The organism is Frigoribacterium sp. CFBP 13707 (assembly GCF_014842245.1).
Lineage (GTDB): Bacteria > Actinomycetota > Actinomycetes > Actinomycetales > Microbacteriaceae > Frigoribacterium > Frigoribacterium endophyticum.
Map to the genome: position 1 here is coordinate 339,946 of NZ_JACYVL010000002.1, position 230,686 is coordinate 570,631.

Annotated in this window: 206 protein-coding genes, 2 tRNA genes, 1 other RNA gene and 1 pseudogene (2 of these 210 running past the window's edge); 137 read left to right on the top strand and 73 right to left on the bottom strand. The window is 73.0% G+C overall.

What is annotated here, in order from left to right:
• The 9 genes from mnhG to serA form a co-directional block, all read left to right on the top strand.
• Positions 1-429 carry the 3' portion of a monovalent cation/H(+) antiporter subunit G gene (gene mnhG, locus IFT45_RS05315; protein ID WP_082514284.1) on the top strand. 123 nt of this gene lie to the left of the window's left edge, so the window shows 429 of its 552 coding nt (coding positions 124-552); its start codon lies off the left edge, out of view; its stop codon occupies positions 427-429.
• Between the two features lie 87 nt (positions 430-516).
• Positions 517-2,229: a dihydroxy-acid dehydratase gene (gene ilvD, locus IFT45_RS05320; protein WP_056053492.1), complete on the top strand. Its 1,713-nt coding sequence runs from the start codon at positions 517-519 to the stop codon at positions 2,227-2,229.
• Between the two features lie 94 nt (positions 2,230-2,323).
• The gene (locus tag IFT45_RS05325; RefSeq protein WP_192127060.1) at positions 2,324-4,207 is read left to right on the top strand and encodes an acetolactate synthase large subunit; all 1,884 of its coding nucleotides are present in this window, start codon (positions 2,324-2,326) and stop codon (positions 4,205-4,207) included.
• Positions 4,204-4,710, top strand: coding sequence for an acetolactate synthase small subunit (gene ilvN, locus IFT45_RS05330; protein WP_056053495.1), 507 nt, complete (start codon positions 4,204-4,206; stop codon positions 4,708-4,710). The genes IFT45_RS05325 and ilvN overlap by 4 nt, the downstream gene beginning before the upstream one ends.
• An 83-nt stretch (positions 4,711-4,793) precedes the next feature.
• A complete protein-coding gene (gene ilvC, locus IFT45_RS05335; RefSeq protein ID WP_192127062.1) occupies positions 4,794-5,819 on the top strand; it encodes a ketol-acid reductoisomerase in 1,026 nt (341 codons plus the stop codon).
• 195 nt (positions 5,820-6,014) lie between these two features.
• Complete coding sequence (locus IFT45_RS05340) at positions 6,015-7,148, top strand: mannitol-1-phosphate 5-dehydrogenase (protein WP_056055759.1); 1,134 nt, start codon at positions 6,015-6,017, stop codon at positions 7,146-7,148.
• Positions 7,145-7,663, top strand: a complete 519-nt coding sequence (locus tag IFT45_RS05345) for a hypothetical protein (RefSeq protein ID WP_192127064.1) — start codon at positions 7,145-7,147, stop codon at positions 7,661-7,663. The genes IFT45_RS05340 and IFT45_RS05345 overlap by 4 nt, the downstream gene beginning before the upstream one ends.
• Positions 7,660-8,052 carry a hypothetical protein gene (locus tag IFT45_RS05350; protein ID WP_192045479.1) on the top strand — a complete coding sequence of 131 codons (393 nt, stop codon included), beginning with the start codon at positions 7,660-7,662 and terminating at the stop codon, positions 8,050-8,052. Before IFT45_RS05345 ends, IFT45_RS05350 begins: the two co-directional genes overlap by 4 nt.
• A 180-nt stretch (positions 8,053-8,232) precedes the next feature.
• A complete protein-coding gene (serA, locus tag IFT45_RS05355) occupies positions 8,233-9,822 on the top strand; it encodes a phosphoglycerate dehydrogenase (protein ID WP_056053508.1) in 1,590 nt (529 codons plus the stop codon).
• Positions 9,823-9,920: 98 nt separating this feature from the next.
• Here serA and IFT45_RS05360 read toward each other — a convergent pair whose 3' ends face one another.
• Positions 9,921-10,556, bottom strand: a complete 636-nt coding sequence (locus tag IFT45_RS05360; RefSeq protein WP_192127066.1) for an MBL fold metallo-hydrolase — start codon at positions 10,554-10,556, stop codon at positions 9,921-9,923.
• A 93-nt stretch (positions 10,557-10,649) separates the two neighbouring features.
• Here IFT45_RS05360 and IFT45_RS05365 point away from each other — a divergent pair.
• Positions 10,650-10,722: transfer RNA gene (locus tag IFT45_RS05365), tRNA-Glu, on the top strand.
• A gap of 180 nt (positions 10,723-10,902) precedes the next feature.
• Positions 10,903-11,442, top strand: coding sequence for a hypothetical protein (locus IFT45_RS05370; protein ID WP_192127067.1), 540 nt, complete (start codon positions 10,903-10,905; stop codon positions 11,440-11,442).
• A gap of 22 nt (positions 11,443-11,464) precedes the next feature.
• On the opposite strand, the gene IFT45_RS05375 is transcribed toward IFT45_RS05370, so the two are convergent.
• The 3 genes from IFT45_RS05375 to IFT45_RS05385 all read right to left on the bottom strand — a co-directional run bounded on the left by IFT45_RS05375 (position 11,465) and on the right by IFT45_RS05385 (position 15,305).
• Positions 11,465-12,151, bottom strand: coding sequence for an alpha-ketoglutarate-dependent dioxygenase AlkB (locus tag IFT45_RS05375; protein ID WP_056053516.1), 687 nt, complete (start codon positions 12,149-12,151; stop codon positions 11,465-11,467).
• A gap of 62 nt (positions 12,152-12,213) precedes the next feature.
• Positions 12,214-13,836 carry a hypothetical protein gene (locus IFT45_RS05380; protein ID WP_192127069.1) on the bottom strand — a complete coding sequence of 541 codons (1,623 nt, stop codon included), beginning with the start codon at positions 13,834-13,836 and terminating at the stop codon, positions 12,214-12,216.
• The gene (locus IFT45_RS05385; protein ID WP_192127071.1) at positions 13,833-15,305 is read right to left on the bottom strand and encodes a PQQ-binding-like beta-propeller repeat protein; all 1,473 of its coding nucleotides are present in this window, start codon (positions 15,303-15,305) and stop codon (positions 13,833-13,835) included. Before IFT45_RS05385 ends, IFT45_RS05380 begins: the two co-directional genes overlap by 4 nt.
• Positions 15,306-15,517: 212 nt before the next feature.
• Between IFT45_RS05385 and leuC the strand changes: the two genes are divergently transcribed.
• From leuC to IFT45_RS05415, 6 genes are all read left to right on the top strand, one after another.
• Positions 15,518-17,011 carry a 3-isopropylmalate dehydratase large subunit gene (gene leuC, locus IFT45_RS05390; protein ID WP_371810878.1) on the top strand — a complete coding sequence of 498 codons (1,494 nt, stop codon included), beginning with the start codon at positions 15,518-15,520 and terminating at the stop codon, positions 17,009-17,011.
• The gene (leuD, locus tag IFT45_RS05395; RefSeq protein ID WP_056053525.1) at positions 17,011-17,610 is read left to right on the top strand and encodes a 3-isopropylmalate dehydratase small subunit; all 600 of its coding nucleotides are present in this window, start codon (positions 17,011-17,013) and stop codon (positions 17,608-17,610) included. Before leuC ends, leuD begins: the two co-directional genes overlap by 1 nt.
• Positions 17,607-18,974, top strand: a complete 1,368-nt coding sequence (gene murA, locus IFT45_RS05400) for a UDP-N-acetylglucosamine 1-carboxyvinyltransferase (protein WP_056053530.1) — start codon at positions 17,607-17,609, stop codon at positions 18,972-18,974. The genes leuD and murA overlap by 4 nt, the downstream gene beginning before the upstream one ends.
• Positions 18,975-18,980: 6 nt before the next feature.
• The gene (locus tag IFT45_RS05405; protein WP_235491151.1) at positions 18,981-19,799 is read left to right on the top strand and encodes a 1-acyl-sn-glycerol-3-phosphate acyltransferase; all 819 of its coding nucleotides are present in this window, start codon (positions 18,981-18,983) and stop codon (positions 19,797-19,799) included.
• Positions 19,800-19,899: 100 nt separating this feature from the next.
• The gene (locus IFT45_RS05410) at positions 19,900-20,913 is read left to right on the top strand and encodes an NAD(P)H-dependent glycerol-3-phosphate dehydrogenase (protein WP_056055762.1); all 1,014 of its coding nucleotides are present in this window, start codon (positions 19,900-19,902) and stop codon (positions 20,911-20,913) included.
• A 104-nt stretch (positions 20,914-21,017) separates the two neighbouring features.
• Positions 21,018-22,178 (top strand): D-alanine--D-alanine ligase family protein, encoded by a 1,161-nt coding sequence (locus IFT45_RS05415; protein ID WP_192127076.1) that lies wholly within the window; start codon positions 21,018-21,020, stop codon positions 22,176-22,178.
• 34 nt (positions 22,179-22,212) lie between these two features.
• Here the strand turns inward: IFT45_RS05415 and IFT45_RS05420 are convergent, their stop codons facing one another.
• The gene (locus tag IFT45_RS05420; RefSeq protein ID WP_192127078.1) at positions 22,213-22,809 is read right to left on the bottom strand and encodes a DUF3515 family protein; all 597 of its coding nucleotides are present in this window, start codon (positions 22,807-22,809) and stop codon (positions 22,213-22,215) included.
• A gap of 24 nt (positions 22,810-22,833) precedes the next feature.
• Here IFT45_RS05420 and thiL point away from each other — a divergent pair, with 24 nt between their 5' ends.
• Positions 22,834-23,928, top strand: a complete 1,095-nt coding sequence (gene thiL, locus IFT45_RS05425; RefSeq protein ID WP_082514289.1) for a thiamine-phosphate kinase — start codon at positions 22,834-22,836, stop codon at positions 23,926-23,928.
• Positions 23,929-23,974: 46 nt separating this feature from the next.
• Here the strand turns inward: thiL and rsmD are convergent, their stop codons facing one another.
• The gene (gene rsmD / locus IFT45_RS05430; protein ID WP_056053533.1) at positions 23,975-24,541 is read right to left on the bottom strand and encodes a 16S rRNA (guanine(966)-N(2))-methyltransferase RsmD; all 567 of its coding nucleotides are present in this window, start codon (positions 24,539-24,541) and stop codon (positions 23,975-23,977) included.
• A 130-nt stretch (positions 24,542-24,671) separates the two neighbouring features.
• On the opposite strand from rsmD, the gene IFT45_RS05435 reads away from it, so the two are divergent.
• From IFT45_RS05435 to smc, 11 genes are all read left to right on the top strand, one after another.
• Complete coding sequence (locus tag IFT45_RS05435; RefSeq protein ID WP_056053536.1) at positions 24,672-26,378, top strand: acyl-CoA dehydrogenase family protein; 1,707 nt, start codon at positions 24,672-24,674, stop codon at positions 26,376-26,378.
• Between the two features lie 60 nt (positions 26,379-26,438).
• Complete coding sequence (locus IFT45_RS05440) at positions 26,439-28,664, top strand: ATP-dependent DNA helicase RecG (protein WP_371810879.1); 2,226 nt, start codon at positions 26,439-26,441, stop codon at positions 28,662-28,664.
• A 111-nt stretch (positions 28,665-28,775) separates the two neighbouring features.
• The gene (coaD, locus tag IFT45_RS05445; protein WP_056053542.1) at positions 28,776-29,258 is read left to right on the top strand and encodes a pantetheine-phosphate adenylyltransferase; all 483 of its coding nucleotides are present in this window, start codon (positions 28,776-28,778) and stop codon (positions 29,256-29,258) included.
• 93 nt (positions 29,259-29,351) lie between these two features.
• A complete protein-coding gene (locus tag IFT45_RS05450) occupies positions 29,352-30,383 on the top strand; it encodes a MoxR family ATPase (protein ID WP_056053545.1) in 1,032 nt (343 codons plus the stop codon).
• A 17-nt stretch (positions 30,384-30,400) separates the two neighbouring features.
• On the top strand, positions 30,401-31,684 hold the full coding sequence (locus IFT45_RS17740) for a DUF58 domain-containing protein (protein ID WP_192127080.1): 1,284 nt from the start codon (positions 30,401-30,403) through the stop codon (positions 31,682-31,684).
• A 52-nt stretch (positions 31,685-31,736) separates the two neighbouring features.
• Positions 31,737-33,947 (top strand): transglutaminaseTgpA domain-containing protein, encoded by a 2,211-nt coding sequence (locus tag IFT45_RS17745; protein ID WP_192127082.1) that lies wholly within the window; start codon positions 31,737-31,739, stop codon positions 33,945-33,947.
• A gap of 11 nt (positions 33,948-33,958) precedes the next feature.
• Positions 33,959-34,546, top strand: a complete 588-nt coding sequence (locus IFT45_RS05465; protein ID WP_371810880.1) for a DUF177 domain-containing protein — start codon at positions 33,959-33,961, stop codon at positions 34,544-34,546.
• Positions 34,547-34,628: 82 nt separating this feature from the next.
• Positions 34,629-34,832, top strand: a complete 204-nt coding sequence (gene rpmF / locus IFT45_RS05470; RefSeq protein ID WP_043593937.1) for a 50S ribosomal protein L32 — start codon at positions 34,629-34,631, stop codon at positions 34,830-34,832.
• 64 nt (positions 34,833-34,896) lie between these two features.
• Positions 34,897-35,595, top strand: a complete 699-nt coding sequence (gene rnc, locus IFT45_RS05475; protein ID WP_056053555.1) for a ribonuclease III — start codon at positions 34,897-34,899, stop codon at positions 35,593-35,595.
• Positions 35,596-35,598: 3 nt separating this feature from the next.
• Positions 35,599-36,585 (top strand): bifunctional DNA-formamidopyrimidine glycosylase/DNA-(apurinic or apyrimidinic site) lyase, encoded by a 987-nt coding sequence (mutM, locus tag IFT45_RS05480; RefSeq protein WP_192127084.1) that lies wholly within the window; start codon positions 35,599-35,601, stop codon positions 36,583-36,585.
• A gap of 118 nt (positions 36,586-36,703) precedes the next feature.
• On the top strand, positions 36,704-40,423 hold the full coding sequence (gene smc / locus IFT45_RS05485; protein WP_192127086.1) for a chromosome segregation protein SMC: 3,720 nt from the start codon (positions 36,704-36,706) through the stop codon (positions 40,421-40,423).
• 111 nt (positions 40,424-40,534) lie between these two features.
• Here the strand turns inward: smc and IFT45_RS05490 are convergent, their stop codons facing one another.
• Complete coding sequence (locus IFT45_RS05490; protein ID WP_167258842.1) at positions 40,535-41,116, bottom strand: histidine phosphatase family protein; 582 nt, start codon at positions 41,114-41,116, stop codon at positions 40,535-40,537.
• A 72-nt stretch (positions 41,117-41,188) separates the two neighbouring features.
• On the bottom strand, positions 41,189-42,199 hold the full coding sequence (locus tag IFT45_RS05495) for a TerC family protein (RefSeq protein ID WP_056053566.1): 1,011 nt from the start codon (positions 42,197-42,199) through the stop codon (positions 41,189-41,191).
• Between the two features lie 192 nt (positions 42,200-42,391).
• On the opposite strand from IFT45_RS05495, the gene ftsY reads away from it, so the two are divergent.
• Positions 42,392-43,261 (top strand): signal recognition particle-docking protein FtsY, encoded by an 870-nt coding sequence (ftsY, locus tag IFT45_RS05500; RefSeq protein WP_192127088.1) that lies wholly within the window; start codon positions 42,392-42,394, stop codon positions 43,259-43,261.
• Between the two features lie 88 nt (positions 43,262-43,349).
• Entirely contained in the window at positions 43,350-44,918 is a 1,569-nt protein-coding gene (gene ffh / locus IFT45_RS05505; protein ID WP_056053572.1) for a signal recognition particle protein, read from the top strand.
• Positions 44,919-44,993: 75 nt separating this feature from the next.
• On the opposite strand, the gene IFT45_RS05510 is transcribed toward ffh, so the two are convergent.
• Positions 44,994-47,927, bottom strand: a complete 2,934-nt coding sequence (locus IFT45_RS05510; protein ID WP_192127090.1) for a binary toxin-like calcium binding domain-containing protein — start codon at positions 47,925-47,927, stop codon at positions 44,994-44,996.
• Between the two features lie 102 nt (positions 47,928-48,029).
• Positions 48,030-49,172, bottom strand: a complete 1,143-nt coding sequence (locus tag IFT45_RS05515; RefSeq protein ID WP_056053578.1) for a glutamate--cysteine ligase — start codon at positions 49,170-49,172, stop codon at positions 48,030-48,032.
• 276 nt (positions 49,173-49,448) lie between these two features.
• Between IFT45_RS05515 and rpsP the strand changes: the two genes are divergently transcribed.
• The 4 genes from rpsP to trmD are packed head-to-tail and all read left to right on the top strand — an operon-like array spanning position 49,449 to position 51,457.
• Positions 49,449-49,865, top strand: a complete 417-nt coding sequence (rpsP, locus tag IFT45_RS05520; protein ID WP_056053584.1) for a 30S ribosomal protein S16 — start codon at positions 49,449-49,451, stop codon at positions 49,863-49,865.
• A gap of 3 nt (positions 49,866-49,868) precedes the next feature.
• Positions 49,869-50,105: an RNA-binding protein gene (locus IFT45_RS05525; RefSeq protein ID WP_056053586.1), complete on the top strand. Its 237-nt coding sequence runs from the start codon at positions 49,869-49,871 to the stop codon at positions 50,103-50,105.
• A gap of 3 nt (positions 50,106-50,108) precedes the next feature.
• Positions 50,109-50,759: a ribosome maturation factor RimM gene (gene rimM / locus IFT45_RS05530; protein WP_192127093.1), complete on the top strand. Its 651-nt coding sequence runs from the start codon at positions 50,109-50,111 to the stop codon at positions 50,757-50,759.
• A gap of 2 nt (positions 50,760-50,761) precedes the next feature.
• Entirely contained in the window at positions 50,762-51,457 is a 696-nt protein-coding gene (trmD, locus tag IFT45_RS05535; protein ID WP_167258848.1) for a tRNA (guanosine(37)-N1)-methyltransferase TrmD, read from the top strand.
• 30 nt (positions 51,458-51,487) lie between these two features.
• Here trmD and map read toward each other — a convergent pair whose 3' ends face one another.
• A complete protein-coding gene (map, locus tag IFT45_RS05540; RefSeq protein WP_192127095.1) occupies positions 51,488-52,258 on the bottom strand; it encodes a type I methionyl aminopeptidase in 771 nt (256 codons plus the stop codon).
• 38 nt (positions 52,259-52,296) lie between these two features.
• Here map and IFT45_RS05545 point away from each other — a divergent pair, with 38 nt between their 5' ends.
• The 9 genes from IFT45_RS05545 (at position 52,297) to IFT45_RS05585 (ending at position 59,590) form a co-directional block, all read left to right on the top strand.
• Positions 52,297-52,866: a hypothetical protein gene (locus IFT45_RS05545; protein ID WP_192127097.1), complete on the top strand. Its 570-nt coding sequence runs from the start codon at positions 52,297-52,299 to the stop codon at positions 52,864-52,866.
• Between the two features lie 168 nt (positions 52,867-53,034).
• Positions 53,035-53,382, top strand: a complete 348-nt coding sequence (gene rplS / locus IFT45_RS05550) for a 50S ribosomal protein L19 (RefSeq protein WP_056053596.1) — start codon at positions 53,035-53,037, stop codon at positions 53,380-53,382.
• A gap of 65 nt (positions 53,383-53,447) precedes the next feature.
• On the top strand, positions 53,448-54,206 hold the full coding sequence (lepB, locus tag IFT45_RS05555) for a signal peptidase I (RefSeq protein WP_185232053.1): 759 nt from the start codon (positions 53,448-53,450) through the stop codon (positions 54,204-54,206).
• Positions 54,206-54,841, top strand: coding sequence for a ribonuclease HII (locus IFT45_RS05560; protein WP_056053600.1), 636 nt, complete (start codon positions 54,206-54,208; stop codon positions 54,839-54,841). Before lepB ends, IFT45_RS05560 begins: the two co-directional genes overlap by 1 nt.
• A 121-nt stretch (positions 54,842-54,962) precedes the next feature.
• A complete protein-coding gene (locus tag IFT45_RS05565; RefSeq protein ID WP_185232057.1) occupies positions 54,963-55,286 on the top strand; it encodes a DUF2469 family protein in 324 nt (107 codons plus the stop codon).
• A gap of 104 nt (positions 55,287-55,390) precedes the next feature.
• Positions 55,391-55,753: a YraN family protein gene (locus IFT45_RS05570; protein WP_056053606.1), complete on the top strand. Its 363-nt coding sequence runs from the start codon at positions 55,391-55,393 to the stop codon at positions 55,751-55,753.
• Positions 55,750-57,279 (top strand): YifB family Mg chelatase-like AAA ATPase, encoded by a 1,530-nt coding sequence (locus IFT45_RS05575; protein ID WP_192127099.1) that lies wholly within the window; start codon positions 55,750-55,752, stop codon positions 57,277-57,279. Before IFT45_RS05570 ends, IFT45_RS05575 begins: the two co-directional genes overlap by 4 nt.
• Positions 57,276-58,559, top strand: a complete 1,284-nt coding sequence (gene dprA / locus IFT45_RS05580; RefSeq protein ID WP_371810881.1) for a DNA-processing protein DprA — start codon at positions 57,276-57,278, stop codon at positions 58,557-58,559. Before IFT45_RS05575 ends, dprA begins: the two co-directional genes overlap by 4 nt.
• A gap of 56 nt (positions 58,560-58,615) precedes the next feature.
• Positions 58,616-59,590, top strand: a complete 975-nt coding sequence (locus tag IFT45_RS05585) for a tyrosine recombinase XerC (RefSeq protein WP_371810882.1) — start codon at positions 58,616-58,618, stop codon at positions 59,588-59,590.
• Positions 59,591-59,604: 14 nt separating this feature from the next.
• Here IFT45_RS05585 and IFT45_RS05590 read toward each other — a convergent pair whose 3' ends face one another.
• Complete coding sequence (locus tag IFT45_RS05590; protein ID WP_192127101.1) at positions 59,605-60,204, bottom strand: M23 family metallopeptidase; 600 nt, start codon at positions 60,202-60,204, stop codon at positions 59,605-59,607.
• A gap of 130 nt (positions 60,205-60,334) precedes the next feature.
• Here IFT45_RS05590 and IFT45_RS05595 point away from each other — a divergent pair, with 130 nt between their 5' ends.
• From IFT45_RS05595 to IFT45_RS05640, 9 genes are all read left to right on the top strand, one after another.
• A complete protein-coding gene (locus IFT45_RS05595; RefSeq protein WP_056053617.1) occupies positions 60,335-61,801 on the top strand; it encodes a sugar porter family MFS transporter in 1,467 nt (488 codons plus the stop codon).
• A gap of 411 nt (positions 61,802-62,212) precedes the next feature.
• Positions 62,213-63,148, top strand: coding sequence for a 30S ribosomal protein S2 (gene rpsB, locus IFT45_RS05600; RefSeq protein ID WP_056053623.1), 936 nt, complete (start codon positions 62,213-62,215; stop codon positions 63,146-63,148).
• Positions 63,149-63,186: 38 nt separating this feature from the next.
• On the top strand, positions 63,187-64,014 hold the full coding sequence (gene tsf / locus IFT45_RS05605; RefSeq protein ID WP_167258855.1) for a translation elongation factor Ts: 828 nt from the start codon (positions 63,187-63,189) through the stop codon (positions 64,012-64,014).
• 155 nt (positions 64,015-64,169) lie between these two features.
• Complete coding sequence (pyrH, locus tag IFT45_RS05610; RefSeq protein ID WP_056053628.1) at positions 64,170-64,889, top strand: UMP kinase; 720 nt, start codon at positions 64,170-64,172, stop codon at positions 64,887-64,889.
• Positions 64,890-64,961: 72 nt separating this feature from the next.
• On the top strand, positions 64,962-65,480 hold the full coding sequence (frr, locus tag IFT45_RS05615; protein ID WP_056055773.1) for a ribosome recycling factor: 519 nt from the start codon (positions 64,962-64,964) through the stop codon (positions 65,478-65,480).
• The gene (locus IFT45_RS05620) at positions 65,481-66,479 is read left to right on the top strand and encodes a phosphatidate cytidylyltransferase (RefSeq protein WP_192045498.1); all 999 of its coding nucleotides are present in this window, start codon (positions 65,481-65,483) and stop codon (positions 66,477-66,479) included. It begins immediately after the preceding gene.
• A 57-nt stretch (positions 66,480-66,536) separates the two neighbouring features.
• The gene (locus tag IFT45_RS05625) at positions 66,537-67,094 is read left to right on the top strand and encodes a DivIVA domain-containing protein (RefSeq protein ID WP_192127394.1); all 558 of its coding nucleotides are present in this window, start codon (positions 66,537-66,539) and stop codon (positions 67,092-67,094) included.
• 200 nt (positions 67,095-67,294) lie between these two features.
• On the top strand, positions 67,295-68,035 hold the full coding sequence (locus IFT45_RS17015) for a lytic transglycosylase domain-containing protein (protein ID WP_371810883.1): 741 nt from the start codon (positions 67,295-67,297) through the stop codon (positions 68,033-68,035).
• A 342-nt stretch (positions 68,036-68,377) separates the two neighbouring features.
• Entirely contained in the window at positions 68,378-69,118 is a 741-nt protein-coding gene (locus IFT45_RS05640; RefSeq protein WP_192127105.1) for an alpha/beta family hydrolase, read from the top strand.
• Positions 69,119-69,136: 18 nt separating this feature from the next.
• On the opposite strand, the gene IFT45_RS05645 is transcribed toward IFT45_RS05640, so the two are convergent.
• Positions 69,137-70,195, bottom strand: a complete 1,059-nt coding sequence (locus IFT45_RS05645) for an AI-2E family transporter (protein WP_056055779.1) — start codon at positions 70,193-70,195, stop codon at positions 69,137-69,139.
• Between the two features lie 54 nt (positions 70,196-70,249).
• Complete coding sequence (locus IFT45_RS05650; protein WP_192127107.1) at positions 70,250-72,148, bottom strand: hypothetical protein; 1,899 nt, start codon at positions 72,146-72,148, stop codon at positions 70,250-70,252.
• Positions 72,149-72,449: 301 nt separating this feature from the next.
• Between IFT45_RS05650 and IFT45_RS05655 the strand changes: the two genes are divergently transcribed.
• Together IFT45_RS05655 and IFT45_RS05660 are read left to right on the top strand one after the other, a co-directional pair.
• Entirely contained in the window at positions 72,450-74,237 is a 1,788-nt protein-coding gene (locus IFT45_RS05655) for a hypothetical protein (RefSeq protein WP_056053638.1), read from the top strand.
• Positions 74,234-75,226: a tetratricopeptide repeat protein gene (locus IFT45_RS05660; RefSeq protein ID WP_185232075.1), complete on the top strand. Its 993-nt coding sequence runs from the start codon at positions 74,234-74,236 to the stop codon at positions 75,224-75,226. Before IFT45_RS05655 ends, IFT45_RS05660 begins: the two co-directional genes overlap by 4 nt.
• Before the next feature lie 109 nt (positions 75,227-75,335).
• On the opposite strand, the pseudogene glgB reads toward IFT45_RS05660, so the two are convergent.
• The 5 genes and pseudogenes from glgB to glgX all read right to left on the bottom strand — a co-directional run.
• Positions 75,336-77,372 (bottom strand): annotated as a pseudogene (gene glgB / locus IFT45_RS05665) (1,4-alpha-glucan branching protein GlgB); the annotation flags it as partial.
• Between the two features lie 407 nt (positions 77,373-77,779).
• Positions 77,780-79,777 (bottom strand): alpha-1,4-glucan--maltose-1-phosphate maltosyltransferase, encoded by a 1,998-nt coding sequence (locus IFT45_RS05670; protein WP_371810884.1) that lies wholly within the window; start codon positions 79,775-79,777, stop codon positions 77,780-77,782.
• A 494-nt stretch (positions 79,778-80,271) separates the two neighbouring features.
• Positions 80,272-80,595, bottom strand: a complete 324-nt coding sequence (locus IFT45_RS05675) for a DUF1294 domain-containing protein (RefSeq protein WP_371810885.1) — start codon at positions 80,593-80,595, stop codon at positions 80,272-80,274.
• A gap of 2 nt (positions 80,596-80,597) precedes the next feature.
• Positions 80,598-81,101 carry a Cys-tRNA(Pro) deacylase gene (gene ybaK, locus IFT45_RS05680; protein WP_192127111.1) on the bottom strand — a complete coding sequence of 168 codons (504 nt, stop codon included), beginning with the start codon at positions 81,099-81,101 and terminating at the stop codon, positions 80,598-80,600.
• The gene (gene glgX / locus IFT45_RS05685) at positions 81,098-83,149 is read right to left on the bottom strand and encodes a glycogen debranching protein GlgX (RefSeq protein WP_192127113.1); all 2,052 of its coding nucleotides are present in this window, start codon (positions 83,147-83,149) and stop codon (positions 81,098-81,100) included. The genes ybaK and glgX overlap by 4 nt, the downstream gene beginning before the upstream one ends.
• Positions 83,150-83,252: 103 nt before the next feature.
• Here glgX and IFT45_RS05690 point away from each other — a divergent pair, with 103 nt between their 5' ends.
• The 8 genes from IFT45_RS05690 to ssrA all read left to right on the top strand — a co-directional run bounded on the left by IFT45_RS05690 (position 83,253) and on the right by ssrA (position 90,456).
• Positions 83,253-84,419 (top strand): cysteine desulfurase family protein, encoded by a 1,167-nt coding sequence (locus IFT45_RS05690; RefSeq protein WP_192045504.1) that lies wholly within the window; start codon positions 83,253-83,255, stop codon positions 84,417-84,419.
• 257 nt (positions 84,420-84,676) lie between these two features.
• Positions 84,677-85,579, top strand: coding sequence for a hypothetical protein (locus IFT45_RS05695; RefSeq protein ID WP_192127115.1), 903 nt, complete (start codon positions 84,677-84,679; stop codon positions 85,577-85,579).
• 89 nt (positions 85,580-85,668) lie between these two features.
• Complete coding sequence (locus tag IFT45_RS05700; RefSeq protein ID WP_192127117.1) at positions 85,669-86,277, top strand: hypothetical protein; 609 nt, start codon at positions 85,669-85,671, stop codon at positions 86,275-86,277.
• Positions 86,278-86,360: 83 nt separating this feature from the next.
• Positions 86,361-87,467, top strand: a complete 1,107-nt coding sequence (gene prfB / locus IFT45_RS05705) for a peptide chain release factor 2 (RefSeq protein WP_056053657.1) — start codon at positions 86,361-86,363, stop codon at positions 87,465-87,467.
• A gap of 258 nt (positions 87,468-87,725) precedes the next feature.
• Positions 87,726-88,469, top strand: a complete 744-nt coding sequence (gene ftsE, locus IFT45_RS05710) for a cell division ATP-binding protein FtsE (RefSeq protein ID WP_056055785.1) — start codon at positions 87,726-87,728, stop codon at positions 88,467-88,469.
• Complete coding sequence (ftsX, locus tag IFT45_RS05715; protein ID WP_056053660.1) at positions 88,466-89,380, top strand: permease-like cell division protein FtsX; 915 nt, start codon at positions 88,466-88,468, stop codon at positions 89,378-89,380. Before ftsE ends, ftsX begins: the two co-directional genes overlap by 4 nt.
• Positions 89,381-89,505: 125 nt before the next feature.
• Positions 89,506-89,982, top strand: a complete 477-nt coding sequence (smpB, locus tag IFT45_RS05720; RefSeq protein WP_056053663.1) for an SsrA-binding protein SmpB — start codon at positions 89,506-89,508, stop codon at positions 89,980-89,982.
• A 96-nt stretch (positions 89,983-90,078) separates the two neighbouring features.
• Positions 90,079-90,456, top strand: a transfer-messenger RNA (tmRNA) gene (gene ssrA / locus IFT45_RS05725).
• Positions 90,457-90,827: 371 nt separating this feature from the next.
• Here the strand turns inward: ssrA and IFT45_RS05730 are convergent.
• The 3 genes from IFT45_RS05730 to IFT45_RS05740 all read right to left on the bottom strand — a co-directional run bounded on the left by IFT45_RS05730 (position 90,828) and on the right by IFT45_RS05740 (position 93,974).
• Positions 90,828-92,345, bottom strand: a complete 1,518-nt coding sequence (locus IFT45_RS05730) for an LPXTG cell wall anchor domain-containing protein (RefSeq protein WP_192127119.1) — start codon at positions 92,343-92,345, stop codon at positions 90,828-90,830.
• A 251-nt stretch (positions 92,346-92,596) separates the two neighbouring features.
• Complete coding sequence (locus IFT45_RS05735) at positions 92,597-93,034, bottom strand: hypothetical protein (protein ID WP_192127121.1); 438 nt, start codon at positions 93,032-93,034, stop codon at positions 92,597-92,599.
• A gap of 187 nt (positions 93,035-93,221) precedes the next feature.
• On the bottom strand, positions 93,222-93,974 hold the full coding sequence (locus tag IFT45_RS05740; RefSeq protein WP_192127123.1) for a CPBP family intramembrane glutamic endopeptidase: 753 nt from the start codon (positions 93,972-93,974) through the stop codon (positions 93,222-93,224).
• A 117-nt stretch (positions 93,975-94,091) separates the two neighbouring features.
• Here IFT45_RS05740 and IFT45_RS05745 point away from each other — a divergent pair, with 117 nt between their 5' ends.
• The 4 genes from IFT45_RS05745 to IFT45_RS05760 are packed head-to-tail and all read left to right on the top strand — an operon-like array spanning position 94,092 to position 98,536.
• The gene (locus IFT45_RS05745; protein WP_192127125.1) at positions 94,092-95,543 is read left to right on the top strand and encodes a polysaccharide biosynthesis tyrosine autokinase; all 1,452 of its coding nucleotides are present in this window, start codon (positions 94,092-94,094) and stop codon (positions 95,541-95,543) included.
• On the top strand, positions 95,540-96,130 hold the full coding sequence (locus IFT45_RS05750; RefSeq protein ID WP_192127127.1) for a low molecular weight phosphatase family protein: 591 nt from the start codon (positions 95,540-95,542) through the stop codon (positions 96,128-96,130). The genes IFT45_RS05745 and IFT45_RS05750 overlap by 4 nt, the downstream gene beginning before the upstream one ends.
• A complete protein-coding gene (locus tag IFT45_RS05755; RefSeq protein ID WP_192127129.1) occupies positions 96,127-97,044 on the top strand; it encodes a hypothetical protein in 918 nt (305 codons plus the stop codon). Before IFT45_RS05750 ends, IFT45_RS05755 begins: the two co-directional genes overlap by 4 nt.
• Positions 97,045-97,054: 10 nt before the next feature.
• Positions 97,055-98,536, top strand: coding sequence for a sugar transferase (locus IFT45_RS05760; RefSeq protein WP_192127131.1), 1,482 nt, complete (start codon positions 97,055-97,057; stop codon positions 98,534-98,536).
• 4 nt (positions 98,537-98,540) lie between these two features.
• On the opposite strand, the gene IFT45_RS05765 is transcribed toward IFT45_RS05760, so the two are convergent.
• The 5 genes from IFT45_RS05765 to IFT45_RS17755 all read right to left on the bottom strand — a co-directional run bounded on the left by IFT45_RS05765 (position 98,541) and on the right by IFT45_RS17755 (position 104,313).
• Positions 98,541-99,494, bottom strand: a complete 954-nt coding sequence (locus IFT45_RS05765) for a polysaccharide pyruvyl transferase family protein (protein WP_192127134.1) — start codon at positions 99,492-99,494, stop codon at positions 98,541-98,543.
• 82 nt (positions 99,495-99,576) lie between these two features.
• Positions 99,577-100,842 carry an oligosaccharide flippase family protein gene (locus IFT45_RS05770; RefSeq protein WP_192127136.1) on the bottom strand — a complete coding sequence of 422 codons (1,266 nt, stop codon included), beginning with the start codon at positions 100,840-100,842 and terminating at the stop codon, positions 99,577-99,579.
• Positions 100,839-101,942 (bottom strand): glycosyltransferase, encoded by a 1,104-nt coding sequence (locus IFT45_RS17750; RefSeq protein ID WP_192127138.1) that lies wholly within the window; start codon positions 101,940-101,942, stop codon positions 100,839-100,841. Before IFT45_RS17750 ends, IFT45_RS05770 begins: the two co-directional genes overlap by 4 nt.
• A gap of 14 nt (positions 101,943-101,956) precedes the next feature.
• On the bottom strand, positions 101,957-103,099 hold the full coding sequence (locus IFT45_RS05780) for a glycosyltransferase (RefSeq protein WP_192127140.1): 1,143 nt from the start codon (positions 103,097-103,099) through the stop codon (positions 101,957-101,959).
• Positions 103,100-103,140: 41 nt separating this feature from the next.
• Positions 103,141-104,313: a glycosyltransferase family 2 protein gene (locus tag IFT45_RS17755; protein ID WP_371810886.1), complete on the bottom strand. Its 1,173-nt coding sequence runs from the start codon at positions 104,311-104,313 to the stop codon at positions 103,141-103,143.
• A 19-nt stretch (positions 104,314-104,332) separates the two neighbouring features.
• Here IFT45_RS17755 and IFT45_RS17760 point away from each other — a divergent pair, with 19 nt between their 5' ends.
• Positions 104,333-105,682: an O-antigen ligase family protein gene (locus IFT45_RS17760; RefSeq protein ID WP_192127144.1), complete on the top strand. Its 1,350-nt coding sequence runs from the start codon at positions 104,333-104,335 to the stop codon at positions 105,680-105,682.
• A gap of 164 nt (positions 105,683-105,846) precedes the next feature.
• On the opposite strand, the gene IFT45_RS17765 is transcribed toward IFT45_RS17760, so the two are convergent.
• The 3 genes from IFT45_RS17765 to IFT45_RS05805 are packed head-to-tail and all read right to left on the bottom strand — an operon-like array spanning position 105,847 to position 108,235.
• Positions 105,847-106,347: a serine acetyltransferase gene (locus IFT45_RS17765; protein ID WP_192127146.1), complete on the bottom strand. Its 501-nt coding sequence runs from the start codon at positions 106,345-106,347 to the stop codon at positions 105,847-105,849.
• Positions 106,347-107,465, bottom strand: coding sequence for a glycosyltransferase family 4 protein (locus tag IFT45_RS05800; RefSeq protein ID WP_192127148.1), 1,119 nt, complete (start codon positions 107,463-107,465; stop codon positions 106,347-106,349). The genes IFT45_RS17765 and IFT45_RS05800 overlap by 1 nt, the downstream gene beginning before the upstream one ends.
• A gap of 29 nt (positions 107,466-107,494) precedes the next feature.
• Complete coding sequence (locus tag IFT45_RS05805; RefSeq protein ID WP_192127150.1) at positions 107,495-108,235, bottom strand: WecB/TagA/CpsF family glycosyltransferase; 741 nt, start codon at positions 108,233-108,235, stop codon at positions 107,495-107,497.
• Positions 108,236-108,503: 268 nt separating this feature from the next.
• Between IFT45_RS05805 and gmd the strand changes: the two genes are divergently transcribed.
• From gmd to IFT45_RS05830, 5 genes are all read left to right on the top strand, one after another.
• On the top strand, positions 108,504-109,532 hold the full coding sequence (gmd, locus tag IFT45_RS05810; RefSeq protein WP_192127400.1) for a GDP-mannose 4,6-dehydratase: 1,029 nt from the start codon (positions 108,504-108,506) through the stop codon (positions 109,530-109,532).
• Positions 109,529-110,506 carry a GDP-L-fucose synthase family protein gene (locus tag IFT45_RS05815; RefSeq protein ID WP_371810887.1) on the top strand — a complete coding sequence of 326 codons (978 nt, stop codon included), beginning with the start codon at positions 109,529-109,531 and terminating at the stop codon, positions 110,504-110,506. The genes gmd and IFT45_RS05815 overlap by 4 nt, the downstream gene beginning before the upstream one ends.
• A gap of 39 nt (positions 110,507-110,545) precedes the next feature.
• On the top strand, positions 110,546-112,348 hold the full coding sequence (locus tag IFT45_RS05820) for a DUF4012 domain-containing protein (protein ID WP_192127152.1): 1,803 nt from the start codon (positions 110,546-110,548) through the stop codon (positions 112,346-112,348).
• A gap of 58 nt (positions 112,349-112,406) precedes the next feature.
• On the top strand, positions 112,407-112,940 hold the full coding sequence (locus IFT45_RS05825; RefSeq protein ID WP_192127154.1) for a hypothetical protein: 534 nt from the start codon (positions 112,407-112,409) through the stop codon (positions 112,938-112,940).
• Positions 112,941-113,128: 188 nt separating this feature from the next.
• Positions 113,129-114,337 (top strand): acyltransferase, encoded by a 1,209-nt coding sequence (locus IFT45_RS05830; RefSeq protein WP_256431691.1) that lies wholly within the window; start codon positions 113,129-113,131, stop codon positions 114,335-114,337.
• Here IFT45_RS05830 and IFT45_RS05835 read toward each other — a convergent pair.
• Together IFT45_RS05835 and IFT45_RS05840 are read right to left on the bottom strand one after the other, a co-directional pair.
• Positions 114,312-115,202 (bottom strand): VanZ family protein, encoded by an 891-nt coding sequence (locus tag IFT45_RS05835; protein ID WP_192127158.1) that lies wholly within the window; start codon positions 115,200-115,202, stop codon positions 114,312-114,314. The two genes, IFT45_RS05830 and IFT45_RS05835, sit on opposite strands and share 26 nt — an antisense overlap.
• A gap of 72 nt (positions 115,203-115,274) precedes the next feature.
• A complete protein-coding gene (locus IFT45_RS05840) occupies positions 115,275-116,567 on the bottom strand; it encodes a hypothetical protein (protein WP_192127160.1) in 1,293 nt (430 codons plus the stop codon).
• A 148-nt stretch (positions 116,568-116,715) separates the two neighbouring features.
• Here IFT45_RS05840 and IFT45_RS05845 point away from each other — a divergent pair, with 148 nt between their 5' ends.
• On the top strand, positions 116,716-118,236 hold the full coding sequence (locus IFT45_RS05845; RefSeq protein ID WP_192127161.1) for an MFS transporter: 1,521 nt from the start codon (positions 116,716-116,718) through the stop codon (positions 118,234-118,236).
• A gap of 81 nt (positions 118,237-118,317) precedes the next feature.
• Here IFT45_RS05845 and IFT45_RS05850 read toward each other — a convergent pair whose 3' ends face one another.
• From IFT45_RS05850 to aroA, 4 genes are all read right to left on the bottom strand, one after another.
• Positions 118,318-118,470, bottom strand: coding sequence for a hypothetical protein (locus IFT45_RS05850; protein WP_192127163.1), 153 nt, complete (start codon positions 118,468-118,470; stop codon positions 118,318-118,320).
• A gap of 318 nt (positions 118,471-118,788) precedes the next feature.
• On the bottom strand, positions 118,789-119,613 hold the full coding sequence (locus tag IFT45_RS05855) for an inositol monophosphatase family protein (protein ID WP_056055795.1): 825 nt from the start codon (positions 119,611-119,613) through the stop codon (positions 118,789-118,791).
• 245 nt (positions 119,614-119,858) lie between these two features.
• Complete coding sequence (gene rsgA / locus IFT45_RS05860) at positions 119,859-120,986, bottom strand: ribosome small subunit-dependent GTPase A (RefSeq protein ID WP_192127165.1); 1,128 nt, start codon at positions 120,984-120,986, stop codon at positions 119,859-119,861.
• Between the two features lie 7 nt (positions 120,987-120,993).
• Positions 120,994-122,409, bottom strand: a complete 1,416-nt coding sequence (gene aroA, locus IFT45_RS05865; RefSeq protein ID WP_192127167.1) for a 3-phosphoshikimate 1-carboxyvinyltransferase — start codon at positions 122,407-122,409, stop codon at positions 120,994-120,996.
• 108 nt (positions 122,410-122,517) lie between these two features.
• On the opposite strand from aroA, the gene IFT45_RS05870 reads away from it, so the two are divergent.
• From IFT45_RS05870 to IFT45_RS05880, 3 genes are all read left to right on the top strand, one after another.
• On the top strand, positions 122,518-123,276 hold the full coding sequence (locus tag IFT45_RS05870; protein ID WP_244637701.1) for a sigma-70 family RNA polymerase sigma factor: 759 nt from the start codon (positions 122,518-122,520) through the stop codon (positions 123,274-123,276).
• Complete coding sequence (locus tag IFT45_RS05875) at positions 123,273-123,515, top strand: zf-HC2 domain-containing protein (protein WP_056053738.1); 243 nt, start codon at positions 123,273-123,275, stop codon at positions 123,513-123,515. The genes IFT45_RS05870 and IFT45_RS05875 overlap by 4 nt, the downstream gene beginning before the upstream one ends.
• Before the next feature lie 94 nt (positions 123,516-123,609).
• Entirely contained in the window at positions 123,610-124,050 is a 441-nt protein-coding gene (locus IFT45_RS05880) for a GNAT family N-acetyltransferase (RefSeq protein ID WP_192127170.1), read from the top strand.
• A gap of 86 nt (positions 124,051-124,136) precedes the next feature.
• Here IFT45_RS05880 and IFT45_RS17770 read toward each other — a convergent pair whose 3' ends face one another.
• The 4 genes from IFT45_RS17770 to IFT45_RS05900 form a co-directional block, all read right to left on the bottom strand.
• Positions 124,137-125,525 (bottom strand): LamG-like jellyroll fold domain-containing protein, encoded by a 1,389-nt coding sequence (locus tag IFT45_RS17770; RefSeq protein ID WP_192127172.1) that lies wholly within the window; start codon positions 125,523-125,525, stop codon positions 124,137-124,139.
• A 117-nt stretch (positions 125,526-125,642) separates the two neighbouring features.
• The gene (locus tag IFT45_RS05890) at positions 125,643-126,221 is read right to left on the bottom strand and encodes a hypothetical protein (protein WP_185232137.1); all 579 of its coding nucleotides are present in this window, start codon (positions 126,219-126,221) and stop codon (positions 125,643-125,645) included.
• A gap of 97 nt (positions 126,222-126,318) precedes the next feature.
• Positions 126,319-127,389 carry an acyltransferase gene (locus IFT45_RS05895; protein ID WP_192127174.1) on the bottom strand — a complete coding sequence of 357 codons (1,071 nt, stop codon included), beginning with the start codon at positions 127,387-127,389 and terminating at the stop codon, positions 126,319-126,321.
• A gap of 125 nt (positions 127,390-127,514) precedes the next feature.
• Positions 127,515-131,348: a multifunctional oxoglutarate decarboxylase/oxoglutarate dehydrogenase thiamine pyrophosphate-binding subunit/dihydrolipoyllysine-residue succinyltransferase subunit gene (locus tag IFT45_RS05900; protein WP_192127176.1), complete on the bottom strand. Its 3,834-nt coding sequence runs from the start codon at positions 131,346-131,348 to the stop codon at positions 127,515-127,517.
• A 174-nt stretch (positions 131,349-131,522) separates the two neighbouring features.
• Between IFT45_RS05900 and IFT45_RS05905 the strand changes: the two genes are divergently transcribed.
• From IFT45_RS05905 to IFT45_RS05915, 3 genes are all read left to right on the top strand, one after another.
• Complete coding sequence (locus IFT45_RS05905; RefSeq protein WP_192127178.1) at positions 131,523-132,962, top strand: GuaB1 family IMP dehydrogenase-related protein; 1,440 nt, start codon at positions 131,523-131,525, stop codon at positions 132,960-132,962.
• A gap of 139 nt (positions 132,963-133,101) precedes the next feature.
• Complete coding sequence (locus IFT45_RS05910) at positions 133,102-134,622, top strand: hemolysin family protein (RefSeq protein WP_082514308.1); 1,521 nt, start codon at positions 133,102-133,104, stop codon at positions 134,620-134,622.
• Positions 134,619-135,656, top strand: coding sequence for a hemolysin family protein (locus tag IFT45_RS05915; protein ID WP_185232147.1), 1,038 nt, complete (start codon positions 134,619-134,621; stop codon positions 135,654-135,656). The genes IFT45_RS05910 and IFT45_RS05915 overlap by 4 nt, the downstream gene beginning before the upstream one ends.
• 120 nt (positions 135,657-135,776) lie before the next feature.
• Here IFT45_RS05915 and IFT45_RS05920 read toward each other — a convergent pair whose 3' ends face one another.
• Positions 135,777-136,850, bottom strand: coding sequence for an NADH:flavin oxidoreductase/NADH oxidase (locus IFT45_RS05920; protein ID WP_192127406.1), 1,074 nt, complete (start codon positions 136,848-136,850; stop codon positions 135,777-135,779).
• A gap of 201 nt (positions 136,851-137,051) precedes the next feature.
• Here IFT45_RS05920 and IFT45_RS05925 point away from each other — a divergent pair, with 201 nt between their 5' ends.
• Complete coding sequence (locus IFT45_RS05925) at positions 137,052-137,894, top strand: NAD(P)H-hydrate dehydratase (protein ID WP_192127180.1); 843 nt, start codon at positions 137,052-137,054, stop codon at positions 137,892-137,894.
• 30 nt (positions 137,895-137,924) lie between these two features.
• Here IFT45_RS05925 and IFT45_RS05930 read toward each other — a convergent pair whose 3' ends face one another.
• The 4 genes from IFT45_RS05930 to IFT45_RS05945 form a co-directional block, all read right to left on the bottom strand.
• Positions 137,925-138,617, bottom strand: a complete 693-nt coding sequence (locus IFT45_RS05930; RefSeq protein WP_192127182.1) for a YceI family protein — start codon at positions 138,615-138,617, stop codon at positions 137,925-137,927.
• Between the two features lie 86 nt (positions 138,618-138,703).
• Positions 138,704-139,486 carry an amino acid ABC transporter ATP-binding protein gene (locus IFT45_RS05935; protein ID WP_371810888.1) on the bottom strand — a complete coding sequence of 261 codons (783 nt, stop codon included), beginning with the start codon at positions 139,484-139,486 and terminating at the stop codon, positions 138,704-138,706.
• A complete protein-coding gene (locus tag IFT45_RS05940) occupies positions 139,483-140,415 on the bottom strand; it encodes an amino acid ABC transporter permease (RefSeq protein WP_056053771.1) in 933 nt (310 codons plus the stop codon). Before IFT45_RS05940 ends, IFT45_RS05935 begins: the two co-directional genes overlap by 4 nt.
• Entirely contained in the window at positions 140,379-141,215 is an 837-nt protein-coding gene (locus tag IFT45_RS05945; RefSeq protein ID WP_056053774.1) for an ABC transporter substrate-binding protein, read from the bottom strand. The genes IFT45_RS05940 and IFT45_RS05945 overlap by 37 nt, the downstream gene beginning before the upstream one ends.
• A gap of 74 nt (positions 141,216-141,289) precedes the next feature.
• Between IFT45_RS05945 and IFT45_RS05950 the strand changes: the two genes are divergently transcribed.
• From IFT45_RS05950 to IFT45_RS05965, 4 genes are all read left to right on the top strand, one after another.
• Positions 141,290-142,633: a glycosyltransferase 87 family protein gene (locus tag IFT45_RS05950; RefSeq protein ID WP_244637702.1), complete on the top strand. Its 1,344-nt coding sequence runs from the start codon at positions 141,290-141,292 to the stop codon at positions 142,631-142,633.
• Positions 142,630-142,962, top strand: a complete 333-nt coding sequence (locus tag IFT45_RS05955; protein WP_056053778.1) for a thiamine-binding protein — start codon at positions 142,630-142,632, stop codon at positions 142,960-142,962. Before IFT45_RS05950 ends, IFT45_RS05955 begins: the two co-directional genes overlap by 4 nt.
• Positions 142,963-143,052: 90 nt before the next feature.
• Positions 143,053-143,289 carry a hypothetical protein gene (locus IFT45_RS05960; protein WP_192045541.1) on the top strand — a complete coding sequence of 79 codons (237 nt, stop codon included), beginning with the start codon at positions 143,053-143,055 and terminating at the stop codon, positions 143,287-143,289.
• A gap of 190 nt (positions 143,290-143,479) precedes the next feature.
• Positions 143,480-144,766 carry an MFS transporter gene (locus IFT45_RS05965; protein ID WP_056053785.1) on the top strand — a complete coding sequence of 429 codons (1,287 nt, stop codon included), beginning with the start codon at positions 143,480-143,482 and terminating at the stop codon, positions 144,764-144,766.
• Between the two features lie 73 nt (positions 144,767-144,839).
• Here IFT45_RS05965 and IFT45_RS05970 read toward each other — a convergent pair whose 3' ends face one another.
• The 5 genes from IFT45_RS05970 to IFT45_RS05990 all read right to left on the bottom strand — a co-directional run bounded on the left by IFT45_RS05970 (position 144,840) and on the right by IFT45_RS05990 (position 150,793).
• Complete coding sequence (locus tag IFT45_RS05970) at positions 144,840-145,511, bottom strand: response regulator transcription factor (RefSeq protein WP_056053789.1); 672 nt, start codon at positions 145,509-145,511, stop codon at positions 144,840-144,842.
• A gap of 58 nt (positions 145,512-145,569) precedes the next feature.
• Complete coding sequence (locus tag IFT45_RS05975) at positions 145,570-146,829, bottom strand: hypothetical protein (RefSeq protein ID WP_056053792.1); 1,260 nt, start codon at positions 146,827-146,829, stop codon at positions 145,570-145,572.
• Entirely contained in the window at positions 146,826-147,989 is a 1,164-nt protein-coding gene (locus IFT45_RS05980) for a sensor histidine kinase (protein WP_056053795.1), read from the bottom strand. The genes IFT45_RS05975 and IFT45_RS05980 overlap by 4 nt, the downstream gene beginning before the upstream one ends.
• A 127-nt stretch (positions 147,990-148,116) precedes the next feature.
• Positions 148,117-149,325 carry a homoserine O-acetyltransferase gene (locus IFT45_RS05985; protein WP_192127183.1) on the bottom strand — a complete coding sequence of 403 codons (1,209 nt, stop codon included), beginning with the start codon at positions 149,323-149,325 and terminating at the stop codon, positions 148,117-148,119.
• A 139-nt stretch (positions 149,326-149,464) separates the two neighbouring features.
• Positions 149,465-150,793, bottom strand: a complete 1,329-nt coding sequence (locus tag IFT45_RS05990) for a bifunctional o-acetylhomoserine/o-acetylserine sulfhydrylase (protein WP_185232185.1) — start codon at positions 150,791-150,793, stop codon at positions 149,465-149,467.
• Between the two features lie 191 nt (positions 150,794-150,984).
• Here IFT45_RS05990 and IFT45_RS05995 point away from each other — a divergent pair, with 191 nt between their 5' ends.
• The 6 genes from IFT45_RS05995 (at position 150,985) to IFT45_RS06020 (ending at position 158,267) form a co-directional block, all read left to right on the top strand.
• Positions 150,985-151,761, top strand: coding sequence for an SDR family NAD(P)-dependent oxidoreductase (locus IFT45_RS05995; RefSeq protein WP_192127186.1), 777 nt, complete (start codon positions 150,985-150,987; stop codon positions 151,759-151,761).
• A gap of 909 nt (positions 151,762-152,670) precedes the next feature.
• Positions 152,671-153,525, top strand: coding sequence for a glycosyltransferase family 2 protein (locus IFT45_RS06000; protein WP_200931964.1), 855 nt, complete (start codon positions 152,671-152,673; stop codon positions 153,523-153,525).
• Positions 153,522-154,535, top strand: a complete 1,014-nt coding sequence (locus IFT45_RS06005) for a glycosyltransferase family 2 protein (protein WP_192127188.1) — start codon at positions 153,522-153,524, stop codon at positions 154,533-154,535. Before IFT45_RS06000 ends, IFT45_RS06005 begins: the two co-directional genes overlap by 4 nt.
• The gene (locus tag IFT45_RS06010) at positions 154,532-155,968 is read left to right on the top strand and encodes a glycosyltransferase (RefSeq protein WP_197982208.1); all 1,437 of its coding nucleotides are present in this window, start codon (positions 154,532-154,534) and stop codon (positions 155,966-155,968) included. Before IFT45_RS06005 ends, IFT45_RS06010 begins: the two co-directional genes overlap by 4 nt.
• Complete coding sequence (locus IFT45_RS06015; RefSeq protein WP_192045545.1) at positions 155,965-157,272, top strand: hypothetical protein; 1,308 nt, start codon at positions 155,965-155,967, stop codon at positions 157,270-157,272. The genes IFT45_RS06010 and IFT45_RS06015 overlap by 4 nt, the downstream gene beginning before the upstream one ends.
• Positions 157,273-157,343: 71 nt before the next feature.
• On the top strand, positions 157,344-158,267 hold the full coding sequence (locus tag IFT45_RS06020; RefSeq protein ID WP_192127190.1) for a PhzF family phenazine biosynthesis isomerase: 924 nt from the start codon (positions 157,344-157,346) through the stop codon (positions 158,265-158,267).
• Here IFT45_RS06020 and IFT45_RS06025 read toward each other — a convergent pair.
• Positions 158,264-158,911 carry a hypothetical protein gene (locus IFT45_RS06025; RefSeq protein WP_192127193.1) on the bottom strand — a complete coding sequence of 216 codons (648 nt, stop codon included), beginning with the start codon at positions 158,909-158,911 and terminating at the stop codon, positions 158,264-158,266. The two genes, IFT45_RS06020 and IFT45_RS06025, sit on opposite strands and share 4 nt — an antisense overlap.
• 155 nt (positions 158,912-159,066) lie before the next feature.
• On the opposite strand from IFT45_RS06025, the gene IFT45_RS06030 reads away from it, so the two are divergent.
• The 5 genes from IFT45_RS06030 (at position 159,067) to IFT45_RS06050 (ending at position 162,575) form a co-directional block, all read left to right on the top strand.
• Positions 159,067-159,819, top strand: coding sequence for a YqjF family protein (locus tag IFT45_RS06030; RefSeq protein WP_192127195.1), 753 nt, complete (start codon positions 159,067-159,069; stop codon positions 159,817-159,819).
• A 69-nt stretch (positions 159,820-159,888) separates the two neighbouring features.
• Positions 159,889-160,497, top strand: a complete 609-nt coding sequence (locus tag IFT45_RS06035; RefSeq protein WP_082514309.1) for a phosphoribosyltransferase — start codon at positions 159,889-159,891, stop codon at positions 160,495-160,497.
• On the top strand, positions 160,494-161,237 hold the full coding sequence (locus IFT45_RS06040) for a Type 1 glutamine amidotransferase-like domain-containing protein (protein WP_082514310.1): 744 nt from the start codon (positions 160,494-160,496) through the stop codon (positions 161,235-161,237). Before IFT45_RS06035 ends, IFT45_RS06040 begins: the two co-directional genes overlap by 4 nt.
• Positions 161,234-161,932, top strand: a complete 699-nt coding sequence (locus tag IFT45_RS06045; RefSeq protein ID WP_185232195.1) for a uracil-DNA glycosylase — start codon at positions 161,234-161,236, stop codon at positions 161,930-161,932. The genes IFT45_RS06040 and IFT45_RS06045 overlap by 4 nt, the downstream gene beginning before the upstream one ends.
• 46 nt (positions 161,933-161,978) lie before the next feature.
• A complete protein-coding gene (locus IFT45_RS06050; protein WP_192127197.1) occupies positions 161,979-162,575 on the top strand; it encodes a GNAT family N-acetyltransferase in 597 nt (198 codons plus the stop codon).
• A 251-nt stretch (positions 162,576-162,826) separates the two neighbouring features.
• Here the strand turns inward: IFT45_RS06050 and IFT45_RS17040 are convergent, their stop codons facing one another.
• The 4 genes from IFT45_RS17040 to IFT45_RS06070 form a co-directional block, all read right to left on the bottom strand.
• Complete coding sequence (locus IFT45_RS17040; RefSeq protein WP_192127199.1) at positions 162,827-163,432, bottom strand: TetR family transcriptional regulator; 606 nt, start codon at positions 163,430-163,432, stop codon at positions 162,827-162,829.
• Positions 163,429-163,767, bottom strand: coding sequence for a multidrug efflux SMR transporter (locus IFT45_RS06060; RefSeq protein WP_056053831.1), 339 nt, complete (start codon positions 163,765-163,767; stop codon positions 163,429-163,431). Before IFT45_RS06060 ends, IFT45_RS17040 begins: the two co-directional genes overlap by 4 nt.
• Before the next feature lie 175 nt (positions 163,768-163,942).
• Positions 163,943-165,811, bottom strand: coding sequence for a hypothetical protein (locus tag IFT45_RS17045; protein WP_244637703.1), 1,869 nt, complete (start codon positions 165,809-165,811; stop codon positions 163,943-163,945).
• A gap of 153 nt (positions 165,812-165,964) precedes the next feature.
• Positions 165,965-167,065 carry a hypothetical protein gene (locus IFT45_RS06070; protein WP_192127201.1) on the bottom strand — a complete coding sequence of 367 codons (1,101 nt, stop codon included), beginning with the start codon at positions 167,063-167,065 and terminating at the stop codon, positions 165,965-165,967.
• Positions 167,066-167,233: 168 nt separating this feature from the next.
• On the opposite strand from IFT45_RS06070, the gene IFT45_RS06075 reads away from it, so the two are divergent.
• Complete coding sequence (locus tag IFT45_RS06075) at positions 167,234-168,670, top strand: amidase (RefSeq protein WP_192127203.1); 1,437 nt, start codon at positions 167,234-167,236, stop codon at positions 168,668-168,670.
• 141 nt (positions 168,671-168,811) lie between these two features.
• On the opposite strand, the gene IFT45_RS06080 is transcribed toward IFT45_RS06075, so the two are convergent.
• The 5 genes from IFT45_RS06080 to IFT45_RS06100 all read right to left on the bottom strand — a co-directional run bounded on the left by IFT45_RS06080 (position 168,812) and on the right by IFT45_RS06100 (position 173,877).
• The gene (locus tag IFT45_RS06080) at positions 168,812-169,549 is read right to left on the bottom strand and encodes an ABC transporter ATP-binding protein (protein WP_192127414.1); all 738 of its coding nucleotides are present in this window, start codon (positions 169,547-169,549) and stop codon (positions 168,812-168,814) included.
• A 140-nt stretch (positions 169,550-169,689) separates the two neighbouring features.
• Positions 169,690-170,469 carry an ABC transporter ATP-binding protein gene (locus IFT45_RS06085; protein WP_056053844.1) on the bottom strand — a complete coding sequence of 260 codons (780 nt, stop codon included), beginning with the start codon at positions 170,467-170,469 and terminating at the stop codon, positions 169,690-169,692.
• On the bottom strand, positions 170,466-171,407 hold the full coding sequence (locus tag IFT45_RS06090; RefSeq protein ID WP_192127205.1) for an ABC transporter permease subunit: 942 nt from the start codon (positions 171,405-171,407) through the stop codon (positions 170,466-170,468). The genes IFT45_RS06085 and IFT45_RS06090 overlap by 4 nt, the downstream gene beginning before the upstream one ends.
• Entirely contained in the window at positions 171,404-172,357 is a 954-nt protein-coding gene (locus IFT45_RS06095) for an ABC transporter permease (RefSeq protein ID WP_056053847.1), read from the bottom strand. The genes IFT45_RS06090 and IFT45_RS06095 overlap by 4 nt, the downstream gene beginning before the upstream one ends.
• Positions 172,354-173,877, bottom strand: coding sequence for an ABC transporter substrate-binding protein (locus IFT45_RS06100; protein ID WP_056053856.1), 1,524 nt, complete (start codon positions 173,875-173,877; stop codon positions 172,354-172,356). Before IFT45_RS06100 ends, IFT45_RS06095 begins: the two co-directional genes overlap by 4 nt.
• 267 nt (positions 173,878-174,144) lie before the next feature.
• On the opposite strand from IFT45_RS06100, the gene IFT45_RS06105 reads away from it, so the two are divergent.
• A complete protein-coding gene (locus tag IFT45_RS06105) occupies positions 174,145-174,579 on the top strand; it encodes a siderophore-interacting protein (protein WP_056053871.1) in 435 nt (144 codons plus the stop codon).
• A gap of 1 nt (position 174,580) precedes the next feature.
• Positions 174,581-175,537 (top strand): siderophore-interacting protein, encoded by a 957-nt coding sequence (locus IFT45_RS06110; protein ID WP_056053873.1) that lies wholly within the window; start codon positions 174,581-174,583, stop codon positions 175,535-175,537.
• A 25-nt stretch (positions 175,538-175,562) separates the two neighbouring features.
• Here the strand turns inward: IFT45_RS06110 and IFT45_RS06115 are convergent, their stop codons facing one another.
• Genes IFT45_RS06115 through IFT45_RS06125 form a run of 3 tightly spaced genes read right to left on the bottom strand, consistent with a single transcriptional unit; the run spans position 175,563 to position 178,134 of the window.
• On the bottom strand, positions 175,563-176,384 hold the full coding sequence (locus IFT45_RS06115) for an SDR family NAD(P)-dependent oxidoreductase (RefSeq protein ID WP_056053876.1): 822 nt from the start codon (positions 176,382-176,384) through the stop codon (positions 175,563-175,565).
• Positions 176,381-176,737, bottom strand: a complete 357-nt coding sequence (locus tag IFT45_RS06120; protein ID WP_371810889.1) for a Fe-S oxidoreductase — start codon at positions 176,735-176,737, stop codon at positions 176,381-176,383. The genes IFT45_RS06115 and IFT45_RS06120 overlap by 4 nt, the downstream gene beginning before the upstream one ends.
• Positions 176,734-178,134, bottom strand: coding sequence for an NAD(P)/FAD-dependent oxidoreductase (locus IFT45_RS06125; RefSeq protein ID WP_056053879.1), 1,401 nt, complete (start codon positions 178,132-178,134; stop codon positions 176,734-176,736). The genes IFT45_RS06120 and IFT45_RS06125 overlap by 4 nt, the downstream gene beginning before the upstream one ends.
• A 170-nt stretch (positions 178,135-178,304) precedes the next feature.
• Here IFT45_RS06125 and IFT45_RS06130 point away from each other — a divergent pair, with 170 nt between their 5' ends.
• Positions 178,305-178,475: a CsbD family protein gene (locus IFT45_RS06130; protein ID WP_167258932.1), complete on the top strand. Its 171-nt coding sequence runs from the start codon at positions 178,305-178,307 to the stop codon at positions 178,473-178,475.
• 131 nt (positions 178,476-178,606) lie between these two features.
• On the opposite strand, the gene IFT45_RS06135 is transcribed toward IFT45_RS06130, so the two are convergent.
• The 6 genes from IFT45_RS06135 to IFT45_RS06160 form a co-directional block, all read right to left on the bottom strand.
• Positions 178,607-179,404 carry a crotonase/enoyl-CoA hydratase family protein gene (locus IFT45_RS06135; protein WP_192127207.1) on the bottom strand — a complete coding sequence of 266 codons (798 nt, stop codon included), beginning with the start codon at positions 179,402-179,404 and terminating at the stop codon, positions 178,607-178,609.
• Positions 179,401-180,225 carry an arginase family protein gene (locus tag IFT45_RS06140; RefSeq protein WP_369814248.1) on the bottom strand — a complete coding sequence of 275 codons (825 nt, stop codon included), beginning with the start codon at positions 180,223-180,225 and terminating at the stop codon, positions 179,401-179,403. The genes IFT45_RS06135 and IFT45_RS06140 overlap by 4 nt, the downstream gene beginning before the upstream one ends.
• Before the next feature lie 5 nt (positions 180,226-180,230).
• Positions 180,231-181,364 carry a hypothetical protein gene (locus tag IFT45_RS06145; protein ID WP_192127209.1) on the bottom strand — a complete coding sequence of 378 codons (1,134 nt, stop codon included), beginning with the start codon at positions 181,362-181,364 and terminating at the stop codon, positions 180,231-180,233.
• Positions 181,365-181,374: 10 nt separating this feature from the next.
• Complete coding sequence (locus tag IFT45_RS06150; RefSeq protein ID WP_192127211.1) at positions 181,375-182,097, bottom strand: PspA/IM30 family protein; 723 nt, start codon at positions 182,095-182,097, stop codon at positions 181,375-181,377.
• A 100-nt stretch (positions 182,098-182,197) separates the two neighbouring features.
• Positions 182,198-184,135: a TPM domain-containing protein gene (locus tag IFT45_RS06155; protein WP_192127213.1), complete on the bottom strand. Its 1,938-nt coding sequence runs from the start codon at positions 184,133-184,135 to the stop codon at positions 182,198-182,200.
• Between the two features lie 135 nt (positions 184,136-184,270).
• Positions 184,271-184,678, bottom strand: coding sequence for a hypothetical protein (locus IFT45_RS06160; protein ID WP_192127215.1), 408 nt, complete (start codon positions 184,676-184,678; stop codon positions 184,271-184,273).
• Positions 184,679-184,767: 89 nt separating this feature from the next.
• On the opposite strand from IFT45_RS06160, the gene IFT45_RS06165 reads away from it, so the two are divergent.
• From IFT45_RS06165 to IFT45_RS06180, 4 genes are all read left to right on the top strand, one after another.
• Complete coding sequence (locus IFT45_RS06165) at positions 184,768-185,655, top strand: DMT family transporter (protein ID WP_200931966.1); 888 nt, start codon at positions 184,768-184,770, stop codon at positions 185,653-185,655.
• A gap of 248 nt (positions 185,656-185,903) precedes the next feature.
• A complete protein-coding gene (locus IFT45_RS06170) occupies positions 185,904-186,083 on the top strand; it encodes a hypothetical protein (protein WP_056053897.1) in 180 nt (59 codons plus the stop codon).
• A gap of 36 nt (positions 186,084-186,119) precedes the next feature.
• Positions 186,120-186,719 carry a recombinase family protein gene (locus IFT45_RS06175; RefSeq protein ID WP_185232227.1) on the top strand — a complete coding sequence of 200 codons (600 nt, stop codon included), beginning with the start codon at positions 186,120-186,122 and terminating at the stop codon, positions 186,717-186,719.
• Positions 186,720-186,796: 77 nt separating this feature from the next.
• Positions 186,797-187,207, top strand: coding sequence for a VOC family protein (locus IFT45_RS06180; protein WP_192127218.1), 411 nt, complete (start codon positions 186,797-186,799; stop codon positions 187,205-187,207).
• 100 nt (positions 187,208-187,307) lie between these two features.
• On the opposite strand, the gene IFT45_RS06185 is transcribed toward IFT45_RS06180, so the two are convergent.
• Positions 187,308-187,379 (bottom strand) — tRNA-Arg (locus IFT45_RS06185).
• A 98-nt stretch (positions 187,380-187,477) separates the two neighbouring features.
• Between IFT45_RS06185 and IFT45_RS06190 the strand changes: the two genes are divergently transcribed.
• On the top strand, positions 187,478-188,215 hold the full coding sequence (locus tag IFT45_RS06190; RefSeq protein WP_192045565.1) for a pyridoxal 5'-phosphate synthase: 738 nt from the start codon (positions 187,478-187,480) through the stop codon (positions 188,213-188,215).
• A 65-nt stretch (positions 188,216-188,280) separates the two neighbouring features.
• Positions 188,281-189,054 (top strand): gamma-glutamyl-gamma-aminobutyrate hydrolase family protein, encoded by a 774-nt coding sequence (locus IFT45_RS06195; protein ID WP_192127220.1) that lies wholly within the window; start codon positions 188,281-188,283, stop codon positions 189,052-189,054.
• Here IFT45_RS06195 and IFT45_RS06200 read toward each other — a convergent pair.
• Positions 189,051-189,701: a hypothetical protein gene (locus IFT45_RS06200; RefSeq protein ID WP_185232236.1), complete on the bottom strand. Its 651-nt coding sequence runs from the start codon at positions 189,699-189,701 to the stop codon at positions 189,051-189,053. The two genes, IFT45_RS06195 and IFT45_RS06200, sit on opposite strands and share 4 nt — an antisense overlap.
• Before the next feature lie 103 nt (positions 189,702-189,804).
• Here IFT45_RS06200 and argS point away from each other — a divergent pair, with 103 nt between their 5' ends.
• From argS to IFT45_RS06305, 21 genes are all read left to right on the top strand, one after another.
• Positions 189,805-191,469: an arginine--tRNA ligase gene (argS, locus tag IFT45_RS06205; protein WP_056053916.1), complete on the top strand. Its 1,665-nt coding sequence runs from the start codon at positions 189,805-189,807 to the stop codon at positions 191,467-191,469.
• 52 nt (positions 191,470-191,521) lie between these two features.
• Complete coding sequence (locus IFT45_RS06210) at positions 191,522-192,295, top strand: LmeA family phospholipid-binding protein (protein ID WP_056053919.1); 774 nt, start codon at positions 191,522-191,524, stop codon at positions 192,293-192,295.
• A 126-nt stretch (positions 192,296-192,421) separates the two neighbouring features.
• Positions 192,422-193,912 carry an alanine racemase gene (locus tag IFT45_RS06215; RefSeq protein ID WP_192127222.1) on the top strand — a complete coding sequence of 497 codons (1,491 nt, stop codon included), beginning with the start codon at positions 192,422-192,424 and terminating at the stop codon, positions 193,910-193,912.
• Positions 193,913-193,980: 68 nt separating this feature from the next.
• Positions 193,981-195,315 (top strand): homoserine dehydrogenase, encoded by a 1,335-nt coding sequence (locus IFT45_RS06220; RefSeq protein WP_056053924.1) that lies wholly within the window; start codon positions 193,981-193,983, stop codon positions 195,313-195,315.
• On the top strand, positions 195,315-196,397 hold the full coding sequence (gene thrC, locus IFT45_RS06225; protein WP_056053927.1) for a threonine synthase: 1,083 nt from the start codon (positions 195,315-195,317) through the stop codon (positions 196,395-196,397). The genes IFT45_RS06220 and thrC overlap by 1 nt, the downstream gene beginning before the upstream one ends.
• Positions 196,394-197,329 carry a homoserine kinase gene (gene thrB, locus IFT45_RS06230; protein WP_056053930.1) on the top strand — a complete coding sequence of 312 codons (936 nt, stop codon included), beginning with the start codon at positions 196,394-196,396 and terminating at the stop codon, positions 197,327-197,329. The genes thrC and thrB overlap by 4 nt, the downstream gene beginning before the upstream one ends.
• A 291-nt stretch (positions 197,330-197,620) precedes the next feature.
• Positions 197,621-199,921, top strand: a complete 2,301-nt coding sequence (rho, locus tag IFT45_RS06235) for a transcription termination factor Rho (protein WP_192127224.1) — start codon at positions 197,621-197,623, stop codon at positions 199,919-199,921.
• Between the two features lie 2 nt (positions 199,922-199,923).
• Entirely contained in the window at positions 199,924-201,006 is a 1,083-nt protein-coding gene (gene prfA, locus IFT45_RS17050) for a peptide chain release factor 1 (protein WP_056053933.1), read from the top strand.
• A 5-nt stretch (positions 201,007-201,011) separates the two neighbouring features.
• Positions 201,012-201,890 carry a peptide chain release factor N(5)-glutamine methyltransferase gene (gene prmC / locus IFT45_RS17055; RefSeq protein WP_192127418.1) on the top strand — a complete coding sequence of 293 codons (879 nt, stop codon included), beginning with the start codon at positions 201,012-201,014 and terminating at the stop codon, positions 201,888-201,890.
• A 38-nt stretch (positions 201,891-201,928) separates the two neighbouring features.
• Positions 201,929-202,606 (top strand): L-threonylcarbamoyladenylate synthase, encoded by a 678-nt coding sequence (locus tag IFT45_RS06250; protein ID WP_056053936.1) that lies wholly within the window; start codon positions 201,929-201,931, stop codon positions 202,604-202,606.
• On the top strand, positions 202,603-203,874 hold the full coding sequence (locus IFT45_RS06255; protein WP_056053940.1) for an MraY family glycosyltransferase: 1,272 nt from the start codon (positions 202,603-202,605) through the stop codon (positions 203,872-203,874). The genes IFT45_RS06250 and IFT45_RS06255 overlap by 4 nt, the downstream gene beginning before the upstream one ends.
• A complete protein-coding gene (locus IFT45_RS06260; RefSeq protein ID WP_056053945.1) occupies positions 203,874-204,302 on the top strand; it encodes a hypothetical protein in 429 nt (142 codons plus the stop codon). Before IFT45_RS06255 ends, IFT45_RS06260 begins: the two co-directional genes overlap by 1 nt.
• Before the next feature lie 233 nt (positions 204,303-204,535).
• Positions 204,536-205,342 carry a F0F1 ATP synthase subunit A gene (gene atpB, locus IFT45_RS06265; RefSeq protein ID WP_056053948.1) on the top strand — a complete coding sequence of 269 codons (807 nt, stop codon included), beginning with the start codon at positions 204,536-204,538 and terminating at the stop codon, positions 205,340-205,342.
• A gap of 54 nt (positions 205,343-205,396) precedes the next feature.
• Positions 205,397-205,630 (top strand): ATP synthase F0 subunit C, encoded by a 234-nt coding sequence (gene atpE / locus IFT45_RS06270; protein ID WP_043594505.1) that lies wholly within the window; start codon positions 205,397-205,399, stop codon positions 205,628-205,630.
• Between the two features lie 20 nt (positions 205,631-205,650).
• A complete protein-coding gene (locus tag IFT45_RS06275) occupies positions 205,651-206,208 on the top strand; it encodes a F0F1 ATP synthase subunit B (RefSeq protein WP_056053950.1) in 558 nt (185 codons plus the stop codon).
• A 2-nt stretch (positions 206,209-206,210) separates the two neighbouring features.
• Entirely contained in the window at positions 206,211-207,005 is a 795-nt protein-coding gene (locus IFT45_RS06280) for a F0F1 ATP synthase subunit delta (protein ID WP_185232248.1), read from the top strand.
• Between the two features lie 59 nt (positions 207,006-207,064).
• Entirely contained in the window at positions 207,065-208,702 is a 1,638-nt protein-coding gene (gene atpA / locus IFT45_RS06285; RefSeq protein WP_056053956.1) for a F0F1 ATP synthase subunit alpha, read from the top strand.
• Between the two features lie 44 nt (positions 208,703-208,746).
• The gene (locus tag IFT45_RS06290) at positions 208,747-209,646 is read left to right on the top strand and encodes a F0F1 ATP synthase subunit gamma (protein ID WP_056053959.1); all 900 of its coding nucleotides are present in this window, start codon (positions 208,747-208,749) and stop codon (positions 209,644-209,646) included.
• Positions 209,647-209,685: 39 nt separating this feature from the next.
• A complete protein-coding gene (gene atpD, locus IFT45_RS06295) occupies positions 209,686-211,146 on the top strand; it encodes a F0F1 ATP synthase subunit beta (protein ID WP_056053962.1) in 1,461 nt (486 codons plus the stop codon).
• 2 nt (positions 211,147-211,148) lie between these two features.
• Positions 211,149-211,409, top strand: a complete 261-nt coding sequence (locus IFT45_RS06300; protein ID WP_167258956.1) for a F0F1 ATP synthase subunit epsilon — start codon at positions 211,149-211,151, stop codon at positions 211,407-211,409.
• A 25-nt stretch (positions 211,410-211,434) separates the two neighbouring features.
• Positions 211,435-212,202, top strand: coding sequence for a peroxide stress protein YaaA (locus IFT45_RS06305; RefSeq protein WP_192127226.1), 768 nt, complete (start codon positions 211,435-211,437; stop codon positions 212,200-212,202).
• A gap of 66 nt (positions 212,203-212,268) precedes the next feature.
• On the opposite strand, the gene IFT45_RS06310 is transcribed toward IFT45_RS06305, so the two are convergent.
• A complete protein-coding gene (locus IFT45_RS06310) occupies positions 212,269-212,835 on the bottom strand; it encodes a methylated-DNA--[protein]-cysteine S-methyltransferase (protein WP_082514314.1) in 567 nt (188 codons plus the stop codon).
• Between the two features lie 225 nt (positions 212,836-213,060).
• Between IFT45_RS06310 and IFT45_RS06315 the strand changes: the two genes are divergently transcribed.
• The 9 genes from IFT45_RS06315 to IFT45_RS06355 all read left to right on the top strand — a co-directional run bounded on the left by IFT45_RS06315 (position 213,061) and on the right by IFT45_RS06355 (position 229,465).
• Positions 213,061-213,594: an FHA domain-containing protein gene (locus tag IFT45_RS06315; protein ID WP_192045572.1), complete on the top strand. Its 534-nt coding sequence runs from the start codon at positions 213,061-213,063 to the stop codon at positions 213,592-213,594.
• Positions 213,591-214,409 carry a PP2C family serine/threonine-protein phosphatase gene (locus IFT45_RS06320; RefSeq protein ID WP_056053975.1) on the top strand — a complete coding sequence of 273 codons (819 nt, stop codon included), beginning with the start codon at positions 213,591-213,593 and terminating at the stop codon, positions 214,407-214,409. The genes IFT45_RS06315 and IFT45_RS06320 overlap by 4 nt, the downstream gene beginning before the upstream one ends.
• Positions 214,410-214,575: 166 nt before the next feature.
• On the top strand, positions 214,576-216,039 hold the full coding sequence (locus IFT45_RS06325; protein WP_192127228.1) for a protein kinase: 1,464 nt from the start codon (positions 214,576-214,578) through the stop codon (positions 216,037-216,039).
• On the top strand, positions 216,036-221,867 hold the full coding sequence (locus IFT45_RS06330) for an Ig-like domain-containing protein (RefSeq protein WP_192127229.1): 5,832 nt from the start codon (positions 216,036-216,038) through the stop codon (positions 221,865-221,867). Before IFT45_RS06325 ends, IFT45_RS06330 begins: the two co-directional genes overlap by 4 nt.
• 40 nt (positions 221,868-221,907) lie before the next feature.
• Complete coding sequence (locus IFT45_RS06335) at positions 221,908-222,879, top strand: MoxR family ATPase (RefSeq protein WP_056053982.1); 972 nt, start codon at positions 221,908-221,910, stop codon at positions 222,877-222,879.
• Positions 222,876-224,318 (top strand): DUF58 domain-containing protein, encoded by a 1,443-nt coding sequence (locus IFT45_RS06340; protein ID WP_192127231.1) that lies wholly within the window; start codon positions 222,876-222,878, stop codon positions 224,316-224,318. The genes IFT45_RS06335 and IFT45_RS06340 overlap by 4 nt, the downstream gene beginning before the upstream one ends.
• Positions 224,315-226,681: a transglutaminaseTgpA domain-containing protein gene (locus tag IFT45_RS06345; protein ID WP_192127233.1), complete on the top strand. Its 2,367-nt coding sequence runs from the start codon at positions 224,315-224,317 to the stop codon at positions 226,679-226,681. Before IFT45_RS06340 ends, IFT45_RS06345 begins: the two co-directional genes overlap by 4 nt.
• A gap of 97 nt (positions 226,682-226,778) precedes the next feature.
• Positions 226,779-228,569 carry an FHA domain-containing protein gene (locus IFT45_RS06350; RefSeq protein ID WP_192127235.1) on the top strand — a complete coding sequence of 597 codons (1,791 nt, stop codon included), beginning with the start codon at positions 226,779-226,781 and terminating at the stop codon, positions 228,567-228,569.
• A 74-nt stretch (positions 228,570-228,643) separates the two neighbouring features.
• Complete coding sequence (locus tag IFT45_RS06355) at positions 228,644-229,465, top strand: hypothetical protein (RefSeq protein ID WP_192127237.1); 822 nt, start codon at positions 228,644-228,646, stop codon at positions 229,463-229,465.
• Between the two features lie 41 nt (positions 229,466-229,506).
• Here the strand turns inward: IFT45_RS06355 and IFT45_RS06360 are convergent, their stop codons facing one another.
• Positions 229,507-230,541 (bottom strand): asparaginase, encoded by a 1,035-nt coding sequence (locus IFT45_RS06360; RefSeq protein WP_192127239.1) that lies wholly within the window; start codon positions 230,539-230,541, stop codon positions 229,507-229,509.
• 69 nt (positions 230,542-230,610) lie between these two features.
• On the opposite strand from IFT45_RS06360, the gene IFT45_RS17060 reads away from it, so the two are divergent.
• Positions 230,611-230,686, top strand: the beginning of a protein-coding gene (locus IFT45_RS17060) for an OsmC family protein (RefSeq protein WP_192127242.1). 401 nt of this gene lie beyond the right edge of the window; the window shows 76 of its 477 coding nt (coding positions 1-76); its start codon is at positions 230,611-230,613; its stop codon lies off the right edge, out of view.

The window sequence follows — 230,686 nt, forward strand, 5'->3', positions numbered from 1 at the left end:
ACAAAGCCCCAGATCTTCGGGCTCATCCTCATGCTCGCCGCGATCGCGCTCGACCAGCACACCCTGGCGACCGTCGCCTCCCTGCTCGTCGTCCTCGTCTTCCAGATGCTCACGGCGCCGATCTCCGCGCACATGATCGGCCGGGCCGGGTACCGCAACGGCGACCTGCGTCGCGACCTGCTGGTCGTCGACGAGCTCGACGACGCCGTCGCGAGGGCGGGGGAGGAGCTGGTCGGCGACGGGGAGTCCCTCGCCGACGTCGACACCTCGACCTTGCCGGTCGGGTCGGCCGACGTGCTCGCCGTCGAGATCGAGCGGCTCGACGGGCTCGACGACTCGGAGGGCGACGACGAGGAGCACGACGACCCCGCGCGGGAGCGCGAGCACCAGGAGCGTCGGCACCACGACGCCGATCCCGGCCTGGACTGAGCCGGCGCTCCTCCGCCCTGCCGGGCCGCCGAGGCCTCCGTCCGGGGCGTGGGCGTCGCTGACGGCGGCGGGCCCTAAACTCGACCCATGCCAGTGAAGGACACCCAGCCCGAGGTCGACATCAAGCCGCGCAGCCGCGTCGTCACCGACGGCGTCGAAGCCACCACCTCCCGGGGCATGCTGCGTGCCGTGGGCATGGGCGACGGCGACTGGGAGAAGCCCCAGATCGGCATCGCCAGCAGCTGGAACGAGATCACCCCCTGCAACCTCTCGCTCGACCGCCTCGCGCAGGGCGCCAAGGAGGGCGTGCACGCCGGCGGCGGGTACCCGCTCCAGTTCGGCACCGTCTCCGTCTCCGACGGGATCTCGATGGGCCACGAGGGCATGCACTTCTCGCTCGTGTCGCGCGAGGTCATCGCCGACAGTGTCGAGGTCGTCATGAACGCCGAGCGCCTCGACGGCTCGGTGCTGCTGGCCGGCTGCGACAAGTCGCTGCCCGGCATGCTGATGGCCGCGGCCCGCCTCGACCTCGCGAGCGTCTTCCTCTACGCGGGCAGCGTCGCCCCCGGGTGGGTCAAGCTCAGCGACGGCACCGAGAAGAACGTCACGATCATCGACTCGTTCGAGGCGGTCGGCGCCCACAAGGCCGGCAACCTCAGCGACGCCGACCTCAAGGCCATCGAGTGCGCGATCGTCCCGGGCGAGGGCGCCTGCGGCGGCATGTACACGGCCAACACCATGGCGAGCGTCGCCGAGGCGCTCGGCATGAGCCTGCCCGGTTCGGCCTCGCCGCCATCGGCCGACCGTCGCCGCGACTACTTCGCCCACCGCTCGGGCGAGGCCGTCGTGAACATGCTGCGGCTCGGCATCACCACGCGCGACATCCTCACCAAGGAGGCGTTCGAGAACGCCATCGCCGTCGCCATGGCCTTCGGCGGCTCGACGAACGTCGTGCTGCACCTGCTGGCCATCGCCTACGAGGCCGAGGTCGACCTCACCATCGACGACTTCAACCGCATCGGCGACACCGTGCCCCACATCGGCGACCTCAAGCCGTTCGGCAAGTACGTCATGAACGACGTCGACCGCATGGGCGGCGTGCCCGTCGTCATGAAGGCGCTCCTCGACGCTGGCCTGCTGCACGGCGACTGCCTCACCGTGACCGGCAAGACGGTCGCCGAGAACCTCGCCGACATCCAGCCCGCCCCCCTCGACGGCGAGGTGCTCCGCACGCTCGACGACCCCATCCACGCGACGGGCGGCCTCACCGTGCTCAGCGGCACGATGGCCCCCGAGGGCGCGGTCGTGAAGACGGCCGGCTTCGACGCCTCGCTCTTCGAGGGGCCGGCGAAGGTCTTCGAGCGCGAGCGCGGCGCCATGGACGCCCTCACCGAGGGCCGCATCGTCGCGGGCGACGTCGTCGTCATCCGCTACGAGGGCCCGAAGGGCGGCCCCGGCATGCGCGAGATGCTCGCCATCACGGCGGCCATCAAGGGCGCAGGGCTCGGAAAAGATGTACTACTCTTGACGGACGGACGATTCTCAGGCGGCACAACCGGCCTGTGCATCGGCCACATGGCTCCCGAAGCGGTCGACGCAGGTCCGATCGCCTTCGTGCGCGATGGTGATCTGATTCGGGTCGACATCGCCGCTCGGTCCATCGACCTACTCGTCGATCCCGCCGAGCTCGAGTCCCGCCGCGACGGCTGGGCTCCTCTTCCCCCGCGCTACACCCGCGGTGTCCTCGCCAAGTACGCGCGCCAGGTCCGCTCCGCCGCGGAGGGCGCCGTCACCTACTAGACGATCGTCCCCGCCGCCTCCACCGGGCCCGCGCGACCGTCGTCGGCTGACCTCCGTCACACCGTCCACCACCACGAAGAGGGAACCGCCTCCGATGCCCCACGACACGACCCCGCTGCCCGGTGCCGCCGCGCGCCCGGCGGCCCGCCCCGGCTCCGACGCCCCGGCGCCTCCCGAGGTCCTCACCGGCTCCGGCGCGATCCTCCGGTCGCTCGAGCACCTCGGGGTGACCGACGTCTTCGGCCTGCCGGGCGGCGCCATCATCCCGTTCTACGACGAGCTGATGGCCTCGACGGCGATCCGCCACATCCTCGTCCGCCACGAGCAGGGCGCCGGCCACGCGGCCGAGGGCTACGCCGCGGCCTCCGGGCGCGTCGGCGTCGCCATCGCGACCTCGGGCCCCGGCGCCACGAACCTCGTCACCGCCATCGCCGACGCCTACATGGACAGCATGCCGCTGCTCGCGATCACCGGCCAGGTCTTCTCGACGCTGATGGGCACCGACGCCTTCCAGGAGGCCGACATCGTGGGCATCACGATGCCGATCACCAAGCACTCGTTCCTCGTGACGAAGCCGGAGGACATCCCGGCGACCCTGGCCGCGGCCTACCAGATCGCCAGCACCGGCCGCCCCGGCCCCGTGCTCGTCGACATCACGAAGGACGCGCAGCAGAACAGCGCGCCGTTCGTGTGGCCGCCGGTCGTCGACCTGCCCGGCTACCGCCCCGTGACCAAGGCCCACGGCAAGCAGATCACCGCGGCCGCCCAGATGATCGCCGAGGCGAAGCAGCCGGTCTTCTACGTCGGCGGCGGGGTCATCCGCGCCGGCGCCTCGGCCGAGCTCAAGACCCTGGTCGAGCTCACCGGCGCCCCCGTCGTCACCACCCTGATGGCCCGCGGTGCCTTCCCCGACACCCACGCGCAGCACCTCGGCATGCCGGGCATGCACGGCACCGTGCCGGCCGTGCTCGGCCTACAAGAGAGCGACCTGATCATCGCCCTCGGCGCCCGGTTCGACGACCGCGTCACCGGCAAGGCCGACCTCTTCGCGCCCGGCGCGAAGGTCGTCCACGTCGACATCGACCCGGCCGAGATCTCGAAGATCCGCATCGCCGACGTGCCGATCGTCGGCGACGCGAAGGTCGTCATCCCCGACCTCGCCAGCGCCTACGCCGAGGTGACCGGCGGGCGGAAGCCCGACATCGCCGCCTGGTGGGAGCGCCTCGACGGTCTCCGCGAGCAGTTCCCCCTCGGCTACACCGAGCCCGACGACGGGCTGCTGTCGCCGCAGGCGATCATCCAGCGCATCGGCCAGCTCTCCGGCCCCGAGGCGATCTACGCCTCCGGCGTCGGCCAGCACCAGATGTGGGCCGCCCAGTTCATCCAGTACGAGCGCCCGCACGCCTGGCTGAACTCGGGAGGCGCGGGCACGATGGGCTACTCCGTCCCGGCCGCCATGGGCGCCAAGGTCGCCCAGCCCGACCGCGTGGTCTGGGCCATCGACGGCGACGGCTGCTTCCAGATGACCAACCAGGAGCTCGCGACCTGCGTCATCAACGACATCCCGATCAAGGTCGCGATCATCAACAACTCGTCGCTCGGCATGGTGCGCCAGTGGCAGACCCTGTTCTACGAGGGCCGTCACTCGTTCACCGACCTGAACACGGGCCACGAGACCCGCATGGTGCCCGACTTCGTGAAGCTCGCCGACGCCTACGGCGCCCTCGGCATCCGCGTCCGGACGGAGGACGAGATCGACGCCGCCATCCAGCTGGCGCTGGAGACGAACGACCGCCCGGTCGTCATCGACTTCGTCGTCAGCCGCGACGCGATGGTCTGGCCGATGGTGCCCCAGGGCGTCTCGAACTCCGAGATCCAGCACGCCCGTGCCCTCGCCCCGGAGTGGGACGACGAGGCGCCGGGCAGCAGCGCGTCCGACACCACCCGCGACGGCGACATGACCGGAGAGCACGCATGAGCCACGTCCTGAGCCTCCTCGTCGAGGACAAGCCCGGCCTGCTGACCCGCGTCGCCGGCCTCTTCGCCCGCCGCGGCTTCAACATCGAGAGCCTCGCCGTCGGCAAGAGCGAGCTCGAGGGCTTCAGCCGCATCACGGTCGTCGTCGACGTGGAGGAGCTGCCGCTCGAGCAGGTCACGAAGCAGCTCAACAAGCTGGTCAACGTCATCAAGATCGTCGAGCTCGACTACTCACAGTCGGTGCAGCGCGAGCACATGCTGATCAAGGTCCGGGTCGACAACACGACCCGCTCGCAGGTGCTCGAGGCCGTGACGCTGTTCCGGGCCGCGGTCGTCGACGTCTCGACCGACGCCCTCGTCATCGAGGTGACCGGCGACACCGGCAAGACCACCGCCCTCCTGCGCGTCCTCGAGCCCTACGGCATCAAGGAGATCTCGCAGTCGGGCCTCCTGGCCATCGGCCGCGGCGCCAAGTCGATCACCGACCGCGTCTTCAAGAACTAGGCGGCCCCGGGCTCCCGGCCCGCGCCTCCTGCCGCACGACCCACCGACACGACATCCGTCGACAACCGAGGAGAAGCACCACTGTGACTGAGATCGTCTACGACAACGACGCCGACCTGTCCCTCATCCAGGGCAAGAAGGTCGCCGTCATCGGCTACGGCTCGCAGGGCCACGCCCACGCGCTGAACCTCCGCGACTCCGGCGTCGAGGTCGTCATCGGCCTCAAGGAGGGCTCGAAGAGCCGCGCCAAGGCCGAGGAGGCCGGCTTCACGGTGCACACCCCCGCGGAGGCCTCGGCCTGGGGCGACGTCATCGTCGTCCTCGCCCCCGACCAGGTCCAGCGCCACGTCTACGCCGACGACATCGCCCCGAACCTCGCCGAGGGCAAGGCGCTCGTCTTCGGCCACGGCTTCAACATCCGCTTCGGCTACATCGAGGCGCCCGAGGGCGTCGACGTCGTCCTGGTCGCCCCCAAGGGCCCGGGCCACACCGTCCGCCGCGAGTTCGAGGCCGGCCGCGGCGTGCCCGTCATCGTGGCCGTCGAGAAGGACGCCTCCGGCTCCGCCTGGGACCTCGCCTGGTCGTACTCCAAGGGCATCGGCGGCCTCCGTGCCGGCGGCATCAAGACGACCTTCACCGAAGAGACCGAGACCGACCTCTTCGGCGAGCAGGCCGTGCTCTGCGGCGGCACCTCGCAGCTGATCCAGTACGGCTTCGAGACGCTGACCGAGGCCGGCTACCAGCCGCAGATCGCCTACTTCGAGGTGCTGCACGAGCTCAAGCTGATCGTCGACCTGATCTGGGAGGGCGGCCTGGCCAAGCAGCGCTGGAGCGTCTCCGACACGGCCGAGTACGGCGACTACGTCTCCGGCCCGCGCGTCATCGACCCCTCCGTGAAGGAGAGCATGAAGGCCGTCCTGGCCGACATCCAGTCAGGCGCCTTCGCGAAGCGCTTCATCGACGACCAGGACGCGGGTGCCCCCGAGTTCAAGGAGCTCCGCGCCAAGGGCGAGGCGCACCCCATCGAGGCCACCGGCCAGGAGCTGCGCGCCCTGTTCGCCTGGAAGCAGACGGACTCCGACTACGTCGACGGCAGCGCTGCGCGCTGACGTCGACGTAGTCGACGCACGCTGGCGACATCGGTCGGCTCCGCCGACGGGCGACGGCAGCGCTGCGCGCTGACGTCGACGTAGTCGACGCACGCTGATCCGCGTCCGCTCCGACGACGCCCCCCTCCGACCGGAGGGGGGCGTCGTCGTTGTCGGGGCGACCAGGCGGCCCGTGGCATGATCTAGGGCATGGCGATGAGCAAGAAGGCAGTGCACTTCGGTGCGGGCAACATCGGTCGTGGCTTCGTGGCGCAGTTCCTGCACGCGAGCGGCTACGAGGTCGTGTTCGCCGACGTCAACGACGAGTTGATCGGGCTGCTGCAGTCCCAGTCGTCGTACGAGGTGCACGAGGTCGGTGAGGACAGCCGCACGACCGTCGTCGACGGCTACCGCGCCGTCAACAGCCGCAGCGACGAGGAGGCCCTGGTCGCCGAGATCGCGACCGCCGACGTCGTCACCACCGCGGTCGGCGCCCGGATCCTGCCCTTCGTCGCGCCGGTCATCGCCCGCGGGCTGGCCCAGCGCGACGCGGCGCTGCCGCCGCTCACGGTCATCGCGTGCGAGAACGCCATCAACGCCACCGACTCCCTCGCCGAGGCCGTCCGCCAGGCCGACCCGGCCGACAACGCGGTCTTCGCGAACTGCGCCATCGACCGCATCGTGCCCGAGCAGCCCGCGGGGTCGCTCGACGTCACCATCGAGTCCTTCTCCGAGTGGGTCGTCGAGAGCGGCCCGTTCGGCGAGCACCGCCCCGAGATCCAGGGCGTCACGTGGGTGCCCGACCTCGAGCCCTTCATCGAGCGCAAGCTCTTCACCGTCAACACGGCCCACGCCGCCGCGGCCTACCACGGCTTCGCTCGGGGCCTGGGCAGCATCCGGGAGTCGCTCGCCGACGAGGCCGTCCACGCCGAGGTGCGCGCCGCCCTCGCCGAGACCAAGGCCCTGCTCGTCGCGAAGCACGAGCTCGACGCCGACGAGCAGCAGAGCTACATCGAGAAGAACCTCGTGCGCATCTCGAACCCGCACCTCCCCGACACCACCGAGCGAGTGGGCCGCAACCCGCTCCGCAAGCTGAGCCGCCACGAGCGCTTCGTCGGCCCCGCCGCGCAGCTCGCCGAGCGGGGTCTGCCGAGCGACGCGCTCGTCCGGGCCGTCCGCGCCGCCCTCGACTTCGACGTCGCCGACGACGCGGAGAGCGTCGAGCTCCAGGCACTGCTGCGCTCCGGCCTGCCCGCCGACGAGCTCACCGTGACCCTCACCGGCGTCGAGGCGGGGCACCCGCTCTCCGCTGCCCTGGTGGAGGCGGTCTCCTCCAAGCTCCCGGCATGACCGACCCCCGGCCCTCCGGGTCGGCCGGCCGCCACGACGACCCCGACGCGACCGCGTCCGACCAGACCGACCTCGACCTCGACCTCGATCTCGATCCCGACGCCGACGACGCCGACGACGCGCTCTCCTGGGGCGACGAGTCGGACGCCAGCCACGTCGAGGGTCCCGCGGCCGTGACGCGTGACGACGAGACCGACCCCGACGCTCCCCAGGTCATGAGCAGCGCCTCCCTCGTGGGGCACGGCGTGCTCGGCGGCGTGGCCCTGCTCTCGAGCGTCGGCTGGATCGTCTCGCGCGATCAGTTCCTGATCGCGTTCGGCGGCGGCCTCGTCGAGCACGTGCAGACGACGCTGTGGCTGACCGGCGTCTTCCTCGCCCTCGTCGCCCCGCTGCTCTGGTTCGTCGCGACCATCCTGCTGGTGCCGGTGCAGCACTCCGGCCGCCGCCTGCTCGTGATGGCCGTCGGGGCCGTGCTCCTGGCCCCCTGGCCCCTCGTGATCGGGGGCGGGGCGTGACCGCCGCGCCCGGCGGGGCGACCGCCTCCGCCGCGCCGCGCCGCGCCCGCCGGGGCCCCCGCGTCGGGTTCGTCCTGATCGCCGTCCTCGCCGGTCTGCTGGCCGCCTACGACCTCTCCGAGGCCGTGACCAACCTCGTGCTCGTGCCGCAGGACGTCCGCTACCAGAACAACGCCTTCTTCGACGAGGTCGGCGTGGGCTCGCTCGCCGCGTCGCCGCCCTGGGCCGCGCTCTGGGCCAACGTGCTGCTGCCCCCGGTCGCGTACGTCGTCGCCCTCCTCGTCGCGCGCCGGCGGACGCTCGGCCGGGCGGCCCTCGTCTTCGCCACCGGCCTCGCCGCGGTCGCGGCGGCGTCGCTGAGCCTCACGGCGTACGTGCTCAGCATCTGACCGGGCACGTCGCCGCCGACGACGGCCGCGGACGGCGGCGGGGGAGTCGCGGTGCAGGCCCCCGTGACCGCCGGCGTCATCTGCGCCTGGGCCCTCCGACGAGTCGCTAGAGTGACCAGCAGCCGCGCCCACGGCGCGTCGCGGCGTTCCTCTGCACCCTCTCGTTAGGACCCTGTCTCCGTGGCCAAGCCCGTCGTTCTGATCGCTGAAGAGCTCTCACCCGCCACCGTCGAGGCCCTCGGCCCCGACTTCGACGTGAGGAGCGTGGACGGCACCGACCGGCCCGCGCTGCTCGCCGCCCTCGCGGAGGCGAACGCGATCCTGGTCCGCTCCGCGACGCAGGTCGACGCCGAGGCCATCGCCGCCGCGCCGCACCTCCAGGTCGTGGCCCGTGCGGGCGTCGGTCTCGACAACGTCGACATCAAGGCCGCCACGACGGCGGGCGTCATGGTCGTCAACGCGCCGACGTCGAACATCATCTCGGCCGCCGAGCTCACCGTCGGCCACATCCTCAGCCTCGCGCGCCACATCCCCGCCGCGCACGCCGCGCTGGCCCAGGGGCAGTGGAAGCGCTCGAAGTACACCGGCGTCGAGCTGTTCGAGAAGACCGTCGGCATCGTCGGGCTCGGGCGCATCGGCGCCCTGATCACTGCGCGCCTCCAGGCGTTCGGGGTGAACGTGGTCGCCTACGACCCCTACGTCACGCCGGCCCGTGCGCAGCAGCTCGGTGTCACCCTGCTCTCCCTCGACGAGCTGCTGGCCACCGCCGACTTCGTCACCATCCACATGCCGAAGACGCCCGAGACGACGGGCATGATCGGCCTCGAGCAGATGAAGGCCATGAAGCCGACGGCGTTCGTCGTCAACGTGGCCCGCGGCGGCCTGATCGACGAGGCCGACCTCTACACGGCCCTGACCACGGGCGAGATCGCCGGTGCCGGCCTCGACGTCTTCACCTCGGAGCCCCCCGTCGACCAGGCGCTGCTCGGCCTCGAGAACGTCGTCGTCACCCCCCACCTCGGCGCGTCGACGGACGAGGCGCAGGAGAAGGCGGGCGTGTCGGTCGCCAAGTCCGTCCGCCTGGCGCTCGGCGGCGAGCTCGTGCCCGACGCTGTCAACGTCGCCGGCGGCGTCATCGACCCGTACGTGCGCCCGGGCATCCCGCTGCTCGAGAAGATCGGCCAGGTGTTCGCCGGGCTCGCCGACTCGCCCCTCACCAGCATCGACGTCGAGGTGCGCGGCGACCTCGTCGAGCACGACGTCAGCGTGCTCAAGCTCGCGGCCCTCAAGGGCGTCTTCACGAACATCGTCAGCGAGTCGGTCAGCTACGTGAACGCGCCGCTGCTCGCCGAGCAGCGCGGCATCACCGTGCGGCTGCTCACCGACCCGACGAGCGAGGAGTACCGCAACGTCCTGACCATCCGCGGCTCGCTCAGCGACGGCGGCCAGATCAGCGTGTCGGGCACCCTCACCGGCACCAAGCAGGTCGAGAAGATCGTCGAGATCAACGGCTACGACGTCGAGGTGCCGATCGCGGCGCACCACCTCGTCATGGTCTACGGCGACCGCCCCGGCATCGTCGCCGTCTACGGCAAGGAGTTCGGCGACGCCGGCATCAACATCGCGGGCATGCAGATCGCCCGTCGCAGCGCGGGCGGGCAGGCCCTCAGCGTCCTCACCATCGACAGCCCCGCTCCCGACGAGCTGCTCGAGACGGTGCGCGTCGCCATCGACGCGCAGCTGCTGCGCGAGATCGACGTGACGCTCTAGCTCCGCCGGAGCGTTCCCCGTGACGGCGCCCCGTCTCCCGGTCGGGAGGCGGGGCGCCGTCACGCGGTGCGAGGGCCGGGAGCCGGGGGAGTCGCGGGTCAGACCTCGAGGGACTCGTGCGCCGCCAGGACGACGGCCGTGCCCCCGAGGGCCTCGACGCTCGCCCGCAGCCGGTCGGCGTGCATGCCGAAGCCCGCCGCGGACAGCGTCTGCTCGTGGACGGGGAAGAGCCGGGTCGGCGCCACGGCCGTCACGTAGTCCATCGCCTCGCCGATCTTGAGCCAGGGCGCACCGACCGGTGCCGCCAGGGTCTCGACCGGCACCGGCGGGACGGTGAACGCGTCTCCCGGGTAGAAGAGGCGGCCGTTGACGAGCACCCCCACGTTGTCGATGACGGGGATCGACTCGTGGATGACGGCGTGGCGCGAGCCGTGGAAGGCGAGGGTGAAGGGCCCCGCCTCGACGGTGTCGCCGTCGGCCACGACGTGGACGTCGAACCCCTCGGCGGCCTCCGCGACCCCGGCCGGGCCGTAGATCGTCGCCCCGGGGTTCGTGGCGAGCAGGTGGCCGAGCTGGTCGGGGGTCCAGTGGTCGGGGTGCTCGTGGGTGACGACCACGGCGACGACCTCGTGCAGATCGACCTGCGGCGTGGTGAAGGAGCCGGGGTCGACGACGAGCTTCCGTCCGTCCTCCTCGACGACGAAGGCGGCGTGCTCGAGCTTGGTCAGGCGCATGCGGCCGACTGTACGCCCGCTCCGCGACACGCGGGGCGGGCTCGATTTGTACTCGTTCGTGAGGCTGTGGCATACTCGACGAGTTGCAAAAACGGCCCCATCGTATAGTGGCCTAGTACGTCGCCCTCTCACGGCGGTAACACGGGTTCGAATCCCGTTGGGGTCACCGATCTGTTCGGTCACCACCACCGTTCAGCAACCACGAGATCCCGCCCGGCACACGCCGGGCGGGATTCGTCGTTCCGGGGCGTCTCGACCTCTCGGTGCCCGCGCTCCGTCGTCACGTCTCGGTCACGACCCGGCCGTCGACCTCGACGACGGGCCCGCCGTGCCCCATGCTCGAGCCATGCCCAGCGACCGGACGACGAGCGCGGGCCTGCTCGTCGGGCTCGCCTGCCTCGGCGTGGTCGCCGCCGGCGCGGTGCTGCTCGCCCTCAGGTCGATCGGAGGGCCCGTCGTGGCCTGCCCGGCCGTCGCCTGGGGCACGACCGTGGTCGTGGAGGTCACGGGCGCGGTCGAGCGCGTAGTGGTCGTCGAGCTGGTGCCCGTCGGCACCGCCGCGTCGTCGCCCCTGCCGCGGCAGGGCCCGGTCGACGACCGGTCGGCCGCCGACGGCCCCGACATCGGGCCGTGGCTCTGGCCCGGCCCGGCCCGGCGGGCCCCCGACGGCACCTGGGTCATCTCGTCGTGGGGCGGGTCGTCGTCGCCCGACGGCTCCTTCCCCGACGAGGTCGACGTGCGGGCGTGGTCCGACGGCGGCGACGTCGGTCTCGTCCTCGCCGCCTCGCGCACCGCGGGGCTCCGCTTCGAGCGCGTCGGCGGCGACGCCGTCTGCGGCGGCCCGGGGGAGGCGCGGGTCGCCCTCGAGGTGCCCCCGGCCGCCTAGCGCCGGGCCGGGGTGCTCGGCGTCACGCCCTCGGGGCCGCGGCAGCGTGCGCGGCGCGCCCCGCGACTCCCTCGTCCCACCGGGGGCGGAACTGCACCGAGATGCGCGGCCCGACCGCCTTCTTCGTCTTCGCGATCGCGTGCTCGTGGGTGCGCTGGCAGCTCCCGCCCATGACGAGCAGGTCGCCGTGGCCGAGCGGGAACCTGTCGACCCGCCCCGTGCGTCGCGAGCGCACCGCGAGGGTGCGGGGAGCGCCGAGGGACAGGATGCCGACCATCGTGTCGCGGCCGAGGCCGGAGCCGACCCGGTCGCCGTGCCAGGCGATGCTGTCGTCGCCGGTGCGGTAGAAGCACAGCCCGGCACGGCGGAAGAGCTGCTCGTCGGGCGCGCCCCGCCGGGCGTAGTGGTCGTTGAGGTCGTCACGGGCCGCGGCGAGGACGGGGTCGGGCAGGGCGTCGCCGACGCCGTACGACGAGACGAGGCGCGGCACCTCGACGACGCGGTCGTACATGGTGCGGCGGTCCGCCTGCCAGGGCACGTCGGTGACGAGCCGCTCGAAGAGGGCGTCGGAGGCGGTCGCCCAGCCGGGCACCAGGTCGAGCCACGCGCCGTCGCCGAGCTCGAGCCGTCGCACGCGCCCGGCGAGCGGCAGCAGCTCGGGGCCGTCGTCGAGGGAGTCGAGCAGCGAGGCGGTGAAGGGGATGACCATGGCGTCACCCTACGCTCCGTTCGAACACGTGTTCTAGTCCGCGCCCTCCCCGGGCGCGTCGCTCACCCGCCGGCGACGACCCGCGCCTCCGGGGCGGCGAGCTCGCCCGCCCGGCCCTCGACGTCGACGTCGACCGGGTGCCCGGCCCATATCGAGACCTGCAGCTGCCCGGTGTGGGTCCACAGCCGCTCGCCGCTCGCGAGGTCGTAGGCGACCACCGTCGAGCGCCCGCCGGAGCTGCCGTAGGCGAGGGCGTAGCCGACGGTGCGGCCGACGGCGGCGAGCACGGCGCCGGTGGGCAGGTCGAAGCGGGTCAGGGTGCGCCCGGTCGCGCCGTCGAGCGCCTGCACCTCGAGCGGCCGGTCGCCCGGCGCCGACGAGCTCGCGTAGACCCGGTCGTCGGTCTGGCCGGCCACGCCCGCCGCCCCGGTGGCCCCGAGGCCCTCCCGGCTCCAGGTGGCCTCGCCGGTCGTCCACGAGAGGCAGGTCAGGCGGTCACGGTCGACGTCGCTGACCAGCAGGCACGACCGGCCCTCGTCGAGCGTGCCGCGGACGTCCGCGGGGGAGCGCCACCGCACCTCGCCGTCCGCTCCCCGGGCGGTCACGCCGCCGCCGGCGCCGGTCGGCCCGATCAGCAGCCCGTCGTGGACGAGGTGCCCCGAGAGCTCGTCGAGGCGCGTGCCCCAGGGGCGGGCGACGCCCGTCGTCGGGTCGACCTGCAGGGTGCCCTCGGGGGTGGCGACGACCAGCCGGTCGTCGAGGGCCAGCACGGTGCCGCTCGTCGTGCCCCGCCCCGCCCAGGTCACCCGGCCCAGGTCGCGCACGTCGCGCAGCTCGTAGCTGTAGCGCGCCCCGGCCGCCGGCTGGCGTCCCGTCACGACGACCGTGCCCGCGGCCTGGAACCGGTCGGTCTCGGTCGTCGCCCGCGGCTCCGACGCCCCAACCGTCGAGCCGTCGGCGAGCGCCAGGGTGAGCAGCACCGCGCGCTCGCCCGCGACGACGCGGACGACGACGAGCCCCGTGTCGCCGGCGAGCGAGGCCGCGACGACGTCGACCGGCCCCTCGAGGCCGAGCCGGGCGGCGTCGTCGGCGACGTCGTGCACCCAGCTGAACGCGCCGCGCTCGGTGTCGAGCAGCGCGAGCCGGGAGCCCACGCCGGTCGTCTCGCTGCCGCAGCCCGCGTCGTTGGCGAAGCCGTACGTCCAGCCCGGCCCCGCGCTGACGAGCACCCGGCCGGTGTCGACCGTCGCGGTCGGGAAGCGCAGGCACGCGGGCCGGAACCCGGGCGCGAGGGTCTTCGCGAGCGCGACCGACCACCCGGTGGTCGGCTCCTGCCGCAGGTCGACCGTCTCGACGCCGCGCCACGGCGACTCGGCGCCGTACTGCGGCTGGCCCGGGGCCAGGAGGGCCGCGGGCAGGGCGGCGGCCAGCAGCAGCGCCGCGTAGCCGAGGGCGAGGCGGCGACCGCGGGAGGCGCGGTGCCACCACGCGGGGCGTCGCGACTTCGGGGCGGCCGGGCCTCGTCCGAGCCGTCCTGCCCCGTCGCCGGCACCGGCCCCGTCGTCGTCCCGTCCGGGGGCCTCGCCCGTGGCCCCGCGTCCCGTCTCCGGGCGGGCGGGCTCCCACACGGCGACGTCCGGAGCCGGCCGCGCCGGGGCCCAGCCGGGCCACCCCTCGGGGCTCACGCCGCGCCTCCGGCCGACCAGGGGGCCACCACGCGCGTGCGGTCGACGAGGCGCGTGGCCACGCCGCGGCCGTCGATCGAGACCAGGCCGCCGCCCCAGAACGACACCCGGTCGTCGGAGCGCAGCGACCAGAGCCGGGCGCCCGTCGCGGCGTCGTAGGCGCTGAGGCCCCGGCCCGCGGTGGGGGAGCCGTCGGTGCGCACGTAGACGACGGTGCGGGAGGCCGCGGCGACCTCGTCGAGGACGCCGAGCGGCGCCCGCCACCGGACGCGGCCGTCGGCGGCGGCGAGGGCGGTGAGGCGGGCGCCGTCGTCGGACTGGACGACGGCGTAGAGGTCGCCGCCCACCTGGCCCGGGGCGGCGGCGGCCGAGAACGCGGCGCCGAGCTCGGTCGTCCACCGGCCCTGCCCGCTGCGGGGGTCGAGGCAGGTGGCCGTGGTGCCGCCGTCGTCGGTCGTGAGGACGCAGCCGTCGGTGGCCGAGAGGCGCGGCGTCGGGCTCGGCACGGACCACAGGAGGTCGCCGTCGGCGTCGATCGCCGACACGGCGCGCCTCCCGTCGGCGTCGCGGCCGAGCGTCCAGGCCACGTCGTCGCCCCCGTCGGGCGCGGTCGCGACCACGTCGGCGGCGGCGGCCGACGGGCTGGCCTCGCCCGTCCGGCCGTCGACGCGGACGGCGCGGCCGTCGACGACGATGAGCAGCCCGTCCGGGAGCAGCTGGGGCGTCGTGCCGGCGTCGACCCGCCCCTCCCACACGGGGTCGTCGAGGGCGGCCGCGTCCACGAGCGAGTACCGGTCGGGCGAGCCGATCGCTCCGGAGGAGGTGCGCAGCTGCAGCCGCCCGACGGTCGAGACGCTGATCGAGGGCACGTCGCGGCGGCCGCGGGTGGACTCCAGCGCCCGGCCGTCGCCGAGGTCGAGGGCGACGAGCACGGTCGACCCGGTCGTCTGGGTCTGCACCAGCACCCGGCCGGCCGCCGGCACGACCTGGCTCGCCGGGATGCTCAGGGGGTCGGTGTCGTCGAGGTCGTCGGCCAGGTCGTGCACCCACCGCACCCGGCCGTCCCGGGAGTCGACGAGGGCCACGCGGCTCGCCCCGTCGTCGAGGGCGGCACGGCGGCAGTCCGGCCCCCCGGAGGCCGTGCCCGGGTCGAGGTCGACGGAGGCCCCGACGGCGACGAGCCCGTCCACGGCGGGGGAGGGCCAGAAGTGGAGGCAGCGTCGGGGCACGCCCGGGGCGAGGCGCTCGGCCAGGTCGAGCGACCAGGCCGTGCCGGTCGGGGCGTTCCGGAGGTCGTCCACGGCCGTGCCGCCCCAGGGTGCGCCGTCGGCGTAGCGCGGCGACGCGGCCGTGCCGCCGACGGCGACGAGGGCGCTCGCGGCGACCACGGCCAGCGCGGCGACGACGACCCGGCGCAGGGGCGACGGCCGTGGCGTGCGCGCCCGCGTCGTCCCGTCCGCTCCCGCCATGCTGTCGTCGGCCTCCTCGTCGAGGGCCCCGCCGACCGTGCGACGGGTGCCGTCATGCTATTCGGAACCCTCGCCGGGGGCGCTCGGGGGCCGCTCGGCGGCGCGGGAATGCGGCGTCGGCCCCGCCGCTTGCACCTCACGTCGTCGGGCAGGCCCTGGCGTAGACTTCGACGATCATTCCGCTGAGAAGAACTCTGGAGAGGGGCGTGCCCGTGGGCAGGACGCTTGCCGAGAAGGTGTGGGACGACCACGTCGTCGTCAAGGGGGAGGACGGCGCGCCCGACCTCCTCTACATCGACCTCCACCTCGTGCACGAGGTGACCAGCCCGCAGGCCTTCGACGGCCTCCGCCAGGCCGGTCGTCCGCTCCGCCGCACCGACCTCACGATCGCGACGGAGGACCACAACACCCCGACGCTCGCCATCGACCGGCCGATCGCCGACCTCACGAGCCGCACCCAGATCGAGACCCTGCGTCGCAACACCGCCGAGTTCGGCGTCCGGCTGCACCCGCTGGGCGACGCCGAGCAGGGCATCGTCCACGTCGTCGGCCCGCAGCTCGGCCTCACCATGCCGGGCATCACGGTGGTCTGCGGCGACTCGCACACCTCGACGCACGGCGCCTTCGGCGCGATGGCGTTCGGCATCGGCACCAGCGAGGTCGAGCACGTCATGGCGACGCAGACCCTGCCGCTCAAGCCCTTCAAGACCATGGCCGTGACCGTCGAGGGCACGCTGCGCCCGGGCGTCACCGCGAAGGACATCATCCTGGCGGTGATCGCCCAGATCGGCACCGGCGGCGGTCAGGGCTACGTGCTCGAGTACCGCGGCAGCGCGATCCGGGCCCTCTCGATGGAGGGCCGGATGACGATCTGCAACATGTCGATCGAGGCGGGCGCCCGCGCCGGCATGGTCGCCCCCGACCAGACGACCTTCGACTACCTCGAGGGCCGCGACCACGCTCCGACCGGCTCCGACTGGGACGACGCGGTCGCCTACTGGAAGACGCTGCCGACCGACGACGACGCCGTGTTCGACGCCGAGGTCTTCCTCGACGCCGACACCCTCGAGCCGTTCGTCACCTGGGGCACGAATCCGGGCCAGGGCGTGTCGCTCAGCGACTCCGTGCCCGACCCGACCGCCGTCGCCGACCCGAACGAGCGCGCCGCCGCCGAGCGCGCCCTCGAGTACATGGCCCTCGAGGCCGGCACCCCGATGAAGCAGATCCCGGTCGACGCGGTCTTCATGGGCTCCTGCACGAACAGCCGCATCGAAGACCTCCGGGCCTTCGCCTCCGTCATCGCCGGCCGCACCAAGGCCGAGGGCGTCCGCGTCATGGTCGTCCCCGGCTCCGCGCGGGTCCGGCTCGAGGCCGAGGCCGAGGGCCTCGACAAGGTCTTCACCGACTTCGGCGCAGAGTGGCGCTTCGCGGGCTGCTCGATGTGCCTCGGCATGAACCCCGACCAGCTCGCCCCGGGCGAGCGCTGCGCCTCCACGAGCAACCGCAACTTCGAGGGCCGGCAGGGCAAGGGCGGTCGCACGCACCTCGTCTCCCCGCTCGTCGCGGCGGCGACCGCGGTGCGCGGCACCCTCTCCGCCCCGGGCGACCTCGACGACCTCGCCGGCACCCCCGTGCACGACGCGCTCCTCGCCGAGCGCGTCGGGGCCTCTCCCGCGCTCGCCGAGCTGGCCGGAGGCGCCGCCTGATGCAGAAGTTCACCACCGTCACCGGAGTGGCCGCGCCCCTGAAGCGCAGCAACGTCGACACGGACCAGATCATCCCGGCCGAGTTCCTCAAGCGGGTCACGAAGACCGGCTTCGAGGACGCCCTGTTCTTCTCCGCCCGGCAAGACCCGGACTTCGTGCTGAACCGACCCGAGTACCAGGGCGCCCGCGTCCTCGTGGCGGGGCCCGACTTCGGCACCGGCTCGAGTCGCGAGCACGCCGTGTGGGCACTCCGCGACTTCGGCTTCGACGTCGTGCTCAGCGCCCGTTTCGGCGACATCTTCCGCGGCAACTCGGGCAAGCAGGGCCTGCTCAGCGCCGTGGTCGACGAGGCCGACGTCGAGCGCGTCTGGGCCGTGCTCGAGGCCACGCCCGGCCTCGAGATGACCGTCGACCTCGAGTCGCAGACCGCCACGGCGGGCGACCTGACCGTGTCGTTCGAGGTCGATGCCTACACTAAGTGGCGCCTGCTCGAGGGTCTCGACGACATCGGGCTGACGCTCCGCGACGAAGCGGCCATCACAGAATTCGAATCCCGACGCGCCGCATGGCGCCCGAAGACATTGCCGGTGAAGAAGTGAACTCCCTTGTCCAAGACGCAGCAGCAGCAGGAGCCCGAGTGGGTCTGAAGAGCGACGAGATCGTCATCCGCGGCGGCAAGCCGCTGATCGGCCGCATCGAGGTCCGGGGCGCGAAGAACCTGGCCACGAAGGCCATGGTCGCGGCCCTCCTCGGCGACACCCCCAGCATCCTCCGCGACGTCCCCGACATCAGCGACGTCAACGTGGTGCGCGGCCTGCTCTCCGTCCACGGCGTGCGCATCACCGACCCGGCCCGCGGCGAGATGATCCTCGACCCGTCGAACGTCGAGTCGGCGCACTTCGCCGAGATCGACGCGCACGCCGGCTCGAGCCGCATCCCGATCCTCTTCTGCGGCCCGCTGCTCCACCGCCTCGGCGAGGCCTTCATCCCCGACCTCGGCGGCTGCCGCATCGGCGACCGCCCGATCGACTTCCACCTCGACGCGCTCCGCGCCTTCGGCGCCGTGGTCGACAAGTCGTACAACGGCATCCACCTGACGGCCCCCGACGGCCTCAAGGGCGCGAACATCGAGCTGCCCTACCCGAGCGTCGGCGCGACCGAGCAGGTCCTGCTCACGGCCGTCCTCGCCGACGGGGTCACCGAGCTCCGCAACGCGGCGATCGAGCCCGAGATCATGGACCTCATCGCCATCCTCCAGAAGATGGGCGCCGTGGTCTCGGTCGAGCCGAACCGCGTCATCTTCATCGAGGGCGTGAAGAGCCTCCGCGGGTACACGCACCGGGCCATCAACGACCGCAACGAGGCCGCGAGCTGGGCCTCCGCCGCCCTCGCCACGAAGGGCGACATCTTCGTCGAGGGCGCCGACCAGAAAGACCTGATGACGTTCCTCAACGTCTTCCGCAAGGTCGGCGGCGACTTCGACGTCCACGAGGACGGCATCCGCTTCTTCCACCCCGGCGGCGAGCTCAAGCCCGTCGTCGTCGAGACCGACGTGCACCCCGGCTTCATGACCGACTGGCAGCAGCCCCTCATCGTGGCCCTGACCCAGGCGCAGGGCACCTCGATCGTGCACGAGACCGTCTACGAGAACCGCTTCCAGTTCACCGAGGCGCTGAACGACATGGGCGCGCAGATCGTCGTCCACAAGGACGGCCTGCCCGGCCACGATCGCCGGGTCGCGCGCCGCGAGTTCGAGCAGGCCGCCGTCATCACCGGGCCGACGGCGCTGCACGGCGCCGACATCCGCGTGCCCGACCTGCGCGGCGGCTTCAGCCACCTCATCGCGGCGCTGACCGCCGAGGGCGAGTCGAAGATCACCAACGTCGGCATCATCAGCCGTGGCTACGAGCACTTCATCGCGAAGCTGCGCAAGCTGGGCGCCGACTTCGACTTCCAGGGCTAGCCCGGCGTGAGCGACGCCGCCCGCGCGCACGGGGGTCCCGCCGACCCCGACGTGCCCGTCGTCCAGCCTGCCCGCCGCGTCGGCCGCTTCGGCCGGGGCAAGGAGAAGAGCGCGGTCTTCCGCGCCGTCGCCGCCGTCGGGGCGCCGCTCTTCGACCGCCTCGCGGTGATCGAGGTCCGCGGCGCCGAGAAGCTGCCGAACGAGGGCGCCTTCGTGCTCGCGCCCAACCACTGCACCAACATCGACCCCGTGGTCGTGGCGCGCCTGATGTGGACCCTGGGCCGCGTGCCGAGGTTCCTCGCAAAGGCGTCGCTCTTCCGGGTGCCGGTCTTCGGGTCGCTGATGCGCGCCATGGGGCACGTCCCCGTCGAGCGTGGCGGACCGACGCACGCGAGCGACCCGCTCGCCGCGGGCCGTGCCCTCGCCACGAGCGGCGGCGGGGTGATCATCTACCCCGAGGGCACGCTGACCCGCGACCCCGACCTCTGGCCGATGAAGGGCAAGAGCGGGGCGGTCCGCCTCGCGATCGAGGCCGGCGTGCCCCTCGTGCCGATGGCCCACTGGGGCAGCCAGCAGGTCATGGGCCGCTACTCCTCGAAGCTCAGCCTCTTCCCGCGGAAGCGCATCCTCGCGGCGATCGGCGACCCCGTCGACCTGTCGCCGTGGCGCGGCCGGCCGCTCGACCAGGCGGCGTACGCCGAGGCGACGGCGCTCGTGATGCGCCGGGTGACCGAGCTGCTGGCCGAGCTGCGCGACGAGTCGCCGCCGGCCGAGCCGTGGGACCCGCACGCGAAGGACCAGAAGGAGACCGGCCGCTTTGAGTAGCAGTGACGACCGCCAGGGCACGAGCGAGGGCGCCAGCCGCGAGGACGCCATCGGCGCCCTCGGCGAGGGCGCGGTCACGACCGAGGCGATCTCCGTCGTGATGCGCAGCGCGATCCCGCGCACGGTCGCCGTGCTGGGCTCCGGCAGCTGGGGCACGACCTTCGCGAAGGTGCTCGCCGAGGGCGGCGCCGACGTGACGCTCTGGGCGCGCCGCCCCGAGCTCGCCCGCGAGATCACCGAGAGCAAGCGCAACAGCGACTACCTGCCGGGCATCAACCTGCCCCGCACCCTCGTCGCCACGACCGACGTCGCCGCGGCCCTGGCCGGGGCCGAGCAGGTCTACCTCTCCGTGCCGAGCCAGACCCTCCGGGAGAACCTCGCCGCCGTGCGCGACCTCGTGCCGCGCGGCGTGCCGGTCATCAGCCTGATGAAGGGCGTCGAGAAGGCGACCGGGCTCCGCATGAGCCAGGTCATCGAGCAGGAGCTCGACATCGACCCCGACCTCATCGCCGTCGCCTCCGGCCCGAACCTGGCCCTCGAGATCGCCAAGCGGCAGCCGACCGCGGCCGTGGTCTCGTCGCGCAGCCTCGAGACCGCCACGGCGGTCGCCGCCACGGCGACGAACCCGTACTTCCGGTCGTTCGTCAACACCGACGTCATCGGCACCGAGTTCGGCGGCGTGCTCAAGAACCTCATCGCGGTGGCCGTCGGCATCGTCGACGGCGTCGGCTACGGCGAGAACACGAAGGCCTCGATCATCACCCGGGGCCTCGCCGAGATGACGGCCTTCGCGGTGTCGTTCGGGGCCAAGGCCGAGACCCTCGCTGGGCTCGCCGGGCTCGGCGACCTCATCGCCACCTGCGAGTCGCCGCTCTCGCGCAACAACACCGCCGGCCGCCTGCTCGGCCAGGGCTACGCCTACGGCGACGTCGTGCGCCAGATGAACCAGACCGCGGAGGGGCTCTCCTCGGTCGCCCCGATCCTCGAGCTGGCGGCGTCGCGGGGCGTCGACATGCCCATCGTGACCCAGGTCGCCGGGGTCCTCGCCGGTACGCTGGACCCGCGGAACATCGCCCCGCACCTCACCGAGACCGACGAGCCGCAGGGCGAGTAGCCGCCGGGGGCGACCGGCACCACGCCGGGGGCGACGCTCCGTCACGAACGCCACCCGCGCCTCCCACGGTCACCCCGTCGGGCGCGACGACCCAGAGGGGCCCCATGAGCAGCGAGACCGACACCGGCGTGGCCGACGGCCCCTCGACCGAGACCGGCGCCGTGCCGGGCGCCCCGCGGCGTCAGCGCGTCGTCGTGCTGTTCGGCGGCCGCTCCAGCGAGCACTCGATCAGCTGCGCGACCGCCGGCGGCGTGCTCGCGGCGATCGACCGCGACCGGTTCGACGTCGTCCCGGTCGGCATCACCGCCGACGGCGCGTTCACGCTCCAGCCCGACGACGCGGCCCTGTTCGCCCTCGACGCCGAGTCGCTGCCGGTCGTGCGCGACAACGGCACGCGCGTCCGCTGGCCGGAGTCGTCGTCGAGCCGTGAGCTCAGCGTCGTCGAGGCCGACGGCAGCGTGCGGCTGCTCGGCGAGGTCGACGTGGTCTTCCCCATCCTGCACGGGCGCTTCGGCGAGGACGGCACGGTGCAGGGCCTGCTCGAGCTCGTCGGCCTGCCCTACGTCGGCGCGGGCCTGCTGGCCTCCGCGGTCGGCATGGACAAGCACTTCACCAAGACCGTCCTGCAGCAGGCCGGCATCGCCGTCGCCCCCTGGCGCACCGTCCGGGCCGCGGAGTGGCGCGCCGACCCGGCGGCCGTCACGGCCGCCGTGGCCGAGCTCGGCTACCCGCTCTTCGTCAAGCCGGCGCGGGCCGGGTCGAGCGTGGGCGTCTCGCGCGTCGACGGCCCCGAGCAGCTCGCCGCCGCGATGGCGGTCGGTCTCGCGGAGGACGTCAAGGTGCTCGTCGAGGCGGGCCTCGTCGGCCGCGAGCTGGAGTGCGCCGTGCTCGGCGGCCGCGCCGGGGGCGCGCCGCGCACCTCGGTCGCCGGCGAGATCGTGCTCGGCTCCGACACGTTCTACGACTTCGAGTCGAAGTACCTCGGCGGAGCGGGCGCCGACCTGGTCTGCCCCGCGCCGCTCGCCGACGACGAGCTGGCCGAGATGCAGCGCCTCGCGGCCCTCGCCTTCGAGTCGATCGACGGCACCGGCCTCGCCCGCGTCGACTTCTTCCTCACCGCGGCGGGCTGGGTGGTCAACGAGATCAACACGATGCCCGGCTTCACGCCGATCTCGATGTTCCCGGCCTGCTGGCTGGCGAGCGGGCTCAGCTACCCCGAGCTGATCACCGAGCTCGTCGAGCTCGGCCTCGAGACCGACCGCTAGGTCGCCGAGGCGCGTGGGCGGCGCTCTCCACCGTCTAGGGCGTGGGGGAGTCGCGGGGCGCGTCGGTGGACGCACCGCCGTCGGTCGGGCCCTCGGTGGCGTCCGCCCCGCCGCTGCCGCCGCTGCCGTCGCCGCCCGGCAGGTCGCCGACGCCCACGCAGGCGCGACCGTCGTTCGGCAGGTAGCCCACCGCGTCGGCCAGGTCGAAGAGCGGGGTGCTGCCCACCTCGTCGGTGACGATGACCTGCACGGCCGGCGTGCGGCCGTAGGTCGTGAAGATGTAGGTGTCGGGGTCGTCAGGGTCCTGGTCGCTGAGCCAGTCGACGCCGGCGACCGGGTAGCAGGGCAGGTCGGAGACGGCGGGCGCGGTGACCCCGCAGCGCAGCAGCACGGCCGTGGGGGAGCCCCAGGCGCCGGTCGCCTGCGCGTCGGTCTCGCGCCGCTGGTAGGGCGCGCTGTCGGGGCCGACCTGCTCGGGCAGGTGGACGGTGACCTGGGCGCAGGCCGGGTCGTTCGCGTCGTCGGCGGCCGTCATCGGCACGGCGGCGGTGCAGCCCGCGAGCACGGGGGCGAGCACGGCGACGGTGGCGGCGAGGAGGGGCAGGCGCAGGCGCCGGGCGGGGCTGGACATCCCGGCCAGGCTACCGTCGTGCACATGGAACGCACCTCCACGTCCGCCGAGCCCGACCCCGCCGACCGAGCCTCCGCCGACGCCTCCCGGGCCGACGCCTCCTCGGCCGGCCCCTCCTCGCCCGGCCGGGCTCCCACCGACACCGTCGAGGGCGCGGGCGAGCTCGCGACGCTGGCGCGCATCCTGCCCCGCCTGCCCCGCGGGCTCGACACGCAGCTCGGCCCGGGCGACGACGCCGCCGTCGTGGCCGCGCCGGACGGCCGCTTCGTGGTGACGACCGACCTCATGGTGCACGGCCCCGACTTCCGACTCGCGTGGTCGACCCCGCACGACCTCGGCTGGAAGGCCGCCGCCTCGAACCTCGCCGACGTGGCGGCGATGGGCGCGCGGCCCACCGCCCTCGTCGTCGCCCTCGCCGTGCCGCCCGGCACCCTCGTCGCCGACCTCGAGCGGCTGGCCGACGGGCTGCGCGAGGCGTGCGCCGAGATGGCTCCCGGCTGCGGGGTCGTGGGCGGCGACCTCTCGGTGTCGACGACGTTCACGGTCGCCGTCACGGCGTTCGGCGACCTCGGCGGCCGCCCGCCGGTGCGGCGCGACGGAGCCAGGCCGGGCGACGTGGTGGCCGTCTCCGGCGCCCTCGGGCGGGCGGCCCGGGGCCTCGACCTGCTGTTCCGCCTCGGTGTCGACCACGAGGGGGCCCCCGACGCCGACCTCGCGGCGGCGCTCCGCGAGCGCGACCCCGACGTCGGCTGGCAGCTCGCCCCGACGCCGCCGATCGCCGACGGCCGTCTCGCCGCGACCGCGGGGGCGACGGCCATGCTCGACCTCAGCGACGGGCTCGCCCTCGACGCCGCCCGGGTGGCCCGGGCGAGCGGCGTCGTCGTCGACCTCGACCCGGCGCGCCTCGGTGCCGATCCGCGGGTCGCCCTCGGCGGCGGCGAGGACCACTCGCTGTTCGCCACGTTCCCGCCCGGCACCGACCTGCCGGGCGGCTTCCGCCCGGTCGGCGTGGTCCGCGAGGCCGGCGGAGGCGCGCCCCGCGTCACCGTCGGGCGTCGCGACCTCGACGAGGTCGGCGGCTGGGACCCGTACCGCCTCTGGAGCGGGCAGGCGGGCTGAGGCCGACCCGCGACTCCTCGGGGTCCCGCTGCCCCGGGCCTCGTGCTCAGTCGCGGACGGCGAACCAGACCGTCGTGTCGCCGTACTTCTTCCGCACGTCGAGGCCGAGCCCCGTCGGCCAGGTCGGCTCGCCGTCGCGCGAGGCGCGCTCGACGACGACGAGGGCCCCGTCCGCCAGCGACGGCAGGAGGGCCTCCAGGTCGCCCGCGAGCTCCGTCGCGGAGACCTCGTAGGGCGGGTCGAAGAAGACGAGGTCGACCGGCGCCGCGCTGCCGACGAGGTAGGCGCGCACGGGCATGGCGACCACGTCGACCCGCGGTGCCCGGCCGCTCGGGGCGCGCCCGACCACGGCGTCGACGTTCTTCCGCAGCACGCGGGCGGCCGCCGGCGCCTTCTCGACGAGAGTGACGGTCGCCGCGCCGCGCGACGCGGCCTCGAGGCCGAGCCCGCCGGTGCCGGCGTAGAGGTCGAGCACGCGCCGCCCGGCGATCTCGTCGCGGGCGTCGAGCGACGAGAACAGCGCCTCGCGCACCCGGTCGCTCGTCGGGCGCGTGCCCGTCTTGGGCACGGCGAGGGTCAGGTTGTCGGCGAAGCCGGAGATGATGCGGGACACACGGCCATCCTGACGCATCGGCCAGGCGGTTCGAGCAAGTCGACAACGCGGCGGCGGCCCGGCCGGTGAGCGGTCGTGGAGGTGGCACAAGGCGTTTGGCGGTCGCGGTCGCCGCGGGCACGATCGGCCCATGACCAGCGTCGACCGCACCGTGAGGCCCTCGTTCACCAAGTCGTTGTTCGCGGGGCGGATCGCCTCCGAGCTCGTGCTGCCCTACCCGCACATGGCGCCGGAGGAGGCGGCCAGGGTCGAGGCCGCGGCGGCGTCGGCCCGCGAGGTGCTCGCCGGCTACGACCCGCTGCGCGCCGAGCGCGAGGGCTGGGTCGGCGACGACACGATCCGCGAGCTGGGCGACCGCCGCCTCACCGGCCTCTTCGTCGCCGAGGAGTACGGCGGCCTCGGCCTCGGCCAGAGCGCGTACTGCCGGGTGATGGAGGAGTTCGGCCGGGTCGACGGCACCCTCGCCACGGTGATGGGGGTGCACCAGTCGATCGGCACCAAGCCGCTGCACCTCTACGGCACCGACGACCAGAAGGCCCGCTGGCTGCCCGACCTCGCGAGCGGCCGCAAGCTCGCGGCCTTCGTGCTGACCGAGCCGAACGTCGGCAGCGACGCCTACGCGCTCGAGACCCGCGCCGAGCGGCAGGCGGACGGCAGCTGGGTGCTGAACGGCGAGAAGCGCTGGATCGGCAACGGCGACAAGGACGTCCTCACCGTCTTCGCCCGCAGCGAGCTCGGCCACGTCGCGCTGGTGGTCGAGAAGGGCGCCGAAGGGCTCAGCACGGGGCCGCGCTTCGAGACGCACGGCCTCAAGGCGAACCACCTGCAGCGCGTGCACTTCACCGACGTCCGGGTGCCGGCGGAGAACCTGCTGGGCGAGCCCGGCGACGGCTTCCGCATCGCCATGAACACCCTCAACAACGGCCGCATGTCGATGGGCACCGCGATCTCCGGCGGCATGAAGCGCTTCCTCCAGCTCTCGGTCGAGCACACGGAGTCGCGGCGCCAGTTCGGCCGCCCCCTGGCCGACTTCGAGATGGTCGGCGACAAGCTGGCCTGGATGACCGAGCAGATCTACGGCGTCGAGTCCATGTCGTACCTCACGACCGGTCTCGTCGACCGGGGCGACACCGACTTCGCGCTGGAGTCGGCGATGACGAAGGTCGTCGCGAGCGACACGGGCTGGTTCGCGCTCAACCGGGCGGTGCAGCTGCACGGCGGGGAGGCGTACATGGAGGGGCACCCGCTGTCGAAGGCGCTCCGCGACTTCCGCATCTTCCCGATCTTCGAGGGGGCGAACGACGTGATGCGCGCGTTCGTCGCCCTCAACGGCCTCAAGGCCCTCAGCGAGGAGCTGCCCGACGTGGCGTCGCTGCGCATCGGCGAGCCGGCCCGGGCGCTCGGCGTGCTCGCGCCCTACGTGGCGGGGCGGGTGCAGCGGCGCATCTCGCCGGAGCGGCCGGTCGGCGTGCACCCGTCGCTCGCCCGCAGCGCCGCGGCGGTGGGGGAGCAGGTCTCGCAGCTGCGCGAGCGGGCCGAGGCGGCCCTCCGCCGGCACGGCCGCCACGTGCAGGAGAAGCAGCTCGTCCAGAAGCGCCTCGCCGACGCCGCCTCCGGCGTCTACGCGCAGATGGCCGTCCTCTCGCGCGCGACCACCAGCCTGCAGGAGGCGCGGGCCGGCTCCGCCGACGAGCGTCACCTGGCCGTCGGGTTCTGCAAGCGGTCGGCGCGCGAGGTCGCCCGGCAGCTGCGGGCCCTCGAGGTCAACGACGACCGGCACGTGACGGCGCTCGCGGAGTCGACCCGCGCCTCCGGCGGGTACGCGGTCGCGCTCTGACGCCGTCACGCTCCGACTCGTCGCTCCGACGCTGTCGGGGGCGGGCGCTAGCGTGGTGGGGTGCCCGACTCCCCGCTCGACGCGTCGCCCCTCGACGCCTCGCTCGCCGGTGCCCTCGGCGGGCGGACGGCGCAGGCGATGCAGAAGGCCTTCGGCCTCCGCACGGTCGGCGACCTGCTCTCGCACTACCCGCGGCGCTACGCCCGGCGCGGCGAGCTGACCGCGCTCGACCAGCTGCCGCTCGGCGAGTCGGTGACGATCGTCGCTCAGGTGCTCGACGTCCGGGAGCGCACGATGCGGGCGCGGCGCGGCTCGATCCTCGAGGTGCGCATCGGTGACGGCCAGGGCATCCTGACCCTCACGTTCTTCAACCAGGCGTGGCGCGCGAAAGACCTCGTGCCCGGGGCCCGGGGCATCTTCGCGGGCAAGGTCGGCGACTACCGGGGCCTCCGCCAGCTGGCGCACCCCGACTACGAGCTCTTCGACGCGTCGCACGAGGCCGTGGCGGGCGTCGGCGACGCCGAGGCGCAGGCCTGGGCGAAGCAGCCGATCCCCCTCTACCCGGCCAGCGCCTCCGTCGCCTCCTGGCAGGTGCAGCGCTCGGTCGAGCTGGTGCTCGACACGCTCCCGCCGATCGACGACCCGGTGCCGGCCGCGGTGCGGGCCGAGCTCGAGCTCGTGTCGCTGCGCGACGCGTACGAGCTCGTCCACCGGCCTGAGAAGGACCGAGACCATCTGCGTGGCCGCGACGCGCTGCGCTTCCAGGAGGCCTTCGTGCTCCAGGCCGCCCTGCTGCAGCAGCGTGCCCTGCTGCGCACCGCCCCCGCGACGCCGCGCGTGGCCGGGCCGGACGGCCTGCTCGCGCGCTTCGACGCCGCGCTGCCCTTCGAGCGCACGGCCGACCAGGTGCTCGTCGGCTCCGAGATCAGCCGTGACCTCGAGGGCGACGTGCCGATGAACCGCCTCGTGCAGGGGGAGGTCGGGTCGGGCAAGACCCTCGTGGCGCTCCGCGCGATGATCGCGGTCGCTGAGAGCGGCGGCCAGTCGGCCCTCCTCGCGCCGACCGAGGTGCTCGCCGCCCAGCACCTCCGCTCGGTGGTGCGCTCGCTCGGCCCCGACCTCGCGGCGCGGCTACGGCCCACCCTGCTCACCGGGCAGATGTCGACCGCCGAGAAGAAGCGCGCGCTGCTGTCGATCGTCAGCGGGCAGTCGCACCTCGTCGTCGGCACGCACGCCCTCCTCAGCGAGGCCGTGGGGTTCTACGACCTCGGCCTCGTCGTCGTCGACGAGCAGCACCGCTTCGGCGTCGAGCAGCGCGAGGCCCTGCGGCAGAAGGGCCGCACGCCGCCGCACGTGCTCGTCCTGACGGCCACGCCCATCCCGCGCACGGTGGCGATGACGGTCTTCGGCGACCTCGACGTCTCGACCATCACCGAGTTGCCCGCGGGCCGTCAGCCGATCGAGTCGTTCGTCGTGCCGCTGGCCGACCGGCCCGGCTGGCGCGACCGCGTCTGGCAGCGCTCGGCGGAGGAGGTCGCGAAGGGCCGCCAGGTCTTCGTCGTCTGCCCCGCCATCGACGCGGCCAGCGTCGAGGCCGGCGAGGAGGCGCCGGTCGACGACGCACCGGAGGGCACCTCCGAGGGCGCTCCCGACGGCGACGTGCCCGCCCCCGAGCGTGCGAGCGTCGAGGGCGTGCTCGCCCTCGCCCGGTCGCTGCCCGTGCTCGCGGGCGCCCGCGTCGAGCCCCTCCACGGCCGCATGTCGGCCGACGAGAAGGACGACGTGATGCAGCGCTTCGCCGCCGGCCTGATCGACGTGCTCATCGCGACGACCGTCATCGAGGTCGGCGTCGACGTGCCGAACGCGTCGACGATGGTGGTGCTCGACGCCGACCGCTTCGGGGTGTCGCAGCTGCACCAGCTCCGCGGCCGCGTCGGGCGCGGCGGGCACCCGGGCCTCTGCCTCCTCGTGACGCACGCGGCCCCTGACACGGTCGCCCGCGAGCGCGTCGAGGCGGTCGCCGCCACGCTCGACGGGTTCGAGCTCGCCCAGGTCGACCTCGAGCTGCGGCGGGAGGGCGACGTGCTCGGCAGCCTGCAGTCGGGCGGCCGGTCGTCTCTCCGCCTGCTGCGGGTCGCGACCGACGGCGACCTGATCACGACCGCGCGCGAGCACGCCGCGGAGGCGCTCGAGGGCGACGCCGCGCTGTCGGGGCACCCGGCGCTGGCCGCCGCCATCGCCCGCCGCCTCGACGACGCCGACCGCGAGTACCTCGCGAAGAACTGACCGGGCGGCCGTCCCCGTCCGCCGACCGGCCACGTCGGGCCCCGGCCGACGTCGCTCCGAGTTCGCCGGAAGGCCCCCGGGAGCGACATCTGCACGGGCTAGGGTGTGCGGATGAACAGGATCGCCGTCGTCCCGGGGTCGTTCGACCCGGTCACCCTGGGTCACGTCGACGTGATCGCCCGGGCCGCCCACGTCTTCGACGAGGTGCACGTGCTCGTGGTCCACAACCCCGACAAGTCGGCGCTGCTGCCGCTGCCGAAGCGCGTCTCGCTGCTCGAGCGGTCGCTCCGCGAGGCGGGCCTCCCGCCGTCGGTGACCGTTCACAGCTGGAGCGTCGGCCTGCTGGTCGACTACTGCACCGAGGTCGGCGCCTCCGTGCTCGTCAAGGGCATCCGGTCGCAGGTCGACGTGGCCTACGAGACCCCGATGGCGATCATGAACCGCAGCCTCGCCGGCGTCGAGACGGTCTTCATGCTGCCCGACCCCGCCCACGCCCACGTGTCGAGCTCGCTGGTGCGCCAGGTCGCGGCCCTCGGCGGCGACGTCGCCCCGTACGTCCCCGCCAGCGTCGCCGAGTACCTCGCGGCCACCTGACCCACCCGCACGGCAGCGTCGCCGGCCCCCGGCCCGTCCTCCCGTGCGACCCGACCACCCCGCACGCCCGCCCGACGCCCTCCGGGAGAGACCATGAGCACGACCAGCGACACCCGACCGTCCGACCGTGCCCTGCGGGGCGACGGCGACCTCGACGTCATGCCCCTGCCCGAGGTGCAGGCCGCCGCGCGCCGGATCATGGAGGCGGTGGCCACAGTCATCGACGGCAAGGACGGCGCGATCGGCACGGCCCTCACCGTCCTGCTCGCCGAGGGGCACCTCCTCATCGAGGACGTCCCCGGCGTCGGCAAGACCCAGCTCGCCCGCGCGCTCGCCAAGGCCGTCGACGCCCGGGTCACGCGCATCCAGTTCACCCCCGACCTGCTGCCGAGCGACATCACGGGCGTCTCGATCTACGACCGCGACCGCGGGGGCTTCGAGTTCACGCCCGGCCCCGTCTTCGCCAACGTGGTGATCGGCGACGAGATCAACCGCGCCTCCCCGAAGACGCAGTCCGCCCTGCTCGAGAGCCTGGAGGAGCGGCAGGTCACGGTCGACGGGGTCACGCACCCGCTGCCCGACCCCTTCCTCGTCGTCGCGACCCAGAACCCGGTCGAGATGGAGGGCACGTACTCGCTGCCGGAGGCGCAGCGCGACCGGTTCATGGCCCGGATCTCGCTCGGCTACCCCGACACCGAGAGCGAGCTGCGCATGCTGCAGCAGCGCGAGCGCGTCAGCCCGCTCGAGAAGGTGCGGCCCCTCGTGTCGCTCGACGAGCTGCGCCGCATGATCGCGGCGGTGCGGACGGTCTACACGGCCGAGCCGGTCGAGCGCTACGCCGTCGACGTCGTCCAGGCGACGCGTCGCCACCCCGACGTGCGGCTCGGCGCGAGCCCCCGCGCGACGCTGCAGCTCATGCGGGCGGCCAAGTCGTGGGCGGCGCTCAACGGCCGCGGCTTCGTGGTGCCCGACGACGTCGACGCGATGAGCGGGCCCGTGCTCGGCCACCGGATCATCCTCGCCGGGCGCGCCGGGGCCGGCGCGGTGTCGGCGGCGTACGACGTGGTGGCCGACGTCGTCGCCTCGACCGACGTGCCGCTCGGCGACACGGCCGGCCGACGCTGACCGTGGCGCGCGGGGGAGTGCCCACGCCGACGCGGCGCGGCGGGGTCGTGGTGGGCGCGGGGCTGCTGCTCGCCGTCGCGGGCGCGCTCCTCGAGTCGCCGCCCCTCGTCTTCGCCGGCGTGGCGCTCGTGGCCCTCGTGGTCGCGGTCGTCCTGTCGCTGCTCGTCCGCGGGGTCGACGTCGTCGTGGGCCGCCGCTTCACTCCCTCGCGGGGCGTCGCGGGGTGGTCGGCGGTCGAGACCCTGACGGTGACGCCCCGCTCGGGGCGCGCCCAGCAGGCCGCCCTGCGCGACGAGGTGCCGTGGGGCCGCGCCCGCCGCTCGACGGCCGTGCCCGTCACGCTCGAGCCGGGGCGCACCTCCACCGTGACCTTCCGCCACCCGGAGCTGAGCCGGGGGCGGCACCGCGTCGGCCCGCTCCACGTCGAGCTCGTCGAGTCGTTCGGCGTGGCCCGTCGCCGCGTCGTCGCGCCCGGCACCGCCGAGTTCGTCGTCGTGCCCGAGGCCGTCGACCTCGGCCTCGCCCGCGAGTCGAGGTCGCTGGGCGACGGCGCGCGGCGACAGCGCGAGCACAGCCTCTCCGGCGGCGAGGACGACCCGATCACGCGGGAGTACCGTCGCGGCGACCCGCTGCGGCGGGTGCACTGGAAGGCCACGGCCCGCCACGGCGACCTCATGGTCCGGCAGGAGGAGCAGCACGGGCTGCCGAGCGCCCGCCTCGTGCTGGCGCTCGGGTCGGTCGGCTGGTCGGACTCCGTCTCCGCGTCGGGCGCCGTGAGCGCCGACGCGACGGGGGCCGACGTCGCCCGCAGCGACGCATTCGAGTGGGCGCTGTCGGTCGTCGCGACCCTCGGGGTCGAATGGGGCCACGCGGGCTCCGTCGCCGTGCTCGGCACGCCGGGGGGCAGCCTCGTGGCGCGCCACGACCCCGACGCCACCGGCGCGTGGCTCGACGCCCTGGCCGACCTCCAGCTCGACGACGCCAGCGACTCCCTCGCGCCGCCGCCCGCGGCCCGGGAGCCCGTCACGGCGGTCGTCTCGGGCCTCACCCGCGCCGAGCTCGACCAGCTGGGCCGCTCCCGCGCGGCCGGGTCGACGGCCGTCGCGCTCGTGGTCTCGCCGACGCTCAGCTTCACCGCCGTGGGCGGCGGGGCCGGCCCCTCGTCGACGGAGCCCACGGCCGTCCTGTCGCCCGAGGCCGTCGCCGCGTCGCTCCGCGAGGCGGGCTGGCGCGTCGTGGAGGCCACGCCGACCGAGCCGGTCGGCGACGCCGTGCGTCGAGGCGGGCTGCTCCGTGGCTGAGCCGCGGCGGTCCCGGCGCACAGGGGGCGAGCCGGAGGGCGCTCGCTGGCCCGTGGTCGCCCTCGTCTGGCTCGTGCTCGTCGTCTCGCTCGCGAGCCTGTCGTCGCTCTTCCTCGGCGTGGGCTGGTGGTTCGCGGGGGCGGGCGTCTCCGCCGTCGTGCTGGGCGCCTCCGGCCTCGTCCGCTCGCTCCGCGGCTCGCCGTGGCTGGCCTGGCTCGTCGGGCTGCTGGCCGGCACGGCGACCGCCACGGCGATCGTCTCGGGCGGCACCGCCGTGCTCGGCGTCGTGCCGACCGCCGCGACCCTGCAGCGGGTGCGCGACCTCAGCGACCAGGCGGCCCTCACCATCTCCGACGGCACCGCCCCGGTCGCCGTCGACGACGGCGTGCTCGCGACCGTCGTGGGCGCGGTGCTCGTCGTCTCGCTCCTCGTCGACCTGCTCGCCTCGGTCGGCCGCCTCCCCGGCGCGACGGGCCTCTTCCCGGCGGTCGTCCTCGCCGTGCCGGCCTTCGTGCCGACGGCCGAGACCCGGTGGCCCTGGGTCGTCGCGGCCGTGCTGCTCTACCTCCTGCTCCTCATGGTCTCGTCGGGGCGCAGGCCGACCCCGGCCGGGGCCGTCGGGGCCGTCGCCGCGGTGGCCGTCGCGGGCCTGGTGACGAGCCTCGTTCCCCTCGGGGGCGTCTCGCCGCTCACCGGCGTCGCGTCCGGCACGGGCCTCGCCACGGGCGTCAACCCGATCATCGACCTCGGCGACGACCTCCGCCGCGGGGCGCCCGTGAGCGTCCTCACCTACCGCTCGTCCGACGAGCAGGGCACGTACCTCAAGCTCGTCGACCTCGTCGACTTCTCCGGCCGCAGCTGGAGCCCCGCCGACGTCGAGCTCGACCCCGACGCCACCGTCGACGTCCTGCCCGAGGCGCCCGGGGTCGACGCCGACACCACCCGGCGGGCGGTCGAGACGCGGGTGACCATCGGCGTGCTCCGCAGCCCGTACCTCCCGGTGCCCGTGCCGCCGACCGAGATCACCGGCATCGACGACGGCTGGTCGGTCGTCGACGAGTCGGGCGTGACGGTGCGGAGCGACGACGAGAGCACGCAGGGGCTCGAGTACACCGTGCGCAGCCGCCCGGTCGACCCCACCGAGGACGAGGTGGTCGCGACCCTCGGCGACGCACCGGCCGACATGGCCCCCTACCTCGCCGTCGACGGGGTGCCCGCGACCGTCAGCGAGCAGGCGGCCGAGGTCACGGCCGACGCCGCGAACCCCTTCGACGCGGCCGTCGCCCTCCAGGACTGGTTCCGCGACGGCGACTTCACCTACTCGGAGGAGACCCCCGTCGACCAGGGCTACGACGGCAGCGGCCTGGACGCCGTCGAGACGTTCCTGCGCGTGCGCAGCGGGTACTGCGTGCACTTCGCCTCGGCGATGGCCGTGATGGCCCGCACCCTGGGCATCCCGTCCCGCGTGGCGGTCGGCTTCCTGCCGGGGGAGTCCACCGGCTTCGCCGACGACCAGGAGCGCACGGTCAGCAGCGACGACCTGCACACCTGGCCCGAGCTGTACTTCCAGGGGCTCGGCTGGGTGCCCTTCGAGCCGACCGTCGGGCTCGGCCGGCCCCAGTCGTTCCTGCAGGAGACCGGCGTCGAGCCGACGGCGGCTCCCACCGACCCCGCCGAGGCCACGCCGACCCCCACGGCGGAGGCGCCCGCGACCACCGGCCCCGACGCGCCCACCGCCACGCCCAGCGACCCCGCCCGGGCGGCGGGGTCCTCCGGCAACGCCGCGGTGGCCGTCCCGGGCGGCCTGGCCGCGCTCCTGGTGCTCCTCGTGCTGGCGCTCGTCGTCCCCTCGGGCCTGCGGGCCGGCCGCCGTCGTCGGCGGCTGGCCGCCGAGCCGCCCGACGCCGCGCTGCGGGCGTGGCAGGAGGTGCTCGACACCGCCGACGACCTGCGGCTCGACGTCCCGCGCTCGGCGACGCCGGGGGCGGCGGCCGAGGTCCTGGCCGCCCACCTGGGCGCCGCGTCCGGCGGTCGACGTCGGCACGGCTCCGAGGAGTCGCGGGCCGCGCTCGACCGCGTGGTGACCGGCCTGACGACCGAGCGGTTCGCCGGCCGGCCGGCGGAGGCCGACGTGGGCAGGGACGCGCGTCGCGTCGTCGACGCCCTCCGCGCCTCCTCGACGCCCCGACGCCGCGCCGCCGCGCTCCTCGCGCCGCGCTCGCTGTGGGCGAGCACGGGCGCGCGTCGGCCCCGCAGAGCGTAAACTCTCCCCTCGTGCCTCACTTCACCCCCACCCCCTACACGCTGACGGTGTACGACCTGCTGCACCGCGCAGGCGAGATGCGCGAGCACACCGTCGACGTCACGGTGCCCGAGAAGCTCGGCGAGGGCCCGGTCGCGGTCGCGACCGGTGCAGCCCTCGAGCTCGACGTGCGCCTCGAGGGCCTGCACGACGGCATCCTCGCCTCCGGGCACGTCTCCTCGACGGCCACCGGCGAGTGCAGCCGGTGCCTGCGCGCCATCGAGCAGCCCGTCGAAGTCGATTTCGCCGAGCTTTTCGCGTATGCTGTCGACGAAGCTTTCGACTATCAGGTTCAAGACGATCACGTGGATCTTGAACCCGTGGTCAGAGACGCAGTGGTTCTGTCACTGCCCTTCCAGCCGGTGTGTCGGCCGGATTGCCCTGGAATGGACCCGGTGACGGGTGAACGTATCGAGGACATCCCCGACTACACGCCTCATGAGAACGTCGATCCCCGGTGGTCGGCCCTCGCGGGGTTCCAGGCTGAATCGGCACCTGCCGACGGCGAGCCAGCGAGCCCGGGTCACCACGACCGCGGCGAGCAGGGCGAGCAGCACTAGCACCACCGCGTCAGCACCACGCGCGTCACCACCACGACAGACCAGGCACCCGCGAGGGCGCCGCAACAGAGAAGAGAACCTCATGGCCGTTCCCAAGAGGAAGCAGTCCCGCTCCAACACGCACGCCCGCCGCTCGCAGTGGAAGGCCACTCCCGTGCAGCTCGTCAAGACCATCGAGAACGGCAAGGTCACGTACAGCCTCCCGCACCGCGCCAAGGTCGTGGAAGACAGCGCCGGCACCGCCCTGTACATGGAGTACAAGGGCCGCAAGGTCGCCGACGTCTGAGCACGTCGAGCGTGACCACGTCCGTCTTCGAGGTCTCGAAGTGACGTCCACCAGGGATCAGCCCGTGTCGAGCGCCAGCGCCGACCGGGCTGATCTTCTGTCACGCCTGCAGATCGACGTCAGCGACGAGCTGATCGACCTCGCCCTGACGCACCGCTCGTACGCGTACGAGCACGGCGGCATCGGCAACAACGAGCGCCTCGAGTTCCTCGGCGACTCGATCCTCGGCCAGGCCGTGACGGTCATGCTGTTCACCGAGAACCCCGACCTCGACGAGGGGGAGCTCGCCAAGCGGCGCGCGAGCCTCGTCAGCACGGTCGCACTGGCCGAGGTGGCCCGCAACATCGACCTCGGCCGCCACCTGCGGCTCGGCCGGGGCGAAGAGCTCACCGGCGGCCGCGAGAAGCACTCGATCCTCGCCGACACCGTCGAGGCGATCATCGGGGCGACGTACCTCGACGCCGGCGCCGACGCGGCGACGGAGTTCGTGCTGCGCCTCGTCGCGCCGCTGCTCGTCGACCCCGACCGCTTCGGCGCCGCGATGGACCCGAAGACGAGCCTGCAAGAACTGGCGGCCTCGCTCGGCCTCGGCGCCCCGTCGTACCACCTCACCGACAGCGGCCCCGACCACGACAAGCGGTTCCACGCGATCGTCCGGCTCGGCGCCGACGACGTCGCGACGGGCCACGGCAGCAGCAAGAAGCAGGCCGAGATGGCCGCCGCGCTCGACGCGTGGACCCGGCTCAGCGCCGGGGCTCGCTGACCCGTGCCGGAGCTCCCCGAGGTCGAGGTCGTCCGCGCCGGCCTCGCGCCGGTGGTGGCCGGCGCCGTCGTCACCGACGTCGAGGTCCTCGACGACCGGTCGCTGAAGCGGCACCGCGGCCCGTCCGACGACTTCGTCGACCGCCTCGTGGGCGGCACCCTCGACGCGGCGGTGCGCCGGGGCAAGTTCCTCTGGTTCCCGTTCGAGCCCGCCGCCGTGCACGACCAGCCGCTGGCGCTGGTGGCGCACCTCGGCATGAGCGGGCAGGTGCTGCTGCGCGAGCGCGACGCCGAGCCCGACCGCCTGATGCGGGTGCGGCTCGACGTCGAGAGCCCCGCGCACGGGCCGCTGCGCCTCGCCTTCGTCGACCAGCGCATCTTCGGCTCCATGGCCCTCGACGAGACCGTCCCCACGCTCGACGGGGCGCCCGCGGGCTGGGCCGGCGCCGAGCTGCTCGGCTCCGGGCCGCTGCCGAGCGCGGCGGACGGCCGTCCCACCGACCCGACCCGCGCCTCCTGGGAGCTCCGCGTTCCGCAGCAGGTCTCCCACATCGCGCGCGACCCGCTCGACCCGGCCTTCGACGAGGGGCGGGTGCTGACGCGGCTGCTCGCCCGGCGCACCGGCGTCAAGCGGGCCCTGCTCGACCAGGGCCTGCTGAGCGGCGTGGGCAACATCTACGCCGACGAGAGCCTCTGGGCGGCCCGCGTGCACCCTGAGCAGCCCACCGAGAGCCTGACCCGGGCCCGTGCCCGGACCCTGCTCGCCGAGGTGCGCACGGTGCTGCTCCGCGCCCTGGGCGAGGGAGGCACGAGCTTCGACGCGCAGTACGTCAACGTCAACGGGCAGTCGGGCTACTTCAGCCACAGCCTGGCGGCCTACGGCCAGCAGGGCAAGCCCTGCCCGCGCTGCGGCACCCCGATCGAGCGTGCGGCGTTCATGAACCGCTCGAGCCACTTCTGCCCCCGGTGCCAGCGGGTGCACGGGGCCTGAGGGGCGGGCCGGTGTCGGTCCCGGCGTCGTCGGTGGCCGCACCTATCCTGGGAGGCACGGGCCCCGGTCGTCGTCGGCCGTCCCGTTCCGTGACGCGCGAGACGAAGGGGGGCCCCGGGTGCACCTGAAGAGCCTCACCCTCAAGGGCTTCAAGTCGTTCGCGTCGCCGACCACCTTCGCCTTCGAGCCCGGCGTCACCTGCGTCGTCGGCCCCAACGGCTCGGGCAAGAGCAACGTCGTCGACGCGCTCGCCTGGGTCATGGGCGAGCAGGGCGCCAAGAACCTCCGCGGCGGAAAGATGGAGGACGTCATCTTCGCCGGCACCTCGACCCGGGGGCCCCTCGGCCGGGCCCAGGTCGTGCTCACCATCGACAACTCCGACGGAGCCCTGCCGATCGACTACGCCGAGGTGACGATCAGCCGAACGCTCTTCCGCTCGGGCGGCAGCGAGTACGCGATCAACGGCGAGGGCTGTCGGCTCCTCGACGTGCAGGAGCTGCTCAGCGACTCCGGGCTCGGGCGCGAGATGCACGTCATCGTCGGCCAGGGCCAGCTCGACGCGGTGCTGCACGCCACCCCGGAGGAGCGCCGGGGCTTCGTCGAGGAGGCCGCGGGCATCCTGAAGCACCGGCGCCGCAAGGAGAAGACCCTCCGCAAGCTCGACGCCATGCAGGCCAACCTGACGCGGCTGAGCGACCTGGCCGGCGAGCTGCGCCGGCAGCTCAAGCCCCTGGGCCGACAGGCCGCGGTCGCGCGGGAGGCCCAGACCATCGCCGCGGTGGTGCGCGACGCCCGGGCCCGGCTCGTCGCCGACGAGGTCGTCGGCCTCCGCGACGTGCTCGCGCGCCAGGGGCGCACCGAGTCCGAGCGGCGTGCCGAGCGGCAGGTGCTCCAGGAGCAGCTCGACCAGGCCAAGGCCCGCGAGCACCGGCTCGAGCAGGCGATGATCGGCGACGCCGTCGACCAGGCCCGCCGCGTCGCGTTCGGGCTCGAGTCCGTGCACGAACGCCTCCGCAGCCTCACCAGCCTGGCCCAGCAGCGCCTCCAGCTGCTCGCCCAGCAGAGCCACCAGCCGGCCGTCGAGACGACCGTCAGCGCGGGCATGGTCGCCGACGCGCGCGAGGAGGCCGTCCGGCTGCAGGGCGGCGTCGCCGAGGCGGAGGCGGCCGTCGCCCGCGCGGGCGCCGACGTCGCGGCGGCCCGGTCGCGGCTCGACGCCCTCGACGAGCAGATCGCGGCGCGCAGCGCCGAGGTCGCGCGGCACGACCTCGAGCTCTCGCGGCTCCGGGGCGCGGCTGACGCCGCGCGGTCCGGTCTCGCCGCCGTCCGCGGCGAGCTGCTCCGCCAGGGGGCCGCGCTCGAGGCGGCCGAGCAGCGCCTCGCCGCGGGCCGGGCGGAGCAGGCGGAGCTAGAGCGCTCGGCGTCCGACGCCGATCCCGCTTCCGACCCCGACCCCGTCGCCGCCTCTGTCTCCGTCTCCGTCGCCGCCGCCGAAGGGGGAGGGGGTCCCGCGGCTCCCGGTCCCGTCGACCACGCCGCGGTGCGCGACGAGGCCGAGCGACGCGTCGCCGAGCTCGAGTCCCGCGTCGCCGAGCAGGAGGCGCGGGTCGACGACCTGCGCGACCGACGCCACGCGGCCGAGCGCGAGCGCGACGCCCTCGCCGCTCGTCGGGCCGCGCTGGCCATGGCCCTCGACCAGGGCGACGGCTCGTCGGCGCTGGTCGCCGCCGGGCGGCCGGGCGTCCGGGGACTCGTCGCCGAGCACGTCCAGGTCGACGAGGGGTGGGAGGTCGCGGTCGCCGCGGCCCTCGGCAGCGTCGTGGACGGCGTGCTGGCCGACGACTCCGCCGCGGCCCTCGACGCAGTCGTGCACGCGGCCGACGAGGCCCTCGGCCGCGTCGAGGTCGTCGTCGCCGAGCCCGCCCGCTCGCGCGTCGACCTGGCCGTCGCCCTGCCCGAGGGGGCCGTCGCCGCCGTCTCGGTCGTGACGGGCCCCGAGGGCGTGCTCGGCCTGTTGGCGAGCACCGTGCTCGCCGTCGACCTCGACGCCGCCCGCCGCGCGTGGGCGGCCCTGACGGAGCACCCCCTCCCCGTGACGGTCATCACGCGCTCCGGTGAGGTCCTCACCGACTGGGTCCTCCGCGGCGGGTCGGGCGGCGAGCGTTCGCGCCTCGAGCTCGTCGCCGACCGCGACGAGGCCGCCGAGCGGCTCGTCGGCGTCGGCGCCGCCGTCGACGACCTCGCCCGCGAGCACGACGAGGCCGCCGACCAGCTGGCGGCCGCCCGCACGGCCCTCCGCGAGGCCGCCGCGGCTGTGCGGCAGGCCGCCGCCGCGGCGCGGGCGCAGGAGCAGGCCCTCGCGGCCCAGGAGCAGCGGCTCGACCGCGTGCGCGCCCGGGTCGAGGCGGCCGAGGCCGAGGTGGAGCGCCTCCGCGGCGCGCTCGGCGACGCCGAGTCGTCCGTGCAGCAGGCGGAGGCGCGGGTGACGGAGGCCGTCGCGGCCCACGACGAGCACGCCGCCCGTCCGCGCCCCGTCCTCGACGCGTCGGGGCGGGACGACGTCGTCGCCGAGGTCGAGCGTGCGCGGGGCACCGAGGTCGAGGCCCGCGTCCGCCTGGAGACCGTCCGCGAGCGGGTGCGCACCGAGGTCGCGAGGGCCGAGGGGCTCGAGCGGCGTCGTCGTCAGCAGGCCGCCGCCGCGGAGGAGCAGGCGCGGCGCACGGTGCTCCGGCAGCAGCAGATGGCGACGACCTCGGCGGTGCTCGACGCCCTGCCCCTGGTCGTCGACTCCGTCGCTCGCTCGCTGGGCGAGGCCCGCACCGACCTGGCCGCCCGGGAGGCCGCCCGCGCGGAGCAGAACGAGGAGCTCGTGGCGCTCCGGCGCGACGAGCGGGCCCTGCGGGAGCGACTCAGCTCCGTCACCGAGCACGTGCACGGCCTCGAGATGGAGATCTACGAGAAGAAGCTGCACGTCGGTCAGCTGCTCGAGCGGGCCGCGTCCGAGCTGGGGCTCTCCGAGGAGGTCCTCGTGGCCGAGTACGGGCCCGACGTGCCGGTGCCCGACGACGCCGCGCTGGCCACGGCGCGGACGGCTGACCTCGATCCCGACGCCGACGCCGACGCCGACGCCGACGTCAGCGCCGACGCTCCCGACGACCTCCCGAGCACGCCCTACGACCGGGAGGAACAGACGCGGCGCCTCGCCGCGGCCGAGGCGAAGCTGGCCCGGCTCGGCCGTGTCAACCCGCTCGCCCTGGAGGAGTTCTCTGCCCTCGAACAGCGGCACGCCTTCCTCGCCGACCAGCTGAGCGACCTCACGGCGACCCGACGCGACCTGCTGACGATCATCGACGAGATCGACGCGAAGATGCAGACGGTCTTCGCGAGCGCGTTCGCCGACACGAGCGCGGCGTTCGACCGGGTGTTCCCGGTGCTCTTCCCGGGGGGCAGCGGCTCGCTGACCCTGACCGACCCCGACGACCTCCTCGGCACGGGCATCGAGGTGACGGTGCGCCCCGCCGGCAAGAAGATCGAGCGGCTCTCGCTGCTGAGCGGCGGCGAGCGCTCGCTCGCGGCGGTGGCGCTGCTCATCGCGATCTTCAAGGCCCGGCCGAGCCCGTTCTACATCATGGACGAGGTCGAGGCCGCCCTCGACGACGCGAACCTCGGCCGCCTCCTGACGATCTTCCAGGACCTCCGCGAGTCCAGCCAGCTCATCGTCATCACGCACCAGAAGCGCACGATGGAGATCGCCGACGCTCTCTACGGGGTGTCGATGCGCCAGGACGGCGTGAGCGCCGTCGTCGGCCAGCGCGTCGCGGCCGAGCAGGTCGGCTGACCGACCCCCTCGGGGGCCGGGCCCCCGACGACGAGACGACCCGCGCCTCCCGGGCTCGCGGAGGAGCGGGGGAGGCGCGGGTCGTCTCGAGACGGAGAGCCCGTCGTCCGGTCAGTCGGCGTCGGCCTCGTGCAGCGCCCCGTTGACGGTGAGCACCTTCCACGACTCGCCGTCCCACTCGACGGTGTTGGCGGCGGCGTTCTCGATGTGGGGCGCCTCGCTGCCCATGATGGCCGACAGGGTGAATCGGATGATCGTGCCGTGGCAGACGACGACGATGCTCGCGTCGGGGCCGTCGAGGGGGAGGCGCGTGTCGCGGATCATCTCGAGGGCACCGAGGCCGCGGGCCGCCACCGACTCACGGGGCTCGATGTCGGGGTACGACTCGTTCGGCTCGTCGGGGATGGGCGAGTCCGGCACCCAGCCCTCGCGCGAGGCGTAGTCGCGCTCGATCAGCTCGTCGTACGCGTCGCCGAGCTCGATCCCGAGCTCGGACGCGATGATCTGCGCCGTCTCGCGGGCCCGACCGAGCGGCGACGACACGATCGCCGACCACGGCTCGCCCGAGAGCAGCCGTGCGGCCTCGCGGGCCTGGCCTCGACCGGTCTCGTTGAGCGGGACGTCGGACGAGCCCTGGAGCTTGTCCTGGCTGTTCCAGTCGGTCTGGCCGTGGCGGATGAGTTCGAGTCGCATGAGCGGGTGTTCCTGTTCGATCGAGGGCCGGTGCGCCGCCGCCCTCGTGGGGCGGCGGCGCGGTGACGGCGATCAGCTGTCGCTGGGCTCCTTCACCGGCACCACGACCTCGCGCTTCCCGTCTCGACGCACCTTGGCGAGACTGAGGACCGTGGCGACGGCGATCGTCGCGAGGATGAAGCTGAGGGAGAACCAGATCGGGATCTCGGGGACCCACTCGACCGGCTGACCGCCGTTGATGAACGGTACCTCGTTCACGTGCAGAGCGTGGAAGAGGAGCTTCACGCCGATGAACGCGAGGATGACCGCGAGGCCCTGGGCCAGGTACACGAGGCGCTCGAGCAGGCCCGAGATCAGGAAGTACAGCTGGCGGAGGCCGAGCAGCGAGAAGGCGTTCGCGGTGAAGACGATGTACGCCTCCTGCGTGAGGCCGAAGATCGCCGGGATCGAGTCGAGCGCGAAGAGCACGTCGGTGAGGCCGATCGCGACCATCACCAGGAAGAGCGGGGTGAAGAGGCGCTTGCCGTCGATCTTCGTGGTGAGGCGGTCCTCGACGTAGTCGGGGGAGGTGGGGATGATGCGGCGCAGGAAGCGGATGAGCTTGCTGTCGGCCTGGTCGCCCTCGTCTTCTCCGCCCTTGACCTGGCTGTAGGCGAGCCAGAAGAGGAGGAGGCCGAACAGGTAGAAGACCCACGAGAAGTTGTCGATGATGGCGACGCCGGCGGCGATGAAGAGGCCGCGTGAGATCAGCGCGATCGCGATGCCGACGAGCAGGACCTTCTGCTGGTAGATCCGCGGGACGGCGAACGCCGTCATGATGATCAGGAAGACGAAGAGGTTGTCGACCGACAGGGCCTTCTCGGTGATGTAGCCCGCGAAGTACTCACCGCCGAACGTCCAGTTCGAGAAGATGCCGACGCCCACGCCGAACAGGATCGCGATGCCGATGTAGACGGCCGACCAGATGGCCGACTCGCGGATGGTGGGCTCGTGCGGCGTGCGCACGTGGCTGTAGAAGTCGAAGACGAGGAGCCCGAGGATTCCGGCGATCGTGATGATCCAGGTGACGAGTGAGACGTCCATGCAGTTCCCTTCAGTACGCATGAATGTGTACTGAAGGTCTCTTCCACTCGATCGTCAGATGATCGAGCCGATGCACCGGGTCGAGACTGGGCTCTTCCGTATTGACGACGCACCGTGAACGGAATACTCCCCTTCAACGTCTCGACACTAGCAGGAGGTCGGCCCGCGGCCGACTGCGAATAGGCTGAGCGCATGGCTTCCCCCTGGTCCCTCTCCGGTGCCCTCCGTGGCATGTTCGCGAAGAAGACGATCGACGAGACCACGTGGGACGACCTGGAGGAGGCGCTGATCGGCGCCGACTTCGGCCCCGACGTCACCGAGCAGGTCATCGACGACCTCCGTGCGAAGGTGCAGCGCTACTCGACGACCGACCCCGCCGACCTCAAGCGCATGCTCCGCGAGACGCTGGAGGAGCGCCTCTCGGCCCTCGACTCCACCCTCAAGCTCAGCGCCCGGCCCGCCGTCGTGCTGATGGTCGGCGTCAACGGCGTCGGCAAGACCACGACCATCGGCAAGTTCGCCAAGTTCCTCCGCAACTACGACCGGTCCGTCGTGGTCGGCGCGGCCGACACGTTCCGCGCCGCCGCCGTCGAGCAGGTCGCCACCTGGGCCGAGCGCGCGGGCGCGCAGATCGTCCGCCCCCAGCAGCCCGGCCAGGATCCAGCCTCGGTCGCGTTCCAGACCGTCGAGTACGCGATGCGCACCGGCGTCGAGATCGTCCTGATCGACACCGCGGGGCGCCTGCAGACGAAGTCGGGCCTGATGGACGAGCTGTCGAAGATCAAGCGGGTCGTCGAGAAGCAGACCGAGATCGCCGAGGTGCTGCTCGTGCTCGACGCGACGACGGGCCAGAACGGCCTCGCCCAGGCGCAGGCCTTCATCGAGCACGCGGGCGTGACCGGCCTGGTGCTGACGAAGCTCGACGGCTCGGCCCGCGGCGGGTTCGTCCTCGCCGTGCAGGAGCAGACCGGCATCCCGATCAAGCTCGTCGGGCAGGGCGAGGGCATCGGCGACCTCACCGGCTTCACGCCGCACGTCTTCGTGCAGAACCTCATCGGCTGACCGGTGCCCGGCCGGGCGGCCCCGGGGGAGGCGCGGGTCGGCCCACGGGGGCGACCCGCGGCCCGTCGTCGGTTAAGATGGCGACACCATGGCCACATTCGGAACCCTCTCTGACCGCCTCGCGGACACGTTCAAGAACCTCCGCAACAAGGGCAAGCTCAGCCCCGCCGACGTCGACGGCACCGTCCGCGAGATCCGTCGTGCCCTGCTCGACGCCGACGTCGCGTTCGACGTCGTCAAGGCGTTCACGAACACGGTGCGCGACCGGGCCCTCGGCGACGAGGTCAGCAAGGCCCTGAACCCGGCCCAGCAGGTCGTCCAGATCGTGAACGAAGAGCTGATCGAGATCCTCGGCGGTCGTCAGCGTCGGCTCGAGTTCGCGAAGAACCCGCCGACCGTGATCATGCTCGCCGGCCTCCAGGGCGCCGGCAAGACGACCCTCGCGGGCAAGCTCGCGAAGTGGCTCGCGAAGGACGGCCACACGCCGCTGCTCGTGGCCTGCGACCTCCAGCGCCCCAACGCCGTGCAGCAGCTGCAGGTCGTCGGCGAGCAGGCCGGCGCGGCCGTGTTCGCCCCCGAGCCGGGCAACGGGGTCGGCGACCCGGTCAAGGTCGCCAAGCAGGCCATGAAGTTCGCCCGCGACAAGGTCTACGACACCGTCATCATCGACACCGCCGGCCGCCTCGGCGTCGACGCCGAGATGATGAAGCAGGCCGCCAACATCCGCAAGGCGGTCGACCCCGACGAGGTGCTCTTCGTCATCGACGCGATGATCGGCCAGGACGCCGTCGCGACCGCCAAGGCCTTCCAGGCGGGCGTCGACTTCACCGGCGTCGTCCTGTCGAAGCTCGACGGCGACGCGCGCGGCGGCGCCGCGCTCAGCGTGGCCTCGGTGACGGGTCGCCCCATCATGTTCGCGTCGACGGGCGAGACCCTCGACGCCTTCGAGCCCTTCCACCCCGACCGCATGGCGAGCCGGATCCTCGACCTCGGCGACATCCTCTCGCTCATCGAGCAGGCACAGGGCGCGTTCGACGAGGCCGAGGCCCGTGCCGTCGCGGAGAAGATCGCGACCGACAACTTCACGCTCGACGACTTCCTGAAGCAGATGCAGCAGCTGCGCAAGATGGGGTCGATCAAGGGCATGCTCGGCATGCTGCCGGGCGCCAAGGGCATGCGCGAGCAGCTCGAGAACTTCGACGAGCGCGAGATCGTCCGCACCGAGGCGATCATCCAGTCGATGACGCCGCAGGAGCGCGCCCTGCCGAAGCTCCTCAACGGGTCGCGCCGACTGCGCATCGCGCGGGGCTCGGGCATGACGGTCACCGACGTGAACCAGCTCGTCCAGCGTTTCGAGCAGGCCTCCAAGATGATGAAGACCGTGGCCAAGGGCGGGGTTCCCCAGGTGCCCGGCATGGGCCCGATCCCCGGGGCCTCCTACGGCGGCAAGCGCCCCGCCGCCAAGAAGAAGGGCTCGAAGGCCGGCAACCCCGCCAAGCGCGCGGCCCAGAACGCGGCCCTCGCCACGGGCACCAAGCCGGGAGGCGCGGCGCCGGCCAGCGGGTCCGGCTTCGGCCTCGGCGGTGCCCCCGCCGGCGATGGCGCCCCGTCGGCGGAGGAGATGGCCTCGCTGCAGAAGTTCCTCGGCCGGGGCTGACCCGGTCGCGCCGTCCGTCTCGGCTGACGCCTCGGGCCCGCGGTCCCGCCGCGGGCCCGCGGCGTCACCGGGCGTTCACCAGGTGCCCGGGTAGTGCAGCTCGAAGCGTGACACCTTGCCCACGAGGCCGTTGCGGTAGCTCTGTTCCTGCACCGTGACGCCGGCGGGGCGCTCCCGGGCGTCCGTCCAGAGCAGGCCGGACGTCGGCACGGTCGTCTCCCAGATGAAGAAGTCGTCGTTGCGAGAACCGTCCGGTGAGTCGAAGACGCTGAGCTCCGTCCCGATCGGCATGTTCGTGAACGACACGTAGTAGGCGTCGTCGTTCCTGCACGAGTGGCTGTTCGACCTGAAGTCGACGGACTCGGCCACCTCTCCCCGGAACCCGGGCGTCTCGAGAGCGCGGAACCGGACGGTGCACATGTGCTTCGAGGCGCCCTCCCGGTAGTGGAAGGCCACCGTCGCGGGCTTCGAGGCGCCGACGTCGACGGTGAGGGACGCGATCGGCTCGAGGCAGTAGTCGCACGCGGCCGTCGAGCCCTGCCGGGGGGAGTACACCGTGACGGTCGAGGTGCCCTGCGCCACGACCGGGAGGTTGACGTGCCCCCGTGCCTTGTGCGTCGGGCCCGTGCTCCAGGCGCCCAGAGCGGGTCCCGTGACCTCCACGACGGAGGTCGACAGGTCGATCGCACGCCCGGAGCGCCCGACGAGCAGGTCCAGCGCCTGGGCGCCGCCTCGGCTGAGGACGTCGACCTGCGTCGTGAGCGGCGTCGTCGTGTCCGGGATCGCCAGGTCGTCCCCCATCCGGCTCACCCAGCTGATGTCCGCTCGACGGCTCGCGCCGAGGCTGAAGAAGGACAGGTCGTCGATCTCGGCGCGTCCGTGCAGCCTCACCGTCGTCGTGGCTGCCGTGAACTCCACGAACGTCGGCCGGCTCGTCCAGCCCGGGGGAGTCGGGGCTCGGTCCAGGGGCACCTGGTGCGTGGGGTCGTCGAGCCACATGGTCGAGCTCGAGCCCGAGGGCGCGTTCTTCGAGCGGAACGAGACACGGTAGCGGTGGCCCGGGGTGAGGCCCTCCTTCGTCCACGAGATCTCGCCGGCGCCGGCCGGGCGCACCGTCCCCGGCGTCGACGCGTGGCCCGTCCACCCCGAGAAGTCGCCGTCGTCGAAGTCGGAGTGCTGATCCGCCGACTTGATGCCGATCTGCATGCCGCGGCGCAGCTCGACGTCGTAGACCGACCTCCCGTCGCGCTGCTGGTCGCGGACGGCCGCGCCCGTGGCCTCGTCCATGGTGAGGAGGACCGCCCGCTCGTCGAGCAGGAGCGGAGCCCGGTTCGTCGGGGAGGCGAGGTCGGGGCTGCGGTACCAGCGATGCCCGTCGATCCGCTCGACGGCGAAGGCCCGGTCGATGGCCTCCCCGATCGTCAGCCGCGGGGTCGAGTCGTCCGGGTCGCGGAGGTCCGGTGCCACGACGTGGCGCTGGGCCGTGTCGATCCCGGCGTCCAGCACCAGGGTCGCCGTGGACTCGCGGATGCCGGTGAGCACGGGGCCCCACTGGCCGGCCGCCGGATCGAGGCGCCCCGAGACCACGCGGCCGAAGGTGCCGGACGTCTGGGGCGTGTCGAGCGACACCTCGCCGCTCCGACCCAGCTGCTCCAGCTCGTCCGCGGTCGCGGTGAGGTCGACGGTGCCGGCGTCGTTGATGGTCTCGACCGAGAGCGCCGCCGAGCCCCGTGCCGGGTAGCTCTCTCCGGCGCCCAGGGCGTCCGCCCGGAAGTTCGGGCCGGCTCGGAAGCTGGCCATGGTCTGCTGCCCCTCCAGCACCCAGCTGGTCGTCGGGTGCGCATCGAAGACGGGTGCGCTGCCGGCGTTGTGGTAACGGACGTTGCCGTTCAGCGAAGCGGCCTTCGACGCGCTCCGGGTGACGAGCTCCTGCCACGACGTCGAGGTGCCCTCCGTCACGCTGTGTGACCGGGTCCACGAGAAGTTGAACTCCTGTGACACCTTCGTCTCGCCGCTCAGGCCCTCCGGCCCGGCCGAGGCTCCGCTCTCGACGCCGACCTTGCCGCCGAGGGTCCTGCTCCACGAGTTCGTCGTCGAGAGGCTGCGCGTCCGGGTCGTCGACTCGCTGGTCGTGTCGTTCAGGGTCACGACGAGCTTCTCGAGATCGACGCCGACGGCGGGCGCGGCGGCGACGAGCGGGTCGCGGGCCTCGGTGCGGGTGCCGCCCGGCATCATGGCCGACACCTTCTCGAGATCGGTGTAGGGGTCGCGGGCCGAGCGGCAGTGGTTCGGGTCCGAGAGGTACTTCGTGTGGCCGCGAGCGGCGAGGTCGTCCCGCCAGGGGACGAGCGAGGAGTCGACGAGGGCGTAGCCGCCGCGCTCGAGGTCGTCGGGGACGAGGTCGTGGTCACGGTCGCCGGGCAGCGCGGCGCCGCACGCCAGACCGGCACGGGCACCGGGGCTCGAGACGACCGGGGTCGAGAGGTCGGCCTCGGCGACGGGCTGCCACGGCGATCCGGCGTCGCTCGACCAGCCCAGCGTGATCGCGGTCCCCTCGGGAGGAGCCTCGACCGAGAGGCGCACGGTCGTCGGACGGTCCGGGGTCGTCTCGACGGTCACGATCTCGTCGGCGGTCCGGTCGGGGGAGGCGACGTCGGGGCCCACGCCGTCGCGGAGGACCGCGAACGAGCGGGGGCCGGCCAGCTCGGTCGTGACCGCCGCGTCGAGGGTGATCGTCGTGGCGCCGGCGGGGACGCGGGCCGGCGACCGCCATGAGACGGAGACCGTCTCGGCGGAGTCGCCGCCCCCGAGCGCCGTGACGAGCGGCGCCGTCCCTGCGAACGGCTCGTCGGCGGGGACGCCGCTGTCACCGGCCGGCGGCGGCGGACCGTCGAGCGTCGAGGCCGACGCGGCCTGCGGGGGCGGGGTCAGGGCGTCGGCGACGAGCGCGACGCCCAGGACCGCCGCCACGAGCGGTGGGATGGACGTGAGGAATATCGGATGTCTCATCGGTGCATCGAATGGCAGCCGGGCGGGCCGTGCCCGACTGTTACGCCGTGTTACGTCGAGCCTCCTGCCCGTCCGTGCCGTTCTCGTGCCCGCGGCACGGCGTCACAGGTCCGCGGAGAGCCCCTCGTCGAACTCGCGGACCAGCGACGCGACGACCGGACGGAGATCGCCGCCGTGGGCCGCGGCCACGGCCAGTTGGCGCTGGTAGCTGGCGCCCCGGTCGGTGATCGACGCGAGCGAGTGCAGCTCGTCGAGGCAGCCCAGGCGATCGGCGGCGGGCTCGAGGGTCGTCACCAGGTCTCGCAGGTCGTCGGTCACGAGGCGCTCGTCGCCCGCGGCGTTCTGGATGACGATCGCGTCCATGCCGTAGCGGGCCGCGCGCCACTTGTTCTCGCGGACGAACCAGGGCTGCATCGAGGGCAGCGTCTCGCCGCGGTCCAGGCGGTCGGACATGTCGTCCACCAGGCACTGGACGAGGGCGGTCACGGCGGCGACCTCGTCGGTGGTCGCGATGCCGTCGAAGACCCGGCTCTCGAGCGTCCCCCACCTCGGCGAGGGGCGCAGGTCCCAACGCAGTTCGCTGTGGTCGTCGATCACGCCCGTGAGGGTCAGGTCCGCGACCATGGCCTCGTACTCCGACCAGGTCTCGAACTGGGGCGGCAGGCCGGCCGTGGGCAGCTGCTGGAACATCAGGGCGCGGTTCGAGGCGTAGCCCGTCTCCTCGCCCACCCAGAACGGGCTGGAGGCGGTCAGGGCCTGGAAGTGCGGCAGGTAGGTGAGCATGCCGTTCATGATCGGGAGCACCTTGTCGCGCGAGTCGATCCCGACGTGGACGTGGACGCCCCAGATCATCATCTGGCGGCCCCACCAGCGGGTGCGGTCGATCAGCGTGGCGTACCGCTCCTTGTCGGGGGTGACCTCCTGGTCGACGTACCGGCTGTACGGGTGCGTGCCGGCGCAGATGAGGTCGGCGCCGAGCGCGGCCGCCGGGCCACGGACCTGGTCGATGGTGGCCCGGAGGTCGTCGACGGCCCCGGCGACCCGGTGGTGCACCCCGGTGACGACCTCGACGGTGTTGGTCAGGAGCTCGTTCGTCAGACGGTCGCCGTCCTCGTTGAGGTGGGCCAGGTCGGCGAGGATCTGCGGAGCGCGAGGGGCCAGTTCGCCGCTCTCGTGGTCGACGAGGGCCAGCTCCCACTCGACGCCGAGGGTCGACCGCTCTGAGCTGGTGAAGTCGATCTGCATGGGTGCTGCCTCCCGCTCGGCGCGTGCGCGCCGACCCATCCTGACAGCCGGGGGAGTCGCGTGACCGTCCGTGTCGCGGCCCCCGCCCGACGACACGGCGGCGGGTTCGCGAGAGATTGGTGGAACCGGTCGTTCGTCTGCAACAATGGTGGGTCGAGTCTCCGGTCGCCCGACCCTCTAATCAGGTGGCCGCCGAGACCTCATAGAGCTTCCGAGCCGAGTGTGCCCCCACGCTCACGGCTAGCAACTCGCCCACATCACATCAACAGGAGAATTGTGGCTGTCAAGATCCGTCTCAAGCGCATGGGCAAGATCCGTGCACCGTACTACCGCATCGTCGTCGCCGACGCGCGCACCAAGCGCGACGGTCGTGTCATCGAGGAGATCGGCAAGTACCACCCCACCGAGGAGCCCTCGTTCATCGAGGTCGAGTCGGAGCGTGCGCAGTACTGGCTGAGCGTCGGCGCGCAGCCGACCGAGCAGGTCGCCGCGCTGCTGAAGCTCACGGGCGACTGGGGCAAGTTCAAGGGCGACGCCGACGCCGTCAGCACCGTCAAGACCAAGGCCCCCAAGGAGGCCTTCGTCGCCGACGAGAAGAAGAAGCCGGTCCTCGTCCCCAAGTCGGAGAAGCCCGCCAAGGCCGAGCCCGCCGAGGCCCCCGCCGCCGACGACGCCGAGACCACCGAGGCGTAGTCAGTGCTCGCACCTGCACTCGAGCACCTCGTCCGGGGGATCGTCGATCACCCGGACGAGGTGCAGGTCGTGGAGAAGACCTCTCCTCGGGGCGACGTCCTCGAGGTGCACGTCCACGCTGACGACCTGGGCCGCGTCATCGGTCGCGCCGGTCGGACGGCGAAGGCACTCCGCACCCTGGTCACGGCCCTGGCCGACGGCAAGCGCGTGCGGGTCGACGTCGTCGACGGCGACCTCTAGGCCGTGAGCACGAACGACAAGACCCAGCTCCGGGTCGGGCGCCTGACCAAGGCGCACGGCCTGAAGGGCGCGCTCAAGCTCGAGCTCTTCACCGACACTCCCGAGCAGCGCTTCACCCCCGGCTCCTCCTTCACCCTGCAGGTGCCCGAGACCAGTGAGTGGCACGGCCGGAGCATCACGCTCACCGAGCTCCGCTGGTACAACGGCCACCCCGTCGGCTTCTTCGAGGGCGTCGACGACCGCACCGCCGCCGAGTCCCTGGTCAAGGCGATCCTCTGGGTCGACCAAGACCTGGACGAGCTCCCCGACGAGGACGACGCCTGGTACCACCACCAGCTCGTCGGCCTCCGGGTCGAGCGTGACGGCGTCGAGGTCGGGACCGTCTCGCGCGTCGACCACCTCCCCGCCCAGGACTTGCTCGCCGTGGCGACGCCCGCGGGCGAGGTGCTGGTGCCGTTCGTGACGGCGATCGTGCCGAGCGTCGACATCGAGGCGGGCGTCATCACCGTCACCCCGCCGGCGGGTCTCTTCGAGGAGCTCGTCGACGACAGCTCCGACGACGAGTCCGTCGACACCGGCGACGTCGAGGGTGAGAGCCCTGACGACGCCGTGGGCGAGGCCCCCGAGGCCGACCGCGCCGACGACGGCAGCTGACGATGCGCATCGACATCGTGTCGATCTTCCCGGAGTTCTTCGGGGTGCTCGACATCTCCCTGCTCGGCAAGGCCCGTCAGCAGGGCCTGCTCGACGTCGCCGTGCACGACCTGCGCGACTTCACCCACGACCGGCACCGCACCGTCGACGACACCCCGTACGGCGGCGGTGCCGGCATGGTGATGCGGCCCGAGCCCTGGGGCGAGGCCCTCGACCACGTGCTGGGCGACGAGGCGAGCCCCGAGACCACCACGCTGATCGTGCCCTCGCCGGCGGGCACGCCCTTCACGCAGGCCCTCGCCCGCGAGCTGGCCGTCGCCCCGCACCTCGTGTTCGCCTGCGGGCGCTACGAGGGCATCGACCAGCGCGTGGTCGAGCACGCCGCCGAGCGCGTGACCGTCCGCGAGATCAGCCTCGGCGACTACGTGCTGAACGGCGGCGAGGTCGCCGTGACGGCGATGGTCGAGGCGATCGGTCGCCTCGTGCCGGGTGTCGTGGGCAACCCCGAGAGCCTGACGGAGGAGAGCCACGAGGGTGGCCTCCTCGAGTACCCCAGCTACACGAAGCCCGCGAGCTGGCGGGGCCACGACGTGCCCCCGGTGCTCCTCAGCGGCAACCACGGCGCCATCGCGACCTGGCGCCACGAGCAGCAGGTCGCCCGCACCCGGCGCGTCCGCCCCGACCTGCTCGGCGAGTAGCGCCTCCCGCCGCGCCCCGGAGCAGCCTGCTCAGCCGCGGGCGGTCAGGACGAGCGGACCGTCGGCCGTCACGGCGACCGTGTGCTCCGCGTGCGCGGCCCGCGAGCCGTCGGCGCTGCGCAGGGTCCAGCCGTCGGCGTCCGTGACGATCTCGTCCGTGCCGAGCATCAGCCACGGCTCGATCGCGATCACGAGGCCCGGCCGGAGGGGCCAGCCCCGGCCGGCGCGGCCGTCGTTCGGCACGTGCGGGTCGCCGTGCATGGTCGTGCCGACGCCGTGGCCGCCGAACTGGAGATTGACGGAGAACCCCGCTCCTCGAGCCACGTCGCCGATCGCGGCCGAGACGTCGCCGAGCTTGCCGCCCGGCTGCGCGGCCGCGATCCCGGCCTCGAGCGCCCGCTCGCAGGTCTCGATGAGTCGGCGGTCGTCCGGCGTCGGCTCGGCGCCGACGACGAACGAGACCGCGGAGTCGGCGACCCAGCCGTCGACGGCGCAGGCGAAGTCGAGGCTGAGCAGGTCGCCCTTCCGCAGGCGGTACCGGTGCGGCAGACCGTGCAGCGCCGCGTCGTTGACGGAGGTGCAGATCACCTTCCCGAACGGGCTGGCCCCGAACGACGGGTGGTAGTCGTGGTAGCTGCTCTCGGCCCCGCGCTCGCGGATCATGTCGTGGGCGAGGGCGTCGAGGTCGAGCAGGTCGACGCCCGGCGCCGCGGCCGCCCGCGTCGCCTCGAGGACGGAGGCGACGAACGCCCCCGCCGGTCGCATGCGGTCGATCTCGTCGGGGGTGCGCAGCTCGATCATGCAGCCATTCTCCACCGTCGTTCCCTAGCCTCGACCGCATGGTGCTGCGTCGAGTCCTCTACCGCCTCCTCTGGCCCGCCGTCGTGGTGCTGCCCCTGTGGGTCCTGCTCGGCCGTGCGGCCTTCGGGGTGCCCCTCGGGGCGCAGGTGCTCGGCCAGATCGTCCTCGTGCCCCTCCTGTTCGTCGCGCAGGCGGCCGCCGTCGGCGTCGTGGTGGCGCGACGGAGCGTGCGCCGGGCGCGCGCGGTCTCGTGGCTCGACGCCGGCCTCCTGCTCCTGACCTGGCTGGCCCAGCTGGCCCTCGGCTTCTTCCTCGTCGACTCCCTGGCCGGGTCGCGGCCGGCCTCGGCGTTCACGCAGCTCGCCGGCGACGGCCGGGTCGACCTGTCGACGGCGCTGTTCGCCGTCTCCGCCGTCCTGACGATCCTGGGCGGCCTGGGCCTGGCGGTCGCCGCGGTCCGGCAGTTCGTGCAGGAGGCGCGGGGCCGGGTGGCCGCGTCGCTGGCCGACCTCGACCGCCTCGCGTCCGGCGCCGCGGGGCCGACGCCTCCTCGTGGGGGCCCGGCCTCCGACGACGCCCCGGTGATCACCATCACGCCGCGCTCCTGACGCGGTGGCGGCCCGGAGTCGACCTGTGGCACACTTGACGCTTGTGCCTGCGCACGACTCTGCCACAGGGGAGTCTGCTCTCGTCAGCGCACGACCTCTTTCATCACCTCGGGTGCCCGCACCCACGAGCAGCAGTCGACCTGTGGCGGTTGCAGAGAGCGAACCACCATGCACATCCTCGACGCCGTCGACGCAGCCACGCTGCGCACCGACATCCCCGACTTCCGCGCCGGCGACACCGTCAAGGTGCACGTGAACATCATCGAAGGCACGCGCTCGCGCGTCCAGGTCTTCCAGGGTGTCGTCATCGGCAAGCAGAACGAGGGCGTCCGCGAGACGTTCACCGTCCGCAAGGTCAGCTTCCAGGTCGGCGTCGAGCGCACGTTCCCCGTGCACTCGCCCGTCATCGACCACATCGAGGTCGTCAGCCGCGGCGCCGTGCGTCGCGCGAAGCTCTACTACCTGCGCGAGCTGCGCGGCAAGAAGGCCAAGATCAAGGAGAAGCGCGACCACTGACCCGGTCCGCACGTCCTTCCCTGAGCTCCCCGCCCTATACGATGGCGGGGAGCTCAGGCGGTTAAATGACAGACGACACATCCTCGCGGCGCCTCCTGCGCCGCCCCGGTCGCGGTGGCGACCAGAAGAAGCGCGGCACCCTGACGTTCCTCCGTGACGTCCTGGTCATCTTCCTGGCGGCGCTGCTGATCTCCTTCTTGATCAAGACGTTCCTGATCCGCTCGTTCTACATCCCCTCGGGGTCGATGGAGAACACGCTGCAGATCAACGACCGCATCATCGTCAACGAGCTCGTGCCCGACGTCGTCGACGTCAAGCGCGGCGACGTCGTGGTCTTCACCGACCCCGGCGGGTGGCTGGAGGGCACGGCCCCCGTCACCACCGCCTCCGGCAACCCCCTCGGCGACGGCGTCTCGTGGTTCCTCACGCTGGTCGGGCTCGGCACGCAGGACAGCAACGACCACCTCATCAAGCGCGTCATCGGGCTGCCCGGCGACACGGTGTCGTGCTGCAACGACTTCGGCCAGATGTCGGTCAACGGCGTCCCGCTCGACGAGCCCTACGTCACCCTGCCCCCGGGCGTCGACCGCGTCTCCGGCGACGACTTCTCGGTCACGGTGCCCGCCGACTCGCTCTGGGTGATGGGCGACAACCGCTACAACTCGAAGGACAGCCGCTACAACGGCGACACCCCGAGCCAGGGATTCGTGCCGATGAGCGACGTCGTGGGCCGCGCCTTCGTCATCAGCTGGCCCGCCGCCCGCTGGACGTGGCTCGACGACTACCCGGCCGTCTTCCGCGGCACGGAGCGCGAGGGCGAGTGATGGCGGTCGTCGACCCCACGCTCGACCTCGAGCGCGAGCTGCACGCGGCCGGCGCCACCTGGGTGATCGGCTGCGACGAGGTCGGCCGTGGCGCCATCGCCGGGCCCGTCGCCGTCGGCCTCGGCGCGGTGCACCTCGAGTGCGGCGAGATGCCCGTGGGGCTCCGTGACTCGAAGCTGCTGAGCGAGAAGCGTCGCGAGGCGCTGTACCCGACGGCGACGTCCTGGGTCCAGGCGCACGCCGTCGGCCTGGCCGACGCCCGCGAGGTCGACGAGATCGGCATCGTCGCGGCCCTCGGCCTCGCCGGCCGGCGGGCGCTCACGGCGCTGCACGAGGCCGGTGTCGGCATCATGAGCTCCGTCGTGGTGCTCGACGGCAACCACGACTACCTGACGCCGGCGCTCTCCACGCCGCCGCGCATCACCACGCGGGTCAAGGCCGACCGCGACTGCGCCTCCGTCGCCGCGGCCTCCGTGATCGCCAAGGTGCACCGCGACCGGATGATGATCGCGGCCGACGATGAGCACCCCGGCTACGGCTGGGCGGGCAACAAGGGCTACGGGTCGACCGCGCACTACGCGGCGCTGACCGAGCTCGGCCCGTCGCCGCTGCACCGCCTGACCTGGCTGCACTGAGCCGTCGGGTCGCCGTGCCCGCGCGGGGCCGCATCCACGGCGACGGCCCCCTCGGCGCCGCTGCTCGTGCCGTCCAGGGCGTGCGGGAGGCGCGGGCGCGGCCGCGTAGGATGGTCCCTCGATGGACGAGGACGAGTTCGAAGACTACGACCGAGAGGTCGAGCTCGCGTTGTACCGCGAGTACCGCGACGTGGTGTCGCAGTTCCGCTACGTGGTCGAGACCGAGCGGCGCTTCTACCTCGCGAACGAGGTGGAGCTCGTGCGCCGCGACACCGAGCACGACTTCTACTTCGAGCTGACGATGAGCGACGTCTGGGTCTGGGACGTCTACCGCTCCGACCGCTTCGTGAAGTCCGTGCGCGTGCTCACCTTCAAGGACGTCAACGTCGAGGAGCTCACCGCCCGCGACCTCGAGCTGCCGAAGGAACTCGCGCTCGACGAGTAGGGCGTCCCTCCCCAGGCCGGGCCGGGGGCGCGTCGTCCCCACGACGTGACCGGGCCCCGTGGGCTCGACCCGCGCCTCCGCCAGTCTCCTCGCAGGAGGTCGACATGGCGGAGAAGGACGAACTGGGGCGGCGCGGCGAAGACGTGGCCGCCGAGTGGTGCGAGGCACAGGGGCTGCGGGTGGTCGACCGCAACTGGCGGTGCCGCGAGGGCGAGATCGACCTGGTGGCGCTCGACGGCGACGAGGTGGTCGTCGTGGAGGTCAAGACCCGGTCGGGCACGGGCTGGGGCACGGCCCTGGAGGCGGTGACGCCGCAGAAGCTCGCCCGGCTGCGGCGGCTGGCGGGGGCGTGGTGCCAGGAGCACCCGGGGGTGGGCCACGGCGTCCGCATCGACGTCGTCGGCATCACGGTCGAGCGGTGCCGCGGGCACGAGCGCATCGAGCACGTGCGCGGGGCCGGCTCGTGAGCATGGGTCGCACGCGCGCGGTCTCGCTCCTCGGGCTCGACGGTGCCGTCGTCGAGGTCGAGGCCGACCTCGGCCAGGGGCTGCCGGCCTTCATGATCATCGGGCTCCCCGACGCGTCGCTGGGGGAGGCCCGCGACCGCGTGCGGGCGGCGGCCTCGAACGCCGGGTGCCCGCTGCCCTCCCGCAAGCTGACGGTCAACCTGTCGCCGGCCTCGCTGCCGAAGCACGGGTCGTCGTTCGACCTGGCGATCGCGGTGGCGGCCCTCGCGGCGGCCGACCTCGTCGAGGCCGAGTCCGTCGCCCGGGTCGTGCACGTCGGCGAGCTCGGGCTCGACGGCAGGCTGCGGCCCGTCGACGGGGTCCTGCCGGCCGTCGTCGCGGCACGCCGGGCGGGCGCCGAGATCGTCATGGTGCCGGCCGACAACGCCGACGAGGCGTCGCTCGTGCCCGATGTCCGCGTCATCGCCGTGGTTGGGCTCCGCGACGCGGCGATCTGGCACGGCGCCGACCTCGCTCCCGAGCCGGCCGAGCCGCTCCGCCGGTCGACGGTGGCCGCCCCCGCGGGGGCCGTCCCCGAGCTCGCCGACGTCATCGGCAACTCCGACGCCGTGCAGGCTCTCGTCACGGCGGCCGCCGGCGGGCACCACCTGCTGATGGTCGGGCCGCCCGGGGCCGGCAAGAGCATGCTCGCCGCGCGTCTGCCCGGCCTGCTGCCTGACCTCGACCTCGAATCCGCCCTCGAGGTCAGCTCGATCCGGTCGCTCTCGGGGCTGCCGGTGGGCAGCGAGCTCGAGCGACGACCGCCGTTCGAGAGCCCGCACCACACCTGCAGCGCGGCCGCGCTCGTCGGCGGCGGCAGCGGGGTGCTGCGCCCGGGGGCGGCGTCGCGGGCGAGCCGGGGCGTGCTCTTCCTCGACGAGGCGCCCGAGTTCGCGCAGACCGTGCTCGACTGCCTCCGCCAGCCGCTGGAGTCGGGCGAGACCGTGGTGCACCGGTCACGGGCGGTCGCGCGCTTCCCGGCCCGGTTCCAGCTCGTGGCCGCCGCGAACCCCTGCCCGTGCGGCCAGTGGGGCTCGCGGGAGGGGGAGTGCACCTGCTCGCCCCACCAGCGCCGGCGCTACCTCGCGAAGCTCTCCGGCCCGCTGGTCGACCGCATCGACGTGCAGCTGCGCGTGGCACGGATCAGCTCGGCGCAGTTCCGGCTCGCCGAGACCACGGACGTGCTCACCACCGCCCAGGCGAGGGAGGTGGTCGAGGAGGCGCGGGCGAGGGCCCGGCACCGGCTGGCCGGCACGCCGTGGCGCCTGAGCTCGGAGGTGCCGGGCGCCTGGCTCCGGGGCGCCGGCCGTCGGCTGGCCGTCGCCGACTCGGCGCCGATCGACCGGGCGCTCGAGACGGGGGCCCTCACCATGCGGGGCTACGACCGCGTGCTCCGCCTGGCCTGGACCCTCGCCGACCTCGACGGGGTCGGCCGGCCCGGCCGGGGCCAGGTCGCCCGGGCCCTCGGGCTGCGGAGGTCGCTGTGAGGGCGCTGCTCGACGCCACCGGCGACGACCTCGCGCGGCTCGTCCGGCCCGCTCGGGCCTGGGTGCCAGGGGGCGACTCCGACGAGTCGGGCCTCGACGTCTTCGCCCGAGCCGCCTGGTCGGGCATCGCGGAGCCGGGCGACGTCGTCGCGGGCCTCGCCCGCCGGGGCCTGGGGCCGGCGGTCGCCCTCCGGCTCGCCGTCGAGTCCGTCGTGGAGCGGGGCGGCGGCGGGGCCGGGCGCGGTCTCGAGACCGCGCTCCGCGACTCCCCGGCGGGCGACGACCTCGGCCGGTTCTCGGTCGACGCGGCCCTGCGACGCTGGGCCCCGCGTCTCCAGCGGTGGCGCGCCGAGGCGTCGCTGCGCGCCGCGGAGGCCCTCGACATCCGCCTGCTCGTGCCGGGCGACCCCGGCTGGCCCGCCGAGCTCGACGAGCTGGGCGACCACGCGCCCGCCGTCCTCTGGCTCCGCGGCGCCGGTGAGCTGCCCGCCCCGGCCGCGTCAGTCGCCGTGGTGGGGGCGCGGGCGGCGACGTCGTACGGCGAGACGGTCGCCGCCGACCTCGGCAGCGGCCTCTCCGACCGGGGGCTGACCGTCGTCTCCGGCGGGGCGTACGGCATCGACGGCTCGGCCCACCGGGCGGCCCTCGCGGCCGAGGCCCCGACGGTGGCGGTGATGGCCGGCGGGGCCGACCGCTTCTACCCCGCCGGGCACGACGAGCTCCTCCGTCGGGTCGTGCGGACGGGCCTCCTCGTCGCGGAGGCGCCGTGCGGCACGACGCCGTCCCGCTGGCGGTTCCTGCAGCGCAACAGGCTCATCGCCTGCCTCACGGCGGCGACCGTGGTCGTCGAGGCCGGCCGCCGCTCGGGCTCGCTGAACACCGCCGGCCACGCGCAGGTGCTCGGGCGCCCGGTCGGCGCCGTGCCCGGCCCGGTGTCGTCGCCGTCGTCGGCGGGCTGCCACGCGTTGATCCGCTCGGGGCTCGCCACCTGCGTCACGGGCGTCGACGACGTCCTCGAGCTCGTGGGCCCGATCGGGCGTGGCGTGTCGACAGGTCACGGCGCAGGAGGCGCGGGTCCGGCCCTGGAGGTCGTCGACCCCCGCGTCGTCCGCGTCCAGGACGCCCTCAGCCCCCGCGTCGAGCGCACGACCGACGAGGTCGCGGCGGCCTCGGGGCTCGGCGCCGACACGGTGCGGGGGCTCCTCGCCGAGATGGAGGTCGACGGCCTGGTCGTCGCCGGGCCCGCGGGGTGGCGGAGGAGGGGCCGCGCGCGTGGGTAGCCTGGCGCCGTGACGACGACGAGACGCGCGGCGGGCCCCGGCGGGGCGGGGCGCCCGTGACGGCCCTGCGCGTCGACGTCGACGCCTTCGTCGAGCACCTGCGGCACGCGCGGGGGCTGAGCGAGAACACCCTCCGTTCGTACCTCTCCGACCTCGCCGACCTGCTCGCGGTCGCCGGGCAGCGGCTGGGCCGGGAGCCGCAGACCGCCGACGTCGACCTCGAGCTGCTCCGCGACTGGCTCTGGCGCGGCACGGAGGCCGGCCTCGCGCGCACCACCCTCGCCCGCCGGTCCGCCAGCGCCCGGGCCCTGACGCGGTGGCTGGAGGAGACCGGGCGCACCGGGGTCGACGTCGGCCTCCGGCTCCGCGCCCCCAAGGCCGACAGCCACCTGCCCCGCGTGCTGACGACCGCGCAGACCGAGTCCGTGCTGACGTCGCTCGCCGTCCGGGCCGAGGCCGACGACGCCGTGGCGGGGCGCGACCTCGCGGTCGTCGAGCTGCTCTACGGCTCGGCGCTGCGCGTCTCCGAGCTCGTCGGGGCCGACCTCGGCGACGTCGACCTGGACCGCCTCACCGTCCGCGTGACCGGCAAGGGCTCGCGTCAGCGGGTCGTCCCCTTCGGCGTCCCCGCCGCGGAGGCCCTGCACCGGTACCTCACGCGGTCCCGGCCCGTCCTCGCGGCCCGCGCCGCCGCCCGCGCCGGAGCCGCTGCCCGAGCCGGAGCCGACCCAGCCGCCGGCGCCGGGCCCGCGGGCGACGCCTTCTTCCTCGGCGCGACCGGCGGCCGGCTCGGCACCCGCGCGGTGCACCGCCTGGTGTCCGGCCTGCTGGCCGACCTGCCGGGCAGCGGCCCGTCGGGCCCTCACGCCCTCCGGCACACGGCGGCGACCCACCTGCTCGACGGGGGCGCCGACCTCCGTGCCGTGCAGGAGATGCTCGGCCACGCCAGCCTGGGCACCACGCAGATCTACACGCACGTCTCGACCGAGCGACTCCGCGAGAGCTACCGGACGGCCCACCCCCGCGCCTGACCGACCCGGCGGCCTCAGCCCCGCACCTCGTCGTGGCGGGTCGGCAGCAGCACGCTGGCCCGGCCGAGGCCCAGCATCATCAGCGGTGAGACGTACTCGCCGTCGATCCGCGCCCCCAGGTGGACGCACGAGGCGGTGCAGCCGTGGCCGGGCTCGAGCACCCCGACGGCCTGGCCCCGCTGCACGACGTCGCCGGCCCGCAGCTCCGTGCTCACGGGCTCCATGCTGCTCAGGACGCCGCCCGCGTGCCGGAGCGACAGCACGGGGCGGTCGACGACCGTCCCGGCGAAGTGCACCACCCCGTCGTCCGGGGCCGACACCGCGCCTCCCTCGGTCATCGCGAGGTCGACGCCCCGGTGCCCGGGCGACCACCGGTGCTCGGGGGCGACGAACGGACGGAGCACGAGGTGCGGCTCGGGCACGGGCCACGACCACGGGACGGCCGGGCCGGGCCGCGCCTCGGCCGCGACGGGCCGGGCGGGACCGCCGGCGAGGAGGAGGACCGCGAGCAGGAGGGCCGGGAGGGCGGCCCCCCGGGCGGCTCGCGCCGGCTCCCGGCCAGACGACACCTGTCGGACGGACGGGGGGCGAGGGGAGGAGGCGCGGGTCTGCATGCACAGATCGTGCACGACGTGCGGGGATTCACAGCGAGGCGTAGGGTCCCCCTGTGCACGAACACCCGGTGCACGACGATGTCGGGGGAGTGTGGTCACGAGCCCGCCCTCCGTGGATTTAAGGAGAACCGTGTCGAACTCGGCGCAATCGTCAGCAACAGAGAAGAAGCTGAACAGGCGGGTGACGGCTCTCGCGATCGCCGCGGCCGTGGGTGGCTTCCTCTTCGGATTCGACTCGTCCGTCATCAACGGCGCGGTCTCCAGCATCACCGACGAGTTCGGCCTGACGGAGTTCGCCTCCGGCTTCGCCGTCGCGTCGGCGCTGATCGGCTGTGCCATCGGCGCGTACGTCGCCGGCCGCCTCGCCGACAAGATGGGCCGCATCAAGGTGATGCTCATCGGCGCCGCGCTCTTCCTCATCAGCTCGCTCGGCGCCGCCTTCGCGTTCGCCGTCTGGGACCTCGTGCTCTGGCGCGTCATCGGCGGCCTCGGCATCGGCATCGCCTCCGTGATCGCCCCGGCCTACATCTCCGAGGTGTCGCCGAAGGCCATCCGCGGTCGTCTCGCCTCGTTCCAGCAGCTCGCCATCACGCTCGGCATCTTCGTCGCCCTGCTCTCCGACCAGCTCTTCGCGGTCACCGCGGGCGGCGCCTCCGAGCCCTCCCTCTTCGGCCTCGCCGCCTGGCGCTGGATGTTCCTCGTCGGCATCGTGCCCTCGGTCGTCTACGGCGTGCTCGCCCTCCGCCTGCCGGAGTCGCCCCGCTACCTGGCCGGTGAGGGCCGCGAGGACGAGGCCAAGACCGTCCTGAAGGGCATCGTCCCCGCGGAGACCGTCGACACGAGCCTCAAGGAGATCACCGACTCGATCAAGACCGAGGCGGAGCTGGAGAAGAAGTCGAGCATCCGCGGCGACCGCTTCGGCCTGCAGCCCATCGTCTGGGTCGGCATCATCCTCGCCGTGCTCCAGCAGTTCGTCGGCATCAACGTGATCTTCTACTACTCGACCACCCTGTGGCAGGCCGTCGGCTTCCAGGAGAGCGACTCCTTCACGATCTCGACGATCACCTCGATCGTCAACGTGGTCGTCACGTTCGTCGCCATCGGCCTCGTCGACAAGGTCGGCCGTCGACCGCTGCTGCTCATCGGCTCCGTGGGCATGTTCCTCAGCCTCGCGGTCACCGCCCTCGCCTTCAGCCAGTCCGTGCCCGGCGACGGCGGCGACCCGCAGCTGCCCGGCGCCTGGGGCCCCGTCGCGCTCGTGGCCGCCAACCTCTTCGTGGTCTCGTTCGGCGCCACCTGGGGCCCGCTCATGTGGGTCCTGCTCGGCGAGATGTTCCCCAACAGCATCCGCGCCACCGCGCTGGGCGTCGGCAGCGCCGCCAACTGGATCGCGAACTTCATCGTCACGGTCTCGTTCCCGTCGCTCGCCGCGGTCAGCCTCACGCTGTCGTACGGCATCTTCGCCGCCTTCGCCCTCATCTCGTTCTTCTTCGTGCTCGCGAAGATCCCCGAGACGAAGGGCCGCAGCCTGGAGGAGATGGGCATCTCGGCCGTCGAGGGCGGCACCGCGAAGGGCGCCTCGGGCGCTCGCCGCTGACCTCGTCACGACCCCCGTCGGGAACGCCCCGTCCGCTCGTCGGACGGGGCGTTCCGTCGTGCGGGGCGGGGGAGGGCCGGCGTCGACCCGGGCCTCCGTCGGGGGCCCGTCGCCGCCCCCTGCCCGTGCTCCGTCGGTGCTACGATGAGCACGCAGTCTGCCTCGCAGACTGACTTCGCGTGCCCGTGCGTCCATGACGCACCGTCCCCGAGCAGCCTCCCTCACGGTCGGCCGCTCACGGACGACACCGGCCTCCACCCCCACTCGGTCCGTCACGCACCACCGGCACGTCAGTGCCACGGTGCCGACGGCGGGGGCGTGCCCGGGCACCAGGCAGGGGCGACCGACCGGTCGCCCGGACGAACCGACACCGGCACGCCTCCGCGCGTGCCACGAAAGAGGAGAACGACCATGGCCGTCGTCACCATCCGCCAGCTGCTCGACAGCGGCGTCCACTTCGGACACCAGACCCGCCGCTGGAACCCGAAGGTGAAGCGATTCATCCTCGCCGAGCGCTCCGGCATCCACATCATCGACCTCCAGCAGTCGCTCGGCTACATCGACAAGGCGTACGACTTCGTCAAGGAGACGGTCGCCCACGGCGGCACCATCCTCTTCGTCGGCACGAAGAAGCAGGCTCAGGGCTCCATCGCCGAGCAGGCGAACCGCGTCGGCCAGCCCTTCGTGAACCAGCGCTGGCTCGGTGGCCTCCTGACCAACTTCCAGACGGTCTCGAAGCGCCTCGCCCGCATGAAGGAGCTCGAGGACATCGACTTCGACGACACCACGCAGGGCTTCACCAAGAAGGAACTGCTGATCAAGAAGCGCGAGCTCGACAAGCTGCACAAGACGCTCGGCGGGATCCGCAACCTGACGAAGACGCCGTCGGCCCTCTGGGTCGTCGACACCAAGAAGGAGCACCTCGCGATCGACGAGGCCAAGAAGCTGGGCATCCCGGTCATCGGCATCCTCGACACGAACTGCGACCCCGACGAGATCAACTTCCCGATCCCCGGCAACGACGACGCCATCCGCTCCGTCGGCCTGCTGACCCGCATCGTCGCCGACGCCGCCGCCGAGGGCCTGGTGCAGCGTCACCAGAAGCCCGAGGACGCCGACGCTCCCGTCGAGCCCCTCGCCGAGTGGGAGGCCGAGCTGCTCGCGCAGGGCGAGGCCAAGGCCGCCGACGCCGCCGCCGAGGCCCCCGCGGCCGAGTCGCTCCCCGTCGCGGAGAACGACGCCGACGCGCAGGTCGCCGAGAAGCCCCTGGGCGAGCCGGTCGTCGAGCCCGTCGCCGAGGCCACCGAGGCCACGGCTGCCGAGCCGGCCGACGCCGACGCCAAGTAGTCCTCCCCCCTTCCGACTCCACGAAAGGAAGCCAGCCAATGGCCAACTTCACCGCAGCTGACGTCAAGACCCTCCGTGACCGCCTGGGCGCGGGCATGATGGACAGCAAGAACGCCCTCGTCGAGGCGGACGGCGACCTAGAGAAGGCCGTCGAGATCCTCCGCGTCAAGGGGCTCAAGGGCGTCGCCAAGCGCGAGGGTCGCCAGACCACCGCCGGGCTCGTCGCCGCCAAGGCCTCCTCGGGCTACGCCACGATCATCGAGCTCGCCAGCGAGACCGACTTCGTCGCGAAGAACGAGAAGTTCATCGCCCTCGCCGACTCCGTGCTCGAGGCCGTCTCGGCCGCCGGCGCGAAGGACGCCGCCGAGGGCAACGCCGCGGCGATCGGCGGCCAGACCGTCGAGGCCTTCGTCAACGACGAGGCCGCGCTGATGGGCGAGAAGGTCGAACTGCGCACCGTCTCGCACATCGAGGGCGACGAGTTCGCGATCTACCTGCACAAGACCTCGAAGGACCTGCCCCCGCAGGTCGGCGTGGTCGTGGGCTACACGGGCTCCGACGCCGAGACGGCCCGCTCGGTCGCCCAGCACATCGCCTTCGCCGCGCCGACGTACCTGTCGCGCGACGAGGTCCCCGCCGACCAGGTCGCCAAGGAGCGCGCCATCGTCGAGGAGACCGCGAAGAACGAGGGCAAGCCCGAGGCCGCCCTGCCGAAGATCATCGAGGGTCGCCTCACCGGCTTCTTCAAGGAGATCGCCCTGCTCGACCAGGCCTACGCGAAGGACAACAAGCTGTCCGTCGCCAAGGTCGTGGAGCAGGCCGGCATCGAGATCAAGGGCTTCGCCCGGGTCAAGGTCGGCGCCTAGCAACACCCTGACGGGGCCTGAGACGAACGCGTCTCAGGCCCCGTCGCCGTGTCCGCGGTCCCTCACGACAGGGAGGCGCGGCCGGCCGCCGCGGTCCGGCACGCCCGCCGTGACTCGCTACCCTGGCTACGGCCACGACACGAGGGAGAACTCGCATGACGACAGGAACAACCAGACGACGCCGCGTCCTCCTCAAGCTCTCGGGCGAGGCGTTCGGCGGGGGCCAGCTCGGCGTGAACCCCGACGTGGTCGGCGGCATCGCGCGCGAGATCGCCGAGGCCGCGGCCGACGTCGAGATCGCCGTCGTGGTCGGCGGCGGCAACTTCTTCCGCGGCGCGGAGCTCAGCCAGCGGGGCATGGACCGCGGCCGTGCCGACTACATGGGCATGCTGGGCACCGTCATGAACGCGCTCGCCCTGCAGGACTTCATCGAGAAGGCCGGAGCCGCCACGCGCGTCCAGTCGGCCATCGCCATGACCCAGGTCGCGGAGCCCTACATCCCGCGCCGTGCGGAGCGGCACCTCGAGAAGGGCCGCGTCGTCATCTTCGGCGCCGGCGCCGGCCTGCCCTACTTCTCCACCGACACCGTGTCGGCCCAGCGTGCCCTAGAGATCGGCGCCGACGAGGTCCTCGTCGCGAAGAACGGCGTCGACGGTGTCTACTCCGCCGACCCGCGCACCGACCCCGACGCCGTGAAGCTCGAGACGCTGACCTACCAGGAGGCCCTCGTCCAGGGCCTCAAGGTGGTCGACTCGACCGCCTTCAGCCTCTGCATGGACAACGGCATGCCGATGCACGTCTTCGGCATGGAGGGCGCCGGCAACATCGCCCGCGCCATCCGGGGCGAGCGCATCGGAACTCTCGTCAGCAACTGACGACTAAGCTCGACGACGAACCAAGGGAGCATTGTGGCGATCACTGACGTACTGACCGAGACGCGCGAGAAGATGGAGCGGGCCCTGGAGTCCGCCAAGACCGACTTCGGTCAGGTCCGCACCGGGCGCATCAACCCGGCGCTCTTCCAGAAGATCCCCGTCGACTACTACGGCACCCCGACGCCGCTGGCCCAGCTGGCCTCGCTGCAGGTGCCCGAGGCGCGCACGATGATCGTGACGCCCTACGACAAGTCGGCCCTGAAGGAGATCGAGAAGGCCATCGCGACCTTCCCGAACCTCGGCGCCAGCCCCACCAACGACGGCACCCTCGTCCGCGTCACCATCCCCGAGCTGACGCAGGAGCGCCGCAAGGAGTTCGTGAAGATCGTCCGCGGCAAGGGCGAGGACGCCAAGGTGCAGATCCGCAACATCCGTCGCACCTCGAAGACGGAGCTCGACGCATTGAAGACCGAGGTCGGCGACGACGAGGTCGCACGGGCCGAGAAGGAGCTCGAGTCGGTCACCAAGGGCTACATCGACTCGATCGACGACGCGCTGAAGAAGAAGGAAGCCGAGCTGCTCGAGGTCTAGATGAGCGACGCTCCCGACGGCCCCCGCCCCGACGAGTCGGCGCCGAACCCCAAGACCACCCTCGGCAGCCGTCGCGCCGACTTCGACGCCCGGGCCCAGGCCGCTCGCCACGACCTCGAGAACCAGCTGCGCGCACGACGCGCGCAGCTGGGCGCTCGCAACGAGGTCCTGACCGCGAAGACGGGTCGCAACCTGCCGGCGGCGATCGGGGTCGGGGTCGGTCTCGGCGGGGCCGTCCTGGTCAGCCTCATCTTCCAGCCCGCGTTCTTCATGATCGTGGCGGGAGCGCTCATCGCGTCCCTCTGCTTCGAGCTGACCAGTGCGCTGAGGTTCGCGGGGCGCGACGTCCCGCGGCTGCCGAGCGTCCTGGCGGGCCTCGCCATCGTCCCCGCCGCCTTCTACGGCGGCGCGTCCGGGCAGTGGCTCGCGCTCCTCGCGGGCGTGGCCGTCATCTCGCTGTGGCGGCTCGTCGAGCTCGCGCGTCCCTCGCACCGCAAGCCCGCCTCCGTCGTCCTGCGCGACATCGGCGCCGGGGCGTTCGTGCAGATCTACTGCGCCTTCCTCGGCAGCTTCATGGTCCTGCTCGCTGCCCAGCCGAACGGGGCGAACTGGACCCTCTCGGCCCTGATCATCGTGATCGCGGTCGACACGGGCGCCTACGCCACGGGGCTCAACTTCGGCAAGCACCCGATGGCGCCGCGCATCAGCCCGAAGAAGACCTGGGAGGGCTTCGCCGGCTCGGTGGCGGCCAGCCTGATCGCCGCCGTGCTCACCTCGTGGCTCCTGCTCGACATGCCCTGGTACTTCGGCTTCCTGCTCGGCGGCCTCATCATCGCCACGGCCACGGTCGGCGACCTCTCCGAGTCGCTCATCAAGCGCGACCTCGGCATCAAGGACATCTCGACCTGGCTGCCGGGCCACGGCGGCTTCCTCGACCGGCTCGACAGCACGCTGCCGTCGGCCGTGGTCGCCTACGCGCTGTACCTGATCTTCGTCTGACGCCGTGCCGTCGCCCGGGCCCGGCCTACCCGGGTCGAGCGGGGGCGATGCGGCATGATGGGGCGCGTGAGCACAACCTTCCCCCTCGCGCCCAAGGGCCAGCGGGGCTACGACGAGTCCGAGGTCGATGCCTTCCTGGCGGAGGCACGTGCCGCGTACGCCGCAGCGCCGGGGGAGGGCGACGTGGACTCGGCGCGCATCCGCCGCACCGCCTTCGCGATGACCAAGGGCGGCTACTCGACCGCCCACGTCGACGCCGCGCTGGAGCGGCTCGAGGACGCCTTCGCCTCGCGGGAGCGCGAGCGCGCCAGGACGACGCGCGGCGACGACTCGTGGCTCGGCGACGCCCGGTCGACCGCGGAGGAGATCGTGGCGCGCCTCGACCGCCCGCAGGGGCACCGATTCGACCGGGTCAGCATCTTCACCCCGGGGTACCACAAGGGCGACGTCGACCGGCTCGTACGCCGACTGCAGGGGTACTTCAGCGACGGGCGGGCGCTGAGCATCGACGACGTGCGCGGTGCGGTGTTCCGGCCCCAGCGGGGCGGCTACCGCGAGGCGCAGGTCGACCTCGTGCTCGACGCGGTCGTCGACGTCATGCTGGCCGTCCGCTGACGCCCTGGCCATCCGTGCCCTGACGGCCTGACGGCCTGACGGCCCGACCGCCCGACGTCGACGGCGACACGCGCCGGGGGCCCTAGCCGTGCCGTGATCGATCCGTTACCCTGGACGAACTCATGGGCAGGCACTCAGCGACTCCGACCCCCGGCACGACTCCTCGAGATCACCCGGTCGTGGTCTCCCGACCCCGTACGGTGCACCGCAGGCTCCCCGCCTCGGTCGTCCCGGCAGAGATGGCCCGGGCCCAGGCCGGGGCGTCGACGTCCGTGGCCGCGCGACCGGCGCCCCGGCGCCACGTGGTCCTGCCGATGATCGGCTTCTGCGCGACGGCCGCCTTCATCGGTGCGTCGCTCGTCAACCCGCTCGCCGGGGCCGAGGCCGCGACGACGACCCCGGCCGCCGCCGCGGCGTTGACCGCTCCCGGCCAGACCGTCACGGTGGCCAGCGGCGTCGTCACGACCGCCGACCGCGACTCCTACGGGGTCACCGTCCCGCCGCCGCCCCCGCCGCCCGAGCCGGAGCCCGTCGTCGAGGAGACCGCCGACGCGTCGGCCGCGTCGACCGGCACGGGTGCCGCCGCCGCGGCGAAGAAGCCCAGCACCGGCACGGCGCCCGTGGCCGGCACGCCCGACCCGGGCAGTGCGAAGGCCATCGCCGCCGACCTCGTCGCGGCCCGTGGCTGGGGCAGCGACCAGTACGACTGCCTCGTCTCGCTCTGGAACAAGGAGTCCGGCTGGAACGTGTACGCGGCCAACCGCTCCAGCGGTGCCTACGGCATCCCCCAGGCGCTGCCCGGCAGCAAGATGGCCTCGGTCGGCGCCGACTGGCAGACGAACCCCGCCACCCAGATCACCTGGGGCCTGAACTACATCCAGGGGCGCTACAGCAACCCCTGCGGTGCCTGGGGCCACTCGCAGTCGGTCAACTGGTACTGAGCCCGGGCGCGCCACCTGCCCGACGCCACGACGGNTCGACATGCCCCGCAGCAACCGACCGCGCCGTCCCCGCGACCGGACCCCGGGCACGGACAGCGACTCCCACGACATCAGCCGCGCCCTCTTCGGCGGGCCCCGGGTCGAGACCCGGCACGGCCGCGACTACACGGTGCAGGCCGTCTCGTCCGCCGCCGCGGTCAAGGAGTACACCTGCCCCGGCTGCTCGCTGACCATCGCCCCCGCCACCCCGCACGTCGTCGCCTGGCGGGCCGACGGCATCTTCGGCGAGGCGAACGACCTCGCCGGCCGCCGTCACTGGCACACGCACTGCTGGAGGATCTCGTGAACGCCCCCGACCCCGCCCCCGTCGAGATCCGCGGGGGCGTCGAGCTGCCCGCGCGCCGCCGCGACGTCGAGCTCACGACCGACGACGGGCTGACCCTCGTCGGCGAGCTGGCCCTGCCGCTCGACCGTGAGCCGGTCGCCACGATCGTCGCCCTGCACCCGCTGCCCACGGCCGGGGGCTTCATGGACTCGCACGTGCTCCGCAAGGCCGCGGGGCGCCTCCCGGCCCTCGCCGACGTGGCCGTGCTCCGATTCAACTTCCGGGGCGTGTCGTCGCCGCGGGGCCGCTCCGAGGGGGAGTTCGGCGAGGGCGTCGCCGAGGCTGCGGACCTCCGCGCCGCGGTGCGCTTCGTGGCCGAGCAGGGCCTGCCCACCCCGTGGCTGGTCGGCTGGTCGTTCGGCACCGAGGTGGCGCTCATGCACGGCACCGACGTCGACGTGGCGGGCCTGCTGCTGCTGTCACCGCCCCTCCACCGCGCCACGGACGACCACCTGCGCGCCTGGAACGCGTCGGAGGTGCCGATCGTCGCGGTCGTGCCCGAGCTCGACGACTACCTCCGCCCCGAGGAGGCGCGGAGCCGGTTCGCGGTCGTGCCGCGCCTCGAGGTGGTCGCGGTCGAGGGGGGCAAGCACCTCTGGGTCGGCGAGAAGCAGACCACGCGCGTGCTCACCGAGATCGTCGCACGCGTCGCCCCCGCGGTCGCCCTGCCGCTGCCGTCGACCTGGCCCGCGAGCTGACCGTGCGCCCCTCGGTCGCTAGAGGGCGTCCTGACGGGGCACGACGACCTCGCGGATGATCAGCAGGACGGACGCGGCCACCGGGATGGCGATGAGCGCGCCGAGCACTCCGAGCAGCGTGCCGCCGGTGAGGGCCGCGATCACGACGATGACGCCGGGCACGTGCACGGCGCGGCGCATGATGCGCGGGCTCAGCACGTAGGCCTCCACCTGCATGTAGACGATGTACCAGATCGCCGCCGTGATCCAGGTCGAGGGCGACTGGGGGAGCAGGGCGATCTGCGCGAGCACGATGATCGCCGAGCCGCTGATCGTGCCGACCAGCGGGATGATCGAGCCGAGGAAGGCGATGAAGGCGAAGACCGCCGGCTGCTGGGCCCCGATGGCGCTGAGGAAGACGAAGCTCACGATGCCGTTGATGGCGGCGAGCGTGAACTGCCCGATGACGTAGCGCCCCACCGAGGTGCTGATCTGCTCGGCGATGTCGGCGAACTTCGGGCGCTTCGACGCGGGCACCAGCTTGTAGATGCCGCGCTTGAAGGTGTTGATCGACGACGTGAAGTAGAGGGTCAGGATGAGCACCACGACCGTCGCGAACACCCCGTTGCCGATGGCCACGCCGACGGCGAGCACGCCGCCGCCGATGGTCAGGACGTTGTCGGGGTTGGTGAGGAAGTCCACGAGGGCGTCGAGGCCGTCCTGCACGTCGATGACGTTCTGCGGCACGAGCGACTGCAGGTTGTCGACGAACTGCTGGGTCGTGACGCTCTGCAGGTACGTGACGAGGCTCGTGATCAGCGCGGTGGCCTGGCTCACGATGACGGGCACGATCGCGAACACGACGCCGACGAAGGCGCCGAGCACGGCCAGGAAGACGATGACGATCGCCAGCGACCGCGGCACGCGGCGGTTCTCGAGCCAGGAGACGATCGGGTCGAGCCCCAGGGCGATGAAGATGGCCGCCCCGACGTAGGTCAGCACCGTCGACAGCTCGCTGACCGCCCCGCCGATCACGAGCGCGACCAGGACGCCCAGGCCCGCCAGGAGTCCGAGGCGGAACGGGTTGTGGATCTTCACGGGGGTGCTCCTGTCGACGACGGAGGCACCGCTCACCGCGGTGCCGCCGACTGCCTACTCTGTCGTACCGGAGTCGTCACCGCCCGACGCCGTCCCGGAGAGGGCGCGGCGCAGGCCCTCGAGGTAGCTGGCCACCTCGTCGCGCTCGTCGCGCAGGGCCTCGAGCCGCGACTCCGCGTCGGTGACGAGGCCGCGCGACCGCTCCTCGGCGTCGGCGACGAGCCGCTCGGCGCGGGCCTCGGCCTCGCTCACCGTCTCGTGGGCCGCGGCGTCGGCCTCGGAACGCACGGTGCGCGAGTGCTCCGCGCTCGTGCGCTCGAGCTCGTCGGCCTCGCGGCGCGCCTCGACGGCTCGCTGCCGAGCCTCCTCGAGCTGCGCGCCGGCCTCGTCGAGGTAGCCCTGGGTCTCGGCGACCGCGGCGTGGTGACGCTGCACCAGCTCCCGGTCGGTCTCGTCGCGGCGGGTGCGGAGCTCGACGTCGGCCGCGCTGCGCCGGGCCTCGAGCTCGCGCTCCAGCTCGGCGACGGCGTCGTCGCGCTCGGCCTCGAGCCGGGCGCGCACGGTGCGGGCCTCGTGGGCGAGGCGGACGCGCTGCGACTCCTCGTCGTCGACGAGGCGGGCCTGGCTCTCGGCGACCTCGGCGTCGAGGTCGGCGCGGGCGTTGGCGACCTCGACCTCGACCTGGGCGCGCAGCTCGGCCTCCTCCCGCTCGAGGCGCTCGCGCTGCTGCTGGACGTCGCGGGCCAGGCGGTCACGCGTCTCGGTGGTGGTCCGCTCGATCTCCTCCCGGGCGGTGGCCGTGGCCAGGTCGACCTCCGCGGTGCGGGCCGCGAGCTCCACGGCGAGGGCCTCGCGCGCCTCCGCGACCTCGCGCTCGAGGCGTGCCCGGTCGGCGGCGACGTCGGCGAGGGCCTGCGCCCTGGCCGTCGCCAGCTCGTGGGCGAGGTCGGCCCGCGCCGCCTCGACCTCGCGCTCGAGCTCCGCGCGGCCGGTCGTCAGCTCGAGCTCGAGCTCGGCGCGGACGCGCGCGGAGTCGGCGGCCAGCGCCGCGCGGGTCTCCGCCACGTCGCGGGCCAGGTCGGCGCGCGTGTTCTCGACGTCGTCGTCGAGCTCGGCACGGGCCGCGTCGATCTCGCGGGCGAGGTCGTCGCGTCGGGTCGTGACCTCGAGCTCGAGGTCGGCACGGGTGGTCTCGTCGAGCCGGGCGAGCTCGGCCCGGACGGCGGCGCCCTCCCGGTCGAGGTCCGCGCGCTGGCGCTCGCTGTCGGCGACGAACTGCTCGCGGGCCTGCGCGGTGGTCCGGGCGAGCTCGGCGGCGCCGTCGCGGGCCGCGGCGACCTCCTGCTCGACGAGGGCGCGGAGCTCGGCGGCCTCGCGCTCGGCGGCGGAGAGCACGGCGGCGGCCTCGTGGCGCGCGGTCGAGACGTTCTCGGCGGCCTCGGTCGCCGCGGCGCCGCGCATGGCCGAGGAGTCGCGCTGGGCCTCCTGCAGGAGGGACCGGGCCTCGCCGCGGGCGCGCGAGACCAGGCGGTCGCCCTCGGCGGTCGACTCGGCGACCTGAGCGGCGGCGCGGCCCCGGGCGTCGTCGAGGAGGGCGGTGCTGCGCTCCCGGGCGTCGTCGAGCACCTGACGCGCCTCGTCGGACGACGAGCGGCGCAGCTGCTCCGCGTCGATGTCGGCCTGGCCGACGAGGGCCGTGGCCTGCTCCTCGGCGAGGCGGAGCGTGCGCTCGAGCTTGCTGCCGAGGCCCGAGTAGGTGGGGGTGCCCGCCTCCTCCAGCTCGCGCTGCACCTCGTCCAGCCGCCCCTGGAGCTCCTTGACGCGGCTCGCGGTGTCGGCGCGGTCGGCGTTCGCCTTGATCAGCTCGCGGCGGAGCTCGCCGAGCGCCTTGTCGACGTCGTCCTTGCGGTACCCCCGGAGCTCGGTGCCGAACTCGGCGTCGTCAGCGGCCACTGTGTCTCCTCGCGTCGGTGCCGAGCACGACCCGTCGCGTCTCGGCGGGACGATTTTAGGGCACGACGCCTGCACGGAGCCGCGTCGGCGCGGCGCCCCGGTGGGGGCGGGGGAGTCGCGGTGCGGGCCCCCGGGACGGCTGCCGGGCCCCGGGCGTGCGGCTCACAGGCTGGTCGGATACGCTGAGCCGTCTTAAATTCTGCTGCCGCGCCCGGCCTCCTCGGCCAGGCCCGCACGAGGCCGCGTCGTACTGGCGCGTGCTCGGACCCGACCGGGATGGTGGCACGGAGGGAGAGGTAACGTGCGCTTCATCATCGCAGTCGTGGTCGTCGTGCTCGCGGCGGTCATGGTCGGCCTGGGCTTCGCCCAGAGGACGGTCTTCGCGCCGCCGGAGAGCGTGTCGTCCACGGTCTCGACCGAGTCCTCCGACGCCGTCGTGACGGTGGTGCCCGCCGAGGCGCTGCACGGCCACGACGGTCGCCAGACGATCTCGGTGGCGGGCGGCGGCACGGTCTTCGCCGCCTACGGCCGCACCTCCGACGTGCTCGGCTGGGTCGGCGACACGACGTACAACAGCGTCGCGTGGGACGACGCGACCGGCGAGCTCGAGACCCAGGTCGTGCAGGGGTCGGAGGCCACGGCGCCCGCCCCCGCCGACAGCGACCTCTGGTACGAGCAGTACGAGGGCACCTCGCTCACCTTCTCGCTCGACGCCCCCGACGACATCTCGCTCGTGGTCCTCTCCGACGGCACCGAGCCCGCCCCGTCGCAGCTGCGCGTCACGTGGCCGCTGTCGGCCTCGACGCCGACGGCCGGTCCCCTGATCGTCGGCGGGCTGGTCGTGCTCGTGATCGGCGTTCTCCTCTACGTGTGGGCGATCGCCCACCACCGCCGCACCCGCGGCCCGCGCCGCACGTCGAGCGACGGCAAGCGCCCGAAGCTGCCCCGCCCGCCGCGCCGCTCGGCGATCCGCGCCGGCGCGACGCCCGCGATCGGCGCCTCGAAGCGCGGCGCCCGGAGGCGGCTGGTCGCGGTCGTGCCGGTCGTGCTCGTGTCGTCGCTGGCCCTGGGCGGCTGCACGGCCGACTACTGGCCGAGCGCCGTGGGCGGCGCCGGCGACGGCAGCACGCCGACCCCGACGGCCACCGCGACGCCGGGCGCGGAGGGCGACGACGAGGGCACCGAGCTCCAGCCTCCCGTCGTCACCGAGGCCCAGGCCGAGCGCATCGTCGCTCGCGTGGCCGCGACGGCCTCCGCCGCCGACGCCGCGCTCGACGCGACCGCGGCGGCCGAGCGCTTCGTCGGCCCCGCCCTCGAGCAGCGCGAGGCCAACTACCAGATCCGCGCGAAGGACGCCGCGGCCGCCGGGCCGATCGGCGTCCCCTCGGGCGAGCTGACGCTCACCCTGCCGCAGCAGGCCGACACCTGGCCGCGCACGCTCTTCACCGTCGTGCAGGACGCCGACGCGTCCAAGGCGCCGATCGCCCTCACCCTGGTGCAGGAGACCGCGCGGGACCCGTACAAGGTCGAGTACCTGCAGGCGCTGGAGGCGCAGGCGACGCTCCCGACGGTGGCCCCGGCCTCGCTCGGCGCGGCCCGTCTCGCGCCCGACGTCAAGCTGCTGACGCTGCGGCCCGACCAGCTCGCCGAGGCCTACGGCGACATCCTCCGGAACGGCGACGAGAGCCAGTACGCGCCGCAGTTCCAGGCCGAGGGCGACACGCTCCGCGACAAGATCGGCAAGGCCTACAAGGACGCCAAGCGGGCGAGCCTGCCCACGACGGCGTCGATCGACTACACCTCGACGCCCGACGCCGAGACCCCGGTGGCGTTCGCCTCGAACGACGCCGGCGCGATCGTGTCGGTCGGCCTCGACGAGGTCGAGACCGTCAAGCCGACCGCCGCCGGCGCCGAGGTCAACCCCGCGGGCGTCGTCAAGACGCTCGTCGGCCTCGACAAGTCGACGAAGGGCATCGAGGCGACGTACGGCGTCCAGCTGCTCTTCTCCGTCCCTCCCGTGGGCAGCGACGACAAGATCGTCCTGCTCGGTTTCAGCCAGGCCCTCACGGCCGCGAAGGAGTTGCCATGACCACCCTGCCCCCCGTGCCCTCCGGGCTCCGCGGAGCCGTCGACCTCTCGTCGCTCGTCAACCGGCCGCCGGCTCCGGCGCCCGGAGCGGCCGCCGCCGGGTCGCCCGGCGCCCCGACGCCGCCCGACGGGGGAGCGCCCGCCGCCTCCGTCGCGGTGCCGGCGCTCGTGCTCGACGCGACGGACGAGACGTTCACGCAGTTCCTCGAGCTGAGCAACACCGTCCCGGTGATCGTCGACCTCTGGGCCGAGTGGTGCGGCCCGTGCAAGCAGCTCTCGCCGGTGCTCGACAAGCTCGTCGCCGAGTACGGCGGCCGCTTCGTGCTCGCCAAGGTCGACGTCGACGCGAACCCGCAGCTGACGCAGGCCTTCCAGGCGCAGTCCATCCCGGCCGTCGCGGCCGTGATCGGCGGGCGCCCGGTGCAGCTCTTCGTCGGCGCCCTCCCCGAGGCGCAGGTGCGCGACGTGTTCGAGCAGGTGCTCGAGCTCGCCGCGCAGAACGGGGTCACCGGCACCGCGGTCGTCGACGGCGCCCCGGCGGGGGAGGGCGAGACGCCCGAGCCCGAGCCCGAGCCGCTGCCCCCGCACCACCAGGACGCGTACGACGCCATCGACCGCGGCGACTACGACGCCGCCATCGCGGCGTACACGACCGCCATCGCGCAGGACCCTCGCGACCAGCTGGCCGTCGCGGGGCTCGCCCAGGTCTCGCTGATCTCGCGACTGCAGGGCGCCTCCCTCGCCGACGTCCGCGCCGAGGCCGCGGCGGCCCCGACCGACGTCGACGCGCAGCTGGCGGTGGCCGACCTCGACGTGAGCGGAGGCCACGTCGACGACGCGTTCGACCGGGTGCTGACGGTCTTCCCGTCGCTCGACCAGGAGGGGAAGGACGCGGCCCGCAAGCGCCTCCTCGAGTACTTCGAGATCGTCGGCCTCGACGACCCGCGCGTCGCGGCCGCTCGTCGACGCCTCACGATGCTGCTCTACTGAGCCGCGCCGCCCCGCGCACGACGGAGCCCCCCTCGACCAGGTCGAGGGGGGGGCCGTCATGTGCGGCGGGCGCTCTGCGGCGCAGCTTCCGCCCGACCCCGCCCAGCGNGAAGTTGCCGACGCCCGAGCCGCCGTAGACGGTCGCGTCGGTGTTGAGGATCTCGTCCCAGGTGCCGGCCTCCGGCAGGCCCAGGCGCATGGTCTGCGGCACGCCCGAGAAGTTCGCGAGCACCGCGACCGACTCGCCCTGCCCCGACTTGCGGAGGAAGGCCACGACGCTCTGCTGCGCCGCGCCGCCGTCGATCCACTCGAAGCCCTCGACGTCGAAGTCGTGGGCCCAGAGGGCGCTCTCGCGGCGGTAGACGGCGTTCAGCTCGCTGACCAGGTCGAACACCTGCTGGTGCTCGGGGCGCTCGAGCACCGACCAGTCGAGGCCGTTCTCCTGGCTCCACTCGGTGGGCTGCCCGTACTCGGAGCCCATGAAGAGCAGCTGCTTGCCGGGGTGGCCCCACATGTAGGCGAGGTAGGCGCGGAGGTTCGCGCGCTTCTGCCACTCGTCGCCGGGCATCTTCTCGAAGAGCGAGCCCTTGCCGTAGACGACCTCGTCGTGCGAGATCGGCAGCATGAAGTTCTCGCTCCACGCGTAGTGGAACGAGAAGGTGATCTCGCCGTGGTGGTACGAGCGGTAGGCCGGGTCCTTCTCGACGTAGTCGAGCGTGTCGTGCATCCAGCCCATGTTCCACTTCAGGCCGAAGCCGAGGCCGCCCTCGCTCGTCGGGCGCGAGACGCCGGGCCAGCTGGTCGACTCCTCCGCGATCATGACGATGCCGGGGTGGCGCTTGTAGGCCGTCGCGTTCGCCTCCTGGAGGAAGGAGATGGCCTCGGTGGCCTCGCGGCCGCCGTGCTCGTTCGGCAGCCACTCGCCGTCGTTGCGGCTGTAGTCGAGGTAGAGCATCGAGGCGACCGCGTCGACGCGGAGGCCGTCGATGTGGAACTCCTCGAGCCAGTAGAGGGCGTTCGCGACGAGGAAGTTGCGCACCTGCGAGTCGCCGAAGTTGAAGACCAGCGTGCCCCAGTCGGGCTGCTCGCCGCGACGCGGGTCGGAGTGCTCGTAGACGCTGCGGCCGTCGAAGTTGCCGAGGGCCCACTCGTCCTTCGGGAAGTGCCCGGGCACCCAGTCCATGATCACGCCGACGCCCGCCTGGTGCAGGCGGTCGATCAGGTAGCGCAGGTCGTCGGGGGAGCCGTAGGTGCTCTGCGGCGCGTAGTAGCCGGTGACCTGGTAGCCCCACGAGCCGCCGAACGGGTGCTGCGCGAGGGGCATGAACTCGACGTGCGTGAAGCCGAGCGCGGTGACGTAGTCGACCAGCGGGTCGGCCAGCTCGCGGTAGCTCAGGCCCGGGCGCCACGAGCCGACGTGCAGCTCGTAGACGCTCATCGGGCCCTGGTGCTGGTCGGTCGCGGCGCGCTGCGTCATCCAGTCGTCGTCCGACCAGGCGTGCGCGGCCTTCGTGATGACGGAGGCGGTGGCCGGCGGCACCTCGGAGCGGCGGGCCATCGGGTCGGCACGGTCCACCCAGGCGCCGTCGGGCGTGAGGATCTCGTACTTGTACGCACCGTCGACGACGCCGGGCACGAAGAGCTCCCAGATGCCGTTGCCGTCGAGCTTGCGCATCGCGTGGCGGGCGGCGTCCCAGCCGTTCAGGTCGCCCTTCACGCGGACGGCGTTGGCGTGGGGCGCCCAGACCGCGAAGGAGGTGCCGCGCACGCCCTCGTGCTCGCGCACGTGGCTGCCCAGCATCTTCCAGAGCTGCTCGTGGCGGCCCTCGCCGAAGAGGTAGAGGTCGAACTCGGTCACCGTGGGGGAGAAGCGGTAGGGGTCGTCGGCGACCCAGGGCGAGCCGCCGTCGTAGGTGGCGGTGACCTCGTAGCCGCCGAGCGGCGCGCGGGCGGCGCCCTGCCAGAGGCCGTGCACGAGGTGCTCGAGGGCGACGACCTCGCCGGAGGCGCCGGTGACGGTGACCGTCTCGGCGAGGGGCCGCACGACGCGGACGACGGTGACCCCGTCGCGCACGTGCTCGCCGAGGATCGCGTGCGGGTGGCCGTGGCGGCCCTCGACGGCGGCGAGGACCTCGTTCTCGTCCAGGACGGGGAGGGCGGCGGCCGGGGTCGACTCGTCGACGCGGACGTCGGGCGGGGTCGGGTCCTCGGGGGCGGCGGTGGCGGGCTCGGGCTCGGGCTCGACGACGACCGGCTCGGGCTCGGCGACGAGCTCGGGCTCGGGCACGACGACGGGGTCGCGCTCCGGTTCGGGCTCGACCGCGGCCGGCTCGGGCGTGGCGACGGGCTCGGCGGGCTGCGCCGCGACGGGCTCGACCGCAGCGGGCTCGGCCGCGGCGGGCTCGGCCGCCGGGGTCGTCCCCGGCGCGATGATCTCGTCGAACGACGGGCGGGCCGTCTCGGGCTCGGGGGCGGCGGGCTGCGCGGCGGCGCCGCGCCCGGGCTCCTCGGGCTGGGGCTTCGGGTGGCGGAAGATGCTCATCGGGGTGCTCCTCAGGGGGCGCGGTTCAGGTCGACCGACAGCACGTGCACGGGCTCCGTGAAGGCGTCGAGTCGGACGTAGTTGTCGTCGGACCAGGTCCACTGCTGGCCGGTGATCAGGTCGCGCACCGTGTACGTGCCGCCCGGGCGCAGCCCGAACTTCGTCACGTCGAGGTGCACGGTCGTCTCGCGGGCCGAGTGGGGGTCGACGTTGGCGACGACGATGATCGCGTCGGCGCGGCCGCTGCGGGTGTGGGCGCGGCTGAGGTACTTCGAGTACACGAGGATCGCGTCGTCGTCGCTCGAGTGGACGTCGAGGTTGCGGAGCTGACGCAGGGCCGGGTGCGACGACCTGATGCGGTTCAGCTGCGTGAGGTACGGAGCGAGGCTGGCCCCCGCCTCCTCGGCAGCCTGCCAGTCACGCGGCTTGTACTCGTACTTCTCGTTGTCGATGTTCTCCTCGCTGCCCGGGCGGGCGACGTCCTCGAACAGCTCGTAGCCCGAGTAGACGCCCCAGGTCGGCGAGGCCGTCGCGGCGATCGCGGCGCGCACCTTGTAGGCCGCGCGGCCGCCGTACTGGAGGTACGGCGTGAGGATGTCGTGGGTGTTGACGAAGAGGTTCGGGCGCAGCCAGCCGCTCGTCTCGGTCGACAGCTCGGTGAGGTACTCCTCGAGCTCCCACTTCTCGTTGCGCCAGGTGAAGTACGTGTACGACTGGTGGAAGCCGACCTGGGCGAGGGCCTGCATCATGGCGGGCTTGGTGAACGCCTCCGACAGGAAGACGACCTCGGGGTTCGTCTCGCGGATCTCGTGCAGCAGCCACTCCCAGAAGCGCACCGGCTTCGTGTGGGGGTTGTCGACGCGGAAGATCGTGACGCCGAGCTCGATCCACCAGCGCACGATGCGGAGGATCTCGCGGCTGATGCCCTCGTAGTCGTCGTCGAAGTTCAGGGGGTAGATGTCCTGGTACTTCTTCGGCGGGTTCTCGGCGTAGGCGATCGTGCCGTCGGGCAGCTGCGTGAACCACTCCGGGTGCTCGGTGACCCAGGGGTGGTCGGGCGAGCACTGCAGCGCCAGGTCGAGCGCGAGCTCGAGGCCGGTGTTGCGGGCGGTCTCGACGAACCAGCGGAAGTCGGCGACGGTGCCGAGGTCGGGGTGGATCGCGTCGTGCCCGCCGTCGGCCGAGCCGATGGCGTAGGGCGACCCGGGGTCGTTCGGCCCCGCGGTCAGGGTGTTGTTCGGGCCCTTGCGGAAGGTCGTGCCGATGGGGTGCACCGGCGGGATGTAGACGACGTCGAAGCCCATCCGCGAGATCGCGGGGAGGCGGCGGGCGGCGGTGCGGAAGGTGCCGCTCTTCCAGGTGCCGTCGGCCTGCTTCTTCGCGCCCTCGCTGCGGGGGAAGAACTCGTACCAGCTGCCCAGGCCGGCGCGGCTGCGCTCGACGCGGAGGGCCTCGGGCTCGCTGCGGGTGCGCAGGCTGCCGAGCGGGCGGGCCGCGAAGACGGCGGCGAGCCGGGGGTCGGTGGCCACGCGGAGGCGCGCGCCGGGGGTGAGCGACGTGTTGCCGAGCGCCTTGGCCGCGTCGGCCACGAGCGGGGTGTCGGGGTAGTCGCCCGCGGCGGCGGCCAGGAGGCGGCTGCCGAGGGTGAAGGTCACCTCGACGTCCAGCTCGGCCGGCACCTTGATCTCGGCGGTGTGCAGCCAGGTGGCCCAGTCGTCGGTGTAGCCCTCGACCTGCCAGGTCCAGTCGCCCTCGACCTCGAGCTGCACCTCCGTCGTCCAGCGGTCGGTGCCGGGGAGGCCCGCGACCATCGGGTGCCGGGTCTCGACGCCCTCCGGGTCGGTGAGCACGAGGTCGGCGCCGACGACGTCGTGCCCCTCGCGGAAGACGGTCGCGCCGAAGGGCACGACCTCGCCGCTGAAGGCCTTGGTCGGGAAGACCCGGTCGGGGGTGGTCGGGGAGAGCGCCGTGACGGGGATCCGCCCGACTCTGGGTTCGTAAGCAGCCACGGAGGCGACGCTACCCGGTATCGGAGGCAGCCGCTCCGGTGCGTCGCGCCGCGTGCGCGCCCCGGACGACGAGGAGGCGCGGCGGGCGCCCCCGGGCGGGTGCGGGCACCGAGGTGGACCGGTCCGTCCCCCGAACTGGGTCCATGCGCGTGCATCGGAAATGCTTGTCCGCACTTAGGGGGACCAGTAGTCTCGGATCCGTCGAGAAGGCCAGCCCGCCTCGGAGCCTGAACCCTCCTGAGAGCCCGGCGCCCTCGACGCCTCGCACCACGAGGTGAACCGCACACGCGTCGTCCACCCGGCCCCCGGTCAGCCATGCCCGGGGCGGGCGGCGCCGTGCCGACGCGCGACGGAGCGTGCCCGGACCTAGCCCGAGCTGGTCCGGTCCGCACCGTCGACCGCCGGAGGGGAGCCCGATCCCTTCCGGCGGGACGCGTGCGTCGGCGTCAGCGTGCGGCGGGCTCAGCGTGCGGCGGGCTCGGCGTGCGGCGGCGTCAGCCGCCCGGTGTCAGCACCAGGGCGACGACGACGCCCACGACGGCCACGTTCAGCACGACGGTCAGCACGAACGAGCGGCGGAAGGACGCCTTGCGCGTCTTGTGCCGCAGCGTCCGCTGCGCGACGAGCGCCCCGGGCCAGCCGCCGACGAGGCCGAGGGCCAGCAACGTCCGCTCCGGCACCCGCCGGGTGCGTCGGCGGGCCGCCCGCTTGTCGAGCGCGTAGACGACGACGGTCACCGCGTTCAGCACGAGCAGCGCCGCTCCGAGGGCGAGCAGCGCGGCGGTGCCGAGCGACGCGTCGGCGAGCAGCGGGGCCACGCTCAGTCCCGCGCGACGGGCAGCAGCTGGGCGCCCGTGGCGCGCACGAGGTCGGCGGGGGCGATCTCGATGTCGAACCCGCGCCTCCCCCCGCTGACGAAGACGGTCTCGAAGGAGGCGGCGCTCGCGTCGACGACGGTCGCCAGCGCCGTGCGCTGGCCCACCGGGCTGATGCCGCCCACCACGTAGCCCGTGCGCCGCTCGGCGACGGCGGGGTCGGCGAGCGAGGCCTTCCGGGCGCCGACGGCGGCCGCGAGGGCCTTGAGGTCGAGGCGCCGGGAGACGGGCACGACGGCGACGACGAGGGTGCCCTGCGCGTCGGCGACGAGCGTCTTGAAGACGCGCTCCTCCGAGAGGCCGAGCTCGGCGGCGGCCTCCTCGCCGAAGTTCGTCGCCGTGTCATGGTGCTCGTAGGTGTGGGCCGTGAATGGCACTCCCGCGGCCAGGAGCGCGACGGTGGCGGGCGTGCCCGGCCCGCCCGCGCCTCCCGTGGCCTTCCTGGTCATGCGCCGGCCTCCGCCGTCGCGGGGCGGGCGCGGTAGATGATCACGGTCGGGCCGGAGACGAGAACCTCGTCGCCCGGCGCGACCGGGTGGAGGTCGGCGGAGTCGTCGCTCGTCCAGAGCGGGTCGTAGCCCTCGACGCCGTCGTGCCGGGCCACCGTCACCGCGGTGCTCGTCTCGGCGCCGTGCACGAGCACCAGCACCGCGTTCGGCGCCTCGTGCTCGGGCGTGGAGCGCGCGAAGTACTGCAGCGTGCGGACGTGCGGGTCGTTCCACTCGTCGGGGTGCATCTCGGCGCCCGAGGCCGAGAACCAGTCGATCTCGTTGGCGCTGAGGGTGCAGGCGCCCTCGAGGCCGAAGCGGGTCGGCCGGAGCGCCGGGTTCTCGGCACGGACGCGGGTCAGGGCCACCACGTCGTCGGTGATGCCCTGCTGCCAGGGCTGCGTCGCCCAGTCGACCCAGGTCAGCTCGCTGTCGGTGCAGTAGCCGTTGTTGTTGCCGCGCTGCGAGCGGCCGCGCTCGTCGCCGGCGGTGAGCATCGGCACGCCCGACGAGACGAAGAGGGTCGCGAGCAGGTTGCGCATCGAGCGGCGCCTCGCGTCGCTGATCCACGGGTTGTCGCTGTGGCCCTCGACGCCGTGGTTGAACGAGCGGTTGTCGTCGGTGCCGTCGCGGTTCTGCTCGCCGTTGCTGAGGTTGTGCTTGGCGTCGTACGAGACGAGGTCGAGCAGCGTGAAGCCGTCGTGCGCGGTGACGAAGTTGAGACCGGCCAGCGGGCCGCGGTCGTGCGCAAAGACGTTGCTCGACCCGCTCAATTTCGAGGCGAAGCTGCCGAGGCCGGTGGGAGGGGTGCCCTGGGCACGGGCGGCGGCGACGTCGGTCAGCCAGAAGTCGCGGGCGCGGTTGCGGAAGCGGTCGTTCCACTCGATCCAGCCCGCGGGGAAGGCGCCCGTCTGCCAGCCGCCGAGGCCGACGTCCCAGGGCTCGGCGACCATCTTGACGCCGGCGAGGGCCGGGTCGGTGACGATCTCGCGCAGCAGGGGGTGCTCGGGGTCGAAGGCGTGGTCGGCACCGCGCCCGAGGGTGGCGGCGAGGTCGAAGCGGAACCCGTCGATCTGCATCTCGGTGGCCCAGTAGCGCAGGCTGTCCATCACGAGCCGGTGGGCGGCGGGGTGGCTGGTGTCGAGCGAGTTGCCGCAGCCGGTCACGTCGACCGGGCGGCCCTCGGCGTCGTGCCGGTAGTACGCGGAGCCGTCGAGCCCGCGGAGGCTCGTGACCGGGCCGCCCTCCTCGCCCTCCTCGGCCGTGTGGTTGTAGACGACGTCGAGCCAGACCTCGATGCCCGCCTCGTGCAGCAGGCGGACCATGCCCTTGAACTCGCGGACCACGGCGGAGGCGCCCGCCAGCTGGGCGTCGCGGCTCGCGTACGCCGCGTGGGGCGCGAAGAACGAGAGCGTGTTGTAGCCCCAGTAGTTCTCGATGCCCTGCGCGACGAGGCGCTGCTCGTCGACGTGCTGGTGCACGGGCAGCAGCTGCACCGCGGTCACGCCGAGCTGCTTCAGGTGCGCGATCGTCGTGTCGGCCGCGAGGCCGGCGTAGGTGCCGCGCAGCTCGTCGGGCACGAAGGGGGCGAGCCGCGTGAGGCCCCGCACGTGCGCCTCGTAGACGACGACGCGGTCGAGCGGGGTGCGCGGCTTCTCGACGCCGCCCCAGTCGAACGACTCGTCGACGACGGTGGCCCGCCACTCGCCGCGGCCGGTGCGGCCGAGGCCGCGCGCCCACGGGTCGAGCAGGGGGAGCTCGGGGTCGAAGACGGCGCCGCCCCGGGTCTCGCCGTCGGCGCGGACCCAGTAGCGGCGGCCGGGGGTGAGGGCGTGGTCGGTGGCGCTCCAGACGTCGTGCTCGTCGCGGGTCATCGGCACGACGCGGTCGTGGGGCGCGTCGTCGACGACGAGCTCCAGTCGCGTCGCCGCGGCGGACCACACACGGAGGGTCGGGCCCTCGGGGCCCACGCGCACACCGAGGTCGGAGAGGGGATCGGCGTCAGGCACGGGACTTACAGTAGATCAGCGGCGGAGCGCCCCCCGAGAGGCGGGAGCGCCGACCCGGGCGTCGCCCGACCGGCCGTCGCACCGAGATCAGGAGGAGCCGGGCATGAGCGTCTACCTCGACCACGCCGCCACCACGCCCCTGCACCCGGCCGCGCTCGCGGCCTACACGGCGGCGCTCGGCACTGTCGGCAACCCGTCGTCCATCCACTCCGCCGGCCAGGGCGCGAAGCGGCTGCTCGAGGAGTCCCGCGAGCGCGTCGCGGCGACCCTGGGCTGCGACCCGATCGAGGTGGTCTTCACCTCCGGGGGCACCGAGTCCGTCAACCTCGGGGTGAAGGGCCTCTGGTGGGCGCGGCAGTCCGACCGGCCGCGCCCGCGACTCCTCGTGCCCGGCGGGGAGCACCACGCCACCGTCGACACCGTCGAGTGGCTCGAGCGCTACGAGGGCGCCGTCGTCACGACGATCCCGCTCGACGAGCTCGGCCGCGTGCGGCTCGACGCGCTCGCCGCGGCGCTCGACGAGCACGACGACGTCGCGCTCGTGACCCTGCTCTGGGCCAACAACGAGGTCGGCACGATGCAGCCGGTCGACGAGGTCGTCGCGCTCGCCGCGGCCCACGGCGTGCCGGTGCACTGCGACGCGGTGGCGGCCTACGGCCAGGTGCCGATCGACTTCCGGTCGACGGGGCTCGCCGCGCTGAGCGTCAGCGCCCACAAGATCGGCGGGCCGATCGGCATCGGTGCGCTCGTGCTGGCGCGCTCGGCGACCGTCGTGCCGCTCATCCACGGCGGGGGGCAGCAGCGCCAGGTGCGGTCGGGCACGCAGGACGCCCCGGCCGCCGCCGCGTTCGCCGTCGCGGCCGAGCAGCCGCACCAGCCGTACGAGCCCCTGCGCGACCGGCTCGTCGAGGGCGTGCGGCGCGCCGTGCCGGGCGCGGTGCTGCGGGGCGACCCGGTCGACCGGCTGCCCGGCAACGCGCACTTCACCTTCCCCGGGTGCGAGGGCGACTCGCTGCTCTTCCTGCTCGACGCGGCCGGGGTCGCGGTGTCGACCGGGTCGGCGTGCCAGGCGGGCATCCCGGAGCCGTCGCACGTGCTGCTCTCGATGGGGCTCACGGCCGAGGAGGCGCGGGGCGCGCTCCGCATGACCGTCGGGCACACGAGCACCGACGCCGACGTCGACGCGCTGCTCGCGGCGCTGCCGGAGGCCGTCGCCCGCGCGACCCGCGCCGGCTACGCCGACCGCGCCCCCGCCCTCGGCGCCCGCTAGCGCGACCTCACGCGTCCAGGTGACTCTTCCCGGGGCCTCGCGGGCGCCGAGGGCCCAGGAAGGGTCATCTCGCTGCACGGGGTGGATGTGAGGCATCCCCGGGTGACGTTTCTTGGGGGCTCGCGGAGCGCTCGGCCCCAGGACGAGTCACCTCGATGCACGAGCGTGATCCCTCCCCAGGGCCGAGGAGGCGCGGGTCGTCCCGACAGCGTCGGCTGCGGTCGGTGGGGCGGCCCACGGCCCGGCACGCTCCTGGCATGCGACCGCGCCCCCTGCCCTCCGAGCTGACGTCCCGCCCCTTCTCGGTGGCCGAGGCGCTCGAGGTCGGGCTGCCTTACGACAGGCTCCGCGCGGGCGACCTCCGAGCGCCGCACCGGGGAGCACGGTCGGCCCGGGAGGCGGTCGACCTGCGCGGCCGGTGCGAGGAGTTCGCCCCGCTCCTCCGTCGGCACGAGCACTTCGCCCACGTCACGGCGCTCGGCCTCTGGGGGCTCCCCCTGCCGAGGTGGCTCGAGGAGTCGCGACACCTGCACGTCTCCGACCCTGTCGCGCGGCAGCGGCGACGCCCGGGCGTGGTCGGGCACCGCTACTCGGCAGCGTCGTCGCACAGCCTGGAGGGCCTGCCCGTGACCGAGCCGCTCGAGGCCCTCGTCCAGGCGGCGGCGGACCTGCCCGTCGACACGCTCGTCGCCCTCGGCGACGCGCTGGTGGGCGGGTGGTCGCCGCACCCGCGGGCGCGGCTGCTGCCCGTCGCGGACCTGCAGGAGGCCGCGTCCCGAGCCCACGGCCGGCCCGGCACGCGGTCGCTCCGGCGCGCGGTCTCGGTCGTCCGGGCGGGAGTCGACTCTCCTCGAGAGACCGCGCTGCGACTCCTCGTGGTCCGGTCCGGGCTGCCCGAGCCGGAGGTCAACGTGCGGCGCTTCGCCGCCGACGGCTCGTACCTCGGCAAGCCGGACCTCAGCTGGGCCTCGCCGCGCGTGGCCCTGGAGTTCCAGGGCGACCACCACCGCGAGGACCGCGACACCTGGCGCTACGACCTCCGCCGCCGCGAGGGCTTCGAGGACGACGGCTGGCGGGTGGTGCTCGTCAGCGACGACGACCTGCACGGGGCGGAGGCCCGGGCGCTCGTCGCCCGCCTCGCTCGCCTGTTGAGGCGGTGACGGCCATCGAGGTGCCCCTTCCTGGGCCCGGCTCCGTGTCGAGGGCCCAGGAAGGGGCACCTCGACGGCTGACGGTCGACACTGGGGCCATGCAGATCTACTCGTCGTCGCCCGTGGTCCGTGCCCGGCAGGTGGCGGGCGACCTCGTCGCCGTGGGGCTCGTCGTCGTCTTCGTCGTGGTGGGCGTCGCCATCGCGCAGTTCATCGCCGGGTTCGCCGACCTCGGCCGCCAGCTCGAGGAGGCGGGGGCCGGCTTCCAGGGGGCGATGCAGGACGCCTCGCGCACCCTGGGCGACCTGCCGCTCGTCGGGGGCGCGGCCAGCGCGCCGTTCGACGGGGCGAGCGGGGCGGGCGGCTCCCTCGCCGACGCGGGCCGCCAGCAGCAGGACGGCGTGGCCCGCGCCTCCCTCGTGGCGGGCCTCGTCGTCGCGGGGGTGCCGAGCGTCGTCGTGCTCTGGGTGTGGCTGCGCGGGCGCGTCGGGTTCGTGCGCCGCGCCTCCTCGACCCGGTCGCTGCTCGCGACGCCCGGCGGCGAGGAGCTGCTCGCGCTGCGCGCCCTCACCGGCCGTGACGCCCGCGCGGCGCTCGCCGTGTCGACCGACCCGGTCGCCGACTGGCGCGCGGGGGAGCCCGCCGTGGTGCGGGCGCTCGCCGACGTCGCCCTGCGCGAGGCGGGCGTGGCCCGCGCCCGGCGCTGAGCCGTGGCCCGCGCCCGGCGCTGAAGTGTGGCCCGGCAGGCCCCGCACGCCCCTCGCACCCCGGGCCGGTAAGCTCGGGTACCATGATCGCACTGGACTTCTCTGAGCAGATTGCCGCCCTCCGGGCCACGTTCGAGGACATCCGTGCGGTGATCGGCCAGGACCGCCTCGTCGCCGAGATCGCCCAGCTCAGCGAGCAGGCCTCCGCCCCCGACCTGTGGGACGACACGGAGAACGCGCAGAAGGTCACCAGCGCCCTCAGCCACCGCCAGTCCGAGCTCGAGAAGCTCGAGACCACCGAGCAGCGGCTCGACGACCTCGAGGTGCTCGTCGAGATGGCCAACGACGGCGACGACCAGGAGAGCGCCGACGAGGCGCAGGTCGAGCTGAAGGCGCTCCAGAAGATGATGGACACCCTCGAGGTGCAGACCCTCCTCGACGGCGAGTACGACCCGCGCCCCGCCGTCATCACCATCCGGGCCGGCGCCGGCGGCGTCGACGCCGCCGACTTCGCCGAGATGCTGCTGCGCATGTACCTCCGCTACGCCGAGAAGCACGGCATGTCGGCCACCGTGATGGACACCAGCTACGCCGAGGAGGCGGGCATCAAGAGCGCGACCTTCGAGATCGACGCTCCCTACGCCTTCGGCACGCTCAGCGTCGAGGCCGGCACGCACCGCCTCGTGCGCATGAGCCCCTTCGGCGCCGCCGGCAAACGCCAGACGAGCTTCGCCGCCGTCGAGGTGATCCCGCTCATGGAAGAGACGGAGTCGATCGACATCCCCGAGAACGAGATCCGCGTCGACGTGTTCCGCTCGTCGGGCCCCGGCGGCCAGAGCGTCAACACGACCGACTCGGCCGTGCGCCTGACCCACATCCCCACCGGCACGGTCGTCTCGATGCAGAACGAGAAGAGCCAGATCCAGAACCGCGCCGCCGCCATGCGCGTGCTGCAGTCGCGCCTCCTCCTGCTCCAGAAGGAGGCGGAGAACGCGAAGAAGAAGGAGCTGGCGGGCACCATCACGGCCAGCTGGGGCGACCAGATCCGCAGCTACGTCCTCGCGCCGTACCAGATGGTGAAGGACCTGAGGAGCGAGCACGAGGTCAACAACCCGTCGAACGTCTTCGACGGCGACCTCGACGGCTTCATCTCGGCGGGCATCCGCTGGCGCAAGCGCGACGACAGCTGAGCCCGGACGACCGCTGAGCCGCGACGACAGCTGAGCGCCCGCGACCGCTGAGCGCCCGCGACCGCTGAGCGCCCGCGACCGCTGAGCGCCCGCGACAGCTGAGGCGGGCGGCGACGTCCGGGTCTGCGCGACAGGCGTCGCGCGGCCTGGCCGACCCGCGACTCCTGCCTGTCAGCGGATCCATAGCCGCCGCGGGCGGGGCGGCGCAGCGAGTCGCTGCCTGGATGGGCGCGGCCTCGGCTTAGGGTGATCCCCGTCATGATCCGATTCGATGAAGTCACCAAGGTCTATTCCGGCAACCCCCGGCCTGCGCTGAACTCGGTCACCCTCGAGATCCTCAAGGGCGAGTTCGTCTTCCTCGTCGGGGCGAGCGGCTCCGGCAAGTCCAGCTTCCTGCGCCTCGTGCTGAAGGAGGAGAAGCCGAGCACCGGCCAGATCCACGTCCTCGGCCAGAAGCTCAGCACGCTGTCGAGCCGCAAGGTGCCGTACTTCCGCCGCAACCTCGGCGTCGTCTTCCAGGACTTCCGCCTGCTGCCGCAGAAGAGCGTGTTCGACAACGTCGCGTTCAGCCTGCAGGTGATCGGCAAGAGCAAGGGCTTCATCCAGGAGGCGGTGCCCGACGTGCTCAAGATGGTGGGCCTCGTGGGCAAGCAGCAGCGCCTGCCGCACGAGCTCTCGGGCGGTGAGCAGCAGCGCGTCGCGATCGCGCGCGCCATCGTCAACAAGCCGTCGATCCTGCTGGCCGACGAGCCGACGGGAAACCTCGACCCCTCGACCAGCGCGGGCATCATGACCCTCCTCGAGCGCATCAACGCCGGCGGCACGACCGTGATCATGGCCACCCACGACGCCGGCATCGTCGACCAGATGCAGCGCCGCGTGATCGAGCTGTCGGGCGGCAACATCCTCCGCGACGAGCGCCAGGGCGGCTACCAGACCCAGGCGGTGCCCATCCAGGCGATCGGCGTCGAGGACTTGAGCACGAGGGGAGCGGACGCATGAGGCTCGGACTCGTCCTCAGCGAGGTCGGCAGCGGCCTGCGCCGCAACGCCTCGATGGTCATCTCGGTCGTGCTCGTCACGTTCATCTCGTTGACCTTCGTCGGCACCGCCGCCCTGCTGCAGCTGCAGATCAACCAGATGAAGGGGTACTGGTACGACAAGGCCCAGGTGGCCGTCTACCTCTGCACCGACACCGACACGACCGGCAACTGCACCGGCGCCAAGGCGACGCAGGACCAGATCGACGGCGTCGAGGCGCAGCTCTCGAGCGACGTGCTGGCGCCGTTCGTGGACCGCTCGTACTTCGAGACGCAGCAGGAGGCCTATGACCGCTTCACGACGCAGTTCGCCGACAGCCCGGCGACCGAGTTCGTGCAGCCGTCGTACCTCAACGAGACCTTCTGGGTGAACCTCAAGGACCCGACCCAGTCGGACGTCCTCACCGAGAGCCTGTCGAGCCTCGCCGGCGTGCAGAGCGTCGTCGACCAGCGCGGCTACCTCGACCCGATCTTCTCCGTGCTGAACGCCGCGAGCTACACCGCGATCGGCATCGCGGTGCTGATGCTGATCGCGGCCGTGCTGCTGATCGCCACGACGATCCGCCTCAGCGCGTTCAGCCGACGGCGAGAGCTCGGCATCATGCGGCTGGTGGGCGCGTCGAACCGGTTCATCCAGACGCCGTTCATCCTCGAGGGCGTGATCGCCGCCCTGCTCGGGTCGGTGCTCGCCGGCGGGGCCCTGATCGCGATCGTCAACTTCTTCGTCAAGGGCTACCTCGTCGAGAACTTCGCGTCGACGCCGTTCATCGGCCTGCAGGAGACGGCGATCGTCGTGCCGCTCGTGGTCGTGATCGGCATCCTGCTCGCGGCGCTGTCGGCCAACGTCGCCATCCGTCGGTACCTAAAGGTCTAGGGCGCGAGGGCCTGGGGGAGGCGCGGTGCCGGTCTGACCGGCACCGCGCCTCCTGCAGGTCTGAGCCTGTATGCTGACAGGCTGCCTGCACCAGGCAGCACCACCCATGACGACCAGGAGACAGCGTGGCGAAAGAGCGCGGTGAGAAGGTCGTGGCCACCAACCGCCGGGCGCGCCACGACTACACGATCGACGACACCTACGAGGCCGGCATCGTGCTGAGCGGCACCGAGGTCAAGTCGCTGCGGCAGGGGCGGGCGTCGCTCGTCGACGGCTACGCCTTCGTCGAGGGCGGGGAGGCCTGGCTCGACGCCGTGCACATCCCCGAGTACACCGAGGGCACGTGGAACAACCACGCGCCGCGGCGCAAGCGCAAGCTGCTGCTGCACAAGCAGCAGATCGTCAAGATCGGGCAGAAGACGAAGGAGGGCGGGTTCACCGTCATCCCGCTCAAGATCTACTTCAGCGACGGCCGGGCGAAGGTCGAGATCGCGGTCGCCAAGGGCAAGCGCGAGTACGACAAGCGGCAGACCCTGCGCGAGCGCACGGCGACCCGCGAGGCGGAGTCGGCGATGTCGGCCCGCAAGCACCTCGGCGAGTAGCCGAACGGGCCCCCAGGGCCTACACTGGAAGGCCGCGCGGGAACGCGCGGAACGGTTCTCCCGACAACAGCACAGAGTGTGACAACGGCCCCTCACGGGGATGATCGGTTTCGACATCGCCTGTGTGCGAACGAGAAGCGGGCCGAGGATCCAGGGTTATCTCGTAAACGATCTCTGGAAAACAATAAGTGCCAATAACAAGCGCACTGACTTCGCTCTCGCTGCGTAAGCAGTAGAGCCACATGAAGTCCGTCAGTCTGGTGACCGCCTTCTAACCAGTCCCTGACGTCATCTAGAGGGCTCGCTGCGTGACTACGCCTGGGGGTCACGCGGGACTTGCACTCGGGCTGGGCCCGTCGACCTAGAAGCCAGTAGCAAAGGTCGGGGCCGAGCAGAACGTCTCATCTGGCTACGCCCGTAGAATGCGTGCAATCTCAGCGATGGACGGGGGTTCAATTCCCCCCATCTCCACCACCGGCCGCTGTCACACTCCGTGCTCGTCCCGCCCCGTGCCTCGGCACCGGCGGGCGGGTGGCCCCCCGAAGCCCCCTCGACCTCTCCGGTCGAGGGGGCTTCGTCGTGCGAGCAGCTGCGGCCCGTCGGTGCTGGCGCACCACGTCCTCGCCCGCGCACCACGCCGCGGCGTGGTTCCGGTGCGACGACGTGGTGCGTCGTTGAGGGCCGCGGTGCCAGGGGGAGTCGCGGGCGGGGCTTGGTGCCGACCCGCGCCTCCCCGGGGGCTGGGGCGGCACGCCGAAGCCCCCTCCGCTGCTGGGGCGGCACGCCGAAGCCCCCTCCGCTGCTGGGGCGGAGGGGGCTCGGGTGCTGCGGTGTGGCGGGTGCTGCTAGTCCTGCTGCGCGTCGACAGTGCTCAGCTGAGCACGGCGACGACGGGCCGCGAGGACGAGGCCGGCTCCGGCCAGCGTGAGGGCGGCGCCGAGGCCGATCACGAGGTTGGAGTCGTCAGAACCGGTGAACGCCAGGCTGCCGGCGGCACGCACGGGCGTGGCCGAGGTGCCGGCGGGGACGATCGGCGTGGCGGCGGCGACGCGGAACTCGACGACGTTGGAGGGCTCGGAGATCAGCGGGAAGCCGTCGGCGTCGAGGGTGGGCTCGCCGTTCGCGTCAGCGAAGAACGAGATGGCGACGACGGAGTACTCGCCCGGCTTGACCATGCGGACGGTCGAGCTCCAGGTGCCGTCGGCGGCCACGACGATGACCGAGTCGGTGATGGCGTCCTCGAGGGGGCCGGACGACGCCGGCGCCTCGTCGGTCGGGTACAGCAGGAAGGCGATGTTGGCGCCGGGGGTGCCGGTGCCGCTGATCGTGACGTCCTGGCCGACGACGACCTGGGCGGGGACGGGCGAGGTGATGACGGGCGCCGCGGGGGCGACGGCGTCGGGGGTCACCGCGGCGGCCGGCAGGTTGAAGCTGCGCGTGACGGTGTTGTCGAAGCCGCTGGCGCCGACGAAGCCGCCGACCGTCACGGTCTGGGCGACGGGGGCGGTCTCGGAGTAGGTGACCCGGATGGAGTAGGTCGAGCCGTTGCCGAGGTTCTGGCGGCCGAGCTCACCGGCGGGGCCGGTCACGACGACGGTGGAGCCGACGGGGGCGGTGCCGCTGAAGGTGACGAGGCGGCTATCGGTGGTGGAGCCGGCGACGGGGCTGTCGAGCGTGACGGTCTTGGCCGGAGCGGCGACGGCGGGCAGCACGATGTCGCGCGTGACCGGGTCGATGCCGCTGCCGCCGAGGAGGCCGTTGACGGAGAGCGTCTGGTTGATCGCGTCGGCGTCGGTGAAGACGACGGGGATCGAGTACGCGCCCGAGGCGTCGAGGTTCTGGCGACCGAGCTCACGGTCGGCACCGCGGACGATGACGATCGAGTTCGGGGTCGCGGTGCCCGTGACGGTGAAGCTGCGGCTCGCGACGGGGCCCGCGGCGGGGCTGTCGATGGTGATGAACTTCACCGGAGCAGCGGCGGGGAGGGTGAAGTCGACGCGCTTGGGGTCGCTGAACCCGCTGCCGCCGTAGATGCCGGTGACGTAGATGCTCTGCGCGACGGGAGCGTCGACCGCGTACGTCAGCGTGGTGCTGAAGGTGGTCGCGTTGCCCGTGTTGATGCGGGTCTCGCGGGTGCCGCTGGCGTCGACGCCCTTGTAGATGTCGACGATGGCGCCGGCGAGGACGGTGCCCGACACGGTGACCGTGCGCGAGTCGACCGTCGAGCCCGCGGTCGGCGAGGTCACGACAAGGTTGGCCGGCGCAGCCTGTGCGGCGGTGGAGGTGAGCAGTGCCCCGCTGAGGGCGAGCGTCAGCGCGGCCGGTACGGCGAGCGCGCGGCGCCAGGAGAAGACGTTCTTCACGTGGTGTTGGTGCTTTCTGATCGGTGTTCGAGCTTCATCGCTCGTCGCCCTGGCCCAGCACCCGGATGACTTGCACAGGGGCAGTCGGTGATCGCCCCTCTCGGGACGCTATGCGACAGCTGTGCCCTTGCCTAGGAGCTGTGCGCTTCCTGGCCAGGTGATCCTGCGGAGGCGGCGGTCACCCTCCGGGTGGAAGCTCGCCCGGACCGGGTGGTTCGGCCCGTGACCAGGACGAGCTGGCGCAGGCTCCGCTAGCGCGGGGTGCTGGCCGTGGCCGAGGACGACCCCGTGGTCGTGGCGTCTGTCTCGACGGCGGGCAGCGTGATGTCCACGACGTCCGCGTCGAGGAACCCGTCCTCCTTGATCGCGTCGATGTAGAGGCCCTGGCGCTCGGGGGCGTCGTCGGCGTACTCGACGACGGTCGAGAACGTCCCGTCGATCACCTTGGTGCTGCCGAGGAGGATCGCGTTCGAGTGAGCGTCGTAGATGCGGACGATCGCGTCGTCGGTGCCCGTGCCCGACACGACGACCGACCGGGTGGCTGAGTCGGAGCCGTTCGTCGGCGTCGTCACGATCAGGCTCTCTTCGCCGGTGGACGCCGGGAGCAGGGTGAGCAAGGCGCCGCCGGTCGCGAGCGCGGCGACGGCGGTCACGGCGAGGACGGGGCGCCAGGGGAGGGACATCGTCACGGGGTCGGCTCTCTCGGGGATGTCGGGCATCATGCGCCCACTTCGCGCTCGGGGCAAGGGTTGGCGAGACGTTCCGGTACAGCATCTCGATACCCGAGGGTATCGGAAAAGGACGGGTCTGTTCGCTCGCTGTCCTCCAGGCGAACTTGGCCGCACCCCCAGAAGAGGGGGTCGGTGCCCGGTCGGATCAGACGGCCCAGGTGGCGGCCACGGCCAGGCCGTTGAAGGCGACGTGCGCGATGACCGCCCCGCCGATGCGTCCCGTCCGCGCCGCGAGCGTCCCGACGAGGAGGCCGAAGATCGTGGTGCTGACGAGGGTGACGAGGAGCCCCGCGGGGGAGAAGCTCCCGACGAGAGCGTGCAGGAGCGCGAAGACGAGCGACGTCGTGATGACGGCCATGACCGCTGCCCCCCGGGCGTCGAGTCGTGTCGGCGTCGAGAGCAGCCTCGCCGTCGAGCGCTGCAGCAGCCCCCGGAAGAACACCTCCTCCACCACGGGTGCGAGCAGTACCCGTGCGAGCACGGTCGCGACCAGCACGCCGAGGGCGGGCCCGCCGTCGATGGTCGGGACGGGCTCGAGGCCGGTGCTGCCGACGACGACGAGGTTGACCACGGCGTCGAGCACGCGGGCGATGAGGCCGATGCCGACGCCCCAGAGGACGTCGAGGGGGCGGAGGCGCAGGCCGAGTCGTCGCAGCGCTCCCGCCCGGCCGAGGCCGAGGGTCGCGAAGACGACCGCCGCCAGCAGCGGCACCCAGATGACGAGGTACGACACGACGACCGAGACGAGCGGCGGCACCCCGGGGGAGCGCAGGACGAGGTCGCCGACGACGTCCGACGCGATGACGACCGCTGCGAGGGCCAGGGCGGCGTAGAGGACGTCCCACGCGGCGGACCGCTCGCGGACGTGCTCGGCGGGGTCGAGGTCGCGACGTGTCATGAGGTCAACTTACGGTGCGGCGAACGGTCGGTGCCCTGCCGAGCGAGGCTCATGTGGCACGATTGCTCCGATGTGACCGTCTCTGGCGTCACGTCTTGATCAAGGGGAACCAAAGCCGTGGAACTGCGCGACTACATCACTGTCCTACGCAAAGGGTGGGTCTTCATCGTGGCGATGATGCTCGTGGGGATCGGGCTCGCCTCGGCCTACTCGGTCGTCAAGACGCCCGACTACAGCGCCTCGGCGCAGGTCTTCGTGTCGACCCAGACCAGCGGCAGCGTCTCCGACCTGGCGCAGGGCAACACCTTCACGCAGCAGCGCGTGAAGACGTACGCCAGCCTCGTCACCACGCCGATCGTGCTGCTGCCCGTGATCTCCAGCCTCGGCCTGGACGTCACGGCCGAGCAGCTCGCCGAGTCGATCACCGCCAGCGCGCCCCTCGACACGACCCTGATCCAGGTCGACGTCGTCTCGGAGGACCCGGTGATGGCCGCCGACATCGCCAATGCGACGTCGCAGAGCCTCACCAACGTGGTCGAGCAGATCGAGGCAACCAGCGAGGACGCCGACAGCGAAGCCGGATCACGGGTCAAACTGACGCGCGTGCAAGAGGCCCAGGTGCCGTCGACGCCGACGAGCCCCAACGTGCCCCTCAACCTCGCCCTCGGCCTCCTGCTCGGCCTCGCGGTCGGCGTCGGCGTCGCCGTAGTGCGTCACACGCTCGACAACCGCGTCCGCAACGAGGCCGACGTCGAGAAGATCAGCGACGCCCCCATCGTCGGCGGCATCGCCTTCGACCCCAAGGCCGACGAGCGCCCCCTCATTGTCCAGGCCGATCCGCGCAGCCCGCGCGCCGAGTCGTTCCGCACCCTGCGCACCAACCTGCAGTTCCTCGACCTGGGCACGAAGTCGCGCAGCTTCGTCATGACGTCGTCCGTGCAGTCCGAGGGCAAGAGCACGACCGTGGCCAACCTCGCGATCGCGCTCGACAGCGCCGGTGCCCGCGTCATCCTCATCGACGCCGACCTCCGTCGGCCCCGGGTCGGCCAGTACATGGGCCTCGAGGACGCCGCCGGACTCACCGATCTGCTCATCGGCCGTGCCGACCTCGCCGACGTCGTCCAGCCGTGGGGCCGCGGGCAGCTGCACGTGCTCCCCGCCGGGCAGATCCCGCCGAACCCGAGCGAGCTCCTCGGCTCCCGGGCGATGCAGGAGCTCATCGGCCAGCTCGAGCAGCAGTTCGACTACGTCCTCTTCGACGCCCCGCCCCTCCTGCCCGTCACCGACGCGGCGATCCTCTCGAAGAGCGCCAGCGGCGCCATCGTCGTCGTCGCCGCGGGCAAGACCCACAAGGGCCAGCTCAGCGGGGCGGTCGCCGCCCTCGAGAGCGTCGGCGCGCCGATCGCCGGCTTCGTCATGACGATGATGCCGATCAAGGGCCCGGACGCCTACGGCTACGGCCGCTACGGCGGGGCCTACGGCTACGGCATCGAGGACGACAAGGAGACGAAGGCCACGAAGAAGGAGAGGACGCGCATCGGCGCCGAGGCGCGCAAGGCCGCTCAGTGAGCGCTGTACGCCCCTTCGGCATCCTCGTGGTCTGCACGGGCAACATCTGCCGGTCGCCCCTCGCCGAGCAGCTCCTGACGGCTCGCCTCGCGGGCTCGTCGACCCCGTTCGTCGTGATGAGCGCTGGCACGATGGCGCAAGACGGCGCCGCCATGGACGCCACCGCGGCGGAGATGTCGCGAGCCTACGGAGGTGCACCCGAGGCCCATCAGGCGACCTACCTCACCGAGATGCTGGCTGAGAGCGCCGACTTGGTGCTGACGGCCGCCCGCGAGCACCGTGCCGCGGTCGTGCGCCTCTCGCCCCGCGCCTCGCGCCGGTCGTTCACCCTCGAGCAGTTCGCTCGCTTGGCCGAGGCCTCGGACCCGGCAGAGCTCGCCGCGGCTGACAGCCCCGCTGACGTCGTCCGTCTCGTGGCGAGCATGCGGGGCATGGTCCCGCCGCTGGACGTCCCCGAGGCAGAGGACATCGTCGACCCGTACCGTCGCGGCCTCGACGTGCACGAGCAGGCAGCGGCGGACGTCGACCGAGCCGTCGATGCGATCGTGACGGCGCTCCGGGCGCCCGACGGGTCGGCTGCCGCGTGAGTCGCTCGGGGGGAGCGACGACGCGCACGTGGTGGTTCGTCGTGCTGGCGGTGCTCGTCGTCGCTGACGTCGCCCTGATCGCGGCGGCCGTCGCGTCGACTCGACCCGGCGAGCAGCGTGAGGCGGGGCCGATCCCGACGTTCTCCTCCGGCCCGACGACGGAGGCGCCGACCCCGACGCCCGAGCCCACGACCGCTCCGTCGTCGACGCAGCCGTCGGGCTTCCTCTCCGCCGTCAGCGCCACCGAGGCATGGCGAGCCAGCCCCGGGTCGTGCACGGACGACGCCGCACTCGTCGAGCGCAGCACCGACGGAGGCGCGACCTGGCAGCCGATGGAGCTCGCCTTCGACCTGCGCACCGTCGTCGCGCTCGAAGCCGGCCCCGAGAAGGTCTCCGTGCTCGGCGGAGTCGGAGACGACTGCGAGCGTCAGTTCTGGTCGAGCTTCACGGCGGGGGAGTTCTGGGAGGAATACCCCGACCAGGTCTCGACCCTCACCTTCGCCGACGTCGACAGCTCGACGGTCTCCCTCGACGGCACCGCGGCGCCGTCCCCCTGCCCGGCGCCGTCCCGTGTTCAGAGTGACGGGACCGTCGGTCTGGTCGCCTGCACGGACGCCGTGTCGACGCGGACGACCGGTGGTGACTGGTCCTCCGTCAGCGTGCCCGGTCTGCTCGACGTGGTGCTGCTATCCGACGAGTACATCGCGGGAGTGACCGGTGTCGACACCTGTGACGGCGTTGCCGTCCAGAGTGTGACCACGCCGGCGACCCCGCGGAGTGCGGCGACGACGATCGGCTGCGTCACCGGTGTCGACGCGGCTCAGGGCATCGTCCTGGCGTCCGTCGGCGATGTCGTCTGGCTCTCCGCGGGATCGGTCTCGCGGGTGTCCGTCGACGGTGGCGTGACCTGGTGAGGACGAGGCGATGAGCGCAGCACCCAGCACCCGGGAGATCCGGTCGGCGAGCTCGACGATCGGCTGGAACAAGGCGTACTCGCAGCGCTTGTTGCTGACCGACGCTCTCGTGCTCATCTGGGTCGTCTTCGGCGTCCAGATCGCCTGGTTCGGCATCGACACCGCCAACGTCGCCTTCCGAGGCGACCTGCGCAATGTCGCCGTGAACTACACGGCGATCTCGCTGGCCGTGATCGCCCTGTGGCTCGGCGTCCTCGGCCTCTACGGTTCGCGCGCGGATCGTGTGATCGGCACCGGAAGCACGGAGTACAAGCTCATCATCGACGTCAGCTTGCGGGTTTTTGGGCTGCTCGCGATCCTGGCATTCCTGTTCCACATCGACCTCGCCAGGGGGTACATCCTCATCGCGTTCCCCGTCGGAGTGCTCGTGCTGGTGTTCTCGCGGTGGCTCTGGCGTCAGTGGCTCGTCCTTCAGCGTGCGCAAGGCCGATACTCGGCCCAGGTCCTCCTGGTGGGGTCACGCGAGACCGTCGAGCACTTCGCGCGTCAGCTCATGAGTCAGCCCTCCGCCGGCTATCACGTCGTCGGCGCCTGCGTCTCCGAGGTGGCAGGGGGCACCGTGGGCGGCTCGCTCCGCATCCCGGTCATCGGTTCCTTCGACGATCTCGAAGCCGCCCTCGTGGCGAGTCACGCTGACACGGTCGTCATCACCAGTTCCGACCACCTGCCGCCGGAGCGGGTCCGTCAACTGAGCTGGAGCCTGGAACCCGGTGGCCAGCACCTCGTCGTGGCTCCGAGCCTCACCGACATCGGCGGCCCGCGCATCCACACCCGCCCCGTCGCCGGGTTCCCGCTGATCCACGTCGAGACGCCGACCTACGCGGGTCAGAAGCTCTTCTCGAAGAGACTCTTCGACATCGTCGTCGGGAGCGTTCTCCTGATCGTCATCTCGCCGTTGCTCGTCGTCGTGGCGATGGTCGTCAAACTGGGCACGCCTGGCCCGGTGTTCTTCTTGCAAGAGCGGGTCGGCCTCAACGGTTCTGCCTTCCGGATGGTCAAGTTCCGGACCATGGTGCTCGATGCTGAGGCCCAGTTGCAGCGGCTCGCGCGGGAACAGCGAACCGAGGGCAACAGTGTGCTCTTCAAGATGAAGGACGACCCCCGTGTCACACGGGCAGGGCGCTGGCTTCGCCGCTACAGCATCGACGAACTGCCACAGCTGGTGAACGTCGTTCGCGGCGACATGGCCCTCGTGGGACCTCGGCCGCCACTCGCCCGCGAGGTGGCGCAGTACGAGACCCACGTCCACCGAAGGTTCCTCGTCAAGCCGGGCATCACAGGCCTGTGGCAGACCAGTGGAAGGTCGAACCTCTCCTGGGAAGACAGTGTCCGCCTAGACCTCTACTACGTCGAGAACTGGTCCATGGCGGGCGACCTCGTCATCCTCTGGCGTACCGCCCGGGCTGTCCTCGCGCGCGAAGGCGCCTTCTGATCTTTCACCCCACTGTTCGCTGGACCTGGGTCGCCAAGGCCCTCGCTTCGTCCGACGTCACGAAGGTCAGATCGTCGTCGAAGTCCTCGAGCCACGTCGCAGCGTACTTCGACAACTTGCCGATCTTGTTGTCGATTGCGATCACGCGACGTCCCATGTGGAGAGCGATGATCATTGCGTGGAGACGGTCCGTGACAACAGTCTCGCCTCGTGCCAAGAAGCCGATCCCGCGTTGGAGCCGGCGTTCGGCACGCCGCATCCAGACGTGCGGATCACGTCGGAACAACGGAGCTAGAAGGGGCAGCTGCTCCGATCGGTTGGCGCCCCAGCGGAGGGCCGCGAGGTCGACAGGGTCAGCAGGCCAATCAGTCGTCGTCGGCGAGGACAGCCCTGACGTCTCGTCGTCGAGACGGGCGACGAACACGGTCGCTTGCACGGCGGCTGGCGCGCGCACGGGACCGATCATGTGAGCAGCGTCGGGTGACAGAACCAGTGTCTCGATCTCGGATTCGAGGACTCGGTAGGACTCCTCATCGCGAACGGCGACGCGGATGTTGTTTCTGCGGCCCAAAGCGCTCGAGAAGGCGCGTCTTTCCTGATCGCTCGTGAAGTGGACGGACTGGGGTTCTTGAAGCAGCAGCGACTCCGAGGTCAGGCGACTAGCCAGCTCGTTGCGTTGTCTCGAGGATCCCGGGTACAAGCCCCCGAGGTTGCCCCCGCCGTGGATCGCCACCACTGGCTCCGATGAGAACACGGTCCGGGGAAGAACCGGTTGGCTGTAGATCTTGCGGACGCTTATTCCTTCTTCAGCAAAGAAGGCAGCCTCACCGACTGCGATCGCCGAGTCGCCGATGTTCCCGTGGTCTGGGAAATCCGTCAACGTCAAACTCTCAACCCCAGCATGGAGGCGCCGGAGGGCCGCCCGGGTCCGTTCCTGAAGATGTAGCACGTTCTGCACGCTCAAAAATTTACCTGATGGAAACCGGGCATTAACCCGATTCCTCGTCTTACCTGGCAGTGGAGCAACTGACTTGTTCGACTCAGAGGAGAACTGCGGCGATGGTGAAAGCCGTGGTCGACGCAAGTGCCAGGGCGAAAGACTTCAATGGAGCGGCTTTTCCACAACTCACGAGCAACAAGATCAAAATGACGACCTCGCGAGCCAGGACACACCATGACGCCAGCTCGATGCTCTGCGTAGCTGCGAGGGCCACGGGGACAGCTAGGGCTATCCCGATGACTTTGATGGGCGCGCCCCAGGCCAGACGCCCGACGGCGAGGAGCACGACCGAGAGCGACCAGGAGACGATGGTCGGGAGGATGCTGATGGCAGCAGGGAGTGCAGCGTCGAGAGGCTCACGCCACTCGTTCCCCAGGAGGGGACGTAGGACGGCGTCGACCCCGATGAATATCGCGAGCACCAGCACCATGCCGAGGGCTAGTCCGCGCATGAGCAGTTGGTCAGAACGCTGTCTCACCTCGAACGCGGACAAGCCCTGATCGACGCTGATCTTGACGCGGAGGACGTTGCCCGTCGAGGCGGAGATCGCATCGCCTGGATTACGAGCGATGGCGGTGGCGAATGAGAAGGATCCGAGCGCGGCCGTTCCGGACAGGCCGCCGATGAGAAGACGGTCGGCCTGGCCCTGCAGCCATCCGACGATCGAGTAGGCGGAAGCGTGACCGAATTCGCGACCGTAGCCTGCGCCGGAGGAGGCACCCTTGGTAGCAGCTTCTATGCCTAGTGCCCGTGCGCGTCGGTGCACCATCCAGCAGAAGAGGACTTCGACGAGGGCGACCTGGAGAGAAGCGCCGAGCAGTGAGCGAGTCAGCACCAGGGCCGGCACGGACAGGAGGAGGGACACGCCAGACGCCAGGAGCTGCATCTTGGCCAGCTCTGCCCACGCATTCCGGGACTGGAGGAAACCCAGAGGCTTGACCGCGAACGAGTTGGCCACCGGTACGAGCAAGAGGGGAGTCATGGCGTAGATCTGTCCATGCAGATCGGCGGGGAAGATCAGAAGGAGTGCGAGCAGGATGCCCGCGATAGCCAGTGAGCCGGCGATGCTCGCGATGTTGCGGTATCGGCGCAGGAGCCGAAGACCCTCCTGGCTTGCCAGGCTCGGGACGACGACTTGGCGGATCGCGGAGTCCAAGGCCGAGTAGTAGAGCGTGAGAACGACCATTGGCCACGCGTACAATCCAACGATCAGTGGCGTGACGAATGCGGCCAGGAGCAACATCAGCCCCGCGCTTGCGAGCCTGGGGAAGACTCGCTCCACGAGAGACCAGATGAGGTCCTTCAACGCGTCAGTCCGAGGGCATCACGCCACATCGGCATGAGACTCGTCGTGCTTCGTCGTTCCCGGGCGAAGTGCCGTCCGGCGTCGCCCATGCGTCGGACGAGGGCCGGGTCTTCCAAGAACCCCTCGAGGGCCGCTTCGATGCGTCTCCCCGAGTCTGTAGGAACGACGATCCCGCATCCCGCTTCGAGGACATCGAGAGCCGCTTGCCCGTCTGGAGAGCCAAGATAGAGAATCGGCCGCCCGGCGCTCATGGCCGCGTACGTCTTCGAAGGGACGCATGTTCCCGTAGCCCCTTCGGCGAGTGAGACGACCTGGACGTCAGACGCACCGTACAGATCGATCAGCGACGCCTCAGGTACGAAGCTACTGACGTGGATGGCAGATGCAGTCATCGTCCGTGCAAGCTCCTCGAGTTCCGCGATCGCCTTGCCGCTACCGGTGACCCGGAGGTGGACGCGGCCTCGGGAGACAGGCCCGTCAACTATCTGACCGAGCGCGCGGAGCGGGTGGATTTCTCGCGCGTTGCCGGAGTACAGCAGGTTCAAGTGATCTGGTTTCCCGGAGGGGACGGGGACGTTGAGCTCGCGGTGCCACAACGGGATGACGCGGGAGTCGAGACCTGACGCCTCTGCCAGCAACCGAGACATGCACGAGCCGAGGACGACCCGTCGGGAGGAAGCGCCGAGCGCCCACCTCGACAGCGACGATTTGAAGCTACGCAGACCTGTTGTGACCGATGGACCACCCGGCATGAGCGCGTAGAGGTCCATGACCCATGTGACGTCCATGATTCGGCCTCGCGACACCAAGTGCGCCAGTCTTCCGACCATGGGCATGCCCGGTGGGTACTCCAAGGCGACGACTGCACGGAGGGACGGCCAACCGAGGAGGATCAGTCCCAGAGCCTGTAGGAGGAAGAGGAACTCTTTGACAGTCGATCGGGCCTTCTCTAGGGGCCCCCCGAGCCTTCTCGGCAGGCTGCGAAGACCGACCAGGCGCGCGTCGATCCCGTCAGCCCGGAGGCCGTCGCGAAGTTGACTCGCCACTTTCGTGATGGCGTCGTCCTGCAACGATGCGTAACCGTAGAAGATGTAGACCACAGGTGATGATTTTCTCACGCTTGACCCTCCCCCTGTCGAACGTCTTGCACGTCGCCACGAGATCCCACTTCGTCGAGGAACCCCCGCCAAGAATCCACTCCACGAGAGACAGTGCGATGTGCGTCGTAGAAGGTCCGCGCGTTCTCCTGGCATCGAGCGAGGAAGGTCGGGTCGGCCAATCTGCTCAACGCGTGCAAGATCGCGTTGGTGTCAGAAGTGGGGACGACCAAGCCGCATTCGGCTGCGATCACGTCCTTGGCGGCCTGGCCTTCCTCGCTCCCGAGGAAGAGGACTGCTTTGCCCGCGGCCATGGCGGCGTAGGTCTTGGAGGGGACGCAGGTGCCAGTGGCCGACTCCGCCAGTGAGACGACGTGCACGTCGGCCCACACGGCGTTCTCTGCCCAGCCAGTGGTGGAAGCCCGCGGGGGAAAGGTGACGCGTTCCGACGCCCTAGCGTTCAAGGATCCGGGCAGGTCGTCTATCCCCGGTCCGGAGCCCACGACGCGGAAGGACCACGGGAAGTCGAGGCTGCGCGATCCCAGACTTCGTCCGAGAGCGGACAACGGGTGGATGTCCCGGGCGCTGCCGGAATATAGGAGGCGGAGATCCCGCTGGCCCGACCCGTCGCTTTCCTGCGTCGCACTGATCGGCATCTTGGCGTGCCACAGAGGAATCGTCACCGGTGACAGGTCATGCGCAGCAAGAGTCTTCGTCATGCACTCGCCGATCGTGACCACGTGGGCGGCCCGGGTCAGAGCGGCCAGCTCCAGTCGTGCTCGAAGCTTCGAGAAGAGGCCGAGCTCCTGTGGTCGCGCGATCCTGTACAGATCCATCACCCACGCGATGTCCCGGATGCGGCCGTGCGTAACCCGTCTTAGCATCGCGCCCACGAACGGAAGGCCCGAAGGAACGTCCACCGAGATGACGGCGTGAATGCTCCTGCGCCGTCTGAGGAGGTAGGACGAAACGCTTAGGAGGTAGGAAAGTTCGCTGGTGAGGCGAAGAACCTTCGTGAGCAGAGTCCCTTGAGCGGGCCGTAAGCGCATGGGCTTGATACCGAGAACGACGGTCGAGATCCCCTGCGACCGCAGCCCCTCCGCCAACTCCGTGATGACACGAGAGACAGCATCTGATTGGTTCGCGGCGTATCCGTACAACAGGACCACTGTCTTGGCAGGTCGCCGCGGATCTCCCGGAATCACGATCGTCCTTCCCTGAGGATGAAGCCACTTCGGCGAGCAAGCAATTGGACTCCGAGTCGATCGACTCCGTTTAAAGTCTTGTAGATCTCCAGCAGTGGGTTGCTGAGGACACGAGCCTTATCGACAGGTGCGTTCGCGCGATCCAGAGGTCCAGAGTGGCGGGCCACTTCCCCCTCGCCTAAGACGACTCGGGCGAGCTCGCGGTAACTGGCTTGCCAAAAAGTCTCGAGCTGTGCACGCTCGGACCAGGAATCTCGGGCCGTGACCTGGCCTGGGTGCCTGCGAAGCGCTACGACCGGTAGTGCACTTCGACTCAGGGCGTAGCCCTGACTGGCCATCCGCATCCAGAGTTCGTAATCTTCCGCGAGCCCCGTCGCATATCCGCCGGCCTGGACCAACGCAGAGCGTCGCGCCAGCATCGTCGAGTGAGCCACGGGGTTACCGACGAGCAAGGCGACGTTGAAGGCCTTGGGGCGGAGGGGGCAAGGCGGTGAGGGATAGGCCAAGCTGAGGGACTCCCCGAAGTGGACGACTCCGCCGAATGTCACATCCAAGCCGCGGGACAAGGATCGTGACTGAGTCGCGAATCTCGACGGAAGAGTGACATCGTCCGCGTCCATGCGTGCGACGAACTCGCTGTCTGCCGAGTTGAGAAGTTCATTTAGTCCGCGAGCCACTCCTAGGGGCTGGTCGGTCGATAGGACGTGCACGCGAGGGTCCCGGATGCCCTTGACCAGCTCGCGGGTGCTGTCGGTACTCGCATCGTCGAGAACGAGCAGCTTGCCGTCGCGAGGTAGTGCCCGCAATGTCGTGTTAGCCGCGCGAAGAACCGTTCTCGCAGCATTCTTGGCGGGCATCAATACGGTGATGGTGCCGAGCTTTGTATTTTGCACGCGTCTCGTCGTCGGGTTAAGGGCCAGAGCGGCTGTCCTGCGTCGTGAGGAACTGACGGCCAGGCATGAGTATATGGCGGCGTCGAGCTGCTGGGGGTTCGACAGGCGCCCGCTCCGTCGGCTGGCCGCGCCGGTGACTCCTTGGGAATTCGCGTAGTGAGGAGGCCCCGGGTGCGCGTGAACGGGCTGGCACGTCGGACCATTCACTGCCCGCGTCACGATCGGGTGGGTACGTCGGTGCTGATACCTTTCGACTATGCCGCGGGGAGCTTCCATTACTGAACGACCTCGCGTCGTGGTCGGGACCGCCGCCGTCGTCTTGATCCTGGGAGCCACGCGGTGGGGCTCATACCTTGGTTTCTCCCCTCTCTTCTTGACCGATGTCCTCCTCGCTCTCGGCTTGCTGGGCTGGTTCGTCGCGAGTCAGGGTCGGTCAGAACCTCTGAGGACGAACGGCGACGCGAAGGGCAGGCCGAGTGCCCTCTTCATCATCTTCTTCGCGTTCGTGGTGATTCGCGCTTTCCTCGCCCTGTCCGCAGGGTTCACCGAGGCGTGGCTACGTGACGCAGCGCCCTTCCTCTATGCGTTCCTGGCCTTCGTCTCGGCGGCCTCGGCTGCTCGCGCGGGGGAGGAATCGCGACGGCGAACCATGAAGTTCGTCTGGTTCGCGCTGATCTTCCATCTCGTGTGGACTGCCGCGACGACGTTCTCCGGGTTCGCGGGCTTGTCCGTTCCTTTTGCCGGGGGTGCTCTGTTCCAGATCCGTCCCGACATCGACGTGGCGATCTCCGGTGTTGCCGCTGGTCTTTTCATGCTCCGGGTCTTGCGCTCGCGAAAAAAAATCTGGCCCGGCCTCGCTTTAGTGCTCACTGTCGCCACAGTGCTCGCTCAGGGCACTCGAGCTGGACTAATCAGCTTTGTCTTATCTATTACTCTCGCTTACGTCTTCTTCTACGCCACGACTGGCTATCAGAGCAAGAAGCGCGTACTCGCTCAGCTGATGGTCCCCGCCGCTCTGGTCGGGCTGCTCTTGACCCTGCCGCAAACTGAGGCCGGCCAGCGAATAATTGCGACCATCGATAGCAGCCAGGCGGATACACAGGGACAGCTGAACGCCCAGGGAACGGAGCGCGCGCGCTCCCTCGTGTGGCGAGGCGTCGTGGACTGGACCAACGAGGAGCCTGCGCGTCAGCTGTTCGGGAGTGGGTTCGGAAACGACTTTCTGACGCAGTCAGGCACGATCACCTTCCTCGAGGGAGACACGTACGACGGCGTTCGAAGTCCTCACAACTGGTTTGTGGGTGCGTATGCCCGCCTGGGATTACTCGGGTCCGCCCTCGCTGTTCTCGTCGTCGTGCAGTTGCTGGCGACGATAGTGCGCCGCGTGAGGCGAATTGCTCAGGAACCGTTCCTCGTGGCGGCAGCCCTCATCGTCGTAGCGATCCTTCCGGTCGCAACACTTGGAGTTGTCCTGGAGGCGCCTTTCGGCGCTGTCCCGTTCTGGTGGGCTGCTGGCATCATCTACACGCTCCGAACGAGAGGTGACGTCGCCGACCAGGTGAAGCCCAGTAACAGGCACACACTGGGCGTCTCGCCACGAAAGGCGACGAGTACGCTGGGCGGGGCAGGTTTTAAACGCAGCTAAAGGATTGATTAGCCTAGATATTTGAGGTCCGCCCGGTATCCGTGGCCAAGTCGCGAGGCCTTACATGCCTTGTGCTGAGCATCATGTGGTCGGGCCGGGCCAATATGGGTGAGATAGTCCACCTCTGGCCTACATCTGAAGCTGCGACAGCGTTTATCAGCTACTTAGATCAATCGCCCTGGATTCCCGACGACAGTTCGTCCGGCGGGGACGTCCTTGACTACAACTGCGCCGGCGCCCACAATCGCACGCTCTCCAACGACGACGGACCCCAGGATGAGCGCTGAAGCCCCCACCTCGACGTAGTCCTCGATCCGGGGACTGGGGCCACCGGGGCGTGCTTGCCCGATGACAACCGCGTTGCGAAGCACGACACCACGACCGATGATCGCGTGATCGTTCACGACGAGTCCGTACGCGTGGTAGATCGTCAGGCCAGGTCCGACTCTGGTCTTCGGACGCAACTCAAACCCCAGAACTAGCTCCGTGAGCGTTCGATAGAGCGCGATCATGGGTAGAGCGCGAGGTCTATTACGTAGATCGGGGCCCATGAGAAGTTGGCATGACCGGAACAAGGCCAACACCATCTGCATCTTCGGGTCTCTGGCGTTAGCCCGCCAGTCCTGGAAAATGGATGACCAGAAAGGCGACCTGTCTTTGTGCATCACAGTTCCTCGGAGTTCTGGGTTTCGACGGTGTCAGACGAAAGGAGCGCAGCCCATGCCGTTGCGAATGCTCTCGGCGAATGACGTGCGTCGAACTGGAGCCGCCCGCTAGTTCCAAGGTCTGCCAGTGCCTCGGGTCGGCGGATGAGTTCAGCCGTTGCTTCGAGGAGTGCCTCGAAATCATCGACGGGGACCAAGCGGCCGGCTCGCCCCGAGTTGAGCAAGTCGGGAATGGCACCGACCCGCGTGGCCAGGATGGGCGTGCCTTGGCTCATCGCCTCGATAAGCGTGAGCGGTTGAGCCTCGAAGCGGTACCTGCTGGGGAATACCAATAACCGACACGACCGCAGAAGGTCCCACTTCTGGATCTGGTCTGCAGGTCCGTTGAACTGGATCCGGTCAGCGTGGCCCGAAGCCGAGACACGCTCGGTCAGTTCGTCAAGCAGATGTTGATCCGAGGTCCCACCCGCGATGAGGAACTGCACACTGGCGTCGTTCTGGCACAACACCAGACCAAGCTCGACGAACTCCCTGATCCCCTTCTCTTCCATGAGGTTGGACATGAAGAGGACTGGTCCGTCGCCCTGGGAAGGCGACGACGTAGCCGTAGCAGGAGGGGCAGGGCGCGTCGCGTTCGGGATGACGGTGTGCAGACGCTTCGCGACCCAGGGCTCCACATCTTCGAACATGGACGCGCTCAGGCACACTGTGTGCTCTGCGCCCCCGAGAAGGCGTGCGACGAGGCGGGCCCAGACGCGCCCACGAGCGGCGAGCTGTGTGTAGCCGCTCGTGTGGATGTAATTGATGTAGGGAGTGCCGCTCCGCCGAAGGACTTCGGAAAGGATCCAGTCAACTAAGAAAGAGAACGTGCGGTTGGTGCAGAAAAATACGGCTCTCGGGGGCTTCTCCTTTTTTATGGCCATCCAGAGGCGCGCAATGAGGCCGACCGCTGCGAGCCCCTTGCGGACACCGGGCCTTCCGACCTCCGAGGTATCGCGGCTGAAGCGCCGATCGACCAGCACGACCGGATGTCCAAGTTCGCCCAATACATCAATGAGCATCCTGGTCATGACCGTGCTGCCGTGAACAGGCGGCGGAAGTTGGCTCACGACGAGCACGGGAGAAGTGACGCGCAAGGCAGAGGACTTCATGATCGGTGGGGCTTGAACGCTGCCACGATGAAGACGGCGTTCCCGATCAGGTACCTACGCCAGAGGCGACGTGGCTCGCTGAGGAACCGGTAGAGCCACTCCATCCCGATGGTGCCGAGCCACCTCGGAGCCTCCTTCTTCATGCCTGACATGAAGTCGAAAGCAGCGCCGACAGCGCAGGCCACGACGGGGAGTGCTGCAGCGAGCCTATCTACCTCGAAGTCTTGCTTGGGAGTTCCGAGACCCACCCAGACGACGTCGGCTGCGCTGGCTCTGATGAGGTCATCTTGGTGCTTCATCTCCTCGTCGCTCATCTGACGGAAGGGCGGACTGAACGAGCCGACAACCCGCGCCCCCGGGTGTCTCGCTTCGATGGCACGCTCCAGCTTGACCAGCAGCTCTTCGCTACCGCCCAGCAGGAAGTGCTTGACATCTCTCCCACGCCCCACGTCGAGGACATCATCGAAGAATTGGGGGCCGCGAACCTGGGTCAGCTTCGGGCCACCGACCATGCTCACCCAGGTCAGAGGCTTGCCGTCTGGATAGTTGTAATCCGCGCGGCGGAGCACTTCCGCGTACTGGGTGTTCCGATCGGCCAACGAGATGGAGAAGGCGTTGATGAGGTGAACTCCGATACCGCGCGAGAGCTCGGATGATGCGAGGTGCGCAATATGAGTGGCTGCGGCAGTCGGAGAAGACACTTGCAGTGGGATGCCCGCGATGCTGCGTTCGAGCATCTCTGGCTCGTCATCATTTTGGTGGATCACCTGAGGTCCTTCTCGATGTGGAAAACAACTTTTGCTGCGCTTATTTTGGCCATCACGCTAAGTCCGAGAAACGGCCTAAGGAGTGTCGAGAGTTCACGTTCTCCTGGCGTGTCGGATGCCGATAGGAACTGGTGTTACGTCCGATCCTAGCTAGGCTCAGATTTAAACCCACGACTGTCGGCTCTAGCGGGCTGAACCGCTAGCTCAAGACAGCCTTGATCTGAAGCAGGAGCACCCGATCAAAAAGGCATTCATCACTGGCATCACAGGCCAGGACGGTTCCTATCTCGCCGAGCTCCTGTTGAGCAAAGGCTACGAGGTCCACGGGCTCATTCGGCGGGCATCGACTTTCAACACATCGCGCATCGACCACCTCTACGTGGACCCGCACGACCCGAACGCCAAGCTCTTCCTCCACTACGGCGACCTGAGTGATGGTGCTCGCCTGGTCAGCTTGCTAGGCGACCTGAAGCCGGACGAGGTCTACAACCTGGCCGCCCAGTCGCACGTCCGTGTCTCGTTCGACGAGCCCGAGCACACAGGTGACACGACAGGAGTCGGCTCCATGCGCATGCTCGAGGCCGTCCGCATGTCAGGCATCCACACCCGCTTCTACCAGGCGTCATCGTCGGAGATGTTCGGAGCGACGCCCCCGCCGCAGAACGAGGAGACCCCGTTCTACCCCCGCTCGCCCTACGGCGCGGCGAAGGTCTACAGCTACTGGGTCACGAAGAACTATCGCGAGGCCTACGGCATGTTCGCCGTCAACGGGATCCTCTTCAACCACGAGTCCCCGCGGCGCGGCGAGACCTTCGTCACCAGGAAGATCACTCGTGCGGTCGCTGCGATCAAGGCGGGGCGTCAGGAGAACGTCTACCTCGGAAACCTCGATTCCGTCAGGGACTGGGGCTACGCGGCCGAGTACGTCGAGGGAATGTGGCGGATGCTGCAGGTCGACGAGCCCGACGACTTCGTTCTCGCCACCGGCGGGAACTTCACGGTCAAGGACTTCCTCGAAACGGCGTTCACGCATGCGGGCCTGAACTGGGAGGACCACGTCCTCTTCGACGAGCGCTACCTGCGCCCGACTGAGGTCGATGCCCTGGTGGGTGACGCGTCCAAGGCCGAAGCCAAGCTCGGGTGGAAAGCCACGGTCGACACGGCGGAACTCGCTCGCATCATGGTTGACGCTGACATCGAGGCACTCGAGCACGGCGGGCGTCCCTGGATCGACAAAGTCTCGCTGGCGAGCTGGGGCACCAAGTGAGCAAAGAGCCTCTCGGCTTCACTCCGGCACCCCTGGACCGTCAGGCCACGTTCTACGTCGCAGGGCACCGTGGCCTCGTGGGTTCCGGTCTCTGGCGCCATCTTGACGCCGAGGGTTTCACCGGTCTCGTCGGTCGGACTTCCTCCGAGCTCGACCTGAAAGATCGTCCGGCGGTCTTCGACTTCTTCCGCGAGACCAAACCGCGGTATGTCATCCTGGCGGCGGCCAAGGTCGGCGGCATCCTCGCGAATGACACGTACCCGGCCGACTTCCTCACGGAGAACCTTCAGATCCAGCTGAACGTCATGGATGCAGCCCTGGAGCAGGGCGTGGAGCGGCTCTTGTTCCTCGGGAGCTCGTGCATCTACCCGAAGTACGCCGAGCAGCCCATCAATGAGGACTCCCTTCTCACCGGACACCTGGAGCCGACGAACGACGCCTACGCCGTGGCGAAGATCGCCGGCATCATGCAGGTGCAGGCAGTGCGTCGTCAGCACGGGCTCCCGTGGATCTCGGCCATGCCGACGAACCTGTATGGCCCCGGTGACAATTTCTCGCCTCAGGGATCTCACGTTCTACCGGCCCTCATCAAGAGGTACGACGAGGCTGCACAGGCGGGGCACGAGGTGGTCACCAACTGGGGGACCGGTGCTCCCCGTCGTGAGTTCCTCCACGTCGACGATCTCGCCAGCGCGAGCTTGCATCTCATGGAGCACTTCGACGGACCGCAGCAGGTCAACGTGGGCACCGGGACCGACGTCACCATCAAGGAGATCGCGGAGACCATCGGCAAGATCGTGGACTTCCGCGGTGAGACTGAATGGGACACCTCCAAGCCCGATGGCACGCCTCAGAAGTTGCTCGACGTGTCGAAGCTGGAAGCCGCTGGCTGGACGGCCCAGATCTCGCTCGAGGACGGGCTGCGATCGACCATCGAGTGGTACCGCGGGCACAAGGCGTCTCTTCGTACCTGAGCGACCGAGGCCCTCCACCACGTCTGCTTGAATGAGCGCATGTCAGATAGCCACGCCGGTCATCGGCGCGAACGCTCGACGTGGCGGAGGCTTCGTCGCCTCCTGCTCGGGGCGGTCATCCTCTTCGTCCTGCTCGGCGCATGGGTCGGCATCCGGGGCTACCTCGCATCACAGCACCTCGAGAGAGCTGCGGGGCTGGCAGATTCAGTCCAAGCCCAGATCCTCAGCAGCGACGGCGATGCGGCTCTCGACTCGGCGGAGCATCTCCGCGACGAGGTGCGTGCAGCTCGTGACTTGACCAGTGACCCCGTGTGGCGAGCTGTTGAGTTCGTGCCCGGCGCAGGCGACGACTTCACCGTCATCCGGCAACTGGCGCAGGTTCTGTCGTCGGTCGCGGATGACGCCATCGTGCCTGTCGCCGGTGTCGCGAGCACGGTGAGCGTCGACGCCTTCAAGCCGGTCGACGGGGCTGTCGACCTCGCCCCGCTCGTCGCGGCGCAGCCCGCGATCAGCGCTGCTGACGACAGCATCAAGGCGCAGCTCGTCGTGGCTCAGGGCATCGACGCGTCGACCACGGTCGGTCCGGTGGAGGACGCGGTCACTCGCCTGGTCGACGTGCTCGGCAAGGCGAGCGAGCAGGTCGACGTCGCCGCCCGTGCTGTCGACCTCGCGCCCGCGATGATGGGCGTCGACGGCTCGCGCGACTACCTGGTTCTGTTCCAGAACAACGCCGAACTCCGATCGACCGGGGGAATCCCCGGCGCCGTGGCGCTCGTCCACGTGGAGGGCGGGAAGCTCAGCCTCGTGCAGCAGGCGTCGTCGAGCGACTTCCCGCGAGCCGCTGCTCCCGTCCTCCCGCTGCCTCCCGAGACGGAGGGACTGTACGGCGCCATCACCGGTCAGTACATCCAGGACGTGAACCTCACTCCTCAGTTCCCTCTCAGCGCTCAGCTCGCGAGCGAGATGTGGAAGCGGCAGTTCGGCACGACCGTCGACGGGGTACTCTCCATGGATCCCGTCGCCCTCAGCTACCTCATGACCGCGACCGGACCCATCACCTTGCCGACCGGCGACGTCCTCACCTCGGACAACGTCGTCCCGCTGCTGCTCAGCGAGGCCTACTCCCGCTACGAGGAACCGGCTCAGCAGGACCTCTTCTTCGCCGGCACGGCGTCGGGGGTGTTCTCCGCCGTCGCGTCAGGAGCTCTCGACCCCAAGGCGCTGGTATCGGCGCTCGCCCGGGCAGGCGACGAACGCCGCATCTACCTCTGGAGCGCGGACCCGGACGAGCAGGCCCGCATCGCGGAGACGACGCTCGCGGGGCAGCTGCCGAAGAGCACGCCGTCGCAGCCCCGCTTCGGCGTCTACCTCAACGACGGCACCGGCGCGAAGATGGACTACTACCTCGGTGCGGAGTTCGGAGTCGGGCAGGAGGTCTGCCGGCAGGACGGGCGCTCGACCTACGTGGTCGAGGTCACGCTCCGGAACGACGCACCTGCCGACGCCGCGACCTCGCTGCCCCCTTACGTGAGCGGAGGTGGCAACTTCGGCATCCCACCGGGCCAGGTCAGCACGAACGTCGCCGTCTATGCCCCCAGTGAGGGGGTGTTCATGGAGGCTGCCGTGGATGGTCAGCCTGCGGGCGTCCAGACCGCGACCGACTCCGGTCATGCAGTGGTCCAGTTGCAGACCACCCTCTCACCAGGGCAAAGCACGACGATCAAGATGTCGTTCCTCGGCGGGGAGACGACGAGCGGCGACGCGGAGCTCGAGACGACCCCGATCGTTAACCTTCCCGAAACACAACGGGTAAGCGTTGCCTGTGAATCTCCGCTAACGTGAGCGTGCGTCTCATTCCGCAGGGGAAGTCACTGGGGCGCCTATCCGCTTAGGGGAACCCATGAAGAAGATCATCGCCGCAGCTCTGCTCGTGGTCGCCGGCGTTTTCGCTGGGCCGGCCGCCGCCCAGGCTTACGTCCCGTCGACCAACGTGACGGTGCAGGGCACCGTCGCCGCTGGTGGCACCATCAACGTCACCATCGTCAACGGCTCGTTCATCGCTGGCGAGAACGTGAGCTTCGCCGTCACCGGTGAGGGTCGCGTAACGCTGGCCGCCATCGAGACCACGACGCTCGTCAAGACCGCCGACGCGAACGGTGCCGCTCGCGTCGCCGTCACGCTGCCCACCACGGCTCGTGGCTCGTACGCGCTGACCGCGACCGGCCTCACCTCGGGCAACGTGGCCACCGCCGCGCTGACCGTTGTCGCCGCTGACGGCACCCCCGCCGCTGGCTCGAACAACGCCGGTGGCCTCGCCTTCACCGGTTCGACCGTCCCGACGCTCGTCATCTGGGCCGCCGCCGGCGCCCTGATGCTCGGCATCGCGCTGATGGTCGTCGTCACGCTGCAGCGCCGCGCGCGCAACAACGCGTAACACCAGATCATCAGGAAGGCCCCGAGCTTCGGCTCGGGGCCTTTCTCGTGTCCGGGGCCATGCGGTGAGGCCCAGTCTGGTGCGCATGGTGGCGATGACCCTGGATCTCAGCCAGGGCAGTTCTTCACGATCGAGGCAATACATGAGATACTCATGTATCACGTCCTGACCGAGAAGAGGATCGACACATGGCGCCCCTCGCCGCTGCCCCGCCGTCACACCGCACCGCCGGCGCCGCGACCCCTCGCAGACTGTCCTCCCTGGACGGGCTCCGAGGGGTCGCGGCAGTCGTGGTCGTCCTGCACCACGTCCTGCTCGTCGTTCCCGTGCTCGCGTCTGCCGGGGCGCCGGGCCATGACGACGGGCCGTTCCGCTGGCTCGTGAACTCGCCCCTCCACCTGTTCTGGGCCGGAGAAGAGGCGGTCGTCGTCTTCTTCGTGCTCAGCGGCTGCGTCCTCACCCTGGCCGTGCTCCGTGTCTCGTCCACGCCCTGGCGGGCGTACTACCCGAGCCGACTCCTCCGTCTCTACCTGCCGGTGGTCGCCTCGGTGGGGTTCGCGCTCGTGCTCGCCCTGACCGTTCCCCGCAGCGCGCCCGATCAGAGGTCGAGGTGGATGAACATCCACGACGACGAGGTGTCCGTGGTCAGCGTGCTCCGCACGGCCACTCTTCTCGGCAACGCCGACAACCTGAACAGCGTGCTCTGGACGCTGCGGTGGGAGGTGGTCTTCTCGCTCGCCCTACCCCTCTACGTCTGGATCGCCCGGCGCGTCGTCCGGTCGGGGCTCGTCCTCGCTGCCCTGGCCATCGCCGCCTCCGTCGCGGGATCGCTCTCGGCCTCGACCCCGGTCAAGTACCTCCCGATCTTCATGCTCGGCGTCGTCCTCGCCGTCCATCTCCGCGAGGTGCAGTCGGTCTTCGACCGGCTCCGGCGCCGATGGTCCTGGGCGCTTCCCGGGCTGGGGGCTCTCAGCCTGCTGCTCGTGACGATCGGATGGTGGTGGCCGTGGCCGGGCCCGACGGGGAACCTCGTGCTCGCCACCCGCCCTGTGGTACTGGTCGCCTGCACCCTCATCGTCGCGCTGGCGCTGGTCGCCCGGTGGTCCTGGCTGGAGTCGCCCGTCGTGGCGTGGCTCGGCCGCATCTCCTTCAGCCTCTACCTGGTCCACGAACCCATCGTCGTGTCGGTGGCCTATCTGCTCCCGACGCAGTCGGTCTGGCTCGTCGGGCCCATCGCCGTGCCCCTCGCCGTCGCTGCCGCCGCCGTGTTCTACCGGTTCGTCGAGTCCCCGAGCCACCGGGCTGCCCGAGCCGTCGCCCGATGGTGCCGAGGCTCCGGTGCGCAGACGGTGCGAGCCGCGGAGGGCCCGGTCACGGCCGATCGCGTCGAGCGGTGAGACGCCCGAGCACGACCACCCCGATGAGGGCCCCGAGCAGCGCCCCCGTCGTGTTCGCGAGCAGGTCGTCCAGCGAGGCGAAGCGGTCGGGGAGGAAGAGCAGCTGGCCGAGCTCGACGCTGCCGCTGATCACGAACCCGGCCACGGCGCCCCACCACCAGCGGCGCAGGCCGACGAGCAGCACCACGATCAGCCCGACCGGCACGAAGAAGACGATGTTCGCCGTGAACTCGACGGCGCTGTAGCTCATCCACGCGGGGAAGCCGATGGTGTGCAGCCGGTCGAGCACCCGGATCAGCAGGGGAGTCACCCCGCTGTCGATCGGCCTCGACGTGAAGGCGACGAGCGCCACGAACGCGCCGTAGCCGAGCGCGGACCGGACCGCGAGGCGCCGCGTCGCAGGGCCGGGCGTTCCGGCGGGGTGAGCGCCCCACAGGGGGCGGAGCGCCGCGCTGATCAGGGCACCGAGCGCGAGCCCGACCGCGACGGCCACCGTCAGGGAGGTGAGGCGGGCGCGGACCGGCACCGCGCCTCCCGCAGTCGCCGCCGTCAACACCACGACCGCCACGACCCCCAGCGCAGCGGCGACGCGCAGCAGCGCCCGTCGGCGACGGAAGCCCGTGGCGGCGTCGGCCAGGGGGAGGAGCGGTGCGAGCGCCAGCGCGATCACGGCCACCTGCGTGTAGCCGTCCGACATGGTGAGCAGGCCGATCGGCCGCGTCAGAGCGAGCAGGTCGGCCCAGGTCGACCGCGCCACCTCGGCGACGGCCGGGACGAGCGCGACGGACGATCCGACGACGACGAGCACGACGAGCCAGGCCGCGAGCAGACGGGCGGCGGTCATCCGCAGCCGTCGCGTCGTCATCCGGCCCACGGTAGCGGTGTCCGCCTGCGACCGCGCCGGGGGATCCCGCAGGTCAGCTCCGGGCGCCGACGCTCAGTCGTGCGCCTCGACGTACGAGCACGGGAGGGTGATCGTCCACGGCCCTCCGGGCGCGATCGGCGCGACGGCCTCGGCCTGGCCGGTCTCGCACTGCTCGACCACCGCGTCGGCCCCGCCGGTCCACTCGGGGCCCGCCGCGCGGGCACCGTCGACCGACCCCGTCTGAACGACCTGCGCCAGGGTCACGACGGCGAGCAGGAGGCCCAGCACGACCGCGGCGACGCGCCGTCGCCGACCCAGCGCGACGCCCAGCGCCAAGGGCAGGAGCGCCACGAGGAGCATGCCGGGCACGACGCCGTAGCGGCTGAACGAGAAGGCCTCCCACTCGGCGGGCCCCCACGTCGAGTAGAAGGCCCGGTGGTAGCCGTTGGCGAGGTAGGCGCCCGCGAAGGCCCCCACTGAGCCCCCGAGGAGGGTGACGGCGGCCACCCGCTGGAGGGCCGTGCCCCGGAGGAGCACCCACGCTCCGGCCGCGACGAAGGGCAGCGCGGCGAGGGCGAGCAGCCACAGGCGGCCGTCCGCGATCTCGCCGACGGAGGAGGCGTCGGCCCAGAGGGCACCGGCCGGTACGTTGACGAGGTAGCCCGTGACGAGGTCCGCCAGGCTGCCCGGCGCGCCGGCCATCTCCTCGCGGGGCGACGACACGGCGGCGACGGCCTGGGCGACGAGCCCTGCCAGCAGCGCGACCCTGGCCGGCCAGCGGCGTGCGTCGCGCCACCCCCAGAGCAGCAGCGGGACGAACAGGACGGCCTGGATCTCCGTCGCCCCGACGACGAACAGGCCGAGGGTCGCGAGCACGACGCCGACACGAGTCCGCGGGCGGTGCAGCAGCACCCACGGCGTGACCCAGAGCAGGAACCAGTGCAGGTTCGCGACGTTGCCGAGCACCTCGACCGACACGACCGGCAGCAGCACGGGCGTCAGTGCCAGGGCGCCCCGGGCGCTGGGGCTCGTCATCAGGTCGGCCGTGCATGCCCAGACGACGACGGCCACCACGCCGACCGTCAGGCAGCTCGCGGCCGTCATCGCCAGCGCCCACTGCTCGACGTCGACCGAGGCCGTCACGGCGTCGGCGATGACGCGGGGCAGCAGGTGGAGATAGCCCGCGTAGGGCGTCGCCCAGAGGGAGCCAGCGGAGGCGGCGGCGCTGTCCGCGAGGAAGTCGCGGCCGTCCTCGGCCCAGAGCGTGTCGCGGGCGGCCTCGGGGACTCGCAGCCAGGCCCACAGGACCGTGACGACGAAGAGCACGACGGGGTTCGCCCCGCGCACCGGGGCCCCGGTGAACATCGCGCGGTACGAGCTCTGCCCCCGCGAGGTCGGGGTCGTGGTCGACGTGCTGATGGCGGAGCCGTTCTCTCGAGGCGGTCGGGCGACGACCGAGCTTATCGAGGCGGCGGGGCGGCGGCGACCGACAGGTGTAAGACAGGAGCATCCCATGACGAAGACATCCGACTCCTCCTCTGCCCGCGACTCCGACGGAGCGCCCGCGGCCCCCGGCCAACGCGGGCAGATCACCGACCGCCAGAAGTGGCAGGCGTTCGGCGTCTGCGTCGGCGTCGCCGCCCTCACCATCCTCGACCTGTCGAAGGTCAACGTCGGCCTGCCGAGCATCGAGGCCTCGCTCGGCGCCGGGCCGACCGCCCTGCAGCTGATCGTCGCGGGCTACGCCCTGGCCTTCGGTCTCTCGCTCGTGCCCTCCGGCCGCCTCGGCGACCTCAAGTCACGCCGCCTCATGTTCGTCATCGGGCTCAGCGCGTTCACGATCGCGAGCATCCTCTGCGCCCTCGCGCCGAGCATCGAGCTGCTCGTCGTCGCCCGCATCCTCCAGGGGGTCGCGGCCGGCATCCAGATGCCCCAGGTGCTGGGGCTCGTGCAGCAGCTCTTCCAGGGCAAGGAGCGCGGTCGCGCCTTCGGGCTGTTCGGCGCCGTGATCGGCATCTCGACCGCCTTCGGCCCGACCCTCGGCGGCCTGCTCATCGCGATCGGCGGCGACCAGGACGGCTGGCGCCTGCTGTTCTGGATGAACGTGCCCCTCGGCATCGTCGCCATCGTCTTCGCCCTCAAGCTGCTGCCGCGGGCGACGACCGCCCCGAGCGGCCACAACGAGCTCGACCTCGTCGGCATCGTGCTGCTCGGCCTCACCATCCTCACCCTCATGCTGCCGTTCGTGCTGACCACCGGCCAGGGCGACGAGCCCCTCCGCTGGCTCTTCCTGATCGGGTTCGTCGGGTTCGGCGCCGCCTTCGTCGCCTGGGAGCAGCGCTACAAGGCCCGCGGCAAGTCGCCCGTCGTCCACTTCTCGCTGTTCTCGCTGGCGTCGTACCGCAACGGCACCCTCATAGCGACGGTGTACTTCTGCGCTCTGCCCGCGACCTTCCTGCTCACGACGCTCTACCTGCAGCAGGGGCTCGGCCTCGAGCCCGTCTACGCCGGCATGGTGACGATCCCGTTCGCCCTCACCTCGGCCGTCGCCGCGTTCTACGGCGGACGCATCGTCGACAAGTACGGCCGCAGCCTCGTGGTGGTCGGCCTCGCCCTCGTCGCCGGCGGCTTCGTGCTGCTGTTGCTCGCCGCGGTGCTGACCCCGCAGGAGATCACGCCCTACGCGATGGGCGTCGGCATGCTCGTCGCCGGAGCGGGCGGCGGCTTCGTCATCTCGCCGAACCAGACCCTCACCCTGGCGGAGGTTCCGGTCGAGATGGGCGGCGTCGCCGGCTCGATGGGCCAGGTCGGCCAGCGCGCTGGCACCGCCATCGGCACGGCGGCCGCGGTCTCGACCTTCTACTCGGTCATCGCCGGCGCCGGGTCCGACGCGTCGCTCGACGTCTACCACGCGGCCTACCGCAGCGGCTTCTTCGTCACCATCGCTCTCGTGGCGGTCGCGCTCGTGCTGGCGCTGCTCGACCTGCGGGCCCGCAAGCAGGGGCGCGTGGGGGAGGCGGCCAGCGCCTCCTGAGGTCCGCACCGCTGGGCGGGGTCGTCGTGCCCGGAGCGGCTCCCCGGCGACGTGCGTCGCGGGGCCCTGCCGGTCGGCGAGTCAGGCGGTCGCGGGCGAGGACGCCAGCGCTGCCACGAGCCACGCCGTGATGTCGACGTCGAGCGTCGCGGGGAGGTCGACGGCGGCCGGGTCGACGGCGCTGACGGTGCTGCTCGAGGGGGAGGCGACGGAGGCGGCGGTGACGACGGGCATGAGGGGCTCCTTCACGAGGCGGTGACGTCGCCGCGGGCGGCGCCCCCGGCGTTGACGGAGCCCCCGCGGCCCGCCCTCAGGGCAGGCGAGCCGCGGGGCCCCTGGTGCGCCGGCCCGTCCGTGGACAGGACCCCTCCGGGGTGCGGCGTCGACCTGCGGCCAGTCAAGCGGTCGCCGCGACGTACGGCATCACCCCGGGGGATGGGACTGCCGGGGCCGGAGCTAGTCCGGAGGGATGAGGCCGGTCGCCGGGCGGCGCCCTGCGGCCCGCGCCTCCAGGTGACGACTGCTCGGCTCGGACGGGCTCCTGGGTGCTGCTCAGCCCGCGACGACCCCGAGCACCCCGTCGTGCAGCAGCCCGTTCGTCGCGAGGGCGCTGCCGTGCCACGGGCCCGGCTTGCCGTCGGCGCTCGAGAACCGGCCCCCCGCCTCCTCGACGATCGGGATGACCGCCGCCATGTCGTACGGCTCGAGCCCGAACTCGCCCGCCACGTCGACGCTGCCCTCGGCGACGAGCATGTACGACCAGAACTCGCCGTAGGCCCGCGTGCGCCAGACACGACCGGTGAGGTCGAGCAGCTGGTCGAGCCGACCGGCGTCGCGCCAGTACTCGAGGCCGTTGTAGCTCAGCGACGCGTCGGCGAGGTCGCTCACCCCCGACACGCGCAGCGGAGCGGTGCCGTGCTCGGACGAGAACGCCCCGCCGCCCCGCGTCGCCCACCACCGCCGCCCGAGGATCGGCGCGCTCACGACCCCGAGCACCGGCACCCCGTCGACGACGAGCGAGATCAGCGTGGCCCACACCGGCACCCCGCGCAGGAAGTTCGCCGTGCCGTCGATCGGGTCGACGATCCACTGGCGGTGCGAGGCGCCGTCGTCGCCGTACTCCTCGCCGAAGAAGGTGTCGCCGGGGCGCTCGGCCTCGATGCCCGCCCGGATCGCCCGCTCGACGGCCTGGTCGGCGTCGGTCACGGGCGTGCGGTCGGGCTTCAGCGACACGTGCAGGTCAGCCGAGCGATAGCGCTCGGTGCTGATCGCGTCGGCCGCGTCGGCCAGCTGCAGCGCCAGCCGCAGGTCGTCGGCCCACTCGGCCGAGCCTCTCGGGTCGGCAGCGGACGAGGAGTCGCGGGTCGGGTCGGTCACCTCGCCAGCGTACCGAGCGCGGCCGGCCGGCACCGCGCCTCCGACTGGCCCGTCCTGCCCGACCCGCACCGCGCCTCCTCAGGCCACCTTCTTGCGGCAAATGCCGACTGAACGAGACCGGTGAGCCGCAGAACAAGTGCTTTTCCGGGTCTCAGATCATTCCCGGTCGGCATTTGCAGCCAGCAGCCCCCGGACGGGCCGGTGCGCACGCACCCGGCGGACCGCCACCCCGAGACGCGTCGCGGCTACGGCTGCTCGTCGCCGCGGGCGTCGTCGTCGCGCGCGGCCTGGTCGCGGCCGCTGACCCCGCCCTTCGAGGCGAGCAGCGTCTGCAGCGACCGGAGCCGCTCGCGCCCGGTCTCGCCGAGCTCGCCGGCCTCGACGCGGTCGACGATCTCCCAGTCGTGGGCCTCGGCGAGGGAGATCCCGTCGGGCGCAGGCCCGTCGGCGGGCAGCGCGTGCGCCGCGAAGGCCTTGAGGATGTTCTCGGGGTCGACGTGGCCGAGGCCGAACGACCGCACGCCGGGGGTGTCGACGATCCAGCCGCCGCTCGGCACCTTGAACGACACCGTCGACGACGACGTGTGCCGCCCGCGCCCGGTCACGGCGTTCACCACGCCGACCTCGCGCTGCGAGCCGGTCAACGCGTTCACGAGCGTCGACTTGCCGACGCCCGAGTGCCCCACCGTGACCGTCACGTGGCCGTCGAGCAGCTCGCGCAGCTCGTCGAGCACGGGCGACGGCGAGCCGTCGGGCAGCGGGTCGAACGACGTGGAGGTGGTCGTCACGATCCGCAGGTCGAGGCACGCGAAGTGCGCGGCGAACGGCGCCGGGTCGGCGAGGTCGGTCTTCGTGATGCAGAGGATCGGCTCGACGCCCGCGTCGAACGCGGCCACCATGTAGCGGTCGACGAGGCGGGGGCGCGGCTCAGGGTCGGCCGCGGCCACGACGATCAGCATCTGGTCGGCGTTCGCCACGATCACGCGCTCGACGGCGTCGCTGTCGTCGGCGCTGCGCCGCAGCAGCGTCGTGCGCTCCTGCACCTTCACGATGCGGGCCAGCGAGCCCTCGGCACCGCTCGTGTCGCCGACGACGCCGACGCGGTCGCCCGTCACGACGCTCTTCTTGCCCAGCTCGCGGGCCCGGGCGGTCGTGATCTCGCGCTCGTCGGGGGTGCCGGCGTCCATCAGCACGCCGTAGCGGCCGCGGTCGACCGTCCAGACGACGCCCTCCTCGGCCTGGTCGTACGCCGGCCGCTGCTTCGTGCGCGGCCGGTTGGCCTTCGGGTTCGGGCGCACGCGCACCGAGCTCTCGTCGTACTCGCCGTACGCCTCGTCGTCGGCGTCGCCCTCGACCTCGCTCCACCAGCTCATGCCGGGCCTACAGGAAGCCGAGCAGGTCGATGTCGGCGGGTCGCTCGCTGACACGGCGACCGAGCAGCTCGCTCCACAGCTCGGTGAACTGCGGCAGCGTCTTCGCCGTCACGCGCACGTCGTCGACCTCGACGCCGTCGACCGCGAGGCCGATGATCGCCGCGGCCGTCGCCATGCGGTGGTCCTCGAACGAGCGCCACTGGCCGGCGTGCAGGGGGGAGGGCTCGAGGTGCAGCCCGTCGTCGAGCTCGGTCACCCGGCCGCCGAGGGCGTTGATCTCGCTCGCGAGGGCCGCGAGGCGGTCGGTCTCGTGGCCGCGGAGGTGGCCGATGCCCGTGATCGTGCTCGGCCCGGAGGCCAGGGCCGCGAGGGCGACCAGCGCCGGGGCGAGCTCGCCGCCGCGCGAGAGGTCGACGTCGACGCCGGGCAGCGAGCCGCCGCCGATCAGGCCGTCGCCGCCGTCGACCGTGAGCACGTCGCCCTCGAGCGTGACGGTCGCGCCCCAGAGGGGCAGCAGCTCGATCAGGTCGGCGCCGACCTGCGTCGTCTCGGCGGGCCAGTGGGCGATCGAGACCGTGCCGCCCGCGACGAGCGCGGCGACCAGGAAGGGCGCCGCGTTCGACAGGTCGGGCTCGATGACGAGGTCGCGGCCCGCGATCGGGCCCGCGGGCACCTCCCAGACGCCGGCCGACGGCGAGGTCACCTCGACGCCGCGCTGCGCGAGCGCGTCGACCGTCATCTCGATGTGGGGCATGCTCGGCAGGCTCTCGCCGGTGTGGGTCAGGGTCAGGCCCCGCGAGAAGCGCGGGGCCGAGAGCAGCAGCCCCGACACGAACTGGCTGGAGGCGGACGCGTCGATCTGAACCGCGCCTCCCTCGACCTCGCCGGTGCCGTAGACGCTGAAGGGCAGCGAGCCGCGGCCGTCGTCGGCCACCTCGACGCCCAGCGCCCGCAGCGACGCGACCGTGGTCGCCATCGGGCGGCGGCGGGCCGACTCGTCGCCGTCGAACGTGACGGGGCCGAGGGCCAGCGCGGCGACCGGGGGCAGGAACCGCATGACGGTGCCGGCCAGGCCGCAGTCGACGGTGACCCCGCCCTGCAGCTCGCCGGGCGTGATCTCGAGGTCGGGGCCGAACGGCTCGCCCGACTCGACCTCGTCGATCGTGGTGCCGAGCGACCGCAGGGCCTGGATCATCAGCGCGGTGTCGCGCGAGTGCAGCGGCGCCCGCAGGCGGGACGGGCCGGAGGCGAGGGCCGACAGCACGAGCTCGCGGTTCGTCAGCGACTTCGACCCGGGCAGCGAGAGGGAGGCGCGGAGCGGTCCGGCCGCACGCGGCGCGACCCAGCGCCCCGGGTCCGCCTCGGGCACGCGGCCGTCGTCGTAGGGGGAGAACTCGGGCGCGGAATACCTGTACACCTGCATCGGTTCACCAGGGTAATGCAGCGACGACCTGGAGGACGTGTGCCCACAGCACTTGCACCGATGACGCTTCCGGGGCGCATCACCGTGGCCGAACTAGAATCGGCCCTGATGATCACCCCCGAGGGCGACGAGCCCACCCCCGCGACCAGCGCGACCGCCGCTGCGCCCGTTCCCGAGCGCACCGTCGTCGCCCCCGCGACCGACGGGGCCGCGGGCGAGGCCGGCGCCGACGAGGCCGGCCCCGCAGAGGCCGAGGCGACGCCTCCGGGCGAGGCCGAGCTCCGCTCCCTCTTCGAGGAGCAGGCGCTGCCGTTCATGGACCAGCTCTACGCCGCCGCGATGCGCATGACGCGCAACCCCGCCGACGCCTCCGACCTCGTGCAGGAGACGTTCGTCAAGGCGTTCGCCGCCTTCCGGCAGTTCCAGCAGGGCACCAACCTGAAGGCCTGGCTGTACCGCATCCAGACCAACACGTTCATCAACACGTACCGCAAGAAGCAGCGCGACCCCTACCAGGGCACCATCGACGAGCTCGAGGACTGGCAGATGGGCGGCGCCGAGTCGGCGACGCGCACCTCCGGCTCCACGCGCTCGGCCGAGGCCGAGGCGATCGACCACCTCCCCGACAGCGCCGTGAAGGACGCCCTGCAGAAGGTCCCGGAGGACTTCCGGATGGCCGTCTACTTCGCCGACGTCGAGGGCTTCTCCTACCAGGAGATCGCCGACATCATGAAGACCCCCGTGGGCACGGTCATGAGCCGCCTCCACCGCGGTCGCCGCCTCCTCCGAGGCCTCCTCGCCGACTACGCACGCGACCGCGGCATCGCGGTGCCGGCCGGCACGACGACGAAGGGCAGCAAGCGATGACCGACTGCGGGTGCGACAAGACCAAGGCCGAGCTCGAGGAGTACCTCCACGGCGAGCTGTGCCGCGAGGACGCGGCCGACATCCGTGAGCACATCGCGAACTGCGCCGACTGCGCGGGCGAGCGCAAGGTGGGCGAGGTGCTCACCGAGGCCGTGCAGCGCGCGTGCCGCGAGACGGCCCCGGAAGACCTCCGCTCGACGGTGCTCGCGCGGCTGCGGGCCCTGCAGGCCCAGCACTGACCGACCCCGGGGAGTCGCGGGTCGGCTCCCCGGCACCGCAGGCCCCCGGCGCACCGTGCGTCACGCACCGCGGCACTGCGCTAGCGTCGGCGTCATGACCGCCACGGTGGAGGTGCTCGGCACCCCGACGCCCGACGACCTCGACGACCTCGTCTCGCTGATCAGCTCGCTGGGCTACGCCCTCGACGCCGACGTGCTGTCGGCCCGCCTGGCCCGCCTCACGGCGGAGGCCGGCCACGAGACCTGGGTCGTGCGCGACGCGACGGGCCGGGTCTCGGCGGTCGCGGGCGCGCACGTCACGTGGGCCTACAACGCCGACGCCCCGACCGCGCAGCTGCTGCTGCTCGTCGTCGCTGACGCCGCCCGCGGCGACGGCCTCGGCTCGTACCTCCTCGGCCACTTCGAGGGGTGGGCGCGCGGGCACGGCGCCCGCACGCTCGACGCCGTCTCGGCCGCGGCGACGGACTCGGCGCACCGGTTCTACCGCAAGCGCGGGTACCACGAGGCGGGCGTGCGGTACTCGAAGCTCGTCTGAGGGCCCTGTCGCAGGGTCTTGGTCGAGGTGACGTCGCCCCGGCCTCGTGGCCCGGAGACGCCCGTCAGCTCCCGGGCGCCCCGGGCTCAGCGCCCCGCGGCGTGGTGCGCCGCCACCGCGGCCGCGTCGAGCGCGGTGTCGTACACCCGCACCGTGTCGACGTCGCCCCGGAGGGTGTAATCGGTCGGCTCACCGGCCCACGACGCGAGTGACTCGCGGCCGACCCGCCACGAGCCGTTGTACGCCTTGAGGGCGCGGGCGTCCGTCCGGCGGCCCTGCAGCTCGCCGTCGAGCCAGAGCTCCGTGCTGCCGGGCCGGAACGTGCCGACGGCGTGGTGCCATTCGCCGTCGGTCACCACGCTCCGCCCGCCGAGCGCGAAGCGGAAGTCGTTCGACCCCTGCACGCCGAAGTGCAGGGTGCCGTCGGCCCCGACGTAGAGGTGGCGGTCCTTGTAGGGCGACGCGGCGGAGGTGCTCGAGCTGTAGCCGACGATCCTCCCGCCGGCGCTCTCGGTGCGGAACCACGCCTCGACCGAGAACGTCGAGGGCGCGGGGCCGACCACGGTGCTCTGCACGCGGGCGTCCGGGGCGTCGAGGCTCATCGACGGGTCGCCGTCGCAGGGAGCGTCGTTCCGCACGGGGCCGGAGGCCGACCGGCCGAGGTGCCCGTGGCCGCTCTCGTCGCGGACGTCGCCGCCCCGTGGCTCCGAGAAGCCCCAGGCCAGCACCGGGTCGTCGAGCAGCGGGCCGCCGAAGCACGGGAAGGTGTCGGTCGAGGCGGTGGCCGCCGACCCGGTGGTCGCCGAGAAGGCGGCGTCGCTGGTCGCGCCGACGGCGGCGACCGTCGCGACGACCAGCGCGCCCGCAGCGAAGCGCACCGTGCCGGAGGCGCGGGTCGGCATCCCGACGGAGGGCGCGTCGGTCTCCCACCGGGGAGCACCGCAGCGGCGGCAGGGCAGCCCCTGCCGGACGTCGCGGTCGGCGCGGGCGAGCACCGAGATCACCGACGCCGCCGCGACGAGCAGCAGGATCGGCGCGACGGCGCCCTGTCGCAGCCACACGCCGGGCAGGCCCACGGCCGGCACGCGCAGCACGCCCGCGCCGTGGACGGCGGCCGGGGAGACCGGGCTGCTGTCGTCGGCGGCGTTGGCGTCGCCCCGGAGGCGCAGCCCCTCGTCGCCGGTGCGGACGAGCCGGTGCAGTCGCAGGCGGTCGGCGTGGTCGGGGTCGTCGACGAGGAGCACCTGGCCCGGCACCGCGTCGGCGCCGTCGATCGGCACGGCCGCGACGACGTCGCCGGTGCGGAGGCGCGGTGCCATCGAGTCGCTCGCGACCGTCGTCACCGCCCACCCGGCGGCGGCCGGGAGCACGCACCAGAGGGCGAGCAGGGCGACCGTCCAGAGCGCGGTGCGCGCCGCCGTGGCGACGGCGACCACGGGCAGGTCGCCCGGGCAGGAGCGGACGGGGTGCGGCACGGGGATCCCTCGGGTGTCGGGCGGGCGCGGATCGGGCGGGCGCGGGTCGGGAGGACGGCGGTCGGGGCGGCGACGGGCGCGTGCCGGCGGGCAGCGGGGCCGCCGGCACGCCGTCGGTCAGTCGTTCTGCGCCTCCCAGACGAACGTCGTCGCCGCCTCCGCCTCCTGCAGGGCGTTCGTCGCGTCGTCGGCGAGGTGGTACGTGACGCGCCAGAGGGAGTCGGTCGTGCCGGCGGGCACGCTCCAGTCGCCCACGCCGTCGGCGAACGAGGTCGAGGTCGCCAGTTCGGCGAGGGTGCCGGCGAAGAGGATGTCGCCACCGGGGACGAACCGCTCGCAGGTCGCCTCGGGGTCCCCCCGCTCGACGACGACGGCGAGGGACGACCCGAGGGCGTCGAGATCGACCGTGTCGCTCGCGTAGAGCCGGACGGTGCTGGCGGCGCTCGTGTCGGCCGTGACCGTGAGGCAGTTCGAGCCGGTGTCGCCCGGCAGCAGGCCGGCGACCTCGAAGAGCGCCTGGCCCTCGTCGTCGTCGCTGATCGCGACCTTGCCGGTGGCCCAGCTGTTGCCGGCGTTCTCGGTGGTGTCGGAGAAGGCGGCGTACGAGCTCGTGCCGACGACGACGCCGCTGATGACGACGGCGAGGGGGAGGGCGGCGAACGCCGCGAGGCGGGTGGAGCGGGCGGAGAGGTGCATGGGAGTCCTTCGTCAGCGGCGGGGGCCGGTCGTGGTGAGGGGATGTCGCATCTGAGATGTTACGTGACATTCCACATCCTGACAACCGCTCAGCGCATCACCGCCCGGGAGCCGTCCGGCGTGGCCACCGGAAGAGCACGTCCGCCCGCGGCCAGCGCGTGACCACGAGGTGGAGGCCGGCGCCGATCGAGAGGGCGCCGATCAGGCAGAGGGCGACCTCCACGAGCGGAGGCGCTCCGAGCGCCACGCTGAGGTCGTGCCCCGCCTTGACCCCGATGGTGTGCGGCAGGTACCAGGTGATGCTCCGTCCGCCCACCAGTGCGGGGAAGCGGCCGACCCGTCGACGACCGAGCCAGGTCGCACCCGCGACGAGCGCGACGAACGACCCGGCGACCGGCAGCGCTGCCCACGGCTGGAAGGCGGGGGAGTCGCCCCCCAGCGCGACCGCCACGGCCGCCGTCGCGGCGACCACGACCGCGCTCACCAGCACGGCGCCCCGTGATCCGCAGGCCCGACGGAGGGCCTCGGGTCGACGGCCCGACCAGACGCCCAGGAAGAAGAAGACGGCCATGGCCCAGAACCGACCCGGCAGGTCGCCGGGGAGCTCGGGCACGGTCAGCGACGCGAGCGCCGCGCCCGCGGCCAGGAGACCGGGGTGGAGTCGTCGGGCCAGGAGGGCCACCACCCCGAAGATGAGCAGGTAGGCCAGGAACCAGGTGCCCCACGGCAGGTGCGACGTGGTGTCCGCGACGGCCTCGTCGAGCCGGCCCAGGGCGATGCCCCGGGCGACGTCGACGGCGACGATGACCGCGCCCCACACGACGAGGGGCCACAGGACGCTCCGGGCGCGCGCGAGCAGGAACGACCGGGCCCCACGACCGACGGTCGCGGGCACCAGGGCCCCCGAGAGGAACATCAGGAGCGGCATCCGGAACGGTGCCAGGGCGATCGTCACGTCGCGCAGCCACTCCGGCACGTCGGCCGGGTAGAGGATCGCGTGGTGCAGCGCGACGAGCAGCACGCAGAGGCCCCGGGCGACGTCCACGCCGACCTGCCGGGGCGGCCGGCTGGCTCCGGAGCGCGGCACCGAGGGTCGGGGAGCGGCAGGAGGTGCGTCGTCGAGCGGGGCGAGGCGGGTGGGGGAGGCGGGGTCTCCGGGAGCGGGCATGCGCACCAGGGTCGCCCCGCGCCTCCTCGGCTCCGGGAGCCCGGCACGACGGAGGGCGACATCGGCTCGGCCGACGTCACCCTCCGTCTCGTCCGCCGCGGTCGGCGGGCTTCACCCCGACAGCGCTACAGCGTGAGCGCCGCCGCGATCAGCTCGGCCTGCTGCGCCGCGCTGGCCTTCGTCGAGCCGGCCGCCGGCGACGCCGAGGCGGGGCGCGACGCGACCCGGATCGGGCGGTCGAGGTGCTTCTGCAGCTCGAGCACGACGAACGGCCAGGCACCCTGGTTCTCGGGCTCCTCCTGGGCCCAGACCAGCTCGGCCTGCGGGTAGCGCGACAGCACCTCGCGGATCCGCTCCAGCGGCAGCGGGTAGAGCTGCTCGAGGCGCACGAGGGCGACGTCGTCGCCGACGCCGCGCTTGTCGAGCTCAGCCGTCAGGTCGTAGTGGATCTTGCCCGAGTGCAGCACGATGCGCTTCGTCGCCGACGGGTCGGAGACCCGGGTGCAGTCGAGCACCGGCTCGAAACGGCCCGAGGTGAACGCGTCGACGCCGCTCGTCGCGCCGCGCAGCCGCAGCATGGCCTTCGGGGTGAAGACGACGAGCGGGCGCCGCGGCCGGGCGTAGGCCTGGCGACGCAGCAGGTGGAAGTAGGAGGCGGGGGTCGAGGGGCGCGCGACGGTCATGTTGTCCTCCGCGCAGAGCTGCAGGAAGCGCTCCATGCGCGCCGACGAGTGGTCGGGGCCCTGGCCCTCGTAGCCGTGCGGCAGCAGCAGCACGACGCTGGAGCGCTGGCCCCACTTCTGCTCGGCGCTCGAGATGAACTCGTCGATGACGGTCTGCGCGCCGTTGCTGAAGTCGCCGAACTGCGCCTCCCACATCACCAGCGCGTCGGCCCGCTCGACCGAGTAGCCGTACTCGAAGGCCATCGCCGCGTACTCGCTGAGCAGCGAGTCGTAGATCCAGAGGTTCGCCTGGTCGTCGGTGATGTTCTGCAGCGGCAGCCACTCCTGGCCGTTCTCGCGGTCGTGCAGCACGGAGTGGCGCTGCACGAAGGTGCCGCGACGGCTGTCCTGGCCGGCGAGCCGGACGGGCGTGCCCTCGGTGAGCACCGAGCCCATCGCGAGCAGCTCGGCGAAGGCCCAGTCGATGCCGCCGGCGCGGCTCATGTCGACGCGCTTGCGCAGCAGCTGCGACAGCTTCGGGTGCACCGAGAAGCCCTCGGGCGGGTTGTCGTGCGCGTCGCCGATCGCGTGGATCAGGTCGAGCGACACCCCGGTCGTCTCGGGCTCGCCGGTGCGGTCGTCGCGCTGCGACACCGGTCGCTCGAGGTCGTCGACGTCGCCCGCGTCGTCGGTGACCACCGGCATCGACCCGGTCTGGGCCGCGTGCGTCTCGGCGAAGGCCCGCTCGAGGCGGTCCTGGAAGTCGCGGTGGGCGCCGTCGTACTCCTCTTGTGTGATGTCGCCGCGGCCGACGAGCGCCTCGGTGTACAGGGTGCGGACGCTGCGCTTGGCCTCGATGAGGTTGTACATCAGCGGCTGCGTCATCGACGGGTCGTCGCCCTCGTTGTGGCCGCGGCGGCGGTAGCAGACCAGGTCGACGACGACGTCGCGCTTGAACTGCTGGCGGTACGAGAACGCGAGCTCGGCGACGCGCGCGACGGCCTCGGGGTCGTCGCCGTTGACGTGGAAGACCGGCGCCTGGATCGTCTTCGCGACGTCGGTCGAGTAGACCGAGGTGCGCGACTCCGACGGCGGGGTGGTGAAGCCGACCTGGTTGTTGATCACGACGTGGATGGTGCCGCCCACGCGGTAGCCGCGCAGCTGCGACATCTGCAGCGTCTCGACGACGACGCCCTGGCCGGCCATGGCCGCGTCGCCGTGCACCAGCACGGGCAGCGTGGCGAAGACGCCCTTCGGGCCCCTGTCCTGCTTCGCGCGGACGATGCCCTCGAGCACGCCGTCGCCGGCCTCGAGGTGCGAGGGGTTCGCCGCGAGGTAGACGGGGATGGTCTCGCCGGTCGCGCTCGTGAACTCGCCCTCGGTGCCGAGGTGGTACTTGACGTCGCCGGAGCCCTGCACCGTCTTCGGGTCCTGCGTGCCCTCGAACTCACGGAAGATCTGGCCGTACGTCTTGCCGGCGATGTTCGTCAGCACGTTGAGGCGGCCACGGTGGGCCATGCCGATCGCGACCTTCTCCAGGCCCTCCCGGGCGGCCTGCTGGATCACGGTGTCGAGCAGCGCGATCGCCGACTCGCCGCCCTCGAGGCTGAAGCGCTTCTGGCCGACGTACTTCGTCTGCAGGAAGGTCTCGAACGCCTCCGCCTCGTTGAGCTTCGCGAGGATCCGCATCTGCTCGTCGTGCGACGGCTTCACGTAGGGCACCTCGACGTGCTGCTGCACCCAGGCCCGCTGCGCAGGGTCCTGGATGTGCATGTACTCGACGCCGATCGTGCGGCAGTAGGAGTCGCGGAGGATGCCGAGGATGTCGCGCAGCAGGGCGGAGGTGCGGCCCCCGAGGCCCCCCGTGACGAACTCGCGGTCGAGGTCCCAGAAGGTCAGCCCGTGGCTCTCGATGGCGAGGTCGGGGTGGGTGCGCTGGCGGTACTCCAGCGGGTCGATGTCGGCCATCAGGTGGCCGCGCACGCGGTAGCTGTTGATGAGCTCCTGCACGCGCGCCGTCTTGCCCACGCGCTCGGCGAGGTTGACGTTGATGTCGGCGTTCCAGTGGATGGGCTCGTAGGGGATGCGGAGGGCCGCGAAGATCTCCTCGTAGAAGCCGCGCTGCCCGATGAGCAGCTCGTTGACCTTCTTGAGGAACTCGCCGGAGCCCGCGCCCTGGATGACGCGGTGGTCGTAGGTGCTCGTCAGCGTCACGGTCTTGCCGATGCCGAGCTCGACGAGGGTCTTGGACGACGTGCCCTGGAACTCCGCCGGGTAGTCGAGAGCGCCGGCGCCGATGATCGAGCCGGCCCCCTTCATGAGGCGCGGGACGCTGTGGACGGTGCCGATGCCTCCCGGGTTGGTCAGCGAGATCGTGTTGCCCTGGAAGTCCGCCGCCGTGAGCTTGTTGTCACGGGCCCGGCGGACGACGTCTTCATAGGCCGACAGGAAGTCGGCGAAGGTCATCTCGTCGGCCTTCTTGATGCCGGGCACCAGGAGGGCACGGGTGCCGTCCGGCTTCGGGATGTCGATCGCGAGGCCGAGGTTGATGTGCGGGGGAGTGACGACCGAGGGCTTGCCGTCGACCTCGTCGTAGAAGACGTTCTGGCTCGGGAACTCCTTGAGCGCCTGCACCAGGGCCCAGCCGATGAGGTGCGTGAACGACACCTTGCCGCCGCGGGCGCGCTTCAGGTGGTTGTTGATGACGATGCGGTTGTCGATCATCAGCTTGGCCGCGACGGTGCGGACGCTGGTCGCGGTGGGCACCGTGAGGCTGGCGTCCATGTTGGTCGCGAGCGACTTCGCCATGCCGCGGAGCGGCGTGACCACGGCCTCGGGCTCCGGCATGGGCTCGGCGGCCGGGCGCTTCGGCTCCGGCGCCTTCGCGGGCGAGTCGGCGGGGATGGGCTTCGCGGAGGGCTCCACCGACGTGGTCTTCGCCGCCTTCTTGCCGGCGGGGGCTGCCGGGGCGGGGGCCGGGGCGGCGGGCTCGTCCTGGCCGGGGGCGCCGGCGACCTCGTCGGGGACCTGGGCCTGGCCGCCCTCGGTCGAGGCGGGCTCCGGGGCGGCGGGCGTGCTGGTCGCCGCGCCGGCGGACTGCGGGGCGGAGGCGGCGTCGGCGGCGCCTCCGGCCGGGGACCCTCCGCCGTCGGCGGGGGTGTACGCCTCGAGGACGGGCCACCACGACTCGTCGACCGCGTTCTTGTCGACCAGCCACTGCTCGTAGAGCTCGTCGACCAACCACTCGTTGGCGCCGAAGGCACCCTCGTCGGTCGTTCCCGTCACGTGGCTCGTCACAGCCGATCGCCCACTCTCCGTTGATTGTTGATCAGTGCGTGGGCAGCGCCGCCCACGGTGCCCCAGCTTAAGCGCATCCGACCGAGCGCGGGCAGGGCGACCCGCAGGAGGCGCCCCACCGGCGGGCTCGTATCCCACGGAGTCAGCGCGGTCGAGGAGAGCTACCGTGGAGCCATGAGGTTCTACGAGACGACGCCGACCCACGACCTGACGTACTCCGACGTGTTCCTCGTGCCCAGCAGGTCGTCGGTCACGAGCCGCCTCGACGTGAGCCTCGCCCCGGGCGACGGCACCGGCGCCACCCTGCCGATCGTCTCGGCGAACATGAACTCGGTGACCGGGCCCCGACTCGCGGCGACCCTCGCCCGGCGCGGCGGCCTCGGCGTCCTGCCGCAGGACATGCCGCTGCAGCAGCTCGACGCGGCCATCCGGTGGGTGAAGGCCCAGCCGGTCGACTACGACACCCCCTACTCGCTCGACGCGGGCGAGACCGTCGAGACGGCCCTCCGCACCGTCCCCGCCGTCGAGGGCCACGGCATCGTGCTGCACGACGGCACCGGCGCGTACCTCGGCTGCATCGCCGCCTCCCGCCTCGGCACCGCGCCCCGCGACGCCGTGCTCGGCGACCTGCTGCACGGCGCCCTCACCTCCCTCGACGCCGACGACGTCGACGGCCCGCGCGCCGCCTTCGACCGCATGGTCGCGGCCGAGATCGACTTCGCGCCGGTGCTCCGCCACGGCCGTGTCATCGGCACGGTCAGCCGCAAGAGCGCGCTCCGCAGCACGCTGTTCCGGCCGGCCCTCGACGCCGGGGGGCGCCTCCGCGTGGCCGCCGCCGTCGGCATCACCGGCGACGTCGCCGAGAAGGCGCGGGCGCTCGCCGCCGCCGGCGTCGACGTGCTCGTGATCGACACCGCGCACGGCGACCAGGACGGCATGGTCCGGGCCATCAAGGCGGTCGCGGGCCTCGGGCTCGGCCTGCCGATCGCCGCCGGCAACGTCGTCACCGAGGAGGCGGTGCGCCACCTCGTCGCCGCCGGGGCCTCCATCGTGAAGGTCGGCGTCGGCCCGGGCGCGATGTGCACCACCCGCATGATGACCGCGGTCGGCCGCCCCCAGTTCTCGGCCGTGCTCGAGACGGCCGCGGCGGCCCGCGCGCTGGGCGCCCACGTCTGGGCCGACGGCGGGGTGCGGTACCCCCGCGACGTTGCCCTCGCGCTCGCCGCGGGCGCCGCCTCCGTCATGATCGGCTCGTGGTTCGCGGGCACGATCGAGGCCCCCGGCGAGCTGGCGGCCGACGAGGAGGGCCGGCTCTACAAGGAGAGCTGGGGCATGGCCTCGACGAAGGCCGTGCAGGGCCGCTTCGAGCGGCTCGACCCCTACGAGCTCGCCCGCAAGACGCTCTTCGCCGAGGGCATCTCGTCGTCGCGCATCTACCTCGACCCGCTCCGCCCCAGCGTCGAGGACCTGCTCGACATGATCACCTCCGGCGTCCGCAGCTCGTTCACCTACGCCGGCGCGACGACCCTGCCCGAGTTCGCCGAGCGGGCCCTCGTCGGCGTCCAGTCTGCGGCGGGGTACGAGGAGGGCAAGGCGCTGCCGGTCAGCTGGTAGCGGACGCGGCCCGTGTCCGCTCGACAGGTGGGGGCGCGAGCGCCCGCGCGCGGTAGGATCGCACGCCTATGGATGACCCTCCGTCCCAGACGACCGCACCCTCCCACCATCTCCCCGCCGAGCGGGGTGACCGCTCCTCGTGAACGAGTGGATCCTCCTCGGCATCGGCCTGCTGCTCACCGTCGGCACCGGCCTGTTCGTGGCCAGCGAGTTCAGCCTCGTCAACCTCGACCGGTCCGACCTCGAGGCCCGTGAGCAGAAGGGCGAGAAGGGCCTGGGCCCGACCATCGGCGCCCTCCGCATCACCTCGACCCACCTCTCCAGCGCCCAGCTCGGCATCACGCTGACGACGCTGCTGACCGGCTACACGATGGAGCCCGCGATCTCGCGGCTGCTCGAGCCGCCGCTCACCGCGGTGGGCGTGCCCGAGCCGGTCGTCGACGTCGGCGCGCCGATCGTCTCGATCGTCGTCGCGACCCTCCTGTCGATGATCATCGGCGAGCTCGTGCCCAAGAACTTCGCCCTCGCCCTGCCGCTGCGCACGGCGAAGCTGGTCATCCCCTTCCAGGTCGGCTTCACCACGGTGTTCAAGCCCGCGGTGCGGCTGCTCAACGAGACGGCCAACGCCATCCTCCGGTCGATCGGCATCGAGCCGAAGGAGGAGCTCTCGGGCGCCCGCACCGCCGAGGAGCTCTCGTCGCTCGTCCGCCGCTCGGCGTTCGAGGGCAGCCTCGACACCGACACCGCGACCCTGCTGGCGCGCACCCTGGCCTTCAGCGACCACACCGCCTCCGACGTGATGACGCCCCGCCCCCGCCTGTCGACGGTGACGCGGACGGACTCCGCCGAGACGGTGCTCGAGCTCGCGCGCCGCACGGGCCTGTCGCGCTTCCCGGTCACCGACGACGGCATCGACGACGTGGTCGGCCTCGTGCACGTCAAGCAGGCCGTCTCCGTGCCGCGCGAGAAGCGGGCCGACGTGCCCGTGTCGGCGCTGCAGACCGACGCCGTCCGCGTGCCGGAGACGATGACCCTCGACAACCTCCTCGCCGAGGTGCGCGGCCGCGGCTACCAGATGGCCGTCGTCGTCGACGAGTACGGCGGCACCGCCGGGGTCGTCACCCTCGAGGACCTCATCGAGGAGCTCGTCGGCGAGGTCTCCGACGAGCACGACCGCAGCCGCGTCGACGTGGTGCGCTCGCGCAACTGGCTGACCTTCCCGGGCCTGCTCCGCCCCGACGAGCTGCTCGAGCGGGCGTCGGTCAAGGTGCCGGAGGAGGGCCCCTACGAGACCGTCGGCGGCTGGCTGATGAGCGAGCTGGGCCGCCTGCCCGTCGTCGGCGACGTCGTGGAGAGCGACTCGGGCACGTTCCGGGTCGAGCGCCTCGACGGTCGCCGGATCGACCGCATCCGCTTCACCCCCACCCCGGACGACGAGGCGAGCGAGGCCGGTGACGCTGACCGCGCCTCCGGCACCGGGGCCGGCTCGTCGCAGATCGCCGACGCGCGTCAGGGTGCGCACGACGACGCCCGCGGGCCGGGCGGGCCCGCCACCCGCACCGACCGGGCGACCAGGGCCGCCACGGCGGCGGCCGCCGCCCGGGCCGCGGGGCGCGGCGCCGGCACGACCACGACGACGACGAAGGAGGACGCGCGATGAGCGACTGGCTCGGCATCGTCTGGCTCGTGCTGCTGCTGATGGGCAACGCCTTCTTCGTGGCGGCGGAGTTCGCCGTCATCAGCGCCCGTCGCTCCCAGATCGAGCCGAAGGCGGAGGCGGGCAGCCGCGCCGCCAAGACGACGCTCTGGGCGATGGAGCACGCGACGATGATGCTCGCGACGACGCAGCTCGGCATCACGATCTGCTCGCTGCTCATCCTCAACGTGTCGGAGCCCTCGATCCACCACCTGCTCGAGGGCCCGCTCGGCCTCACCGGCCTCAGCGAGGAGCTCGTGAGCGTGGTCGGCTTCGTCATCACGCTGGTGCTCGTGTCGTTCCTGCACGTGGTGCTCGGCGAGATGGTGCCGAAGAACATCTCGTTCTCGCTGCCCGACCGGGCCGCGCTGCTGCTGGCCCCGCCGCTCGTCGCGATCGCCCGTGTCTTCCACGTCGTGGTCGTCGCCCTCAACTGGTCGGCGAACGCCGTGCTGCGGGCCTTCCGGGTCGAGCCGAAGGACGAGGCGGCCAGCGCGTTCACGGTCGACGAGGTCGCGACGATCGTCGCGCAGTCGCAGCGCGAGGGCACGCTCACCGACGCGAGCGGCACCGTGCAGGCCGCGTTCGAGTTCACCGAGAAGACCGTCGACGACGTCGCGGTGCGGATGTCGGGCCTCGTCACGCTGCCGGAGGACGCGACGCCGTCCGACGTCGAGCGCGCCGTCGCCCAGAACGGCTTCTCGCGCTACGTGCTCGTCGACGACGGCGGCGACCCGACGGGCTACCTGCACCTCAAGGACGTCATCGACCTCGACGTCGACGAGTTCCACGACCCGGTGCCGCCGAAGCGGATCCGCCAGCTGATCTCGATCTACCGCGGCACCGAGCTGGAGGACGCCCTCGCGACAATGCGCCGCAGCGGCGTGCACGTCGCCCGCTCGTTCGACGAGCACGGGGCGACGCAGGGCGTGCTGTTCCTCGAGGACATCCTCGAGGAGCTCATCGGCGAGGTCCAGGACGCGACCCGGCGCTCGTAGCGGGCGCTCCGGCGGTCGTGCTCGCCGCCTCCCGCACGGTGCACGACGACGGCCGCCCCGATCGCGAGATCGAGGCGGCCGTCGTCGTCCGGTGCCGGAGGCGCGGAGCGGCTGCCGGGGTCAGCTCACCCGGAACGGCGCGCGCTGGTACTGCGCCGGCACGTAGTCGAGCTCGACGCCCAGCTCGGCGGCGGCCCGGAGGGGGAAGTGCGGGTCGCGGAGGAACTCGCGGGCCATCAGCACGACGTCGGCCTGGCCCGAGGAGATGACCTCGTCGGCCTGGCGGGCGGAGACGATGAGGCCCACCGCGCCGGTCTCGACGTCGGCCTGCCGACGGACGTGCTCGGCGAACCGCACCTGGTAGCCGAGGCCCACGGGGATGCTCACGCCGGCGACGAGGCCGCCGGTCGAGATGTCGAAGAAGTCGGCGCCGGCCTCGCGCGACCACGCGGCGACGGTCGCGGTGTCGTCCTCGTCCCAGCCGCCCTCGGCCCAGTCGGTGGCGCTGAAGCGCACGAGCAGCGGGTAGCCGTCGCCGACCTCGGCCCGCACGGCGCGGACCACGTCGAGCAGGAGGCGCGCGCGGTTCTCGAGCGAGCCGCCGAACTCGTCGGTGCGCTGGTTGCTCAGCGGCGAGAGGAACTGGTGCAGCAGGTAGCCGTGCGCCGCGTGCAGCTCGATCAGCTCGAAGCCGGCCTCGACCGAGCGGCGGGCGGCGGTGCGGAACGCCTCGACGAGGCCGACGACCTCGTCGTGCGTCAGCTCGCGCGGCTCGTCGTAGCCCTCGAAGGCGACGGCCGAGGGCGCGACCGTCGGCCAGCCGCCCTCGCTCGCGGGCACGGTGCCCTGCACGTCGCTCCAGGGGCGGAAGGTCGACGCCTTGCGGCCCGCGTGCGCGAGCTGGACGCCGGGCACCGAGCCCTGGCCCTTGACGAACGCCGTCACGGGCTTCCAGGCCTCGACCTGCTCGTCGTTCCAGAGGCCGGTGTCCTGGGGCGAGATGCGGCCCTCGGGCACGACCGCGGTGGCCTCGCTGATGACGGCACCCGCGCCTCCCCGGGCGAGCGCGCCGAGGTGCACGAGGTGCCAGTCGGTGGGCACGCCGTCCTCACGGTCGACGCTGTACTGGCACATCGGCGCCACCCAGAGCCGGTTGCGGAAGGTCGTGCCGCGCAGGGTGATGGGGTCGAACAGGCCGGGGGCGCCGTCGGCCGGGGCCGTGCGGGGGGAGTCGGTGGTCACGCTGGTGTCGGACGTCACGGGGATGTCATCGCCTTTCAGGTCGGAGGGGGACGACCTCGATCGTCCCGCGGTCGCCAACGCGGCGCCCGCCCGCCGTGTTCCCCGGGCCGCCCGCCCGGGCGTGGCGGGGGAGACCCGGTCTAGCGTCGAGGGGTGACCGACTCCACCGACTCCACCGACTTCACCGACTGGACCCCCTCCGACGCCGCGGGCGAGATCGCGGTGCCCCGCCCCGGCGACGACAAGTACAGCCGCGGCGTGCTCGGCGTCGTGACCGGGTCGTCGTCGTACCCGGGGGCCGCCGTGCTCGGCGTCGAGGCCGCCCTGCACACCGGGGTGGGGATGCTCCGCTACGTCGGGCCCCGCCGCGCCGCCGACTTCGTGCTGCACCGGCGGCCCGAGGCCGTGACGGGCATCGGCCGCGTGCAGGCGTGGCTGCTCGGGTCGGGGGTGGACGGCGACCACCTCGACGACGAGACGGAGGAGGGCTTCCGCACTGCCGCCTCCTCGGGGCTGCCGCTCGTGCTCGACGCGGGCGCGCTGTCGCTGCGGGAGCGGGCCACGGGGCCCGTCGTCCTCACCCCGCACTTCCGCGAGCTGGCGACGGCGTCGGGGCAGGAGGTCGACGAGGTCGCGGCCGACCCCGCCGGAGCCGCCGCGCGGGCGGCGGAGACCTGGGGCTGCACGGTGCTCGTCAAGGGGCACCGCACCTACGTCGCCTCGCCCGGCGGCACGCGCCTGGTCGCCGCCAGTGCTCCGTCGTGGCTCGCGACGGCGGGGGCCGGTGACGCGCTCGGCGGCGTGCTGGGGGCCCTCGTCGCCACCCACGCCGACGAGGTCGCCGACGACGCGGAGGCGCTGGCCCGGCTGGCGGCGACGGCGGCGGTCGTGCACGGCCTCGCGGCGTCGCGGGCGAGCGCGGGCGGGCCGCTCACCGTGCTGGGGCTGGTGCACGCCTTGCCGGCGACCATCGCCGAGCTGGTCGCGGGGCGCTAGCTGGCGGCCGCGCCCGCGTCGGCGGGGGCGCTAGCCGGCGGGGGTGGCCGCGACCAGGAACTCCACCGAGCCGGCGTCCTCCACCTGGACGAAGCCGAAGTTCGGGGCGTCGACGCCGTAGTCGGAGAAGGTCACCGGGATCGACCCGCTCACCTGGACCCCGTCGCCCGAGAGGGCCGCCTGGAGGTCGACGGTGACGCTCTGCGTCACGCCGTGCATGGTGAGGTCGCCGGTGGCCTCGACGCTGGCGACCTCGCCGTCGGCGGGCACGGCGGCGTCGATCGGCTGCGTGAGGGTGAAGGTGGCCGTCGGGTAGGTGCCGGCCTCCATCGCGTCGTCGCGGAAGTACCCGTCGCGGTTAGCGCTGTCGGTGGCGATGCTCGCGACGTCGACCGTGACGGTCGCCGCCGTGATCGTCGTGCCGTCGACCGTCACGGTGCCCGTGACCTCGTCGGTCGAGCCGACCACGGTGACGTCGGTGCCGTTCAGCACCTCGTCGACGCGGTAGCCCGCGCTGCTGCCGTCGCCGATCGACCAGTCGCCGGAGGCCTGGCTCACGTCGACGGTCGTGGCGCCGGGGGTCACGCTGACGGTGGGCGCGGCGTCCGGCTCGCCGACGATCACGTCGCGGTAGAACGCGGGGCCGGCCACGGCCGCGGTGACGCCGAGGCCCACCACGACGACGGCGGTGACGGCGAGGGCGGTCTTCGTGGACTTCTTCATGGTGTTTCCTGGGGTCGGCTCGGCACGGGTCGGCTCACGGGGGCTCCGACGATGATGTCGGGCCGCCCTCGGCGGCACCTGGGAGGTCAGGCCGTGAAGCGGGCGAGGAAGTCGCGGGCGCGCTCGGTGCGCGGCGCCGTGAAGAGCTGGGCAGGCGGCCCCTGCTCGGCGATGCGGCCCGCGTCGAGGAAGACGACGCGGTCGGCGACGTCGCGCGCGAACGCCATCTCGTGCGTCGCCATGAGGATGGTCGTGCCGACCTCCTTGAGCGTGCGGACGAGGTCGAGCACCTCGCCCACCAGCTCGGGGTCGAGGGCGCTCGTGATCTCGTCGAGCAGCAGCATGGCGGGTCTCGGGGCGAGGGCCCGCGCGATCGCGACGCGCTGCTGCTGCCCGCCGGAGAGCCGGTCGGGGTACGAGCGCGCCTTGTCGCCGAGGCCGACGCGCTCGAGCAGCTCGAGGGCGCGCTGCTCCGCCTCGCGGCGGGGCTGGCGCAGCACGTGCCGGCTCGCGAGCGAGACGTTCTCGAGCACGGTCATGTGGGGGAAGAGGTTGAAGTGCTGGAACACGACGCCGATGCGGGCCCGGACGGCGTCGACGCGCACGCGCGGGTCGCTGATGTCGGTGCCGTCGAGGGTGATGCGGCCGTCGTCGATCGTCTCGAGCAGGTTGACCGTGCGCAGCAGCGTCGACTTGCCCGAGCCGCTGGCGCCGATCAGGGCCACGACCTCGTCGCGGGCCACGTCGAGGTCGATGCCGTCGAGCACGGTCGTGTCGCCGAACGCCTTGCGGACCCCCTCGAGGCGCAGGACGGGGGCGGCCCCGGCGGCCGGCACCGCGCCTCCGGCGGGCGTGACGGGGGCGCTCACACGACGCTCCCGGCCTGCTCGCGGCGGCGGAGGCGCGCCGACAGCCAGTCGGTGAGCCAGAGGGTCGGCAGCGCCAGCGCGACGAACAGCAGGCCGGCCAGGACGTAGGGCGTGAAGTTGGCGGCGGTCGCCGTCTCGATCTGCGCGGCGCGGACGGCGTCGACGGCGCCGAGCACGGAGATGAGCCCGACGTCTTTCTGCATCGAGACGAGGTCGTTCATCAGGGCCGGGGTGACCTTGCGGAGCGCCTGGGGGAAGACGACGAGGCGCAGGGTCTTCGCGTGGCTGAGGCCGAGCGACCGGGCGGCGAGCCGCTGCGACGGGTGGACGGCGTCGATGCCGGCCCGCACGACCTCGGAGACGTAGGCCGAGTAGGTGAGGACCAACGCGATGGTGCCCCAGAACTCGGCGGGGAGGCGGGGGATGCCGAGACCGAGGCCGGGCACGCCGAAGCCGACCAGGTAGAGCACGATGATGAGCGGCAGCCCGCGGAACAGGTCGGTGTAGCCGCGCACGAGCGCCCGGACGGGGAAGAAGACCGGGCCGCGCAGGGTGCGGAGGGCCGACAGCACGGTGCTCAGCACCGCGACGCCGAGGGCGGCCACGACGAGCACGCGGACGTTGAGCCAGAGGCCCTCGAGCACCCGGGGCCAGGCGGCGACGAGCGACTCGCCGTCGAAGAAGCTGAAGCGCACGCGCTCCCAGCCGGGCGTGCTCGTCACCGCCCACCAGGCGAGGGCCGCGAAGACCACGGTGCTGATCGCGGCGACCACGACCGAGCGCGTCGACTGCCGGCGGCGGTACGCGCGCCGCCCGAGCTCGAGGTCGCTGACCGGGGCGGGGGCCGGGCCGCCGGCCGCGGGGCCCGTGCCGGCGGCGACCGGTGCCGGCGCTACGAGAGCTCCGGCACGTCGTAGTCGGCGAGCCACTGCTGCTGCAGCTCGTCGAGGGTGCCGTCGGCCCGCAGCGCGTCGACGGCGGCGGTGACGTCGGAGGTCAGGTCGCTGCCGAGCGGCAGGACGATGCCCAGCTCGTCGCTCGCGCCCTCGGCGGCGGGCAGCTGGCCGAGGACGACGCCGCCCTCGACGAAGTACGTGGCGGTGGGCACGTCGAGCACGATGGCGTCGACCTGGCCCGACTCGAGCGCCGCCTTGGCGTCGTCGTTGGAGTTGTAGGCCTGCACGCCGCCGTCGGGGTCGATGGCGGTCTCGGCGGCCGTGAAGCTCGTGGTCGCGCTCTGGGCGCCGATCGCGAGGCCCTTCAGGTCGGCGACGCTCGTCGCGTCGGCGGCGGCCGTGCCGGGCAGCGTGACGACGGCCTGGCGGGTCTCGTAGTACGGCGACGAGAAGTCGACGGCCTTCTTCCGCTGGTCGGTGATCGAGAACTGCTGCAGGTTCAGGTCGTACGTCTTCGGGCCGGGCGCGATGGCCTCGTCGAAGGTGGTGCGCACCCAGACCACGTCGGAGTCGTCGTAGCCGAGCTGCTCGGCGACGGCGTAGGCCACAGCCGACTCGTAGCCCTCGCCCGTCGTCGGGTCGTCGCCCTCGACCCAGGGGCTGTACGCGGGCTCGCCGGTGGCGACCGTGAGCTTGCCCTCCGTCACGAGGCCGACGCCCCCGCCGGAGGCGTCGCCCGACCCGCCGGAGGCGCCCGAGCAGGCGGTGAGGAGGCCGACGGCCACGAGGGCGGTCGCGACGGCGGAGGCTCGACGGAGTCGGGTGAGGCGCATGGGACGAGAGTACCGGCGGCGACCGACGGACGACGCCTCGGAGACGCCCCGTGACGGGCGGCTAGCCTGTGCGCATGACCCGCGCCGCGCCTCCCTCGTCCGGACGCGCCGACACGGGGAGCGTGCCCCTCCCGACCGGGTCGACGGCGTCCGCTGCCCCCGTGGCCTCGGGCCGGGGCGCCGCGGGGGCCGCGCGCCGGGTCGCCGCCTCGCCCGTGCTGCTCGGCGTCGCCGTCGTGCTCGTGCACCTCTGGCTCGGGCACGCGGCGCTGACCGGACCGAACCAGCCGATGGGCGACGTGCTCAGCGTCTACTCGACCTGGATGCAGCGCGGCGTCGGCGCGGGGGACTGGGTCGGCATCGACCGGCCGTGGGTGTACCCGATCCTGGCGGCCGTGCCCATGCTGCTGGCCCGCGTGGGCGGCCCCGAGCACTACGGCACGGCGTGGCTCACGATCGTCCTGCTGCTCGACGCCGCCGCGCTCGCCGTCCTGACCCGCGGCGGCCGCCGCGAGCTCGCCGCCGCGTGGTGGTGGCTGGCGTTCCTCGTCGTGCTGGGACCCATCGCCGTGGGGCGCATCGACGCCGTCACGGTCGCCCTCGCCCTGGTCGGCCTGCTCCTGCTCACCGCGCGCCCCACGCTGGCCGCCGCCCTGCTCACCGTCGCCGCCTGGGTCAAGGTCTGGCCGGCGGCCCTCGTCGTCGCCGCGCTGATCGCCGTGCGCCGCCGCCGTGACGTGCTCACCGCGGCGGTGACGACGAGCGTCGTCGTCGTCGCGATCTCGCTCGTGCTCGGCAGCGGCGCGACCGTGCTCGGCTTCGTCGGGCAGCAGGCGGGCAGGGGCCTCCAGGTCGAGTCGCTCACCGCGGTGCCGTGGCTGTGGCGGGCGGCCTCCGGGGCCGCCGACACGACCGTCTACTACGACCGCGACATCCTGACCTTCCAGGTCTCCGGGCCGGGCGTCGCGCTCGCCGCCCAGGCGACGACCGTCGTCATGGCGCTGGTCGTGCTCGCCGTGGTGCTGCTGGGGCTGCGGGCCGTGCGCTCCGGGGCGTCGGCCGAGCGCCTCCTCGCGCCCCTCTCGCTCGGGCTGGTCACGGCCCTGATCGTCACCAACAAGGTGGGCTCGCCGCAGTTCGTCTCGTGGCTGGCCGTGCCCGTCGTGGTCGGGCTCGTGCTGCAGCGCCGGGGCGGGCCCTCGTTCGTCGTGCCGGCAGCGCTCAGCCTCGTCGTCGCGGGCCTGACCCAGGTGATCTACCCGTGGTGCTACGACTCCCTCCTCGCCGCCGAGCCCTGGATCGTGCTCGTGGCGACCCTGCGCGGGGTCGCCGAGGTGGGGCTGCTCGCGCTCGCCGCGGCCCAGCTGTGGCGACTCGGCAGGACGGCGACGGCAGGGCGGGGCAGGATGGGCGCATGATCGTCGCCTTCTCCGTCTCGCCCAGCGGCGGTGCCCCCGCCGGCCACCTCGACCCGGAGGCGCACGGCGACTCCGTCCACGACGCCGTCGCCGCGGCCGTGGCGGTCGTCCGGGCGTCGGGCCTGCCGAACCGCACCTCCTCGATGTTCACCGAGATCGAGGGCGAGTGGGACGAGGTCATGGCCGTCGTCAAGGACGCCACGGAGGCGGTGGGCCGCTTCGGCACCCGCGTCTCGCTCGTGCTCAAGGCCGACATCCGCCCCGGCCGCACCGGCGAGCTGACCGGCAAGGTCGAGCGCCTCGAGGCCGCCCTCGGCGAGCAGGGCTGAGCCCTGACCCTGGTCGTCGTCGGGGCGTTCCTGGTCGTCCCGGGGCTGCTCGCCTACACGGGCGCCTGGCGCCGCTGGTCGGACTCCACGGTGCTGCACTGGCCGTTCGGCGTCGCGTGGGCCGGCACGGGCGTGGCGATGGTGGGCGCCGGCAGCCTCCTCTGGGCGCGCGCGGAGCCCGTCGCCGACGTCCTCCAGCAGGTGGGCCTGTGCATCTGCGTCGTCGGGATCGTGGCCGCCTTCTGGCTGCCCGCCGTCCTCCTGCCCGCCTGGTACCGCGCGGCGAAGTCCGACACGGGCCCCGGCCGGGGCACCGGCGGCCGCTGATCGGGCCGCCCCGGGGGCTGCGCCCGCGCCTCCCCAGGGCGTACCATCGAGGGTCAGGTCGAATCGATTCGAACCGACACGGTCAGGCCGGAGGCGCGACGTCGCCCCGCGCCGACGCCCCCAGTTCGCTCGACGGAGAGCCCTGGGCCCCCTCAGCCCGACACCTCCGACCCAGCGAAGGCAGCCGCCCGTGACCACCCTCTCCACCCGTCGCAAGACGTTCGCCTTGATCGCCCTCGCGCTCGGCGGCTTCGGGATCGGCTCGACCGAGTTCGTCGCCATGGGCCTGCTGCCGAACATCGCGCAGGACCTCCTGCCCGACCTGTACGCGCAGTCGTCCGACGCGGGCATCGCCCGCGCCGGCTGGCTCGTCAGCGCCTACGCCCTCGGCGTCGTCGTCGGTGCCCCGACCATCGCCGCGATGTCGTCGCACCTGCCCAAGAAGAAGCTCTTGATGGGGCTGCTCGCGCTGTTCGTCGTCGGCACCGTGCTGTCGGCCGTGCTGCCGTCGTTCGGCTGGGTGCTCGCCGCGCGCTTCTTCGCCGGGCTGCCCCACGGCGCCTACTTCGGCATCGCCTCCATCGTGGCCGCCACGATCATGGGGCCGGGCAACCGGGGCAAGGGCGTGGCCCTCGTGCTCAGCGGCCTGACGATCGCCAACGTCGTGGGCGTGCCGACGATCACGGCCCTCGGCCAGGCGCAGGGCTGGCGCACGGCCTACCTCGCCGTCGCCGCGATCTTCGCGCTGACCTTCGTCGCGGTGGCCTTCGCCGTGCCGCGCATGGAGGGCGACTCGTCCGCGTCGATGCGCCGTGAGCTCAGCGCGTTCCGCAAGCCGCAGGTCTGGCTCGTGATGGGCGTGGGCGCGATCGGCTTCGGCGGCTTCTTCGCCGTCTACAGCTACATCGCCAACGCGGTCACCGAGGGGGTCGGGGTCGACGAGGGCGTCGTGCCGTGGGTGCTCGTCGGCGTCGGCGTCGGCATGACGATCGGCAACGTGATCGGCGGCTGGGCCGCCGACAAGAACCTCAAGGCGGCCCTCACCGTCGGCTTCGTGGGCCTCATCGCCGCGCTCGTCGCCTACGCGCTGCTCGTCGACAGCCTCGTCGGCATCTTCGCCACGACCTTCCTGCTCGGCCTTGTCAGCTCGATGATCGGCCCGTCGGTGCAGTCGCGCCTGATGGAGGTCGCCGGCGAGAGCCAGGTGATCGGCGCCGCCCTGAACCACTCGTCGATGAACCTCGGCAACAGCGCCGGGGCCTACCTCGGCGGGGCCGTCATCGCGGCCGGGTTCGGGTTCGCCGCGCCGGGCTGGGTGGGAGTCGCGCTGGCCCTGGCCGGGGTCGTCCTGACGGTCGTCAGCTTCCGCCTCCAGAAGACGGGCGACGCGCGCCAGGCGGCGCTCTGCGCCGCCGCCCGTGAGGCGGACCACAAGGAGGACACCGACACGGGCTCCGTGTTCATCGGGCAGCGCTAGCGGCGCGGGCCCTCACGACGTCGAACGGCCCGGCGCCCCTCGAGGGGAGCCGGGCCGTTCGCGGTGCTGAGGGCTAGAAGCTCGTCTGCGCCGGGGTGTCGATGAGGATGCCGTCCTGGAGGGCGCGCTTCCTCAGCGCGACCTTCGTGCCGACGTCGTAGCCCGCGACGCGGTACTTCTCACGGATGCGCTTGAGGTAGCTCTTCGCCGTCTCTTCGCTGATGCCGAGCTGGTACGCGACGGCCTTGACGGGCTCGCCGCCGCCGTAGAGCGCCATCACGCGGCGCTCCTGGGCGCTGAGCTTGGGCACGCCGCCGATCTCGGCCGCGTTGAGGGCGAGGTCGAGCTCGGCCGAGATGTACGACTCGCCCTTCGCCGCGGCGCGGATGGCCTCGACGATCATGTCGGCGTCCTCGCTCTTGACGAGGTAGCCGAGCGCGCCGGCCGCGAGGGCCTCGCGCACGACGTTGGGCTCGGAGTACGTGCTCATCAGCACGGTCTTGACGCCCGTGGTCTTGAGCGTGTTGATCTTCAGCGAGATCGGGATGTTGTCCTTCAGGTCGAGGTCGAGGAGCACGACGTCGACGGGGAACTCGGGGTGCGTCAGGAGCTCGGGCCAGGAGGCCACGGCCGCCACCATCGAGATGTCGCTGGCGGCACCTCGGATCCACTCGCTCAGGGCTCCGAGCAGCATCTTGTGGTCGTCGACCAGGGCCAGACGGATGCGGTCGTCGGGGTTCGTCACGGGTGCCTTCTTTCTCAGGACGTGGTGTTCAGACTAGACGGAGGGACGGAACGGGCTGTCACGACTCGGCGGGGTTGTCGACGATGCAGTGCAGCTTGATCATGACGCTCTGCTCGTGGGTCGAGGCGGTGTACTCGCCGACCCGCTCGAGGGCGTTCCAGGTCGCGGGGGTCACGCGGTTGCGCCGGATGCCGGTCGTCGTCAGCACGACCGGCACGTCGACGCTGCGCCCGGCGAGCGACGCGATGGACTTGGTCGACGCCGTGACCGGGCCGAGGGTCAGGGTGATGGTCGTGCCGGGGGTGCGGCTCTTCGAGTCGCCGAGCAGGAGCCAGACCGCCTGGAGGAGGCCGTCGCGCTGCGGGGGAGCGAGCAGGCCCGCGAGCGACGACGGGTCGACGAGCGTGACGGACCGGCCCAGGTACTCGGACTCGGTGACCGCGTGGTGGAGCCAGGTCTCGCGCCGCCCCTCGATGAGGTGCAGGCGGAGCTCGGTCGCGAGCGAGGCGGCCTGCGACGCGACCTTCGGCGCGAGGGGGAGGGGCACGTCGCCGCCGGCGACCCCGTCGAGCAGCTTCTCGGCGGCGAGGTCGAGCCGCGCGAGCTCGTCGCTCGCCAGCATGCCGACGGCGAAGCGGGGCTGCGTGACGTTGCTCTGCACGAGCACGCGGTCGAGCTCGACCTGCACCATCCGCCGGAACCGCTGCACGATCGAGGTCGCCACGGCCGAGGGCAGGACGGCCAGGGCGATCACGGAGAGCTGCTGGGGCACGGTGTCGGACGTCAGCGGCGTGGTCACCAGCACCATGACGACGAAGGCCACGAGCAGGACGCCGCTGGCGACGACGATCTCGCGGGCCGGCCGGAGCGTCACGATCGGCAGCAGCCCGAACCCGACGGCCACGGAGGCGGTGGCGAACGCGCCGACGTCGTGGAGTGGGGCGATGGCGATGAAGTCGAGCGCCACGACGACGACGAGCACGCCGCCGATGACGGCGAAGACGGAGCCCGTCAGGCGCTCGCCCCGGATCGTGACCAGGGCCGCCGTGCCGACGAACGTCGCGATGTAGAGGAGCCACGCCACGAGGGCCGGGGCCACGGAGGGGTAGTCGGCGAGGTGGCTGAGGAAGAAGACCAGGCCGTAGACGGCCTGGAGGCCCGCGATGACCGCGGCGCCGAGGCCGAGGTAGCCCGTGCCGAGCGTGGCCCCTGCCGCGCGCGCCTGACGGAGGGAACGCGCGCCGGTCGAGCTGATCGGCAGGCCGCGCGCCGCACGACGGCCCCGCACGACGCCGAGGGTGTTCTCGTCGATGCTCATCGCGGTGCCTCCAGGACGACGGTGGTGCCCGAGCCGGGCGAGGAGAAGAGCCGGGCGCTGCCGCCGACCTCGTGCAGGCGGCCGACCACCGACTCCTTGAAGCCGAGCCGCTCCTCCGAGATGCCCTCCAGGTCGAAGCCGACGCCGGCGTCGGTGACCATGGCCCGCACCATGTCGTCGTCGTGGATGATCGTGACGTGCGCCTCGGTGACGCCCGCGTGCCGTCGGACGTTCTCCAGGCACTCGGCGAGGGCGAGAAGGAAGGCGTCGAGCACGTGGGTCGGCAGCAGCACCTGGCCGGTGCCGTGCCAGCTGACCTCGAGGCCCATGCGGCCGAAGCGCTGCTTCACCGACTCGAGGGTCTGGCCGAGGGGCGCCTCCTCGACGGTCTCGAGCGAGTACTCGCCGGAGGCCTGCGGCTGGGGCGTGCCGCCGAGCCGGAGGTGGCGGAGCAGCCGAGCGTCCTCCGCGGCCTGCGCCTGGAGGGCCTGGGCCGTGACCCCGACGCCCGAGTGCGCCAGGAGCGTCAGGGTGGCGAGCACGGTGTCGTGCAGGAGGCGCGCGCCCTGCCGGCGCTGGGCCTCCGTCTCGCTCGCCTGACGCTCCGCCCGGTGGGCGTTGCCGATGCTGTAGATGCGCCGCGCGGCGAGGGGCACGCTGCGCCCGAGCCAGATGCCGGCGACGAAGACCAGCGCCCAGCCGAGCACGACGGCCGCGACGGGGAAGGTGAAGAGCGAGCCCGTGGCCAGCGCGACGAGGGTGACGGCGACGACGAACGCGACCGACGCCGTGACGACCCGCAGCCGGCTCGACGACAGCACGATCGTGAACGAGGCGGTCGCGCCCCCCGCGAGCGGCACGACGGCGGTGGCGATGCCCGGGCTCGGCTCGCCGGTGGCGGGGAGGAGGGCGACGACGGTCGCCGCGATGCCCGCGGCGAGCCCCACCACGACCCACGCCCGCGCGTGGCCGCCCGAGCGACCGACGATCGCGAGGGCCACGATGAGCACGAGCACGAGGGGCACGACCGCCGCGAGGTGCAGGGGCTCGGCCACCCCGGGGTACGCGAGCGCGAGGAGGCTGACGGCCGCGCAGGCGATGCCGAGGGTGCGCGCCGTGCTGCTCAGCAGCCGGTCGCGCTCCTGGGCGAAGATGTCCATGTTGATCCCGAGTCGGACTGCTGGTGTCGTGGAGGCCTGCCGGGTGACAGCGACCTCACCATGTTTTCACACCCGGACCACCCGTGGGGGTGGTAGCGCGCGCGACGCGCCGAGGGACGAGCCCGATTCAGGTCTCGAGCAGGCGCCGCAGGTGCCCCCCGACCGCCGCGTTCTCGATGAGGAAGCCGTCGTGGCCGAACTCGCTCGAGATCACGGCCGCGTCGCCGCCGTCGAGGCCGTGGGGCAGGAGGCGCGCGATGGTCCGCTGGTCCGCCACCGGGAAGAGGCGGTCGCTGTCGATCCCGAGCACGAGCGCCCGCGCCGAGACCCGGGCCAGGGCCGCCTCGACGCCGCCCCGCCCCCGGCCCACGTCGTGCGAGTTCATCGCGCCCAGCAGCGTCACGTAGCTGCCGGCGTCGAAGCGCCGCGTGAACTTGTTGCCGTGGAAGTCGAGGTAGCTCTCGACCTGGAACCGGCCCGGCCCGCCGAGCGGGCTCACCTCGCTCTGCCAGGCACGGCCGAAGCGGGCGTTGAGCTCGTCGGGCGAACGGTAGTTGAGCAGGGCCATGCGCCGCGCGAGCGCGAGGCCGCGGTACGGGCCCTCGCCGTCGGGGGCGTCGTGGTAGTCGCCGTCGCGCCAGCCCGGGTCCATCCTGACGGCCTCGCCCTGCACCGTGTTGAGAGCGATCTGGTCGGCGCTGGCGAGCGGCGGCGCCGCGAGCACGGCGAGGCGCTCGAGGCGGTCGGGGTGGCCGACGCCCCACTCCAGGGCGTGCATGCCGCCCATCGAGCCGCCGACGACCGCGGCCCACTGCTCGACGCCCAGCGCGTCGGAGAACGCGACCTGCGCCTCCACCTGGTCGCGGATCGTCAGGTGGGGGAACCGCGACCCCCACTCGACGGCGTCGGGCGCGAACGACGACGGGCCCGTGCTGCCCTGGCAGCCGCCGAGCATGTTCGGGGCGACGACGAACCAGCGGTCGGTGTCGATCGCGAGGCCGGGGCCCACGACGCCGTTCCACCACCCGGCCGTCGGGTGGCCGGTCGAGGCCGGCCCGACCACGTGGCTGTCGCCGGTGAGCGCGTGCAGCAGCAGCACGGCGTTGCCGCGGTCGGCGTCGAGCTCGCCCCAGGTCTCGTACGCGATGCGCGTCCGGGCGAGCGAGCCCCCGCTCTCGAGCGGGAGGTCGCCGAGCGTGACGAAGGAGCGGTGCCCGGGGTCGTCGCCGTCGCGCCACGCGCCGGTGGCCGGCGGCTTGCCGAGCATCGCCAGGCGGTGACGCTCGGAGACGATGCTCGACGGGACGGTGTCCTCTGATGTGCTCTGCCAGTCCATGTCGTCTCCATCATGGGGGTGGTCGGCGGGCGCCGCCCGTTCGTGACGTCGGGGGCCCGGGAGGGGCTGCGGTGCGGGGACGCGCGGGAGGCGCGGTGCCCTGGCTCGGGCACCGCGCCTCCCTGCGGGGCTCAGCGGGTCAGGACGACCGCAGGGCCTCCTGCGTCGTCCGCCGCGCGGCCGCGAAGCCGGCCTCGAGGTCGGCCTTGAGGTCGTCGACGGACTCGATGCCGACGGAGAGCCGGACGAGGCCCGGCGTGACGCCGGTGGTCAGCTGCTGCTCGGGGGTCAGCTGCGAGTGCGTGGTCGACGCCGGGTGGATGACGAGGCTCCGCACGTCGCCGATGTTGGCGAGGTGGCTGAACAGCTGCAGAGAGTCGACCAGCGCACGGCCCGCGTCGACCCCGCCCTTGAGCTCGAAGGAGAGGACGGCGCCGACGCCCCGGGGCGCGTACTTGTTCGCCGCCGCGTACCAGGGGCTCGTCGGCAGGCCCGCGTACCAGACGGCCGCGACGTCGTCGCGGGAGTCGAGCCACTCGGCGATCTCCTGGGCGTTCTGCACGTGGCGCTCGATGCGGAGGCTGAGCGTCTCGATGCCCTGGATGAGGGCGAAGGCGCTGTCGGCGGCGTTCGACGACCCGAGGTCGCGGAGCAGCTGCACGCGCGCCTTCACCACGTAGGCCAGCTCGTCGCCCACCGCCTGCGTGTAGACGGCGCCGTGGTACGAGGGGTCGGGCTCGGTGAGGCCGGGGAAGCGCTCGGCGTGCTCGCTCCAGCGGAAGGTGCCGCCGTCGACGATGAAGCCGCCGATGACGGTGCCGTGCCCGCCGAGGAACTTCGTGGCCGAGTGCACGACGACGTCGGCGCCGTGCTCGAAGGGGCGGATCAGGTAGGGGGTGGCGATCGTGTTGTCGACGATCAGCGGCACGCCCTCGGCGTGGGCCACCTCGGCGACGAGCTCGATGTCGAGGATGTTGATCTTCGGGTTGCCGATCGTCTCGGCGAAGAAGAGCTTCGTGTTCGGGCGGACGGCCCGGCGCCACTCGTCGGCGTCGTCCTGGTCCTCGACGAAGGTGGTCTCGATGCCGAGCTTCGCGAGCGTGTACTTGAAGAGGTTGTAGGTGCCGCCGTAGATCGACGACGACGACACGATGTGGTCGCCCGCCTGGGCGATGTTGAGCACGGCGAACGTCGACGCCGCCTGGCCCGACGCCACGAGGAGGGCGCCGCTGCCGCCCTCGAGGGTCGCGATGCGCTGCTCCACCACGTCGTGGGTCGGGTTCATGATGCGCGAGTAGATGTTGCCGCTCTCGGCGAGGGCGAAGAGGTCCTGGGCGTGCTGCGAGTCGCGGAAGACGTACGAGGTCGTCTTGTAGATGGGCGTCGCCCGGGCGTTCGTGGTCGGGTCGGGTCGCGCCCCGGCGTGGATCTGCTGGGTCTCGAACTTCCAGTCGCTCTGGTCGGTCACGGTGGTCTCCTGCGTCGGTCGGTGCTGCTCGGGTCGCGGTGGGGCCACGGTACGACACGGGCCCCGCCCGCCGGGACCGCCCGGACACGGGGCGTAACGGGTGCCGCCGCGCGCTCGGACGGGCGGCGGTAGCGTCGGAGGGCGCCGTCCCGCGACCGTGGGCGGCGGGCACGGCAGAGAAGGAGACGCACATGGCGGGACGAGTGGTGGTGACCGGGGCGAGCTCGGGCATCGGGGAGGCCACGGTGCGCCTGCTGCGCGGCCGGGGCTGGGACGTGCTGGCGGTCGCCCGTCGGGAGGACCGCCTCCGCGCGCTCGCCGACGAGACGGGCGCGACCTGGTTCCGCGCCGACGTCACGAGCGACGACGACGTCGCGGCGCTCCGCGCCCACGTCGAGTCGACCGGGCCGCTCCACGCCCTCGTGAACAACGCCGGCGGGGCGTTCGGCCTCGACAGCGTCGAGGCGGGCTCGGTCGACGACTGGCAGCGCATGTTCGACGTCAACGTGCTCGGCACCAAGCGCGTCACGGCAGCGTTGCTGCCCGCGCTGCGCGACGGAGCCGAGGAGGCGGGGGTCGCCGACGTCGTGACCGTCACCTCGATCGCGGGCCACGTCGCATACGAGGGCGGCGGCGGCTACAACGCGTCGAAGTTCGCCGAGCACGCTCTCGTGGCCGTGCTGCGGCTCGAGCTGGCGGGGGAGCCCATCCGCGTCGTGGAGATCGCGCCGGGCATGGTGCAGACGGAGGAGTTCTCGCTCGTGCGCTTCGGCGGCGACCAGGCGCGGGCCGACGCCGTCTACGCCGACGTGCCCGGGCCGCTCACGGCCGACGACGTCGCCGAGTCGATCGTGCACGCCATGGAGCTGCCGAGCCACGTCAACCTCGACCTCGTCACCGTCAAGCCGGTGGCGCAGGCCGCGCCGCACCGCGTCGCCCGAGGCGCCCTGGCCGTCCGTCGCCCCTGACGGCTCGTCCTGGCCGACCGCCTCGCCGACCGCGAGCGGTCGCTCGGACGGTCGCGCTGACGGCCCCTCGATCGGTCCGCCGGGCGCCCGGGACCCTCGTGCGGGGGGTGAGCCGGGCGAGGAGCGGGTGAGCCGACCCGCCGCCGTCAGTCTCGAGCATCCCCCAGAACGGGGGGCACGGTGGCCCCCGTCCGCGGGACCAGCGGCCCCCTTCGGCGCCGCTGCGACCCCCGTCCGAGGGGCGTCAGGGCCGACCGTGTCCCCCTAGATGAGGACTCACGGGCGTGATGAGATGAGAAGCCCTCGGATCAGAACGGGGGACGGGGGCGACCCTCCGTCAGCGCCGGGCGGGTCGCCAGCGGCGGCAGGCGCCGGCCGGGCAGAGCGAACAGTCCGTCCCGGCGCGGTAGTGCTCGTGGGCCTCCAGGGCGTGCCCGCACACGCAGAGGGCCGCAGGCTCGGGGCGATCAGCGGTCACGGTGGTCTCTCCGGGGGGCTCGGGCGGACGCTCGGGGCGCCCGTCTGGTGTCTCGCGATCCTATTCGTGGACCGCTGAGGAGGCCCCGGGGGCTGCGGCGTCGCACCTGGGAGTCGGCTGGTGGGGGGACAGTTCGGGGGACACGCGGTGTCCGCCATCGGGTACCGACCGGTATCGGGGGACGGCCGCGGAGGTGTCGGCCGCGACGCCCCGACGGCGACGGATCACCCCTCGACACGACCGGGTGGGGGTGCTTGCGCGTCGTCGCCAGGCGCGTATGTTGGTGCTCACCCGACAGCGGCGCCGATCGAACCCGAAACTCGATCGGCCCGCCCAGCCCGGCTCGACGGACCCGAAAACCCCGAGTCGCCGGCTCTCCACCGCAGGCCACCCCACCTGCCGGTTCGCTCACCCACGCAAGGACCCCCCTCGTGAACCCGGTCTCACCCCTGCCCTCGATCGCTCAGCCCCGCATCTCCATCGTCGTCCCCGCCCGGAACGAGGCCCGCAACCTCGAGATCGTGCTCCCGATGCTGCCCAGCGTGCACGAGGTGATCCTCGTCGACGGCCACTCGGTCGACGACACCGTCGCGACGGCCGTGCGCGTCATGCCCGACATCAAGGTCGTCCACCAGACCCGCAAGGGCAAGGGCAACGCCCTGGCCTGTGGCTTCGAGGCCGCCACCGGCGACGTCATCGTGATGTTCGACGCCGACGGCTCGGCCGACCCCGCCGAGATCCCCCGCTTCGTCGAGGCGCTCGTCGCCGGCGCCGACGTGGCCAAGGGCAGCCGCTTCGTGCAGGGGGGCGGCAGCGAGGACATCACGCGCTTCCGCGCGCTCGGCAACTGGGGGCTCAACGCCCTCACGAACCTCCTGCTGGGCACCCGCTACACCGACCTCTGCTACGGCTACAACGCGTTCTGGGCCCGCATCGTCCCGAGCCTCGAGCTGCTGCCCAGCGGTCTCGCCCCCCGCGCCGACGGCCAGATGCACAACGGCGACGGCTTTGAGATCGAGACGATCCTCAACTGCCGCACCGCCGCCCTGGGCTACGACATCGTCGAGGTGCCGAGCATCGAGAAGCTCCGCATCCACGGCTCGAGCAACCTCAACGCCGTCACCGACGGGTTCCGCGTGCTCCGGGTCATCCTGGAGGAGCGTCGTCGTCGCCCGTCCGCGTCGGCCCGTCGTGCCTCGATGCGCGCCGCGGCGGCCCCGGCCCCCGAGCTCGTGTCGACGGGCACCGGCTCCGTCCGGACCGGAGCGCGCCGGGACGTCGCGTGACCGGCGCCCCGGTCACCGTCTCCGTCGTCGTCTGCGCCTACACCGAGGAGCGCTGGGACGACCTGCTCGCCAGCGTCGAGTCGGTGCGCCGTCTGCCGGAGACGACGGAGGTCGTCCTGGTGATCGACCACAGCGACGCCCTGCTCGCGCGCAGCCGTGATCGCTGGAGCGACGTCGTCGTCGTGCCGAACCGCTTCCGCCAGGGGCTGTCCGGCGCCCGCAACACGGGCGTCGCCGCGGCCCGCGGCGAGGTCGTCGCCTTCCTCGACGACGACGCCGCGGCCGACCCGCGCTGGCTCGAGCACCTCCTCGCGCCGTTCTCGGAGCCCGACGTCGTCGGCGTCGGCGGCCACGCGACCCCGCGGTGGCCCGACGACGCCCGCGCCTTCTACCCGCCGGAGGCCCTCTGGGTCGTCGGCTGCAGCCACCGCGGCCTGCCGACGACGACCGCCGACGTGCGCAACGTCATCGGCTGCTCCATGGCCTTCCGCCGCGCCTCCGTCGTCGCCGTCGGCGGATTCAACCTCGACACCGGTCGGGTCGGCACCGTGCCCCTCGGCTGCGAGGAGACGGAGCTCTGCATCCGCATCCGGCAGGCCGACCCCTCGGCCCGCATCGTGCTCGAGCCGCGCGCCGACGTCAGCCACCACGTGACGCCGCCGCGCGTGACCTGGGCCTACGCCCGTCGTCGCGGCTGGAGCGAGGGGCTGTCCAAGGCCGCCCTCAGCCGCCAGCTCGGCGCCGGCGACGCCCTCTCGAGTGAGTCCGACTACCTGCGCCGCGTCGTGCCCGCCGCTCTCGTCCGCGAGCTCGGGCGGACGGGTCGAGGAGGCGCGGGCCGCGCGGGCGTGCTGCTCACGGTGGTCGTCGCCACCGTCCTCGGCTACGCCGCCGGCACGCTCCGCCGCGCCCGTCTCGCGCCCCACGACCCCGCGGTCGGCCGCGCTCTCCTCGAGGAGGCGACCGCCGCCTCCCCGGGCGGGCCCGCCGTCGCCGAGGTCGCCTCGTGACCGCCCTCTCGCTCACGCGCCCCATGGCGAGCACCGCGGTGCCGACCTGGTCGGGTGCCCTGTGGGTGGGCGCGGTCGACGTCGCCGACCTCGCGCGCCCCGGCGTCGACGACCTGCGGCTCGTCGACGCGGAGGGCCACCCCGCCGCGCGCCTGCTGGTGCGCGACGGGCGCGAGGTGCTCGGCGTCGTCGAGGTGCCGGTCGTCAACGACCACGTCTCGATCGACCTCGTGCGCTCGGAGGCCGCCGACCTCCCGGCGGCGCCCCGCCCCGTGGCCCTGCCCGCCGGCGGGCTCCCGACCGTGACGGTGGTCGTCTGCACGCGTGACCGCGCCGAGCAGCTGCGCGGCTGCCTCACGTCGGTGCTCGCCCTCGACCACCCGGCCTTCGACGTCGTCGTGGTCGACAACGCCCCCTCGACCTCCGCGACCCGCGACCTCGTGGCCGACGAGTTCGACGACCCACGGGTGCGGTACGTGGTCGAGCCGGTGGCCGGCCTCTCCGGCGCCCGCAACGCCGGCCTCCGCGCGGCGACCGGCGAGGTCGTCGCCTTCACCGACGACGACGTCGTGGTCGACGCCGGGTGGCTGCTCGGCCTCTGCGACGGCTTCGCCCGGGCCGACGACGTGGCCTGCGTGACGGGCCTCGTGGCGAGCGGAGAGCTCCGCACCCCCGTGCAGCGCTCCTTCGACGACCGCGTCTCGTGGTCGCGGAACGTCGCGCCGCGCGTCTTCCGCCTCGACGAGCAGCCCGCCGACCTGCCGACCTTCCCCTTCTCGGTCGGTGCGTTCGGCACCGGCGCCGACTTCGCCCTCCGCCGCGACGTCGCGCTCGCGCTCGGAGGCTTCGACACGGCGTTCGGCGTCGGCACCCGCACCGCCGGGGGAGAGGATCTCGACGTCTTCACGCGCGTGCTCTTCGCCGGGCACGCCCTCGCCGTCCAGCCCTCGGCCCTCGTCTGGCACCGGCACCGCGCCGACCTGGCCGCGCTCCGCGTCCAGGCGGCGGGCTACGGCACCGGCCTGGGCGCCTGGCTCGCCGGCGTGGCCCTCGACGGGCGCACGCGGCGTGCCGCGCTCCGCCGCGCGCCGCACGCGGTCGCGGCCCTCCTCGCCAAGGGGAGGGCGGGCACCGCCTCCGCCACGACCTCTCGTGTGAGCACGGCCCCGGCCGACGCCGAGCTGGAGCGTGAGCTCCGTCGCACCGCCCGCGTCGAGCTCGCCGGGGTCGCCCGCGGGCCGCTGCTCTACCTGCGGCAGCGCTGGGACGGCGCGTCGACGATGCGCCCGGTGCGGGCCCCCGTGGCCGCCGCGACGCCGACGCCCGGGGCGGCCGCGACACCGGTCGCGGCCCCGACGCCCGCGCCGCTGCCGACGCCCGCGCCGCTGCCGACGCCGGCGCCGGTGCCGACCGTCGCGGGGGCAGCCTCGTGACCGCCATGACCGTGCCCGCGCTCCGCGCCGCGACCCCCGCCGAGGGCGGCCGCCGCACCCTGCCCATCTCCGCCGTCGACCGCCTCGCCGCGGGCGCGCACGTGCTCGGCGTGATGGGCCCGCTGGTGCTGCCCCCGCGGACGGCCCTCGTCGCCGCCCTGCACCGCGTCGTCTCCCTCGGGCCCGGTGCGCGCCTCGGGCTCGTGGCGGCCGACCGCCGCGACTGGGCCTGGACCCCCGAGACCCAGCGTGAGCTCTGCGAGCGGATGGTGAGCGAGATCCCGCCGCTCGGCGACGACCTCGCGCCCGACGAGGTGCTCGAGCACCTCGTCGGCATGATCGACGACGCCCTGCCGCTGCAGGTGATCGTCTCGGGCGAGCGGCTGCTGATGATCTACGACCACCAGGTCGTCGACGCACGCTTCACCTCGCGGCTGCCCGCCGCCCTCCTCGACCTCGCCGCGGGCGGCGAGATGCCGGCCTGGCTCAGCGCCGAGGGCGTCCGCCACCCGCTGTGGCGCGCCGTCGCCGCCACGTACCTGCGCCACCCGGCCCGGGTGCCGGCGCTGCTGCGCGCCCGGCGCGTGCAGGTGCCCACGGTGCCGACCGGGGTCGTGCAGGAGCGCGAGCAGGTCGCGTGGGCTCCCTCCACCGCCGTGGCCTGGGGCCGGGGCGACCGACGGACCTTCACCGAGCTGCGGCGCTGGCTCCGGGCACAGCCGCACCCCGTGGCGTTCTCCAGCGCGGTGATCGTCGCGCTGCGCGCCGCGTTCGTCCGGGAGGGCGTGCGGCTGGGGGCCGAGAGCGAGCTCGTCTGGGACGTCCGCCAGTACCTGCCGGCCGGCGTCGACACCACCGGCAACTTCGTGACGGGCGTGCCCGTCACCGGGGTGGACGACCTCCTCGCCGTCGACGAGAGCATCCACGAGACCGTCACGTCGGGCCGGCCCCTCGCGGCCCTCGTCGCCGGTGCCGTCAAGGAGGCCGTCCGCCCGGGCGACCGCAGGGTGCCCGCCACGGCGCCGGCCCACGCGCGCGGCCACCTCGTCGTCAGCAACCTCGGCGTCGCCCGGACGATGCAGGGCCTGCCCTGGGTCCGCGACGGCCGCGCGGCAGAGCTCGGCTACACCGTGCACCCCGTGCCGGCCGAGAACCTCTCCGTGCAGATCGCCGTCATCGACGGCGCCCTCCAGGTGGCGGTCGCCTACAACGACAACGTGTTCGACCGCGGGGTCGTCGACCGGGCCCTGGCGCGGTTCGTCGCCGACCCGCTCTCGCTGATCGACGGCGCGCCGGGCTCCTGACGGGGGCGACCAGGCCGGGGAGGCGCGGGTGGCGCTCGACGCGCACCGCGCCTCCCCGGCACCATGGGCGGGTGACCCCCGCACCGACCTCGACATCCGACCGCGCCGTCGCCCGCTGGGCCGCCTTCTCCGCCGACCCCGCGGGCGGCAACCCCGCCGGGGTCGTGCTCGACGCGCGCGGCCTCACCGACGCGGAGATGCAGGCGACGGCTCTCGCCGTCGGCGACGCCGAGACGGCCTTCGTCGTCGGGCCCGACCTCGACGGCGACGGGCGTCGCCACCGGGTGCGCTACTTCTCGCCCGTGGCCGAGGTGCCCTTCTGCGGCCACGCGACCGTCGCGACGGCGATCGCGCTCGCCGAGCGCGACGGGCCGGGCCACATCGTCGTCGAGACCGCCGTGGGCCCGGTGCCCCTCGAGACGACGGTCGAGCCCGACGGGGGAGCGCGGGCGTCGTTCACCTCGCCCGAGCCGCGCGTCGAGCCGTTGGAGCCGGAGGTGCTCGCGCGGCTGCTCGCGGTGCTCGGACTCCGGGCGACGGAGCTCGACGCCTCCCGGCCCGTGCTGGCGGCCTGGGCCGGCAACCTCCACCCCGTGCTGCCCGTCGTCGACCGCGCGGCGTTCGACGGCTTCGTGGTCGACGCGGGTGCGCTCCGGCCGCTGATGGACGAGCAGGGCTGGGCCGGCACGGTCACCGTCGTCCACGAGTTCGGCGTCGACGACGACGGCACCCTCGTGCTGGAGGCCCGCAACCCCTTCCCGGTGGGCACGCTCGTCGAGGACCCGGCCACGGGGTCGGCCGCGGCCGCCCTCGGGGGCTGGCTCCGCGCCTCCGGCAGGGTGGTGCCGCCGGCCCGTGTCCGCGTGCACCAGGGCGCCCACGTGGGGCGGCCCGGGGTGCTCGACGTGCTCGTGCCGGCCACGGGCGGCGTCGTGGTGTCGGGCCGCGGCGTGCGGATCGACGAGGGGGCCGCGGGGGCGGGGCCGGCGAGCTAGGCGCCGGTCTCCGTCGGGTCGTCGGTCACCGTCGCCTCGCCGGTCTCCGTCGGGTCGGCGGGCCCGACTCCTGCGGGGCCGCCGCGCTCGTCGTGGCGCTCGGCCAGGCCGGCGAGGTCGATGTCGAACAGGTCGCGGAGCCGCTCGTCCCGGCCCTCGTCGTAGCCCGGGGCCGGCGCGGCCGCCCAGCCGATCCGGTCGACGACGGTGCTGCCGACGTCGTCCCACGCACGGGCCCGCGCGGCGTCCACCACGGCCGCGACGAACGCGTCGTCGCGGCCCGCCCGGCCGAGCTCCTTCACGAGCGCCTTGTGGGTCGCCTCGCGGAGGCGGAGGGCGTCGACGTCGTCGACGCGGTAGTCGAACTGGTGCTGTGACTGGCCGTACGAGCGGTGGGTGCGGCGACGGACCCGTCGGAGGCGGCGGGCGCCCTCGAGCTGCTCCTCGGTCAGGCGGTCGATCTCGGAGCGGACGAAGCCCGTGGCGACCTCCTCGTCGAAGGGGAGGCGCTCCTGCAGGGCCCGGCGGATGACCTGGTTGGCGGTCGCGACCACGAGCGACGCGCGGATGATGAGGAAGCCCTCGTCGACGGCCCGCTCGAGCGGGCTCGGGTCGGCGCGACGTGCGGTCGGTCCGGTCGTCACGGGCGGGCCTCCTCGGGTGGTCGGCGGACGGGCGGTCGGGCGGCAGTCGGACCGGTGGTCGGACCGGTGGTCGGACCGGTGGTCGGCGCCCTCCGTGCCCCCGTCCGTCGACCCTACCCACGGGGCCGCCCAGGCGCCGTCCGTATCGTGGCGCCATGACCGCTCGCGAGCCCGCCCCCGTCAGCACCGTGGCGCCCGACCTGCTGCGGGCGCCGGTGATCAGCCAGCACTGGGGCGGCCTCGCCTTCGCCCACTGGCGCGTCGAGCCCGAGCGCGTGGCGCCGCTGCTGCCCCCGGGCACCCGCCCCGACGTCCACGACGGCTCGACGTGGGTCGGCCTCATCCCGTTCGAGCTCTCGCGTAGCGCCTTCGGCTCGCTGCCGCCGGTGCCGTGGCTCGGCACCTTCCTCGAGACGAACGTGCGGCTCTACTCGGTCGACGACCTCGGTCGCCGCGGGGTGGTCTTCCGCACCCTCGAGGCCGCGAAGCTGCTGCCCGTCGTCACCGCGAACGCGGCGCTCGGACTGCCCTACCGCTGGGCCTCGATGAGCCGTCGCCGGGTCGGCGGCACGGTCGAGTACGCCTCCCGCCGCCACGGCCCCGGGCCCCGGCCGTCGACGCGGCTCGCCGTCCGCCCCACCGACGAGGAGGTCGTCGGCGACCCGCTGGCGGAGTTCCTCACCGCACGCTGGGGCATGCACGTCGCCCGCGGCGGCACGACGAGGTACTGGCCGAACACGCACGGGGCCTGGCCGCTCCGACGGGCCGAGCTGATGGACCTCGACGACGAGCTCGTCGCCGACTCCGGGCTGCCCGGGGTCACCGACCGCGCCCCCGACTCCCTGCTCTGGTCGGACGGCGTCGACACCGTCTTCGCGCCTCCCGGAGGCCGGTGGGAGGCGCCCTGACCGTGCCCCGACGCCGAGGGTGCCCGACGGGCGTCGCGCGCGGGTGCGCGGCCCACTACGGTTGCTGGCATGGTTTCCTCACCCGACGACCCGACCGACCTCGCCGCACCCCCCGCGGGAGGGGCGCCGGGAGCCGGGGTCGGCGAGGCCGTGCCGGAGGCGCCCGTCGCGTCGTCGACGGAGGCCCCCGGCCGTGAGGTGCTCGGCTGGCTGGAGTTCGGCGACGCCGCCCGCCACCTGGCCCGCGACGTCGTCGCGGCCGACTTCACGCCCGACGTGATCGTCGCGGTCGCGCGCGGCGGCCTCGTGCTGGCCGGATCGATCGCGTACGCCCTCGACACGAAGATGTGCGGGTCGATCAACGTCGAGTTCTACACGGGCGTCGACGCCCGCCTGCCGGAGCCCGTGCTGCTGCCCCCGACCCTCGACGCCCCGTCGCTCGCCGGCAAGCGCGTGCTCGTCGTCGACGACGTCTCCGACTCCGGCCGCACCCTCGCGCTCGTACGCGACCTGCTCGCCGAGGTCGCCGACGAGGTCCGCACCGTCTGCCTCTACAGCAAGCCGCAGACCATCCTCGAGCCGGACTTCGTCTGGAAGCGCACCGCACAGTGGATCACCTTCCCGTGGAGCGCCCTGCCCCCGGTCACCCGCGACGCGACGGTGAGCCGCGAGGCATGAGCATCCACCTGGTCGGCGGCGGCTGGTCGCCCGACGCCCCCGACATCTACGAGCCCTTCGTCGCCGAGGCCGCCGTGCGCGGCGCCGCCCTGGGCCGCGCCGTGCCCCGCGTCGCCGTGCTGGTCGTCGTGGCCGACGGATCGCCCGGCGACGAGTTCGTCACCGGCTGGCCGGCCCTCATCGCGCACGGCGGGCGCTGCGAGGCCGTCGTCACGGTCGTCCAGGCCGGCGCGGCCTTCGACACCCGGGTGCTCAGCGACGTCGACGGCCTCGTCGTCGCGGGCGGCCTCACACCGGCCTACCTCGAGTCGGTCACGCCGCTGATCGACCAGGTGCGGCTGCTCGTCGCCGACGGCCTGCCCTACCTCGGCTTCTCGGCCGGCGCGATGATCGCCGCCGACCGGGCCCTGCTCGGCGGCTGGCTGATCGGCGACGTCGCCGTCTGCCCCGAGGACGCCGCGGAGGGCCTCGGCGAGGTGACCCTGGGCGAGGGGCTCGGGCTCGTCGACCTCGCCATCGACGTGCACGCCGCCCAGTGGGGCACCCTCACGCGCCTCGTCGCGGCGACGGAGGCCGGCCTCGTGCGGGGCGGCGTCGCCATCGACGAGCACACGGCCCTCGTGGTCGGCGAGGGCGCGCTCGCCGTGCTCGGCACGGGCAACGTCTGGCGCGTCGAGCCGCAGACCGACGACGACGGCGAGATCGTCGGCGTCTCGGTCGGCACCCTGGGCGTCGAGTGACGGCTCACCCCCTCCGCGACCTCGTGCACCCGAGCTGGGCGGAGGCGCTCGACCCGGTCGCCGACGAGGTCGCCGACATGGGCGAGTACCTCCGTGCCGAGGTGCGGGCCGGGCGCGGCTACCTGCCCGACGGCGCGCTCGTGCTCCGGGCGTTCACCTACCCGCTCGACGAGGTCCGCGTGCTCGTCGTCGGTCAGGACCCGTACCCGACCCCCGGCCACCCGATCGGCCTGTCGTTCGCGGTCGACCCGCACGTGCGGCCCGTGCCCCGCAGCCTCGCCAACATCTACCGCGAGCTGCACGACGACCTCGGGGTGCCCGTGCCCGCGCACGGCGACCTGACCTCCTGGTCGGAGAACGGCGTCATGCTGCTCAACCGGGTGCTGACCGTCCGGCCCGGCGAGGCGGCGTCGCACCGCGGCAAGGGCTGGGAGCCGGTCACGCAGCGCGCCATCGAGGTGCTCGCGGCCCGCGGCGGCCCGCTCGTCGCGATCCTCTGGGGGCGCGACGCGGCCGGCCTCGTCCCGATGCTCGGCGAGGTGCCCACCGTGCAGTCGCCGCACCCCAGCCCGCTGTCCGCGTCGCGGGGGTTCTTCGGGTCGAGGCCGTTCAGCCGCACGAACGAGCTGCTCGTGCAGCAGGGCGGGCAGCCGGTCGACTGGGCCCTGCCCGCGGAGCCGGCCGCCGCCTCCTGACGGCCTGCCCTGTCGGCGGGCGACCGCGACGTGCCAGAGTGGACGGGTGCTCGAAGAGGAATACCAGACCCGGCGGCGGCTGCCGCGTGAGCTGCGGCCCGCCCCGCTGCCCGAGCCGGCGTTCAGCTTCGAGATCCGCCCCGCCGTCGCGGCCGACCTGCCGTACGTGCGCGAGATCTACAACCACTACGTGCAAAACTCGACGGTCACCTTCGACGAAGTGCCGATGACCCTCGCCGACTGGCGTCGCAAGGCGGGGGTGGCCGCGAAGCTCGGCATGCCGTTCCTCGTCGCGGTGAACCCCGCGGGCGAGGCGCTCGGCTACGCGACCGCGATGCCCTGGGGCGGCAAGGCCGCGTACCGGTACACGGTCGAGAGCTCGATCTACCTCCGCGCCGCGTCCACGGGGAAGGGCCTCGGTCGCGCCCTGCTGGAGGCGCTGGTCGAGGCCTGCCGCGAGGCCGGCATCCGCGAGATGGTCGCCGTGATCGCCGACAAGAACGCCGAGGCGTCGATCCGGCTGCACGAGACGCTCGGCTTCACCGAGGTCGGCCGCATGGGCCGCGTCGGCTTCAAGTTCGGCCGCTGGCTCGGCACCGTGACGATGCAGAAGTCGCTGAAGAAGCGGCGCCGCGGGAGGTAGGGCGGCTGGGGCTGCCGCTGCTGCCGCTGTAGCTGCCGCCGCTCGGCTCGGGTCGGGTCTTACTCTTGCTCTTGCTCGTGCTCTCCCCTTTGCTCTTGCTCGTGCTCTCCCCTTTGCTCTCGCTCGTGCTCTCAAATTTGAGAGTGATCGGCGCGGGTCGGCCGCAGACGCGGGGCGTCCTGGTCGCTCGAGGACGGATGTCTCTCGCATTGCGGAGCGGGACGTGCGGCGGGTGCCGGGCGCCCGGCACCTCAGGCGACGACGCGGCGCAGCACCTCCGCGGTGGCGGCGACGTCGCCCGGCTCGCCGCGCCAGAGCATGCGCACGATGAGGCCGTCGACGGCGAGCGAGACGACCGCCAGCCGCTCGGCCGGCACGCCGACCCGTGCCAGCACGTGCTCGAGCGACGAGTACCAGGCCTCGGCGTCGTCGTGCAGGCCCGGGTCGCGCACGGCCTGCAGCAGCATCTCGTACTGGGCGACCGCGGCGGCCCGCTCGACGACGGCGTAGCGCACCAGCGTCTCGGCGAGGTCGCCCAGCGTGGGCTGCTCGAGCTCGTCGAGGGAGCGGGTCCAGGTCGCGGTCGCGTGCCGGAGGGCGCTCCGCAGCATGTCGTCCCGCGACGAGAAGTAGTAGGTCGCGGCGGCGAGCGGCACGCCCGCCGCCGTGGCGACCGCCCGGTGGGTGACGGCGGACGGGCCGCCGGCCTCGAGGACTGTCAGGACCCCGGCGAGCAGGGCGCGCCTCCTCGCCTCGCCCTTCGGCGTCAGGGAGGCGTCTCCGCGAGGGCCGAGCCCGGGGGAGTCGCGGGTCGGCTCGTCGGCCGTGCCGGCCCGCTGCTCGCCGGTCCGGGTCACGCGGCGGCCTCGTGCCGGCCGCCGAGCTCCAGCATGGTGACGCCGCCGATCACGAGCACGATGCCGCCGAGCTGCAGGAGCGTCAGCGGCTCGTGGAAGACCAGCCAGCTGATCAGCGCGACGAGCACGACGCCGATGCCGGCCCAGACGGCGTAGGCGATGCCGAGCGGCACGCCCCGTCCGAGCGACTGCGAGAGCATCGCGAAGGCGAAGACGTAGCCCACGACGACGACGGCGTACTGCCACCAGCGCGCGTCGGGCCCGCTGGTGACCTTGAGGAAGCTGGTGGCGACGACCTCGCCGACGATGGCCAGGGAGAGGAAGAGGTAGCCCATGGTGGTGACTCCGAGCCGTGCGACGATCCCGCCGAGCCGTGTGCGTCAGGCGAGGGAGCACGAGTGAGACGAATGTACCAGAAAGAGTCGTCGCTGGCTCGGCTGTCGCCCCGCGGGCACGGCGGAGCACCGCCGCCCCGGAGGGCGACGGCGCTCCGCCGTCGGCGGGTGCCGGTCAGCGACGGGCCTCCCGGCGACGCGCGACGACCAGCAGGGCGAGTCCGGCCAGGAGGGCCAGCAGGGCTCCGGCGAGCGTCGGGGCTCCGTCGACGCCCGTGTAGGCCAGGGTGGACGTCGCGGCGGCGGCCGTGGTGGTGGAGGCGCCGGTCGCGGCGAGGGCCTGACGACCCGTCGCCGAGGTGGTCGCCGCTGCCGTGACACCGCCGGTGGCGGCGGTCACGACGGCCGGGCCGACGGGCTCGTCGGTCGTGGCCGGGGTGGTGGGCAGCACCGGGGTGCCGGGGTCGACCGGGGTGGTCGGGTCCGTCGGCGTGGCGGGGTCGACCGGCGTGGTGGGGTCGACGGGCGTGGTGGGGTCGACCGGGGTGGTCGGCGTCACCGGGGTGGCGGGGACGACGGGCGTGCCCCCGTCGGTGTCGCTGTCGCCGATGACGGAGACCGCGGCGCCGCCGACCGTGATCGGCAGGCCGATCACGGGCACGACCTGGGTGCCGCCGAGGACGCCGTCGTCACCGCTGGTGACCGGGCCGGTGCCGGTGCCCGTGGTGGGCGTGGTGCCGGTGGTGGTGTCGGTGCTGTTGCTGTCGCCGATGACGGAGACCGCGGTGCCGCCGACGGTGACGGGCAGTCCCACGACCGGGATCACCTGGGTGCCGCCGAGGACGCCGTCGTCACCGCTGGTCGCGGCGCCGGTCGCGGGGGTGGTGCCCGTGCCGGTGATGGGCGTCGTGCCCGTGGTGGTGTCGGTGCTGTTGCTGTCGCCGATGACGGAGACGGCCGTGCCGCCGACGGCGACGGGCAGGCCGACGACCGGGATCACCTGGGTGCCGCCGAGGACGCCGTCGTCGCCGCTGGTCGCGGCGCCGGTCGCGGGGGTGGTGCCCGTGCCGGTGATGGGCGTGGTGCCCGTGGTGGTGCCGGTGCTGCTGCTGTCGCCGATGACGGAGACCGTGGTGCCGCCGACGGTCACCGGCAGTCCGACGACCGGGATCACCTGGGTGCCGCCGAGGACGCTCTCGTCCCCGCTCGTCGTGCTGCCCGAGCCCGCGCCGGCGGTGGGCGCGGTGCCCGTCGCGGGCGTCGTGCCGCTGCCCGTGCCGGCACCGGTGCTCGAGCTGTCGCCCAGCACCGAGACGGCGGTGCCGCCCACGGTCACGGGCACGTCGAGGTCGACCAGCGCCTGGGTGCCGCCGAGGACGCCGTCGTCACCGCTGGTCTCGGGGGCCGGCGACGCCGACCCCGTCGGGCCCGCGGCGGGCGCCGTGGTCGTGCCGCCGGTGCTGCTGCTGTCGCCGAGCACCGAGACGGCGGTGCCGCCCACGGTGACCGGCAGGTCGAGGTCGACGAGCGCCTGGCTGCCGCCGCCGATCGAGTCGTCGCCGCTGGTCTGGGCGGGTGCGGGAGCGGGTGCCGGGGCAGGTGCCGTCGGCACCGCCGGGGCGGTGGCCGGTGCCCCCGCGCTCGTCGCGTCGCCGACCACGCTGACTGCCGTGTCGGTCACGGTGACCGGCACGTCGACCGACACGATGCCCTGCGTGCCCGACAGCAGCCCGGCGTCGCCGCTGGTCGTCGTGACCGGCGCGGCCGCGGGAGCGGCCGGAGCCGGAGCCGGAGCAGCGGCCGGAGCGGGAGCCGCAGCAGCAGGCGCGGCCGCCGGGGCCGACGACGTCGCGTCGCCGACCACGCTGACGGCCGTGCCGAAGGCCGAGACCGGGGCCTCGACCACCGCGGCGACCTGGGTGCCCGAGAGCAGCCCGTCGTCTCCGCCGGTGAGGGTGTCCGCCTGGGCGGCGGTGGTTCCGAGGGCGCACAGGCCCCCGACGAAGAGCGCTCCGAGGAGCCCTCTCGAGACGTGCTTGTTCATGGTCTTCTCCGTACGAGTGAGGTGTGGGCGCCGCGCGGGGCGGCGAGGGTCGCGTGTGTCGCTCGGCAGGCCGTGCCTGCGGCGGCGGGTCGGCTCCTGCTCAGCAGGAGCGCCCGCGGCGTGGGCGGGAGCCCACGAGCGACGCGACCGACCTCAGTCGGGGGAGCTGTCGGTGTCGTGCACGGGCGACGACGGGAGGTCGTCGTCGCCGTCGGAGGAGCCCGCCGTGATCGTCAGGGCGGGGAGCTGGGAGGCACGGGTCGCGTCGGCCACGACGGCCCCTCCCGCGGCGCCCGCGCCGGCGCCCTGCGAGCCCTGGCCCGAGCCGGAGGGCAGGGCGGGCTGGCCGTCGTCGGACGGGCCGGGGAGCGGCGCGGGAGCGGGGGCGAGGGGCAGGTCGGAGGCGCGGGTCGGGTCCCCGGCGGAGGCGCGGTCGCCCGCCTGCGCCGTCACGATCGCGGCCCGGAGCGCGGTGCCCGCGTCGACCGCGACGACGTCGGCGGCCTCGGGCGACAGGGACGCCGTCGCGGCCGGGTCGCCCGCGGCGAGGCCGGCGGCCGGGGACACCGTGGCGGAGGAGTCGATGACGAGCTCGTCGCCGACCCCGGCGGTCGCCGTCGGGCCCGCGTCGACCCCGACGCCCGCGCCCGGCGTGACGGGCAGGGCGGGGACGGTCGGCAGGGCGGGCACGAGCGGCGCGAGCACGTCGGCGGGAGCCGGGGCGGCCGCGGCGTCGGCGACCGTGCCGACGGCGGCGTCGGCGACGACGGAGACGGGGGCCACGACGGTCGCCACCGGCGCGGGGCCGGTGACGGCCTGCGCGACCGGGACGGCCGCGACGACGCGGTCGACGGTCTGCGCCACGGGGGCGACGACGCTGCTGACGGGGGCGGCGGCCGCGACCTGCTGCACGACTTGGGGGGCCACGGGGGCGACGGCCTGCACGACGCGCTGCACGGGCGGCGCGACCGCGGTGACCTGGGTGGCGACCTGCGTCGCTGCCGACACCGCGCCTCCGGCCGTCTGCGCCACCGCCGCGACGGGGGCGTCGAGCGAGCCCGTCACGCCGCCGAGGGCCTGCGTCGTCCCGCCGAGCAGCGAGGGCGACGGCGCAGTCTCGGCGGAGGCCGACCGCGGTGCGAGGGCGAGCGCGAGCACGACGAAGGCCAGCGCGAGGAGGCCGGAGAGGAGCAGGAGGCGCACAAGCGAGAGCGCGGCGGGTCGCCGCGTCGTCGTCTCGGCCGTCTGATCCACGGCGCACCGCCTTCGGTCGCTTCGTCGAGTCGCCGGCTGGTGAGGGCCGGCCACGGGGTGGTTGATCCCGCGTGCCGACATGTCTACGCCGTCGTCCCCCGCTCGTCAACGAAGGATGCTCAGATGTACCCCGCATTCCCGCCTCGGCATGGTCGTAGGCTCGGGGCGATGTTCGAACTCCACCACCTCAGCGCCCACGAGCAGTGGGACTGGCTGCGCCGCGGCGAGGTCACCCCCCGAGAGCTCGCCGACCACTACCTGGCCAGGATCGAGCGGCTCGACCCGCAGGTGCGCGCCTTCGTCACGGTGACGCCGGACGCCGCCCGGAGCCGCGCCGACGAACTCGCGGCCGCGGGCCGCAGCGCCGCACCGCTCTGGGGCCTGCCGCTCGCCGACAAGGACCTCTACGACCGGGCCGGGGTGCCCACCCGCTCCGGCTCGCGGCTCACGGCGTCGACGCCCGCGGCCCGCGACAGCGAGATCGCCGCCGTGCTGTCGGAGGCCGGGGCCGTCAGCCTCGGCAAGACGAGCACGCCCGAGTACGGCCTCACCGGCTACACCGAGCCGCTCGCGGGCCCGGTCACGCGCAACCCGTGGGGGCTCGGCACCGGCGTGGAGCTCGGGGCGGGCGGGTCGAGCGGTGGCGCCGCGGCCGCGGTCGCCGCCGGGCTCCTGCCGTTCGCTCCCGGGAGCGACGGGGGCGGGTCGATCCGCATCCCCGCCGCGGCGAACGGGCTCGTCGGCCTCAAGCCGTCACGCGGTCGCGTGCCGGCGCAGTCCGGCCTGTCGAGTCTCGGCGGCCTCTCGGTGGGCGGCCCGATCGCCCGCACCGTGGCCGACGCGGCCCTGCTGCTCGACGCGATGGTGTCGCCCGACGGCCGCCCGCCCCGGGCCGACACCGCGCTGCGCGCACCCGACTCGCCCGACGGGGCCTGGCTGGGGTCGGCGGTGCGCGGCGAGGGCCGTCACCAGCTCGGGGTGCTGACGGCCAGCCCGTGGGACGACGCCTACGACGTCCGGGTCGACCCGCGCCTCCTCGCGGTCCTCAGCGAGACCGTCGACCTCCTGGCCACGATGGGGCACGGGGTCGAGGAGGCCTCGCTGCCGGCGTCGCGGTACCCGCAGCTCTTCCGCACCCTCTGGCAGGCGGGCGCCGCGGGCATCCCGGCCGAGACCCACGACGACTTCGCCCGGCTCGAGCCGATGACGGCCTGGCTCGTGCGTCGCGGCCGCGAGATCGGCGCCCGCGAGCTCGGGGCGACCCTCGCCGGGCTCACCGACTTCGAGCGGAGCGTGGTGCGGGCCTTCGACCGGTTTGACGCGGTCGTCACGCCCTCGCTCGCCCTGCTGCCGCAGCCGCTCGGCTGGTACGACGCCGACGACCCCGAGCGCGCGTTCGAGCAGCAGTGCCTCGTCTCGCCCTTCACGTCGTTCGTCAACGTGGCGGGCCTGCCCGCGATCACGCTGCCGGTGGGCGAGGTCGACGGCCTGCCGGCGGGCGTGCAGCTGATCGGGCGCCCCGGCCGGGAGGACGTGCTGCTGAGCATCGGCGCACAGCTCGAGCGGCGGCTGCGCTGGCAGCGGAGGCACCCCTCCGTCTGGTGATCGACGCACGAGGTGACCCGAGCTGGGCCCTCGAGCACGTCGAGGGCCCAGGTCGGGTCACCTCGACCGCGCTGTGCCGTGCCGTGCCCGCCGAGCACGCGCCCGCCGAGCACGCGCCCGCCGAGCACGCGCCGGCGCCGCTCAGTCGATCGTCGGCACCGACGCGATCAGCGACCGGGTGTACTCGTGCTGCGGCCGCCGCAGCACGTCGTCGGTCGCGCCCTGCTCGACGACCCGCCCGTCGCGCAGCACGGCCACACGGTCGGCGAGGTGCTGCACGAGGCCCATGTCGTGCGAGACGAGCAGCAGGCTGAGGCCGAGGTCGGTGCGCAGCTCGCGCAGCAGCTCGATGATCTGCGCGCGGACTGTCACGTCGAGGGCGCTCATCGGCTCGTCGCCGACCAGCAGCCGCGGGCGGTGCACGACGGCCCGCGCGAGCGCGATGCGCTGGCGCTGACCGCCGCTGAACTCGTGCGGCCACCGCTCGGCGTCGGCGGCGTCGAGGCCGACGCGCTCGAGCACCTCGGCCACGAGCGCGCGGTGGTCGCCCGCCACGTGCAGGTGCCGCAGCGGCTCGGCCACCGTGTCTCCGACGCGCATCCGCGGGTCGAGCGAGCTGTACGGGTCCTGCAGCACGACGCCGGTCTGTCGCCGGAACCAGCGCAGCTGCGCCGCGCGGCCAGGCTCGACCGGTCGCCCGTCGAAGGTGACCGCCCCGTCCGTCGGGCGGTCGAGGGCCAGCAGGAGGCGCACGAGCGTCGACTTGCCGGAGCCCGACTCGCCGATCAGGGCCACGCTCTCGCCCGGCCCCACGTCGAGGTCGGCGTCGACGAGCGCGTGCCGTACCGGGCCCGGCTGGAAAGGCGACCGACGCGGCAGCCGGAAGGTGCGCGTGAGGCCCCGGCCGCTGAGCAGGGGCGACGCGGTCGGCCCGGACGCTCCGCGAGCGGCGTCCGTGCTCCCGGCGGCGTCCGCCGTGCCCGCGCTGCCCGCGCTGCCCGCCGCGCCCGTCGGCCCCGTCACGACGCCCTCCAGGTGGTGGCCCGGGTCGCGGCCACGAGCCCGCGCGTCACGGGGTGCTCGGGGGCGTGCAGGAGGCGCGTGACCGGCCCGCTCTCCACCGCGCGCCCCTGCGACAGGACCACCGCCTCCTCGGCCACCTGCGCCAGCACGGCGAGGTCGTGGGTCACGAAGAGCAGCGACGCCCCCCGCTCGTCGACCAGGCGGCGGAAGAGCCGGAGCACCTCGGCCTGGGTCGTGACGTCGAGCGCGGTCGTCGGCTCGTCGGCGAGCAGGACGGCGGGCCGGGTGATGAGCGCGGTGGCGATGACGACTCGCTGCCGCTGGCCGCCGGAGAGCTGGTGGGGGTACCTGTCGACGATGCGGTCGGGCTCGGGCAGCCCGACCTCGGCGGCCGCCTCGACGGCGCGGCGGCGGGCCTCGCGGCGGGTCACCGTGCCGTGCAGGCGGAGCGGCTCGGCGATCTGGCGCCCCACCGTCATGACGGGGTCGAGGGCCGTGCGCGGGTCCTGGAAGACGGTGCCGACCACGGCGCCGCGCACGCGGGCCAGCTCGCGCTCGGGCAGGCCGAGCAGCTCGCGCCCGTCGAGGCGCACGCTGCCGGCCACGCGCGCGGAGCGGGGCAGCAGGCCCAGCACGGCGAGGGTGGTCAGCGACTTGCCCGATCCCGACTCGCCGATCAGCCCGAGCCGCGCGCCGTCGTCGAGCCGGAGGGAGAGGTCGTCGACGACGGCCCGGTCGCCGATGGTCACGGTCAGGTGGTCGATCTCGAGCGTCACGAGGTCACCTCCGGGGCGGGGGAGCGGGCGGGGTCGGCGGGGTCGGACGGGTAGGACGGGCGACGGCGGCCCGCACGGCCCCCACGGCCCGTGCCGGCGGGCCGGTCGCGGAGGCGCGGGTCGGCCGCGTCGCGGACGGCGTCGCCGAGCAGGTTGAGGGCGAGCACGGTGAGCGTGATCGCGAGCCCCGGCCAGACGACCGTCCACGGGTGCACCCCGAGGAACTTCTGGAGGTCGGCGAGGAGTCGCCCCCACGACGCGGTCTCGGCCGAGGCGCCGTAGCCGAGGAAGGAGAGCCCCGCCTCCGCGAGCACGCTGGTCGCCATGGCGAGCGACAGCTGCACGACGAACACCGGGGCGATGTTCGGCAGCACGTGGCGGCGGAGGACGGCCGCGGTGCCCGCGCCGGAGGCCCGGGCCGCCGTGACGTAGTCCTCGCGGACCACGCGGCGGATCTCCGCGCGCGACACGCGCGCGATCGTGACCCCGTAGCCCACGCCGGTCGCCACGACGACGACCGCGAGCGAGCCGCCGAACGCCGCCGCGAGGGCCATCGCCACGAGGATCGTGGGGAAGGCGACGAGCACGTCGATGAGCACGGCCGTCGCCTCGCGGACGGGCCGGGCGGTGAGCGAGCCGAGCGCCGCCAGGGCCAGGCCGACGAGCACCGCGACCACACCGGCCGAGACCGCGACGACGACGGTCGTGCCGGTCGCCGCGAGGACGTAGCTCGCGATGTCGCGGCCGACGCCGTCGGTGCCGAAGAGGTGGGCGCCCGACGGGGGCAGCCAGGCGGAGTACGGGTCGGTCGTGAAGGGGTCGAGCGGCGTCCAGACGCGGCTCACCAGCGCGCCGACGAGCAGCAGGGCGAGCCAGCCGGCCGCGGCGGCGCCGGCGGGGCGGCGGAGGAGGGCGCCGAGCGCGCTGCGCCGCCTCACGCCTCCTGCTCCCGGAGGCGCGGGTCGAGCCGGCGGTGCACGACGTCGACGACGAGCCCGACGAGCAGCACGAGGGCCGTCAGGGTCATCAGCTCGCCCTGCACCTTGGTGAGGTCTCGCCGGCCCACGTCGCTCACCAGCATGCGGCCGAGGCCGGGGAGGGAGAAGAGCTGCTCGACGACGACCGCGCCGACGACCAGGCCCGCGACCTGGAGGCCGAGCACGCTGACGACGCTGAGCAGCACGTTCGGCAGTCCGTGGCGGAGCAGGGCCCGCGTGGTGGTCATGCCCTTCGCGGCCGCGGCCCGCACGTAGTCCTCGTCGAGGGCGCCGACGACGGCGGAGCGGGTGAAGCGGAACAGCACGGCGCCCTCGACGAGGCCGATCGTGACGGCCGGCAGCACGAGCGAGCGCAGGGCCCGGCCGGGCTCCTCCCAGCCGTCGACGGGGAACCCCTGGGTCGGCAGCACCCTCAGGGTGACCCCGAAGAGCGCGATGAGCAGCATGCCGGCCCAGACGACCGGCACCGCGGCGAGCAGCTGCGCGACGACGCCGAGCACGGCGCCCGACGGGCGGTGGTGACGGATCGCGGCCACGACCCCGAGGGGCACGCCGACGGCCAGCCCGACGACGAGCGACATCCCCGCGAGGGGCAGGGTCACGCCCAGCTTCTCGGCGACCTCGTCGGCGACCGGGGTGCCCGTCACGAGCGACTCCCCGAGGTCGAGGCGCAGCAGGCCGCCGGCCCAGTCGAGGTACTGGACGACGACGGGCTGGTCGAGGCCGAGGGAGGCGCGGATCGCGGCCACCTGCGCGGGGCTGCCGGTCGTGCCCGCGATCGACTGCGCCACGTCGCCCGGCAGGAGGCGCAGGGTGACGAAGATCAGCACGCTGGCGACGGCGAGGCCCAGCGCGAAGAGCGCGACCCGACCGAGCAGGAACCTCGTCACTCGGTCGTGGCCAGCTCGGAGAGGTCGAGGCGGGTGCTGGTCGACGTGGTCGGGAAGCCGGTGACGCCGTCGCGGATCGCCGTCAGGGTCGTGGAGGTGTAGAGCCACTCGGCCGGGGCGTCCTCCGACACGATGGCCGCGGCGTCGCTCAGGGCCTGCGCGGCGACGGCCGGGTCGGTGGCGGCCAGCGACTGCTCCCAGAGCGCCTGCACCGGGGCGCTGTCGTAGCCCCAGTAGTAGTCGGGGTCGGCCCAGTTGCCGAAGTCGTGCGTCTCGGCGTGGTCGACCATGCTCAGCTGGAAGTCGCGCGGGCCGCCGTCGGCGGGGGCCGTGTAGACGTCGTCGAGCCACGTCGTGAAGTCGACCTGCTCGACCGTCAGGGTGATGCCGACGGCGGCCAGCTGGGTGGTCAGCACGTCGCCGATCGCGGCCGGGTAGAAGTTCGCGTACTCGAGGGTGAGGTCGAGGCCGTCGGCGTGCCCGGCCTCGGCGAGGAGCGCCTCCGCCGCCTCGGGGTCGTAGGCGTCGACCGACGTCAGGTCGGCGTAGCCCGGGTCGAGCTCGGGGATCGGCCCGCCCTGGTCGACGGCCGAGCCGCCGACCGCGGTGATGATCGCGTCGTTGTCGATCGCCATCCGGATCGCCTTGCGCACCCGCACGTCGGTGAAGGGCTCGACGGCGTTGTTGAAGGCGAGCGTGTACTTGTCGGTCGTCTTCCCCTGCTCGAGGCTGACGCCGTCGACGCCCTCGAGCTGCGACGAGAGGGTGGCGTCGACGGCGGTCTGCACGTCGAGGTCGCCGGAGAGCGTGGCGTTGATCGCGGCCGACGGGTCGGTCACGTAGCGGAACACGACGGCCTCGACGCTCGCCGGGGTGCCCCAGTAGCCGTCGGCGCGCTCGAGGCGGAGGTTGTCGCCCTGCGTCCAGCTGGCGACCGTGTAGGGGCCCGTGCCGTTCGCCGTGGTCGACGGGTCGTTCGTGGCGGCCTGCTCGAGCACGAGGCCCGCGCGGCCGGTCAGGGCGAAGAGCAGCGCCGAGTCGGGGCGCGACAGCGTGAGCACGACGGTGTCGTCGGCGGGGGCCGAGATCGACGAGACGGCGGCCAGGTCGGCGTGCCCGGCGAGCGTCTCGTCGGTGCGCACCTGCTCGAGCGACCAGACCACGTCGGACGCGGTCATGGCCGCGCCGTCGTGGAAGGCCACGCCGTCGTGCAGGGTGAACGTGTACGTGAGGCCGTCGTCGCTGATCGTGTGCTCCGAGGCGAGCACGTCGACGACGTCGTTCTCCTCGGTGCGGCCGACGAGGCCCTGGTAGACGTTGTCGATCAGGACCTGGTCGAGCGCGACGCCGTCGGTGTGGCGGATGTCGAGGTCGCTCGGCTCGAGCACGAGGCCGACCGTCACGGTGGCGTCGGCGTCGGGCGAGCCGGAGCCGTCGGAGCCTCCCGAGGTGCAGCCGGCCACGAGGGCGACGACGAGGGCGGAGGAGGCGGCGGCGGCGAGGAGGCGGCGGGAGCGCATGGGGGAGGAGTGGCCTTTCGGAGCGGTGCGGATCGGCGCGCCGTCGCTCGTCGCGACCTGCGCACCCCGGGTGCAGGACGTCCTCCGTCGCTGCCGGACGATGGATCTCGGCTGGCGCTCCGTCGCTGCTGGACGGGCGCCGCCCCTCTGCCCCCGGGTCGCTGCTGGACCGAGGGCTCCCGCGAATCTACTACACCCCTGGGAACCCGCCGCGGGTGGCCGCGGAGAGTGGCGGCTTAGGTGAGCCTCACCTATATTGAGGGGGACATGTTCTTCGACGACCCGAACCCGCCGCTGCCGCACGACGCGATCCGCGTCCTCTTCGCCGGCGACGCCTCCTCGCTCCCCGCCCTCCGCGAGATGCTCGCCAGCCTGCCGATCTGCGCCCGTGGCCAGGTGTTCGTCGAGGTCGGCTCCGCCGCCGAGGTGGAAGAGCTGGCATCGCCCGGCCGCGTCACCGTGACCTGGCTGGCCCGTGACCGCCGCTCCGGCGCCCCCGGCTCGGGTCGCTCCTGCGCCCCCGGCGAGGCGCTCGACCGGGCCGTCCGCGCCTGGCTCGCCGAGATGTACGTCGACGCCGCCGACCTCGCGGCCGGCGAGCACCTCATCTGGATCGGGGGCCCCGCCTCCTTCGCCTACGACCTCCGCCACGACCTGCGTGCCGTGCACGCGGCCGACCACGGCGCCGCCGCGACGCTCTGACGTGAGCCTCGCCGTCACGGCCCCGTCGGCCGCCCCCGTCGCGCGCCCCGCGCACCGTCCCTACCGGGTCCGCGTCGCCGCGGTCACGAGCCTCAGCCCGTCGTTCACGCGCCTCACCTTCACGGCGCCCGACCTGGCCGACTTCGGCACGGACGGCCTCGACCAGCGCATCAAGGTCGTGCTGCCCCTGCCGGGCACCGGCTTCGACGACTTCCCGGTCGACGACTGGTGGGGCGCCTGGCGTGCCCTGCCGGCCCACCGGCAGAACCCGTTCCGCACCTACACGGCCCGGGCCGTCCGCCCCGAGGCCCACGAGGTCGACGTCGACTTCGTCGTGCACGACGACGGCGGCCCGGCGGGCACCTGGCTCAGCACGGTGGCCGTCGGCGACGAGGCGATGCTGGTCGGCCCCGACGCGACGAGCGGCGTGCACGGCAGCGGCGTCGAGTGGTCGCCGGGGGAGGCCCGCACCGTCATGATCGCGGGCGACGAGACCGCGGCCCCCGCCATCTGCTCCATCGTCGAGCAGCTGCCGGCGGACGCCCGCGGCTGCGTCTTCGTCGAGGTGCCGACGGCCGCCGACGCGCTGCCCCTCGTCGCGCCGGCCGGCGTCGACGTGCACTGGCTGCCCCGCGAGGGCCACGCCGGCACGGCCGCCCACCAGGGCCACGGCGGCCGCCTGGTGGAGGCGGTGCGCGGCTGGACGGCCCGGTACGTCACCGCCCGCCGCCACGGGGTCCCCGTCGAGGAGGTCGACATCGAGCACGACGTGCTCTGGGACGTCCCTCAGGGCCACGCCCCGCACGGGGCGTCGCTCGACGGCGACCTCTACGCCTGGCTCGCCGGCGAGGCCGGGGCGATCAAGGCCCTCCGCCGCTTCCTCGTCAGCGAGGTCGGCGTGGACCGCCGCCAGGTCGCGTTCATGGGGTACTGGCGGCTGGGCAAGGCCGAGGGCTAGCAGCCCCCGGCCGCGCCGCGACCGGTCAGACCTCGGAGGGCAGTCCGACGATCGCCGACGTGCGGTCCCACAGGGCCTCGGCCAGCAGGTCGTCCTTCGCCTGGCGCGTGCGCAGGCCGTCGGGCTTGAGCTGGTCGAAGTACGTGCCGCTCGGCACGCCGATCGTGCTCGGCCCGGCGAGCTGGATGAGCGGCAGGGCCCCGGCCTTCGCCGAGATGCCGTAGTTGCCGTTGCTCAGCACGTTGGCCATGCGCCACATCGGCGACGTCTGGCCGAAGCCGGTCTTGACGATCCCCGGGTGGAACGAGAAGGCCTCGAGGCCGGTGCGGCGGGCGAGCTCCCGCACGAAGAGGATGGTCTCGATCTTGCTCGTGCCGTACTGGCGCCAGCCGCCGAGCCAGGCGCGCTTCGTCCAGTTCAGGTCGTCGAGGCGCACGTGGCCGAACATGTTCGCGACGCTGGCGGTCGACACGACCCGGCCGCCGCTCTCCTGCAGCCGCGGCAGCAGGAGGCGCGTCAGCAGGAAGGGAGCGAGGTGGTTCGACTGGAGGATGCGTTCGTGGCCGTCGCTCGTCAGCTCGTGGTCGCTCACCAGGCCGCCCGCGTTGTTCGCGAGGACGTCGATCGTCGGGTAGCGGTCGAGGAGGCGGTCGGCCAGCGAGCGGACGTCGTCCAGCCGGTCGAAGTCCGCCAGGAAGGCCGTGCCGCCGACCTGGTCGGCGACGGCCTGGGTGCGCTCAGCGTTGCGACCGACCACGGCCACGTCGGCCCCTCCGCTCGCCAGGGCGATCGCCGCCTCCTTGCCGATCCCGGAGCTGGCTCCGGTGATGATCACGGTGCGGGTCATCGGTAACCGCCTTCCTCGAGGCCGGCCTCGATCTCGAACCTGTTCGTCAGCGGGTCGCTGCCGGCCAGGGCGTACAGGAACGGCATCAGCATGCCGTACTTCTTCCACTGCGCGACGTGCCGCGCCTCGTGCCGCAGCACGGCGGGCCCGTCGTTGTCGCGGGTCAGGTACACGCGGCCGACGCAGGTGCCGCCGCGCTTGAACGCCCAGCGGGGCAGGCCGCGGCAGACGATGAGGTCGCCCACCACCCGGACCTTGCCGACGCTGAGCGGCACGCCGACGGCGAGGCCGACCACGGTCGCCCAGGCGCAGCCCGCCCGCGAGATCGGCGAGTCGACGAGGGGGTTGATCACGGACGACCGTAGGCGTCGAGCAGGCGCAGCCAGATCTCGCTGACCGTCGGGTACGACGGCACGGCGTGCCAGAGGCGGTCGATCGGCACCTCGCCGACGACGGCGACCGTGGCGGCGTGCAGCAGGTCGCTCACGTCGGGGCCGACGAAGGTCGCCCCGACGATGACCTTCCGGGCCTCGTCGACGACGATGCGGGCCTGGCCCTCGTACGAGTCGGAGTGGATCGCCGAGCCCGCGACGGCGGCGAGGTCGTAGTCGACGACGCGCACGTCGAGGCCGCGCTTCTGCGCCGCGTCGGCGGTGAGGCCGACGCTCGCGACCTCGGGGTCGGTGAACGTGACCTGCGGCACGGCGGCGTCGTCGGCCGTGGCCACGTGCGCGCCCCAGGGCTCGGTCGCCAGCTCGCGGCCGAGGGCGCGGGCGGCGATCACCTCGCCGGCGGCGCGGGCCTGGTACTTGCCCTGGTGGGTGAGCAGCGCCCGGCCGTTGACGTCGCCGACGCCGTAGAGCCAGTCGGTGCCCTTGACGAGCAGGGTGTCGTCGACGTCGAGCCACGTGCCGGCCTCGACCCCGACGGACTCGAGGCCCAGGTCGGAGGTGCGGGGAACGCGCCCGGTCGCGACGAGGATCTCGTCGGCGATGACGACGGTGCCGTCGTCGAGCGTGACCTCGACGGTGTCGTGCTCGGTGCGGCTGACCTGCACGGGCGAGGTGCCCTCGCGCACGTCGACGCCCATCGCCCGGAGGCTCTTCCCGACGAGCTCGCCGGCGAACGGCTCCTGCCCGCCGAGCAGGCCGCTGCGCGCGACGAGGGTGACCGTGGAGCCGAGCTGCTGGTAGGCCGTGGCCATCTCGGCCGCGACGACGCCGCCTCCGACGACGACGAGGCTCTGCGGGACGCTCTTCGCGCTCGTGGCCTCGCGGCTCGTCCAGGGGCGGGCATCGGCCAGCCCCGGCACGTCCGGGAGGAGGGCGGACGAACCGGTGACGGCGGCGACCGCGTGGCGTGCCGTGTACACGGTGTCGCCGACGGTGACCTCCTTGACGCCCGTGATGGTCGCGTGGCCGCGGATCAGGTCGATGCCGGCGCCCTCGACCCACTCGGCCTGGCTCGAGTCGTCCCAGTTCGAGGTGAAGGAGTCGCGGCGGCGCAGCACCGCGGCGACGTCGACCTCTCCCGTGACGGCCTGGGCGGCCCCGTCGACGGCCCGCGCGGCCCGGAGGACGGCGGTGGAGCGCAGCAGCGCCTTCGAGGGCATGCAGGCCCAGTAGGAGCACTCGCCGCCGACCAGCTCCGCCTCGACGAGGGCGACCTTCAAGCCGCTCCGGGTCGCGTAGTCCGCCACGTTCTCGCCGACAGCGCCGGCGCCGATCACGATGAGGTCATAAGTCGTCATGGGGAGAACCTAGTCCCGGGCCCCCGGGTGGTCACCCAGCCGACGCGCGTCGCGGACATGTCCGTTCCGTGAGTGGTTCCTGAGCAGCAGGTGGGAGGCGCGGGTACAGCCGTCCCCGGGCGCGTACCTTCTGACCCATCGCGCAGACAGCGCTCATTGAGGAGGTCACCATGGGACTCGACGACAAGATCAAGAACGCCGCTCAGGACATCGCCGGCAAGGCCAAGGAAGCTCTCGGAGACCACAAGGGCGACGAGAGCCTCAAGGCCGAGGGTCAGAAGGACCAGACCAGCGCCTCCGCCAAGAAGGTCGGCGAGGACGTCAAGGACGTCTTCAAGTAGGCCGATCCGCCTCGTTCTCGGGCCCGCTTCCCCTCGGGGAGGCGGGCCCTCGACGTTCCTCGGGGTCCCGGCCGCGTCGGGGCTGACGCGGCCGTCGGCCGTCGTGCCCGCGAGAGGGCTCCCGAGGGGGGTCAGCGGCCGGTGAACTCCGCGTCCGTGCGGGCCAGGAACGCCTCGTGACCGATCCGGGCATCGTCCGTCCGCATCAGGCGCACGAGTTCCGGCTGCAGCTGCGACTCCGCCGCGCGGTCGCCCTCGCGGAGGGCGAGCCGGGCGTTCGCGAGCGTCGCCTGCACGGCGAGCGGTGCCTGCGCGGCGATCCGCCGGGCGAGCTCGAGCCCCCGGCCGAGCGCCTCCGCGCGCGGGAGCACCTCCTGCACGAGACCGATGCGGAGCGCCTCGGCGGCGTCGAGGAGGTCGCCGGTGAGCATCCAGCGCATCGCGTCGCCCCAGCCGACGCGGCGAGGCAGCCGGACGGTGGCGCCGCCGAAGGGCAGGATCGCCCGGCTCACCTCGATCTGCCCGAAGCGCGCGTCGTCCGCGGCGACGACGACGTCGCTCGCGAGGGCCAGCTCGACGCCGAGCGTCAGGCAGGTGCCCTGCACGACCGCGACGACCGGCTTCGACAGCTGGCGTCCCTCCACCTGCCAGGGGTGCAGGCCGCCCTCGGGCACGACGTCGAGGCCGTCGGGGCCGACGGCGGGGGCCACGTCGGCGAGGTCGAGCCCCGCCGTGAAGTGGTCGCCGTGGGCGTGCAGCAGTCCGACCCTCAGCTCGGGGTCGCGGTCGAGCAGGCCGTAGGCCAGGCTCAGCTCGCGGAGCAGGCGCAGGTCGGCGGCGTTGCGCTTCTCGGGGCGGTCGAGGCCGATCAGCAGCACGTGGCCGTCGCGGACGACGCTGACCCGCGGCCGCTCGCCCCCGTCGCTCATCGCGACAGCGCTCCCACGACGCGGAGGATGGTGCCCATGTCGTCCGACGCGTGCGTGGCGTCGACGGGCGCGAAGCCGCAGAGGCCCGCGCCGACGAGGGTGAAGCGCTGCTTCAGCGCGGTCAGCGTCTCGATGAGCACGCTCGGCTCGAGGCCGAACGGCTGGGGGTCGAGCAGCCCGGTGAGGGCCGAGGGGTCGAGCACGTCGAGGTCGACGTGGAGGTAGACCTCCGTGGCGCCCGTCTCGGCGACGGCGTCCACGACGTCCTGCGGGGAGAGGTCGAGCGACGACACCGAGCGGATGCGGCGGCTCTCGAGGTGGACGTCCTCGGCGTCGTCGATCGAGCGGACGCCGGCGAGGACGACGCGCCCCGCGTCGACAGCCTCGGGAGCGGGCCCCGAGGAGAAGGTCGGGAGGTCGTCTCCGCCGTCGATCAGCGTGCGGAGCACCATGCCGCTGAACGCCCCGCTCTCGCTGCTGCGCGGGCTGTGCAGGTCGGGGTGGGCGTCGAACCACACGACGGCCGTCTGCGGGGTGACGGCGTGCCGGACGGCCGCCAGCTCGACGCCGCAGTCGCCGCCGACCACCAGGGCGGGGGAGTCGTCGCTCCGCAGCTCGTCGGCGACGGCCTCGGCGGCGGCGAGCACGGACGACAGCCGGTGCACACCCGTGCCCAGTGAGTCGCCGGCGCCCACGGGCACCTCGACGAGGGCGGTGGCGCTCGGGGGGAGGTCGGCCAGCACGGCGTAGGCGCCGTCGGCGAGCCTCATGGCCCGCGACGACGGCGAGCCCTGCCACTGGGGGACCACGACGAACCTCACGGGCGTCAGTCTGTCACAGCGCGCGGCCCGCGCGACCAGGGCGAGCTGAGTCGGCCGACGGCCCGTTCGAGCGGCCCCCGGCCGACGAAGCGCTGCCAGAGCACGGCGTACGTCAGCGTGGCCACGACCGCCACCGCGAGCTGCCAGAGGGGCAGCCCGTACGACCCGCCCTCGGCGCGGTAGGCGAAGAAGAGCGGCGCCGTGAGCAGCAGGTGCGCGGAGTAGACCGTGAGCGGCTGGGCCCCCGTGGCCGACAGGGGACGGAGCGCCGTGGCCACGCCACGGCCCCAGGCCCGGTCGGGGCTGGTGACCAGCAGCAGCAGCCCGACGACCGCGATCGCGACGCCGCCGCTGCCGACGATCTCGGCGGGCATGCCCTCGTGGTCGGCGGGGTCGAACGCCGGCACCGCGGCTGCCCCGGGCAGGTACCGCACGGTGTAGCCGACGAACGCCGCGACCGTGCCGGCCCCGAGCATGACGAGCTGCGTGCCGCGGCGCCGGAGGTCGCTCCGGGCGGCGACGAGGCCGACGAGCAGGAAGGGCAGCCAGACGAGGGCGGGGTAGGCCCCGACGAGCAGGGCGTCGGTGGCCACGCCCGCGGCCCCGGGGAGGCTGGAGTCGCCGTAGGCGTCCTGGGGCACGAGCGTCGCGAGGGCGGGCGCGCCGACCGCCACGACCGCGGCGATCACGAGCAGCACCCCGGGCGGGGCGAAGAGCACGACGAGCAGGAGGAGGAACATCACGCCGTAGTAGGGGAGGATCACCAGCACGTAGCCGTTCCAGGCCTGCAGCAGCAGCCCGAGGGCGATGAGGACGCCGGCCCGGATCGCGATCGACCCGACGACGCGGGCCCGTCGGCCCCGGGGCGTGGGCGCGGCGCCGCCCGACATCAGCCCGAGCGACACGCCCGCCAGCGTGGCGAAGAGGATGGCCGAGCGACCGTCGAAGAGCCGTTCGTCGAGGTCGACGCGCGGCCACATGTGGGCCGCGAACATGCCGAGCACGGCGAGCCCGCGGGCGACGTCGACGCCGACCACGCGGGAGCGCCCGGCTCCCCGGGCGGCACGGGGCCCCGTGCCGTCCGAGCGGGGCTCGACGACGGGCGGGGCGGGCCAGGGGGAGCCGGGCGCGGTGGTCACTGCGCGGTGCTCACTTGTCGAGGGCGCCGAGCTTCAGGGCGGCGAGGCGCGCCTCCACCTCGGTCTGCTGGTCGAGATCGTCGAGGCTCTCGAACTGGGCGTCCAGGCTCGAGGCGGCGAGCTCCTGCTGGCCCAGCACCCGCGCCTCCTCGCGACGGATCTTGTCCTCGAAGCGGCTGATCTCGCTGGTGGGGTCGAGCACGTCGATGCTGCCGATCGCGTCGGCGACCTTCGACTGGGCGGCGGCGGTGCGCGAGCGCGCGACGAGCTCGTTGCGCTTCGAGTTCAGCTCCTCGAGCTTCGCCCGCATCGAGGTGAGCCCGGCCTTGAGCTTGTCGACGACCTCGGTCTGCGAGGCGATCGTGGGCTCGGCGTCGCGCGCCTCCTTCTTGGAGGCGATCTGGCGGCCGAGGGCCACCTTGGCCAGGGCGTCGAACTTGTCGGCGTCCGCCGTCGACCCCGAGCTGCGCAGCTGGTCGGCCTTCGTGCTGGCGGCGACGGCCTTGCGCTCCCAGTCGGCGGCCGCGGCGACGTCCTCGGCGTGGTCCTGCTCGAGCAGGCGCAGGTCGCCGATGGTCTGCGCGACGGCGGCCTCGGCCTCGCGGATGCTCTCGGTGAAGTCGCGCACCATCTGGTCGAGCATCTTCTGCGGGTCCTCGGCCTGGTCGAGGAGGGCGTTGATGTTGGCGCGGGTCAGCTGGGCGATGCGCCCGAAGATCGACTGCTTCGTCATGGGGTGGTCCTTCCGGTGGTGGTCGTGGGGGTGGGTGGGTCTGGTGCCGGCCGGGGCCGGGGGGAGTCGCGGGTCGGCGGGTGCGGGACGCGCGCGCCGGTCAGAACCGGCCGCCCCCGGAGCTGCGGCCTCCGCCGCCGCCGCCGCCGAAGCCGCCGCCGCCTCCTCCGCCGAAGCCGCCCCCGCCGCCGAAGCCGCCGCCCCCGCCGTTGAGGAGGCCGCCGATGACGAGGCCCGTGACGATGCCGCCGAGGTCGGCGCCGCCCCGGCCCCGACCGCCGTAGCCGCCGCCGAGGCCGACCTGCTGGTACTGCTGCACCTCGGCCGCGGCCTCGCTGGCGGCCGCCGCGGCGAGCTGGGCCGCGTCGTGCGCCTCCACCAGGGCCGCGTCACGGTCGCGCACGGCGAGGGAGACCGCGGCGGCGAGGTGCCGCTCGGCCTCGGAGAGGCGGGTGCGCGGGCGGGTGCCGATGCCGCCGCGCCGGGTCTGGATGAAGTCGCGGGCGGAGCTGATCTGGTCGCGCGCCGTGCGCAGCGCCTGGTCGAGGGCCGCCTGCGCCCGGCGGTCCTTCTCGCCCTGCTCGCGCACCGCCGCCAGGACGGCGTCGATGCGGGCGTTCGCGGCCCCCAGGTCGGCGAGCACCGCCAGGGGGTCGTCGGTGGTCGTGCCGGCGAGGGCGACGGCGGCGCGCGCGGCGGCCACCGAGCCGGCGACGTCCACGCCGTCCGGGGCGCTCCTCGGGGGCAGCGCCTCGGCCGTCGCGACGTCGGCCCGCAGGTCGGCGGCGAGGGCGGCGATCGTCGTGGCGGCGGTGCGCAGCTGTTCGCCGGCGTGGTCGACGGAGGAGAGCAGCTGGTCGACCTGCCCGAACGCCTGGCGGACGGCGCGGACACCGGCGACGGCCTCGCCGGGACGGGAGGCCGCGAGGTCCTCCCGCGCCGCGTCGGTCGTCTCCCGGGCGAACTCGACGAGCCGGTCGGCCTGGTCGGCGTTCTCGGCGACGCCGGCGACCGCGCGGGGCGAGTACGCGGTCGCGAGCCGGGCGAGCACCTCGCGGGCCTTGGCGACCCGGGCGACGCGCGACTCCAGCTCGGCGGGCAGGGCGGCCACGTCGGCGGGCACCCGCTCCTCGGCGGCACGGCGCTCGTCGAAGGCCCGGGACTGCTCTTCCAGGGCGGCGTCGGCGGCCCGGCAGAGCTCGACGATCCGCTCGGTCCACTCGCGGCGCTGCTCGGCGGAGTCGGGCACGGCGTCGTCGAGCCTCTGCTGGAGCTCGAAGGCCTCGCGGGCCTGGTCGCGGGCCCGGCGGAGGGCCTCGACGAAGGGCCGGGCGGCGTCGTCGCCGAACTGGGCCGCGGCGAACCCGACCTCCTGCTGGCCGGCGGTGATCTCGTCGTCGAGGGTCACGAGCATGCCGGCGGCCTCCCGCTCGAGCTCGGCCTGGCGGGCCGCCGCGGCGTCCTCCGCCTTCCGGCGACGACGGGTGCGCAGCACCACGACCGCGACGCCCACGACGATCGCGAGGACGACGACCACGAGCACGACGCCGAGCAGCCACGACATGTCGGGGCCCGCCTGGTCGTCACGGATGCCGTCCGCGAGGGCGACCGCCGCGCCCGCCCAGTCGTCGTCGCGGAGGCGAGGCTCGACGACGTCGGCCTGCAGCCGCTCGCGCTCGGCGTCGGAGACCGGGCCGGTGGAGTCGGTGGAGAGGTCGTAGACCCGGTCGCCCACCGCGACCGAGAGGAGGACGTCGTCGGGGCCGAGCTGGTTCAGCGAGGCCGTCGCGCTGCCCCACGCGGCGCGGTCGGCGGGGGAGGAGAAGGAGTCGACGTAGACGACGAAGAGGTCGACGCCGGAGTCGGCGGAGAGGGCGTCGAGGCTCTCCTCGACCCGCTGCTCGTCGGCGGCCGACAGCACGTCGGCCTGGTCGAGCACGTACGCCCCCGACAGCGAGACGGGCGGCTCGGCGTGGGCCCGGTCGGCACCGACGCCGGCCACGGCCGACCCCAGCACCACGGCGGCCGCGGCCAGCACGGCCCCGACACCTGCCCCCCGACGGCTTCGTTCACTGACGCGCACACTGCTCCCCTCGGTCGTTCCGCGGAGTCTATCGACGCCGGGTCGGCGGGGGCCCGGCCGTCCCTGGATCGAGCGGTCGACGGCGACGGACTACTCGACGAAGAGGAGCGCGACGGAGGCGACGGCGCAGGCGGCGCCGACGCCGACCAGCACACGCCCCACCGCGCGCAGGGCCCGGCCGTCGTCGTCCGGCGCGTCGGTCCGCGGCCGGGACGGGCGGTCGGGGTCGTAGTGCACGGTGATCTCGGTCTCGACCGGGGTCTCGAGGGGGTGGTCGCCGAACTGGGTCTCGTGCAGCTCGCCGGAGGAGTCCATCCACCGGGCGACGGCGGCGCGGGCCCAGGCCGGCGGCGGGATGACGACGGCGACCGTCTCCTCGTAGCGGGCGGCGCGGTGCCGGGCGTGTGCGCCCAGGAGGAGGAAGGGCACGCCGACGACGAAGCCGAACCAGCCGAAGAGCTCCACGACGGGGGAGATCACGGTGAGGGCGTCGGACACCCTGCGATGCTACCGGCGGCCGGCCGGGCGGCGGCGCAGCCCGTCGCAGCACGTCCGGGCCAGCGGGGCCGCGCCCCTAGACTCGCCGCGTGAGCCGCCCCCTCGACCGCGTCCCGTCACCGCTCCTGGCCGTCGCGGCCATCGTCTCCGTCCAGTTCGGCGCGGCCCTCGCCCGCACGCACTTCGAGGCTCTCGGCCCGACGGGCGCCGCCGCCCTCCGCCTCGCCCTCGGCGCGCTCATCCTCGTGGTCGTGTTCCGCCCCCGCGTGCGTCGCTGGTCGCGGCGCACCTGGCTCGGCGTCGTGCTGCTCGGGCTCGCCCTCGCCGGCATGAACTCGCTCATCTACCTCGCCATCGACGTCGTGCCCCTCGGCGTCGCGGTGACCCTGGAGTTCCTCGGGCCGCTGGCCGTCGCGCTCGCCCAGACCCGGCGCTGGCTCGACGCCGCCTGGGCGCTGCTCGCGCTCGTCGGCGTGGTCGTGCTCGGACTCGACTCGTCGGGCGCGACGCCCCTGGTCGGCGTGCTGCTCGCCCTCGGCGCCGGGGCCTTCTGGGCCGGCTACATCGTGGCGAACGCGAACCTCGGCCGCTCCGACGACGCGATGGGCGGGCTGGCGGTCTCGATGGTCGTCGCGGCCGCCGTGGTGGTGCCCGTGGGCGCGGCCGACGCGACGCGGGCCGTGGTGGCCGACCCGCGACTCCTCGCGGTCTTCCTGCTCGTCGCGTTGCTGACCTCGGCGCTGCCGTACTCGCTCGAGGTGGTCGCGCTGCGACGCCTGCCCACGCGCGTGTTCGGGGTGCTGTCGAGCCTCGGCCCGGCCGTCGCCGCCCTCGCCGGGCTCGTGGTGCTGCGCCAGGCCCTCGGCGCCCGCGAACTCGTGGCGCTGGCCCTCGTCACCGCCGCCAGCGTCGGGGTGACGGCGACGGCGGGGCGGGGGAGGCCCTCCCGCGACGTGGTGGAGGCGCCGCCCGTCTGAGGTCGTGGCGGTGAGGTCGTGGCGGTGAGGGCATGGCCGCGCCGGGTGTGCTCGTGTCCCCCGCGGAGCGGACCCTGCCTCCGCTCAGCCCTCGCACTCACAGGTAAGCGGCAGGTGGACGGCAGCCGTCTCGCCGGTGTTGTACCCCGAGCGCGGGGTACGCTCGGCAGACGAGCCCCCGTAGGCGGGGCTCCTGAGGCCGGGAGGACATCATGGGAGCTGTTCTGGAACGCACGTCACGGGCCGAGGTGATCGACCTCGGAGACGGTTTCCACCGCGTCTCCACGCCCACCGCGGGCGTCATCGGGTTCGTCCACGAGTCCTCGGGCCGCTTCGAGGTCCTGCGGGGCCGGAGCCGCCAGGCGACCCGTCAGGAGGGCGCGTACCGCACCCTCGACGTCGCCGTCATCGCGCTGACGTACAGCTGATCGACGGCTGGTGAGCTCCGCGGGGGAGGCCCCGACGTGGCCGTGATCGGATACCGGCGTGACTCCGACGACGAGGTCGGCAGCCACCAGCGCGACGCGCTGGCCGGTGCGGCGTGCGAACGCGTCTACGTCGACCAGGCCACCGGCCCCCGGGCTCGTCGCCCTGAGCTGCAGAAGGCGTTGTCCTCCCTCCGGGAGGGCGACGTCTTCGTCGTCTCACGCCTCGACCGGCTCGGCGGCACCCTGGCCGAGGTGGTCGCGCTGATCGCCTCGCTCGACGACCGAGGCGTGGCCTTCCGCTCGATCGACGACGACATCGACGAGCTCGGCGCCTGGGGCCGGTTCTTCTTCCGCGCCGCGGGGGCGCTCGCGTCGTACGAGTCGACCATCGCCGACGAGCCGGCCCGGGCCGCCGAGCGGAGACGTCAGGAGGCGCACTACAAGCGCCGGGGCGCACCCGCCCTCAGCCGACGGCGGCTCCAGATCGCCCGCGACATGCTCCGCGACGAGGCGAGCCTGGTCGACGTCGCCCGTCACCTCGACGTGCCGCTCCGCACGCTCCGGGAGGGCCTCGCGGAGGCGGACCGGTCCCAGGACGACCCCCGGGCGCCGGCCCGCCGGGACCCGATCCGCTGACCCGAGCCGCTGTCCCGTCGGCCACCGACCTGACCGTCCCTTGACACGGAGGGGCAACCGGGTCCAGCCTCCACGGCATGAGCCTCTTCATCACCTGCCCGGTCGAGGACGTCGAGCGCTCGACGGCGTTCTACACCGCCCTCGGCTGGGCTCCGAGGCCGGAGATGTCCGGCCCCGGTGCAGCGTGCTTCGTGGTCACCGGCGACCAGCACGTCATGCTCGTCAGCCGCGAGCAGTACACGGCAGTCGGTGCGACGGAGGAGCTGGTCGGGGCACCCGGCGCGCCCTCGCCGGTGACGGTCTCGTTCGACCTCGAGAGCCGCGAGGCCGTCGACGACCTCGTCACGCGCGCCGACGCCGCGGGCGGGCGCGTCGGAGACACCGACGAGTACCCGTTCATGTACCAGCGGCAGTTCGACGACCCCGACGGCTACCACTGGTCGCCGTTCTCGATGACGACGGACGCGGACGTCCCCACGGCGTCCTGAGGCGGTGTGGGACGGGGCGACGGCCCGTCGTCGACACCGATCCACAGAAAGCGTGGTGCTCGGCGTCTTCGCGAGGACTTGCTGCCGCCGAGGGATTCGGTGCCCCCAGAAGGATTCGAACCTTCGCCCCTGCCTCCGGAGGGCAGTGCTCTATCCCCTGAGCTATGGGGGCCAGGGTCGACGACAAGGCTAGCAGCCCGCAGGGTCGCCGACGGACACGCGCCGGCCCCGCCTGGGGCGCGGCGCAGCGGGCGGGTGCACTCTGGGGCGGTGACCCACGACGACGACGCGGCCCGCGCCTCCCACGTTCCCTCTTCTCCCGACTCCGGCGGCGGCGACGACGCCGGGCAGGGCGGCCGCCGCTCGCTCCGCGACCGGGTGCGCGGCGCTCGCCGGCCCGAGATCGACGTGTCGCCCCTCGACCCCGAGCAAGCACCCCCGGAGCCGATCGCGCTCTTTCTCACCTGGCTCGACGACGCGGTGGAGGCCGGGGTCGCGCAGCCGCACGCGATGACCCTGTCGACCGCCTCGACCGCCTCGGGGCCGACGGCGCGCACCCTGCTCCTCAAGGAGGTCGACGACGCCTTCTGGTTCACCACCTCGTCGCTCAGCCCCAAGGGCCGCCAGATCGCCGACGACCCCCGCGTCGCGCTGACCCTCTCCTGGAGCGACCTCGGGCGACAGGTCCGCGTGCTCGGCGACGCCCTCCCGGGGCCGCGCGACGTCAGCGAGGACGACTTCCGGGCGCGGCACCCCGACTCGCGCGCCGTCGCGATCGCGATGCCGCAGAGCACCGAGATCCCCGGCGCCGAGCAGGCCGACGCGGCCCTCGACGAGGCCCGTCGTCGACTCGACGACGAGCCGGACCTCGTGCCGGACGACTGGACGGCGTACCGCGTGGCGCCCGTCTCGGTCGAGTTCTGGCAGGGCACGACGGGCCGTGACCAGGTGCGCCTGCGGTACGACCGCGTCGGCGACGGCTGGCGCCGCGCCTCCCTCTGGCCCTGAGCCCCGGGTCGTAACGCCGCGACACACGGGTGGCGCGAGGCGGCGACGGTGACGACCATGGGTGCATGCCGATCGAGACGCGAGCCCCCGGAGCCCGCCCCGGCGCGCGCCTGGCCGTCGTCGAGGTCACCCGCCGTCGGCCGCACGCGCCGGAGTACCACGCCTACGTGCAGACCCTGAACGAGCGCGTCGTCGCCGAGGCGCGTCGGGCGGGCTGGTCGGCCGAGCGCCTGGCCGCCGACGACCTCGGCGTCGACGCCCTCCTGGCCGCCACGCGCGACGCCGACGCGGTGGTCGTCGTCGGGGGAGAGGACCTCGCCCCGCACCACTACGGCGCCCCGGCCGGCTACCCCGGCGAGGGGCGTCACCTCGAGGTCGCCGACGCCGCACAGCTCGCCGTCGTCCGCCGCGCGGTGCGGCTCGGCACGCCCCTGCTCGGCATCTGCCGCGGCCACCAGGTGATCAACGTCGCGCTCGGCGGCACCCTCGTGCAGCACCTCGACGACGAGGCCGGCCTGCACCGCGGCACGGGCTCCGTCGAGCAGCTCATGACCGACCACGAGGTCGACCTCGTCGCCGGCACGCGCCTGCGGGAGGCGCTGGTCCTGTCGAGCGCGCTGGTCCGGAGCGCCCACCATCAGGCCGTCGGCCTCCTCGGCGAGGGCCTGCGCGTCGCGGCGTGGTCGCGCGACGGCGAGGTGGAGGCGGTCGAGCACGTCACCGCGCCGGTCACCGGGGTGCAGTGGCACCCGGAGGACCGCGGCGCCGAGGCCTGGCAGCTGCCGCTCCTGCTGGGGCAGCTCGCCGCCCGCGGGGCGTCGGCGCGCCGGGCCGCCTAGCCCGCGCCGCCCTCGCCCACCGCGGCGAGGAGCTGCGTCATCACCGGCTCGGCCGACCCGGGCTCCGCGAAGGTCGTCGACTCGGCCACGACGAGGCGACCGGTGGGCAGGGCACGGGCGACGCCCGTGCCGCCGTGCAGGCTGAAGTAGCCCTCCACCCCGTAGCTCGGCACGGAGTTGCTCGAGGCGACGAGGTCGTTCGCGATCGCGGTGAGGCTGGCCTCGTCGTACGCGGCGACGCCCACCGTCACGTGGTCGCCGGCGGCGTCGACCCAGTCGCAGACCGTCCCGTCGGCCTCCGCCACCTGGTCGAGGGCGTCGTCGAGGGCGTCGGCGTCGGGGGCGTCGGCCGCGGCGAGGCCGGGCCACAGCGTGGGCAGCACGCCCGCGGCCGGGTCGAGCAGGGCGGCGCAGTCGAGGGCGAGCGGGCTGCTCACGAGCGGCGGCGGCGTGTAGCCGGGGTCGGCGGTGGGCGTGGCGCCGGACGCCGCGGGCGACGGGGCCGCCGACGTGGACGGCGACGCGGGCCCGCCGCCCGGGGCCGACGTCGTGCAGCCGGTCAGGGCTGCGGCGCCGAGGGCCAGGGCGGAGGCGGCGACGACGACGGAGGGGACGCGGGCCGGGGGTCGGGGGCGGCGGGACGACATGCCCCCATCCTCCCCGACGCCGCCCGTGGTCGGCTCGGAGGGGCGCCCCGACGGCCCGTGGCCCGGGCCGGCGGGCGCCCGGCAGCCGGTACGATCGTCTCTCGTGACCCCCGCCGAACTCTCCTCCTCCCTGCTCGCCGTCGTCCAGGGCGTCCTCGAGCGCCGAGGGGTCGGCGACGACGTCACCGTGGCCCCGGCCGACGTCGTCCTCGAGCGCCCGAAGAACCGCGACCACGGCGACTGGACGTCCAACGTCGCCATGAAGTTCGCGAAGCGCGTCGGCGTCCCGCCCCGCGACCTCGCCACCGAGCTGGCGGGCGAGCTCGCCGAGGTCGACGGCGTCGCCGACGTCGACGTCGCGGGCCCGGGCTTCATCAACGTGCGGCTCGACGCGGCCGCGGCCGGCCAGCTGGCCCGCACGATCGTCGAGCAGGGCGAGGCCTTCGGCCGCGGCGACTACTACGCCGGCGTCACCATCGACCTCGAGTTCGTGTCGGCCAACCCCACCGGCCCCATCCACCTGGGCGGCGTCCGCTGGGCGGCCGTGGGCGACAGCCTCGCCCGTGTCTTCCAGGCGCAGGGCGCCCTCGTCACCCGCGAGTACTACTTCAACGACCACGGCGGGCAGATCGACCGCTTCGCCCGCAGCCTCGTCGCCCGCTCGTTCGGCGAGCCCACCCCGGAGGACGGCTACGGCGGCGAGTACATCACCGACATCGCCGACCGGGTCGTCGCGGCGCACGACGGCGACCTCCGGGCCCTGCCGCGCGACGAGGCGCAGGAGGTGTTCCGCGCCGCGGGCGTCGACTTCATGTTCAGCGACATCAAGTCGTCGCTGCACGACTTCGGCGTCGACTTCGACGTCTTCTTCCACGAGAACTCGCTGCACGAGTCGAAGGCCGTCGAGCGCGCCGTCGCGCGCCTCACCGAGCTCGGGCACATCTACGAGGCCGAGGGCGCGACCTGGCTGCGCACGACGGAGTTCGGCGACGACCGCGACCGCGTCGTCATCAAGAGCGACGGCGAGGCGGCCTACATCGCCGGCGACCTCGCCTACTACCTCGACAAGCGCGAGCGGGGCTTCGAGCGCAACCTGATCATGCTGGGCGCCGACCACCACGGCTACGTCGGCCGCATGATGGCGATGTGCGCGGCCTTCGGCGACGAGCCGGGCGTCAACCTCGAGATCCTCATCGGCCAGATGGTCAACCTGCTGAAGGACGGCGAGCCCTTCCGCATGTCGAAGCGGAACGGCACCGTCGTCACGATGGAGGACCTCGTCGACGCCGTCGGCGTCGACGCCGGCCGCTACTCGCTCGTCCGCAGCCCGGTGAACAGCTCGATCGACATCGACCTCGACCTGCTGACGCGGCGCACCAACGACAACCCCGTCTTCTACGTGCAGTACGCGCACGCCCGCACCCGGTCCGTCGCGCGCAACGCCGAGGCCGCGGGGGTCACCCGTGACGCCTTCGACGCGTCGCTGCTGTCCCACCCCACCGAGAGCGCCCTCCTCGGCGTCCTCGCCGAGCTGCCCCGCGTCGTCACGCAGGCGGCCGAGCTGCGCGAGCCGCACCGGGTCGCCCGCTACATCGAGGAGCTGGCCGGGACCTACCACCGCTGGTACGACAGCTGCCGGGTGACGCCCCTGGGCGACGAGGAGGTCACCGACCTGCACCGCACGCGACTGTGGCTGAACGACGCCGCGGGCCAGGTCGTCCGCAACGGGCTGGGCCTCCTGGGCGTCTCCGCGCCCGACCGCATGTGACCTGACCGGCGCGGGGCGCGACTCCGCCCGGCGTCCCTGACAGGATGTCGGGATGAGCGACGAGAGCGACAGCGACTTCTTCGAGGCCCGTCCGGTCGAGCGTCGACGGCTCCGCAGCGCGGGGGCCGGCCTCTTCATCCTCGTCGGCGTGCTCGTGGGCCTGGCGGTCCTCGCCGTGATCGCCGACGTCGTCGTCCGCTCGGTCGTCGAGAGCCGCGCCGCGGCGGAGGTCCAGACGTCCACCGGCCTCGACGACGTCGAGGTCGACGTGCACGGCACCTCGGTGCTCTGGCAGATCGCCCACGGCTCGCTCGACGACGTCACGCTGACCTCCGGGGTCGAGGGCGACCCCGTCGTGGTCCGCGTCGACGTCGCCGACGTGCCCACCTCGCTCGAGGGCGACTCCGGGCCCGTCACGGGCACGATCACGGCCGACCAGGCGACGGTCGACGGCCTCGAGGCGCTCCGCCAGCAGGGCGCGTCGTTGGCGCTGGGCGACGACGCGGTCACGTACTCGCGGTCGTTCTCGGTGCCCATCATCGGCGACGTGCCCGTCGCCGTCACCGCGGTGCCCAGCCTGAGCGACGACGGACGCTCCGTCTCCTTCGCCCCGACCACCGCCTCCCTGCCCGACACGTCGCTGCAGCTCGACCTGACGCCCTTCCTCGGCGACTTCGCGACCTCGGTCTGCCTCGCCGAGCAGCTGCCGGCGTCGGTGACGGCCACCGCCCTCGACGTGCGCGCCGGCGAGGTCACCGTCGACCTCCGCTCGCCCGGGCTGCCCCTGACGAGCTCGGCCCTGTCCGAGAAGGGCACCTGCTCGTAGCCCACGGGCGCGGCCGGCGTCACGTGGCCCGGCTCGTCGCCGCCTGTCGGTAGGCTCTCTGACGTCACGGGCGCGACCACGTCGCGCGCGCGGCGACCCCCGTCCCGCCGACCCTGGAGAGGCCCCGTGTCGAACCCCCTCGCCCCCGCCTGGCTCCGCGAGCCCGACGACCTCGCCGAGCTCGACGCCGGCGTCTGGTCGCGGACGGCCCGGCGCTCCGACGACGGCGAGATCGTGCTCGGCGGCGTGCCCGTGACCGAGCTCGCGCAGACGTACGGCACCCCCCTCTACGTGCTCGACGAGGCCGACGTCCGGGGCCGCGCCGCCCAGACCGTCGAGGCCTTCCGCCGCGAGTTCGCTCGGGTCGGGACGACCGTCAAGGTCTACTACGCCGCGAAGGCCTTCCTCTCCGCCGAGGTGGCCCGGTGGGTCTCCGAGGCCGGCATGGCCGTCGACATCTGCACGGCCGGCGAGTTCGCGGTCGCCCGGGCCGCGGGCGTGGAGCCCGCCCGGATGGGCTTCCACGGCAACAACAAGTCCGACGCCGAGCTCGACCGCACGGTCGCGGCGGGGATCGGCGCGGTCGTCATCGACAGCGCGGAGGAGGTCGACCGGGTCGCCGACGCCGCCGCGCGCCACGGCGTGGTCCAGGCCGTGCGCCTCCGGGTCAACTCCGGCGTGCACGCGAGCACCCACGAGTACCTCGCGACCGCCCGGGAGGACCAGAAGTTCGGGGTGCCGCTGAGCGAGACCGCCGACGTCGTCGCGGCCGTGCGTGCTCGGCCGTCGCTGCGGTTCCTCGGGCTGCACTCCCACATCGGCTCGCAGATCTTCGGCTCCGACGGCTTCGCCGAGGCCGCACGACGCTTGCTCGCCGTCCACGCGGGCCTCCTCGCCGACGGCGAGGTGCCCGAGCTCAACCTGGGCGGCGGCTTCGGCATCGCCTACACGAGGGCCGACGACTCCCGCTCGATCGACGAGCTCGCGGCGGCCCTCGCCGACATCGTCCATGCCGAGTGCACCGACCGGGGCATCCCGGTGCCGGTCGTGGCCGTGGAGCCGGGCCGGACGATCGTCGGCCCCGGCGGCACCACCCTCTACACGACGGGCACCATCAAGGACGTCACGGTCGCCGTCGACGAGGTCGACGTCGACGCCGTCGCGACCGAGTCCGACCTCGCGGCGGCCGCCGACGAGGCCGTGGTGCTCGGCCGGCCCGCGGCCAGCGCCGTCCGTCGGTACGTCAGCGTCGACGGCGGCATGAGCGACAACGCGCGGACGGCCCTCTACGCGGCCGACTACTCCGTGGCCCTCGCGGGGCGCGCCTCCTCGGCTCCTCCCGTGCTCGTGCGCGTCGCGGGCAAGCACTGCGAGAGCGGCGACGTCGTCGTCCTGGCCGACTGGCTGCCCGCCGACGTCGAGCGGGGCGACCTGCTGGCGGTGCCCGCCACGGGCGCCTACTGCCACAGCCTGTCGAGCAACTACAACCACGTCGGCCGACCGCCCGTGGTGGCGGTGCTGGACGGCACCTCGCGCGTCATCGTGCGCGGCGAGTCGGAGGCCGACCTCCTCTCGCGCGACGCGGGCCTCGACCAGCCGGCCCGCGCCTCCTCGTGACGCACGCCCCTCCCTCGTCGGCCCCGCCCGCCCCCGGTCGCCGCAGCACCCCCACAGAACGGAACACCATGATCGAATACCGCAACGTGCGGGTCGCCCTGATCGGCGCCGGCTCGGTCGGCTCGCAGGTGGCCCGGCTGCTGCTCGAGCAGGCCGACGAGCTGGCCGGCCGCGCCGGCGCGGGCATCGAGCTCGTCGGCATCGGCGTCCGCGACGTCGACGCGCCCCGCGACGTCGACCTGCCCCGCGAGCTCCTCACCACCGACGTCGAGTCGCTCATCCTCGGGGCCGACATCGTCGTCGAGCTCATGGGTGGCCTCGAGCCTGCCCGTCAGTACGTGCTCGCGGCGCTGAACTCCGGCGCCGACGTGGTGACCGGCAACAAGGCGCTGCTGGCGAGCCACGGCCCCGAGCTGTTCGAGGCGGCCGAGCAGGTGGGCGCCCAGCTCTACTACGAGGCGGCGGTGGCCGGCGCCATCCCGATCATCCGCCCGCTGCGCGACAGCCTCGCCGGTGACCGCATCGTCCGCATCATGGGGATCGTCAACGGCACGACCAACTTCATCCTCGACCGGATGGACACCGACGGCGACACCCTCGAGGCCGCCCTCGCCACGGCGACCGAGCTGGGCTACGCGGAGGCCGACCCGACCGCCGACATCGGCGGCTACGACGCCGCGCAGAAGGCCGCCATCCTCGCCAGCCTCGCGTTCCACACGACCGTGCCGCTGGTCGCGGTGCACCGCGAGGGCATCACCGAGGTGACGCACGAGCAGGTCGTCGCGGCCCGCAAGGCCGGCTACGTCGTCAAGATCCTCGCGATCTGCGAGCGGCTGCTCGACGCCGACGGCGTCGAGGGCGTCAGCGCCCGGGTCTACCCGGCCCTGGTGCCGCTCGAGCACCCCCTCGCCACGGTCCACGGCGCGAAGAACGCCGTGTTCGTCGAGGCCGAGGCGGCGGGCGACCTCATGTTCTACGGCGCGGGCGCCGGGGGAGTGGAGACGGCCTCGGCCGTGCTCGGCGACCTCGTCTCCGCCGCCCGGAGGCACGTGATCGGCGGGCCCGGGCTCGCCGAGTCCACCCACGCCGACCTCCGCGTGCTGCCCATCGGCGACGTGGTCACGCGCTACCAGGTGACGCTCGACGTGGCCGACCAGCCCGGCGTGCTCGCCGAGGTGGCCGGCGTGCTCAGCGACCACGGCGTCAGCGTGCACAGCGTCGAGCAGACGGGCGGCGTCCCGCCCCTCGCGTCACACGGCGACGTCGAGGCCCCGGCGACCGCTACCCTGATCATCGGCACGCACCGTGCCCGCGAGTCCGCCCTCGCCGCCACGGTCGAGGCCCTCCGCACCACCCCGGTCGTGAACTCCGTCACGAGCGTCCTGAGAGTCGAAGGAGCCTGATGGCCCACCAGTGGCAGGGTGTCCTGCGCGAGTACGCCGACCGTCTCGACGTCACCGAGGCGACGCCCGTCGTCACCCTCGGCGAGGGCGGCACGCCCCTCATCCCGGCGCCGGCCCTCTCGGCCCGCACCGGCGCGAAGGTCTACGTCAAGTACGAGGGCATGAACCCCACGGGCTCCTTCAAGGACCGCGGCATGACCATGGCGATCTCGAAGGCCGTCGAGCACGGTGCGAAGGCCGTCATCTGCGCCTCCACCGGCAACACCTCCGCGTCGGCCGCCGCCTACGCGGCGCACGCCGGCATCACCGCCGCCGTGCTCGTGCCCGAGGGCAAGATCGCGATGGGCAAGCTCAGCCAGGCCGTCGCGCACGACGGGCAGCTGCTGCAGATCCAGGGCAACTTCGACGACTGCCTCGACATCGCGCGCGACCTCGCCGCGAACTACCCGGTGCACCTCGTCAACTCGGTCAACAACGACCGCATCGAGGGCCAGAAGACGGCGGCCTTCGAGGTCGTCGACGTGCTGGGCGACGCCCCCGACTTCCACTTCATCCCGGTCGGCAACGCCGGCAACTACACGGCCTACACCCGCGGCTACCGCGAAGACCTCGAGGCCGGCCGCGCCACGCGCCTCCCGCGCATGTTCGGCTTCCAGGCCGCGGGCTCCGCGCCCATCGTCGCCGGCGAGGTCGTGCGACAGCCCGAGACCATCGCCAGCGCCATCCGCATCGGCAACCCCGCGTCGTGGCAGCTGGCCCTCGAGGCCCGCGACCTCACCGACGGCTGGTTCGGGGCCATCACCGACGAGGCCATCCTCGCCGCCCAGAAGATCCTCTCGGCCGAGGTCGGCGTCTTCGTCGAGCCGGCCTCCGCGATCAGCGTCGCCGGCCTGCTCGAGCGCGCCGACGCGGGCGTCGTGCCCGCCGGGGCGACGGTCGTCCTCACGGTGACGGGCCACGGCCTGAAAGACCCGCAGTGGGCCCTCCGCAAGGCCGACGGCACCGACGTGCAGCCCACGGTGGTCGCGAGCGACACCGCGCGCGTCGCCGAGGTGCTCGGGCTCGTCCCGGCCTCTGCATGACCACCGGCCCGGCCGTGAGGTCGGTCCTCGTCAAGGTCCCGGCCACGTCGGCCAACCTGGGGCCCGGCTTCGACACCCTCGGCCTCGCGCTGTCGCACTACGACAGGCTCGTGGTCTCCGAGACCCGGGGCTCCGGAGTCGCGGTGCACGTCGACGGGGTCGGCGCCGGCGAGGTGCCCACCGACGAGAGCAACCTCGTGGTGCGCTCGATCGCGGCCACCTACCGTGCCGCGGGGGTGCCGCTGCCGGGTCTCCGTCTCGAGGCGCGCAACGCGATCCCGCACGGGCGGGGCCTCGGCTCCTCCGCCGCGGCCATCGTCTCGGGCGTCATGGCGGCCAAGGGGCTCCTCGAGGGGCGCGTCGACTTCACGCCCGACCAGCTGCTCGCGGTCGCGACGGAGCTCGAGGGGCACCCCGACAACGTCGCGCCGGCCCTGTTCGGCGGCCTGACGATCGCGTGGACCACCTCGGCCGGGCCCTCGCACAAGAGGCTCCTCGTCCACCGTGGCGTCTCGCCGGTCGTGTTCGTGCCCGAGACGACGCTGTCGACCTCGCTGGCGCGCAGCCTCCAGCCGGCGTCCGTGCCCCACGAGGACGCCACGTTCAACGTGTCGCGGTCGGCCCTGCTCGTCGCGGCGCTCATCCAGAGCCCCGAGCTGCTGCTCGCGGCGACGGAGGACCGCCTGCACCAGAGCTACCGCGCGAGCGCGATGCCCGAGACGGACATGCTCATCAGGGTCCTGCGCCAGGCGGGGCTCGCGGCCGTCGTGTCGGGGGCCGGGCCCTCGTTGCTCGTGCTCGGCAGCGACCCGGCGCAGCGGCTCCTGGCGGCCCAGCTCGTGGCCGAGAACGCCCTGTCGGCGTGGCGTCCGTTGATGCTCGCCGTCGACCTGCGAGGTGCTACAGTGAACGCGCACCCGGTAGAAAACTGAGATCTCCTGGGCATCTGGCATCGTCCTCCCGGTCACCGGGCAGCACACGTGTGGGGTCCCACGTCATCCCGGCATTCCCGGTCGCACATCCCGTAGTGCACATCTAGCAGCGCTCGGTCGCTCTCTGGCGATCGCGTGCCGCACCTCCGAGAGCTTCCTGCGCATCCCGCGCAGTGCGTGCCGCGCCCTGAGCGTGCGGCCGCAGGGCCCGCCCGCACGGCAGGCCAGAGGCTGCGAGGTGTGACCAGCTCATCCTCGCGGCTCTCGCGGGGGAGCGGAAGGAACCCACCAGTGTCAGACGCAGACAACAGCGCCACCACCCAGACCCCCGCCGAACTGAGCGCCATGCGCCTCCCGCAGCTGCAGGCCCTCGCCTCGTCGCTCGGCATCAGCGGCCTCTCCAAGCTCCGCAAGGGCGACCTGGTCGCGGCCATCGCCGCCGTCCAGGCGACCGGCGACGCCTCCGTGGTCGCCCCGACCGACGACGTCGTCGTCGAGGCGCCCGTCGCCGTGCAGCCGACCCTCGACGTCACCGACGCTGCGCCGGCCGAGTCGGCCCCCGTCGCCGAGGCGCCCGCGGCCGAGGCCCCCGTCGCCGAGACCGCCGCCGCGCCCCGCACGCGCCGTCCGTCGCGCCGGGTGACCGCCGCCGCCGGCGCTCCCGAGCAGCGCACCGCCGTCGAGCACGTCAACGCCGGCGAGACCGGCGTCGCGCCGGTCTCGGACGAGGCGCCCGCCGCCGTCGCTGAGGTCGACGCGCCGGTCGCGTCGCCCGTCGCCGAGGCCGCCGCCCCGTCGTCGGTCGTCGAGGCCCCCGCCGAGGAGGCGCCCGTCGCCGCCGAGCGTCCCTCGCGCAGCCGTCGTGGCTCGCGCCGCGCCTCCGACGCCACGGTCGCCGCCGCGGCCGCCGAGGCCCCGGCCGCGGAGGTGCCGTCCGCCCAGGCCGAGGCCGTCGCGCCGCAGTCGGCCCCCGAGGCGGGCGACGCCGAGGCCGGCGCCGCCGACCAGGGCTCGAACGACCAGGGCGCCGGCGACCAGGACGGCCAGGGCCAGCAGGGCGGCGGTCGTCGCAGCCGCAACCGCAACCGCAAGAACGGCCAGAACGGCCAGCAGGGCCAGAACGGCCAGCAGGGCCAGAACGGCCAGCAGCCGCAGAACGGCCAGCAGGGCCAGAACGGCCAGAACGGCCAGCAGGGCCAGAACGGCCAGCAGGGCCAGGCCTCCGCGCAGGAGCAGTCCGCGAAGGAGGCCGAGCAGCAGCGCGCCGCCGGCGAGAAGAACGACGCCGCGCGCGGCGAGCAGCAGTCGGGCTCGCAGGCCGGCCAGCAGTCCGACGAGGCCGGGCGTCAGGGCCGCGGCCGTCAGCGCGACCGCAAGCGCGGCCGCAGCGTCCAGAACGACGAGTTCGAGCCCGAGATCTCCGACGACGACGTTCTCATCCCCGTCGCGGGCATCCTCGACGTGCTCGAGAACTACGCCTTCGTCCGCACCACCGGGTACCTCCCCGGGGCGAGCGACGTCTACGTCTCGCTCGGCCAGGTGAAGAAGTACCACCTGCGCAAGGGCGACGCGGTCGTCGGCGCCATCCGCCAGCCCCGTGACGGCGACCAGGGCCAGGGCCGTCAGAAGTACAACGCGATCGTCAAGATCGACTCGGTCAACGGCCAGCCCGTCGAGGAGGCCGCCAAGCGCGTCGAGTTCAGCGCGCTGACGCCCCTCTACCCGCAGGAGCGCCTGCGCCTCGAGACCGAGCCCCAGAAGCTGTCGACGCGCATCATCGACCTCGTCTCGCCGATCGGCAAGGGCCAGCGCGGCCTCATCGTCTCGCCCCCCAAGGCCGGCAAGACGCTCGTGCTCCAGGCCATCGCGAACGCCATCGCGGTGAACAACCCCGAGGCCCACCTCATGGTCGTGCTCGTGGACGAGCGCCCCGAGGAGGTCACCGACATGCAGCGCACGGTCAAGGGCGAGGTCATCGCCTCGACCTTCGACCGCCCCGCGGAGGACCACACCACGGTCGCCGAGCTCGCCATCGAGCGTGCGAAGCGCCTGGTCGAGCTGGGCCACGACGTGGTCGTGCTGCTCGACTCGATCACCCGTCTGGGCCGCGCCTACAACCTGTCCGCCCCCGCCTCGGGCCGCGTGCTCTCCGGCGGAGTCGACTCGTCGGCGCTGTACCCGCCGAAGCGCTTCTTCGGCGCGGCGCGCAACATCGAGAACGGCGGCTCGCTGACCATCCTCGCGACCGCCCTCGTCGAGACCGGCTCGAAGATGGACGAGGTGATCTTCGAGGAGTTCAAGGGCACCGGCAACATGGAGCTCCGCCTGTCGCGCCACCTCGCCGACAAGCGCATCTTCCCGGCCGTCGACGTCAACGCCTCGGGCACCCGTCGCGAAGAGATGCTGCTCAGCCCGGAGGAGGTCAAGATCACCTGGCGCCTCCGTCGCGCCCTGGCCGGCCTCGACCCGCAGAAGGCCCTCGAGATCGTCCTCGGCAACCTCCGCGAGACCAGCTCGAACGTCGAGTTCCTCGTGCAGGTCCAGAAGTCGGTGCCCGCGAACGGCCACGACTCCTCCCACAAGGAGCACTGACGGTGTTCGAGTCGGTGTCGGTGCTGCTGGCGGAGCACGACGACCTGCAGACGCAGCTCAGCGACCCTGCCGTGCACGCCGACGCGGCTCGGGCGAAGAAGATCAACCGCCGCTACGCCGAGCTCAGCCGCATCGTGGCTGCCCACTCGGCGTGGCAGCAGGTGCAGGACGACCTCGAGGCCGCGCGTGAGCTCGCGAAGGAGGACGACGCCTTCGCGGCGGAGGTCCCCGCCCTCGAGCAGGGCCTCGACGAGGCCCAGGAGAAGCTCCGGCGACTCCTCATCCCGCGCGACCCCGACGACGGCCGCGACGTGATCATGGAGATCAAGGGCGGTGAAGGAGGCGCGGAGAGCGCCCTGTTCGCCGCCGACCTCCTGCGCATGTACCTGCACTACGCGGAGTCGAAGGGCTGGAAGAGCGAGATGATCGCCAGCGACGACTCCGACCTCGGCGGCTACAAGAACGTCCAGGTCGCGATCAAGTCGAACGCCAGCGACCCCGCGCAGGGCGTCTGGGCGCACCTCAAGTACGAGGGCGGCGTGCACCGCGTGCAGCGCGTGCCGGCGACCGAGTCGCAGGGGCGCATCCACACGTCGACGACGGGCGTTCTCGTCTTCCCCGAGGTCGACGAGCCGGAGGAGGTCGACATCAACCAGAACGACCTCAAGATCGACGTCTACCGCTCGAGCGGCCCCGGCGGCCAGTCGGTCAACACGACCGACTCCGCCGTGCGCATCACCCACCTGCCCACGGGCATCGTGGTCGCGATGCAGAACGAGAAGAGCCAGCTGCAGAACCGCGAGGCCGGCATGCGCGTGCTCCGCGCCCGCATCCTGGCTCGCCAGCAGGAGGAGCAGGCGGCCATCGCCTCCGACGCCCGGAAGAGCCAGATCCGCGGCATGGACCGCTCGGAGCGCATCCGGACGTACAACTTCCCGGAGAACCGCATCGCCGACCACCGCACCGGCTACAAGGCGTACAACCTCGACGCCGTGATGGACGGCGCGCTCGAGCCCGTCGTCGAGTCGTGCATCCAGGCCGACGAAGAGGCGCGGCTCGCCGAGATCGGCGACACCGCGTCGTGAGCGCCGTGGCCGACGCCTTCTCCGGCGTCGGCACGGTCGACGCCGCCCTCGCGGCGGCGACGGCCGTGCTGTCGTCGGCCGACGTCCCGACCCCGTCGGTCGACGCCGAGCGCCTCCTCGCGCACGCCACGGGGGTCGAGCGCGGCGTGCTCCTCGCGCGAGCCGTCACCCGGTCGCCCGTGACCCGGGAGCAGGTGGAGTCGCTGGTCGCGCTCGTGTCGCGCCGCGCCTCCCGCGAGCCCCTGCAGCACATCACCGGCACGGCCTGGTTCAGGTCGCTGGCCCTGCAGGTCGGCCCGGGCGTCTTCGTGCCCCGGCCCGAGACGGAGGGTGTCGCCCAGCTCGCCGTCGACGCGCTGCGCGCGGCGCCGTCGGCGGAGCCCCTGGCCGTCGACCTCGGCACCGGCAGCGGTGCACTCGCGCTGGCCCTGGCGACCGAGGTGCCGCACAGCCGCGTCTGGGCCGTCGAGATCTCGCCGGAGGCCGCAGCCTGGACGCGGCGCAACATCGACTCGGTCGGCGCCTCGAACGTCACGCTCGTTCTGGGCGACATGACGGACGCGCTGCCCGAGTTGGACGGTCGGGTCTCCGTCGTCGTGAGCAACCCGCCGTACATCCCGCTCGGGATGGTCCCGCGCGACCCCGAGGTCCGGCTGCACGACCCGAGCACGGCGCTCTACGGCGGGGAGGACGGCCTCGTCCTGGTCCGGGCGCTCTCGCTGACGGCCCGTCGCCTGCTGCACCCGGGGGGCGCCCTCGTCGTCGAGCACGGGGAGCAGCAGGGCGCGGCGATCCGCGGGATCCTCGACGCCGACGGCTGGCGGAGCCCCGAGACCCAGCCCGACCTCACCGGCCGAGACCGGTCGACGACGGCGGTGCGCTGACCCGGCCACCAGGTCGGTCGCACTATCATCGTCTCGTCATGACCTCCTCCTACGACCTCTCCGTCGCCACCGAGCTGCTCACCGGCATGCGCGCCGCCCGTGGCGCGATCGGTCGCGGCGAGCTCGTGGTCATGCCCACCGACACCGTGTACGGGCTCGCGGCCGACGCCTTCGACTCCTCCGCCGTGCAGGCGCTGCTCGACGCCAAGGGCCGGGGCCGGCAGTCGCCTCCGCCCGTGCTGGTGAAGGGTCTCGACACCCTCGCCGCGCTGACCGAGTCGGTGCCCGACCTGGTGCGGCCCCTGCTCGACGAGTTCTGGCCCGGGCCGCTGACCGTCATCTTCCGGGCCCAGCCGTCGCTGAGCTGGGACCTCGGCGAGACCCGGGGCACCGTCGCCCTGCGCATGCCGAGCCACCCCATGGCCCTCGAGCTGCTGGAGGAGACCGGCCCCCTGGCGGTCTCGAGCGCGAACCTCACGGGCCAGCCCGCGGCCGCAACCGTCGACGATGCCCGCGCCATGCTGGCCGACCGGGTGGCCGTCTACCTCGACGCCGGGCCGGTGGGGGAGAGCTACGAACGTCGCCCGGGCGCGAACACCGGCTCGACGATCGTCGACGCGACCGGGGCGGCCGACGGCGTGCTCCGCATCGTGCGCCACGGCGTCCTGCCCGACTCCGAGATCAGACGCGTCGTGGGCGACGCCGCCGTCGCGTGAGGTACTACCTGCTGGCCTTCGCGATCGCGGCGGGGGTCAGCTTCGTCCTCTCGTTCGTCGTCTGGCGGCTCGGCCTGCGCTTCAAGCTCTACCCGGCCATCCGTGACCGGGACGTGCACCGCACGCCCACGCCCCGCCTCGGCGGCATCGCCATGTGGGCGGGCGTGGTCCTGGCTCTCCTGGCGGCGTGGTTCGTCTTCCCCCTGATCTCCGGCATCGACTACTTCCGTCTCGTCTTCGCCGACCCGGGGCCCCCGCTCGCCATCATCGGGGCCGCCACGATCATCGTGGTCATCGGCGTGGTCGACGACCTCTACGACCTCGACTGGATGACCAAGCTCGCCGGCCAGATCATCGCCGCAGGCGTCCTCGCGTGGCAGGGCGTCCAGCTGCTCTCCCTCCCGATCGGCAGCAGCCTGGCCGTGGGCTCGCCCTTCATGTCGCTGATCCTCACCATCCTCGCGGTCGTGCTCGTGATGAACGCGGTGAACTTCATCGACGGCCTCGACGGTCTGGTCGCGGGCGTGACGATCATCGCGAACGTCGTCTTCTTCGCGTACAGCTTCGCCATCTCGCTGACCATCGGCCAGACGGAGTACTTCAACCTCTCCGCTCTCCTCACGGCCGTCCTGACCGGGGCGTGCCTCGGGTTCCTGCCGTTCAACTGGCACCCCGCCCGCTTGTTCATGGGCGACGCGGGCGCCCTCCTGACCGGGTTGCTCATGGCCACGAGCGCCATCTCCGTGACGGGGCAGATCGACCCGGCGACCATCTCCCGCAGCGCCCTGCTGCCCGCCTTCATCCCGATCCTGCTGCCGTTCGCCGTGCTCATCGTGCCGCTGCTCGACTTCGGCCTCGCGGTGCTCCGTCGGGTCAGCGCCGGCAAGTCGCCCTTCACGGCCGACCGCAAGCACCTGCACCACCGCCTCCTCGACATGGGCCACTCGCACTTCCACGCCGTCCTGATCTTCTACGCCTGGACGCTGGTCGTCTCGGTCGGCTGCCTGATGTTCCTCTTCGTCAAGCCGACCTCTCTGGTCGTCGCCTTCCTGGTCGTCGGGCTGGTGGCCTGCGCCGCCCTCACGCTCGCCCCCCTCAGCCGTCGCAAGAAAGTCGAGGTGGCCGTCCAGTCAGCTCGCCCGGCCGATCTCGCGACGTCCCGGTCGGATCGCTTCGATCCGCTCGACCAGGCCGCCGGGGGCCTCGACCACCTCGACGCGGCCGACCCGGTCGACGTCGCGTCGCCACCACCCCCGAAGGACCACTGATGAACGCCCGATCGATCTTCACCAAGATCCTGACGTACACCGGGCTCCTGGCCCTCGCGATCGCCGTCGTCGGCGGAGGGGTGGGCTGGCTCACGGCCGGCTCGGACGGGCTCTGGAGCGCGCTCGTCGGGGTCGCCCTGGCGATCGTCTTCGCCGGCATCACGGCGGGGAGCATGCTGATCGCCATCCGCTTCCGCCTCGCGGCCTTCTTCGGGATCGTCATGGGAGCCTGGCTCCTCAAGATCGTCGTGTTCGTCGTCCTGCTCGTGCTCGTCCGCGACCAGCCCTTCGTCGACGACGTCGTGCTCTTCCTGGCGCTCGTCGTGTCCATCGTGGGGACCCTCGTCATCGACGCCCTGGTCGTCGTCCGGGGTCGGCTGCCCCACGTGAGCGACGTCACGCTGCCCGAGGCGCCCGTCGATCGTTAGGCCGTCGCACCGCTGACGGTCGTCTCGAGGCCCCTGAGCGTCCGCGCTGCACGCACAAGCATGCACAGCGCGAAAGAACCCCCGTCGATTCGCTGTCCTGAGGGTTACCTTGATAGGGTGATCTCCGTTCCCCGGCCGCGATTCTCTGCGGGTTCGGATGACAACCCCACCAATCGTCGCGACACTTCAGGGTGCTCGCCCCGACACAGGAGATAGCGCTGATAGCGAACGCTGTGAACCTGCTCTCCGCTGCCGACGCCGGCCACGGAGACGGGGGATTCCACGCCCCGACTCTTGACGAGTTCTTCCCTTCCGCCATCTTCTTCGAAGGCACGCCCTTCGAGCTGAACCGCATCATGCTGGTCCGCCTCTTCGCGATCGCCGTCATGCTGCTGCTGTTCTGGCTGGCCCTGCGCAAGGGGCGGCTCATCCCGTCCCGCGGGCAGAGCATCGCCGAGCTGGGCCTCGACTTCGTCCGCATCCAGATCGTCGAGGAGATCCTCGGCGAGAAGCTGGGTCGGAAGTACCTCCCGCTGCTGGCGGCCATGTTCTTCGGCATCTTCGCCATGAACATCACCGGCATCGTCCCCGGCCTCAACATCGCGGGCACCTCCGTGGTCGCGATGCCGCTCATGCTGGCCGTCGTGGCCTACGTGATGTTCATCTACGCCGGCATCCGCGAAGCGGGCACGGGCACGTTCTTCCGGAACGCCCTCTTCCCGCCCGGGGTCCCGTGGCCGATGTACATCCTCCTGACGCCCATCGAGTTCATCAACATCTTCATCGTCCGGCCCATCTCGCTGGCGCTGCGACTGCTGCTGAACATGATGGTCGGCCACCTCCTGCTCGTGCTCTGCTTCGCGGCGACGCACTTCTTCTTCTTCAGCATGAGCGGCGGGTTCATCGCCTTCGGCGCCCTGACCTTGGTCGGCGGCTTCGTGATGACCATCGTCGAGATGGCCGTCGCCGTGCTGCAGGCCTACGTCTTCACACTCCTCGCCTCGGTCTACATCCAACAGGCCGCGGCGAAAGAACACTAAGTACGACGAGTTCCGTCACCCGACGAAGCTCGCCCAACCGGAAGGAAACACACAGTGGACACCACCACGATCCTCGCTGAGATCAACGGCAACATCGCGACCGTCGGCTACGGCCTCGCTGCGATCGGCCCCGGCATCGGTATCGGCATCGTCGCGGGCAAGACCGTCGAGGCCATGGCTCGCCAGCCCGAGCTCGCCGGCCGTCTCCAGGTCACCATGTTCCTGGGCATCGCATTCACCGAGCTGCTGGGCTTCATCGGCCTCGCCGCCGGCTTCATCTTCTCCTGATCAGTTAGGACGACACACCGATGATCGAGACGATCCTCGCGGCAGAAGGGGCACCCGAAGGGGCAGCCGTCTTCTTCCCCGCTGTTTACGACGTCCTGTGGTCTGCCGTCGTCTTCGTGGTCATCGCGGCGTTCTTCGGGATCTTCGCCATCCCGAGGTTCCGCAAGATCCTCGACGAGCGCGCTGAGCGCATCGAGGGCGGCATCAAGCACGCCGAGGCCGCCCAGGCCGAGGCCGCGCAGGCGCTCGGCGAGTACAAGAAGCAGCTCGCCGACGCTCGCGCCGAGGCTGCGCGCATCCGGGAGGCCGCGCGCGCCGAGGGAGCCGAGATCCTCGCCGACCTCAAGCAGCAGGCCCAGGCCGAGGCCGACCGCGTCACCGCGAACGCCCACGTCCAGATCGAGGCCGAGCGCGCGGCAGCAGTCGCCTCGCTCCGTGCCGAGGTGGGCTCGCTCGCGATCGACCTCGCGTCGGGCGTCATCGGTGAGTCGCTGAACGACGACGCTCGCGCGTCGGCCGTCGTCGACCGCTTCCTGGCTGACCTCGAGGCCGACCAGAACGCGAAGGCGGGCAACTGACGATGGGTTCCATGTCCAGAGAGGCCCTCAGCTCGGCGCGGTCGGTCCTGACCGACCTCGGCGACTCGGCCGACCTGGCCACGGGCGAGCAGCTGCTCGACGCCGGTCGGGTCATCGGCGGGTCCGTGCAGCTGCAGGCCTACTTCGCCGACCCGGCCGTCGACGCCGCCGTCAAGAAGCAGCTCGTCGACCGACTCTTCGGCTCCTTCACGGAGCCTGCCCGTGCTCTGCTCCTCTCGGTGGTCGGCAGCCGCTGGTCGTCGTCCGACGACCTGCTCGCCGGCATCGAGGAGCTCGGGTTCCGGGTCGTCGCCTCGAGCGCGCCGTCCGACAGCAGCATCGAGAACGAGCTCTTCGGGTTCGACGCCGCGGTGTCGTCCGACGCTCGGCTCGAGCTCGCGATCGGCACGAAGCTGAGCGACCCCGAGGCGAAGGCGGGCCTCGTCCGTCGGCTCCTCGAGGGCAAGGCGAGCGCGCAGACCCTGGCGATCGTCACCCACCTCGTCCGCCAGCCGCGAGGCCGCCGCATCGGCGAGCTCGTCCGCACGGCGGCCGACATCGTCGCCGACCAGTCCGGGCAGCTCGTGGCCACGGTGACGACGGCGAAGCCGCTCGACGCCGCCCACGCAGAGCGGCTCGAACGGGGCCTCTCGCAGCAGTTCGGCCGCGACCTCCGCATCAACCAGGTCATCGACCCCGCCGTCATCGGCGGTCTGCGCGTGCAGATCGGTGACGAGGTCATCGACGGGACCGTCGCCACCAAGCTCAGCCTGCTCCGCCTCCAGCTCGCCGGCTAGGCACGCTCCCACACACAGACTCGAGGCCTCCCGAAGCCTCGCTACGAATAGGAATCACAATGGCAGACATCAAGATCAGCCCCGATGAGATTCGCGACGCGCTGAAGGACTTCGTCTCGTCGTACGACCCGTCGAAGGCCTCGACCACGGAGGTCGGCTACGTCACCGACGCCGCTGACGGCATCGCTCACGTGCAGGGCCTGCCCGGCGTGATGGCCAACGAGCTCATCCGCTTCGCGGACGGCACGCAGGGCCTCGCGCAGAACCTCGACGAGGACGAGATCGGCGCCATCGTGCTCGGCGAGTTCTCGGGCATCGTCGAGGGCATGGAGGTCACCCGCACGGGTGAGGTCCTCTCCGTCCCCGTCGGCGACGGCTACCTGGGTCGCGTCGTCGACCCGCTCGGCGCACCGATCGACGGCCTCGGCGAGATCGCGACCGAGGGGCGTCGTGCCCTCGAGCTGCAGGCGCCCGGCGTCATGCAGCGCAAGTCGGTCCACGAGCCCATGCAGACCGGCATCAAGGCCATCGACGCGATGATCCCCGTCGGCCGCGGCCAGCGTCAGCTCATCATCGGTGACCGCCAGACCGGCAAGACGGCCATCGCGATCGACACGATCATCAACCAGAAGGCCAACTGGGAGTCCGGCGACACCACGAAGCAGGTCCGCTGCATCTACGTCGCCATCGGCCAGAAGGGCTCGACGATCGCCTCCGTCAAGGGTGCGCTCGAAGAGGCCGGAGCCATGGAGTACACGACGATCGTCGCCGCTCCCGCCTCGGACCCGGCTGGCTTCAAGTACCTCGCCCCCTACACCGGTTCGGCCATCGGCCAGCACTGGATGTACGGCGGCAAGCACGTCCTCATCATCTTCGACGACCTGTCGAAGCAGGCTGAGGCCTACCGTGCCGTCTCGCTCCTCCTGCGCCGCCCGCCGGGCCGCGAGGCCTACCCCGGCGACGTCTTCTACCTGCACTCGCGTCTGCTCGAGCGCTGCGCGAAGCTGTCCGACGAGCTGGGCGCCGGGTCGATGACGGGTCTCCCCATCATCGAGACGAAGGCCAACGACGTCTCGGCCTACATCCCGACGAACGTGATCTCGATCACCGACGGCCAGATCTTCCTGCAGTCCGACCTGTTCAACGCGAACCAGCGTCCTGCTGTCGACGTCGGCATCTCGGTGTCGCGAGTCGGCGGTGACGCACAGGTCAAGTCGATCAAGAAGGTCTCCGGCACGCTCAAGCTCGAGCTGGCGCAGTACCGGTCGCTCGAGGCCTTCGCGATGTTCGCGTCCGACCTCGACGCCGCGAGCCGTCGTCAGCTCGCTCGTGGAGCCCGCCTGACCGAGCTCCTCAAGCAGCCCCAGTACTCGCCCTACCCGGTCGAGGACCAGGTCGTCGCGATCTGGGCCGGCACCAACGGCAAGCTCGACGAGGTGCCCGTCCCCGACATCCTCCGCTTCGAGCGCGAGCTCCTCGACTACCTGGGTCGCAACACCTCGGTGCTCTCGGACCTGCGCGAGAAGAACGTGCTGTCCGACGACATCGTGTCGACGCTCGACTCGTCGATCGACGCCTTCAAGCAGGAGTTCCAGACGGGCGAGGGCAAGCCGCTGGCCTCCGTCGGCCGCGAGGAGTTCAGCGCCACCGACGCCGACGACGTCAACCAGGAGAAGATCGTCAAGGCCAAGCGCTGACGCGCCCGACCGACGATCACGACTGACGAGACAACAGGAGAGTCATGGGAGCCCAACTACGGGTCTACCGCCAGAGGATCCGCTCCGCGCAGACGACCAAGAAGGTCACCCGCGCCATGGAGCTCATCTCCGCCTCGCGCATCCAGAAGGCGCAGGCGCGGATGAAGGCCTCGGGGCCGTACTCGCGTGCCATCACGCGGGCGGTGTCGGCCGTGGCGACGTTCTCGGACGTCGACCACATCCTCACCACCGAGCCGGCGACGATCGAGCGGGCCGCGGTCGTGGTCTTCACGTCCGACCGCGGGCTCAACGGCGCCTTCAGCTCCAACACGCTGAAGGAGGCGGAGCAGCTGTCGCAGCTGCTCCGCAGCCAGGGGAAGGACGTCGTCTTCTACCTCGTCGGGCGCAAGGCGCAGAACTACTTCGCGTTCCGCAAGCGTGACTCGGAGCAGATCTGGACGGGCAACACCGACCAGCCCGAGTTCGCCACGGCGAAGGAGATCGGCGACGCGGTCGTGTCGAAGTTCCTCACCGAGGCCGCCGAGGGCGGCGTCGACGAGATCCACATCGTCTACAACCGCTTCGTGAACATGGTCAGCCAGGTTCCCGAGGTCGTCCGTCTGCTCCCTCTCGAGGTGGTGGAGGGCATCGAGGAGCCCGCCGAGGGCGAGGTGCTGCCTCTCTACGACTTCGAGCCCGACCCCGTCGAGGTGCTCGACTCGCTCCTCCCGGTGTACATCGAGAGCCGCATCTTCAACGCGATGCTGCAGTCGGCCGCCTCGGAGCACGCCGCACGCCAGAAGGCCATGAAGGCTGCCAGCGACAACGCCGACACCCTCATCCGCGACTTCACCCGCCTCGCGAACAACGCTCGCCAGGCGGAGATCACGCAGCAGATCTCCGAGATCGTGGGCGGCGCCGACGCCCTCAGCTCGGCCAAGTAGATCTGCACCCCAGTTTCACCATCCGAAGAGAGAGAAGCCATGACTGACACCGCAACCGCGCCGGTCGCGACCGAGTCGGCTCCCGGCGTCGGGCGAATCGCCCGGGTCACGGGCCCCGTCGTCGACATCGAGTTCCCCCACGACGCCATCCCTGGCATCTACAACGCCCTGCACACGACGATCACCATCGGCGAGAGCACGAGCGAGCTGACCCTCGAGGTCGCGCAGCACCTCGGCGACGACCTCGTCCGCGCCATCGCCCTCAAGCCCACCGACGGTCTCGTCCGTGGCCAGGAGGTCACCGACACCGGCGGGCCCATCACGGTCCCCGTCGGCGACGTGACCAAGGGCAAGGTGTTCAGCGTCACCGGTGACATCCTGAACCTCGAGGGCGACCAGAAGGTGGAGATCACCGAGCGCTGGCCGATCCACCGCAAGCCCCCGCAGTTCGACCAGCTCGAGTCGAAGACCCAGCTGTTCGAGACCGGCATCAAGTCGATCGACCTCCTCACTCCCTACGTGCAGGGCGGCAAGATCGGCCTGTTCGGCGGTGCGGGCGTCGGCAAGACCGTCCTCATCCAGGAGATGATCCAGCGCGTCGCGCAGGACCACGGTGGAGTGTCCGTGTTCGCCGGTGTCGGCGAGCGCACCCGTGAGGGCAACGACCTCATCGGCGAGATGGACGAGGCCGGGGTGTTCGACAAGACCGCCCTCGTCTTCGGCCAGATGGACGAGCCGCCGGGAACGCGCCTCCGCGTGGCCCTGTCGGCGCTGACGATGGCGGAGTACTTCCGCGACGTGCAGAAGCAGGACGTCCTGCTCTTCATCGACAACATCTTCCGCTTCACGCAGGCCGGCTCCGAGGTGTCGACCCTCCTCGGCCGCATGCCCTCCGCGGTGGGGTACCAGCCGAACCTGGCCGACGAGATGGGCATCCTCCAGGAGCGCATCACGTCGACCCGTGGTCACTCGATCACGTCGCTGCAGGCGATCTACGTGCCTGCCGACGACTACACCGACCCCGCCCCGGCGACGACGTTCGCGCACCTGGACGCGACGACCGAGCTGTCGCGTGAGATCGCGTCGCAGGGCCTCTACCCCGCGATCGACCCGCTGACCTCGACGAGCCGCATCCTCGACCCCCGGTACCTGGGCGAGGCGCACTACAACACGGCCATCCGCGTCAAGGCCATCCTGCAGAAGAACAAGGAACTCCAGGAGATCATCGCCATCCTCGGTGTCGACGAGCTCTCCGAGGAGGACAAGATCACGGTCGCCCGTGCTCGTCGCATCCAGCAGTTCCTCTCGCAGAACACCTACATGGCGAAGAAGTTCACCGGCGTCGAGGGCTCGACCGTCCCCCTGAAGGACACCATCGAGTCGTTCACGGCGATCGCCGACGGCGAGTTCGACCACGTCGCGACGCAGGCCTTCTTCAACGTCGGCTCCATCTCCGACGTCGAAGAGAAGTGGGCTCAGATCCAGAAGGAGAACGGCTGATCGTGGCTGCTCTCACCGTGAGCGTCGTCTCGGCCGACCAGGAAGTCTGGTCGGGCGAGGCGAGCTCCGTCGTCGCCCGCACCTCCGAGGGTGAGATCGGGATCCTGCCGGGTCACGAGCCTCTCCTCGCCATCCTGGCCACGGGCCGGGTCCGCGTCCGCCAGGCCGACGGCACCACCGTCGAGGCGACCGCGGACGACGGGTTCCTCTCCGTCGAGAACGACACGGTCACCGTGGTCGCGCGCAACGCGCAGCTGGCCTGACCCGTCTCCTCCCTCCCGTTCCACCGTGCTGTTCCTGCTGCCCCCGTCCGAGACGAAAGTCGACGGGGGCAGCGGTGCGTCCGGGGTCGATCTCGACGCGCTCGCCTTCCCGTCGCTGCGCGCTCAGCGCGAGGACGTGCTGTCACGGCTCGCCGTCCTCTCGCACGACGTCGAGGCGTCCCTCGCCGCCCTCAAGATCGGGCCGCGGCTGCGCTCTGAGGTGGACAGGAACCGAGCACTGCCGACCGCGCCCGTGCTGCCGGCCCTGGCGAGGTACACGGGAGTCCTCTTCGATCCCGTCCGCGCCTCCGGCCTCAGCGTCGACGAATGGGCCTGGGCGGGGCGGCACCTCGTCGTGCACTCGGCCCTCCTCGGTCTCGTCTCCGCGACCGACCTCGTCCCGGCGTACCGTCTGTCGCACGACTCGCGCCTGCCGGGGGCGAGCCTCAAGGCCACCTGGCGGGCAGCCGTTTCGCAGAGCCTCGCGGAGGTCGACGACGTCGTGGTCGACCTCCGCTCCGAGGGCTACGTCGGCCTCGGCGCCGCGCCGGCCGACCGGTCGACGTACCTGCGTGTCGTCTCCGGCGCCGACGGCGCGCGCAGGGCGCTGAACCACTTCAACAAGAAGTCCAAGGGGCTCCTCGTGCGGGCGCTCCTGGACGACAGGCCCTCGCTGGAGACCCTCGACGACCTCGTCGAGTGGGCGGGAGGCCGCGGCATCGTGCTGGAGCCTGGGGCGAGGGCGGGGGAGACCGCGCTGGTCTCGGAGTCCGTCCTGACACCGGTGGGCTGACGCCCGCCTGCGTCGTCTGCTCCTCCCGCGGGGGACCTCCGCCCAGGGGCCCGGGCGCCGCAGGGGTCACGGGACGGCGACCGGGCCCTCCCGGTGGACGATGCCCTCGTGCTGGAGGAGCCAGCGCTTCGTCTCGACGCCGGCCCCGACCGTGTAGCCGGTGAGCCCTCCCGTGCGGCCCAGGACCCGGTGGCACGGCACGAGGATCGGGAGCGGATTCGCGCGCACGGCGCCGCCGACGGCTCGGCCGGCCTGAGGGCTGCCGATCGTCTCGCCGAGCCGGCCGTACGTCGTCGTCCGGCCCCACTCCACCGTCGCCAGCGCGGACCAGACCGAGCGCTGGAACGACGACCCCGTGAGGCGGAGCGGCAGGTCGAACCACCGGCGCACGCCGAGGAAGTAGTCGCGGACCTGGGTCCGTGCCGCGACGAGGAGGGCGTCGGGCCGCTCGTCGAGCCCGTCGTGGGGGAGGCGCCCCTCCGACTCCACCGCGACGCGCTCGACCGCGAAGCCACGGCTGTGGATCTCGATGCGCCCCACGGGGGAGTCGAGCCGGACGAAGCCGGAGCCCTCCGGGGCGACGTCGGCGCCGCTGCCCGGCGGCGGGGGCGGGACGAGGGCCAGGGTTCTCATGACGAGACCCTAGGAGAACGGGGGCCTCGGGGCGGCGCCGCCGGCGTGCCCTGTGGAGAACTCGCCGTCTCGCTGCTCGGGCCGACTGTCGGCGACCTGCCCCCGTCGCCACCGCCGGAGCAGGTCTGCCGGGCCGATAGCCTGGAGCGACGGCGTCCCGGGGCCCCGGCCCGCGCCTCCCGGCCTGTCGGTCACGACACGGCTGACCTCGACGAGCGGAGCGACATGGACCACGACGATCCGTCCCGCGACGACGACACCGTGGTCACGCCGCTCGTGCGGCCGCCCGGGCGGGCCGTGCCCCGCGACCTCGACGACACCGTCGTGCGGCCCCGGGGCGCTCGACCGGGCGGTGACCGGGCGGGCACCGCGCCCGTCCGACCTGCCCGCCGGCGCCACGGCGTCCGCGTGGGGACCGCGGTGCACTGGCTCGACCGACCGCTCCTCGTGGGTCGGCGGCCGGCCGCTCCCCGGGTGGTCAGGGGAGCCGAGCCACAGCTCGTCACGGTGCCCTCGGCGTGCGGCGAGGTCTCGGCGTCGCACGTGTCGTTCGACCAGCAGGGCGACGTGGTCGTCGTGACCGACCTGCGGTCGACGAACGGCACGGTGGTGGTGATGCCAGGCCGTGTTCCCGTGCGACTCCGGCAGGGCGAGTCGGTCGTGGCCCTCGCAGGGACCATAGTGGACCTCGGCGACGGCGTCCTCCTCGAGGTCCTCCCGCCTCAGCGCATCCCCCTCCAGGAAGATCCCCTCCCGTGACAGAGCTCGGCAGCCCCGTGACAGACCACCACCTCGCCCTCGAGGGGTCCACCCTGACCCTCGACTGGGCGGGCGTGACCGACGTGGGCCGCCGACGCGCCCACAACGAGGACAGCTACGTCGCGGAGGCCCCCCTCTTCGTCGTCGCGGACGGCATGGGCGGGCACAGCGCCGGCGACGTCGCCAGCGACGCCGTGGTGCGACGGCTGCACGAGGCGGCGACGGCGCCCTTCCTCACGACCGACGCGGTCGAGGAGGCCCTCCTGCGCGCCACGGAGGAGATCGCGGTCGCGGCCGCCGACACCGAGCTCGGCGTCGGCACGACCGTGACCGGGGCGTTCTTGTCGCTCGACGACGACGAGCCGTCGTTCACGGTCTTCAACGTCGGCGACTCCCGCGTCTACCTCCTCGACGCCGGCGTGCTGCGCCAGGTCACCGTCGACCACTCGGTCGTCCAGGAGATGGTCGACGCTGGCATGCTGCACCCCGACGACGCCGAGTCGCACCCCGACAGCAACGTCATCACGCGTGCGGTGGGCTTCGACGTGGAGCCCCGACCCGACTACTGGCGCGTGCCCCTGAGGCCCGGCCAGCGCCTCCTCGTCTGCTCCGACGGGCTCACGAAGGAGCTCGACGCCCGGGCGATCGCGACGACCCTCGGGGCGGCCGACGGCGCCTCCGGGGCGGCGGCGGACCTCGTCGAGCAGGCGGTGGCCGCGGGCGGCCGCGACAACGTGACGGCCGTCGTCGTCGTCGTGCGGGGCACGTCGCCGGCAGGCGACGCCGAGCCGGACGAGACCACCGTCCCTCGCTGACGCCCCACGGGCGCCGAACCCTCCCCCGAAATGGGGGGACCGACGTTGTCCCCCGAACGCTCTCGTCGACCCGGCGCCTCGGGGCGCCGACCTAGAATCGATCCGGTCGACGGGGCGTCGACGTGATCGAGGCAGATCGCGCCGACGGCGCGGGGCGGGAGGCGACGTGGCACGACGACTGCCGTCCACACCGCCCGTCCTGCCGGGCTTCTCGTCGGTGCACGTGCTCGGCTCCGGAGGCTTCGCCGACGTCTTCCTCTACGAGCAGAACATGCCCCGGCGCCAGGTGGCCGTCAAGGTGATGCTGAGCGAGGTCGTCAACGACCAGGTGCGGCAGATGTTCCAGGCCGAGGCCAACCTCATGGCGCAGCTGAGCTCGCACCCGTCCATCCTCACCGTCTACCAGGCGAGCGTCTCGGCCGACGGACGCCCGTACCTCGTGATGGAGCTGTGCTCGTCGTCGCTGAGCGAGCGCTACCGGCGTGACAGGATCCCCGTCGCGGACGTGCTGCGCATCGGCGTCGCGATCGGCTCCGCCGTGGAGACCGCGCACCGGGCCGGGGTGCTCCACCGCGACATCAAGCCGTCGAACATCCTCATGACCGCCTACGGCCACCCGGTGCTGTCCGACTTCGGCATCGCCGCCTCCCTCAGCGAGAGCGAGCCGCAGGAGGTCGTCGGCATGTCGATCCCGTGGTCGGCGCCCGAGGTCCTCCTCGACGAGACGGCCGGCACCGTCGAGTCGGAGGTCTGGTCGCTGGGCGCCACCGTCTACTCGCTGCTGGCGGGTCGCAGTCCCTTCGAGATCCTCGGGAGCGACAAGAACGGGGCGTCCGAGCTCATCGGCCGGATCGACAAGGCCAAGCTCGTCCCGACGGGCCGCACCGACGTGCCCCCGAGCCTCGAGCGCATCCTGGCCCGCTCCATGTCGCGCCGCCCCGAGCAGCGCCAGTCGAGCGTGCTCGAGCTCCTCCGTGAGCTGCAGCAGGTCGAGTCGGAGGTCGGGGTGGGCCAGACGCCGATCGAGGTCGCCGTCGACGACTGGGCCCTCGCCACGGTGACCGACCTGGAGGAGAAGACGCGCCTCCGCGGCGCGTCGCCGGTCGTCGCGACGCGGCGTCGGCGTCGGCGTCGGCGTCAGGTCACGGAGGCACAGGCGGCGGCCGTCCACGGGCCCCGGGCCGGCGTCGGCGCGCGGAGCCCTGCGGGGCCGGGTCAGAGCCGCGCCCTGCTCCGCAGCACGGGCACGCGGCCGGCGCGCCGAGACCGGCGCGTCCTCGCCCTCGTCTGGCTGCTCGTCGCCGCCGGGGTGGTCGTCATCGCGCTGGGGGCCACGGCGACCCTCGTGCTCGTGCGGGCCACCTCCACCGAGATACCGCGCGTCACGGGCATCTCGACCTCCGGCGACGGCACGTCCGTCGTCTTCTCGTGGAGCGACCCGGGCCGCCGGCCCGGGGACTCCTACGTCATCACGACCGGTGACGACTCCAGCCAGCAGACCGTCGGCCGCTTCGTCGCGAGCCCCTCCGACCCCGACGCTGAGGTCTGCGTCACCGTGAGCGTCAACCGAGGCGGCCGGAGCGGCGAGCCGAGCGCCGAGACGTGCGCGACGGTGGGGCGCACGCCGTGAGCCGGCTCCTCTCCTGGGCGTCACGGCGGCGCTCCGCCGTGGCCACCGGCCTGAGCTCGGTGCTGATCGCAGCCGTCGTGGCGGGCGTGGCGGTCGTCAGCACCGGGTACGAGGCGCAGCGCCTCGACCTCGACGACGGGACCGTGTGGGTGGCCAACGGCGCCCGGTCGGCCGTCGGCCGCGCGAACGCCGACGTCCGCGAGCTGAACGCGGCGGTCCGCACCACGGGGACGGACCTCGCGATCGCCCAGTCGGGCCAGGACGTCCTGCTCGTCGACCGGACGGCCGCGACGGTGGGGGTCGTCGACCCCGCCACGGCGACCCTGGGCGACACCGTGCCGCTGCCTCCCGAGTCGCCCGAGGTCGCCATCGCGGGCGACCGGGCACTGATCGTCTCGCAGGGCACGGGCGAGCTCTGGAGCCAGCCCCTCGACTCCCTGGCGTCGTTCAGCAGCGACGTCGACGCCGACCTCAGCCTGGGCGCCGACGTCGTCACGAGCGTCAGCCCCGCCGGTGTCACCACGGTCTTCTCCGCGGAGACCGCGGTGGTGACGCGCATCGACTCGCCCGACGACCTCGTCGTCTCGTCGACGGCCACCACCACGCTGACGGGCGACGGCCCCTTCCAGGTGACCAGCGTCGGCGGCCGCTCCGCCGTCCTCGACCTCGCGACGGGCGAGCTCGTCGTCGACGGCGCCCTGGTCGACCTCGGCACCGACGCGGAAGGCGGGCTCGCGCTGCAGCAGGCGGCCGACGACGGCGACGGCGTGCTGGTCGCCACGTCGTCGTCGCTCCTCAGGGTCCCCTTCTCCGGCGGCGAGCCGGAGGAGGTCGTGACCGGGCAGGCGGGAGCGCCCGCCCGGCCCGTCGTCGTCGCGGGCTGCACGTACGCGGCCTGGGCGGGAGGGTCTGCCTGGAGCGACTGCTCCGGCGCCCGTGGCGGTCTCCTCGAGCTCGACGGCGTGCCGGCCACGTCCGGTCTCGTCCTGGCGGTCCACGGCGAGCACGTGGTGCTGAACGACCCGGTCGGCGGACGGAGCTGGGCGGTGCAGGGCGACGGTTCCGTCATCGACAACTGGGACGAGCTGCTCGACGAGGAGCAGCAGGAGGAACAGCAGGAGAACGACTCGACCGACGAGCCTCCGGAGCTCGACCCCGACCAGAAGGCCCCCGTGGCCGTCGACGACGCCCTCGGCGCCAGGCCCGGGCGGGCGAGCACGCTGCCCGTGCTGCTCAACGACTACGACCCCAACGGCGACCCGCTCGTCGTCGAGGGCGTCGGCGAGATCGACCCCGCCGTGGGGCGCCTCGACCTCGTCAACGACCGCCAGCAGGTGCTGCTGACCCTCGCCGACGACGCGGTCGGGACGGTGCTCGTCGACTACACGGTGAGCGACGGCCGCGGCGGCACGGACTCCGCGGTGGCGACGGTCACGATCCGGCAGGGGGGCGAGAACGGCCCGCCGACCCAGGTCCGCCGCTCCACGGCGTCGGTGTCGTCGGCCGGGCGCGTCTCGACCGCCGTCCTCGGCGACTGGGTCGACCCGGACGGCGATGCGTTCTACCTCACCTCCGCGTCGGGTGCCGACGGGGTCTCGTACAAGCCGTCCGGCGACGTGGTCTACCAGGACCCGGGGGCGGGCGCGGACACCGTCGACCTCTCCCTCGCGGTGAGCGACGGCCAGGCCGAGGGCCGCGGGCAGCTCGTCATCACGGTCGGCGGGGCGGCGACCCTCCGGGCCGACTCGTTCACGGTGCAGGCCTACGCGGGTCGCCAGATCACCGTCCGCCCCCTGGACTACGCCCGCGGGGGCTCCGGCGAGATCAGGCTGAACAGCGTGCCGGCCAAGGCGGGGTCGACCGTGACCCCGAGCTACGACGCCGGCACGTTCCGGTTCGTCAGCGACGAGGTCCGCACGCACAACCTCGAGTACACCGTCACGGACGGCGACCAGACCGCGACGGGCGTCGTCCGGATCGACGTCCAGTCGCCTCCCGACCCCTCCACCCCTCCGGTCACGACGCCCAAGACGGTCTTCGTCGAGACGCTCAGCGCGCAGACCCTCGACGTCGTCGCGACCGATCTCGACCCCGCGGGCAACGTCCTCATGGTGACCGGCACCTCCGAGGTGCCCCTCAGCACCGGCGTCCGGGTCGAGACCCTCGAGCAGCGCTACCTGCGCATCACGCTGGCCGCTCCGCTCGAGGGTCCCGTCGGCCTGACGTACACGGTGTCGAACGGCCTGGCGACGGCCGAGGGCACGGTCACGGTCGTCGAGATACCCCGACGCCAGCAGACGCAGCCCCCCGTGGCGACCGACGACCAGGTCACCGTCCGCGTGGGCGACGCCATCGACATCGACGTCCTGGCGAACGACGAGCAGCCCGACGGCGACGACCTCACCCTGGTCGCGGACCTGGTCAGGGGCGTCCCGGCCGACGGCGGGCTCCTGTTCACGTCGGCCACGAAGCTGCGGTACCTCGCGCCGGCCACGCCGGGCAACGTCACCGCGGTGTACGCCGTGCGGGGGAGCGACGGGCAGATCGACTCCGCCCAGGTCTCGATCTCGGTGCGCGAGGCGGACGCCTCCACCAACAACGCCCCCGTCCCGCAGACCGTGACGGCCCGGGTGGTCGCGGGGCAGACCGTGCGGGTCAGCGTGCCCCTCGCCGACGTCGACCCCGACGGCGACAGCGTCAGCCTGCTGGGCATCGGCACCAGCCCCGAGAAGGGCAACGTGACGGAGGTCGGGGCCGACTACGTCCAGTACCAGGCCAACGCCTCGGCGGCGGGCACGGACGAGTTCACCTACACCGTCGTCGACGGCCTGGGCGCCCGGGCGACGGGCAAGCTGCGGATCGGCATCGCGGCCCGCGCCGACGGCTCGCGGAACCCGGTCGCCGTCGCGGACGTGGTGACGATGCGGCCCGGCGGCACCGTGACGGTCCGGGTGCTCGAGAACGACTCCGACCCCGACGGGGGAGCCCTCACCGTGACCCAGGTGCAGGCCTCCGACGAGGCCACGACCGCCGAGGTCGTGGACGGCTCCCTCGTCGAGGTGACGCCGCCCCGGGCCGAGGGGTCGTACGGCCTCGTCTACACGGTCGAGAACGCGCAGGGCGGCTCCAGCTCGAGCTTCGTCACGGTCACCGTCGACGCCGACGCGCCGCTCAACCGCCCCACGGCGTCCGACACGGTGCTCGACCTCGCCGACATCAGCGGCCGGGAGTCCGTCGACGTGGCCGTCCTCGCCAACGTCTTCTTCGCCGACGGCCCCGTCTCCGAGCTGGGCCTCGGCATCGAGCCCGGCTACGACGGCACGTCCGTGGTCACCTCCGACCGGCGCGTCCGCGTCACCCTGACCGACCGCGCGCAGATCATCCCCTTCTTCGTCACCCACCCCGACGACGCGGGCGTCCGGGCGACGGCGTTCATCCGCGTCCCCGGCTTCGACGACGCCCTGCCGCAGCTCGACAAGCGAGCACGGCCCGTGACGGTCGTCAGCGGCGAGCGCGTCGTCGTCGACCTCAGCCGGTACGTCATCGCGGCCGGCGGCAAGGCCGTCCGCCTGACGAACCCGGGCGCCGTGCGGGCCACCCACGCGAACGGGGACGACCTCGTCGTCGACCCGACCACGCTGGCGTACACGTCGGCCGACCTCTACTTCGGGGCTGCCTCCCTCTCGTTCGAGGTCACCGACGGCACGTCCGCGGACGACCCCGAGGGGCGGACCGCGACGCTCGTGCTCCCGGTCACGGTCACGCCGCGTGAGAACCAGCCGCCCACCTTCACCGGCACCTCGATCGCCCTCGAGCCCGGCGAGTCGCGGACGCTCGACCTGACGCGCCTCACGACGTACCCCTACCCCGACGCCCTCGCCGAGCTGCGCTTCGAGGCCCGCCCCGAGGCCGCCGCCGGGTTCACCGTCGACGTGTCGGGGCAGCGCATGACGGTCACGGCCGACGCCGGCACCCCCAAGGGCACCTCCCGGACGCTGCCCGTCTCCGTCCGCGACTCCGTCTCGACCGGCCAGTCGGGCGCGGTCCAGCTCGCCGTCGTGGGGTCGAGCCGCCCCTTGGCGCAGCCCGTCGCCGACACCCAGGCGGTCCGACGGGGCAGCACGGCGAGCATCGACGTGCTCGCGAACGACCAGGCGACCAACCCCTTCCCCGGGCAGCCGCTCCGCGTCGTCGACATCAGGGGCCTGGGGGGAGGCGGCCTGCCGGCGGGCGTGTCGGTCACGCCGAGCGCCGACAACAGGACCCTCGCGGTCGCCGTCGGCGCCGGAGCCGCCCCCGGCGACGCGAACCTGCAGTACCGGGTGGCGGACGTCACCGGCGACCCCGAGCGGCAGGTGTGGGGCAACGTCACGATCTCCGTCCAGGACGTCCCGGCGCAGCCGGCGGCCCCGACCCGCAGCGGGTCCTTCCGCGGCGGGGAGCTGACGCTGAGCTACGCGGCTCCGCAGGCGAACAACTCCCCGATCACCCGCTTCCGCCTCGTCGGCACCGGCAGCGGGGGCTCGCCGTACTCGAAGGACTGCGGCCTCTCCACGGTCTGCACGCTGACCGACCTCGCCCCGGAGCAGACGTACCAGTTCGCGGTCGTCGCGACCAACGCGGTCGGGGACTCTCCCGCGAGCGCGCTCAGCGACTCCTACAGCGCCGACTTCGTCCCGGCGGCGCCGACCGGCGTCTCCGTCACCCCGTCGCGGTCGACCCCGGGGGCGCTCGACGTGTCGTGGAACGCCGTGCCGAAGCCGACGCGGGGCACCGCGGTCACGGGGTACGTCGTCGAGCGCGCCGGAGCGGCGGCCCAGTCGACGTCGGCCACCTCGGTGACCCTGACCGGCCTCGCTGCCGACCAGGTCTACGGCGTCACGATCTCGGCCCGCAACCGTGCCCAGGTGAGCAGCGACGCCGACTGGGCCCGGAGCAGCACGGTGTCGGCGCGCGCGGTCGGCACGCCGAGCGCTCCGACGTCCGTCCGCGCCGAGGCGAGCGGGAACAGCGTGACGGTGTCGTGGCAGGCACCCGCCGACCTCGCGGGCGGCACCTCGGCGACCTACAGCGTGTGGCGGCAGCCCCCGGGCGCCGGGGCGAGCGGCTGCTCGGCCACGGGCACGCCCCTCCCGATCGAGGAGGGACGCACCAGCGTGACGGACACCCCTCCCGACGGCACCTGGTCGTACGTCGTCGTGGTCCGCAACGGCTACTTCTGCGCGAGCGGGAGCGCCAGCGTCGAGGCCGTGAAGCCGCCCGGGCAGGCCTCGGGCTCGGTGACGGTGGAGCGCTCCGACCAGTTCGGGAACTTCGACCTGCGGGCCGAGGGCCTCGCGGCGACGGGACTCGTCGACCGGTTCCAGTACCGGGTCGGCTCGGGACCCTGGACCGACGTGCCCGCCGACCGGTTCCTCGCGACCGACTCGCCCAGCGGGAACACGCTGTCGGTCGCCTTCCGCGCCTGTCGCGTGGGGGCCTCGCGGGCGGAGTGCGGCACCGAGTCGTCGCCGACGTCCGCCACCCCGGTCGCGACGCGCGCCGCGGGCGCGGTCTGCGCGGTGGGGCAGCCGCTGTCCGTGAGCGACCCCGTCAACGGGCCCGACGCCTCCGTGAGCGCCACGACGGTGGAGTTCCGCCTGGTCACCCTCGACGTCCTCGGCGTGCCGATCGCGTCGTCGTGGACCACCGAGGGGCCGGACGGCGTCCGCTACACCCGCACGAGCACGGTCCCGTCGGACGCCGACGCGGTCCGCGTGACGACGACGGTGGACGCCGACGGCACGTCCTACACGGATCCCGGCTCGTTCACGACATCGTGCTCGTGACGCACCACCACCCCGCGCAGACCAGAGAGACGACAGCAGAATGAGCATGACCCCCGAGCAGGCGACCTGGTTCTCCGACATCTTCGGCCGCCTCGTGGCCAACGTCGACCAGGTCCTCCTCGGCAAGTCGTTCGTCGTCAGGCTCTCCTTCACCGCCCTGCTCAGCGAGGGCCACCTCCTCCTCGAGGACTTCCCGGGCACGGGCAAGACGTCGCTGGCCCGGGCGGTCGCGCAGACGGTGCAGGGCACGAGCAGCCGGGTCCAGTTCACGCCCGACCTCCTGCCCGGCGACATCACCGGCGTCAGCATCTACGACCAGAAGAAGGGCGAGTTCGAGTTCCACCGCGGGCCCGTCTTCGCCAACATCGTGCTCGCCGACGAGATCAACCGGGCGAGCCCGAAGACGCAGTCGGCCCTGCTCGAGGTCATGGAGGAGTCGCGGGTCACCGTCGACGGGATCAGCCACGACGTCGGTTCGCCCTTCATGGTCATCGCGACCCAGAACCCCGTCGAGCAGGCGGGCACCTATCGCCTCCCGGAGGCGCAGCTCGACCGCTTCGTCATGAAGACCTCGATCGGCTACCCCGACCACGCGGCCACCGTGCGGATCCTCGAGGGCTCCGCGACTCGGGTCCACGAGGGGTCGATCTCGCCGGTGGTCCAGGCCGGCGTCGTCGTCGAGATGGCCCGTCTCGCCCGCACGGTGCACGTCGAGTCGACCATCAACGACTACGTCGCCCGCCTCGTCGAGGCGACCCGCACGGCGCAGGAGGTGCGGCTGGGCGTCAGCGTCCGCGGCGCCCTGTCGCTCGTGCGCTGCGCGAAGACCTACGCAGCCTCGCTGGGCCGGCACTACGTGACGCCCGACGACGTCAAGGTGCTCGCCGAGCCGGTCCTGGCTCACCGCCTCGTGCTCGACCCGGAGGCGGAGTTCGACGGCGTCACGGCGTCGAGCGTCGTCAGCCAGCTCCTCATCGAGACGCCCCCGCCCGCGGAGAGGGTCGCCGTGTGAACGAGGACGCAGGGGGACCCGTCGGGGCCTCGCGCGGCTCCGTCGCCGCGCGGGAGCGCAGCCGCACCCGGGGCGGCCAGGTCGCCCGAGGGGGCGTCGACGCGTCGTTCGCCACCGGCACGCGCGGGCTGACGAACGCCCGCACCCGGCTCGTCGGCGACCGCACCGGCCCCGTGGCCGACGGCCTCGTGCTGGTCGTCCGGGTCGCCCGCGGCGTGCGCCGCGTGACCTCGCGCGGGGTCACCGTCGTCTCGGGCGTCGTCACGCCCGTCGGCTGGGCGATGCTCGTCGCCGCGCCCGTCGGCCTGGCGGCCGGCCTCGTGCTCGGCTGGCAGGAGCTCCTGGTGATCGGCTGGGCCGCGGTCGTCATGCTCCTCGTCGCGGCGGTGTACCTGATCGGGAGGAACGCCTTCACGGTCGAGCTCCACCTCCCGCACGAGCGGGTGGCCGTCGGCGACGACGCGTCGGGGTCGGTCACGGTGCAGAACCCCACCCGCCGGCGGCTCCTCGGGGTCTCCGTCGAGGTGCCCGTCGGCGTCGGCCTGGCCGAGCTGGGCCTGCCCGGGCTGCGGGCGGGGGAGTCGCTCACCGAGACGTTCTCCGTACCGACCACGCGTCGCGGGGTCGTCCGGGTCGGCCCGGTCCGCACGGTCCGGGGCGACGCCGTCGGCCTCGTGCGGCGCGAGCTGGAGTGGACGGGCGTGACCGAGCTCTTCGTGCACCCGCGGACGATCGGCATCGCGAGCTCGAGCACCGGCCTCATCCGTGACCTCGAGGGGAACCCCACGAGGGACCTCAGCCCGAGCGACATCTCGTTCCACGCCCTGCGGGAGTACCAGCCGGGCGACGAGCGACGGAACATCCACTGGCGGTCGACCGCCAAGACCGGCACCTACATGGTCCGCCAGTTCGAGGAGAGCCGTCGGAGCCACGTCGTCATCGCCCTCAGCGTCGCCCGCGACGACTTCGCCGGCGACGACGAGTTCGAGCTGGCCGTCAGCGTCACCGGCTCCCTGGGGGTCCGGGCGATCCGCGACGCCCGCGAGGTCAGCGTGGTGGTGGGCGAGCGCACGCCGGAGTTCGCCAAGCGCAAGGTCCTCGCCGTGCGGGAGCTCAGCACGCTGACCCGCAACCGCCTCCTCGACGACCTCGCCGTCGTGGAGCGTGACGAGTCGGCGCTGCGGATCGACGACGTGGCACGCGTGTCGAGCACCCAGGTGCCGGGCGTGAGCGTCGCCTTCCTCGTGGTGGGGTCGAGCACGACGCTGACCGAGATGCGGGCCGCCGCCCTGCAGTTCCCGCTCGGCGTCGAGGCCGTCGCCGTCGTCTGCGACCCGGAGTCGGTCCCGGGCATGGTGCGGGTCGCCGACCTGACGGTGCTGACGGTGGGGTACCTCGACGACCTGGCGCTCTCCCTCGCCCGGGCGGCCGCGACGTGACGGCGGTCGACCTGGGGGAGCGCCGGCGGGCCGGCGACCTGCGGGTGCGCGTCCGCCGACCGCGGCTCCGCGCCTCCTTCGTCTCCCTCGCGTGCGTGCTGCTCGGGCTGGCCACCCTCGTCGCCGTGCTGCCGTTCTGGCCCGTCTACCAGGGCGCGGAGTTCATCGTCACCGTCGTGGCGACGGTGCTCGTCGGCACGCTGGTCGGCGTCGCCGGAGCCGTCCTGCGCCTCTCCAGCTTCGCGGTCCTCCTGGTCACGGTGGCGGCGTACCTCGTGCTCGGCGTCCCCCTCGCCGTTCCCTCCGGCGCGCTCTGGGGCGTCCTGCCCACCCTCGACGGCCTCCGCCAGCTGGTCGTCGGCACCGCCCTCGGCTGGAAGCAGCTGCTGACGATCTCGTTGCCCGTGGGCAGCTACGAGGCGCTGCTCGTGCCGCTGTTCGTGCTGCTGCTCGTCGTCTCGGTCGTCGGGACCTCCGTGGCGCTCCGCACCCGACGCGGCGAGCTCGCGATCGCGGGCCCCGTCGTCGTCCACCTGGCCGGCATCGTGCTGGGGCCGCAGGACGCGTTCCTGCCGCGGGTGGCCGGGCTCGCGCTGCTGGCGACGTGCGTGGCCTGGTTCGTCTGGTGGCGCCTCCGCCGTCGTCGCCTGGCCGTCGACGCCCTCGCGGGGAGCCGCCCGGCGAGCTCGGCGGGCCACGGGCACGGGACCGTCGCGGGCCGCGCCGTCGCGGGCACCGTCCTGACCCTCGTCGTCGCCGCCTCCACCGCCGTCGGGGCCGTGGCCCTCCTGCCGTCCCCGAGCGACCGGGTGGTGGCCCGCTCGCTCGTGGCCCAGCCGTTCGACCCCCGCGACGAGGTGAGCCCCCTGACGCGGTTCCGTGCCTACGAGCAGGAGCCGCTCGTCGACGACGAGGTCTTCCGCGTCAGGGGCCTGGCGACCGGGCAGCTGCTGCGCCTCGCGACCCTCGACACCTACGACGGCGTCTCGTACACGGTCGGCAGCGGCTCGGTGTCGAGCGCGTCCGGCACCTTCGACCTCGTCCCGTCCACCGTCGACCAGTCCGCCGTCGTGGGCGCGCCGACCAGCGTGTCGGTCGACGTCGGCTCCTACGACGGCATCTGGCTGCCGACCGTGGGGGCGCTCCGCGACGTCGCCTTCTCGGGTCCGACCGCCGCCGCACGACGGGAGCGGTTCTACTACAACGACGTGACGAGCACGGCCGCCGTCGTCGGGGGAGTCTCCGAGGGCGACGCCTACAGCCTCCAGGCCGTCCTGCCCCGGCAGCCGTCCGGGGGAGACCTCGACGGTCTGACGCCCGGCACCGACGCCGTCCCGGCGCCCCGGGCCGTCCCCGACGAGCTGAGCACGGCCCTGGACGGCTACGTCGAGGGAGTCACGGGGCCGGGCGCCCAGCTCCGGGCCGCCCTCGAGGGCCTCCGGACGCAGGGCTACGTGAGCCACGGCGTGTCCGCCGACGAGCCGGCCAGCCGGTCGGGCCACGGGGCGGACCGCATCGCCCAGCTGTTCACGGACCCGGTCATGGTCGGCGACGGTGAGCAGTACGCGACCGCGGCCGCCCTGATGGCCGACCAGCTCGGCTTCCCGGCCCGCGTGGTCATGGGCTTCGTGCCCAGCGAGGAGGCGCCCGTCGACGACCGGGGAGCGGTCACGGTGACCGGCGGCGACGTCACGGCCTGGATCGAGGTCGACACCGCCCAGTTCGGCTGGGTCGCCCTCGACCCGAACCCGGAGGAGCGCCCCGTCCCCGAGGAGCAGCTGCAGGACCCGAGCCGGGTCTCCCGCCCGGAGTCGGTCGTGCAGCCGCCGCCGCAGGACCCGCAGGTCCGCGACGACCAGGCCCCGCCCCAGACGGCGCAGGAGGACGCCGACACGCCCCCGGAGTGGCTCGCGGCGCTCCTCGTCGTCGTCACGGTCGCCGGGTGGCTCGCCGTCGTCGCGGGGATCGTGGCGGCGCCGTTCCTGGCCGTGGTCGCGCTGAAGGTCCGCCGTCGTCGACGTCGCCGGAGGGCGGCGTCGGCCGCGGCCCGGATCACCGGCGGCTGGCGGGAGTTCGAGGACGCCGTGGTCGACCACGGCGTCGACACGCCGCCGGCGGCGACCCGCAGCGAGGTCGCTGCCCGGGTGGGGGGAGCGCGGACGGCGGTGCTGGCCCGCGTGGCCGACCGCGCGGTCTTCGGTCCGTCCGCCCCGCCCGAGGAGGACGCCGACCGCGTCTGGGCCGTCGTCGAGGACCTCCGCCGGTCGCTCGGCGAGGGCCTCACCCGGTGGCAGCGGGTCAAGGCGGCGGTCTCGCTCCGCTCGCTCCGTCGATACCATGGCCGGACACGTCCCGAGCGCTAGAGGAACCTCCACGATGCACTGCCCCACCTGCGCAAGCCCCCTCCCCGTCGGAGCCATGTTCTGCGGCGAGTGCGGTCGGGCCGTCACGAGTGCGGACGTGCAGGCGGCCCGCCGGGCGGAGGAGGCCGAGGCCGCGCGTCGTGCCGCCGAGGCGGGGCCGACGCCGGACGCCGAGACGCCGTCCTGGCGGCTCGAGCAGCCCGACCGTCCGCTCCCGGGCGAGCAGGAGCCCTGGTGGGTGCGCGAGCGCCGGGCTCCGACCGTGCCGCCGGCGTGGTCCGGGCAGCCCGTCCGGCCCCTCCCGACCGCAGCCGAGGCGGGCCCTCCCGTGACCGCCGAGCCCGACGACGCCCGCGGCGAGCCCGATGCAGGGCGTGCGGAGGCTGCCGCACCGACCCCGCCGGTCGTCCCCGCCCCGGCGCCTGCCCCCGTGCCGGCCCCCGCCGTCCGGCCTGCGCCGCTGCGCGTCCCCGGTGCCGACGACGACGACGCGCCCCGCCCCACGTCGGCACCGCTCTGGACGGCGTCCCTGGCTCCCGTGCCGGAGGCCGCGGGGGAGCCGGACGGCGTCCGTGACGACGTCGCCGACGACCCCCGCCCCGTCGAGCAGGAGTCGCGTCCGAGCTCGGAGGCGGAGGCCGGGGAGGCCGAGCCCACCGCCGATGGCGCCCTCTCACCGGACGCCGTCGACGCGGAGCCGGGCGACGGCGAGGTCGTCGAGACCGACGACGCGTCCGGGGTCGACGAGGCCTCCGAGACCGATGAGGTCTCCGAGACCGACCGCGCCTCCGGGGCCGACGCGCACCCGCTCGACGCGCCCGGCCCGTCGACGCCCGACGCCGACGCCGGCACCGGCACCGGCACCGGCACCGGCACCGGCACCGGCACCGACACCGGAACCGACGGCGCCGACGGTGCGTCGGACCAGGGCGACCCTGCCGAGCTCGACCAGGACGTCGACGTGACGCCCGGGGCCGACGACGCCGACGGCGCGTCGGCCGCCGAGCCCGAGCCGGCGTCGACGCCCGTCCCCCTCCGTGAGCCCGTCCCGTTCGCCCCCGTGGCGGGCGACACGGCACCCGTCGCCCCCGTGCCCCTGGTCGAGCCGGGGCGCTCGGCCGTCGTCGAGCACTGCACCCACTGCGGGGCGGCCCTCCACGAGGACGACATCTTCTGCCCCGAGTGCGGCGCCGTCGTGCAGTCCGTCGCCCTGTCGTTCACCGGGCCGATCGTGCCCCTGCCGCCCAGCTGGACGCCGCCGACGACGGCGGCGTCCGACGCGCGGGTCGGGCCGGCGCCCGTCGAGCCCGCGCCCCGCGACCCTGAGCCCCGCGACCCTGAGCCCAGCGACCCTGAGCCCCGCGGACCTGAGCCCGTCGAGCCGCCCGTGGAGCCCTCGCCCCGCCCGGTGACGCCCCCCTCGGTCCCCGCCCCCGTCGTGCCCCCGGCCCCGCCCTCGCCCGAGGCCTCGCCGTGGCGGCCCTCGCCGCTGCCTCCCCAGCTCCGGCCGTCCGACGACGACGACGTCGACGCCACCCGGCTCGTGCGGCGGGGCCCCGTCGGCACCCCCTACCTCCTCCAGTTCAGCACCGGTGAGAGCGTGACCGTCGACGGCTCGGGCCTGCTCGGCCGCTCGCCCGCGCCGCAGCCGGGAGAGCGCTTCGACCAGCTGGTGCGCATCGTCGACCCCGGCAAGTCCGTCTCCAAGACGCACCTGGAGTTCGGGCAGGAGTTCGGGGCGCTGTGGATCAGCGACCGGTGGTCGGGCAACGGCACCGTCGTCCGGCCGCTCGACCAGCCCGCCCGTCGGGTGGAGCCCGGCACGCGCGTGCGCGTCGCCCGGGGCACGCGCGTCGAGATCGGCGAGCAGTTCTTCGTGGTCAGCTGAGCTCCCTCCCCAGCTGACGGCGCGCCCGTCCGTCCCCCGGCGCCGGCATGTGCCTCCCGCGAAGGAGGCGCGACGTGGTCTCCTCGACCATGCCCCCGCCTCCCCGTGCTCCCCAGGCCCTGGCCCCCGACGTCCCGTCGCCCGGGGAGCCGCGGGCGCCCCGCGCCGCCCTCTGCCGGGACGCCGCCCTGGTCGCCGCCGGGGTGGCGGCGGTCGTGCTGACCACCGGCGGGGCGCGGTCCTGGAGCGTCGCCGCCGCCGCGGCCGCCTCCTGGGTCGGCACGACGGCGCCGGGGGCCCTCCGAGGCCGGAGGCCACGGTCACGTCGAGCCGCGCGGGAGCACGGGGAGGCGCTGGTCGCGGTCACGAGACAGCTCGCGGTCGTGGCCGACGACCTCTCGGCCGAGTTCCCGGACTCGGCGGCGCTCGCGGAGCTCGTGCGTCGTCGCGGAGGCCTCCGGTCCCTCGCGCCCCGGGGCCCCCGCGGCGCGGCCTGGCTCGTCCTCGGCACGGGGGAGGTCGACGCGAGTGTGGCGGTGCTCGGCGACGACCCGGTCACCGCGGGGCGACGTGCCCCGGCTCGGGGAGCCGCGACGATCGCCCGAGGCCCGCTCTGCGTCGACGCCCGAGGCGGCGTCGACGTCCACGGCCCCGCCGTGCTCGTCCGCGGGGTCGCCGCGGGCTTCCGGCTGCAGCTCCGAGCCCAGGGCAGCCCGGTCGACGCGGTGACCGTCGTCGGCGAGGGCGCCCCGGGCCGGGCACCGGCCGCCTGCGTGCTGGTCGTCGCTCGGGACGGCACGGCGACGGTGACGCGCCGGGACGGGCGTGCGTGCGACGTCCCCGTCCACGTGTCGAGCATCTCCGTGCACGACGACGTGGACCCGGGGCGGCGGTGACGGTGCCCGAGTCGAGCCGTTCGCGGGGGGCTGGGGCGTCGTCAGCGCCCCGCGGCGACGAGCTCGGGGCTCACCTCGATGCCGCCGACGACGACGCCTCCGCCGAGGACGGGCTCCAGGGTCGCGTCGACGACGCGACGTGCCGCGTCGGCGTCCACCGCGCCCTCGGCGACGAGGAGGTGCAGCGCGACGAGCGTCCCCGCGCGCACGTTGCCGTCCAGCACCTTGACGGCGACGCCCACGCCGTCCGGCGTGCCCATCACCATGACGCCCTCGGCCCCGAGCTTCGCGAAGACGCCGAGCTCGTCGACCGTGACGGTGTTGGCGCGGCCGGGGCCGTCGATGGCCCAGGCGTCGGCGAACACGGCGTCGACGAGCCGAGCGGCCTCGGGGTCGCCCGCCCGGCGGCCGGGCGACACCGAGCCGGCGACCCGGGCGACGGAGCGCGCGAGCCCCGTCACGGTCGTCGCGAACACCGGGGCGCCGCAGCCGTCGATGCCCGCGTGGTCGACGACCTCGCCGGTGTACTCGGCCACGGTCTCCCGCACGGCACGCTGCAGCGGGTGGTCCAGGTCGACGTAGGTCGCCGGGTCCCAGCCGTTCTCGGCACAGGCGAGGAGGAACGAGGCGTGCTTGCCCGAGCAGTTCATGGCGAGCCGTCGGCTGCCGTCGGCGCGCCGGGCGCTCGCCCGGTCGCCGGGCCAGTCGGGCGGGCAGAGCAGGTCGTCCTCGCCGCTGGCGGAGCGGGCGAGCACGCTCGCGGCCAGGGCGAGGTGCTCCTGGGTGCCGGCGTGGCTCGCCGTCGCGATCGCCGCCTGGGAGCCCGGCAGCTCGACGCCCGACCGCAGCACGGTGAGCGCCTGCAGGGGCTTGAGGCACGAGCGCGGGTAGATCGAGGCGCCGCCGTCGCCCACCTCCCGGAGCACGGCGCCGTCGTGGTCGACGACGACGGCCGCGCCGAGGTGCCGGCTCTCCTCCAGCCCGGAGCGCACGAGCACGGCCAGCTCGCGGCTGCCCTCCGCCGTGAGCGGGCGGCGGGGGGCGGAGACGGGCGCGGGGGCACGGTGGTCGGTCATGATGGGGAGCATACCGACGCCCCCGGCCACCGACGGGGGCGTGCCCGCCACCGATCCCCGGAGGTCCCCGTGCTCGACCACCACTACGCCGTCGACCTCACCTGGACGGGCGACCGCGGCGTCGGCACGACGTCGTACCGCAGCT

Coding starts and splice junctions, on each gene's coding strand:
- ilvD (WP_056053492.1), top strand. CDS start 517: ATGCCAGTGAAGGACACCCAGCCCGAGGTCGACATCAAGCCGCGCAGC.
- IFT45_RS05325 (WP_192127060.1), top strand. CDS start 2,324: ATGCCCCACGACACGACCCCGCTGCCCGGTGCCGCCGCGCGCCCGGCG.
- ilvN (WP_056053495.1), top strand. CDS start 4,204: ATGAGCCACGTCCTGAGCCTCCTCGTCGAGGACAAGCCCGGCCTGCTG.
- IFT45_RS05340 (WP_056055759.1), top strand. CDS start 6,015: ATGAGCAAGAAGGCAGTGCACTTCGGTGCGGGCAACATCGGTCGTGGC.
- IFT45_RS05345 (WP_192127064.1), top strand. CDS start 7,145: ATGACCGACCCCCGGCCCTCCGGGTCGGCCGGCCGCCACGACGACCCC.
- IFT45_RS05360 (WP_192127066.1), bottom strand. CDS start 10,556: ATGCGCCTGACCAAGCTCGAGCACGCCGCCTTCGTCGTCGAGGAGGAC.
- IFT45_RS05370 (WP_192127067.1), top strand. CDS start 10,903: ATGCCCAGCGACCGGACGACGAGCGCGGGCCTGCTCGTCGGGCTCGCC.
- IFT45_RS05375 (WP_056053516.1), bottom strand. CDS start 12,151: ATGGTCATCCCCTTCACCGCCTCGCTGCTCGACTCCCTCGACGACGGC.
- IFT45_RS05385 (WP_192127071.1), bottom strand. CDS start 15,305: ATGGCGGGAGCGGACGGGACGACGCGGGCGCGCACGCCACGGCCGTCG.
- leuD (WP_056053525.1), top strand. CDS start 17,011: ATGCAGAAGTTCACCACCGTCACCGGAGTGGCCGCGCCCCTGAAGCGC.
- IFT45_RS05410 (WP_056055762.1), top strand. CDS start 19,900: ATGCGCAGCGCGATCCCGCGCACGGTCGCCGTGCTGGGCTCCGGCAGC.
- IFT45_RS05415 (WP_192127076.1), top strand. CDS start 21,018: ATGAGCAGCGAGACCGACACCGGCGTGGCCGACGGCCCCTCGACCGAG.
- IFT45_RS05420 (WP_192127078.1), bottom strand. CDS start 22,809: ATGTCCAGCCCCGCCCGGCGCCTGCGCCTGCCCCTCCTCGCCGCCACC.
- thiL (WP_082514289.1), top strand. CDS start 22,834: ATGGAACGCACCTCCACGTCCGCCGAGCCCGACCCCGCCGACCGAGCC.
- IFT45_RS05435 (WP_056053536.1), top strand. CDS start 24,672: ATGACCAGCGTCGACCGCACCGTGAGGCCCTCGTTCACCAAGTCGTTG.
- coaD (WP_056053542.1), top strand. CDS start 28,776: ATGAACAGGATCGCCGTCGTCCCGGGGTCGTTCGACCCGGTCACCCTG.
- IFT45_RS05450 (WP_056053545.1), top strand. CDS start 29,352: ATGAGCACGACCAGCGACACCCGACCGTCCGACCGTGCCCTGCGGGGC.
- rpmF (WP_043593937.1), top strand. CDS start 34,629: ATGGCCGTTCCCAAGAGGAAGCAGTCCCGCTCCAACACGCACGCCCGC.
- IFT45_RS05490 (WP_167258842.1), bottom strand. CDS start 41,116: ATGCGACTCGAACTCATCCGCCACGGCCAGACCGACTGGAACAGCCAG.
- IFT45_RS05495 (WP_056053566.1), bottom strand. CDS start 42,199: ATGGACGTCTCACTCGTCACCTGGATCATCACGATCGCCGGAATCCTC.
- ftsY (WP_192127088.1), top strand. CDS start 42,392: ATGGCTTCCCCCTGGTCCCTCTCCGGTGCCCTCCGTGGCATGTTCGCG.
- ffh (WP_056053572.1), top strand. CDS start 43,350: ATGGCCACATTCGGAACCCTCTCTGACCGCCTCGCGGACACGTTCAAG.
- IFT45_RS05510 (WP_192127090.1), bottom strand. CDS start 47,927: ATGAGACATCCGATATTCCTCACGTCCATCCCACCGCTCGTGGCGGCG.
- IFT45_RS05515 (WP_056053578.1), bottom strand. CDS start 49,172: ATGCAGATCGACTTCACCAGCTCAGAGCGGTCGACCCTCGGCGTCGAG.
- trmD (WP_167258848.1), top strand. CDS start 50,762: ATGCGCATCGACATCGTGTCGATCTTCCCGGAGTTCTTCGGGGTGCTC.
- map (WP_192127095.1), bottom strand. CDS start 52,258: ATGATCGAGCTGCGCACCCCCGACGAGATCGACCGCATGCGACCGGCG.
- IFT45_RS05545 (WP_192127097.1), top strand. CDS start 52,297: ATGGTGCTGCGTCGAGTCCTCTACCGCCTCCTCTGGCCCGCCGTCGTG.
- rplS (WP_056053596.1), top strand. CDS start 53,035: ATGCACATCCTCGACGCCGTCGACGCAGCCACGCTGCGCACCGACATC.
- lepB (WP_185232053.1), top strand. CDS start 53,448: ATGACAGACGACACATCCTCGCGGCGCCTCCTGCGCCGCCCCGGTCGC.
- IFT45_RS05560 (WP_056053600.1), top strand. CDS start 54,206: ATGGCGGTCGTCGACCCCACGCTCGACCTCGAGCGCGAGCTGCACGCG.
- IFT45_RS05565 (WP_185232057.1), top strand. CDS start 54,963: ATGGACGAGGACGAGTTCGAAGACTACGACCGAGAGGTCGAGCTCGCG.
- IFT45_RS05570 (WP_056053606.1), top strand. CDS start 55,391: ATGGCGGAGAAGGACGAACTGGGGCGGCGCGGCGAAGACGTGGCCGCC.
- IFT45_RS05590 (WP_192127101.1), bottom strand. CDS start 60,204: ATGCAGACCCGCGCCTCCTCCCCTCGCCCCCCGTCCGTCCGACAGGTG.
- rpsB (WP_056053623.1), top strand. CDS start 62,213: ATGGCCGTCGTCACCATCCGCCAGCTGCTCGACAGCGGCGTCCACTTC.
- tsf (WP_167258855.1), top strand. CDS start 63,187: ATGGCCAACTTCACCGCAGCTGACGTCAAGACCCTCCGTGACCGCCTG.
- pyrH (WP_056053628.1), top strand. CDS start 64,170: ATGACGACAGGAACAACCAGACGACGCCGCGTCCTCCTCAAGCTCTCG.
- frr (WP_056055773.1), top strand. CDS start 64,962: ATGGAGCGGGCCCTGGAGTCCGCCAAGACCGACTTCGGTCAGGTCCGC.
- IFT45_RS05620 (WP_192045498.1), top strand. CDS start 65,481: ATGAGCGACGCTCCCGACGGCCCCCGCCCCGACGAGTCGGCGCCGAAC.
- IFT45_RS05625 (WP_192127394.1), top strand. CDS start 66,537: ATGGGGCGCGTGAGCACAACCTTCCCCCTCGCGCCCAAGGGCCAGCGG.
- IFT45_RS05660 (WP_185232075.1), top strand. CDS start 74,234: ATGACCACCCTGCCCCCCGTGCCCTCCGGGCTCCGCGGAGCCGTCGAC.
- ybaK (WP_192127111.1), bottom strand. CDS start 81,101: ATGACCAGGAAGGCCACGGGAGGCGCGGGCGGGCCGGGCACGCCCGCC.
- IFT45_RS05690 (WP_192045504.1), top strand. CDS start 83,253: ATGAGCGTCTACCTCGACCACGCCGCCACCACGCCCCTGCACCCGGCC.
- IFT45_RS05695 (WP_192127115.1), top strand. CDS start 84,677: ATGCGACCGCGCCCCCTGCCCTCCGAGCTGACGTCCCGCCCCTTCTCG.
- IFT45_RS05700 (WP_192127117.1), top strand. CDS start 85,669: ATGCAGATCTACTCGTCGTCGCCCGTGGTCCGTGCCCGGCAGGTGGCG.
- prfB (WP_056053657.1), top strand. CDS start 86,361: ATGATCGCACTGGACTTCTCTGAGCAGATTGCCGCCCTCCGGGCCACG.
- ftsE (WP_056055785.1), top strand. CDS start 87,726: ATGATCCGATTCGATGAAGTCACCAAGGTCTATTCCGGCAACCCCCGG.
- ftsX (WP_056053660.1), top strand. CDS start 88,466: ATGAGGCTCGGACTCGTCCTCAGCGAGGTCGGCAGCGGCCTGCGCCGC.
- IFT45_RS05740 (WP_192127123.1), bottom strand. CDS start 93,974: ATGACACGTCGCGACCTCGACCCCGCCGAGCACGTCCGCGAGCGGTCC.
- IFT45_RS05760 (WP_192127131.1), top strand. CDS start 97,055: ATGAGCGCAGCACCCAGCACCCGGGAGATCCGGTCGGCGAGCTCGACG.
- IFT45_RS17755 (WP_371810886.1), bottom strand. CDS start 104,313: ATGGAAGCTCCCCGCGGCATAGTCGAAAGGTATCAGCACCGACGTACC.
- IFT45_RS17765 (WP_192127146.1), bottom strand. CDS start 106,347: ATGCACAAAGACAGGTCGCCTTTCTGGTCATCCATTTTCCAGGACTGG.
- IFT45_RS05805 (WP_192127150.1), bottom strand. CDS start 108,235: ATGCTCGAACGCAGCATCGCGGGCATCCCACTGCAAGTGTCTTCTCCG.
- IFT45_RS05820 (WP_192127152.1), top strand. CDS start 110,546: ATGTCAGATAGCCACGCCGGTCATCGGCGCGAACGCTCGACGTGGCGG.
- IFT45_RS05825 (WP_192127154.1), top strand. CDS start 112,407: ATGAAGAAGATCATCGCCGCAGCTCTGCTCGTGGTCGCCGGCGTTTTC.
- IFT45_RS05830 (WP_256431691.1), top strand. CDS start 113,129: ATGGCGCCCCTCGCCGCTGCCCCGCCGTCACACCGCACCGCCGGCGCC.
- IFT45_RS05835 (WP_192127158.1), bottom strand. CDS start 115,202: ATGACGACGCGACGGCTGCGGATGACCGCCGCCCGTCTGCTCGCGGCC.
- IFT45_RS05840 (WP_192127160.1), bottom strand. CDS start 116,567: ATGTTCACCGGGGCCCCGGTGCGCGGGGCGAACCCCGTCGTGCTCTTC.
- IFT45_RS05845 (WP_192127161.1), top strand. CDS start 116,716: ATGACGAAGACATCCGACTCCTCCTCTGCCCGCGACTCCGACGGAGCG.
- IFT45_RS05850 (WP_192127163.1), bottom strand. CDS start 118,470: ATGCCCGTCGTCACCGCCGCCTCCGTCGCCTCCCCCTCGAGCAGCACC.
- rsgA (WP_192127165.1), bottom strand. CDS start 120,986: ATGAGCTGGTGGAGCGAGGTCGAGGGCGACGCCGACGACGAGGCGTAC.
- aroA (WP_192127167.1), bottom strand. CDS start 122,409: ATGCAGGTGTACAGGTATTCCGCGCCCGAGTTCTCCCCCTACGACGAC.
- IFT45_RS05870 (WP_244637701.1), top strand. CDS start 122,518: ATGATCACCCCCGAGGGCGACGAGCCCACCCCCGCGACCAGCGCGACC.
- IFT45_RS05875 (WP_056053738.1), top strand. CDS start 123,273: ATGACCGACTGCGGGTGCGACAAGACCAAGGCCGAGCTCGAGGAGTAC.
- IFT45_RS05880 (WP_192127170.1), top strand. CDS start 123,610: ATGACCGCCACGGTGGAGGTGCTCGGCACCCCGACGCCCGACGACCTC.
- IFT45_RS05890 (WP_185232137.1), bottom strand. CDS start 126,221: ATGCACCTCTCCGCCCGCTCCACCCGCCTCGCGGCGTTCGCCGCCCTC.
- IFT45_RS05895 (WP_192127174.1), bottom strand. CDS start 127,389: ATGCCCGCTCCCGGAGACCCCGCCTCCCCCACCCGCCTCGCCCCGCTC.
- IFT45_RS05905 (WP_192127178.1), top strand. CDS start 131,523: ATGAGGTTCTACGAGACGACGCCGACCCACGACCTGACGTACTCCGAC.
- IFT45_RS05915 (WP_185232147.1), top strand. CDS start 134,619: ATGAGCGACTGGCTCGGCATCGTCTGGCTCGTGCTGCTGCTGATGGGC.
- IFT45_RS05930 (WP_192127182.1), bottom strand. CDS start 138,617: ATGAAGAAGTCCACGAAGACCGCCCTCGCCGTCACCGCCGTCGTCGTG.
- IFT45_RS05945 (WP_056053774.1), bottom strand. CDS start 141,215: ATGCGCCTCACCCGACTCCGTCGAGCCTCCGCCGTCGCGACCGCCCTC.
- IFT45_RS05950 (WP_244637702.1), top strand. CDS start 141,290: ATGACCCGCGCCGCGCCTCCCTCGTCCGGACGCGCCGACACGGGGAGC.
- IFT45_RS05955 (WP_056053778.1), top strand. CDS start 142,630: ATGATCGTCGCCTTCTCCGTCTCGCCCAGCGGCGGTGCCCCCGCCGGC.
- IFT45_RS05975 (WP_056053792.1), bottom strand. CDS start 146,829: ATGAGCATCGACGAGAACACCCTCGGCGTCGTGCGGGGCCGTCGTGCG.
- IFT45_RS05980 (WP_056053795.1), bottom strand. CDS start 147,989: ATGGACATCTTCGCCCAGGAGCGCGACCGGCTGCTGAGCAGCACGGCG.
- IFT45_RS05985 (WP_192127183.1), bottom strand. CDS start 149,325: ATGGACTGGCAGAGCACATCAGAGGACACCGTCCCGTCGAGCATCGTC.
- IFT45_RS05995 (WP_192127186.1), top strand. CDS start 150,985: ATGGCGGGACGAGTGGTGGTGACCGGGGCGAGCTCGGGCATCGGGGAG.
- IFT45_RS06030 (WP_192127195.1), top strand. CDS start 159,067: ATGACCGCTCGCGAGCCCGCCCCCGTCAGCACCGTGGCGCCCGACCTG.
- IFT45_RS06035 (WP_082514309.1), top strand. CDS start 159,889: ATGGTTTCCTCACCCGACGACCCGACCGACCTCGCCGCACCCCCCGCG.
- IFT45_RS06040 (WP_082514310.1), top strand. CDS start 160,494: ATGAGCATCCACCTGGTCGGCGGCGGCTGGTCGCCCGACGCCCCCGAC.
- IFT45_RS06060 (WP_056053831.1), bottom strand. CDS start 163,767: ATGGGCTACCTCTTCCTCTCCCTGGCCATCGTCGGCGAGGTCGTCGCC.
- IFT45_RS17045 (WP_244637703.1), bottom strand. CDS start 165,811: ATGAACAAGCACGTCTCGAGAGGGCTCCTCGGAGCGCTCTTCGTCGGG.
- IFT45_RS06075 (WP_192127203.1), top strand. CDS start 167,234: ATGTTCGAACTCCACCACCTCAGCGCCCACGAGCAGTGGGACTGGCTG.
- IFT45_RS06100 (WP_056053856.1), bottom strand. CDS start 173,877: ATGCGCTCCCGCCGCCTCCTCGCCGCCGCCGCCTCCTCCGCCCTCGTC.
- IFT45_RS06105 (WP_056053871.1), top strand. CDS start 174,145: ATGTTCTTCGACGACCCGAACCCGCCGCTGCCGCACGACGCGATCCGC.
- IFT45_RS06115 (WP_056053876.1), bottom strand. CDS start 176,384: ATGACCCGCACCGTGATCATCACCGGAGCCAGCTCCGGGATCGGCAAG.
- IFT45_RS06125 (WP_056053879.1), bottom strand. CDS start 178,134: ATGACGACTTATGACCTCATCGTGATCGGCGCCGGCGCTGTCGGCGAG.
- IFT45_RS06130 (WP_167258932.1), top strand. CDS start 178,305: ATGGGACTCGACGACAAGATCAAGAACGCCGCTCAGGACATCGCCGGC.
- IFT45_RS06135 (WP_192127207.1), bottom strand. CDS start 179,404: ATGAGCGACGGGGGCGAGCGGCCGCGGGTCAGCGTCGTCCGCGACGGC.
- IFT45_RS06150 (WP_192127211.1), bottom strand. CDS start 182,097: ATGACGAAGCAGTCGATCTTCGGGCGCATCGCCCAGCTGACCCGCGCC.
- IFT45_RS06180 (WP_192127218.1), top strand. CDS start 186,797: ATGAGCCTCTTCATCACCTGCCCGGTCGAGGACGTCGAGCGCTCGACG.
- IFT45_RS06195 (WP_192127220.1), top strand. CDS start 188,281: ATGCCGATCGAGACGCGAGCCCCCGGAGCCCGCCCCGGCGCGCGCCTG.
- IFT45_RS06200 (WP_185232236.1), bottom strand. CDS start 189,701: ATGTCGTCCCGCCGCCCCCGACCCCCGGCCCGCGTCCCCTCCGTCGTC.
- IFT45_RS06210 (WP_056053919.1), top strand. CDS start 191,522: ATGAGCGACGAGAGCGACAGCGACTTCTTCGAGGCCCGTCCGGTCGAG.
- IFT45_RS06220 (WP_056053924.1), top strand. CDS start 193,981: ATGATCGAATACCGCAACGTGCGGGTCGCCCTGATCGGCGCCGGCTCG.
- thrC (WP_056053927.1), top strand. CDS start 195,315: ATGGCCCACCAGTGGCAGGGTGTCCTGCGCGAGTACGCCGACCGTCTC.
- thrB (WP_056053930.1), top strand. CDS start 196,394: ATGACCACCGGCCCGGCCGTGAGGTCGGTCCTCGTCAAGGTCCCGGCC.
- IFT45_RS06250 (WP_056053936.1), top strand. CDS start 201,929: ATGACCTCCTCCTACGACCTCTCCGTCGCCACCGAGCTGCTCACCGGC.
- IFT45_RS06260 (WP_056053945.1), top strand. CDS start 203,874: ATGAACGCCCGATCGATCTTCACCAAGATCCTGACGTACACCGGGCTC.
- IFT45_RS06275 (WP_056053950.1), top strand. CDS start 205,651: ATGATCGAGACGATCCTCGCGGCAGAAGGGGCACCCGAAGGGGCAGCC.
- IFT45_RS06280 (WP_185232248.1), top strand. CDS start 206,211: ATGGGTTCCATGTCCAGAGAGGCCCTCAGCTCGGCGCGGTCGGTCCTG.
- atpA (WP_056053956.1), top strand. CDS start 207,065: ATGGCAGACATCAAGATCAGCCCCGATGAGATTCGCGACGCGCTGAAG.
- IFT45_RS06290 (WP_056053959.1), top strand. CDS start 208,747: ATGGGAGCCCAACTACGGGTCTACCGCCAGAGGATCCGCTCCGCGCAG.
- atpD (WP_056053962.1), top strand. CDS start 209,686: ATGACTGACACCGCAACCGCGCCGGTCGCGACCGAGTCGGCTCCCGGC.
- IFT45_RS06310 (WP_082514314.1), bottom strand. CDS start 212,835: ATGAGAACCCTGGCCCTCGTCCCGCCCCCGCCGCCGGGCAGCGGCGCC.
- IFT45_RS06315 (WP_192045572.1), top strand. CDS start 213,061: ATGGACCACGACGATCCGTCCCGCGACGACGACACCGTGGTCACGCCG.
- IFT45_RS06335 (WP_056053982.1), top strand. CDS start 221,908: ATGAGCATGACCCCCGAGCAGGCGACCTGGTTCTCCGACATCTTCGGC.
- IFT45_RS06360 (WP_192127239.1), bottom strand. CDS start 230,541: ATGACCGACCACCGTGCCCCCGCGCCCGTCTCCGCCCCCCGCCGCCCG.